Consider the following 228,495-nt stretch of genomic DNA (forward strand, 5'->3'; position numbering starts at 1 on the left):
CCGCCGGTCGGTCTCCGGGCGGCTGTCGCGGTCCCTCGCGCTCTCCGGGCGGGCCACCGGCCGCTCGGTGTCGGTGCGCAGCTCCGGCTCCTCGGCGGGCCAGTCGGCGCGCAAGCGGCTCGGCGCGGGGCTGGTCGCGGTCCCGGAGGTGCCGCGCCCCGATCCGCGCGGGGCGGTGATGGAGCGGGCCGAGGTGCCGGAGCGGAAGCGGTTCTGCTCCCGCTCCGACTGCGGGGCGCCGGTGGGCCGTTCGCGCGGCGAGCGGCCGGGCCGCACCGAGGGCTTCTGCACCGCGTGCGGGCACCCGTACTCCTTCGTGCCGAAGCTGCGCGCCGGGGACGTGGTGCACGGCCAGTACGAGGTGGCGGGCTGTCTGGCGCACGGCGGCCTCGGCTGGATCTACCTGGCGGTGGACCGGGCCGTCTCGGACCGGTGGGTGGTCCTCAAGGGCCTGCTCGACACCGGCGACCAGGACGCGATGGAGGCGGCGATCTCGGAGCGGCGCTTCCTCGCCGAGATCGAGCACGCCAACATCGTCCGCATCTACAACTTCGTCGAGCACCTCGACCCGCGCACCGGCTCCCTCGACGGCTACATCGTCATGGAGTACGTGGGCGGCAAGTCCCTCAAGGAGATCGCCAACGACCGGCGGACCCCCGAGGGCCGGCGCGACCCGCTGCCGGTCGAGCAGGCGTGCGCGTACGGCATCGAGGCGCTGGAGGCCCTGGGCCACCTGCACAGCCGCCGGCTGCTGTACTGCGACTTCAAGGTGGACAACGCGATCCAGACCGAGGACCAGCTCAAGCTCATCGACATGGGCGCGGTCCGGCGGATGGACGACGACCGGTCCGCGATCTACGGCACGGTCGGCTACCAGGCGCCCGAGGTCGCCGAGGTCGGCCCGTCGGTCGCCAGCGACCTGTACACGGTCGCCCGCACCCTCGCCGTCCTCACCTTCGACTTCCAGGGCTACACCAACGTCTTCGCGGACTCGCTGCCCGAGCCCGAGCACATCGAGGTCTTCCGGCGGTACGAGTCCTTCTACCGCCTCCTGGTGCGGGCCACCGACCCGGACCCGGGCCGCCGCTTCGGCTCCGCCGAGGAGATGGCCGAGCAGCTCACCGGGGTGCTGCGGGAGGTCGTCGCGCTCCAGTCGGGACGGCCCCGCCCGGCGCTCTCCACCCTCTTCGGGGCGGAGACCCGGGTCACCGACACGGTCCTCTTCGCCGAGCGGGACGAGGACGTGTCGGTCCTCGGGGCCCGCCGCACCGGCCGCGCCCGGCGGACCGCCGCGCCGGCCGCCGGGGGCGTACCCGCCGGGCAGGGGCTGGGCGCGCTGCTCGCCCCGCTCGACGTGGCGGCCACCGCGCTGGCGCTGCCGGTGCCCCGGGTCGACCCCGCCGACGCCAACGCCGGCTTCCTCGCCGTCCTGACCGCCGCCGCCCCCGGCGAGCTGCTCACCGCGCTGCGGGCCGCGCCCGCCGACACCCCGGAGCTGCGGCTGCGGGCCCTGCGCGCCCAGCTCGACCTGCGGGACACGGTCTCCGCCGGGCAGACGCTGACCGCCCTGGAGAACTGGGACGCGGACGACTGGCGGGTGGTGTGGCACCGGGGCCTGGCCTCGCTGGTGGGCGGCGACCACGCGCGGGCGGCGCTCGCCTTCGACGCGGTGTACGACGCCTTCCCCGGCGAGCCGGCGCCCAAGCTGGCGCTCGGCGTCTGCGCCGAGGTGCTGGGCCAGCTCGACAACGCCGCCGAGTACTACCACCTGGTGTGGACGGCCGACCCCGGCTTCGTCAGCGCCGCCTTCGGCCTGGCCCGGGTGCGGCTCGCCGCCGGGGACCGGACGGGCGCGGTCGCCGCGCTCGAATCCGTACCGGAGTCGTCCATCCACTACACGGCGGCCCGGGTGGCGGCCGTCCGCGCCCGGCTGCGGCGGCGCCCGCCGCGCGAGCCGCTCGGCGCGGACCTGACCGCCGCCGCGGCGCAGGTCTCGGCGCTGGGCGGCTTCGGACTCGACCCGGTCCGCCGGGAGCGGTTGTCGGCGGAAGTGCTCGGCACCGCCCTGGACTGGGTACTCTCCGGGAGTCCCGGCGCCGCCCCGGGCGGCGGTGGAGCGCTGCTCGGCAGCGGACTGGACGAGCGCGGGCTGCGCTTCGGCCTGGAACGCGCCTACCGGGTGCTGGCCCGGCTCGCCCAGCAGGGCGAGGAGAGGATCGAACTGGTGGAGCGGGCCAACCGCTACCGCCCCCGGACGTGGGTGTGAGGATGGACCAGAACCCCCAGCCGCCGTCGCACGGACTCGACGCCTGTCCGAACCCGGACTGCGCCGAACCCGTCGACCCCAGGGACCGCTACTGCGGGGCCTGCGGGCACGACCTGTCGGCCTCGGCGGACCCGCCGGCCGGGCAGGACCGGCCGACCGTGCCGATCGGCGCGCCGGTCTGGCCCGAGGCCCCGCCCCGGGACCCGGGCTCGCTGTCGACGGCGACCCAGCACCCCGGCGACCTGCCGGGCACCGACTCGGGCGGCCGCGACCTGACCCGGGGCGGGGCCGGCGCCCCGGCCGGGTCCGGCGAGGTGCCGGTGCGGACCGACGGGCCCGCGCCCGCGCGGCCGAGTGGGGAGACCGCGCGCGGCGACGGCGACTTCGAGCTGGCGGCGCCGGACCCGCGCGCGGCGGTACGGGCGGAGCCCGCGGGGGTCCCGGACTCCTCGGGGTCCCCGGAGCCCCCGGTGGCCGCGGTGCCCTCCGCGACCGGAGAGGCCGGAGAGACCGGGGAGGCCGCCGGGGTGGCGCCCGCCGGGACCTGTGTGGCCTGCCGGGCCGGGCGGGTGGACGACGACGGGTACTGCGAGAACTGCGGCCACGCCCAGCCCCGCGAACGCGACCACATGGAGCGCGCGTTGGGGACGGTCGCCGCCGTCAGCGACCGGGGCCTGCGGCACCACCGCAACGAGGACGCGTTCGCGGTCGCCGAGACCGCGCTGCCCGACGGCCGGCCGGCCACTGTCGCCATCGTCTGCGACGGCGTCTCCTCCGCCCACCGCCCCGACGAGGCGTCCGCCGCCGCCGCGCGCGCCGCCGGTGCCCTCGTCGCCGAGGCCCTGCCCCGGGGCACCCACCCGCAGCAGGCCATGCACGAGGCGATCGTCGCCGCCGGCGAGGCCGTCACCGCCCTCGTCCGCGTCCCCGGCCCGGACGGCACCGTCCAGGACCCGCCGCCCGGCGGGAACTCCCCCGCCTGCACCATCGTCGGCTCCGTCGTCGCCGACGACCTGCTCGTCGTCGGCTGGGTCGGCGACAGCCGCGCCTACTGGGTGCCCGACGACCGGGGCGCGCCCGCCGCCCGGCTCACCGAGGACGACTCGTGGGCCGCCCAGATGGTCAAGGCCGGCCTCATGTCCGAGGAGCAGGCGTACGCCGACGAGCGCGCCCACGCCATCACCGGCTGGCTCGGCGCCGACGCGTACGAACTGGAGCCGCACACCGCCGCGTTCAAACCCGACCGGCCCGGGGTCGTCGTGGTCTGCACCGACGGGCTGTGGAACTACGCGGAGGCGGCCGACGCGCTGGCCCGGGTGCTCCCCGCCGACGCGGCGCTCCGGCCGCTGCACGCCGCGCAGGTCCTCGTCGGCCACGCGCTCGACGGCGGCGGGCACGACAACATCACGGTCGCGCTGCTGCCGTTCGCCCCGCCGGCCGCCGGGGCAGCCTCTCCCTGACCCGCCGTCACCGGCACCGCCCACCGCCTTCCCACCGTCCCGCCGTCACCGGCACCGCCGTCCCGCCGTCACCGCCCACCGCCGTCCCGCCGTCACCGTCACCGGCACCGCCCACCGCCGTCCCGCCGTCCCGCCGTCCCGCCGTCCCACCGTCGTCGGCTCACCGCAGCCGTCGCCGTCGTCGCCACCGCCGTCGCCACCGAGGAGCCGAAACCAGATGGCGAACTTCGCCAAGCCGTCCGTGCCGCAGTTCTCGGTGGACGTCTACCAGAACGCGTACCTGCCGGACGGCGGGCGGGACGTCGACGCCATCGTCACCGTCACCGCGACCGGCGGCGGCACCAGCGGCGCCACCGGCCTCGTCGGCGGGCCGGCCGGAATCGTGTTCCTGGTCGACTGCTCCGGCTCCATGAACTACCCGCCCGCCAAGATGGAGGGCGCCCGCGCCGCCACCGCCGCCGCCCTCGACACCCTCCGCGACGGCACCTCCTTCGCCGTCGTCGCCGGCACCCACACCGCCGTCCAGGTCTACCCCGACCACGGGCGGCTCGCCGTCGCCGGACCCCGCACCCGCGCCGAGGCCAAGGCGGCCCTCGGCCGGCTCACCCCCGGCGGCGGCACCGCCATCGGCACCTGGCTCCGGCTCGCCGACGCCCTCCTGACCGGCGAGGACCTCGTCATCCGGCACGGCATCCTGCTCACCGACGGGCGCAACGAGCACGAGTCGCCGGAGGCCCTGCGCGCCGCGCTCGACGCCGCCGCCGGACGCTTCACCTGCGACGCGCGGGGCGTCGGCACCGACTGGGAGGTGAAGGAGGTCACCGGCATCGCCGCCGCGCTCCTCGGCACCGCCGACATCGTCGCCGACCCGGCCGGGCTCGCCGCCGACTTCACCGCCGTGATGGAGAACGTCATGGGCAAGGGCGTCGGCGACGTGACCCTGCGGCTGTGGACCCCGGTCGGCGCGGAGATCGCCTTCGTCAAGCAGGTCGCGCCGTCCGTCGCCGACCTCACCGGGCGGCGCGCCGACAGCGGGCCCCGCTCCGGGGACTACCCCACCGGGTCCTGGGGCGACGAGTCCCGCGACTACCACGTCCGGGTACGGGTCCCGGCCAACGCGGTCGGCCGGGAGATGCTCGCCGCGCGGGTCTCCCTCGTACTGCCCGACCCGGCCGGCGGCGACGCCCGGCCGGTCGCGCAGGGGCTGGTACGGGCGGTGTGGACCCACGACGTGGCGATGACCACGGCCATCCACCCGCAGGTCGCGCACTACACCGGGCAGGCCGAACTCGCGGACGCCATCCAGGAGGGCCTCGACGCGCGCAAATCGGGCGATCAGGACGGCGCGACCGCGAAACTGGGCCGCGCGGTGCAGCTCGCGGCGGCTTCCGGAAACGCCGATACGGCGAAACTGCTTTCGAAGGTGGTGGACGTGGTCGACGCGGCGGCGGGTACTGTGCGGTTGAAAGCCAAGGTCGCGGAGGCGGACGAGATGACGCTCGAAACCCGCTCCACCAAGACCGTGCGTGTGAAGAGGTAGCCCGGCCAGCGGGCCGGACGACGAGAGGGGGAAGCACCGACATGCCGACCTGCCCGAACGGACACCAGTCGGTCTCCGACGACTGGTGCGAGGTCTGCGGCCATCGCATGACCGGGGCGGGCGCGCCTGCGGGTGCCGTACCGCCCCCACCCCCGCCGCCCCCCGCCTACGGCTACCCCCACCCGACCCCCCCGGGCCCGCCCGGCCCTCCGGGACCTCCGGGCGCGCCCGGTGGCCCAGGTGTCCCTGATGGTCCGGGCCCGGCCGGTGGTCCCGGCGCCCCGGGCAACCCCAACTTCTTCGGCGGCCCCGGTGCTCCGGGCACCCCCGGCGGTCCGGGTGCCCCTGGTGGCCCCGGCCCCGCCGGTGGCCCCGGCGTTCCCGGCAACCCGAACTTCTTCGGCGGCCCGGGCGGCCCGAACGGCCCGGGTGCGCCCGGCGGCCCCGAGGCCCCCGGCAACCCCTCCTTCTTCGGCGGCCCGGGTGCCCCGGGCACGCCCGGCGGTCCGAGCACCCCCGGTGGCCCCGGCCCGGCCGGTGGCCCCGACGCCCCGGGCAACCCGAACTTCTTCGGCGGACCGAACGGACCCGGCACCCCGAATGGTCCCGGCGGCCCCGGCGGACCGACCGCCCCCGGCGGTCCCGGCGCACCTGGTGCGCCTGGTGGCCCGAACTTCTTCGGTGGCCCTGGTGGTCCGGGCGGGCCGAACGGCCCCGGCGCCCCGGGCTCGCCCGGCGGCCCGAACGTCCCCGGCTTCCCCGGCGCTCCGGGCAGCCCCGGCGGTGCCCCCGACGCCCCCGGCAACCCGAACTTCTTCGGCGGCCCGAACGGCCCCGGCGGTCCCGGTCCGGGCAGCCCCGGCAGCCAGGGTGCGCCCGGCGCTCCGTCCGGTGGCCCCGGCTTCGCGGGCGGCCCCGGACCCAGCGGCCCCCACGCCCCGGCCGGCCCCGGCCCGTCCGGTGGCCCCGGCGCCCCGAACGGTCCCGGCGCCCCCGCCTTCGCGGGCGGCCCGGGCGCTCCCGGTGGCCCAAACTTCTCCGGCGGCCCCGGTGCTCCGGGCGGCCCGGACGGTCCCGGCTTCCCCGGCGGTCCCGGCCCGGCTGGCGGCTCGAACGGCCCCGGTCCGTCCGGTGGCCCGGGCGTCCCCGGCTTCGCGGGCGGCCCGAACGGGCCCGGTGCCCCTGGCGGCCCCGGCGCGCCCTCGTACCCCGGCGGTCCCGGTCCGATCGGCGGACCCGGCGCGCCCGCTGGTCCCTCGTACCCCGACGGCCCCGGCCACCCCGGCGGTCCCGGCGCGCCCAACGGCCCCGGCGGACCGGGGGCGCCCGGCCACCCCGGCGGGCCCGGGCCCGGTGCCCCCGGTCCCCACGCGTTCAGCCCTCAGGGTGACCCCAACGCGACCGCGCAGGCGGAGCTGTGTCCGCAGTGCCGGACGCCCCGGGAGCCCATGGCGCCGTTCTGCGAGGAGTGCCGCTGGAACTTCCTGACCGGGACGGCGACCTCGTACACCCCGATCGCGCCCGCGCCGCAGGCCCCGCGGCCGGGCGGGTTCTCCGCGCCGCCCGCTCCTCCGGCGCAGCCCGTACCGCCTGCGCAGCCCGTACCGCCCGGTCCTCACGGGCAGCCCGGGCCGGACGGGTTTGGGTACCACGATTCGCAGCCTTCGCGGGTGAACCGGCCCGCCGAGCCGCTCGGGGCGGAGCCGACGCACCAGCAGGCCCCGCCGCAGCCGCCCCGCGCGGACGACGACTGGGTGCTGTCTCCCCCGGCCCAGCCGCAGCAGCCCCGGCCTCCGCAGCCGCAGGGGCCGCAGAGCTGGACCGCGTACATCGGGCCCGACCGCGACTACTTCATGGCGATGATGCGCCGCAGCGGTCCGGAGGCCGCCGGGCTCAACCTGCCCGCGTACGCGCCGCCGAAGCAACTGCCGCTCCAGGGCAACCAGGTGTCGATCGGGCGCCGCCGGCACTCGACCGGCGAGGCGCCGGACATCGACCTGTCGGTGCCGCCGGAGGACCCGGGCGTCTCGCACCAGCACGCGGTGCTGGTGCAGCAGCCGGACGGCTCGTGGGCGGTGGTGGACCAGAACTCCACCAACGGCACCACGGTCAACGGCGGCGAGGAGCCGGTCCAGCCGTACGTGCCGATCCAGCTCCAGGACGGCGACCGGGTGCACGTGGGCGCCTGGACGACGATCACCGTCCGGCGCGGCTGACCCGGCCCCCGGCGCACGCGCGGCGCACCCGTACCGGCGGAGGTCCGGAGGTCCTAGACCTCCGGACCTCCGCCGGTCCGTCTGAGACGATGGACGGGTGAACGAGATTCCCGGGGACGGCGCGGTGCAGGAGCAGCAGACCTTCTACGAGCAGGTCGGCGGCGAGGAGACGTTCCGCCGCCTCGTCCGGCGTTTCTACGAGGGCGTCGCCGGGGACCCGCTGCTGCGCCCGATGTACCCCGAGGAGGACCTCGGCCCGGCCGAGGAGCGGCTCGTGCTCTTCCTGATGCAGTACTGGGGCGGCCCGCGCACCTACAGCGAGCACCGGGGCCACCCGCGGCTGCGCATGCGGCACGCGCCGTTCACGGTGGACCGGGCCGCGCACGACGCCTGGCTGCTGCACATGCGGACGGCGCTCGACGAGCTCGGGCTCGCGCCGGAGCACGAGCGGGAGCTGTGGCGGTACATGACGTACGCGGCGGCCTCGATGGTGAACACCCCGGGCTGATCCGCCGTCCCGCACCCGTCCCGCACCCGTCGTCACGCTGCGACCGGTACAGACCACTCCATGCCACCGGATGAACACATTCCGGGGATCATTGACCGATTAACGGTCACGATCGCATCAAGGTCGGTGCGCAAGCGGTTTCCAGCGACCCATGGCCGATGAAAGCATCGCCAGAACGTTTCGAAAGTTCGACAACGTTCAGCCATCGCGCGGACGCGCGTGGAGCGGCCAGGGGGATGGGTGACGGGGTTCGTACTTCTGCGCGTCAGGGCGCACCGGCTGCTGCTCGGCGCCGCGCTGCTCGCCGTCGTCCTGACCACGACGGTCCTCGCGACCCTGGCCGGCTTCTCCGGCTCCATCGGGGACGCGGCGCTCCAGGCCGTCCTGCGTGACCGCTCCGCGGCCGCCTCGACCCTGCTCGTCTCCGGGCAGGTGCCGGCCGACCACCGGGCCTCCGCCGACGCCGCCGTGCGGGCGAGCGCCAAGCGCGCCTTCGACGGACTGCCCGCCACCGTGCGGCGGCTGGAGAGCTCGGGGCCGTACGCGCTGCCGCGTTCGCTCCAGCCGCCCGCGGCCCGCGCCGGGGACCCGGACCTGACCCACTTCGCGGCTCTCGACCGCTCCCGGCTCACCCTGGTGAAGGGCGCCTGGCCGTCGGCCGCGCGGACCGGCGGCATCGTCGAGTCGGCGCTGCCCGAGGAGGCCGCGAAGCGGCTGAAGACCGGCCCCGGCGCCGTCCTCGAACTCACCGACCGGCTCACCGACAAGCGGATGAGGACCCGGATCACCGGCGTCTACCGGCCGGCCGACACCACCGACCCGTACTGGCTGCTCGACCCGGCCGGCGGCCGGGGCGTGCGGACCGTCTCCTTCACCACCTACGGCCCGCTGCTCGCCGACCCGGCCGTCCTCTCCTCCGGCACGCTCGCCCTCGGCGAGACCGCCTGGCTCGGCTCCGCCGACTTCTCCCGCCTCGACACCGGCGGCATCGCGTCGCTGCGGACCGCCGCGGCCGCCGAGCCGGAGAAGCTGATCGGCGACAGCGCCGCCTTCGGCACCACGGTCAGCGCGGGCACCGGCCTGCCGACCGTCCTGGAGCAGACCGAGCGCGCGCTCGCCGTCTCCCGCTCCACCCTCCTCATCGTCGCCGTGCAGCTCGTCATGCTCGCCGCCTACGCGCTGCTCCTGGTGGCCCGGCTGCTGAGCACCGAGCGCTCCGGCGAGACCGCGCTGCTGCGGGCCCGCGGCGGTTCCCGGCGGAGGATCGCCGGCCTGGCGACCGCCGAGGCGCTGCTGCTCGCGCTGCCCGCCGCGCTGCTCGCCCCGCTCCTCGCCGGGCCGCTGACCCGGCTGTTCGCCGAGCGGTCCGCGCTGTCCTCGCTGGGGGTCCGGCTGGACACCTCGCCGTCGGCGGCGGTCTGGCTGGTCTCCACGGCGGTGGCGCTGGCCTGCGCGGCGGCGGTCGTCGCCCCGGCGCTGGCCGCCCGGGACGGGGACGCCGTCTCGCTGCGCAAGACCCGGGGCGGCACCCTGCCGTGGCCGGTGCGGGCGGGCGCCGACGTGGCGCTGCTGCTGATCGCGGGCATCGCGCTCTGGCAGCTCCAGCGGCAGCCGGAGGCGGTCGCGGACGGCGCCTCGGTCGATCCGGTGCTCGTCGCGGCCCCCGCGCTCGCGCTGCTCGCCGGCACCGTCCTGACGCTGCGCCTGCTGCCGCCCGCCGCGAAGCTGGCCGAGCGGCGCGCGGCCGGCGGACGGGGCCTGTCGGCCGCGCTGGCCGGCTGGCAGTTCAGCCGCCGTCCGCTGCGCGGCGCGGGCCCGGTGCTGCTGCTGGTCCTGGCGGTGGCGATGGGCATGCTGGCGATCGGGCAGAGCCGCTCGTGGGAGCGGTCGCAGCACGACCAGGCCGATTTCCGGGCCGGTGCCGAGGTGCGGGTGCTGGGCGTCGGTCCCGGCGACCCGACCCGCACCGGGCGGCTCGCCGCCGTGCCGGGGGTCCGCGAGGCCGCCCCGGTCTTCCGCACCACCATGGACGTGGCGGGCCGCAACACGACCGTGCTCGCCGCCGCCACCGAGCGGCTGGCCGCCGGGATGCTGGTCCGCGAGGACCTGGCCGGCGGTTCCGCCGCCGGGCTGCTGGGGCCGCTGGCGCCGAAGGGCGGCGCCCGGCCCGGTTTCGCGGTTCCCGGGGACAGCGCGTCGCTCGTGGTCGACCTGCGGTCGCAGGCGCCGCGCGGCACCTCCGACGCGCGCGTCACCTTCGCCCTGGAGGACGCGTACGGCGTGCCGTACCTGCGTCCGATGGGCAGCCTGCCGCCCGACGGCCGCACCCACCGGTTCTCACTCGACCTGGCCGGGCTGGCCTCGGAGAAGAACCGCACGGTCGACGGCTTCGTCCTCACCGGCATCGAGATCGACGCCGAGTTCACCGAGGGCAACGACCGGGCGCAGAGCCTGCGCGTCGACGCCCTCGGCACGACCGGGAAGGACGGGGCGCTGCGCACCGTCGACCCGGCGCGCACCCTGGACCGCTGGACCGCCGTGGGCGAGCAGTCGCAGGAGCCCGACCCGGCGCCGCTGACCGGCGCCGCCGGCACCCCGGCGGCGGGCGGCACGGGGACCCCGTACGCGGTCCCGTACCGCCTGAAGGGCGCCTTCACCGGCGATCCGTTCACCTCGCCGCTCTTCGAGACCTACGCGGTGCGGCTGATGGCGCCGCTGGAGAAGCAGCCCGCGCGGCTGCCGGCGATCGCCTCCGAGGCGTTCATGACGGCCTCGAAGGCCAAGCAGGGCGACGCCGTCCAGCTGTCGCTCAACGGCCGGATGCTCGACGTGGTCATCACGCGGGTCGTGCCGGAGCTGCCGACGACCGGCGCCGCGGGCCGGACCACGGACGCGGAGGCGGCCGGCGGCCTTCCGGAGGACGGCGGCGGCGTGCTCGTCGACCTGACGACCGTCAACCGCTTCCTCGCCGTGGACGACCCGATGGCCCCGGTGGCGCCCACCGAGTGGTGGCTGGCCGTGGAGCCGGGGCAGGCGGGCGCGGTCGCGAAGGCGCTGCGCGAGGCCCCCGACCGGGAGCCGGGCCAGTTCGTCGTCCGCGACGAGATCACCGCCGACCTGCTCGGCGACCCGCTGGGCGCGGGCCCCAACACGGCCCTGATGGCGGTGGCCGCCGCCGCCGCGGCGCTGGCCGCCGTCGGCTTCGCGGTCGGCTCGGCCGGTTCGGTACGGGAGCGGTCCGCCGAGTTCGCGGTGCTGCGGGCCCTCGGCGCGCCGCGCCGCCGGCTCGCCCGGCTGCTCGCCGCCGAGCAGGGCGTCCTGATCGCCGTCGGCCTGCTGGTCGGCGTCGCCCTCGGCACCCTGCTGGCCCGGGTGGTCGTCCCGCTCGTGGTGCTCACGGGCCGGGCCACCCGCCCGGTCCCCGAGGTCCTGGTCGAACTCCCCGCCGGTCAGGTGGCCCTGCTGCTCGCCGGCGTGGCCGCCCTGCCCCTCGCGGTCGTCGCGGCCATCGCCCTGCGCCGCAACGACCCGGCGGTGACCCTGCGCCACCAGGGAGACAACTGATGTCCGACGCCCCTGACGAGGAGTCCCGCCCGATGCAGTCCGCAGGCGAGTCCCCCGCCCCCCGGCCCGCCCCGGCGGCGCCGGCCACCCCGGCGCCGGCCCCGGACGGCTCCGGCACGGCGCCCGCGCGGATCGTCGCGCCCTGGGTGCGGACCCGGCTGCGGGCCGCGCCCGGCGCGGCGGCCGGCCTCGCCCTGCTGGTCTTCGTCACCTCGCTGCTGGCCGCCGCGCTGCCGCGCGCCATGGACGCGTACGAGACGGAGGGGATACGGCACGCGCTCCGCACCGCCCCCGCCCACGTCGCCGTGGTGGACATCTCCTCCCCGCTGGACGTCGCGCAGAAGCCGGCCGGGCTGTACGGCCCCGACCTGGGGAAGCGGCAGGAGGAGCTGCGCAGGCTGCTGCCCCCGCCGCTGCTCACCGTCCCGGAGCAGAGCGCGTACGGCATCCGGACCACGCAGCGGCTCCTGGCGTCCGACGCGTGGCTGCCCCAGCCGGACCACCTGCTGCCCGCCTTCACCCTCGCCTCGCCCTCCGACCTCGGCCGGCACGCGGTGCTGCGCGCGGGCCGGCTGCCCGCCGGCGAGCCGGAGGAGCCCGAGGCGGCGGTGAGCGCGGAGACCGCGAAGGCCCTGAACATCAAGGTCGGCTCGGTCGTCCACGTGCCCGGCATCTCCGGCTCCCCGGTCGGCTTCACCGTCACCGGCATCGTCGAGCCGCGCGAGCCCGGGAAGTCGTACTGGTCGGTGGACCCGGTGCTGCGGTCCCCGATGATCAAGACGATCCTGGCCCCGGACGGCAGTGCCTACCGGCAGTGGCAGGGCGCGCTCCTGGTCTCCCCGGACTCGGCGCCCGGCCTCACCGCCACCACCGGCCTGCCGGAGACCTACTGGCTCTTCCCGCCGACCGGCGACCGCCTCACCGCGCGGGACATCGAGCCGCTGGCCGGCGCCCTGGACTCGACCGCCGGCGGTCCGGTCCTGCTGAAGATCCGCGAGAGCGTCGGCGAGAACGGCCGGATGGCCACCGGGCTCGACGACGTCGTCGCCGCCACCGTCTCCACCCGTGACGCGATCTCCCCGGTCGTCGCCGTCGCCGTCTTCGGCATCGGCGCGGTCGCGGTCGTCGTCATCGCCATGACCGGCGGGCTGTTCCTCAGCCGCCGCGAGGTCGAGCTGACCCTGCTGCGGGCCCGCGGCGCCTCGCTGCCCGGCCTGGGCGGCCGGCTGCTCGGCGAGACGGTCGCGGTCGTCGCCCCGGCGGCCCTGCTCGGCCTGGCGGCCGCGGTGGCGCTGGTCCGCGGGCCGAAGACGCCCGGCGCGTCCGCGCTGCTCGGCTCCGCGCCGCTGCTGCCGTCCGTCCTCGCCGCCCTCCTGGTGGCGCTGGTCGCGGCCCTCGTGCTGCCGGTCCGGGCGATGCTGCGGCACCGCAGGCCGCGGCTGCACGGGGCCCGCGAGGACATGGTGGACGCCAAGCCGTCCCGCCGCCGCACCGTCGTCGAGCTGACCCTGCTCGTCCTGGCGGCGGGCGCGATCGGCTCGCTGCGGCTGCGCGGCACCTCCGACTCCGGGGACCACCTGGTCAGCGCCGCGCCGGTGCTGGTCGGGGTGATCGCCGCCTTCGTGCTGGTCCGCGTCCAGCCGCTGCCGCTGCGCTGGCTGGCCCGTCCGGCCCGCCGGATGCGCGGCGCCGTCGGCCCGCTGGCCATCGCCCGCGCCGCCCGCTCCTCGGCCACCGGGGTGCTGCCGCTGCTGGCGCTCGTCCTCGCGCTGACCACGGCGGCGTTCGGCGGCTCGGTCCTGGCGGGCGTCGCCGACGCCCGCGACCGGGTGGCGCTGCTCGCCATCGGCGCCGACGCCCGGATCGAGGGCAGCTCGGAGGGCGTCCCGCTGCCCGACGGCCTCGCCGAGGCGGTCGGCGGCGTGAAGGGCGTCCGGCAGGCGCTGCCCCTCCAGGTCGAGTACGGGCTGGCGCTGCCGTCCCCGAACCCGGCCGACCAGCCGATGAGCGCCCCGCTCGTCGCCGTCGAGCCGACCGCCTACGCCCGGCTCGCCCGGCGCGGCGACATCGGGGCCTTCCCGGCGGGGCTGCTCGCCTCCATCGGGAAGGGCGGTCCCGAGGCGGTCGGCGACACCGACCGGGTGCTGCCCGCGATCGCGTCGCCGAAGGTCGCCGCGCGCCTGGGCGACCAGCCGATGCTGGTGAACGCGGCGGCCGGCGCCTTCCGGGTGAAGGTGGTCGCGGTGCGGACCGCGACCCCGGCCGTGCACGGCGCCGAGTTCCTCGTCGTCAACGCCGCCGACGTCACCAACCGGCGGCAGACCGTCCTCCTGGTGGACGGCGCGGCCGACGGGAAGGCGCTGCGGGCCGCCGTCACGGCGAAGACCCGGGACTTCGCCGTGACGCTGCGGGCCGAGCAGCGGGGCACGTACGTGGACTCGCCGCTCCAGTCCGGCGCCGAGCGGCTCTACTCGGCGGCGATCGGCGCGGGCGCGGCCTACGCGATCGTGGCCGTGCTGCTGTCCCTGACGCAGAGCGGACCGGAGCGGGCGACGCTGCTGTCCCGGCTGCGGACGATGGGCCTGACCCGGCGGCAGGGCCGGCGTCTGCTCGGCCTCGAAGCGCTGCCGCCCGCGGTCTTCGCCGCGCTCGGCGGGGCGCTGGCCGGCTGGGCGACGGTGCCGCTGCTCGCGCCCGGCGTCGACCTCCAGCGGCTGGCGCTGCCCACGGCGGAGAACAGCGCGGCCCTGACCGGGGTGGCGCTGCGGCCCGACCTGGGTTCGCTGGTGGTGCCGGCGGTGGCCGTGGTCGTCCTGACCGCGGTGGCGGCGGGCGTACAGGCGTGGTGGACGGGCCGGAAGAGCTCGGTGAAGGAACTCAGGGCAGGAGACGCACGATGACGACGACCGACACCACTCTGGAGGAGCTGGAGCGGCGGGCGAACGCGCACCGCGACCGGCCCTCGTACGGCCACGACGCGCTGATCGCCTGCGACCGCCTGGTGCGGATCTTCACCACCGACGGGGTGGAGGTGCAGGCGCTCCAGGGCCTCGACCTGCTGGTGAAGGAGGGCGAGCTGATGGCCCTGGTCGGGGCCTCCGGCTCGGGCAAGTCGACCCTGATGAACATCCTGGCCGGTCTGGACGTGCCCACCGCGGGCGCGGCCCGGGTGGCGGGCTGCGACCTGCTGGCGATGACCGGCAAGGACCGGCTGCGCTACCGGCGGGAGGTCGTCGGCTTCGTCTGGCAGCAGACCGCCCGCAACCTCCTCCCCTATCTGACGGCCGCGCAGAACGTGGCGCTGCCGATGCAGTTGGCGGGGAGCCGGAAGAAGAAGGCGGAGCGGGTCGAGGAGCTGCTGACGATGATGGACCTGGCGCACTGCCGGGACCGGCGTCCGCACCAGCTCTCCGGCGGTCAGCAGCAGCGGGTCGCGATCGCCGTGGCGCTGGCCAACGATCCGTCGGTGCTGCTCGCCGACGAGCCGACCGGCGAGCTGGACTCGGCCACCGGCGAGCAGGTCTTCGCCGCCTTCCGCCGGGCCAACGAGGAGCTGGGCACGTCGATCGTGATCGTCACCCACGACCAGGCGGTGGCGAGTGAGGTCCGCCGCACGGTCGCGATCCGCGACGGCCGCACCTCCTCGGAGGTGCTGCGCCGCACGGAGGTGGACGCGGAGGGCCAGGAGTCGGTGGTGGCGCGGGAGTACGCGATGCTCGACCGCGCGGGCCGGCTCCAGCTCCCGGCGGACTACACGCAGGCCCTGGGCATGGAGCACCGGGTGGCCCTGGAGCTGGAGCAGGACCACATCGGGGTGTGGCCGGACGACCTGGAGCCCCGGACCGACGGGAGCTGATCCCCTCCCGGTGGCGCGAACGCCGTGGTCCCGGCCGGGACCACGGCGTTCTGCCGTCTCCCGGCTCCGCTCAGCGCGCCGGGGCGACGCTCAGGCCGGTGGGGGCGGTGCGCAGGGCGACGGAGCCGTACGGGGTGCGCAGCCGGAGCCACGGTCCGGCGGCCAGCAGCGCGACCGGGACCTCCCCCGGGGGCAGGAAGCCCAGCGACTGGGCGGCGTGCACGGCCCGCAGCGGCAGGCCGGTGGTGCCGAGGAGGCGGGACCAGATCTCGCGGCCGAGGCGGTCGCGCTCGGCGCGGGTGCGCCGTTCCTCGGGCAGGTCGCCGTCCCGGCGCCGGAACTCGGCGACGGCGGCGGCGACCGCCCCGCGCAGGGCGGGGGCGCCGGGCAGGCCGGGCACGGGGGTCCAGCCGCCGCGCGGCGGCAGGACGCCGGCCCAGGGCGGGCCGGTGACGGCGGCGGGGACGGCCGCCTTGCCGGCGTCCTCCTCGACGCCGTCGAGGAGTTCCCCGGCGGAGACGGTGGCGTCGAGGTCGACGGGGTCCGCCAGCCGGGCCGTCCGGATCGCGAGGACCTCGAAGGACGGCGGGCGGCCGAAGACCGCGAGGGCGCCGGCGCCCGCCTGGAGGCGGACGGCGGCGGCCCGGTCGTAGTGCACGAGCCGGGTCAGGAAGGCGGCGAGGGCCGCCGCCTCCCTGGGGTCGGCGAAGTGCAGCGGGGCGAGCACGGTCATGCGCCGGCCGTCATCCCGTCGTCGACGTACTCCTGGAGGAAGTGCCGCTCCTCCTCGGTGATCCGGCGCGGGCGCTGGGCCTCCAGGTCGAAGGGCACGACGACCGTGGAGGCCCGGACGTAGGTGACGTCCGGGTCCTTGATCTCGTACGCGATCGTCAGCGAGGCCGCGCCGATCTTCGTCACCCAGGACTCCACGGTCACCGGCTCGTGCCGGTGGACCAGCGGGCGCAGGTAGTCGATCTCGTGGCGCGCCACGACGGACCCGCCGGAGAAGGACGGGCTGCCGTCCCCCGGCGCCAGCCGGAACATGAAGTCGATCCGCGCCTCCTCCAGGTAGCGGAGGAAGACGACGTTGTTGACGTGCCCGAAGGCGTCCATGTCCGACCAGCGGAGGGGACAGCTGTAGAGGTGCCTCGCCACGACCGGTCAGCCCCGGGTGAGCTTCTTGTGGGTGGCGCGGTGCGGACGCGTGGCGTCCGGGCCGAGCCGCTCGACCTTGTTCTTCTCGTACGACTCGAAGTTGCCCTCGAACCAGAACCACTTGGAGTCGCCCTCGTACGCCAGGATGTGCGTGGCGACCCGGTCGAGGAACCAGCGGTCGTGGGAGACGACCACGGCGCAGCCGGGGAAGTCGAGGAGCGCGTTCTCCAGGGAGGACAGGGTCTCGACGTCGAGGTCGTTGGTGGGCTCGTCGAGGAGCAGCAGGTTGCCGCCCTGCTTGAGGGTGAGCGCCAGGTTGAGGCGGTTGCGCTCGCCGCCGGAGAGGACGCCGGCCGGCTTCTGCTGGTCCGGGCCCTTGAAGCCGAAGGCGGAGACGTAGGCGCGGGACGGCATCTCGACCTGGCCGACGTTGATGTAGTCCAGCTCGTCCGAGACGACGGCCCAGAGGGTCTTCTTCGGGTCGATGTTGGAGCGGCCCTGGTCGACGTAGGAGATCTTGACCGTGTCACCGATCTTGATCTCGCCGGCGTCGGGGGTCTCCAGGCCCTGGATCATCTTGAACAGCGTGGTCTTGCCGGCGCCGTTCGGGCCGATGATGCCGACGATGCCGTTGCGGGGCAGGGTGAAGGAGAGGTCGTCGATGAGGACCTTCTCGCCGAACGCCTTCGAGAGGTTGTTGACCTCGACGACGACGGAGCCCAGGCGCGGGCCCGGCGGGATCTGGATCTCCTCGAAGTCCAGCTTCCGCATCTTCTCGGCCTCGGCGGCCATCTCCTCGTAGCGGGCGAGGCGGGCCTTGGACTTGGCCTGGCGCCCCTTGGCGTTCGACCGCACCCACTCGAGCTCTTCCTTGAGGCGCTTGGCGCGCTTCTCGTCCTTCTTGCCCTCGACCTTGAGGCGCTCGGCCTTCTTCTGGAGGTAGGTCGAGTAGTTGCCCTCGTACGGGTGGGCGCGGCCGCGGTCGAGCTCCAGGATCCACTCGGCCACGTTGTCGAGGAAGTACCGGTCGTGGGTGATGGCCACGACGGTGCCCTTGTACTTGGCGAGGTGCTGCTCCAGCCAGTTCACCGACTCGGCGTCGAGGTGGTTGGTGGGCTCGTCGAGGAGCAGCAGGTCGGGGGCCTCCAGGAGGAGCTTGCAGAGCGCGACGCGGCGCTTCTCGCCACCGGAGAGGTTCTCGACCGGCCAGTCGCCGGGCGGGCAGCCCAGGGCGTCCATGGCCTGCTCCAGCTGGGCGTCCAGGTCCCACGCCTCGGCGTGGTCCAGGTCCTCCTGGAGCTTGCCCATCTCCTCCATGAGCGCGTCCGTGTAGTTCGTGGCCATCTCCTCGGCGATGGCGTTGAACCGGTCGAGCTTGCCCTTGATCTCCGCGACGCCGTCCTCGACGTTCTGCAGGACGGTCTTGGACTCGTCGAGCTTCGGCTCCTGCATGAGGATGCCGACCGAGTAGCCCGGGGAGAGGAAGGCGTCGCCGTTGGACGGCTGCTCCAGACCGGCCATGATCTTCAGAACGGTGGACTTACCGGCGCCGTTCGGGCCGACCACACCGATCTTCGCACCGGGCAGGAAGCTCAGCGTCACGTCATCGAGGATGACCTTGTCGCCGTGCGCCTTGCGCGTCTTGCGCATCGTGTAGATGTACTCAGCCAAAGGAAACCGTCCGGCAAAGAGTGAGTGGGCAGATACACCCATCTTGCCGCACCGGGCCCCTCAGGCGGAAACCAGTACCCCGCGCGCGGGGTGCCGGGGGCGGGCGTGCGACGGCCCCCGGACGCGGGTGCGTCCGGGGGCCGTCGGGGGTCACGGGGCGGATCGGCCCCGTGACGTGGCGCTTCCGGCCGTCACCGGCCGGGTGGCCCCGGTCACCGGCCGGAGCCGGGGGCCGGGGTCGGCGACCGGGGTCAGTGACCGGCGGTCTTCTTGCGGCGGAGGAAGAACACCGCGCCGCCGCCGAGGACGACGAGCGCGACGGCGATGCCGGCGATCATCGGGGTGGCGTTGGAGCTGCCGGTCTCGGCCAGGTCACCGCCGGTGGTGCCGGTGGAACCGGTGGAGGCGTCCGTGCTGGCGCTGGGGGCCGGGGTGCCGGTGGAGGGGGACTCCGAGGGGGTGCCGGGGGTGCTGGTCGACGGCTCCGGGCTCGGGGCGGTCTTGCAGTCCAGGACGCCCTTGAAGTTCTCGGAGAAGCCGTTCGGACCGGTGATGGTGAAGTCGTACGCCTCGTCCTCGCCGACCGGGAGGGAGATCGTCTTCGTCTCGCCGGCGGCGACCGTGTGCGAGGTGCCCTTCAGGTCGAAGGTCCAGGGCTCGTCGCCCTTGTTGGAGGCGATGATCTCCAGGGCGCCCTTGGCGCAGTCCTTCGCGACCGTGACGGCCGGGATGGCGCCGGTCTTCGCCCAGGCCGCACCGGCCTTGGCGGTGACGGTGGAGGCGCTGGAACCGGCCAGGATGAGGGTCTGGGACGGGCCGTCGACGGAGACGAAGGCGCGGCCCAGGGGGACCTCGGTGGTGATCGAGGCGGTCACCTCGGCGGTGCCGTCGGCGGTGCCGGCGGGCACGTCGAGGAACAGCTTGCTGCCGTCACCGGCGGTGGTGACGGGGGCGCCCTTGTCGTCGACGACCTTGACGCCCGCGGGCGCGCCGGGCGCGAGGGAGATCGCGGCGCCGTCCTTCTTGCTGCTGGAGACGGTGATCGGGCCGAGCTTCTCGCCGGACTTGCCGTTGACCGAGCTGGGCGAGAGGGAGAGCGACGCGGTGGGCTCCTCCAGCTTGACCGCCTTCTCCAGGAGGTAGTCGGTCAGCTTCTTGGCGTCCTTGTCGACCGGGGTCGCCTCGACGCCGTCGGAAAGGGTCCAGATCGCGGCCTGGGTGCCGGCGGCGGCGTCGCCCTTGGTGAGCTGGGCGCCGATCTTGGAGTTCAGGTCCGCGAGCTTCTGCTCCGGGTAGCCGTTCTCCAGGATCCAGAGGATCTTTCCGGCGTTCGGGTTGTTGTGCAGCGAGGACTGGTCCCAGCCGACTTCCTTGTACCGGTACTCGGTCTTGGCCAGCGTGTACAGGTCGATGCAGTAGGTGAACAGGTTCCCCCCGCCGTCGACCCGCATCGTGAAGAGACCGCCGGTCTCCGTGAAGGTGTCGCCGTCCTTCTCGGTGATCGTGATGCGGCCGGCCTCATTGGTCAGGCCGCCGAGCTTGGCGGTGGCACCGCCGTCGGCGAAGGCCGTACCCGCGGTGGCTATCGAGGCGGACGCGACGAGACCGGTGACCAGCGTCGCGGCGGCGAGGCGTGCAGCGGCCCGCCGACGAACTGAAAACATGGATTTCCCCTCCAGGCGAGCCGCTCCGCGAAAGTGGTCGTTTCGCGTGGGGGGAGCGCCCGCCAGCAGACTCATTGACTCGATGCTCGATGGGCTCACGTGCCTCATGAGTATTCGGGAATCCTAGGGAGGCGGAGGGGCCCGGTCCCCGGTCATGCGGTGAGATAACCATTCCGTCTCGTAATCGTTATACCCCCGGCGAGTTGGTCGACAAATCCCCACAACGCGTGGTCAGGGAGCGGTTACCAGCTGGTGTGCGGCGGCCGTCCAGGGGTCCTCGACGGCTTCGGAAACGCCCCTTCCTCCCCTGACGCCCCTTCCGTCCCTCCTCTTACCCGCCGCCCCACCGGTCCCGCTCGTGTCCCCGCCCGCTCCCCCCGTCCTCGCCTCGTGGCCCGTCAGCTCCCCGCCCCCGCCGCCCGGTTCCGTCCCCCGTCCCGCCCCCGGCCCCGGTTCCGCCCCCGGCTCCGCACCCGCGCCCGCCCTCGGTTCGGCCCGGACCGTCCGGCGGAAGGCGGAGGTGCCGCGCGTCAGGTCGTGGCCGACGGCGAACGCGTCCACGTCGACGAAGGTCTTGCGCTGCCCGTCCCGCTCGTCCTCCCGGACCTTCAACCGTCCGTGGACCACCAGCGGTTCCCCCACGGCGACCGAGGCCGCCAGGTTGGCCCCGAGGGTCCGCCAGGCCGAGACCGTGTAGAAGCTCGTGGGCCCGTCGCTCCAGGAGGCCCGCTCGCGGTCCCACCGCCGGGCGGTCACCGCGAACCGGAAGCGGGCCACCGCCCCCGCCATCGTGTCGCGGTACTCGACCGCCGTCGCCACGTTCCCCACCAGCGTCACCATCGTGTCGTTCACGCCCGTCCCCTTTGTCTCGTCGTCCCTGGTCGTCTCTCGTTCCGCGCGCCGCCCCGCCCACCGGACCGCCCACCGGACCGTCGGGTGGTCCGCCGGGTGGCCCGTCGGGTGGCCCGTCGGCCCGTCGGCCGGTCGGCCGGGGACCCGTCGGGGGCCGTCGGCCGGTCCGTCGGGGTCCGTCGGCCGGCCCGCCCGACCCATGCTGGAGGCATCGCGAAAAGCCCGCCGGCGCCTGTGGACGACCGACGGGCTGTGGACGGGGCCGTCACCCCCGCGAGGGATCCCGGACCGGGACTCCGGCTGCTAACGCACGCGCGCGCCCGCCCGGGTGGCGCCCAGGCGCGGGGCGCCGCGCCGTCCCATGCCCGCGCCGACGATCCGTGCCGAGGGACGGGGCCCGGCGACCTTCGCGTACTGCTCGCGCACCTCCCGGTAGCGCATCAGCTCGGCCGCGACGGGGTCGAGGACCCGGGCCCGGCCGCAGGCCGCGGCGGCCTCCGCCAGCTTGCGCTCGGCCTCCTGCCCGTACCGCCGGGCCGGCCCCTTCACCGCGCTCTCGCAGGCCCATTCGACGAGCGGCCCGCCGACGATCCCGCCCAGCATGACCAGGACCGGCGGCAGCAGCCCCGGTTCGACGACGCCCACGATCTGGCCGACCAGCCACAGGGCGCCGAACAGTTGCAGGAGCGTCATCAGGACCTGGGCGAGGACCGCGGCCGGCCACCAGGCGGGGCGGGGCGGCCGGGCGGCCGGGTCGCCGAGCCCGGCGGCCAGTTCGTCCAGCGCCTCCGGCAGTCCGGCCGCGCCGCGCGCCGCCGTCTCCCGTACCGCCTGGGCCCAGGGGGCGGGCAGGCCGCGCGCGGCCTCGTCGGCCACGATCCGCACCGCCTGCTCGACCCGCTGGCGGGCGGTCAGCTCGTCCTCGACGGGGGATTCGAGGCGCGGGTCGGTGGCGCCGTGCGCGCGCAGCCGCTCGTACCAGCGATAGAGCCGCAGCCAGGGCGAGCCGCAGGCGCGGATGGCGCCGCGCCGCCAGACCCGCTCGGCGGCCTCCCCGGCGGCCTGGGCGCCGACGGCGACGGCGAGCCGGCCGGTGAACTCCTCGCGGCTCCGCTCGCCGAGGCCGGGCCGCCCGTCGGCGACGTACACCGGCCGCAGCCGGGCCGCGGCGGCGTCGATGTCGGCGGCGATGCGCCGCTCGGGGGCGGTGCGGTCCTGGACGAAGCGGGCGAGGAGTTCGCGCAGTTCGGGCACGCCCTCGCCGGTGAGGGCGGAGACCGGCAGGACGGTGGCGCCGGGCTCGCCGTGCTCGCCGAGGGCCATGCCGTCCTCGTCGAGGAGGCGGCGCAGGTCGTCGAGGACGAGTTCGGCGGCCTCGGCGCCGAGCCGGTCGATCTGGTTGAGGACGACGAAGGTGACCTCGGCGTGCCCGGCGAGCGGCCGCAGGTAGCGCTCGTGGAGGGCGGCGTCGGCGTACTTCTCCGGGTCGACGACCCAGATGACGGCGTCCACCAGGCCGAGCGCCCGGTCCACCTGGTCGCGGTGGGCGGTGACGGCGGAGTCGTGGTCGGGCAGGTCGATGAGGACGAGGGACTGGAGGGCCGCGTCGGCGGTGCCGCCCGCGAGGGGCCGCCGCCGCAGCCGTCCCGGCACGCCCAGCCGGTCCAGGAGCCCGGCGGCCCCCTCCGACCAGGTGAGGGCGAGCGGCGCGGAGGTGGTGGGGCGGCGCAGGCCGGTCTCGGAGACGGCGACCCCGGCCAGGGCGTTGAAGAGGGTGGACTTGCCGCTGCCGGTGGCGCCGGCGAGGGCGACGACGGTGTGCCGGGAGGAGAGCCGCTGGCGGGCGGCGGCCTCGTCGAGCACCCGCCCGGCCTCGTCGAGGGCCTCGCCCTCGACCCGGGTGCGGGAGAGGCCGACGAGTTCGTGGAGGGCGTCGAGCCGGTGGCGGAGCCCGCCGCCGTAACTCCCGCCGATGCTCCCCCCGATGCCGCCGTCCGCCGCCCCGGCGCCGTCGCCCCCCTCCGGCCCCACGGGCACGGCGGCGGCGATCCGCTCGGCGGCCCGCCGGGCGATCAGCCCGTCGTCCCACCGCTCGTCCGCGCGCTCGCCCCTCCCCTCGCCGTTCCGGTCACCGCTCCGGTCACCGCTCCGGTCGTCCTTCCGGTCGCGTCCGCGCCCGGTCCGTTCCGTCGTCTCGGGCACGTCACTTCTCCTTCTGGAGTACGGAGAGCGCGGCGATCAGCTCCGCCTGCGGCTCGGGGGTGACGCCGAGGGCGTCGAGGGGGGCGAGGCGCCGGTCGCGCTCGGCGTGCAGGACCCGGTCCACGAGGGTGAGGACCAGGTCGCCGCCCTGGTCGCGCAGGCGCAGCGCGGCCTGGGCGCCGAGGAGTTCGGCGAGGCGCTCGCCCGCCGGGCGGGCGCGGCGGCCGCCGAGCAGGGAGGCGGCGAGGAGGGCGGCGACGGTCCCGGCGTCGGGCAGCGCGGCCCGCGCGGCGCGGGACCCGGCGGGCTTCTCCACGTTCCGTACCTCCTCCTCCGCCAGCTCCTCCAGGACCCGCCGCCAGCGCCGGGCCTCCAGGCCGATCCGTTCGGCGATCTCCCGGTCGGCGCCGGCGGGCGCGTTCCCCAGCGCTCCGGCGGCGGGCTCGCGGCGGTGCGCCTCGCGGATCCGCTCCTCGGCGGCGGCGACGGCGCAGTGCAGGAGGGCGGCGAGGGACTCGGTGAGCGCGTCGAGGAGTTCGTCGGCCGTGCTGTCGCGCGGGTAGGCCCGCCAGCGCGCGCGGGCGTCCCCCGCGAGGACCGCGCCCTTCCCCAACTCCTTGCGCACCCGCGCGCCTTCCCCGCCGTACGCCTTCTCGACGGCCGTCCCGAGCCGTACGGCGGCGGCGTACTGGGCGGCGACGGCGCCCGCCAGCTCGGGCAGCCGGGTGTCGAGGGAGTCGATGACGCCGGAGGCGGTACGGAAGACGACCTGCTGGCGCGCGGCCGGGTCCTCGGCCCGGTGCGCGAGCCACGCCCGCAGCGCGGCCACCGCGCTCTCCGGCAGCAGCCCGCTGCCGCCCCCGGTGGACTCGGGCAGTTCGGGGATGGTGAACCTCGGTACGCCCCCGAGCCCGGCCCGCTCCAGGAGCGCCCCGAACTGCCGCGACACCTCACCGACGATCTGGTGCGGGACCCGGTCCAGGACGGTGACGAGGGTGGCGTCGTACTCCTTGGCGGTACGGAGCAGGTGCCAGGGCACGGCGTCGGCGTACCGGGAGGCGGTGGTGACCATCACCCAGATGTCGGCGGCGCACATCAACTCGGCGGCGAGCAGCCGGTTCTCGACGACGAGCGAGTCGATGTCGGGGGCGTCGAGCAGCGCGAGGCCCCGGGGCAGCGTCGCGGCGGTCTCCACCCGCAGCGCGTTCGCCTCGGCCGGTTCCTCCACCGGGTGCTCCTCGTCCGCCTGCGGTAGCCACACCCGGGTCAGCTGCGGCAGCACGCGCAGCCCGGCGAACCAGTGCTGGTCCTCCGGGTGGCACACGAGCACCGGCGTCCGCGTGGTCGGCCGCAGCACCCCCGCCTCGCTGACCCGGCGTCCGATCAGCGAGTTGACGAGCGTCGACTTCCCGGCCCCCGTCGACCCGCCCACCACCGCCAGCAGCGGCGCGTCCGGGTCCTTGAGGCGCGGCACCAGGTAGTCGTCGAGCTGCGCGAGCAGCTCGGCCCGGGTCTGCCGGGCGCGCGACGCGTCGGGAAGGGGAAGGGGAAGACGCACGGCCGCGACTCGGTCGCGCAGGGCGGAGAGTGCGTCGATCAGCTGAGGCCGTTCGTCCAAGGTCACCACATGCGAAGAATGCCCAATTTATGAGCGTTTTTGAAGCGTATGACCACCCTGCGCGCCGAAGAAGGGAGCGGGAACCTGAACCCCGGGCATAACGACTGCACAACACCCGCCGCGTGCGGCGCGAAAAGCGCTGCGCGAATCGCACCTGCCTGCGATTATCGGTTCGCTTCACCGAACCTCCACATCGTGTCACGCAGGCGAAGCAACCGGGCCAAGGCGGTCGGAGCCCTATCCTTGTCCCGGCAGCCCCACCCCACCCACCCGGGCCACCAGGCCCACGGCCACCACCGGCCCCCGTAGCTCAGCGGATAGAGCAGGTGCCTTCTAAGCACTTGGCCGCAGGTTCGAGTCCTGCCGGGGGCGCACGAGCGAGGACCCTCCTTCGGGAGGGTCTTTTTGCTGGTGGGGCAAGGGATCGGGGGCGCGATCTGTTGCCTCCGGTGGTTGTTCGGTATGGCGGTGGGGGCTTCGGGAGGGGCTCTCCGTAGGTTCGAGAGGACAAATCGGCATTCGGGTTGAAGTCGCGGTGGTGCCCGGATCATCCTTACCGTCATGCCTCTCGCCGCCGCGCTCGACGTGTCACATCTGCCCGACTACGCGCACGACTGGGCTCTGGTCGACGTCGAGACGTCCGGCCTGGTCGCCCGGCGTGACCGGATCCTCTCGATCGCGGTGCTGACCTTCGCGCCGGACGGAAGTCCGACCGGCGAGTACTCGACCCTGCTGAACCCGGGCTGCGATCCCGGTCCCGTGCACGTCCACGGTCTGACCGCGGAACGGCTGAGCGGCGCCCCGACCTTCGAGCAGGTGGCCGGGCGGATCGGCGCGCTCCTGCGGGACCGCGTCATGGTGGCGCACAACGCGCAGTTCGACTACGACTTCCTGGCCCACGAGTTCGCCCGTGCCCGGCTCCATCTTCCGGTCACCCGGCGCCTGTGCACCCTGGCCCTGAACCGGCGGGTGGAACCGCCCGCCGCCGACCTCAGCCTGGCGTCGCTGGCCGCTCACTACGGTGTGCCGCAGACCAGCGCTCATGACGCGCTGGACGACACCCGCGTCCTCGCGGGCATCCTCCGCTCCTCCCTCGCCGAAGCCGCACGGCTGGACGTGCCGTTGCCGCTGGTGCCCTGCCCTCCCCGGCAGGATCCGCGGTTCGCGCCGAGTCCGCCGAAGACTCCGTGCGCCTACCGGAATCCGGGCCGTCTGGCACCCGGCGATCAGCTCGTCCAGGGCATGAAGGTCGCCCTCACGGGTGAGACGGAGACCTCCCGGGCCGAGCTGGTGGCCCGGGCCGTCGCCGCCGGTCTGAACGTCATGTCGTCGGTCAGCCGGCACACCAGCGTGCTCGTCACCAATGACGGGGCCTCGGGTTCGGCGAAGGCGCGGCGGGCGATCGCCGAAGGCGTCACGGTCATCGACGAGCGCACGTTCCTCGGGATGCTGGACGAGGTGCGTTCCGGAACACCGCACGAGAGCCAGGATGCGAAGAAGGCTCCGGAAGCGGCGGCCCCGGCCGCACCGCCCGCTGCACCGACGCCGTCCCCCGCCACGACCGCGACCGCGGCTGTCGCTGACGTGCCGGCGCCCGGGCGGCCCGGGCCCAAGCATTCCGTCAGGCCGTTCGGCCGTCGGCGGGTCCTGGTCCTGGGCGGCACCCACGAGGAGGCGTCCGCCGCCCGGGCCAGGGTCGTCGAGCTGGGCGGGGCAGCCGCGATCAACCTCTCGGCGAGCGTCACCGACGTCGTCCTCTTCCCCGGGGGCGAACGCGACCGCCGGATGACCCGCGTCACCGCGCTGGAGCTTCCGGTCCACGCGAGCGACTGGCTCGGGGCCTCCGCCTCCGAGCCGGCCGCCGCCCTCGCCCGGGGCGGTGCGGCGGCCGATGTCCTGCCGCGCGGCGGAGTCATCGACCTCCCCGCCCCGCCCACCGCCGGCCACTGGCATGTGAGTGCCTCCTGGGCGCAACAGCCGAACTGCGAGATCGACGTCGTCGCCTTCGTCCTCGACGAGGACGGGCAGGTCTCCTGCGACGGGGACTTCGTCTTCTACAGCGCGCCGGAAAGTCCCGACGGAGCCGTCCGTCTCCTCTGCGACGGCCCGACGGAGCAGACCATCGCCGTCGACCTCGCGGCACTGCCTCCCGCCGCCCACCGGATCGCGATCGCCGCCGCCATCGACGGTGCCGCCACCTTCGGGGACATCGGGGCGGTCCAGGTGACCCTCGCGCCGGGGGTGGACGCTCCGACCACGGCTCAGGCGACCCTGGACGCCGCCACCAGCGAGCGCACCCTGCTCCTCGCCGAGGTCTACCGCCGGGGCCCGAAGTGGCGCTTCCGCGCCGTCGGCCAGGGCTACGACCACGGTCTGGAGAGCCTCGTGCGTGGATACGGCGTCGACGTGGAGTAGTTCCTCGCCACCTGCCGGATGACGGGGAGGGAGCGCCCCGGTCCGCCGGACGCGAGAGGCCACGAAGCGCCTCCGGAGGGCCGGGGTTCCGGGCGGTCGTCTCCGTCGGCCGGTCGTGGGCCCGCGACCGGCCCCATGTCCTCACGGGCTCCGCTCCGTGGTCCGGATCATCGCGGAGAGGGAGCCGCGCGTTCCCCCTCCAGGAGGTCCAGCGCCTCTTCCCAGGGGAAGGGGACCTGGTCGCCCGTTGTCGGCGGGTGGGGGCCGGAGGTGCCGAACCGGACGCCCATCGCGCGCAGTTGCTCCAGGCTGCGGACGTAGGCCGGGTGGGCGGACAGGGCGGCGTTCACGTGCGGGAGGACGGCGGTCGGGGTCCCCGTGCCGTACGCCTCGCACAGGATGGCCAGGGCGAGGGTGTCGGCGATGCCCGCCGCCCACTTGTTGACGGTGTTGAAGGTGGCGGGCGCGACGGCGATGGCGTCGGCGGGCGGGAGGGGGCGCGGCGCGTCGGGGGTGCGCCAGGCCGAGCGGACCGGGTGGCCGGTCGTCGCCTCGATCGCCTCGGGGTCGAGGAAGGCGAGGCCCTGGGGGGTGGCGATGACGCCGACGTCCCAGCCGCGTTCCCGCGCGGCGGTGATCAGCCGGTCGGTCTCGCGGGCGATGCCGGCGGCGCAGACGACGACGTACAGGAACGGCCGTGCGGTCTCTGTCATGCGGACTCCCTGGACTCTGCGGAGGGGGGACCTCCCCAGGGTGTCAGGCACCGGAGAACCGGGAGCGGGACTCCGGGACTCCGGGACTCCAAAAGCATCAGGGCATCAGGACTCCCGGGCGTCAGGACGTCAGGGCGTCAGGCCGTCGAACCGTCAGCGTGCCGGAATCAGGCGCGGAACGAGCCGTACGTACGCGATCATGCCGAGGACCTCGACCAGGGTCTGGGTGACGACCGCCGCGGCCGCGACCGCGAGGCCGTCGGGGAGGGCCAGGGCCAGGGGGAGGACGACCAGGGAGTTGCGGGTGGCGCCGGTGAAGACGATCGCCCGCGCGCCGCCCGTGTCGAGGCGGAAGAGGCGGGCGACGGCCTTGCCCGCGAAGGCCATGACCACGAGGAAGGCCGCGTAGAAGGGGACGACGGCGGCGACGTCGGTGAGGCTGTCGCCGAGTTTCGGCACCTGGGAGGCGACGACCGTGAGGAGGGTCGCGGCCATCAGCGGAACCATCGTCGTGGTCGCCGCGGCCGAGACCCGCTCGCCCGCCGGGCGGCGGGCCGCCCACGCCTGGAGCGCCCAGGCCAGGGCCAGCGGGACGGCGATGAGGAAGAGGAACGCCTCCAGGAAGGGCCGGACCTCCACCACGTCGGCCAGTTCCGCGCCCATGAAGAGGTAGAGGAGGACCGGGAGCAGCAGCATCTGCGCCACCAGGAGCAGCGGGGTGGCGGCGAGCAGGCGGCGGCTGGAGCCGCCCGCCAGGCCCGAGAAGACGATCACGTAGTCGACGCAGGGGCAGAGCAGCACCAGCAGGACGCCGAGGCGGACCGCCTGGTCGGCCGGGAGGAACGTGAACATCGCGGCCACCACGAGCGGGACGACGGCGAAGTTCACCACCAGGGCCGCCGCCAGGAACCGGCCGTCGCGCAGCGAGCGGGCCAGGTCGGCGGCCGGGACCTGGAGGAAGGTCACGAAGAGGAGGGCGCCGAGGACCGGGTTGATGGCGTGTGCGAGGCCGGGGCCGAGGTCCGGGGCGAGCCGTCCCAGCAGCCCGCCGGCCGCCATCGCCGCGAGGTAGACCGCGACCTGGTGGTCCTCCATCCGCTCGACCGGCCCCTTGCCCGCCCGCTGCTGCCCCACGCCGTTCCCCGCTCCTCGTCCCTTGCCGTCCGCGCCCCGTAATCCAACACCGCACGTCCCGCACCCGGCGCCCCGCGCGTCCCGCGCCCCGCGCCTCGTAATCCAACACCGCACGTCCCGTGTTCAGCGCGTGCCCCGTCCCGGCCCTCCGTGGAGGGGGACGGTCACACCGTCCCCGACGGGGTGTCGCGGACGCCCAGCCGGAGGTGTTCGACGTGGTAGAGGGCCTGGTCGAGGAGTTCCGCGACGTGGTTGTCATAGAGGGCGTAGACGACCGAGCGGCCCCGGCGTTCGCCGGTGACGAGGCCGAGGTTGCGGAGCAGGCGGAGCTGGTGGGAGCAGGCGGAGGGCTCCATGCCGACGGCTTCGGCGAGTTCGCCGACCGCGCAGGGGCCTTCCTGGAGCCTGGCGAGGATGTACAGGCGGGAGGGGGTGGCGAGGGCCTGGAGGGTGGCGGCGACGTCGGCGGTGCCGACGGCGTCGAGCCGCTCGCGGGGGGTGGTGCCGGTGGCGGCGTCGGTTCCGTGGCCCATGCGGCCATCATACGGACGGCGCATCACTGACACCTGAATAGCTCTTCAGGTGTTCCGGTATGGTGAAGGGGTCGATGCCGCCTGCCCGCGAAGGGTCGCTCCGCCATGCCCTCCTCCCTGGACCAGCGCCCCGCCCCGGCGGGCGACGCCCCCCGCCCGCTCCCGGCCCGCCGCCGCACCCGCGTCCTCGCGCTGCCGGAGGCCCGGTGGGCCGCCGCATCGCTCGCCCTGTTCCTTCTCGCCCTCCCGCCGTACCTGCTGGACGGGCCCGGCTGGCTGTGGGGGACCCTCTTCGCCGCCGCCTACGCGACCGGCGGCTGGGAGCCGGGCCTGGAGGGGCTGCGGGCGCTGCGGGAGCGGACCCTCGACGTGGACCTGCTGATGGTGGTCGCCGCGCTCGGCGCCGCCGCGATCGGGCAGGTCCTCGACGGCGCGCTCCTCATCGTCATCTTCGCGACCTCGGGCGCCCTGGAGGCCGTCGCGACCGCCCGTACCGAGGACTCGGTGCGCGGGCTGCTCGACCTCGCGCCCGCCACCGCCACCCGGCTGCGCGCCGACGGCTCCGAGGAGACCGTCGAGGCCGGGCTGCTCGCCGTCGGCGACACCGTGCTGGTGCGGCCCGGGGAGCGGATCGGCGCGGACGGCACGGTCGTCGGCGGGGTGAGCGAGGTGGACCAGGCCGGCATCACGGGCGAACCGCTGCCGGTGGTGCGGGAGGCGGGCGACGAGGTGTTCGCCGGGACGGTCAACGGCACCGGCGTCCTGCGCGTGCGGGTCGGCCGCGACCCGGAGGACTCGGTGATCGCCCGGATCGTGCGGATGGTCGAGGAGGCGTCCCGGACGAAGGCGCCGACCCAGCTCTTCGTGGAGAAGGTCGAGCAGCGGTACGCGCTCGGCATGGTCGCCGCCACGCTCGCCGTCTTCGCCGTGCCGCTCGCCCTCGGCGACGCGCTGGAACCGGCCCTGCTGCGGGCCATGACCTTCATGATCGTCGCCTCGCCGTGCGCGGTCGTCCTCTCCACCATGCCGCCGCTCCTCTCCGCCATCGCCAACGCGGGCCGGCACGGCGTCCTCGCCAAGTCCGCCGTCGTGATGGAGCGGCTCGGGCGGGTCGACACCGTCGCCCTCGACAAGACCGGCACCCTCACGGAGGGCACCCCCCGCCTCACCGACGTCGTCCCCCTGCCCGCCCCGTCCCCGACCGGGAAGGAAGAGGGGGTGTACGGCTCCGATCCCGACGGGCGGCCGAAAAGCGGGACCGACGGGCGGCCGGGGAGCGGGGCCGACGCCCGCCGACGGACGGGAAGCGGGAACGGCCTCGGCGCCGACCGGCGGCCGGAGAGCGGGAACGGCCCCGCCGCCGACCGGCTGCTCCGGCTCGCCGCCTCCGCCGAGCACGGCAGCGAGCATCCGCTGGCCCGCGCGATCGTCGGCGCCGCCCTCGAACGGGGCCTCGTCCTGTCCCCCGCCGACGCGTTCGCCGCCACCCCCGGGCGGGGCGTCGCCGCCACCGTCGACGGGCACCGGATCGAGGTCGGCGCCCCCGCCCGCCTGCTGCCCGACGGCGCCCACGCGGGCCCGGCGCGGGAACTGGAGGAGGCCGGGAAGACCGTGGTGGCGGTGGTCCTGGACGGGCGCCCGGCGGGTCTCCTCGCCGTCGCCGACCGGCTGCGGCCCGGTGCCGCCGGGACGGTGGCCGCGCTGACCCGGCTCACCGGCCGCGCCCCGGCCCTGCTGACCGGCGACAACGAGCGCGCGGCGCAGCACGTCGCCGAGCGGGTCGGCATCACCGACGTGCGGGCGGGGCTGCTGCCCGGCGAGAAGGCGGCGGCGGTCCGGGAGTGGGAGGCGGCGGGCCGCCGGGTCCTGGTCGTCGGCGACGGCGTCAACGACGCGCCCGCGCTGGCCGCCGCCCACTGCGGGGTGGCGATGGGCCGGACCGGTTCCGACCTCGCCCTGGAGACCGCGGACGCCGTCGTCGTCCGGGACGAACTGGCCGCCGTCCCCGCCGTCGTCGCCCTCTCCCGGGCCGCGCACCGGCTCGTCGTGCAGAACCTGGTGATCGCGGGGGCGTTCATCGCCGTCCTGGTCGCCTGGGACCTGATCGGCACGCTGCCGCTGCCGCTCGGCGTCGCCGGGCACGAGGGCTCCACGGTCCTCGTCGGCCTCAACGGCCTGCGGCTGCTCCGCGAGGCCGCCTGGCCGCGCCCCCCGTTCTCCCCGGGCCCGCGCGCGGTGACGGAAGCCCCGTGAGGGGCGGAAACCGCCCCTCCTGTCGGTGCCCCGGGCCACAATCGGGGCCATGACCACGACCGGCTCCGCCGCCCCTCCCCCGCTCACCGCCCGCGCCCTCAACCGGGCCACCCTCGCCCGGCAGGTGCTGCTCGCCCGGGAGCCGCTCGGCGTCGAGGAGGCGGTCCGGCGGGTAGTGGCGCTCCAGGCGCAGCTGCCGGGTTCGCCGTACGTGGCGCTGTGGAACCGGCTGGAGGGCTTCGACCCGGCTCTGGTCGACGCCGCCGTCGACGGCTTCCGGCTGGTCCGCTCGACGCTGATGCGGATCACCCTGCACCTGGTGCACGTCGACGACCACGGCCCGTTCCGGGTGGCGATGGAGCCGACGCTGCGCGGCAGCCGGCTGCGGGACCGGCGGTTCGCGGAGGCCGGGCTCACCCCGGAGGACGCCGACCGGCTGCTGCCGGAGCTGCTCGCCTACGCGGCCCGGCCGCGCACCGGGGCCGAGCTCCAGGCCCGGTGCGGGGAGGGCTGGGGCGGGGTGGGCCTCACCCCGGTCGCCTGGCGGCTGCTGCGCCAGTACGCGCCCCTCTGGTACGTGCCGACCGGTCCGCCCTGGTCGTACGGCTCCTCCCCCGGCTTCGTCGCCGCCGCCCCCGAGCCGGTGCCGACCGCCCCGGAGGCGGCGGCCGAGGGCCTGGAGACGCTGGCCGGCCGCTACCTGGCGGGCTTCGGGCCCGCGTCGGCGGCGGACCTGGCCCAGTTCGCGCTGGTGCAGCGCGGCCGGGCCCGTACCGCGCTCGACGCCCTCGTCCGGGCCGGGACGGCGGAGGTCCTGGCCGGTCCGGACGGCACGGTGCTGTACGACCTGCCGGGCGCCGTCCGCCCGGACGGGGAGACGCCCGCCCCGCCGCGCCTGATGGCGATGTGGGACAGCACGCTCCTCGCGTACGCGGACCGCTCCCGGATCATCCCGCCCGCCTACCGCAAGGAGGTCATACGGAACAACGGGGACTCGCTGCCCACCCTCCTCGTCGACGGGTACGTGGCCGGGGTCTGGCGGCCGGTGCCGGGCGGGATCGAGGCGTCCGCCTTCCGTCCGCTGGCGGCCGGGGAGTGGGCCGGGCTCGCGGCCGAGGCGGCGTCGCTGGGCGCGATGCTCGCCGACCGCGACCCCCGGGTGTACGGGCGCTTCGACCACTGGTGGGCGAAGGGCGTCCCGGCGGTCGAGACCCGCCTCCTTCCCTACTGACGGTCCGCCAATTCCTTCAGTGCCACGTTGAGTTCGAGGACGTTGACGCGGGGTTCGCCGATGAAGCCGAGGATCCGGCCGTCGGTGTGGGCGGCGACGAGCCGGTCGACCCGGGCGACGGCGAGGCCGTTGCGCGCGGCGACCCGGTGGACCTGGAGCCTCGCGTACTCCGGGGAGATGTGCGGGTCGAGGCCGGAGCCGGAGGAGGTGACCGCGTCGGCGGGCACGTCCTCGGGGCGCACGGTGTGTCCGGCCACCGAGTTGTCCCGGACGACGGCCGCCTTCGCGTCGGTGACCCACCCGATCAGGTCCGCGTTGTCGCCGGAGCGGTTGGTGGCGCCGGAGAGGACCAGGTCGTAGCGGGTGTTGGCGCTGTTGGTGCCCAGGCCGCGGGAGGGGCGGGGCTGGAACCAGCGGAGGTCGGGGGCGTCTCCGGCGAGGTAGGTCTGGCCGATGAGCGAGGAGCCGACGGTCCGCCCGTCCGCGTCCCGCAGCTCGGAGCCGTTCGCCCGGCCGGGGAAGGCGAGTCGGGCGATCCCGGTGACGGCGAGCGGGTAGAGGACGCCGCAGACCAGGGTCAGGACGAGGAGGGCGCGCAGGCCCGCGGCCAGCAGGCGGCCCGTGTTTCCTACGGAGTGGTTCATGGCGGTCAGCCGATCCCGGGGACGAGGGAGAGGAGCAGGTCGATGAGTTTGATGCCGGCGAAGGGCGCCACCAGGCCGCCGAGTCCGTAGACCGCGAGGTTGCGGCGGAGCAGCGCGTCGGCGCTGGACGGCCGGTGGCGCACGCCCTTCAGGGCCAGCGGGACGAGGGCCACGATGATCAGCGCGTTGAAGATCACGGCGGAGAGGATCGCGGTCTCGGGCGAGTGCAGGCCCATGATGTTGAGCCGGTCGAGGCTCGGGTGGGCGACGGCGAACATCGCGGGGATGATCGCGAAGTACTTCGCGACGTCGTTGGCGAGGGAGAAGGTGGTCAGCGCGCCCCGGGTGATGAGGAGCTGCTTGCCGATCTCGACGATCTCGATGAGCTTGGTCGGGTCGGAGTCGAGGTCCACCATGTTGCCGGCCTCTTTCGCGGCCGACGTGCCCGTGTTCATCGCCACGCCGACGTCGGCCTGGGCGAGCGCGGGGGCGTCGTTGGTGCCGTCGCCGGTCATCGCGACCAGCTTGCCGCCCGCCTGCTCCCGCTTGATGAGGGCCATCTTGTCCTCGGGGGTGGCCTCGGCGAGGAAGTCGTCGACGCCCGCCTCCTCGGCGATGGCCTTCGCGGTCAGCGGGTTGTCGCCCGTGATCATGACGGTCCTGATGCCCATCCGGCGCAGCTCGGCGAACCGCTCGCGCATGCCCTCCTTGACGACGTCCTTGAGGTGGACGACACCGAGAACCCTGGCGCCCTCGGCGTCGTGCACGGCCACGAGCAGCGGCGTGCCACCGGCTTGGGAGATCCGGTCCGCGAGCGCCTGCGCGTCCTCGGCGACGGTCCCGCCCCGCTCCCTCACCCACGCGACGACCGAACCGGTCGCGCCCTTGCGGACCTCGCGTCCGTCCACGTCGACACCCGACATGCGGGTCTGGGCGGTGAACCCGATCCACTCGGCACCGGACAGTTCGCCCTGCCGGCGCTCCCGCAGGCCGTACTTCTCCTTCGCGAGGACGACGACCGAACGGCCCTCGGGGGTCTCGTCGGCGAGGGACGACAGCTGGGCGGCGCCGGCCAGCGCGGCGGCGGTGGTGCCGCGCACGGGCACGAACTCGGCGGCCTGCCGGTCGCCCAGGGTGATCGTGCCGGTCTTGTCGAGCAGCAGCGTGGAGACGTCCCCGGCCGCCTCGACGGCCCGGCCCGACATGGCGAGGACGTTGCGCTGCACCAGCCGGTCCATGCCCGCGATGCCGATGGCGGAGAGCAGGGCCCCGATGGTCGTCGGGATCAGGCAGACCAGGAGGGCGGTGAGGACGACGAGGGAGGTCTGCGCGTCGGCCCCGGCGTAGATCGCGAAGGGCTTGAGGGTGACAACGGCGAGCAGGAAGACGATGGTCAGGGAGGCGAGGAGGATGTTGAGGGCGACCTCGTTCGGCGTCTTCTGCCGGGCGGCGCCCTCGACCAGGCCGATCATGCGGTCGATGAAGGTCTCGCCGGGCTTCGCCGTGACGCGGACGACGATCCGGTCGGAGAGGACCTTGGTGCCGCCGGTGACGGCGCACCGGTCGCCGCCGGACTCGCGGATGACGGGCGCGGACTCGCCGGTGACGGCGGACTCGTCCACGGAGGCCACGCCCTCGACGACGTCGCCGTCGCCGGGGATGACGTCGCCCGCCTCGCACACCACCCGGTCGCCGACCGCCAGTTCGGTGCCGGGCACCCGCTCCTCGCCGGTGCCGGTCAGCCGGCGGGCGACGGTGTCCGTCCTGGTCCGGCGCAGGCTGTCGGCCTGCGCCTTGCCGCGCCCCTCGGCGACGGCCTCGGCGAGGTTGGCGAAGAGGGTGGTGGCCCACAGCCAGGCGGTGATCGCCCAGCCGAACCAGTCGGTGGGGTGGGCGGCGGCGAGGCCGGTGGTGACCACCGAACCGACCAGCACCACGAACATGACGGGCGACGTGATCATCACGCGCGGGTCGAGCTTCCGGAAGGCGTCCGGGAGCGCGGCGAGGAACTGCTCGGGGTCGAGGAGTCCGCCGCCGTTCCGGCCCGCTCCGGCCCGGGGCCGGTCGGCGGGACCCTCGGTGCGCGGGGGTCGGACGGGACTGGTGGTGCTCATGCTGCGAGCCCTTCGGCGAGCGGTCCCAGGGCGAGTGCCGGGAAGTAGGTGAGGCCGGTGACGATGCCGATCGTGCCGACGAGCAGGCCCGCGAAGAGGGGCTTCTCGGTGCGCAGGGTGCCGGCCGTCACGGGCACGGGCCGCTGTTCGGCGAGCGCGCCGGCCAGCGCGAGGACGAACACCATCGGCAGGAAGCGGCCGAGGAGCATGGCGAGGCCGATCGTGGCGTTGAACCACGGGGTGTCGGCGTTGAGGCCGGCGAAGGCGGAGCCGTTGTTGTTGGCGCCGGAGGTGTAGGCGTACAGGATCTCGGAGAAGCCGTGCGCGCCGGAGTTGGTCATCGAGTGCGGCGGGGTCGGCAGGGCCAGGGCGACGGCGGTGAAGCCGAGCACGAGCGCCGGGGTGACCAGGAGGTAGCAGGCGGCGAGCTTGATCTCGCGGGTGCCGATCTTCTTGCCGAGGTACTCGGGGGTGCGGCCGACCATCAGGCCGGCGAGGAAGACGGCGATGACCGCCATGACCAGCATGCCGTACAGGCCGGAGCCGACGCCGCCGGGGGCGATCTCGCCGAGCTGCATCCCGAGCAGGGTGAGGCCGCCGCCGAAGCCGGTGTAGGAGGAGTGGAAGGAGTTCACCGCGCCCGTGGAGGTGAGGGTGGTGGCGACGGCGAAGAGGGACGAGCCGGCGATGCCGAAGCGGGTCTCCTTGCCTTCCATGGCGCCGCCCGCGAGCTCGAACGCCGTCCCCTTGTGGGCGAATTCGGTCCACATCATCAGGGCGGTGAAGCCGAGCCAGATGACGGCCATCGTGCCGAGGATCGCGTAGCCCTGCCGGAGCGAGCCGACCATGCGGCCGAAGGTGCGGGTCAGCGCGAAGGGGATGACGAGGATCAGGTAGATCTCGAAGAGGTTGGACAGCCCGTTCGGGTTCTCGAAGGGGTGGGCGGAGTTGGCGTTGAAGTAGCCGCCGCCGTTGGTGCCCAGTTCCTTGATGACCTCCTGCGAGGCCACCGCGCCGCCGTTCCACTGCTGCGTGCCGCCGGTGAACTGGCCGACCTCGTGGATGCCGGAGAAGTTCTGGATCGCGCCGCAGGCGACCAGGACCAGGGCGCCGATCACCGAGATCGGCAGCAGGATGCGCACCACGCCCCGGACCAGGTCGGCCCAGAAGTTGCCCAGCTCGCCGGTGCGGGTCCGGGCGAAGCCGCGGACCAGCGCGACCGCGACCGCCATGCCGACGGCCGCCGACACGAAGTTCTGCACCGCCAGGCCGCCGGTCTGCACGACGTGGCCCATGGCCTGCTCGCCCGCGTACGACTGCCAGTTGGTGTTGGCCACGAACGAGGCGGCGGTGTTGAACGCCTGGTCCGGGTCGATCGACACGAAGCCGAGGGAGCCGGGCAGCGAGCCCTGCGCGCGCTGGAGCAGGTAGAGGAAGAGGACGCTCACGGCGGAGAAGGCGAGGACGCCGCGCAGGTACGCCGGCCAGCGCATCCCGGTGTCCGGGCGGGCGCCGATCGCCCGGTAGATCCACTTCTCGGGGCGCAGGTGGCGCTCCGAGGAGTAGACGCGCGCCATGTGGTCGCCCAGCGGCCGGTAGGACAGGCCGAGGGTGGCGACGAGCGCGAGGAGCTGGAGGACTCCAGCGAGGACGGGACTCATCTCGGTGCTCAGAACCTCTCGGGCTTGACGAGGGCGAGGACGAGATAGCCCAGCAGGGCGGCGGCGACGAGCAGGCCGACGACGTTCTCGGCACTCACAGCTTCGCCACCCCCTTGGCGATGAGCGCCACCAGCGCGAAGACCGCGATCGTGGCGGTGACGAAGACCAGGTCGGCCATCGTGAGCTCCCGTGGATGTAAGGGGGGCGGATTCTCGGACGAGTCGAGGAAAACCCCTCCCGGGGCGGACGGCTCCCGCCGTTGACGCTCCCCTGACGCGCCCCGCATCCGTCTTGACGCTTCCCCTACGGCTCTTGACGCCGCCCTGACGCGGGCGGGGCCGCGGACCGGCCATTGCCAGCCACCGTGATCGCACTTATGGTCGAGCCACACCTACGGACCGGGATGCTCGTCAGTCCCGGGGCGGTCCGCCGTTCACGGGCCGGACGGCGGGGAGCGCACCACCGCGGGACGCGGGCGCGCTGGACGCCGGGCGTACGGGATACCCCGTTATCCACGTACCCGCAGGAGTTGAGCTGCATGAGCAAGCACGTTCTGGCCCAGAACCAGTACGGCAAGGCGGAGAACCGCGTCGTCCACGTCTCCCGGAAGGGCGGCGAGGACGGCGCCTGGCACGAGATCCGCGACCTGAACGTGTCGGTGGCGCTGCGCGGCGAGTACCGCGAGGTGCACCTGACCGGCGACAACGGCAACTGCCTGCCGACCGACACCACCAAGAACACGGTCTACGCCTTCGCCAAGGAGCACGGCATCGCCTCCCCCGAGGCGTTCGCGATCCTCCTCGCCAAGCACTTCGTGACCTCCCAGCCCGTGATCCGCGAGGCGCAGATCCGCGTCGAGGAGTTCGCCTGGGAGCGCGTCCCGGTCCCGACCCGCAAGGAGCAGCACTCCTTCGTCCGCAAGGGCCAGGAGGTGCGCACCGCGCAGGTCACCTACTCGGAGACCACCGGCCTCCAGGTGCTGTCCGGGCTGAAGGACCTGACCGTGATGAACTCGACCGGCTCCGAGTTCCACGGCTTCCTCAAGGACGGGTACACGACGCTCCAGGAGGCGTACGACCGCATCCTGGCGACGAAGGTCACCGCCCGCTGGGCGCACTCGGCCACGGCGGCGGGGGACCCGGAGCACGACTGGGACCGGTCGTACGCGAAGGCCCGCCGGCACCTGCTGGAGACGTTCGCGGAGACGTACAGCCACTCGCTCCAGCAGACGCTGCACGCGATGGCCTGCCGGGTCCTGGACCACGTGCCGAGCGTCAACGAGGTGCGGCTCAACCTGCCGAACAAGCACCACTTCCTGGTGGACCTGGAGCCCTTCGGCCTGAAGAACGACAACGAGGTGTACTTCGCGGCGGACCGCATGTACGGCCTCATCGAGGGCACCGTCCACCGCGACGGCGTCCAGCCGGTGATCGCCACCAGCGACTGGATCACCGCCTGACGCACGGGCCCCGGGGGCTACAGCGGTCCGGCCACCGCGGTTCCGAGCCAGACGGCTCCGAGCCCGGCGGCCAGGCTGCCGGCCGCGTTCAGGACCGCGTAGCCCCTGGCGCCGCCCTCGTACAGCTTCAGCGTCTCGTAGGAGAAGGTGGAGTACGTGGTGAGGGCGCCGCACAGGCCGGTGCCGAGCAGCAGTTGGGCCCGGGCCGAGGTGACGCCGGTGAGCAGCCCGAGGACGAAGGAGCCCACCACGTTGACGATGAAGGTCCCCCAGGGGAAGACCGAGTCGTGGCGGGACTGGACGGCCCGGTCGGTGAGGTAGCGCAGGGGCGCGCCGACGGCGGCGCCGACCGCGACGAGCAGCCAGTTCACCGGGCGGGGGTCCCTTCCGGCGCGTCGCCGCGGCCCGGCCTGCGCACCACCTCGCAGGCGTCGAGGACGACCAGGCCGTCCGGCACCAGCGTGTCGAGTTCGGGCAGGAAGGCCCGGATCCGCTCCTCCTCGTCGACGATCAGGACGGCGACCGGCAGGTCCTCGCTGAGCGACAGGATGCGGGTGGTGTGGATGAGGGAGCCGGTGCCGAAGCCCTCGACGCCCCGGAAGACGGAGGCGCCGGCGAGCCCGGCGGCGTGGGCGCGGTGCACGACCTCGGTGTAGAGCGGGCGGTGGTGCCAGGTGTCGTTCTCGCCGACGACGACCGTCAGCCGCAGGGCCCGTCGGGTGGGGGGCGTCATGCCGTCTCCTTCCGTACCCACAGGGCCCGGCCCGCGGTCACGCCGGCCACGACGGCGGCGAGCGCGGTGACCAGGGTCCCGCCCAGGTAGAGGACGCCCTCGACGGCGCTGCCCGCGCCGAACAGGCGCCGGGTGTCGAGCGCGTACGTCGAGAAGGTGGTGAAGCCGCCGCAGAAGCCGGTCCCGAGGAACGGCCGCAGGAGCGGGTGCGGGGCGGCCGGGGCCTCCGTGGCGAGGACCATGATCAGCCCGAGCAGGGCGCAGCCGGTCGCGTTGACGGCGAAGACCGTCCAGGGGAAGGTGCCGGGCGCGGTGGGCCAGGCGAGGGTCGCCGCGTAGCGCGCGGACGCGCCGAGCACGCCTCCGGCGGCGACCACCGCGACGACCGGCAGTTGGTCCCGCATTCCCATGCTCCCCAGGTTACGGGGGAACGGCGGGACGTACGGCGCCCGGGGCGGACGGGCCCCGGGGCGAGGAGCACAGGCGCGGTTCCGGCCTGGGGCATTAACCGGGCCCGGCCCGTGCCGCCTCGCTCAGCGATGGTCCGGCGACGGAGCGCGACGGGTCAAAGACGGTCCGCCGAGTCTGTCAGTTACCCCCTCGGGGTGCCCGAGGGCTGGCTGAAACCTTTCACCAGGCGGCGGGTACCGGCCACTTCGCGGGCCCTTCGCAGGGGTGGCCCGGCCGGCGCCCGGGGCGGCGGGGCGGGGTGGCCCGGTCACCGGCGGGCGCGCCGGGGGGAGGTGGCCGGACCACCACCGGGGGTGCCGAAGGGGGGTTCCGGGCCCCTCCCGGAGGGCCGGAGGGCCGTTTTCGGACCCGGGGAAGGCCCGTACGGACGGGGATGCGGCGCAGGTCAGGGGCGGGGAGGTGGTCCGGCCACCATCCGGAGGCCGATTCGGGTGCCGGGTCCACCTCGTCGGGAGGGGGGCCGACGGGCGACGGTGGAGGGGCAGCGGGAGGCAGCTGCGCTTCCTTCGGACAGGACGGGCAGGAGTGTCGTGAGTACATCCGTCGCCATCAAGCGCGGGACGGCCGCCGTGGCCGGTTCGCCGATCGTGCCGCGGCCCCGGGTCCGCGCCGTGCCCCGGGCCGCCGCGCCCCGTCCCGGCGAGGACCTCTACACCGAGCTGACCTCCGCCCTCTTCTCCGGCTTCGCCCGCCGCGACCAGCGGCTGAAGGCCGAGCAGTACCTGCACGGGCTGCTGACCGCGCAGGGCCGGAAGTCGATCCGGAACATCGCCGCGCAGATCGGCGGCCCGGCCGCCGAGCAGAGCCTGCACCACTTCATCTCCAGCTCCACCTGGGACTGGCAGCCGATGCGGGCCTCGCTGGGGCGATTCCTGGAGCGCGGCGGGCACCCGCAGGCGTGGGTGGTGCGGCCGATGCCGATCCCGAAGGCCGGCGAGCACTCGGTGGGCGTGGACCGGCGGTTCGACCCGGAGCGCGGGCAGGTCTTCCAGGGCCAGCAGGCGTTCGGCGTGTGGTTCGCGGGCGAGGAGCTGAGCGCGCCGGTGAACTGGCGGCTGTTCCTGCCGGACCCGTGGGTGAAGGACCGCACCCGGCGCGACCGCGCGGAGGTCCCCGACGAGGCCGGCGAGGAGACGCTGGAGGAGTGCGCGGTCGCCGCGGCCCTCGACACCGCCCGCTGGACCGACGTCACCCGCAAGCCGGTCCTCCTCGACATCCGCGGCGGCGCGGGCCGGTCGGCGCTGGCCCGGCTCGCCGCCGCCGGGGTGCCGGTGGTGGCCCGGATCGGGGCCGGCTCCCGGCTGGCGATCGCGGACCGCTCGCTGCCCGGCTTCGGCGCGGGCCCGCTGCCCGCGGCGCAGATACTGGAGTCCCTGAAGGGACTGCGCAGGCCGGTGAGCTGGGTGGACACGGTCGGCGGGGCGCGGACCTCGCGGACCTCGCTGGCCACCGCCGTGCGGGTGGCGCTGCCCTCGCCGGGCGGTGAGCGGATGCGCCCGCTGATGCTGCTGGGCGAGTGGGACGACCCGCGCCGGGGCCCGGCCCGGGTGTGGATCAGCGACCTGACGCAGGCGACGGTCGGCTCGCTGCTGCGGCTGACCAAGCTGGCGCAGCGGGTGGACCGGGACTTCGCCGCGATCGGCGAGGGCGCGGGCCTGCGGGACTTCGTGGGCCGCTCGTACCGGGGCTGGCACCGGCACATCACGCTGGCCTCGGCCGCGCACACGGCGACGGTGCTCGGGGCGGCGTACGGGACGGGGCACGGCGCGCGGCGCGCGGCCGGCTGACGACGGACGGCACGGAGGCGCCCGCCGCGCACCCGCGCGGACGGGCGCTTCCGCGTACGCGGGCACGCGCGGGGACTTCGTTCTCACGCGCATGCGGTTCTCACGCGTGCGCGCGCGGCCCCTGCCTTCGCGTGCGCGCGTACGGCTCCGCGTTTCGCGGTTTCACGCGCGCGTGCGGCTCTCGTTCTTCGTGTGCACGCGCGCGTACGGCTCTCGCTTCTTCGCATGCACGCGCGTGCGGGCGGGTTCCGGTCAGTCGGCGGGGCCCGCGGCGGGGCGGGAGGGGACGGTGGCGGCGCGGCGGCGGGCCAGGACCTCGCGGGTGCGCTGGAGCCGCAGGGCGAGCTGGACCTCCAGGACCTGGCCGGGCCGCTGCCATTCGGGGCCGAGGAGTTCGCCGATGCGCTCCAGGCGGCGGGAGACCGTGTTCGGGTGGACGTGGAGGGCCTCGGCCGCGTTGGTGGGGCTGGCGCCGGAGGCGAAGTACGCCTCCAGGGTGCGGGTGAGGTCGGTGAGGCGCTCGGCGTCGTAGTCGAGGACCGGTCCGATCGCGTTCTCCACGAAGCCGTCGACGTCGTGGTCGTCGGAGAGCAGCATGCCGAGGAAGCCGAGGTCGGCGACGGCGGCGGCGGAGCCCGTACCGCCGAGGGCGCTCATCGCGTCGAGGCAGCGCAGCGCCTCCGCGTGGAGCGCGCCGACGGCGTCGGGGCCCGCGCCGGGGCCGGCGGCGGAGACCGAGACGGGGTGGCCCAGGAGCGGGGTGAGCTCCTCGGAGACGGCGGAGGCCGCGGCGGAGGCGTCCACCCCGGGGAGCAGCAGCACGATGCAGCCGCCCTGCACGGTCTTGAGCCCGGAGAGCCGGTAGGCGTACGAGGAGGCCCAGACGACGGCCCGGCCCTGCTCGCCGCCCTCGGGGCGGGCGACCACCAGGACGTGCGGCCGGCGCAGGTCCACGCCGAGGCGGCGGGCCCGGCGGGCGATCTGCTGGGGGGCGTGCGGCGGGTCGGCGATCAGGTCGTCGAGGAGTTCGTCGCGGACGGGCCCCTCGGCGACGGCGGTGGAGCGCTGCATGAGCAGGAGCAGGGCGACGGACTGGGCGACGAGTTCGAGGAGCCGCCCGTCCTCGTCGGTGAGGCCGCCCTCGGCGCGGACGACGAGGCCGCCGAGGTCCTCGGAGCCGGCGATGACGGGGGCGACCCAGACGGCGTCGGCGGCGAGGACGGGGCGGCGGCGGGCGTGGGCGTCGAGGGACGCCTTGGCGACGGCCTCCTCGTCGAGGCCGGGGAAGTCGCCGCTGGCGGCGAGGCGGCGGCCGCCGGGGTCGCGGATCATGACGGTGGCGTCGAGGGCGTCCCCGGCGGCCTGGGCGACGTGCGGGAGGTCGCCGCCCGCGAGGACCAGGTTCATGATGCGGCCGTGGGCCTCGCTGACGTGCCGCATCCGGGTGAGGCTGGTGCGGACGCGGGCGCTGTCCCGTTCGAGTTCGAGGAGTTCGGCGCGGGTGCGGTCGAGGAGGCCGGCCTTCTCGACGGCGAGGGCGGCCAGGTCGGCGAGGGCACCGAGAAGGGCGATCTCCTGCGGGGTGTGCTCGCGGACCCGGCGGTCGGCGCCGAAGAGGGCGCCGATGACGGAGTCGCCGCTGCGCAGCGGTACGGCCAGGATGGCGCGCAGGCCCTCGGCGCGGACCGCCTCGTCGCCGGGGTCGACGACCTCGGCGTCGTCGAGGGCGGCGGCCGGGTCGGGGGCCTCGCCGCTGGTGAAGCGCTCGTCGGCCGGGTAATCGGGGGTCCAGATGGGTTCGCCGGTGCGCTGGACGATGCCGCCGAGGCAGTTCCCGGCGCCGATCCGGAGGCCGGCGGCGAGGCCGGGTCCGGTGGGGGCGCCGGTGTCGCCGCCGGTGCGGGAGCCCTCGGTGACCCGGATGTAGCAGGCGCCCTGGGGGCCGCGCAGGGTCACGTAGGCCATGTCGAGGCCGAGGAGGCGGCGGGCGCGGCGGGTGACGATCCGCAGGAGGCCGTCCAGGTCGTAGCTGAGCGTCAGGTCGCGGGCGGTGTCGGTGAGGACGGCGAGGGAGGCGCCGCTGCGGGCGGCGCGGGCCCGGTCGGTGGCGCGCTCGTCGTGGAGGGAGCGGGCGAGGGCGACGGCCCGCTCCAGCCGGCCGGTGCCCTCCTCGTCGAGTCCGGCGACCCGGGCCTCGTCGAGGAGGGTGTCGAACTGTCCGGCCGGGCCCTGTCCGGCGAGCAGTTCCAGGACCGTGAGCAGCGCGTCGGCGCCCGCGCCCCCGTCCGCGCCGTGCGTGCCCATGGCCCCAACCCCCGTAGTCGATCCAAATCGGGCACCTCGGAGGAAACCCGTCCTGACGGCCGAAACTAATTCGGTCCCGGGAGCGGGTCAACGGTGACGTGCGGCACTTCATTCCCCCGGCCCGGCTTTGCCCCGGTTCGGAGGCGACGGCCCGTCAGACCGCCACGGCCACCGCCGCCTTCGCGGTCTCGGTGCGCGCGGGCGGGTGCGGGGCGGGGACGCGCGGGAGGGCGGGGGCGTACCAGGTGACGGTCGGCGCGCCTTCCCCGTGGGCGGGCACGGGTCCGGCGTCGTGGGCGAAGACGCTGCCGCCGGGGGTGCCGCGGCCGAGGGCGCGGGCGGAGTGTCCGGCGGCCACGCGCGTGTGCCGCACGGCGAGGACGGAGTGGTGGAGGCGACGGAGGCGGGCGCAGGGCTCCATGCCGGTCTCGCGGTGGAGGACGGTGCGCAGCCGCTCGTAGACGGCGAGGGCCTCCTCGTGGCGGCCGCAGCGCAGCAGGGCGACCATGAGGTGGGCCTGGAGGGGCTCGTTGGTGGCGTAGCGGGCGGCGAGGCCGGGCAGTTCGGAGAGGATCTCCTCGTGCCGGCCGAGGCCGAGCTGGGCCTCGACCCACTGGTCGAGGACGCTGAGCCGGGCCGTCTCCAGGCGCTCGATCTCGCGGCGGAGGCGGGGGCCCGCGGCCACGCCCGCGTACGGCTCGCCGCGCCAGAGGGCGAGGGCCTCGCCGAGGCGGAGCGAGGCGCGGTTCAGGTCGCCGGCGTCCATGGCGCGGTAGCCGGCTCCGGCGGCCCGCTGGAAGCGGCCGATGTCGTGGACGCCGCCGACGCCGGCGTCCAGGCGGTAGCCGCCGGGCAGCGAGACGAGGACCGCGTCGGCGGTGCGGGCCTCGGTCCAGCCGCCGGGGGCGGGGTCGCCGTCGGCCGGGGCGAGGGCGCGGGCCAGGAGGGCGCGCAGCTCCGCCACGTGGGCCGCGAGTTCGGTGCGCGCGCCGCGGGGGGCGCCGGACGGCCACAGCTCCTCGGTGAGGACGGTGACGGGCACGACCTGGCCGGCGAAGGCGGTGAGCAGGGCGAGCACCTGGCGTGGCGCGGCGGCGGTCGGAGTGATCGAGACGCCGTTCTCGCGGACCGACAGTCCCCCCAGGACGTGGATGTCCACTATGCCCCCTCGGTGTCTGCGCACGCGGATGATCCTCGTTGATTAAAAAAACCCCCGTAGTCATGTCAATAAGAAACCGGAAGGTATGAAATCCAGGACCCTGAAATCAGGGTGCTTCACCCCTTTTGACCCGATACCAAGGCGAAAGTTTTTCGCCAGAGGCCGGAAGGCGATGCGTGCGAGCGGCATGTTTCGGACTAGGTAGTTTGGTTTTGAAGGGTCGCTGCGGATGCGGCGGCGGTGATCTTCGACGAGATCGCGCCATCCTGCGGACGAAGCGAACCGCGCGGTACGTTCTCCGCCACCGGCCGGCGGGCGGGGTCAGCCGACGGCGGCCGCGGTGAGCAGGCCGAAGGAGACGAGGATCAGGGCCGTACGCGTCCGGTGGTGGGCGTTCCAGCGGCCCTCGAAGGCGGCGCGGGTCGCGGCCGGGTCCTCGTCGGCGCCCTCGGCGGCGGCGAGCGCCGTGTTGAGGGGCACGTTGCCGACGACGGTGACCAGGTGGTTGAGGACCGCGCAGACGAAGCCCGCGAGGACGAGCCAGCGCTGCGTGCCGGTCCGGCCCGCCACCGGCACGAGGTAGGCGAGGAGCGGCAGGACCGCCGAGGCGGTGAAGACGGTCATGAAGACCGCCCTGGGCACCGCCTCGTTGATCCGGCGCATCGCGGTGACGAACGCGGCGTCGGGGAGGCGGCCCAGGGCGGGCATGATCCCGGTGAGGAAGATCAGGAGGAAGCCGGCGTAGAGGCCGGTGCTTCCGACGGCGAGGGCGAGCAGCAGGGTGGCCATGGGGGCCATGATGCCGCCCCTCCGGCGGAGCCGTCCGTTCCTTTCGGGGCCGGTGCGCGCGGGCGCGCGCACCGGCCCCGAAAGGGTCAGGCGTACGGGTCGGCGGAGCCGAACTCCCCTTCCGGCGACGGGCGTCGGACGGCCAGCCGGTCCGCCTGCCGCACCGCCTCGGCCAGCTCCCCCACCACCGAGGAGCCGGACCGGGCCCGGATGCCGTCGGCGTACCCGGCGAGCGCGGCGAGGCCCGGCGACCCCGGCAGCGCGCCGCCGCGCAGCTCCTCCGCGAAGTAGGCGGAGATCGCCGAGAGCTGGAGGCTGTCGTGGCCGCCCTCCCAGAGCCGGGCGCCCAGCGCGCCGGACCCGATCGCGCCGGAGCGCTCGCGCGGGGCGCGGGTGGCGGGGTCGAGCCAGCGGACGGTGGCGGTGGCGACCGGCCCGGTGGCGCCCGGCCGGGTCTTCACCGCGTACAGCGCGGTGACGGTGTGCCCGGCCCCGATCTCGCCGCCGTCCACCCGGTCGTCGCGGAAGTCCTCGTCGGCGACCGCCCGGTTCTCGTACCCGACGAGCCGGAAGCGCTCCACGGTCTTCCGGTCGAAGGCGACCTGCGCCTTGGCGTCCCGGGCGCGCAGCTGGACGTGGGCGGGGAGCTGGTCGACGAAGACCTTGCGGGCCTGGTCGCGGGTGGAGACGTAGACGGTCTGGCCGTCGCCCCGGTCGGCGAGCCGCTCCATCAGCTCGTCGCCGTACTCGCTGCCGACGCCCACCCCGAAGAGGGTGATGCCGTGCTCCCGGCGCTGCGCGTCGATGCGGCCGAGGAGGGCGTCGGCGGCGGTCTCGCCGGTGTTGGCGAGGGCGTCGGAGAGCAGGACGACGCGGTTGGTGGCGCCCTTCCGGTGCCCCTCGGCGGCGACGTCGTAGCCGGTGGTCAGGCCGGCCTCCAGGTTGGTGGAGGCGCGGACCTCCAGGGAGTCGACGGCCTCGCGGACCCGGTCGCGGGCGCCGCCGAGCCGGGTCATCGGCAGGACGGTCTCGGCCCCGTCGCTGAAGGCGACGAGGCCGACCGAGTCGTCGTCGCGCAGCTGGTCGGCGGCGAGCCGCAGGGAGTGCCGGACGAGGTCGAGGCGGCCCGGCTCGCCCATCGAGCCGGAGACGTCGACGACGAAGGTGAGGGCGGCGGGCGGCCGCTCGGACGCGCGGTCGGCGGCCCGGGTGGCGAGGCCGACCCGGACCACGGACCAGCCGTCGGCGCCGGTGCGGGCGCCGTCGACGGTCACGCTGAAGCCGTCGTCGGCGGGGCGCGGGTAGTCGGGGCGGAAGCTGTTGACGAACTCCTCGGGCCGGACGGTGGCCGGGTCGGGCAGCCGCCCGTCGGCGAGGGACCGGCGGGCGTAGCCGTACGAGGCGGTGTCGACGTCGAGGGCGAAGGTGGAGAGGTAGTCGGGGGCGCGGGAGGGCGCCCGCCGCTCGCCCTCGGGGCCGTCGGGCGTCGCCGCGCCGGACGGGGCGGGTGCGGCGGTACGGCCCCCGTCGGGGGCGGCCGGCGCGGGGCGGCGGTGGTCGCTCGACGACGTGCTCCGGTCGCCGTTCGCGCCGCAGCCGGCGAGGGCGAGCCCGGCGGCGAGGGCGGCCGCGAGCACGGCGGCGGGCCGGACGGTACTCCTGTCGGGTCGGTTCACGCTCAACTCCCCGTTCCTCCATGAGGTGTGTGCCGGCGCGACCGGCGCGCGGCTCCTTGGGACTGTGACGAAGGAGGGGCCGGATCGGAGCGCGCGAAGGAGTTGCGGATGGATCTCGATGTGGCAACGGCGACGGCACCGACGACCGGAGGGAAACGGGTCGGGAGCAAAAAGGGAGCAGAACGGGAACGGTTGGCATGGAGTCGCCAGGTTTGTCCACAGGACTTGTCACCGTGCGCAGTCACATGCGTACATGGAGTGGACATCGAACGGCGGGGGTGGTCAGCGGTGGCAGAGAGCGCGGGCTCCGTGGTGCTCGCCCGTTCGGCGATGAACCGGGCCGTGATCGAGGGACAGCGGCCGGCGGGGCGCCCGGTCCGGGGCGCGCGGCGCATCAGCGCGGCGCTCGCCGGACTGGCGGCCTCGGCCCGGCACGAGCTGCTGACCTTCGACGATCCGGTGGCCTCGGCGGACCGCGCGATCCCCGAGCCGTTCCTGCGCCTGGCGGGAGCGTGCATGCGCGCGGCGGCCGAGCGGGCCGGGGAGGTGCGGCGGATCGTGCCCCGGCACGCGCTGCCGCGCCTGGAGGCCGGGCCGCGGTTACCGGGTCGGGCGCGGCTCGCCGACGAGATCCCGTTCAAGCTGATCGTGGTGGACCGGACGGTGGCGGCGGTCCCGCTCGATCTGGAACTGCTGTACAACGGGCTGCTGTTGATCAGGGACCCGGTGGTGGTGCAGGCCCTGGTGCGGGCGCACCACGTCTGCTGGGCGGCGGCGGAGGAGCCGGGCCGGGTGCCGCCGCCGAGGGCTCCGGGCGGGCCTCCGGAGCAGTTGCGGCCGGTCCTGGAGGCGCTGGTGTCGGGGCTGACGGACGAGGCGGCGGCGGCCCGGCTCGGCATGTCGGCGCGGACGTACAGCCGCCGGGTGGGTGAACTGCTGGCCGCGCTGGGGACGTCGAGCCGCTTCCGCGCGGGCGCGGAAGCGGCTCGGAGGGGGTGGTTGTAGGGACGGTTCCAGGGGGTCGGCCGCAGGGGCCCGGTCGGAGGGGCCTGATCGCGGGGGTCGTCGCGGGGGCGCGGACGGTGGACGCCCGGCCGGGCCGGGTGGGCTCAGGACACGATGTCCTTGCGGGCGAAGCCGCGGAAGGCGAGGGCGAAGAGGACCAGGGCGTAGGTGACGGAGACCGACGCCCCCTGGATCATGCCGCCCCATTCGAGACGGGGCTGGAGGGCGTCGATCCAGGCGAACTGCCAGTGCGCGGGCAGGAAGTCGCGCCAGTCGCCGAGGGCGGTGACCGCGTCCAGGACGTTGCCGACGATGGTCAGGCCGACGGCTCCGCCGACCGCGCCGAGCGGGGCGTCGGTGCGGGTGGAGAGCCAGAAGGCCAGGCCCGCGGTGACCAGTTGGGAGACCAGGATGAAGGCGGTGGCGATCAGCAGCCGGAGGACCGCGTCGCCCGCCGGGAGGGTGCCGCCGGTGGGGAGCCGGAGCGGGCCCCAGCCGTAGACGGCGGTGCCGGCGGCGAGGGCGAGGAGCGGGAGGAGGAAGAGGGCCGCGGTGCTGTAGCCGAGGGCGACCGTCAGCTTGGCGGTGAGCAGCCGGCCGCGCGGGACCGGGGCGGCCAGGAGGTAGCGGAGCGAGGACCATCCGGCCTCGGAGGCGACGGTGTCGCCGCAGAAGAGGGCGACGGGGATGACGAGGAGGAAGCCGGCCGAGACGAAGAGGCAGGTCGCGGCGAAGTTGGCGCCGGAGGCGGTGGCCGTGTCGATGAAGCTGACCCGGCCGCCCCGGTCCTCGCCCTCGGGGCCGCCGATGGCGAAGGCGACGATGAGGACGAAGGGCAGGGCGGCGAGGACACCGGCCATCACCAGGGTGCGGCGGCGCTTCCACTGGCGCAGGGCCTCGACGCGCAGCGGCAGGGTGCGCCCGGGGCGGTAGCCGTGGGCGAGCGCCCGGGGAGCGGTGGCCTCGGGGGCGGGGGTCTCGGGGCCGGGGGCCGTCGCGGTCATGCGGATCCTCCGATCAGGGTCAGGAACGCGTCCTCCAGGCGCCGGTGCGGTCCGACCCCGGTCAGCGGCACGTCCAGGCGGACGAGTTCGCCGATGAGGGCGGTGGTTCCGGCGGCGGTGTCGGCAGCGGTGTCGGCGGTGGCGAGGCGGACGAGGAGGGCGTCGTCGGCGCGGACGGCGGAGTCGACGCCGGGCAGGGCGGCGACCTTCTCGACGAGCGCGTCGGGGACCGGGGCGGCGAGGGTGACGAGCAGGGTGTCGCCGGAGCCGGTGATCTCCTCGACCGGTCCGGCCTGGACGAGCCGGCCCCGGTCCATGACGACGAGGTGGGTGCAGGACTGCTCGACCTCCGCGAGGAGGTGGCTGGAGACGATCACGGTGCGGCCGCCCGCCGCGTACCGGATCATCACCTCCCGCATCTCGCGGATCTGCGGCGGGTCGAGGCCGTTGGTGGGTTCGTCGAGGATGAGGAGGTCGGGCAGGCCGAGCATGGCCTGGGCGAGGGCGAGGCGCTGCCGCATGCCCTGCGAGTAGGTGCGGACGGCGCGTTGGAGGGCGCCGCCGAGGTTGGCGATGCGCAGGGCCTCGTCGAGGTGGGCGTCCCCGGCGGGGCGGCCGGTGGCCTTCCAGTACAGCTCCAGGTTCTCCCGGCCGGTGAGGTGCGGCAGGAAGCCCGCGCCCTCGACGAAGGAGCCGACGCGGGAGAGGACGGGGGCGCCGGGCCGGATCGCCTGGCCGAAGACCCTGATCTCGCCCTCGTCGGGGGTGATCAGACCCATGAGCATGCGCAGGGTGGTGGTCTTCCCGGCGCCGTTGGGGCCGAGGAGGCCGAGGACCTGGCCCTGTTCGACGCGGAAGGAGAGGTCGCGGACGGAGTACCGCTCGCCGCCCCGGTACTTCTTGGAGAGGCCGGTGATCTGGAGGGGGACGGCGGTGAGCGCGGGGTCCGGCGGCGGGGTGGCGGTGCGGCGGCGGGCGGTCAGGAGGAGGGCGGCGGCGGCCGCGAGGGCGAGCAGCGGCAGGAGCCAGACCCAGCGGGGCAGGCCGGCGGCCCGGGTGGTGACGGCGGGGGCCGTGGGCACCGCGAGGGGGCCCTCGGCGGTGACGGTGTAGCCGGCCGTGGCGGTCGGGGAGGCGTAGCCGAGGTCGGTGGCGGACAGCACGAGCCGGAGCCGGTGGCCGGCCTCCACCTCGTGGTCGATCGCGGGCAGGGTGAGGGTGACCGGGCGGCCCTTCCCGGCGTCCTCGACCCGGACCGGGGCGACGAGCTGGGCGGGCAGCACCTGTCGGCCGTCGGGGCCGACGTCGTACACCTTGGCGAAGAGGACGGCGGAGCCGTCGGGGGCGGTGGAGGCGACCCTGACCCGGACGGTCGGGGTGCCGGTGATCCGCAGCGGCGCGGGGAGCGGCTCCGTGTCGAAGCGGGCGTGCTGGCCGGGGAAGTCGAGGGCGAGGCCGACGCCGAGGGAGGAGGAGAGTCCGGCGAGGCCGCCGCCGAGGCCGGGGACGGCGGAGACGGCGGGCGGGGCGGCGCCGGGCGGGTTGGTGAAGCGCTGGGGCCGGCCGGTGAGGGCGAGGTCGCGGGCGCCGTCGGTGAGGCCGGGGTAGCGGTCGGCGGTGGCGGCGCGGAGGGTGGCGCGGCCGTCGGTGGAGTCGACGCCGCCGGTACGGCTGACGCGGAAGGCGGGGCCGGTGTCGGCGGAGGCGTCCTTCTTGAGCCAGCGGTCGAACCAGGTGCCGATCCGGGCCTCGACGCGGCCGGTCTCGCGGTCGCCGCCGTCGTGGCCGCCGACGGTCCAGTCGACGGCGACGGGGGCGCCGTTGGCGGTGAGGGCGCGGGCCATGGCGTCGGCCTGGCCGAGGGTGAAGAGGGAGTCGTTCTGGCCCTGGACGATCAGGGTGGGGACCTTGACGCGGTCGCCGACGGCGGAGGGGCTGCGGGCCTCCAGGAGGGCGCGGTCGGCGGGGGCCGGGCGGGCGGCGGTGGCGACGCGTTCCCGCAGGGCGCAGAGTTCGGGGGCGAAGCGTCCGCAGGCGTCGCCCTCGGTGCGGGCGTCGGTGCCCATGGAGAAGAGGATCCCGGCCCAGAGCTTCTTGTAGACGCCGTCGGGGAGGAGGGCGTCGGCGAGGTTCCAGTAGGTGATCTGCGGGGCGATGGCGTCGACGCGGGGGTCGTTCCCGGCAGCGAGCAGGGAGATCGCGCCGCCGTAGGAGGCGCCGGTGACGCCGACGCGGGGGTCGCCGGCCTTGTCGAGGAGGACCTCGGGGCGGGCGGCGAGCCAGTCGATCAGCTTCCGGACGTCCTTGACCTCGTGCGCGGGGTCGTTGAGGCCGATCTGTCCGCCGGAGGCGCCGAAGCCGCGGGCGGACCAGGTGAGGACGGCGTAGCCGTCGCGGGCGAGCCGTTCGGCCTGGGGGCGGACGTCGTCCTTGGAGCCGCCGAAGCCGTGGGCGAGGAGGACGGCGGGGCGGCGGCCGGTGCCCTCGGCGGTGAAGTACGAGGTGTCGATCCGTACCCCGTCGAGGTCGAGGGCCCGGTCCTCGCGCTGGACGGGCGGGGGGTCGTCCAGGGCGGCGGCGGTCCAGGTGCCGGCGCCCGCGAGGACGGCGAGAGCGGCGGTGACGGCGGCCCACCGGGGAATTCGGAGTCGCATGGCACCGAGCCTAGGCGGCCCGTCTGTGCGCGAGGGGCGGCCCGGGGCTGATCCGGCGGCCTCCTGGAGTCGTACGCGGCCTTCGGCGTGTACGGCGGACGCGGTACGCGCGCGGTGCGGCGGGCTCTCCCGGGCGCGGTCCGCGCGGGAACGGCCGGGCACCGTCTTGTATGGAACATGCCAAGTAGGCAGCCTGGGTGCGGCACGGCACCGGCCCCCGGGGTGCGGCGGCACGCACCCCGGGGGCCGGTCTCCGGTCCGCGGTCAGTGGTTGCGCGGGAAGCCCAGGTCCACGCCGGAGGGCGCGTCGGCCGGGTCGGGCCAGCGGGTGGTGACGACCTTGCCGCGGGTGTAGAAGTGCACGCCGTCGTTGCCGTAGATGTGGTGGTCGCCGAAGAGCGAGTCCTTCCAGCCACCGAAGGAGTGGTAGCCCACCGGCACCGGGATCGGCACGTTGACGCCGACCATGCCGGCCTCGACCTCCAGCTGGAAGCGGCGGGCGGCGCCGCCGTCGCGGGTGAAGATCGCGGTGCCGTTGCCGAACTTCGAGGCGTTGATGAGGGCGAGGCCCTCCTCGTAGGTCTCGGCGCGCAGCACGCAGAGCACCGGGCCGAAGATCTCGTCCTGGTACGCGGCGGCCGTGGTCGGCACGTGGTCCAGGAGGGAGAGGCCGATCCAGTGGCCGTCCTCGTACCCCTCGACCGTGTAGCCGGTGCCGTCCAGGACGACCTGGCAGCCCTCGGCCTCGGCGCCGTGCACGTAGGAGGCGACCTTGTCGCGGTGGACGGCCGTGATGAGCGGGCCCATCTCGGAGGCCGGGTCGTTGCCGGGGCCGATCTTGATCTTCTCGGCGCGCTCGCGGATCTTCTCGACGAGCTCGTCGCCGATCGAACCGACGGCCACGACCGCGGAGATGGCCATGCAGCGCTCGCCGGCGGAGCCGTACGCGGCGGAGACGGCGGCGTCGGCGGCGGCGTCCAGGTCGGCGTCCGGGAGGACCAGCATGTGGTTCTTGGCGCCGCCGAGGGCCTGCACGCGCTTGCCGTTCGCGGCGGCGGTGGTGTGGATGTGCCGGGCGATCGGGGTGGAGCCGACGAAGGAGACCGCGGAGACGTCCGGGTGCTCCAGCAGGCGGTCCACGGCGACCTTGTCGCCGTGCAGGACGTTGAACACGCCGTCCGGCAGACCGGCCTCGGCGAGCAGCTCGGCGATCTTCAGGGAGGCCGACGGGTCCTTCTCGCTCGGCTTGAGGACGAAGGTGTTGCCGGTCGCGATGGCGATCGGGAACATCCACATCGGCACCATGGCCGGGAAGTTGAAGGGCGTGATGCCCGCGACGACGCCGATCGGCTGGCGGATGGACGCCACGTCCACGCGGTTGGAGACCTGGGTGGACAGCTCGCCCTTGAGCTGGGTGGTGATGCCGCAGGCCAGGTCGACGATCTCCAGGCCGCGGGCGACCTCGCCGAGCGCGTCGGAGTGGACCTTGCCGTGCTCGGCGACGATCAGCTCGGCGATCGCGTCGCGGTTGGCGTCGAGCAGCGCGCGGAACTTGAAGAGGATCGTGGTGCGCTGGGCCAGCGAGGAGGTGCCCCAGGTGGCGAAGGCGCCCTTGGCGGCGGCGACGGCGGCGTCCACCTCCTCGACGGAGGCGAGGGCGACCTCGGTGGTGACGGCGCCGGTGGCGGGGTCGGTGACCGGGCCCCAGTTGCCCGACGTGCCCTCGGCGGTCTTGCCGCCGATCCAGTGGTGGACGCGCTTCGTCATGACGAGTTACTCCTTCAGGGCCTTCAGAGGTGGCGGCGTCGGACGGTGACGTGCCGGTCGTACTCCTCGCGTGCCTTGACCGCCGACGGGCGGGTCGAGGTCTCGGCCACGGGCACATCCCACCACGCCTGCGCCGGGGGCGCGCCCGACACACTGTCTGCCGTTTCGGTCTCGACGTAGACACATGTGGGATCCGTGGCGCCGCGCGCGTCCGCGAGGGCTTCTCGCAGGTCACGGATGGTGCGGGGGCGCAGCACCCGCATCCCGAGGGACGCCGCGTTGGCCGCGAGGTCCACGGGGAGCGGGGGGCCGGTGAAGCCTCCCGAGGCGTCCCGGAAGCGGTAGTCGGTGCCGTACCGCTCGGCGCCGACGGTCTCGGAGAGGCCGCCGATGGAGGCGTACCCGTGGTTCTGGAGGACGACCAGGCGCAGCGGCAGCCGCTCCTGGACGGCGGTGACGATCTCGGTGGGATTCATCAGGTACGTCCCGTCCCCGACGAGCGCCCAGACCGGCCGGGAGGGGTCGGCGAGGAGGACGCCGACGGCGGCCGGGATCTCGTAGCCCATGCAGGAGTAGCCGTACTCGACGTGGTACTGGCCCGGGGCGCGGGTCCGCCACAGCCGGTGGAGGTCGCCGGGGAGCGAGCCGGCCGCGTTGATCAGGACGTCGCGGTCGTCCACCAGGGCGTCGAGTGCGCCGAGGACCTGGGTCTGGGTGGGGCGTGCGGTGTCGTCGGGGGCGGCGTAGGCGGCGTCGACCCGGCGCTCCCAGGCGGCCTTCCCGGCGGCCCAGGCGGTGACCGGGCGGGGCGGGGCGCCGAGCCCGTCGAGGGCGTCGGTGAGGGCGGCGAGTCCTTCGCGGGCGTCGGCGACGAGCGGGAGGGCGGCGGCCTGCTTGTGGGCGTCGAAGCCGGTGACGTTGAGGTTGAGGAAGCGGGCGCCGGGGCGGAAGAGGGTGCCGGAGGCGGTGGTGAAGTCGGTGAAGCGGGTGCCGACGCCGATGACCAGGTCGGCGGCGCGGGCCAGGGCGTTGGCGGGGGCGGTGCCGGTGTGGCCGATGCCGCCGACGTCGCAGGGGTGGTCGTACGGCAGCGCCCCCTTGCCGGCCTGGGTGCTCGCGACCGGCAGCCCGGCCCGCTCGGCGAAGGCGCGCAGGGCGTCCTCGGCGGCGCTGTGCCGGACGCCGCCGCCCGCGACGACCAGCGGCCGCTCGGCCCGCGCCAGGGCCCGGGCGGCGGCGGCGAGTTCGCCGGCGTCGGGGCGGGACCGGCGGATCCGCCAGGTCCGTTCGGCGAAGAACTCCTCGGGCCAGTCGTACGCCTCCGCCTGCACGTCCTGCGGGAGGGCGAGGGTGACGGCGCCGGTGGCGGCGGGGTCGGTGAGGACCCGGGCGGCTTCGAGGGCGGCGGGGATCAGCGCCTCGGGGCGGGTGATCCGGTCGAAGTAGCGCGACACCGGCCGCAGGCAGTCGTTGACCGACACGTCGCCCGCGTGGGGCAGTTGGAGCTGCTGGAGGACCGGGTCGGCGGGGCGGGCGGCGAAGGTGTCGCCGGGGAGCAGGAGCACCGGCAGGTGGTTGACGGTGGCGAGGGCGGCACCGGTGACCAGGTTGGTGGCGCCGGGACCGATGGAGGTGGTGACGGCGTGCGCGGAGAGCCGGCCGGTGGCGCGGGCGTGGCCGACGGCGGCGTGCACCATGGCCTGCTCGTTGCGCCCCTGGTGGAAGGGCATGAGGCCGGGGTCCTCGACGAGGGCCTGGCCGATGCCGGCGACGTTGCCGTGGCCGAAGATGCCCCAGGTGGCGGCGATCAGCCGGTGCCGCTCGCCGTCCCGCTCGGTGTGCTGGGCGGCGAGGAAGCGCACCAGGGCCTGGGCGGTGGTCAGCCGGACGGTCACGCGTATCCCTCCGTGTGGTCGGGGTGGAAGCTGATCCGCCAGGCCCGCTCGGGTCCGGGACCGGCCATGACGTTGAGGTAGTAGAGGGCGTGGCCGGGCCGGGCGATCGAGGGGCCGTGCCAGCCGTCGGGGACGAGGACGGCGTCGCCGTGCCGGACCTCGGCGAGGAGGTCGGCGCCGCCGGGCCGGGAGGGCGAGATCCGCTGGTAGCCGTAGCCGTGCGGGGCCTCGGTCTCGTAGTAGTAGATCTCCTCCAGCACGGATTCGGTGCCGGGGCGGTCCTCGTCGTGCTTGTGCGGCGGGTAGGAGGACCAGTTGCCGCCGGGGGTGATCACCTCGACGGCGATGAGCCGGTCGCAGGGGAAGGCGTCGGCGGCGGCGAAGTTCCGCACCGTGCGGGTGCGGTTGCCGCTGCCCCGGGTCTCCACGGGGACCTCCGGCGCGGGGCCGTAGCGGGCGGGGAGTCGTCGCTCGCACTTCGCTCCTGCCAAAGCGAAGCGGCCTCCCGCACCGGAGGCGATCTGGGCGTGGGCGTCGCGGGGCACGTAGACGAAGTCGGACCCGGCGGCGAACACGCTTGCGCGACCGTGGAGTTCGAAAATCTCCCCGTCGAGGCGCACGGTACAGGCCCCGGCGAGGGGAAGCACCACCCATTCGGAATCCGCGCTGTCGAAGGCGTGTTCCGCACCCGGCGGCAGTTCGATCACACGCAGCGCGGAGTGCTCCCAACCCGCGAGCACGGGCTCGATGTCCACGCTGTACGGGCCGCGCGCGGCGGCTCCGGCGGGGAGGTGGAGGCGGCGGGGAGCGGTCACGGACTGCCGTCCTTCGGGAGGCACGCGCCCCCGCCGGGGAGGCCGGGACGCGGGGTGTGGGTGAACCGGCCGGGGTGGTCGGTGTGACCGGTGTGGTCGGGGTGACTGAGGTGGTTGGGGTGACCGGGGTCCGGGGGGAGGGTGCCGGAGCCGGTGGCGAGGGCGCGGCCGATCTCGGCGGGGTCGGGCATGGCGGGCGCGCAGGCGAGGCGGCCTGCGACGATCGCGCCGGCGGCGTTGGCCCGGCGCAGGACCTCGTCGAGGGGGCGGCCGGAGAGGAGGCCGTCGACGAGGGCGCCGCCGAACGCGTCGCCCGCGCCGAGGCCGTTGACGACGTCGACGGGCAGCGGGGCGACCCGGGCGCGGCGGCCGTCGGCGGCGAGGGCGAGGACGCCGTCCGGGCCGCGCTTGACGACGGCGAGCCGGAGACCGGGGGCGCCGGGACCGGTTCCGGTGGGGGCGGTTCCGGTGGGACCGGTTCCGGTGGGGGCGAGGAGGGTGAGGAGGGCGCGGGCGGCGGCCTCCGGATCGCTCTCGCCGGTGGCGACCTCGCACTCCTCGGCGTTGCCGACGGCGACGGTGGCGTGCCGCAGGGCCTCGGTGTAGTGGGGGCGGGCGGTGGCCGGATCGGGCCAGAACGCGGGCCGCCAGTCGAGGTCGAGGACGGTGTGCGGGCGGCCGGAGCGGGCCCGCAGGGCGGTGAGGGTGGCGGTGCGGCTGGGTTCCTCGCTGAGGCCGGTGCCGGTGGCCCACAGGACGCGGGCGGCGCGGATCGCGCCGAGGTCCAGTTCGTGCGGGTGGATCTCCAGGTCGGGGGCCTTGGGGCGGCGGTAGAAGGTGAGGGGGAAGTCGTCGGGCGGGAAGAGGGCGCAGAAGGTGACGGGGGTGGGGTGCTCGGCGACCTCGGTGACCCAGCGGGCGTCCACCCCGAACGCGCCCAGTTCGCGCCGGAGGTAGGTGCCGAAGGGGTCGGCGCCGGTGCGGCTGACGAGGGCGGTGCGGCGGCCGAGGCGGGCGGCGGCGACGGCCACGTTGGCGGGGGAGCCGCCGAGGAACCGTCCGAAGGTGTCGACCCGGTCGAGCCCGACCCCGCTGCGGAGCGGATAGAGATCGACGCCGAGCCGGCCCATGGTGATCAGGTCGTACGGCTCCGACTCCACCCGTGCCACCTCTCGACTCCGGTGTCCGGTTCCCAGGTCTAGCCGTCCGCCGGGAGGCGTGTCAACGATATGTCCGGACATTCGGCCGGCGGCCGGACCGGGCCCGCTCCGGCCGCCCCGGCCGCCGGACGCCCCGGGTCCGCGCCCGGCCCGGTCCCGGCCGGGTCCCCGGCGGGCCGGGACGGCGTCTTGACGCTGCTCCGGGGCCCGGTCAAGGTGGCTGGCATGACGAAGCCGCCGACGCCGCCGTCGTTGTCCCGCATCCGGGTCGGTTCCGCCCCGGACTCCTGGGGGGTGTGGTTCCCGGACGATCCCCGGCAGGTGCCGTGGCAGCGGTTCCTGGACGAGGTGGCGGGCTCCGGCTACGAGTGGATCGAGCTGGGTCCGTACGGCTACCTGCCGACCGATCCGGGGGTGCTCGCGGAGGAGACCGCCCGGCGCGGGCTGCGGGTCTCGGCGGGCACGGTCTTCACCGGGCTGCACCACGGGCCCGGCGTGTGGGAGCGGACCTGGGCGCACGTCGCGGAGAACGCGGCGCTGGCGCAGGCGATGGGCGCCCGGCACCTGGTGGTGATCCCGTCGTTCTGGCGGGACGACCGGACCGGCGAGGTGCTGGAGGACCGGGTGCTGTCGCCGGAGCGGTGGCGGCACCTGACGACGCTGACCGAGCGGCTGGGGCGGGAGGTGCGGGAGCGGTACGGGCTGCGGATCGTGGTGCATCCGCACGCGGACACCCACCTGGACGACGAGGAGAGCGTGACCCGCTTCCTGGACGCGACCGATCCGGAGGCGGTGGCGCTCTGTCTGGACACGGGGCACTACGCGTACGCGGGCGGGGACAGCGTCAAGCTGATCGAGACGTACGGGGAGCGGATCGGCTACCTCCATCTGAAGCAGGTGGACCCGGCGGTGCTGGCCGGGGTGCGGGCCGAGGGGCTGCCCTTCGGTCCGGCGGTGGCGCGGGGCGTGATGTGCGAGCCGCCGACGGGGGTGCCGGAGCTGGAGCCGGTGCTGGCCGCGGCGGCGGCGCTGGACGCGGAGCTGTTCGCCATCGTGGAGCAGGACATGTATCCGTGCCCGCCGGACGCCCCCTATCCGATCGCCCTGCGGACCCGCGGCTACCTGCGCTCCTGCGGGCTGTGACGCGCGGGACCCCGCCGGTGCGGCCGCGTGTCGCTTCCGTCATGGTGGCGCCTCGTTCGTCACGGATGTCTCCGTTACGCGGGTTCTGCGTCACAGGCCCGCGACAGGGCCTCCTCCCTCACCGACGGCGGCCGCTCGCCGGGACAGGCTCGTGAGCACCGACGCCATCGCCCGCAGCGCCCCCGAACGGCACCCCCGCCACCGCTGCGCGGCACGGGGCGTGAGGGAGGCACAGGCAATGTCGGACAGGAACCTCTGGTCGTACAAGGACATCGCGGCGCACATCCGGGTCCAGCCGGACACGGTCCGCTCCTACCGGAAGCACGGGCTGCTGCCGCCGCCGGACCGCGTCGAGTCGGGCAAGCCGTACTGGTACGCGGAGACGGTCCGGGCCTGGGTGGCGAGCCGCCCCGGGAACCGGGCCCGCCGCGACTGACCCGCTCCCGCTCCGCGTGCGGCGCCTCCCCTGGTCCCGGCCGGGGGCGGCGCCGCGCCGCGTTCAGCCCCGGGTGCCGGCGGGCTCCGGTATCTCCTCCGCCTCCTTCGGCGCCTCCGTCCCCTTCGGTCCGGGGGCGGCGGGGGCCGGGGCGTCCGACTCGCGGACGCCGAAGCGGTCGTGGAAGCGGCGCAGGGGCGCGGGGGCCCACCAGGTGAGGCGGCCGGTGAGGCGCATCACCGAGGGGACGAGGAGGCTGCGGACCACCATGGCGTCCATGACGACGGCGAGGGCGACGCCGAGGCCGAGCATCTTGGTGTTGGTGACCCGGGAGGTGCCGATGGCGACCATGACGACGGCGAGGATGACGGCGGCCGCGGTGATGAGGCCGCCGGTGCGGGCGAGGCCGAAGCGGACGGCGCCCTCGTGGTCGCCGGTGGCGTCGTACTCCTCCTTGATGCGGGAGAGCAGGAAGACGCCGTAGTCCATGGAGAGGCCGAAGGCGACGCAGAACATGAGGACCGGGAGGGTGGTCTCGATGTCTCCGGTGGCGGTGAAGCCGAGGAGCCCGGAGAGGTGTCCGTCCTGGAAGACCCAGACGACGGCGCCGAACATGGCGGTGAGGCTGAGGGCGTTGAGGACGACGGCCTGGAGGGGGATGAGGACGCTGCCGGTGAGCAGGAAGACCAGGAGCAGGGTGACGAGGACGATGATCCCCGCGGCCCAGGGCAGCCGGTCGGCTATGGCGTCCTTGCTGTCGGCGAGGACGGCGGCCTGGCCGGTGACGGAGGTCCGGAAGGGGGCGTCGGCGGAGCGGAGTTCCGCGACGGCCCGCTGGGCCCGCTCGCCGACGGCGGGGCCCTCGGGGGTCACGCTGTAGACGGCGTGGGCGGCGGCCCCGGTGCCGGAGACGAGGGGGCCGTCGACCCGGACGACGCCGTCGAGGGCGGCGATCCGGTCCCGGTAGGCGGCGTACTGGGCGGGGGTGGCGGAGCCCTGGGCGAGGACGGTGAGGCTGCCGCCGGGGTCGCCGGGGAAGTCCTGGCGCAGCTCCTCCTGGACGGTCCGGGAGGCGGCGGTGGTGGGCAGCTGGCGGTCGTCGGCGGTGCCGAAGTTGACGCCGAGGAAGGGCAGTCCGAGGAGGACGAGTCCCGCGGTGGTGAGGACGGCGAAGACCGGGGCGCGCCGCATGACCAGGCCGGCGGCCCGTGCCCAGCCGGCTCCGGCGGTGTCCTTCGCCGGGGTGCGGGTGCGGCGCAGGAGGCGGCGCAGGTCGAGGGCGTCCACCCGGTGGCCGAGGAGGACGAGGGCGGCGGGCAGGAGGGTGAGCGCGGCGGCCGCGGCGAGCAGGACGACGGCGATCCCCGCGTAGGCGAAGGAGCGCAGGAAGTACTGCGGGAAGACGAGCATGGCGGCGAGCGAGACGGCGACGGTGAGCGCGGAGAACAGCACGGTCCGGCCGGCGGTGCGCAGGGTGGTGCGGACGGCGGCGGAGGGTTCGGCTCCGGCCGCGAGCTCTTCGCGGTAGCGGCGGACGACGAACAGCGCGTAGTCGATGGCGAGGCCGAGGCCGAGCGCGGTGGTGAGGTTCTGCGCGAAGACGGAGACGTCGGTGAACTCGGTGAGGCCGCGGAGCACGGCGTTGGTGCCGAGGATGGCGACGATGCCGACGCCGAGCGGCAGCAGGGCGGCGACGGCGCTGCCGAAGACCATGACGAGCAGGACCAGGGTGAGGGGCAGGGCGATCAGCTCGGCCCGCAGCAGGTCCTCCTGGATGATCGTCTGCATCTCGTGGCGGACGGCGAGACCGCCGCCGAGGGTGACCTCGACGGGTCCGTGGGTGCCCCGGTAGGAGGGGGCGATCCGGTCGAGGACCTCGCCCGCCGCCTTCTCGTCGCCGGTGACGCGGGCGGCGACGAGGGCCCGGGTGCCGTCCTCGGAGCGGAGGGCGGGCGAGCCGGTGGCCCAGTAGGAGCCGACGCCCTCGACGCCGGGCTCGGCGGCGAGCCGCGCGGTGAGCCGGCGGGCCTCGGCGGCGGCGGCCGGGTCGTCGACGCCAGCCTTCCCCGCGTCGACGAGGAGCAGCAGGTTGGGCTGGGAGCCGGGGAACTCCCGCTCCAGCGCCCCGGTGGCGTAGGTGGACTCGGCGGCCGGGTCCTCCCAGCCGCCGCTGCCCATCCGCTCGGCGACCCCGTCGCCGGCGAGGACCGCGAGGGCGGTGAGGACGAGGGCGACGAGAAGGGTGAGCCGTGGCCGCGCGGTCACGAACCGCGTCCATCCCCCACCGCCGGAAGGCCCGGACGCTCTGGAGCCGCCACCGGACGGACCGGAGCCGCCGCCCCGCTCGGGGGTCTTCTTCTTGACTTCGGACATGACGCGGTGTCCCCTTCACCGTGGTCCCCGCTCTCGCTTCCCGGCAGGTCGCGGGGGCCGTCCATTGCCATAGACTGGCAAATACGAGTGATCGCTCGCACAATCCAAGAATGCGAGCGACCTCTCGTGTTTGTCAACGCGTATCGAGGAAGGCTGGGGACAGACATGTCCGAGGACCCGCGGCCGCGCCGCCGCCAGGCCCGCGGCGAACGCCGCATCTCCCAGCTGCTCCAGGCCGCCGCCGACGTGTTCTGCGCGAACGGCTACACCGCCGCCAGCACCAACGCGATCGCCCGCGAGGCCAAGGTCTCCCCGGGCACGCTCTACCAGTACTTCCCGAACAAGGAGGCCATCGCCATCGAGCTGGGCGGGCGCCTCATCCACCAGATGCGCGAGACCCACGGCCAGGTCTTCACCCCGGAGAACCTCTCCCTGCCGCTGCCCGAGCTGATCGACGCGGTCCTCGACCCGATGGTCGAGTTCAACTGCGCCAACCCCGCCTTCCTCGCCCTGATGCACGGCTCCGAGGTGCCCGGCCGGATCGCCGAGGAGCACGACGAGCTGCACGCCTCGCTGCTCTCCCAGGTCCGCGAGACGATCAGGGCGCAGGCCGTGCCCCCGCTGTCGCCCGAGGAGCTGGACCGGGTCGCGGACATGGCCTTCGCCGTCTTCAAGGGCGGGCTCGCGCTGATCGTCGCCGCCCCCGAGGGCCCCGTCCGGGACGCGGCCGTCGCCGAGCTGAAGAAGGTCATGCTCCGCTACCTGTCCCCGATCGTCGGCGGCGCCGGCCCCGGCACGGACCCCGCCGCCCCGGCCCCGGCCGCCCTCTGACCGGACGGCCCCGGCCCGGCCCCGGCCACCCTCCGGCCGGACGGACGGCCCCCTCGCGCCGAACCGGCCCCCACCACCCGGCCGGACGGCGGCCGGCCCCGGGCTCACCATGCCTCCGAAGGCCCCCCGACCGCCCCCGCGCCCGCACCCCCGTCGTCCCCCGATCCCGATCCCGATCCCGCCCCCTCCCGGTCCCGCCCCGCCCGGACCCGGAGCGCGAGCAGCGGGAAGACCAGGACCGAGGCCATTCCCGCGCCGACCAGGGCCGCCGCCTCGCCCGCTCCGAGGGCCCCGTCGTCCACGCCGATGGTGGTGATGGCGACGACGAGCGGGAGCGCGGTGGAGCCGTACAGGACGAGCGCGCCCCGGTCCCGGCGGTCGAGGTCGCGCGGGGCGAGGAACCAGACCGGCCCGCCGCGCACGACCAGGAACAGCAGCAGGAACAGCGGCAGGAGGAGGAGCGGCCGGCCGCCGGAGAGCAGCGAGTCCAGGTCGAACTCGATGCCGGTGACGACGAAGAAGACCGGCACCAGGAAGCCGAAGCCGACCCCTTCGACCTTCTCCAGGATCTCGGGCCCGGCCTCGGGCGCGGCCCCGGTGAGCACCAGCCGGGTGATGAGTCCGGCCGCGAAGGCGCCGAGGAGCACGTCGAGGCCGAGGGCGGTGGAGGCGCCGAGCATGAGGGCGAGCAGCAGGAAGACGAGGCGGACGGCGAACTGGCCGCTGGTGTGCAGGGTCTTGGCGATGACGGTGGCGAACCACGGCGGGCGGGGCCGCAGCGCCCAGAACACGGCGGCGGCGGTGAGCGCGGCGAAGACGGCGAGCAGCACGGTGGACTCGGCGGCGGAGCGCCCGCTGAGCAGCAGCGCCATGGCGATGATCGGCCCGAACTCGCCGACCGCGCCGAAGGCCATGACGACCGAGCCGAAGCGGCCGCGCAGCCCGCCGGAGTCCCGCAGCACGGGCAGGACGGTGCCGAGCGCGGTGCTGGTGAGGGCGACGCCGATGAAGACGCCGGTGGCGTAGCCGCCGCCGAGCAGGACGCCGGCGCCGAGGCCGAGGGCGAGCGCGGCCAGCCACGCCCACACCGAGCGCCGCAGGGTGTCGCCGCGGACCTTGCCGAACTCGATCTCGTACCCGGCCAGGAAGATGAGCATGGTGAGGCCGAGTTCCGAGAGGCCGTCGATCAGTTCGTCGGAGCGGGCCCAGTCGAGGACGTCGGGGCCGATGAGGATGCCGAGCAGGATCTCGAAGACGGCGAGCGGCACGGGGACCCGGCGCCCCACCCAATGGGCCAGCAGCGGCGCCAGGACGGCGATCGTCATGATCAGGACGAGGGTGATCCCCGAATGCGACATATCGGGTATCTACCATAAGCTCCGGTCAGACGCCCCGTCGGCGGAGGGACTTGGAGGCCCGCAGATGCACGAGTACCGGCCCGCGCCCCCGCCGCCCCCGCCCGCTCCCCCGCCGCCCGCGGAGGCCGGGCCGCGGCCGGGCCTGTGGAAGCGCTGCCTGGCGGGCGGCCTGGCGCTGTGGGCGCTGACCGCCGTGGTCACGTACGGCACCGCCAACACCACCCTGCTGCCCACCCTGATCCTGCTGGGCAGCTTCCTGGTCCCGGGGGTCTTCGTGCTGTGGGCGTACGAGCGGCACGGCCGCGACCTGGGCCTCCCGGTGCTCCTCGGCTGCTTCGTCACCGGCGGCATCCTGGGCGTCCTGGGCGCCTCGGTGATGGAGTACCACCTGCTCCACCCCTCGCTGTGGATGTTCGTCGGGGTGGGGCTGATCGAGGAGGCGGTGAAGCTCGTCGCCCTGATGTTCGTGGTCCGCCACCGGCCGTACCTGCGCGGCCGGCGGGCCGGTCTGGTGCTCGGCGGCACGGTCGGCTTCGGCTTCGCGGCCTTCGAGAGCGCCGGGTACGCCTTCAACGCGGCCGTCACCATGGACGGCATCGACCTGCGGGCCCTGCTGGAGACGGAGATCCTGCGCGGGCTGCTCGCCCCCTTCGGGCACGGCCTGTGGACGGCGATCGCGGGCGCGGTGCTGTTCTCCTTCCGCCGCCCCGACGGCCGCTTCCGGCTGACCGGCGCGGTGGTCGGCACCTATCTGGGGGTGGCGGCGCTGCACGCGCTCTGGGACTCGATGCACGGGATCGCGCTCTGGCTGGTGCTCCAGCTGACCACCACGAACCTGGACCGCTCGCTGTTCGCCCAGGGGTACATCCCGGAGCCGACCGACGCGCAGGAGCACCTCTTCACCCTCTTCTCGGTGGGCGGTCTGGTACTGGTGACACTGGTGGGACTGGCGTGGCTGAGATCGCTCTCCCGGCGCCCGCCGGACGCGGCCTCCCGACGCCCATCGGACACGACTGGATTTCATACCCCCTAGGGGTATAACCTCGACGGTGTACGACTCCGAACCGACGAGGAGGGCCCCATGGCCGCCGAGACGCAGACCGACACCACCACCGTCTACCAGGTCAAGGGCATGACCTGCGGCCACTGCGAGGGCGCCGTCTCCGGCGAGATCTCGGCCCTGCCCGGCGTCTCCTCGGTCACGGCCGTCGCCAAGACCGGCGAGGTCACCGTGGTCTCCGCCGCGCCGCTCGACCGCGAGGCCGTCGCCGCCGCCGTCGACGAGGCCGGCTACGAGCTGGTCTGACCCGCGACCCGTCCGAGCGGGGCCGTACCGTGGCCGGTACGGCCCCGCTCCCCTTTCTGGAACCGCACATGACCAGCACCGCCCCCGGCACCACCGTCACCGAGCTGACCATCGGCGGGATGACCTGCGCCTCCTGCGCGGCCCGCGTCGAGAAGAAGCTCAACCGGATGGACGGCGTCACCGCCACCGTCAACTACGCCACCGAGAAGGCCCGCGTCGAGCACGCCCCCGGCGTCGCCGTCGACGACCTGATCGCCACCGTGGTGAAGACCGGCTACACCGCCGAACCCCCCGCCCCGCCCGAGCCGGAGGCCCCCGGCCGGGACGCCGACCCGGAACTGACCGCCCTGCGCCGCCGGCTGCTCGTCTCCGCCGTCCTCGCCGCGCCCGTCGTCCTGCTCGCCATGGTCCCGGCCCTCCAGTTCGACAACTGGCAGTGGCTCTCCCTCACCCTCGCCTCCCCCGTCGTCGTCTGGGGCGGGCTGCCCTTCCACCGGGCCGCCTGGACCAACCTCCGGCACGGCGCCGCCACCATGGACACCCTCGTCTCGGTCGGCACCCTCGCCGCCTACGGCTGGTCGCTGTGGGCCCTCTTCCTCGGCGACGCCGGCACGCCCGGCATGCGGCACGGCTTCGACCTCACCGCGGACCGCGCCGACGGCTCCTCCGCGATCTACCTGGAGGTCGCCGCCGGGGTCGTCACCTTCCTCCTCCTCGGCCGCTACCTGGAGGCCCGCGCCAAGCGGCGGGCCGGGGCCGCGCTGCGCGCCCTGCTGGACCTCGGCGCCAAGGAGGTGAGCGTGGTGCGCGGCGGGACCGAGACCCGGGTGCCGGTGGACTCCCTGCGCGCCGGCGAGCTGTTCACGGTCCGCCCCGGGGAGAAGATCGCCACCGACGGCACCGTCACCGAGGGCTCCTCCGCCGTCGACGCCTCGATGCTCACCGGTGAGTCCCTGCCCGTCGACGTCGCCCCCGGCGACCCGGTCACCGGCGGCTGCCTCAACGTCTCGGGGCGGCTCACCGTGCGCGCCACCCGGGTCGGCGCCGAAACCCGGCTCGCCCGCATGGCCGAACTCGTCGAGCGGGCGCAGAGCGGCAAGGCCGAGGTGCAGCGGCTCGCCGACCAGGTCTCCGCCGTCTTCGTCCCGGTCGTCCTGGTCCTCGCCCTCGCCACCCTCGGCTTCTGGCTGGGCGCCGGCGCGGGCGCGACCGCCGCCTTCACCGCCGCGGTCGCCGTCCTGATCATCGCCTGCCCCTGCGCGCTTGGCCTGGCCACCCCGACGGCGCTGCTCGTCGGCACCGGGCGCGGCGCCCAGCTCGGCATCCTCATCAAGGGCCCCGAGGTCCTGGAGTCCACCCGGCGGATCGACACCGTCGTCCTCGACAAGACCGGCACCGTCACCACCGGCCGGATGGCCCTCACCGGCGTCCACCCGGCCCCCGGCACCGGCCCGGACGAGCTGCTGCGGCTCGCCGGGGGCCTGGAGCACCCCTCCGAGCACCCGGTGGCCCGGGCGGTGGCCGCGGGCGCCGCCGAGCGGCTCGGCGTCCCCGTCGACGCCCTGCCGGTCCCCAAGACCTTCGAGAACGTCCCCGGGCTCGGCGTGCGCGGCTCCGTGGACGGCCGGCTCGCGCTGGCAGGCCGGGCCGCCCTGCTGGCCGCCGAGGACGTCGAGGTGCCCGCCGGGACGGCGCCGGGGGCCGTGCTGGTCGCCTGGGACGGCGTCTTCCGCGGCTCCCTCACCGTCGCCGACGCGGTCAAGGACACCAGCGCCGAGGCGGTCGCCCGGCTGCGCGCCCTGGGGCTGCGGCCGGTGCTCCTGACCGGGGACCACCGGGCCGTCGCCGAGGCGGTCGCCGCCGAGGTCGGCATCGACGAGGTGATCGCCGGGGTGCTGCCGGAGGAGAAGGCTGCGGTGGTCCGGCGGCTGCGGGAGGAGGGCCGTACGGTCGCGATGGTCGGCGACGGGGTCAACGACGCCGCCGCGCTCGCCACCGCCGACCTGGGCCTGGCGATGGGCACCGGCACGGACGCGGCGATCGAGGCGGGCGACCTGACCCTGGTCCGGGGCGACCTGCGGACGGCCGCCGACGCGATCCGGCTCTCCCGGCGCACCCTGGGCACCATCAAGGGCAATCTGGCGTGGGCCTTCGGCTACAACGTCGCCGCCCTGCCACTCGCCGCCGCCGGACTGCTCAATCCGATGATCGCGGGCCTGACCATGGCGTTCTCGTCCGTGTTCGTGGTGACGAACAGCCTGCGACTGCGGCGGTTCCGTTGATTTCACCTACACGTGACGCACAAGTCCTTCACAAAGAGACCTAGATCACAGATATTGAGGGGTAACCATCTGGGCTGTTCGCGAGTCTAAGTGGGCGATGCCAGAACGTCTTGGGGGACGTTCGCTCGGGATGTCTTGGGGGACGTCCCGAACGGCAAGCGCGGCCGGGGCACGTGCAGCGGGGAGCTTTGAGCGGCCCTCCCGTACGTACCCCGGCAGACCGCGCACCGGACGCCCGGCCCGGATCCCGTGGGGGGAATCCGCACCGGGGATATGGGAAGCGCCCCGCTCGCCGACCCGTGGGGGGATCGGAGAGCGGGGCGCTTCTTCTTTTTTCCGCGTCCGGGCGGTGCCCAGCCGGTCTGTGCGGGACCGGCTCAGCGGGCCTCGACGGGCACGAAGTCGCGCAGGACCTCGCCCGTGTAGATCTGGCGCGGGCGGCCGATGCGGGAACCCGGCTCCTTGATCATCTCGTGCCACTGGGCGATCCAGCCCGGCAGGCGGCCGAGGGCGAAGAGGACCGTGAACATCTCGGTCGGGAAGCCCATCGCGCGGTAGATGAGACCCGTGTAGAAGTCCACGTTCGGGTAGAGGTTGCGCGAGACGAAGTACTCGTCGGAGAGCGCGTGCTCCTCCAGCTTGAGCGCGATGTCGAGCAGCGCGTCGTCCTTGCCGAGGGCCGAGAGGACGTCGTGCGCCGCCGCCTTGATGATCTTGGCGCGCGGGTCGAAGGACTTGTACACCCGGTGGCCGAAGCCCATCAGGCGGACGCCGTCCTCCTTGTTCTTCACCTTGCGGATGAAGGAGTCGACGTCGCCGCCGTTGGCCTGGATGCCCTCCAGCATCTCCAGGACGGACTGGTTGGCGCCGCCGTGCAGGGGGCCCCACAGCGCGGAGATGCCGGCCGAGATCGAGGCGAACATGTTCGCCTGCGAGGAGCCGACCAGGCGCACGGTGGAGGTCGAACAGTTCTGCTCGTGGTCCGCGTGCAGGATGAGCAGCTTGTCCAGCGCCGAGACGACGACCGGGTCGAGGTCGTACTCCTGGGCCGGGACGGAGAACGTCATCCGCAGGAAGTTCTCGACGTAGCCGAGGTCGTTGCGCGGGTAGACGAACGGGTGGCCGATCGACTTCTTGTACGCGTACGCCGCGATCGTCGGCAGCTTGGCGAGCAGCCGGATCGTCGACAGGTGGCGCTGCGTCTCGTCGAACGGGTTGTGGCTGTCCTGGTAGAAGGTGGACAGCGCGGACACCACGGAGGACAGCATCGCCATCGGGTGGGCGTCCCGCGGGAAGCCGCGGAAGAAGTTCTTGACGTCCTCGTGGACCAGCGTGTGCTGGGTGATCTCGTTCTTGAAGGTCGACAGCTCGTCGACCTTCGGAAGCTCGCCGTTGATCAGCAGGTACGCCACCTCAAGGAAGGTGGAGCGCTCGGCCAGCTGCTCGATGGGGTAGCCGCGGTACCGCAGGATCCCCTGCTCGCCATCGAGGTAGGTGATCGCGGATTTATAGGCGGCGGTGTTGCCGTAGCCGCTGTCCAGGGTGACCAGCCCGGTCTGGGCTCGCAGCTTCCCGATGTCGAAGCCCTGGTCGCCGACGGTGCTCTCGACCACCGGGTAGGTGTATTCGCCGCCCGCGTGCCGCAGTACTACAGAGTTGTCGCTCACGTCATCCCTCACCGACGTAGTGCCTCTTCTTCGAGGTGCCCTGACTGTCTCTACCATCCCTCACTTGGCTCAGGAGAGTGCACTCGGGGTCGCCATTGGGCCAATCGGCGGCACTGAGTGCCGCCAACCTGCTCATCCTGCCCCCTTCGCCCCGGTTCCGGAAGTCCCTCGTGATCTTTCACACGAGGGCACCCTCTGTCAGCCGGTGGGCCAGTGCGGTAAAGCGCCGGCCCGCCGAGACCGTGCGCACCGCCTGGGCGATGGCCCGGCGCGACCCGACCAGGACCACGAGCTTCCGGGCCCGGGTCACGGCCGTGTAGAGAAGATTGCGCTGGAGCATCATCCACGCACTCATCGTCACCGGGATCACCACCGCCGGATACTCACTGCCCTGCGAACGGTGGATGGTGACCGCGTACGCGTGCGACAGCTCGTCCAGCTCGTCGAAGCCGTACGGCACCTCCTCGTCCTCGTCCGTGCGGACCGTCAGCCGCTGCTCCACCGGGTCCAGGGCCGTCACCACCCCGACCGTGCCGTTGAAGACCCCGTTCTCGCCCTTCTCGTAGTTGTTGCGGATCTGGGTCACCTTGTCCCCCACCCGGAAGACCCGGCCGCCGAACCGCTTCTCCGGAAGGTCCGGGCGGGCCGGGGTGATCGCCTGCTGGAGCAGGCCGTTCAGCGTGCCCGCGCCCGCCGGGCCCCGGTGCATCGGGGCGAGGACCTGCACGTCGCGGCGGGGATCGAGGCCGAACTTGGCCGGGATCCGCCGGGCCGCCACCTCGACCGCGACCCGCGCCGCGTCCTCCGTCTCCTCCTCCGCGAAGAGGAAGAAGTCCGGCAGCCCCCGGGTCCGGGGCGGGGTTCCCGCGTTGATCAGGTGCGCGTTGGTGACCACGCCCGACTCCTGGGCCTGACGGAAGATCCGGGTCAGCCGGACCGCAGGGACCGGGCTGCCGGGGGCCAGGAGGTCCCCCAGCACCTCCCCCGCCCCCACCGACGGCAACTGGTCCACATCGCCCACCAGGAGCAGGTGCGCCCCCGGCGCCACCGCCTTCACCAGCTTGTTCGCGAGCAGCAGGTCCAGCATGGACGCCTCGTCCACCACCACGAGATCCGCGTCGAGCGGCCGGTCCCGGTCGTAGGCCGCGTCGCCGCCCGGCTTCAGCTCCAGCAGCCGGTGCACGGTGGACGCCTCCGCGCCGGTCAGCTCCGCCAGCCGCTTCGCCGCCCGGCCGGTCGGCGCCGCGAGCACCACCTTCGCCTTCTTCGCGCGGGCCAGCTCCACCACGGACCGGACCGTGAAGGACTTGCCGCAGCCGGGCCCGCCGGTGAGCACCGCCACCTTCTCCGTCAGGGCCAGCCGCACCGCCTGCTCCTGCTCGGGCGCGAGCGTCGCCCCGGTCCGCTCCGCCAGCCAGGCCAGCGCCCGCTCCCAGGCCACGTCCCGGAAGGCCGGCATCCGGTCCTCCGGGGTGCGCAGCAGCCGCCGCAGCTGACCGGCGAGCGACAGCTCGGCCCGGTGGAAGGGGATCAGGTAGACGGCGGTGACCGGCTCCCCCTCCGGCCCCGGGACCGTCTCCCGCACCACCCCCTCCGGATCGGCGGCCAGCTCCCCCAGGCAGTCGATGACGAGCCCGGTGTCCACCTGGAGCAGCTTCACCGCGTCGGCGATCAGCCGCTCCTCGGGCAGGAAGCAGTGCCCCTGGTCGGCGGACTGGGACAGGGCGTACTGGAGGCCGGCCTTCACCCGGTCGGGGCTGTCGTGCGGGATGCCGACGGACCGCGCGATCCGGTCGGCGGTGAGGAAGCCGATGCCCCAGACGTCGGAGGCCAGCCGGTAGGGCTGGTTGCGCACCACGGAGATCGACGCGTCGCCGTACTCCTTGTAGATCCGCACGGCGATGGAGGTGCTCACCCCCACCTCCTGGAGGAAGACCATCACCTCCTTGATCGCCTTCTGCTCCTCCCAGGCGGCGGTGATCCGCTTCGTCCGCTTCGGCCCGAGACCGGGCACCTCGACGAGGCGGCCGGGCGCCTCGTCCAGGATGTCGAGGGTCTCCAGGCCGAAGTGGGTGGTGATGCGGTCGGCGAAGACCGGCCCGATGCCCTTGATCAGGCCGGAGCCGAGATAGCGGCGGATGCCCTGGATCGTGGCGGGCAGCACCGTCGTGTAGTTGTCGACCTGGAACTGCCGCCCGTACTGCGGGTGCGAGCCCCAGCGCCCCTCCATCCGCAGCGACTCCCCCGGCTGCGCGCCCAGCAGCGCGCCCACGACGGTGAGCAGCTCCCCGGCCCCCCGCCCGGTGTCGACCCGGGCGACCGTGTAGCCGCTCTCCTCGTTGGCGTACGTGATCCGCTCCAGGACCCCCTCGACGACGGCGGGACGGTGCGGCGGCTGGCCCTCGTTGGACATGGACCGACCGTAGCGAAGACCACCGACAGGGCGGGCGGGGTCCGTGGACGAGCACTTCCGGAAGGGGCGGTCCGGGATGCCGGGGACCGGGAGGGAACGTAGCGTTCCGGGCATGAGCGAACCTCGTGATCCCCTGCGGGACGACGTGCTGGCCGAGCTCGGTGAGGAACGGCTCGGGGAGCTCGCCTCGGCCGCCGGAACCGATCCGGCGGGGGCCCGGGCCCTCGTCGGCGACTCCGTCGCGGCGCTGTCGGACGGGCTGCGGCGGGCCGCCGCCGAACCGGAGAGCGCGGGCGAGGTCCGGGCCGCCGTCGACGAGGCCGCCGAGGCCGGGCCGCCGCTCCGGGGCGTCGCGGCCTTCGGCGGCTTCGCCGCGGGGGGCCTGCTGGCGGGCGTCCTGGCCAAGGCCGCGCGCCCGGCGGCCCGCGCGGTCGCCAAGCGCACGGGCCTCCCTCCGGCCACCGCCGACCGCGCGGTGGACCTGCTGCTCCCGGTCGTGCTCGCGGTCCTCACGAAGCGCGCCGCCGCGAAGGGGAAGGGCGGCGGCCTCGGGGACCTGCTGGACGGCGACGGCGGGAAGAAGTAGCTTCCTCCGTTTCGCCGCGCGGGACGGTTCAGACCGCCCGGTAGGCGGCCACCGTCTCCTCCAGGACCGCCGCGCCGTCCCGCGCCCACAGGGCCGCGTTGAAGAGCTCGACCTCCACCGGGCCCGTGTAGCCAGCCCGGTCCAGGAGGGCCGCCCAGGCGGGGAGGTCGATGACGCCGGTGCCGAGCTGGGCCCGGCCCTCCAGGACGCCCTCCGGGAGGGGGGTGGCCCAGTCGGCGAGCTGGAAGGAGTGGATGCGGCCCCGCGCGCCCGCGCGCTCCACCGCCGCCGGGGCGTTCTCGTCCCACCACAGGTGGTACGTGTCGACGGTGACGCCGACCTGTTCCGCCGGGTGCCGCTCGGCGATGGCCAGCGCCTGGTCCAGGGTGGAGATCACGCAGCGGTCGGAGGCGTACATCGGATGGAGGGGTTCGATGGCGAGGCGGATCCCGCGCGCGCCCGCGTAGGGGGCGAGCCGGCCGATCGCGTCGGCGACGCGCGCGCGGGCGCCGGGCAGGTCGCGGCTGCCCGGCGGCAGCCCGCCGGAGACCAGGACCAGGGTGTCGGTGCCGAGCGCCGCCGCCTCGTCGATCGCCGCGCGGTTGTCGTCCTCCCAGTCGTCGGCGGTGAAGAAGCCGCCCCGGCAGAGGGTGGTGACGGCCAGGCCCGCGTCCCGCACCAGCGCGGCCGCCGCCTCGATCCCGTACGCCCTGACGGGGTCGCGCCACAGGCCGACGCCGGGGACGCCGAGGCGGACGCAGTGCTTCACCAGCTCCGGCAGGGACAGCTGCTTCACGGTCATCTGGTTGACGCTGAGCCGGTCGGGGTTCACCGGGGCACTCCGTGGACGGTGAGGAGGGCGCGCATCCGGGCCTCCGCGCGGGCGGGGTCGGGGAAGAGGCCGAGGCCGTCGGCGAGTTCGTAGGCGCGGGCCAGGTGCGGGAGGGAGCGGGCGGAGTGGAGGCCGCCGACCATGGTGAAGTGCTCCTGGTGGCCGGCGAGCCAGGCGAGGAGCACCACCCCGGTCTTGTAGTAGCGGGTCGGCGGTTCGAAGAGGTGCCGGGCGAGCGGCACGGTGGGGTCGAGGAGCGCGCGGAAGCCGGCCGTGTCGCCGGTGTCCAGGACCCGCACGGCCCGCGCCGCGAGCGGGCCGAGCGGGTCGAGGACGCCGAGCAGGGCGTGGCTGAAGCCCTGTTCGTCGCCCGCGATCAGCTCCGGGTAGTGGAAGTCGTCGCCGGTGTAGCAGCGGACGCCGTCGGGGAGGCGGCGGCGGAGCGCGACCTCGCGGCCGGCGTCCAGGAGGGAGATCTTGACGCCGTCGACCTTGTCGGGGTGGGCGGCGATGACGTCGAGGAAGGTCTCGGTGGCCGCGTCGAGGTCGGCGGAGCCCCAGTACCCCTCCAGGGCCGGGTCGAACATCGGGCCGAGCCAGTGCAGGACCACCGGTTCGGCGGCCTGGCGCAGCAGGTGGCCGTAGAGGTCGAGGTAGTCCTCGGGGCCGGTCGCGGCGGCGGCGAGGGCCCGGGAGGCCATGAGGACCGGCTGCGCGCCCGCCGCCTCGACGACGGCGAGCTGCTCCTCGTAGGCGGCGCGGATCTCCGGCAGGGTGCCGGCCGCGAGCTGGTCGGTGCCGGCCCCGCAGGCGATCCGGCCGCCGACGGCCCTCGCCTCGGCGCCGGAGCGGCGGATCAGTTCGGCCGCGCCGCCCCAGTCGAGGCCCATGCCGCGCTGGGCGGTGTCCATGGCCTCCGCGACGCCGAGCCCGTGGGACCACAGGTGGTGCCGGAAGGCGAGGGTGGCGTCCCAGTCGACGGCGGCGGGCCCGTCGGGCGTGGTCCCGGCGTACGGGTCGGCGACGACGTGCGCGGCGGCGAGGACGGTACGGGAGGCGAGCGCGGCGGCGCCGGGCGCGGCGGGCGCGAGGGGTTCGGTGCGGGGGCGGTACGCGCGCGTGCCGCCCCCGGGGAGGGGCAGGCGGAGGGTCACGGGGTCGGCTCCGGAGGGTCGAGGGGGCGGGGCGGCGAAGGCGGGGGCGGGGCGGCGGGGGCGGGCGGAATCCCGCCGCCCGCCGGAGCGGGTGTCACAGGGTCACCTCCGGGACGTCCAGGCGGCGGCCCTCGGCGGCGGAGCGGAGGCCCAGTTCGGCGAGCTGGACGCCCCGGGCGCCGGCCAGGAGGTCCCAGTGGTAGGGCTCGTCGAGGACGACGTGGCGGAGGAAGAGTTCCCACTGGGCCTTGAAGCCGTTGTCGAACTCGGTGTTGTCGGGGACCTCCTGCCACTGGTCGCGGAAGGGGTGGGTGACGGGCAGGTCGGGGTTCCAGACCGGCTTGGGGGTGGCCGAGCGGTGCTGGACGCGGCAGTCGCGCAGGCCGGCGACGGCGGAGCCCTCGGTGCCGTCGACCTGGAACTCGACGAGTTCGTCGCGGTGGACGCGGACCGCCCAGGAGGAGTTGATCTGGGCGACGGCGCCGCCCTCCAGCCGGAAGACGCCGTACGCCGCGTCGTCGGCGGTCGCCTCGTACGCCTCGCCCCGCTCGTCCCAGCGGCGCGGCACGTGGGTGGCGACCTCGGCGGAGACGGAGGTGACCCGGCCGAAGAGCTCGTGGAGCACGTACTCCCAGTGGGGGAACATGTCGACGACGATGCCGCCGCCGTCCTCGGCGCGGTAGTTCCAGCTGGGGCGCTGGGCCTCCTGCCAGTCGCCCTCGAAGACCCAGTAGCCGAACTCGCCGCGCACGGAGAGGATCTCGCCGAAGAAGCCGCCGTCGATCAGCCGCTTGAGCTTGCGCAGTCCGGGGAGGAAGAGCTTGTCCTGGACGACGCCGTGCTTGACGCCCTTCCCGGTGGCGAGGCGGGCGAGCGCGAGGGCGCCGGCGAAGTCGGCGGCGGTGGGCTTCTCGGTGTAGACGTGCTTGCCCGCGTGGACCGCCTTGGTGAGGGCGTCGGCGCGGGCGGAGGTGACCTGGGCGTCGAAGTAGATCTCGATCGAGTCGTCGGCGAGGACGGCGTCGAGGTCGGTGGACCACTCGGTCAGGCCGTGCCGCTCGGCGAGGGCGCGCAGGGCGTGCTCGCGGCGGCCGACGAGGACGGGTTCGGGCCACAGGACGTCGCCGTTCCCGAGGTCGAGGCCGCCCTGGTCGCGCAGGGCGAGGATCGAGCGGACGAGGTGCTGGCGGTGGCCCATCCGTCCGGTGACGCCGTTCATGGCGATGCGGACCGTCCTGCGTGTCATGGCGTGTTCCCCTTTCCCGGGCAGGCGCGTGCTCTCGGCCATCCGGGATAGAAAGCGCTTTCTGTCGGCGATGACGCTAGCCTGCCGACAACACGCCGGACAAGGGCCCGCCCCTTCCGGACCCCCCATGACACGCACGCTCCGCCGGAGGTACGCACGCGATGACCGTCACCCTGGCGGACGTGGCCGCCCGCGCCCGGGTCTCCCCCGCCACCGTCTCCCGCGTCCTGAACGGCAACTACCCGGTCGCCGCCGCCACCCGCGAGCGGGTCCTGCGGGCCGTCGAGGAGCTCGACTACGTCCTGAACGGGACCGCCAGCTCCCTCGCCGCCGCCACCTCCGACCTGGTCGGCGTCCTGGTCCACGACATCGCCGACCCCTTCTTCGGGATCATGGCGAGCGCCGCGCAGCACGCGATCGGGGAGGGCGGCAGCGGCCGGGCGGGCGGCGAGAAGCTCGCCGTCGTCTGCAACACCGGCGGCTCCCCCGAGCGGGAGCTGACCTACCTCACGCTGCTCCAGCGGCAGCGGGCCGCCGCCGTGATCCTCATGGGCGGCGGTCTGGAGGACCCCGTCCACCTCGACGCGACCGCCGCCAAGCTGGCCCGGATGGCCGAGGCGGGGACCCGGGTCGTGCTGTGCGGACGGCCGCCGGTGCCCGGCGACGCGCACACGGCGGCGCTCGTCTTCGACAACCGCACCGGAGGCCGGCTGCTCGCCGAGCACCTGCTCGGCCTCGGCCACCGGCGGATCGGTTACGCCGCCGGGCCCGCCGACCGCACCACCACCCGGCACCGCCTGGACGGCCACCGGCAGGCCCTCGCGGCGGCGGGCGTCCCCGAGGGGCCGACCACGCACGGCCCCTACGACCGGGTCTCCGGCCACGCGGCCGTCGCCGAACTCTTCGCCCGCGACCCGGACCTGACGGCGATCGTCGCCGCCAACGACACGGTCGCCCTCGGTGTCTGCGCGGCCCTGCGGGAGCGCGGTCTGACGATCCCGGGGGACGTCTCCGTCGCCGGCTTCGACGACCTGCCCTTCTCCGTGGACGCGGTCCCCGCCCTGACCACCGTCCACCTGCCGCTGCACGGGTCGGGCACCCGCGCGGGCCGGCTGGCGATGGGCACGGAGGAGCCGCCGGCGGACGGCACGGTGCCCGTCCCGTGCACCCTGGTGGTCCGCGACTCGACGGCGCCGCCCCGCGCCTGACCGGCGGCAAGGCAGGGCAAGGGGCCGTACGGCCGGGGGTCAGCCCGCCGCCGGCTCCAGTCCCGTCGCCGCCAGGACCGCGTCGACCGTCTCGGCCACCGTCTGGTCGGCGTTGTCGATCCAGACGGCCTCGTCCGCGAGTTCGGCGCGCATGGCCTCGTCGAGGAAGGTCCAGTCGGTGGTGAGCCGCTTGTCGCGGGCGTTGTTGCGCTCCCACGCCTTCTTCGGGCCGGGCGCCAGGACCACCACGTGGAGCGGGACGGCCGTCACCGACCGGCGGTAGAAGTCCAGGTGGGAGCGGCGGACCACGACGTCGTCCAGGACGGGCACGAACCCGGCGGCGGCGAAGCTGTCCGCCAGCAGTCCGGCGTTGCGGGCGCGCAGCAGGATCTGCCGGTCCGCCTCCGGGTCGCCGTCCGGCGTGGGCCAGTGGCCGCCGGAGACGATCAGCTCCTGGAGGTGGTCCACCTCGATGTGCGCGGCGCGCGCGAAGCGGGCGGCGAGGGCGGCAGAGACGGTCGACTTGCCGCTGCCGGGGATGCCGGCGAGGAGCAGGGCGCCGGGGGCGGGCCCGGAGGCGTCGACGGTCACGTTCTCGAAGGTCATGCGGGCCTTTCCTCACCGGTGGGACCCATGGACGATACGGGGACGGGCGCCTCCCGCACCAGGGATTTCGGGCCCTTCGCCACCGGGTCCCCGGGGGTCCGCCGTACGGGCTCCTCCGGGTCCTCCCGTACGGGCTCCGCTTCCGCCGGTTCCGGCGCCGGGCGCTTCCGGGGGGACAGGGAGGCCAGGGACACGCCGCCGACCAGGAGCGCCGCCGCCACCCACCGCAGCGGGCCGACCTCCTCGCCGAGGAAGAGCGCGGCCGAGGACATGCCGAAGACGGGGACGAGGAGGGAGAAGGGGGCGACGGAGGAGGCCGGGTGGCGGCGGAGCAGCCAGCCCCAGGCGCCGAAGCCGAAGACGGTGGTGATCCAGGCGACGTAGACGATCACGCCGACGCCGGTCCAGTCGAGGTTCCGCAGCGCGGCCAGGTCCCGCTCCGGGCCCTCCAGGAGGAGCGAGAGGGCGAGCAGCGGGAGGACGGGGACGGTGCTGACCCAGACCATCCAGTTGAGCGGGTCGGGCGGGGCGGCCTTGCGGGTGAGGACGTTGGAGACGCCCCAGCAGGCGGCGGCCGCGATGACCAGGACGAAGCCGGTGACCGGGCCGGAGGTGCCCTCGTCGACGGCGGCGACGCCGATGCCCGCGAGGGCGACCCCCATCCCGGCGAGGGCGGTCCGGCCGGGCCGCTCGCCGAGCGCGGCGAAGGCGAAGAGGGCGGTGAAGACGGCCTGGACCTGGAGGACGAGCGAGGAGAGGCCGGCCGGCGCGCCGAGGTCCATGCCGGTGAAGAGGAGGCCGAACTTGGCCACGCCCAGGGCGAGTCCGACGGCCACGATCCACTTCCAGGCGACCTTGGGGCGGCCGACGAGGAAGACCGCGGGCAGGGCGGCGACGAGGAAGCGGAGGGCGGAGAAGAGGAGCGGGGGGAAGTGGTCGAGACCGATCTCGATGACGACGAAGTTGACCCCCCAGACCGCGGCGACGAGCGCGGCGAGGGCGATGTGTGCGGGGCGCATGCGAGGAGCATGACCGCCCGGGACCGTGTAGCACCAGCACGTTTTCCTTCATGGTTGGATGTAGCGACGCTTCATCCTTAGTTTCATCCACGGCTTCATCCACGGTTTCATCCACGACGGCCTCCCGGGGGTTCCCGTGCTCGATCTCGGACGTCTGCGCGCCCTGCACGCCGTCTCCGTCCACGGCAGCGTGGGCGCCGCCGCGACGGCCCTCGGCTACACCCCCTCGGCGGTCTCCCAGCAGATCGCGAAGCTGGAGCGGGAGACCCGCACGACCCTGCTCGAACGGAGCGGGCGGGGCGTCCGGCTCACCGACGACGCCCGCCAACTGGCCTCCACCGCGCGCCAGTTGCTCTCCCTCGTGGAGGAGGCGGAGGTACGGCTCGAAGAGCGGCGCGGACTGCCCTCGGGGCTGCTCTCGATCGGCTGCTTCCCGAGCGCCGCGCGCGGGCTGATGCCCCGGGCCCTCGCCGAGCTGGCCCGCCGCCATCCGGGGCTGGACGCCCGGCTGACCGAGGTGGACCCGCACCTGTCGGTGGACCTGGTGGCGCGCGGGGTGCTCGACCTGGCGGTGGCGCACGACTGGGACATCGCGCCGCTGCCCGCGCCGCCGGGGGTGGAGCAGGCGGTGATCGGCGACGACGGCTGCGACATCCTGGTGCACCGGGACCATCCGCTCGCGGCGCGGCGCTCGGTGCGGCGCGAGGAGCTGGCGGAGGAACGGTGGATCTCGCAGCCGCCGGGGACGGTGTGCCACGACTGGCTGGCGCGGACCCTGCGGGCGACCGGCTTCGAGCCGCTGATCGTCCATCAGGCGGAGGAGAACCACACGCAGGTGGCGCTGGTGGCGGCGGGGCTCGGCATCGCGCTCGCCCCCCGGCTCGGGCGCGGCGCGCTGCCGCCGGAGGTGGCGCCGCTGCGGCTCGACCCGGCGCCGACGCGGCGGCTGCACGCCGTGTGGCGCGCGGGCGCGGCCCGCCGCCCGGCGATCCGCGAGACGGTCCGCACCCTCCAGGAGCTGTGGCCGTCGATCGCGACGGAGAGCTGACCCCCGCCGAGGGGACGGCGACGCGCGCCTGACGGCGGGCGGCGACCCAGGGGCGGGAGCGGCCGGGGGCCGGGAGCGGGACGACCGGGGCGGACAGGTGTTCCGCTCCCGGCGATTCGTGCGGAAATCCTTGACCTGGCAGTTACTTTCAGGCTATCCGTGCACCTTGGCAGTTTCCTTCACCCACTGCTTCACCCACGCACGGCCGGAAGGAGCACCAGTGCACCACCGCGCCCCCACGTCCGCTTCCCCCTCCCGCCGCACCCTGCTCGCCGTCACCGCCGCCGCCGCGGCCGCCGCCGTCACCGGGGCCGTCGCCCCCGCCTCGGCCGCCCCCGCCGACCGCGCCCGCACCGAGGAGCGGCTGCGCCGGATCATCGGCCGGATGACGCTGGAGGAGAAGGTCGGCCAGCTCTTCGTGACGCGGGTGTACGGCCACTCGGCCACCGCGCCCGACCAGGCCGACATCGACGCCAACCTCCGGGAGCTCGGCGTCCGGACCGCCGCCGAACTGGTCGAGCGGTACCGCGTCGGCGGGGTCATCTACTTCGCCTGGGCCCACAACACCCGCTCCCCGCACCAGATCGCGGAGCTCTCCCGGGGCATCCAGGAGGCCGCGCTCGCCTCCCGTACGCCCGTCCCCGTCCTGATCTCCACCGACCAGGAGCACGGCATCGTCTGCCGGGTCGGCGCCCCCGCCACCCTGCTGCCGGGCGCGATGGCGCTCGGCGCCGGCGGCTCCCCCGGCGACGCCCGCCGGGCGGCGGCCGTCGCGGGCGCCGAACTGGCCGCGCTCGGCATCCGGCAGAACTACGCCCCGGTCGCCGACGTCAACGTCGACCCGGCCAACCCGGTCATCGGCGTCCGCTCCTTCGGCGCCGTCCCGGACGCCGTGTCCCGGCTGGTCACCGCCCAGATCAAGGGCTACCAGGGCGCCGGGGTGGCGGCCACCGCCAAGCACTTCCCCGGCCACGGCGACACCGCCGTGGACAGCCACTACGGCCTGCCGGTCATCACCCACAGCCGCGCCCGGTGGGAGGAGCTGGACGCCCCGCCGTTCCGGGCCGCGATCGCCGCCGGCATCGACGCGATCATGACCGCGCACCTGGTGGTCCCGGCGCTCGACCCCTCCGAGGACCCGGCGACGCTCTCCCACCCGATCCTCACCGGCGTGCTGCGCGAGGAGCTCGGCTACGACGGGGTGGTGGTGACCGACGCCCTCGACATGCAGGGCGTGCGCACCAAGTACGGCGACGCGCGGGTGCCGGTGCTGGCGCTGAAGGCGGGCGTGGACCAGCTCCTCAACCCGCCGAAGCTGGACGTGGCCTGGAACGCCGTCCTGGCGGCGGTCCGCTCCGGGGAGCTGACCGAGGAGCGGATCGACACCTCGGTGCTGCGGATCCTGCGGCTCAAGGAGCGGCGCGGGCTGTTCGCCGCGCCCTGCGCGGACCCGGCGGAGGTGGACCGGACCGTCGGCACCCCCCGGCACCTGGCGGAGGCCGACCGGATCGCCGAGCGGACCACCACCCTGCTGGTCAACGAGGGCGGCTTCCTGCCGCTGCGGCCGGCCGCGCACGGCCGGATCCTGGTCGTCGGCGCCGACCCCGCCTCCCCGTCCGGGACGACCGGCCCGCCGACCACCGTCCTCGGCCGCGCCCTGCGCGAGCTCGGCTTCACCCCGACCGTGCTCTCCACCGGCATCACGCCGACCGCCGCCCTGATCGACGCGGCGGTGGCCGCCGCCGGGGGCCAGGACGCGATCCTGGTGGGGACGTACAACATCGGGGCGACGAGTCCGCAGCGGACGCTGGTGGCGCGGCTGGTGGCGACCGGGGTGCCGGTGGTGACGCTCGCGATCCGCAATCCGTACGACGTGGCCCGCACCACCGGCCAGCGGGCCGCGCTCGCCGCGTACTCGTGGACGGACGTCGAACTCCGGGCCGCCGTAAGGGTGCTGGCGGGCCGGGCCGCGCCGCGCGGCCGGCTCCCGGTGCCGGTCCCGAGCGCCGACGACCCGGCGGTGACGCTGTACCCGGTCGGGTACGGGCTCTCGTACGCCTGACGGGCGGGGGTGCGGCTCCGCTCCGGGCGGAGCCACACCCCCCCGCGCGTCACGGGCGCAGGCCGTGCTCCCGGGTGACGTCCTCGGCGACCGGCTTGTCGAGGCGGGCGTCGAAGCGGGCCAGCGGCTTCGCCTCGGCGACGGCGGGGGCCTCGACCCCGGCCCAGGCGAGGATGCGGGCGGTGGCCTTCTCCCGCTCGGCGTCGACGAGCCCGGCGACGCTGGCGCCGTGGTTGCCGCCCGGCGCGTAGAAGACGTAGCTGTCGCGGGAGCCCTTGCCCAGGCGGAACGGCTCGGCGCCCCACGGGTCGTTCTCGCCGTAGACGAACAGCATCTGGTGCGCGTTGCGGCGGACCCAGTTGTCGACGTCGCGCATCACCTGCGGCTTGAACTTCATCGGGATCTCGCGGGGCACGAAGCTGCTGGCCGGCTGGTAGCCGTAGCGGCTGAGGCCGCGCAGGTGCGGCTGCTTGATGGAGGGCGAGCCCAGCTCGGTCGCCGCCTGGTAGTAGTACGGCGTGTAGTACTCCAGGCCCTGGTCGGTGTAGGCGGACCAGCCCGCGTAGGCGTCGATCGTCTGATAGATCTCGTCGTCGGTGGCGGTGCGCGCCTCCGGGATGGTGTCGCAGACGTCCTCGCCGTAGTACTGCCAGAAGCCCCAGACGAAGTCGAGGACGGTGGCCTCCCACGCCTTGTCGACGGAGCCGACCGTGTTGAAGGTCGAGCCCTCGGCAGCGGCCTGCTCCTTGTACTTCTTCTGGAGCGGGGCGCGGCGGACCAGGGCCTCGCGCTGGAGGGAGTTGAGGCGGTCGCGGCACGCCTTGGTGCCGACGGTCTCGAAGAACCGGTCGTAGGCCGAGTCCTCCTTGTTGACCACGTCGTTGGGGGCGACGTAGGCGACGACGCCGTCCATGTCCTTCGGGTAGAAGCGCTCGTAGTAGGTGGCGGTCATGCCGCCCTTGGAGCCGCCGGTGGAGAGCCAGTTCTGGCCGTAGACCTTCTTCAGCGCGGTGTAGACGCGGTGCTGGTCGCTGGCGGCCTGCCAGATGTCGAGCTTGGACCAGTCGGCCGGCTGCGGGCGGGACGGCGTGAAGAAGCGGTACTCCAGGGAGATCTGGTTGCCGTCGACGATCCGGGTCGGCTCGGCGCGGCTGGGCGTGGTGCTCAGGCCGTAGCCGCTGGTCCGGAAGACGGTGGGACGGTCGGTGCCCTTGTGGAGGACCGAGATCCGCTGCTGGAAGGTGCCGGCCCAGGGGCGCCGGTGGTCGATCGGCTGCTCGTAGTTGAGGACGAGGAAGCGGTAGCCGGCGTACGGCTTCTCCTCGATCAGGCTCATCCCCGGGATCGCCAGCAGGCGGTCCTTGATGTCGGTGCTCTGCGTGTCCGCGACCGTGCCGCGGGACTCCGTGTCGGCGGCGGTGGCCACCCCGGCGGAGCCCACGGTGCCTATCAGCACCGAGATCGACAGCATCAGCGTCAGCGACTTGCGCAACTCAGCCTCCCCTTTGTTCACGACGGTGCCGCGAACCTAGCGGGGACGGCATACGGACCGCCAGACCCTTCCGCCACTTACCTATGGTTCAGCACAGGATCCAGCCGTTCGGTTCAGCGCCCCGGCTGAGCACACCGGTTGAGCACACCGGCTCGGCGTCCCGGCTCGGCGTCCCGGTTCAGCACAGGGTCCAGCCGGTGGCGGCCGAACGGCCGGCGGCGGTCGCGGAGGCGCGGACGCAGCGGTTGAGGGCGTGCACGGTCACGGGGCCGGCCTGCCGTCCCGAACGGACCGTCACCACGGCGGCCCGGCCGCCGCGCGGTTGCAGGGAGACCGTCAGCTTCCCGGGCGGCGCGGTCCGTCTGCCGACGACGAGCGCGCAGGCGTACTGCCGGGTCCGGTAGAGCCGCAGCTCCCCGGTGGCGAAGGCGACGGTCCTGGCGGGCCGGCCCTGGCAGACGGAGGCCGCCTCGGCGCTGCTCCCGCCGGGCCCGGCGAGGGCCAGCAGCCCGGCGAGGAAGGCGAGGACCAGCGCGTGCACCAGCGGGCGGGCGGGCGCGCGCGTGCCGCCCGCCGCCCCCGGACGGCGGACCCCGGTCTCCTCGGACATGCCCCGTACCCCCTCCGCGTCTCCCCCGCGTCGTACATGTTTACGACGCCTCCGGCGTCCGTACGGTTGCCGGGGTGAGGTGCGTCACGCGCGGGGCGCGGGCGGCCGGGCTCAGAGGGCGGCGGGCTCCGCCTCCCCGACGAAGGTGCGCCACAGGGCCGCGTACCGGCCGTTCCCGGCGAGGAGTTCGTCGTGGCGGCCGTCCTCGACGACCCGGCCGTGGTCCATGACGACCACCCGGTCCGCGCGGGCCGCCGTGGTCAGCCGGTGCGCCACGATCAGCGTCGTACGGCGCCCGGACAGCCGCTCGGTGGCCGCGTTGACCTGCGCCTCCGTGGCCAGGTCGAGGGCGGCGGTGGCCTCGTCGAGCAGGAGCACGTCCGGATCGACCAGCTCGGCGCGGGCCAGCGCGATCAGCTGCCGCTGGCCCGCCGAGAGGTTCCGGCCGCGCTCGGCGACCTCGTGGAGGTAGCCGCCGTCCAGGGTGGCGATCATGTCGTGGGCGCCGGAGGCGCGGGCCGCCGCCTCCACCTCCGCGTCGGTGGCGCCCGGCCGGCCGTACGCGATGGCGTCCCGGACCGTCCCCGCGAAGAGGTACGCCTCCTGGGGGACGACGCCGAGCCGGTGCCGGTACGAGGTGAGGTCGAGGTCCCGCAGGTCCTCGCCGTCCGCGGTGACCCGGCCCGCGGTCGGGTCGTAGAACCGGGCGACCAGCTTCACCAGGGTCGACTTGCCCGCGCCGGTCTCGCCGACGAAGGCGACCGTCTGCCCGGCCGGGATCCGCAGGTCGATCCCGGTGAGCGCGGCCTCTCCGGCGCCGTCGCCGTCGGAGCCGTACCCGAAGGAGACGTCCTCGAAGGCGATCTCGCCGCGCAGTGACAGCACCTCGCGCGGCTCGGCGGCCGGGGCCGTCGACGCCGGCTCCCGGAGCAGCTCCCGCATCCGGCCCAGTGACACGGAAGCCTGCTGGTAGCCGTCGAAGACCTGGGAGAGCTGCTGCACCGGCGCGAAGAACAGGTCGATGTAGAGCAGGTAGGCGACCAGCGCGCCGGTGGTGAGGGTGCCCGCCTCGATCCGGTTCGCGCCGACGATCATGACGGCCGCGGCGGCGGCCGAGGAGAGCAGCGTGACGAACGGGAAGTAGACGGAGATCAGCCACTGGCCGCGCACCCGGGCGTCCCGGTAGGACGCGCCGCGCGCCGCGAAGCGCTCGGCGCCCGCCCGCTCCCGGCCGAACGCCTGCACGATCCGCAGGCCGGCCACGGACTCCTGGAGGTCGGCGTTGACCACGCTGATCCGCTCCCGCGCCAGCTCGTACGCCTTCACGCTGGACCGGCGGAAGAAGTACGTGGCCACCGCGAGGACCGGCAGGGTCGCGAAGACCACCAGGGCCAGCTGGAGGTCGAGCACCACCAGCGCCACCATGATCCCGAAGAAGGTCACCACCGACACGAAGGCGGTCACCAGACCCGTCTGGAGGAACGTCGACAGGGCGTCCACGTCCGTCGTCATCCGGGTCATGATCCGGCCGGTCAGCTCCCGCTCGTAGTAGTCCAGGCCGAGCCGCTGGAGCTGCGCGAAGATCTTCAGGCGGAGCGCGTACAGCACCCGCTCGCCGGTCCGGCCCGTCATCCGGGTCTCGGCGCCCTGCGCCGCCCACTGCACCAGCACCGTCACCAGGGCCAGCGCGGACGCCGCCCACACCGCGCCGATCGCCAGCCGGTTCACGCCCTCGTCGATGCCGTGCCGGATCAGCACCGGCAGCAGCAGTCCGGCGCCCGCGTCCAGCGCCACCAGGCCCAGGCTGATCAGCAGCGGCAGGCCGAAGCCGCGCAGCATCCGGCGCAGCCCGTAGTCCCGCTCCGGGGCGACCGCCCGCGCCTCGTCCACCACCGGCACGTCGGCGGCGGGCGGCAGCGCGGCGACCGCCGCCAGCAGCTCCGGCGTGGCGCCGGGGGCCTTCGCCGCCCGGGCCGCGGCCTCCTCCCGCGCCCACAGGGCCGGGGTGATGCCCCGCTCGGCGTCGAACTCGGCGTCCAGCTCGGCGCGCAGCGCGTCGTCCTCGCCCTCCGCCGCGCCGGCCGCCGGGAGGTGGCCGGGCGAGACGCCGCCCAGCTCGTCCGGGTCGGTCAGCAGCCGCCGGTAGAGCGCCGAGCGCTCCTCCAGCTCCTCGTGGGTGCCGATGTCCGCGAGCCGGCCGCCGTCCAGGACCGCGATCCGGTCCGCCAGCCCCAGCGTGGAGCGGCGGTGGGCGATCAGCAGCGTCGTCCGCCCGGCCATGACGGCCTTCAGGGCCTCGTGGATCTCGTGCTCCACCTTGGCGTCCACCGCCGAGGTCGCGTCGTCGAGGACCAGCAGGCGCGGGTCGGTGAGGATCGCGCGGGCCAGCGCGATCCGCTGCCGCTGGCCGCCGGAGAGCGTCAGGCCGTGCTCGCCGACCTTGGTGGCGTACCCCTCGGGCAGCTCCGCCACGAACCGGTCCGCGCGGGCCGCGCGGGCGGCGGCCGCCACCTGCTCGTCGGTCGCGTCGGGGACCCCGTACGCGATGTTCGCGCGGACCGTGTCCGAGAAGAGGAAGGAGTCCTCGGGGACCATGCCGATCGCGGCCCGCAGCGACTCCAGGGTCAGCTCGCGGACGTCGTGCCCGCCGACCAGGACGGCGCCCCGGTCGGCGTCGTAGAAGCGGGGCAGCAGCAGCGACACGGTCGACTTGCCGGAGCCGGAGGCGCCGACCAGGGCGACGGTCTCGCCCTCCCGCAGCTCCAGCGAGAACCCGTCGAGGACCGGCCGGTCGCCGTAGCCGAAGGTCACGCCGTCGAACTCAACGGTGGCGGGCGCGTCGGCCGGCAGCTCCTTCGTGCCGTCCGCGATGACCGGCTCGGTGTCGATCAGCTCCACGACCCGCTCCACGCCCGCGCGGGCCTGCTGGCCGACGGTCAGCACCATGGCGAGCATCCGGACCGGGCCGACCAGGGAGGCCAGGTAGGAGGAGAAGGCGACGAAGGTGCCCAGGGTGATCTCGCCCTTGTACGCCAGCCAGCCGCCGAGCGCCAGGACGGCGACCTGCCCGAGGGCGGGGACCGCCTGGAGGGCCGGGGTGTAGCGGGCGTTCAGCCGGACGGTCCGCAGCCGGGCCGCGAACAGCCGCCGCCCCGCCTCCCGGATCTTCCCGGTCTCCTGCTCCTCCTGCCCGAAGCCCTTCACCACCCGGACCCCGGTCACCGCCCCGTCGACGACCCCGGCGACCGCCGCGGCCTCCTGCTGGGCGGCCCAGGTCGCCGGGTGCAGCCGGGTGCGGCTCCGCTTGGCGATCCACCACAGGGCGGGCGCGACGGCGAGCGCCACCAGGGTCAGCGGGAGCGACAGCCAGGCCATCACGCCCAGCGAGATCCCGAACAGCAGCACGTTCCCGATGGTCATCGGGAGCATGAACAGCAGGCCCTGGATCAGCTGGAGGTCGCTGGTGGCCCGGCCCACGACCTGCCCGGTCGACAGCTCGTCCTGGCGCCGCCCGTCCAGCCGCAGGATCGTCCCGTACATGTCGTCGCGCAGGTCCCGCTGCACGTCGAGCGCGAGCCGCCCGCCGTAGTAGCGCCGCACGTAGGTGAGGACGTACACCAGCACGGCCGCGCCGCCGAGGAAGCCGGTCCACACGGCCAGCGACCGCGTCCCCGCCCCGATCACGTCGTCGATGATCACCTTGGTGATGAGCGGCACCAGCGCCAGCAGCGCCATCCCGCCCAGCGACGACCCGAGCGCGAGCACGACGTCCGTCCGGTACCGCCAGGCGTACGACCACAGCCGCCGCGCCCACCCCTGTTCCCGCCGCTGCCCCACCACCGCCACGTGGCCGCCTCCCGTCCCGTCCTGGTCTACCGGAAGGCTGCAACATGCCCGACGTGCGATTTCATCCCGCCGCAACAAAGACCGGACGGAAGTCCTAGGACCCGCCCGCCTCCGGAGGCGGCCCGGCGGGCGGGGCCGTCAGAGGTGCGTCGGGTCGCACGTCCTCAGGAGGGCCGGGAGGACGACCACCGAGGGGCCGGGGGCGGCGAGGGCCTCGGTGAGGTCGGCGGTCAGGGTCTCGGGGGCGGTGCGGACGGCGGGAACGCCGAAGGAGCCGGCGAGGGCGACGAGGTCGGGGCGGACCGGTGCGGCGCCGGCGGTCCCGCCGTGGGCGTCCGTCGGGGAGGAGCTCCGGTCGCCGCCGTCGACGATCAGCCAGGTGACGTCGAGGCCGTGCTGCCGCGCGGTGGCGAGTTCCGCGAGCGTGTACAGGGCGCCGCCGTCGTCGGAGACCGCGAGGACCGGGACGGTGGGGTCGGCGACGGCCGCGCCGAGGGCGGCGGGGAGGGCGTAGCCGGGGCCTTTGGCGCCCTGCGCGGAGTGCATGGTGTTGGGGTGCCGGGCGTCGAAGGCGGACCACGCCCGGCGGGTGAGGGCCGTCATGTCCCAGAAGCCGGGGGCCCGGGAGGGGAGCGCCGCGCGGACGGCGTCCAGGAGCCGCCGCTCCAGGTCCGGGCCCTGGGCGTCCGGGCGGGCCCGGTCGAGGACGGTGCGGACCCGCTCGGGGGCGGTGGGGTCGGTGCGCTCCCTCACGGTCTCCAGGAGGGCCTGGAGCGCGAGCCGGGCGTCGGCGTGGATGCCGAGCGCCGGGTGGTGGGCCTCCAGTTTCGCCGCGTCCGCCTCGATCTGGACGATCCGGCCGCGCGGGGCGAAGGCGCGGTGGTCCGAGGAGAGCGCGCCGAGGCCGGAGCCGACGACGAGGAGGACGTCGGCGTCCTCCAGGAGGTCGAGGGTGTGCCGGTCCTCCAGCCGGGACCGGAGGGAGAGCGGGTGCTTCCACGGGAAGGCGCCCTTGCCGCCGAAGGTGGTGACGACGGGCGCGTCGAGCTTCTCGGCGAGCGCGCGGAGCTTGCCGGCCGCGTCGGAGCGGACGACCCCGCCGCCGGCGATGATCGCGGGGCGCTCGGCCGTCGACAGGAGGTGCGCGGCGACGGCGGTCAGCTCGGGGCGCGGGACGACGTCCTCGGGGGTGGCGTCCATCGCGGTGACGACCGGGAGGGCGGTCTCCGCGAGGAGCACGTCCCGCGGGATCTCGACCCGGACGGGGCCGTGCGGGACGGTGAGCGCCGACTCCCAGGCCGCGGCGAGCGCGGACGGGATCTGGGAGTGCGTGCGGGCCGTGTGGACGGACTTCACGACGTCCCGGAAGCGCGGCTCGTGAGAACAGCCGTGCGGGCCGCCGCCGGGCCCGACGGCGAGGACGGGCGCGGAGGCGGCGGCGGCCTCCTGGAGCGCGGGGAGCGCCAGCAGGGCGCCGGGGCCGGCGGGGAGGAACAGGGGCGCGGCCTCGCCGGTGATCCGGCCGTAGGCGTCGGCGGCGTAGCCCGCGCCGGTCTCGGTGCGCAGGCCGACGTGGCGCAGGGGGGAGCGGCGCAGCGCGTCGGAGAGGCCGGGGACGTGCTGTCCGGAGAGGCCGAAGACGGTGGTGGCGCCGAGGCCGCTCAGCGTCTCGATCACGAGGTCGCCGCCGGTGCGGCCGGCCGGCGGGTGGAGCGCCGCCTCGGTCTGCGCGGCCGTCGGGCGCGGGACCGGGTCGTGGTCGTGAGTCATGTCGGGTCCCCTGGCGTCGTGGTCGGTCGTGCACCGGGGTGCCCGGCCCGGCCGGGCCGGGCACCCCGGTGCATTATCGGCCGGCCGCGATCTGCCGGCTCATGATGGTGGTCAGCTCGTACGCCGTGTGGGAGGCGGCGACGGCGGTGATCTCGGCGTGGTCGTAGGCGGGGGCGACCTCGACGACGTCGGCGGAGACCAGGTTGCAGGAGGAGAGGCCGCGCAGGATCTCCAGGAGTTCGCGGGAGGTCATGCCGCCGGCCTCGGGGGTGCCGGTGCCGGGGGCGTGGGCCGGGTCGAGGCAGTCGATGTCGATGGAGATGTAGAGCGGGCGGTTCCCGATGCGCTGGCGGAGCTGGTCGGCGACCTCGTCGGCGCCGCGCCGGTAGACGTCGGCGGAGGTGACGATGCCGAAGCCCATCTTCTCGTCGTCGGTGAGGTCCTGCTTGCCGTAGAGCGGGCCGCGGATGCCGACGTGGGAGAGGGCCTCGGTGTCGAGGATGCCCTCCTCGACGGCGCGGCGGAACGGGGTGCCGTGGGTGTACTCGGCGCCGAAGTAGGTGTCCCAGGTGTCGAGGTGGGCGTCGAAGTGGAGCAGGGCGACGGGGCCGTGCTTCTTGGCGACCGAGCGGAGCAGCGGCAGGGCGATGGTGTGGTCGCCGCCGAGGGTCATCAGGCGGGCGCCGGTGGCGAGGAGGTCGTCGGCGGCGGCCTCGACGGTCTCGACGGCCTCGTTGATGTTGAAGGGGTTGGCGGCGATGTCGCCGGCGTCCGCGACCTGGGCGAGGGCGAAGGGGGAGGCGTCCTGGGCCGGGTTGTAGGGGCGCAGGAGGCGGGAGGCCTCGCGGATGGCGTTGCCGCCGAAGCGGGCGCCGGGGCGGTAGGAGACGCCGCTGTCGAAGGGGACGCCGACCACGGCGACGTCGGCGGCGCCGACCTCGTCGAGCCGCGGCAGCCGGGCGAACGTCGCGGGGCCGGCGTACCGCGGGACGCGGGACGAGTCGACGGGGCCGCGCGGGGTGTTCTGGTCGCTGCTCATGGGCGGTGCCTCCTGGGCTGTCGTCGGGGTGCGGCTCGACGGTAGGTCGCCCGAAAGCCACATTGAAGTGTACTTTTCCTCCACTGTCGGGGCGGATTGTGTACGAAGGGACCAGGCTGGTGGCGTTCTCGGAGCCGTTCTCCACTCCTCCGGCGGAGCCGGTGCCGCTCGCCGCGCTGCTCGCCCGGGGGGAGCTGGGGCTGCGGCTGCTGGCGGGCCCGGGGGACGCGGCGCTGCACTGGGTGCACGCCTCGGAGATGGCCGACCCCTATCCGTACCTGCTCGGCGGCGAGCTGGTGCTGACGGCGGGCGTGCAGCTGGAGGATCCGGCGCGCTATGTGGAGCGGGTGGTGGAGGCGGGGGCGGCGGCGCTCGGCTTCGGGGTGGCGCCGGTGCACGACACGGTGCCGGCGGAGCTGGTCGCGGCCTGTGTCCGGCACGGCCTGCCGCTGGTCGAGGTGCCGCCGGGGACGCCGTTCGCGGCGGTGGCGCGGGCGCTGTGGCGGCTGATGGCGGAGGCCCGGCTGTCCGGGCTGCGCCGGGTGGCGCGGGCGCAGCGGGCGCTGGCGACGGCGGCGGCCCGCCCGGCGCCGGTCCCGGCGGTCCTCGGCGCGCTGGCGTCGTGGCTGGAGGGCCGGGCGGTGCTGTTCGGCGCGGACGGCGCGGAGTCGGCGGCGGCGGGCCGGGAGGTCCCGGCGGCGGCCTCGGCGGCGCTCGCCGAACTGGCGGCCCTGGTGGCGCCCGGGCCGGGTCCGGTGTCGGCGAGCGGCGGGGAGGCGGGGCTGCGGCTCGCCGCGTACGCCCTCGGGGGCGGTGACGGGCTCGCGCTCGGGGTGGCGACGAAGCGGCACCGTCCCGGCGACCACACGGTGGCCGGGGTGGCCGGGGTGCTGCTGTCGCTGCTGACGGCCCCGCACCGGGCCGCCGACGTGTCGGTGCGGGACGGGGCCCTGACGCGGGTGCTGCTCGGCGCCCCGGCGGCGGAGGCGGCCGCCACGCTGTCGCCGGGGCCGTGGACGGTGGTGCACGCGCGGGGCGGCGACGGCACGCCGTTCGCGGCGGCGGCGCTGGCGGCGGCGCTCGGCACGGAGCTGGTGGACGACGGTCCGGTGGTACGGCTCCTGCTGCCGCCGGGCGCGGCGGTGGCCGCCCGGCCGGGGTGGACGCTGGGCGCGAGCGCCCCGGCCGCCCCCGACGCCCTGCCGGCGGCCGGCGCCCAGGCGGCGCGGGCGCTGCGGCGGGCGGAGGCGATCCGGACGCCCCTGGTGCGCCACCGGGCGGACGGCCTCGCCGGGCTGGTCGACCCGGCCGAGGCCGCCGCGCACGCGCGCGTGCTGCTCGCCCCCCTCAGCGAGCCGCAGGCCGAGACCCTGCGCACCTGGCTGTCCCTGCACGGTGGCTGGGACCGGACGGCCGCCGCACTGGGCGTCCACCGCAACACGGTCCGCCAGCGGATCGCCCGCTGCGCGGCCCTCCTGGACCTGGACCTGGACGACCCGGACGTGCGGATGGAGCTGTGGTTCGCGCTGCGGTGAGTCCCGGGCGCGGTCCCGGCCGGCTCAGTACAGCTTGTTCACGGCCGTGGCGGCGGTGGTGCGGAAGGCGGTCAGGGGGGCGTCCTTCAGGTCGCCCATCTGGCCCCAGCGGACGTAGGTGACGGTGCGGCCGTCGCGGCCGACGGCGAAGAGGTGGACGTCCGTGTTGCCGATCTCGGGGTCGGCGGTGTCGAGGCTGTAGACCCAGGCGCCCTCCTCGACGCCGAGCTTGCCGTGGTAGGCGCTGGAGGCGACCAGGCCCGGGTACTCCTGCTGGAGCCGGGCGGCGCAGCCCGCGAGGGCGGTGCGGAGGGAGGAGACCAGGGCGGCCGCGTCGGCCTCGCTGCGGGCGACGGTGGTCACCTGCACGCCGTTGGTGTCGAGCTCGGTGTAGAAGGACCGGTTGCGGGTGTTCTGGGCCGGGAAGTTCCCGGCGCAGAGCACGCCGGGCTCGGGCAGCCCCGCGGCGACCGGGGTGGCCGCCCACGGCGTGGCCGCGGCCGGCATCTGGCCGGGCGCGAGGAAGGCGGGCTGCGGGGCCGCCTGGGACGGCGCCGCGGTGAGGGCGGCGATGCCGAGGGCGGCGGCGGTGGCGGCGAGGGCGGTGCGGAAACGGTTCATGGCGGTGGTTCCCCCGTGGGTCGGCGATGCGTGTCCTCTCCAGCGTCGGGGCGGTCCCGGCTCCCCGCAACGGCGGCGGGCCCGCCGCCCGTCCCGGAACCGTTCCACCCCCGGTGACGTGGGGGAACGTGGAGGGGTGGAACGCCGGGGCGAGGGGGCGGGATGGCGAGGGACCCTGCGGTCGAGGAGTTCGCGGCGCTCGTGCGGGCGCTGAAGGCGCGCGACGGGCGCAGTTACGAGGCGCTGGGCCGGCGCCTGGGGGTGAGCGCGTCCACCCTCCACCGGTACTGCTCCGGCGAGGCCGTCCCGGAGGGCTTCGCGCCCGTCGCCCGGCTGGCCGTCCTGTGCGGCGCGTCGGCCGGGGAGACCGCGTCCCTGGAGGCGGCCTGGACCCGCGCGGACCGCGCCCGTCGGCCCCCGACGCCCGTCCCGGCGCCCGGACCTGAGGCACCGGCACCCGGGCCCGGGAACGAGTCCGAGGGCGGGGCGGGGAGCGGGACGGAGCCCGGGGCCGTGTCCGGCGGGGCCTCCCCGGAGGGGCTCCCGTCCGGGGGGCGGTGGGGGCGGTGGGGGTGGCGGGGCCTGGGGGGCGGGGCTCTGGCGGTCGTGGTGGCGGTGCTGATCGGAGCCGTACTCCTGCCTCGGGAGCGGGCGGAGCCACCGGCTCCGGCGGCGCCGCTGACGTGGACCGCCTCCTCCCACGTGTGGCGCAACGGGTGCGGGCACACCTATCTCGTGGACCGGGCGCCGGGCCGGGTGCCCGCGCCGCCGCCGCCCGCCGACGCCCGGCGGTGGGCGGCGGCGCGGGGCGCGGTGGACGGCGGGGAGACGCTGGTGCGGGTGTCGGTGCAGGGCACCGGCGACGCGGCGGTGGTGCTCCAGGCGCTGCACGTGCGGGTGGTGGGGCGGGCCGCGCCGCTGCCGTGGCCGGCCTACCGGATGGACCAGGGGTGCGGCGGGGCGGTGACCCCGCGCCTGCTCGACGTGGACCTGGACCGGCCGCGTCCGGTGGCGCGCCCGGTGGACGGCTTCGACGCCTCCGGCCAGGAGGGCCGGACCCTTCCGGCGGTGTCCTTCCCGTACGCGGTGACCGCCGCCGGTCCCGAGGAGCTGCTGGTGGCGGCCCGGACGGCGGGGTGCGACTGCCGCTGGTTCCTGGAGCTGGAGTGGAGTGCGGCGGGCCGCCGGGGCACGGTCCGGATCGGGGACGAGGGCGGGCGGCCGTTCCGGACGAGCGGAGTGGTGGGACGGCCGTCGTACGGGTACGACTCAGGAGGACGGGCCTGGATCACAGACGGGGAGTCTGGACAGGTCGGGTGACCGCTGGGTAACTTCGACCGGACAGGCTGAGCAAGCGCTTAGACAAGTGGGCGGGCGGCCGGCGGCAGCCGGGCACCGGCAGCGACGAAGAAGGAGGGCGGCTCGTGCGCCGTACCGTATTCAACGAGGACCACGAGGCGTTCCGGGAGACCATCCGGGCCTTCATCGAGGCCGAGGTCGTCCCCGTCTACGACGAGTGGTTCGCGGCCGGCCAGGCCCCCCGCGACTTCTACTACAAGCTCGGCGAGCTGGGCATCTTCGGCATCAACGTGCCCGAGGAGTTCGGCGGCGCCGGCCTCGACACCCACAAGTTCGAGGCCGTCCTCTACGAGGAGACCTCCCGCGCCGGCGTGCAGTTCGGCGGCTCCGGCGTGCACGTCCTGCTCGCCCTGCCCTACATCAAGATGCTCGCCACCGGCGACCAGAAGAAGCGCTACCTGCCGAAGTTCGTCTCCGGCGAGGAGATGTGGGCGCTCGCCATGACCGAGCCGGGCACCGGCTCCGACGTCGCGGGCATGAAGACCACCGCCAAGCTCTCCGAGGACGGCACCCACTACGTCCTCAACGGCGCCAAGACCTTCATCACCGGCGGCGTCCACGCCGACCGCGTCATCGTCTGCGCCCGCACCTCCGCCCCCTCCGAGGAGGACCGCCGCTTCGGCATCTCCCTCTTCGCCGTCGACACCAAGTCCGCGGGCTACTCCGTCGGCCGCAAGCTCGACAAGCTCGGCCTGAAGACCTCCGACACCGCCGAGCTCGCCTTCGTCGACGTCAAGGTCCCCGTCGAGGACCTGCTCGGCGAGGAGGGCAAGGGCTTCTCCTACCTCGGCCACAACCTCGCCTCCGAGCGCTGGGGCATCGCCTTCGGCGCCTACGCCCAGGCGAAGGCCGCCGTCCGCTTCGCCAAGCAGTACGTGCAGGAGCGCACCGTCTTCGGCAAGCCGGTCGCCCACTTCCAGAACACCAAGTTCGAGCTGGCCGCCTGCCAGGCCGAGGTGGACGCCGCCGAGGCCGTCGCCGACCGCGCCCTCGAAGCCCTCGACGCGGGCGAGCTGACCCCCGCCGAGGCCGCCTCCGCCAAGCTGTTCTGCACCGAGGTCGCCCACCGCGTCATCGACCGCTGCCTCCAGCTCCACGGCGGCTACGGCTACATGAACGAGTACCCGATCGCGCGCCTGTACGCCGACAACCGCGTCAACCGCATCTACGGCGGCACCAGCGAGATCATGAAGTCGATCATCGCGAAGAGCATGGGCCTGTAAGTGCCCGAAGCGCCTTCCGCACTGGATGACCTGCTCGCCCTGCTCGACCTGGAGCCGATCGAGCGGGACATCTTCCGGGGCCGGTCCCGGTCCGCGCTCGTCCCCCGCGTCTTCGGCGGCCAGGTGGCCGCCCAGGCGATGGTGGCGGCCGGCCGGACGGTCCCCCCGGAGCGTCCCCCAAGCTCTCGGCTTCGCTCGAGCAGGGGGGTCCCCCAGCCCCACTCGCTGCACGCCTACTTCCTGGTGCCGGGCGACCCGGGCGCGCCGATCGTCTACGAGGTGGACCGGATCCGCGACGGCCGCTCCTTCACCACCCGCCGGGTGGTCGCGATCCAGCACGGACGGCCGATCTTCCACCTCTCCGCCTCCTTCCAGACGGACGAGGAGGGGCTCGACCACCAGGCGGAGATGCCGGCCGCGCCCGACCCGGAGACGCTGCCGACCGCCGAGGAGATGCTCCCCCGCCACCTGCCGGAGGACATCGCCCGGCGGCTCGTCGAGGCCCGCGCCGCCGTCGACCTCCGCTACGCCGACACCCCGCCGTGGGGCTCGGTCGGCACCCTGCGCGAACCCCGCTCCCAGGTGTGGTTCCGCACCCACGGCAAGCTCGCCGACGACCCCCTCCTGCACGTCGTCCTCGCCACCTACGTCTCCGACATGACCCTGCTGGACTCGGTGCTGCTCGCCCACGGGCGGGGCGGCTGGGCCATCGGGGACGTCGTCGGCGCCTCCCTGGACCACGCCATGTGGTTCCACCGGCCCTTCCGGGCCGACGAATGGCTCCTCTACGACCAGGAGTCCCCGTCCGCCGCCGCCGGGCGCGGCCTCGGCCAGGCCCGGATCTGGACCCGGGACGGCCGGCTCGCGGTCTCCGTCATCCAGGAGGGTGTCGTGCGGGTGCCGCGCTGACCCGGCGGACATAGCGTCCGGTGCATGGCAGACAACGGTGAGAGCACCTTCACGGTGATCGTGGCGGCGGTCGCGAACCTCGGGATCGCCGTCGCCAAGGCCGTCGCGGGCATCGTCAGCGGCTCCAGCGCGATGCTGTCGGAGGCCGCCCACTCGGTCGCCGACACCGTCACCGAGGTCATGCTGCTCACCGCCCTCAAGCGCAGCGAGAAACCCGCCGACGAGGACCATCCGGTCGGGCACGCGGGCGAGCGGTACGTGTGGGCGATGCTCGCCGCCGTCGCCACCTTCGTCGGCGGCGCCGTCTTCTCCTTCTACGACGGCGTCCACACCCTCGTCGAGGGCGAGGAGCTCGGCGACCCGCTGGTCTCCTACATCGTCCTCGCCGTCGCCTTCGTCCTGGAGGGCTTCTCGCTGCGGACCGGCGTCAAGCAGGTCAAGGCGGAGGCCGAGCGGATGCGGGCACCGTTCGCCGACTACCTCCGGCTCACCCCCGACACCACCGTCAAGGCGGTGGTCATGGAGGACTCCGCCGCCCTCGCCGGCCTGATGCTCGCCGCCGGCGGCCTCCTCGGCGGGCAGATCACCGGCTCCGGCGTCTGGGACGGCGTCGCGTCCCTCCTCATCGGCTGCCTGCTCGTGTACGTCGCCTGGGTGCTGGGCCGCGCCAACGCCGAGCTGCTCATCGGCCGCCCGCTGCCGCCCGCCCTGCGCGCGGGCGTCCGCGAGGAGCTCCTCGCCGTCCCCCACGTGGTCGGCGTCCTCGACCTGGTCACCCTCATCCAGGGCCCCGGCGAGGTGCTGGTCGCCGCCAAGGTCGACTTCCGGGACGTGGTGACGGCGGCCGAGGTGGAGCGGGCCTGCGAGCGGGCGGAGGCCCGGCTGCGGGCCCGCCTCCCCTCGATCCGCCGCGTCTACCTGGACCCGACACCGGGGCCTACGGACACGGCCTAGCCGAGGAGTCCTGCGGCGTCGAGGAGGTAGGCCGTCATCGGCTCGTAGAAGCGGGGGTCCACGACGTGGTCGTCGAGCGGGACGGTGACCCGCATGGTGCCCTCGGCCTCGGCGAGGAACAGCGCCGGGTCGTTGCAGTCCGCGTAGCCCACCGAGTCGAGCCCCCGCTGGGCGGCCCGGCCGGCCCAGCCGTGGTCGGCGACCACCAGGTCGGGGGCGGGCTCGCCCAGCGCCCGGAGGCCGTCGAGGATCGCGTTCATCGGCTCGGGCGAGTGGGTGTGCCACAGGCTCGCGCCGCGCTCGAACATGGCGACGTCCGCGAACTGCACCACGTACCCCTCGTCGGCGGTCAGGCCGTTCGGGATCCGCACGATGTCGCAGCCCTGCGAGCGGAGCGCGGCGGCGACCCGGCCGTGGGCGTCGATCAGCGCGCCGGGGTGGCCGGTCGCGAACAGCACCCGCTCGCGCCCGGCGGCGGCCTGCTTCAGCCGGGCCGCCATCCGGTCCAGGGCGTCGACGGTCAGCTCGGGGTCGATGGTGTCCTGGCCCGCGCGGTGCGCCGGGTCGTCGACGACGCCGCAGCGCTCCGCCATCACGGCCAGCACGTCCTGCTCGTCGGTCCACCGGTCGCCGAACTCCAGGCCGAACCAGTAGTACCGGTCGCCGTTGGCGAGCTTGCGGTAGTGGTCCAGGTTGTTCTCGCGCGGGGTGGCGACGTCCCCCGCGATCCGGGCGCGGACGAGGTGCTCGACGAGGGCGGCACGGCTGAGTATCGGCATGCCCCTCATTCTGCCGGTCGACGCCCCCCGCCGTCCGGAGTGGCCGCACTCCGTTCCGGGACGCTCGTCACACGGGCCCGGAGAGGTACGGACCCGGATGTACGGCTCAAGCACGCACGGATCCGGGTGTACGGCTCAGGCGGCCAGCGCGCCCAGGGCTCCGTGGGCCAGGTTCCGCAGCAGCCGCTCCATCTCGGCGCGGCCGAGCGGGGCGCCGAGGTGGGGGGTGGAGTTCAGCAGCCCGAAGACCGCGTGGACGGCGGCCCGCGCCTCCGGCTCCCCCGCCTGCGGGTGCAGCTCGCGCACCACGGCCACCCAGAGCTCCACGTACTGCCGCTGGAGCTGCCGGACCCGCTTGCGGTCCTCGTCGCGGAGCCGGTCGAGCTCGCGGTCGTGGAGGGTGATGAGCGGCCGGTCGTCGAGGGCGAAGTCGATGTGCCCGTCGATGAGCGACCCGAGCAGCGCCCGGGGATCCCCGCCGGCCTCGGCCACCCGCAGCCGCCCGCCGTCGAGCAGCCGCTCGCTGATCCCGACCAGCAGCTCCGCGAGCATCGCGTCCTTGCCGGGGAAGTGCCGGTAGAGCCCGGGCCCGCTGATGCCGACGGCGGCCCCTATCTCGTCCACGCCCACGCCGTGGAACCCGCGCTCGGCGAAGAGGCGGGCGGCCTCCTTGAGGATCTGCTCGCGTCGGGTCGGCGCGTCCGTCCGCGTCGGGCTCGTGGTCATGGATTCGATTCTAGACAACCCCGTTAGCGGTCGTTAACCTGAGAGACGGACGTTAACGCTCATTAACCGAACAAGGGAGATCGGTCGATGCGGCAGGCACCTGTGCTGTCGAGTGCGGCGGATCCCGCCTCGCCCGCCTGGCGGGCCAACGAGGCGGCGCACCACGGGCTGGTCGCGGAGTTGCGGGACAAGCTCGCGGCGGCCGCGCTCGGCGGCGGGGAGAGGGCCCGGGCGCGGCACGTCGCGCGCGGCAAGCTGCTGCCGCGCGAGCGGGTGGACGCGCTGCTCGACCCGGGGTCGCCGTTCCTGGAGCTGGCGCCGCTGGCGGCGCACGGAATGTACGGGGACCAGGCGCCGGCGGCCGGTGTGATCGCGGGCGTGGGCCGGGTCTCCGGGCGCGAGTGCGTGATCGTGGCCAACGACGCGACCGTCAAGGGCGGCACGTACTACCCGATGACGGTGAAGAAGCACCTGCGGGCGCAGGAGGTGGCGCTGGAGAACCGTCTCCCCTGCCTCTACCTGGTCGACTCGGGCGGCGCGTTCCTGCCGATGCAGGACGACGTCTTCCCGGACCGGGAGCACTTCGGCCGGATCTTCTACAACCAGGCCCGCATGTCGGGGGCGGGCATCCCGCAGATCGCGGCGGTCATGGGCTCGTGCACGGCCGGCGGCGCGTACGTGCCGGCGATGAGCGACGAGGCCGTGATCGTGCGGGACCAGGGCACGATCTTCCTGGGCGGGCCGCCGCTGGTGAAGGCGGCGACCGGCGAGGTCGTCACGGCGGAGGAGCTGGGCGGCGGCGAGGTCCACTCGCGGATCTCGGGCGTCACCGACCACCTCGCGGAGGACGACGCGCACGCGCTGCGGATCGTGCGGAACATCGTGGCGACGCTGCCCGAGCGGGGCCCGCTGCCGTGGTCGGTGGAGCCGGTCGAGGAGCCGAAGGCCGACCCGTTCGGGCTGTACGGCGCGGTGCCGGTGGACTCCCGCACCCCGTACGACGTGCGGGAGGTGATCGCCCGGGTGGTGGACGGCTCCCGCTTCCAGGAGTTCAAGTCCGAGTACGGGCAGACGCTGGTGACCGGCTTCGCCCGGATCCACGGCCACCCGGTGGGGATCGTCGCCAACAACGGCATCCTGTTCGCGGAGTCGGCGCAGAAGGGCGCGCACTTCATCGAGCTGTGCGACCAGCGCGGCATCCCGCTGGTGTTCCTCCAGAACATCACCGGCTTCATGGTCGGCAAGGCGTACGAGCACGGCGGCATCGCCAAGCACGGCGCGAAGATGGTGACGGCGGTCGCGACCACGCGGGTGCCGAAGCTGACGGTCGTCGTCGGCGGCTCCTTCGGCGCGGGCAACTACTCGATGTGCGGCCGGGCCTACTCGCCCCGCTTCCTGTGGATGTGGCCGAACGCGAAGATCTCGGTGATGGGCGGCGAGCAGGCCGCCTCGGTCCTCGCCACGGTCAAGCGCGACCAGCTCGGGGACGGCTGGAGCGCCGAGGAGGAAGAGGCGTTCAAGGCGCCGATCCGCGAGCAGTACGAGACCCAGGGCAGCGCCTACTACGCGACGGCCCGGCTCTGGGACGACGGCGTGATCGACCCGCTGGAGACCCGGCAGGTGCTGGGCCTCGCGCTGACCGCCTGTGCCAACGCGCCGCTGGGTGACCCCCAGTTCGGCGTCTTCCGGATGTGAGGACCCTGACGATGCAGCAGATGTTCGACACCGTCCTCGTCGCCAACCGGGGCGAGATCGCGGTCCGCGTCATCCGCACCCTGCGGGCGCTGGGCGTCCGCTCGGTGGCGGTGTACAGCGACGCGGACGCGGACGCCCGGCACGTGCGGGAGGCGGACACGGCGGTACGGATCGGGCCCGCCCCGGCCTCGGAGTCGTACCTCTCCGTCCCGGCCCTGCTGGAGGCGGCCCGCCGCACCGGCGCGCGGGCCGTCCACCCGGGGTACGGCTTCCTCGCGGAGAACGCGGAGTTCGCGCGCGCCTGCGCGGCGGCGGGGCTCGTCTTCATCGGGCCGTCCGCCGAGGCGATCGCCCTGATGGGCGACAAGATCCGGGCGAAGGACACGGTGCGGGCGGCGGGCGTGCCCGTGGTGCCCGGCGACGCCGATCCCCGGGTGGCCGAGGCCGCGCGGGAGATGGGGCCGCCGGTGCTGCTCAAGCCCAGTGCGGGCGGCGGCGGCAAGGGGATGCGGCTGGTGCGGGACCTGGCGGTCCTGGACGAGGAGATCGCGGCGGCCCGCCGGGAGGCGCGGGCGTCCTTCGGTGACGACACGCTCCTGGTGGAGCGGTGGATCGACCGGCCCCGGCACATCGAGATCCAGGTCCTGGCGGACGCGCACGGGAACGTGGTGCACCTGGGCGAGCGCGAGTGCTCGCTCCAGCGCCGCCACCAGAAGGTCGTCGAGGAGGCGCCGAGCGTCCTGCTCGACGGGGCGACGCGGGCGGCGATGGGCGCGGCGGCCGTGGAGGCGGCCCGGTCCTGCGGCTATGTGGGCGCGGGCACGGTCGAGTTCATCGTGCCGGGCGGCGATCCCTCCCAGTACTACTTCATGGAGATGAACACCCGGCTCCAGGTCGAGCACCCGGTGACCGAGCTGGTCACCGGCCTGGACCTGGTGGAGTGGCAGCTGCGGGTGGCGGCGGGCGAGCCGCTGTCGTTCGGCCAGGACGACGTGCGGCTGGACGGCTGGGCGATCGAGGCGCGGATCTGCGCCGAGGACCCGTCGCGCGGCTTCCTGCCGTCGGGCGGCACGGTCCTCGCGCTGGACGAGCCGGCGGGCGACGGGGTGCGGACCGACTCGGGGCTGGTCGAGGGCTCCGAGGTGTCGTCGCTGTACGACCCGATGCTGTCGAAGGTGATCGTGCACGCGGCGGACCGGCCGGCCGCGCTGCGGAAGCTGCGCGCGGCCCTGGCCGGGCTGACCGTCCTGGGCGTCCCGACCAACGCGGGCTTCCTGCGCAGGCTGCTGGCCCATCCGGACGTGGTGTCCGGGGCGATGGACACGGGGCTGGTGGAGCGGGACGCGGAGTCGCTGGTCCCGGTGGGCGTGCCGGAGGAGGTGTACGCGGCGGCGGCGGCCGTCCGGGCGGCGGAGCTGGCGCCGGAGCCGCGCGGCGGCTGGACGGATCCGTTCGACGTGCCGAGCGGCTGGCGGCTCGGCGGCACGCCGAAGCCCCTCGCCTTCCCGCTGCGGGCTGCGGGGGCCGAGCCGGTCACCGTGGCGGCTCCGGCGGAGGCCCGGGTCTCCCCCGGCGCGGTCCGCGTGACCGTCGACGGCGTCACCCACTCCTTCCGGCGGGCCGGTGCCTGGCTGGGCCGGGACGGCGACTCCTGGCACGTGGCGGACCACGACCCGGTGGCCGCCGCGCTGTCCGGGGCGCGGCACGGCGGGGCGGACACGCTGGCCGCGCCGATGCCGGGCACCGTCACGGTCGTGAAGGTGGCGGTCGGGGACGAGGTGGAGGCGGGGCAGAGCCTGCTGGTGGTGGAGGCGATGAAGATGGAGCACGTCATCTCCGCCCCGCACGCCGGCACCGTGACCGAGCTGGACGTCGTGCCGGGGGCGACGGTGGCCATGGACCAGGTCCTGGCGGTCGTCGCGCCCCGTGAGGAGGAGGCGGGATGACGCTGCCGATGGTCTTCCGCGACCCGTCGCTGCCGGCCCGGGTGCGGATCCACGAGGTGGGTCCGCGGGACGGGTTGCAGAACGAGAAGACGGCCGTGCCGACGGCCGTGAAGGCGGAGTTCGTCCGCCGGCTGGCCGCCGCCGGGCTGTCCACGGTGGAGGCGACCAGTTTCGTGCACCCCCGCTGGGTGCCCCAACTGGCCGACGCCGAGGAGCTGTTCCCGCTGGTGCGGGAGCTTCCGGTGCGGCTGCCGGTGCTGGTGCCGAACGAGCGGGGGCTGGACCGGGCGCTCGCGCTCGGCGCCCGCGAGGTCGCCGTCTTCGCCTCCGCGACCGAGTCCTTCGCCCAGGCCAATCTGAACCGGACGGTGGACGGGGCGCTGGAGATGTTCGCGCCGGTCGTCTCCCGGGCCGTGGCGGCCGGGCTGCGGGTGCGCGGCTACCTGTCGATGTGCTTCGGCGACCCCTGGGAGGGGGCGGTGCCGGTCGAGCAGGTCGTGCGGGTGACGAAGGCGCTGGCCGGGATGGGGTGCGAGGAGCTGAGCCTCGGCGACACGATCGGCGTCGCGACCCCGGGCCACGTCGGCGCGCTGCTGACCGCGCTGGAGGCGGGCGGGGTGCCGGTCTCCCGGCTGGCCGTGCACTTCCACGACACGTACGGGCAGGCGCTCTCCAACACGCTGGCCGCGCTGCGGCACGGCGTGACCGTCGTGGACGCCTCGGCGGGCGGCCTCGGCGGCTGCCCGTACGCCAAGTCCGCCACCGGGAACCTCGCCACCGAGGACCTGGTGTGGATGCTCGACGGCCTCGGCATCGAGACCGGGGTCGACCTGGCCGCCCTCACCGCCACGAGCGGGTGGATGGCCGAACAGCTGGGACGGCCGAGTCCGTCCCGTACCGTACGCGCGCTCTCCCACAAGGAGTCCTGACCATGCCCCTCGACCACCGGCTCTCCGCAGAGCACGAGGAACTCCGCCGCACCGTGGAGCAGTTCGCCCACGACGTGGTGGCGCCGAAGATCGGCGACCTCTACGAGCGGCACGAGTTCCCGTACGAGATCGTCGCCGAGATGGGCCGGATGGGCCTGTTCGGGCTGCCGTTCCCGGAGGAGTACGGCGGCATGGGCGGTGACTACCTGGCGCTCGGCATCGCGCTGGAGGAGCTGGCCCGGGTGGACTCCTCGGTGGCGATCACCCTGGAGGCGGGCGTCTCGCTGGGCGCCATGCCGATCCACCTGTTCGGCACCGAGGAGCAGAAGCGGGAGTGGCTGCCGCGGCTGTGCGCGGGCGAGGTCCTGGGCGCCTTCGGGCTGACGGAGCCGGGCGCGGGTTCGGACGCGGGCGGCACCCGGACGACGGCGGTGCGCGACGGCGACGAGTGGGTGATCAACGGCTCGAAGTGCTTCATCACCAACTCCGGTACGGACATCACGGGTCTGGTGACGGTCACGGCGGTCACCGGCCGCAAGCCGGACGGCCGGCCGCTGATCTCCTCGATCATCGTCCCGGCGGGCACGCCGGGCTTCACGGTGGCCGCGCCGTACTCGAAGGTCGGCTGGAACAGCTCGGACACCCGTGAGCTGTCCTTCTCGGACGTGCGGGTGCCGGCGGCGAACCTGCTGGGCCAGGAGGGCCGGGGCTACGCGCAGTTCCTCCGGATCCTGGACGAGGGCCGGGTCGCCATCGCGGCGCTCGCCACCGGTCTGGCGCAGGGCTGTGTGGACGAGTCGGTGAAGTACGCGAAGGAGCGGCACGCCTTCGGCCGTCCGATCGGGGACAACCAGGCGATCCAGTTCAAGATCGCCGACATGGAGACGCGGGCGCACATGGCGCGGATCGGCTGGCGGGACGCGGCCTCGCGGCTGGTGCTCGGCGAGCCGTTCAAGAAGGAGGCGGCGATCGCGAAGCTGTACTCCTCCACGGTGGCGGTGGACAACGCGCGGGACGCGACGCAGATCCACGGCGGCTACGGCTTCATGAACGAGTACCCGGTGGCGCGGATGTGGCGCGACTCGAAGATCCTGGAGATCGGCGAGGGCACCAGCGAGGTCCAGCGCATGCTGATCGCGCGGGAGTTGGGCCTGTCCTGACCCCGTCCGGCACCCTTCGGGCCCGCCGCCCCCTTCCCCGGGGGCGGCGGGCTCCGTCGTTCCGTACGGGCTGCGCGCGCGGGAGGGGTGACGCGGGGTCGGGGCCGCGGGGCCGGGCTCTCGCGCAAAGGGCGTGACGCGTGATCAGGGCCGTACGGCCGCTCCTCGCGCACGTGATGTGACGTGGACCTCGCCGTCCGTACGCCCCCGCCCCTGTCGGCCCAGTGTGAGGTTAGGCTAACCTACCTTCGACTTGCCCAGGCCGACCCCGGCACGTACCGAAAGCGACCCCGCCATGCCCAGCACCGCCCGCGCCACCTCCCTCACCCGCCGCGGCCTGCTCGCCGCCGGCGGCGCCCTCGGGCTCGGCGCCGCGCTCGCCGCCTGCGGTGGCGGCGACGAGAAGGGCAAGGGCGGCGGCGCCTCCGCCCCGGCCTCGGCGAAGTCCGGTCCCTGGGAGTTCAAGGACGACCGCGGCACCCTCGTGACGACGAAGGCCGTCCCGAAGAACATCGTCGCCTTCACCGGCATGGCCGCCGCCCTCAAGGACTTCGGCGTCGAGGTGACCGGCGTCTTCGGCCCGACCTACGTCGAGGACCCGAAGACCAAGGAGAAGAAGCCGGACGTCCAGGCCGGCGACCTCGACATCGCCAAGGTGAAGGTCATCGGCAACGTCTGGGGCGAGTTCAACATCGAGGAGTACCTCAAGCTCCAGCCCGAGGTCCTCATCACCGACATGTGGGAGCAGAACGCCCTCTGGTACGTGCCGGAGGAGCAGAAGGACAAGATCCTCAAGATCGCCCCCAGTGTCGCCCTGTGGGCGGCCGGGAAGTCGATGCCCGCCGTCCTCCAGCGCCACGCCGACCTGGCCGCCTCGCTCGGCGCCGACGTGCAGAGCGCGAAGGTCAAGCAGGACAAGGCCCGCTTCGAGGCCGCCGCCGAGCGCCTGCGCAAGGTCGCCCAGGGCAAGAAGGACATCAAGGTCCTCATCGGCTCCGGCGCCCCGGACACCTTCTACGTCTCCACCCCGGTCCGCCCGACCGACACCCTCTTCTTCCAGGAGCTGGGCATCACGCTGGTGGTGCCGGAGAAGCTGGACCCGTCCGGCTGGTTCGAGCTCCTGAGCTGGGAGAACGTCGACAAGTACAAGGCCGACGTGATCCTGCTCGACAACCGCACCGGCACCCTCCAGCCCGAGCAGCTGAAGGCGAAGCCGACCTGGGCCGCGCTGCCCGCCGTGAAGGCCGGGCAGGTCTTCCCGCGCGTGACCGAGCCCGTCTACTCGTACGCCAAGTGCGCCCCGCTCCTGGAGGACCTGGCGACCGCCCTGGAGAACGCGAAGAAGGTGTCCTGACCCGATGACGACCACCGAGACCGCCCCGTTCCAGTTCTTCTCCCTCCAGGTCGACCGGACGCGGCGGCTCGGCCCGTCGCTGGTCCGGGTCACCTTCACCGGGGCGACCGGCGAGGAGCTCAAGGGCTTCGCCGCCGGGGGCCGCGACCAGTCGCTCTCCCTCTTCCTGCCGCACCCGGGGCAGGACGCGCCGGTGCTGCCGCCGCTGGACGACCCGGACATGTACGCGATCCTCGGCGCCTGGCGGGCCATGCCCGCCGACGTCCGGGCCGTGATGCGCTCCTACACGGTCCGCGAGCAGCGCACCGCGCCGGTGCGCGAGGTGGACATCGACTTCGCCGTCCACGAGGACGGCGGCCCGGCCTGCCGGTGGGCGCAGCAGGCGAAGCCGGGCGACCGGGTGGTCGTGCTGGGTCCGGCGGTGGCCGAGAACACCGGGGTCCGCTTCCGGCTGCCGGACGACGCCGACTCGGTGCTGATCTGGGCGGACGAGACGGCGCTGCCGGCCGCCTCGGCGATCCTGGAGTGGCTGCCGGCCGAGACCCGGGCCCGGGTCTTCCTCGACGTGCCGTACTCGGGCGACCGGACGGAGCTGTCGACGGAGGCGGACGCCACCGTGACCTGGCTGGTCCGGGAGGAGGGCGCGCCGTCGGCGGTGGAGGCCGTGGCGGCGGCGGAGCTGCCGGGCGAGGCGCCGTACGTGTGGATCGCGGGCGAGTCGGGCGCGGTGAAGGCGCTGCGGCGGCACTTCGTGCGCGAACGGGGCCTGGACCGGCGGCGGGTGACGTTCGTCGGCTACTGGCGCAAGGGCCTGTCGGAGGACGCGCTGCGCGAGGTCCCGGACGAGACGCAGGAGTGAGCACCGTTCGACGGCTGTGAATCAGCCATTCTTCGCACAGCCCCTCGACCTTCCCGGATCGGGGGGCTGCTGTCGTATTAAATTAGGTTAGGCTAACCTTTCTTACGCGACACGGCCTGTGCTTGTCCCGTCCCTCCGCGTTCCCCATCCCGAAAGGGCCCCCACATGCGTTCGCACCTGCTCAACGACACGACGGCGGAGAGCTACCGGCGCTCCGTGACCGAAGGAGTCGAGCGGGTGGCGAGGAAACTCGCCACGACGCGCGGCCCGTTCACCGGCGTCACCCCCGCCGAGCTGGCCCCCGTCGTCGACGCCGTCGACCTCGACCGGCCCCTCGGCGACGCCTCCGCCGCCCTCGACGAGCTGGAGGACGTCTACCTCCGCGACGCCGTCTACTTCCACCACCCCCGCTACCTGGCCCACCTCAACTGCCCGGTGGTCATCCCCGCCGTGCTCGGCGAGGCCGTCCTCTCCGCCGTCAACTCCTCCCTCGACACCTGGGACCAGAGCGCCGGCGCCACCCTCATCGAGCGGAAGCTGATCGCCTGGACCGCCGCCCGCGCCGGCCTCGGCCCGCTCGCCGACGGCGTCTTCACCAGCGGCGGCACCCAGTCCAACCTCCAGGCGCTGCTGCTCGCCCGCGAGGAGGCCGGCACCGCCGACCTGTCGAAACTGCGGATCTTCTCCTCCGAGTGCAGCCACTTCTCCGTACAGAAGTCGGCCACCCTCCTGGGCCTCGGCCGCGACGCCGTCGTCTCCGTCCCGGTCGACGGGAACCGGCGGATGCAGTCCGTCGTCCTCGCCGCCGAGCTGGAGACCTGCCGCGCCGAGGGCCTCGTCCCGATGGCGATCGTCGCGACCGCCGGCACCACCGACTTCGGCTCCATCGACCCGATGCCGGAGATCGCCGCGCTGGCCGAGGAGTACGGCGCCTGGATGCACGTGGACGCCGCGTACGGCTGCGGCCTGCTCGCCTCGCCGACGCGCCGCCACCTCCTCGACGGCATCGAGCGCGCCGACTCGGTCACCATCGACTACCACAAGTCCTTCTTCCAGCCGGTGAGTTCCTCGGCCCTGCTGGTCCGCGACGGCACCTCCCTGCGCCACGCGACGTACCACGCCGACTACCTCAACCCCCGGCGCACGGTGGCCGAGAAGATCCCCAACCAGGTGGACAAGTCGCTCCAGACCACCCGCCGCTTCGACGCCCTCAAACTGTGGATGACCCTGCGCGTCATGGGCGCCGACGGCATCGGCGAACTCTTCGACGAGGTCTGCGACCTGGCCCGCGCCGGACACGGCCTGCTCGCCGCCGACCCCCGCTACGACGTGGTCGTGGAGCCGCAGCTGTCCACCCTCGTCTACCGCTACGTCCCCGACGGCGCCGTCGCCCCCGCCGAGATCGACCGCGCCAACCTGCACGCCCGCAAGGCCCTCTTCGCCTCGGGCGAGGCCGTCGTCGCCGGCACGAAGGTGGACGGCCGCCAGTACCTCAAGTTCACCCTGCTCAACCCCGAGACCACGGTGGCCGACATCGCCGCCGTCCTCGACCTCATCGCCGGCCACGCCGAGCAGTACCTGGGAGAGAACCTTGTCCACGCCTGAGCACGCCGGGATCCACGACTTCATCGGCATCGGGCTCGGTCCCTTCAACCTGGGCCTCGCCTGCCTGACCGAGCCCATCGCCGAACTGGACGGCCTCTTCCTGGAGTCCAAGCCGGACTTCGAGTGGCACTCGGGGATGTTCCTCGACGGCGCCCACCTCCAGACGCCGTTCATGTCGGACCTGGTCACCCTCGCGGACCCGACCTCGCCGTACTCCTTCCTCAACTACCTGAAGGAGAAGGGCCGACTCTACTCGTTCTACATCCGCGAGAACTTCTACCCGCTGCGCGCCGAGTACAACGACTACTGCCGCTGGGCCGCCGGCCGGCTCACCTCGATCCGCTTCTCCACCACCGTCGAGGCCGTCGCGCACGACGCGGAGCACGGGGTGTACACCGTCACCACCACCGCCGGAGAAACGTTCCTGGCACGCCGGATCGTGCTCGGCACCGGCACCCCGCCGTACGTCCCCGACACCTGCCGGGAGCTCGGCGGCGACCTGATCCACAACTCGCGCTACGTGCACGAGAAGGCCGCCCTCCAGCGCAAGAAGTCGATCACCATCGTCGGCAGCGGCCAGTCCGCCGCCGAGATCTACCACGACCTCCTCTCGGAGATCGACGTCCACGGCTACCGGCTCAACTGGGTGACCCGCTCCCCGCGCTTCTTCCCGCTGGAGTACACCAAGCTCACCCTGGAGATGACCTCGCCCGAGTACGTGGACTACTTCCACGCGCTCCCCGAGGAGACCCGCTACCGCCTGGAGTCCCAGCAGAAGGGCCTCTTCAAGGGCATCAACGGCGACCTCGTCGACGCCATCTTCGACCTGCTCTACCAGAAGAACTTCGACGCCCCCGTCCCCACCCGCCTGCTCACCAACTCCGAGCTGCGCACCGCCTCCTACGACGAGGCGGCCGGCACGTACACCCTCGGCTTCCACCAGGAGGAGCAGGACAAGGCGTACGAGATCGAGACCGAGGGCCTGATCCTCGCCACCGGCTACAAGTACGCCGTCCCCGCCTTCCTGGAGCCGCTGCGCGACCGGCTGCGCTTCGACGCCCGGGGCCGCTTCGACGTCGCCCGCAACTACGCGGTGGACACCACCGGCCACGAGGTCTTCCTCCAGAACGCCGGCGTCCACACCCACTCGATCACCTCGCCCGACCTGGGCATGGGCGCGTACCGCAACGCGTACATCATCGGGGAGATGCTGGGCTCCGAGTACTACTCCGTAGAGAAGACCATCGCGTTCCAGGAGTTCGCCGTTTGACCTTCTCCCCCTCATGACCGAGGGGGAGTCCTACGGCTCGCGCCGTAGGGTTTCCTGCTTCGCCGCCGATCGCCCGCCCGGAGTTCTCCGTTGAGGTCTTACACCGGCTCCACAGGCCGACACCGCCAGCCCGGCGGCCTTGAGGTTCCTCGCCGCGTTCACGTCCCGGTCGTGGGCCGTTCCGCAGTTCTCGCACGTCCAGGTGCGGACGTTGAGCGGCAGCTTCTTCACGAGGCTGCCGCAGTGGGAGCACAGCTTGGAGGAGGGGAAGAAGCGGTCGACCACGACCACCTCCCGTCCGTACCAGGCCGCCTTGTACTCCAGCAGGCTTCGGAACTCGCCCCATGCCGCATCACTGATGGCACGGGCCAGGCTCCGGTTCCTGACCATGTTGCGGACGGTCAGGTCCTCGATCACGAGCGTTTGGTTCTCACGCACGAGACGAGTGGTCAGCTTGTGCAAGCCGTCACGCCTGCGGTCGGTGATCCGGGCATGGATGCTCGCGACCTTCTGCCGGGCCTTGCGGCGGTTGGCCCCGTCCCCCGGGGCCTTGCGGGACAGCGCCCGCTGGGCCTTCGCCAGCCGGACCCGGTCACGCCGCTCATGCCTCGGGTTGGCGATCTTCTCGCCGGTCGACAGCGTCAGGAGGTGGTCCAGGCCGACGTCGATCCCCACCGCCGTGCCTTTGGCGGGAAGCGGCTGGACGGCGGCGTCCTCGCACAGCAGGGTGACGAACCAACGCCCGGCCGCGTCCTGCGACACGGTCACCGTCGAAGGGCTCGCGCCCTCGGGCAGCGGCCTCGACCAGACGATGTCCAGCGGCTCGGCCATCTTCGCCAGCGTCAGCCGACCGTCCCGGAAGCGGAAGCCGGAGGTGGTGTACTCCGCGCTCCGGCGGGACTTCTTCTTCGACTTGAACCGCGGGTACTTCGCCCGCTTGCCGAAGAAGTTCGTGAACGCCGCCTGCAGGTGCCGAAGGCATTGCTGAAGCGGCACGGAGGAGACCTCTTTGAGGAACGCGAGCTCCTCGGTCTTCTTCCACTCGGTCAGCATCGCCGAGGTCGCGTTGTAGTTCACCCGCTCCTGCCGCGCCCACGCCTCCGTGCGAGCCGCCAACGCCAGGTTGTAGACCTTCCGCACACACCCGAACGTGCGCGACAACTCCGCCGCCTGCGCAGAGGTCGGATAGAAGCGGTACCTGAACGCCCGCTTCACATGAGTGCCCGTCACATTTCACAAACTAGCATGACGGATTGTGATCTATGTCTCGATCCACTGAAGAAGGAAGTCCGATGACCGTCCAGATCCGTCCCCTCGACCCGCTCCGGGACGCCGGGCTGATCCACCCCTGGGTCACCCATCCCAAGGCCGCCTTCTGGATGATGCAGGGCGCGGAGCTCCAGGACGTGGAGCGCGCCTACCGGGAGATCGACGCGCATCCGCACCACGACGCCTTCGTCGGGCTGGTCGACGGGGAGCCCGCCTTCCTGATGGAGCGGTACGACCCCCGCCACGTCGAGCTGGTCGGACTGTACGAGCCGGAGCCGGGGGACGTCGGGATGCACTTCCTCGTGGCGCCCACCGACACCCCGGTGCACGGCTTCACCCGCCTGGTGATCACCGCCGTGATGCGGGAGCTGTTCGCCGACCCGGCGACCGCCCGCGTGGTCGTCGAGCCGGACGTCCGCAACAAGGCCGTCCACGCGCTCAACGAGGCCGTCGGCTTCGTGCCCGAGCGGGAGATCGCGAAGCCGGAGAAGGACGCCCTGCTGAGCTTCTGCACCCGTGCCCGGTTCGAGACCGCCGTCGGAGCCGCGATATGAACCCCGTCGCCCATCTCACCCCCGAGCGGTGGGCCGAGGCCGAGCGGGCGCTGATCCGCAAGGGCCTCGCCGAGTTCGCCCACGAGCGGCTGCTGCACCCGCAGGAGCTGGGCGAGTCCCGCTACCGGGTGATCGCCGACGACGGCGTCACCGAGTACCGCTTCACCGCCGACCGCTTCGCGCTCGACCACTGGCAGATCTACCCCGAGTCGATCAGCCGGCACCGGGGCGACGAGCAGCTCCCCCTCGACGCGCTCCGGTTCATCACCGAACTGCGCGGCGCGCTCGGCCTGAGCGACGAGATCCTGCCGGTCTACCTGGAGGAGATCTCCTCCACCCTGGCCGGCACCGCCTACAAGGCGACCAAGCCGCAGGTGCCCGCCGCCGAGCTGGCCCGCGCGGACTTCCAGGCGATCGAGACCGGGATGACCGAGGGCCACCCCTGCTTCGTCGCCAACAACGGCCGCCTCGGCTTCGGCGTCGACGAGTACCGCGCCTACGCCCCCGAGGCCGCGAGCCCCGTCCACCTGGTGTGGCTGGCCGCCCACCGCGACCGGGCCGCCTTCACGGCCGGCGCGGGCATCGCGTACGAGACCTTCATCCGCGCCGAGCTGGGCGACGCGGCCGTCGACCGCTTCGCCGGGATCCTCACCGCGCGCGGCCTCGACCCGGCCGACTACCTCCTCATGCCGGCCCACCCCTGGCAGTGGTGGAACAAGCTGTCGGTGACCTTCGCCGCCGAGGTGGCGCAGCAGCGCCTGGTGTACCTCGGCGAGGGCGAGGACGCCTACCTGGCGCAGCAGTCGATCCGTACCTTCTTCAACACCGCCGACCCGGCCAAGCACTACGTGAAGACCGCCCTGTCGGTCCTCAACATGGGCTTCATGCGCGGCCTCTCGGCCGCCTACATGGAGGCCACCCCGGCGATCAACGACTGGCTGGCGCAGCTGATCGAGTCGGACTCCGTCCTCAAGGCGGCCCGCTTCTCGATCATCCGCGAGCGGGCGGCGGCCGGCTACCGGCACCTGGAGTACGAGGCCGCCACCGACCGCTACTCGCCCTACCGCAAAATGCTGGCCGCGCTGTGGCGCGAGTCGCCGGTGGAGCGGCTGGCGGACGGCGAGCGGCTCGCGACGATGGCGTCCCTGCTGCACGTCGACCACGCGGGCGCGTCCTTCGCGGGCGCCCTGATCAAGGAGTCCGGCCTGGAGCCGGCGGCCTGGCTGCGGAAGTACCTCGACGCGTACCTCCTGCCGGTCCTGCACTGCTTCTACGCCTACGACCTGGTCTACATGCCGCACGGCGAGAACGTGATCCTGGTCCTGGACGAGCGCGGCGCGGTCGACCGGGCGGTCTTCAAGGACATCGCCGAGGAGATCTGCGTCATGGACCCGCACGCGGTCCTGCCGCCCGCGGTGGAGCGGATCCGCGCCGACGTCCCCGAGGACATGAAGCTCCTCTCCGTCTTCACCGACGTCTTCGACTGCTTCTTCCGCTTCCTGGGGGCGACCCTGGCGGCGGAGGGCGTCGTCGGCGAGGACGTCTTCTGGCGGACGGTCGCGGAGTGCGTGAAGGGCTACCAGGAGTCGAAGCCGGAGCTGGCGGACCGCTTCGCGCAGTACGACATGTTCGCGGAGACCTTCGCGCTGTCCGCGCTCAACCGCCTCCAGCTGCGGAACAACAAGCAGATGGTGGACCTGGCGGACCCGTCGGCGGCGCTCCAGCTCGTCGGCGACCTGGTGAACCCGATCGCCCGGTTCGCCTGAGCCCCGAAGACCGGCGCGAGCCCCGGCGGAGTACGGTCCTCCGCCGGGGCTCCCGTCTGTCCGCGGCCCCTCCCCTCCGACCCTCCCGAGGGGCAAGGTCTGGACCAACAGGCCCGTTTTACGTGACGATCATGCGGCGCCTGCCCGATTTCGGGCAGGATTCTTGCGCGGAAGGCGCGCCACCCCTCAATATTCATGGGTGCTCGAACACCGCCCGACCCACGACGACCTCATCGACCACCTGGTCCGGAGCACCGCGCTCCAGCGTGGCGAGGCCGCCCGGGTGGTGCTCGACGTGCTGGCGTACTTCGACGAGACGACCGAGGAATTCGTCCGCCGCCGCCACCGCGAGCTCCAGTCCGGCGGCGCGGTGAACGCGGAGATCTTCGAGCGGATCGCGGGAGAGCTCCCGCACCGCGCCGTCGCACCGCCCGAGCTCTCGCTCCGGCAGCTGCGCCGGATCGTCTACGGCTGAGTCCGGACGCCGCCCGCGGCGTCCGCCGGACCGCATCGTCACCAACCGGAGGGGTTTCCTTTATGTGCGGAATTGTCGGTTACATCGGTAAGCGCGACGTGGCGCCGCTGCTCCTGGAGGGCCTCGCCCGCCTGGAGTACCGCGGCTACGACTCCGCCGGCCTGGTCATCAACAGCCCCAGGAGCGGGGCCCTGAAGATGGTCAAGGCCAAGGGCCGGGTCCGCGACCTGGAGGCCCGGGTCCCCAAGCGCTTCTCCGGCACCACCGGCATCGCGCACACCCGCTGGGCCACCCACGGCGCCCCCAGCGACCACAACTCGCACCCGCACCTGGACCCCGAGAACAAGGTCGCGGTCGTCCACAACGGCATCGTCGACAACGCCCAGGAGCTCCGCGCCAAGCTGGAGGCCGACGGCGTCGTCTTCGCCTCCGAGACCGACACCGAGGTCATCACCCACCTGATCGCCCGCTCGCAGGCCGACACCCTGGAGGAGAAGGTCCGCGAGGCGCTCAAGTCCATCGAGGGCACCTACGGCATCGCCGTGATGCACGCGGACTTCAACGACCGCATCGTCGTCGCCCGCAACGGCTCCCCGGTCATCCTCGGCATCGGCGAGAAGGAGATGCTGGTCGCCTCCGACGTGGCCGCGCTCATCGCCCACACCCGCCAGGTCGTCACCCTCGACGACGGCGAGATGGCCACCCTCAAGGCCGACGACTTCCGCACCTACACGGTCTCCGGCGCGTCCACCACCGCCACCCCCGAGACCGTCGAGTGGGAGGCCGCCTCCTACGACATGGGCGGCCACGACACGTACATGCACAAGGAGATCTCCGAGCAGCCCGACGCGGTCGACCGCGTGCTGCGCGGCCGGATCGACGACCGCTTCTCCACCGTGCACCTCGGCGGCCTCAACCTCGACCCGCGCGAGGCCCGCACCATCCGCCGCATCAAGATCCTCGGCTGCGGCACCTCGTACCACGCCGGTCTGATCGGCGCCTCCCTCATCGAGGGCATGGCCCGCATCCCGGCCGACGCCGAGCCGGCCTCCGAGTTCCGCTACCGCAACCCGGTCGTGGACCCCGACACCCTCTACATCGCGGTCTCCCAGTCCGGCGAGACCTACGACGTGCTCGCCGCCGTCCAGGAGCTGAAGCGCAAGGGCGCCCGCGTCCTCGGCGTGGTCAACGTGGTCGGCTCCGCCATCGCCCGCGAGGCCGACGGCGGCGTCTACGTCCACGCCGGGCCCGAGGTCTGCGTCGTCTCCACCAAGTGCTTCACCAACACGGTGGTCGCCTTCGCCCTGCTCGCCCTCCACCTCGGCCGCATCCGCGACCTGTCCGTCACCGACGGCAAGCGGATCATCGAGGGCCTGCGCAAGCTGCCCGCGCAGATCGAGGAGATCCTCAAGAACGAGGACGAGATCAAGACCCTCGCCGCCGAGTACGCGGGCGCCCAGTCGATGATGTTCATCGGCCGCGTCCGGGGCTACCCGGTCGCCCTGGAGGCCTCCCTCAAGCTGAAGGAGATCTCCTACATCCACGCCGAGGCGTACCCGGCCTCCGAGCTGAAGCACGGCCCGCTCGCCCTCATCGAGCCGGCCCTGCCGACGGTCGCGATCGTCCCCGACGACGACCTGCTGGAGAAGAACCGCGCGGCCCTGGAGGAGATCAAGGCCCGTTCCGGCCGGATCCTCGCCGTCGCGCACCAGCCGCAGGAGAAGGCCGACCACACCCTCGTCGTGCCGAAGAACGAGGACGAGCTCGACCCGATCCTCATGGGCATCCCGCTCCAGCTCTTCGCTTACCACACCGCCCTCGCCATGGGCCGCGACATCGACAAGCCGCGCAACCTGGCCAAGTCCGTCACGGTCGAGTAGCCGCGCGGCGGGCCTGTCCCCCGCCGCGCGCCGCACGGCTCCGGGCCTGTCCCCCGGAGCCGGCCGCCGGGCCTGTCCCCCGGCGGTCTCGGCCGGACACGCGGAACGGCCCCGGCACGCCTCCCAGGAGCGTGCCGGGGCCGTTCCGCCCTTCCCGCCGTGCCTCTTCGCTACGCGGCCGCCGCCGCGCCGCCGCGGCCCGCACGGCCCAGCGCCGTGGGCCAGCCCGCCAGGGCCGCCGTGGCGCCGTACCAGGCCGCCAGGCCCGCCAGGGCGGCGACCCAGCCGCCCGCCTTGCCGAGGCCCTCGCTGCCCGCCAGCGCGGCGATGCCCGAGAGCAGCAGCGCGACGAACAGCAGCCCGTACACGCCCTGCCCGAAGGCTCCGCCGCCCTTGGCGGCCACCGTCAGCGTGAGCGCCAGGAGCGCCCACAGGAGCAGGAAGAGTCCGGCCGCGTCGGCCGAGCCCCCGCCGCCCACTCCGGTCCCCCAGGTGAACCAGAAGGCGCCGAGCGCCGCGAAGGCCGTGCCGTCGCCGGTGGAGCCGGCCCGCAGGGCGAGCAGGCCGACCAGGAAGAGCGCCACGCCGCCGACCCAGGTGGCGAGGCCCGCGGCATCGGCTGCCGCGACGTTGTCGATGACTCCGGTGCCGCCCAGGCCGAAGGCCAGGAGGGTCAGTCCGAGAGCGAGGTTTCCGAGGGTGGAGGTGCCGTTCCCCGACGCGACGTCCTTGTGCACGACGGGCTCCCTTCGAACGAGCGGTGATGCCGCGTGAGCTGCTGTGTTCTGCCCTCCTTAACTACCCTTCACAAGCGCACAAATCACCTGCGGAGGGAAGAAATGTTCGGTGGGGCAAGGGAGTTGACGGACCGCCGGGCCGAACGGGACGGCGGGGAGGGCCGGTTACGGGATGACGATCACGGGCCGCCGTGCGCGGCGCGCGAGCCGCCCGGCGACCGAGCCGAAGATCCGGCCGACGATCCCGTGCGTGGAGCCGACCACGATCGCGTCGGCCGAGTACTCCCGGCCGACCTCCTCCAGCTCGTGGCAGATGTCGCCGCCGCGCTCGACCAGGATCCACGGCACCTCGGAGAGGTGGTCCGCGCAGGCCAGTTCCAGACCGAGGACCTCGGTGCGGTGGTCCGGCACGTCGACGAAGACGGGCGGCTCGCAGCCGGCCCAGACGGTGGTGGGGAGCCTGTTCGCGACGTGCACGATGATCAGGCCGGAGCCGGAGCGCCGGGCCATGCCGATGGCGTAGGCGAGGGCGCGCTCACTGGACGTGGAGCCGTCGAAGCCGACGACCACTCCGTGCCGGAAGGCCGGGTCGCAGGCGTGGCGTGGCTGTTCCACCGCGAGGGGGTCGACCGTGGAGTCGGCGACGCGCTTGCGGTCCGCGGGTTCGGGGAAATCGTGACCGGCCATCGGTGTCTCGGCTAGGGAGATCCTCGTGTGAAGGGACAAGAGAGGGGAACGGATCGGCGGGTGCGGCGGAGCTGTGTCCGGGAATCATCTTCCCCATCCCATACCCGTAAGGGTACGGCGACACTCCTCTCCTGCCCAGGGCCCGCCGTGCCACACCCGGGGTGCGCACGGCCCGTGCGCGGCTCGGCGCGCGCGGTGCCCCCCGGAGCATGCACGAGCGGTTCACCATCTGGCAATGCCGGATGTGCCCTACAGGCGTCCTTTGGCCACTGGTCCGGCGGCCGGTCCGGCGGCCGTCCCGGCGGCCGCGCCGTCCGGCCGTCCGGGGCCGAACGGGCGGCGCCCGAAGTGACCGGAACGTTCCGTTTCTCGTTCCCCACAGGTCCGGATCACCGACGCAGGGAGACCGCCCGTGCCCGCACCGTCCACCTCCGCCCCCGTCGCCGCCGCCCCCGTCGCCGCTCCCGCCGCCCTCCCGTCCCCCGCGCCCGGCGCCGTACCGCCGTCGACCGCCGGGGCGGAGGGGCCGGGGGGCCGTCCGGAGGGGGCGGGCGGGGGCCCGGGGGACCCGGCGGGGGACGTGGTGCGCTGGGCGGTCTTCTGCTGCGCCCTGGTGCCGCTGGTCCTGATCGCCTTCGGCACCTCGCTGGGCGGGGCCGGCGGGGCCGCGCTCGGGCTCGCCTCCGTGACGGCCGGATGCCGGCTGCTGCTGCGCCGCGCGGAACGCGGACTCCACGACTGAGACCCCCGCGCCCGGGTCCGTACGGGACGCGCGCCGGGGACCAGCGGCGTCCGGCCCCGCCCTCCGGCCCGACCCTCCGTCCGGCCTCCCGGCGGGGGCCCGGGGACCCCCTCCGAGTTGACAGGTTCGCACAGCCGATCCCATAGGTTTTCAGCCAACTTGAAGTTCTCGGCGCGCCCTTGCCGAAACGGTACGCCAACCCTCGGCCGTTCCCCCGGAAATCCGCCGCCACAAGGGCGCGCACCCCCCGCGTACGGCCACTTCGCCACCCGGGACCCCCTCCGGAAGCCCTTGCGGAAGCCTCCCTGACGGGCGATCACTTCGCGCCAAGTTGCCATGTCGACAATGTGCCGGATCGAGAACTTGTCACGCCGGCGCCACGGGACGCAGTAGATTCGATCATGGGTACCGAAGACTGGGGTCTCGTGCAAAACCGAGGGGAAACGTGGCACAGCGACACGACCAGGGAGACGCGAACACCGAGGGGGGCTTAGCACCATGAGCCAGGACTCCGCCGCACCGGAGGTCGCACGGAAGCTGTCCGGGCGCCGCCGTCGGGAAGTCGTCGCGGTGCTGCTGTTCAGCGGCGGCCCCATCTTCGAGAGCTCCATCCCGCTCTCCGTGTTCGGCATCGACCGGCAGGACGCCGGCGTGCCCCGCTACCGGCTGCTCGTCTGCGCCGGCGAGGAGGGCCCCCTGCGGACCACGGGCGGGCTCGAACTCACCGCGCCGTACGGCCTGGAGGCGATCGGCCGCGCCGGGACGGTCGTCGTCCCCGCCTGGCGTTCGATCACCTCGCCGCCGCCGCCGGAAGCGCTCGAAGCGCTCCGCCGGGCGCACGAGGAGGGGGCCAGGATCGTCGGCCTGTGCACCGGGGCGTTCGTCCTCGCCGCCGCCGGGCTGCTCGACGGCCGGCCGGCGACGACGCACTGGATGTACGCGCCGACGCTCGCCAAGCGCTACCCGTCGGTCCACGTGGACCCGCGGGAGCTGTTCGTCGACGACGGCGACGTGCTCACCTCCGCCGGCACCGCGGCCGGAATCGATCTGTGTCTGCACATCGTGCGGACCGACCACGGCACCGAGGCCGCGGGCGCGCTGGCGCGCCGGCTGGTCGTCCCGCCGCGGCGCAGCGGCGGTCAGGAGCGCTACCTCGACAGGTCTTTACCCGAGGAGATCGGCTCCGACCCGCTCGCCGAGGTCGTGGCCTGGGCCCTGGAGCACCTCCACGAGCAGTTCGACGTGGAGACCCTGGCGGCCCGCGCGTACATGTCGCGGCGGACCTTCGACCGCCGCTTCCGCTCGCTGACCGGCTCCGCGCCGCTCCAGTGGCTGATCACCCAGCGGGTGCTCCAGGCGCAGCGGCTCCTGGAGACCTCCGACTACTCGGTCGACGAGGTCGCGGGCCGCTGCGGCTTCCGCTCGCCGGTGGCGCTGCGCGGCCACTTCCGGCGGCAGCTCGGCTCCTCGCCGGCCGCCTACCGGGCCGCCTACCGGGCCCGGCGGCCGCAGGGCGACGCCCCGGCGGCCGTCCTGGAGGCGGCCGTGCCCGCCCAGGCCGGGGCGGGGCTCCGCCGCCCGGTGGTGTCCGAGCCGGGCAAGCCGCAGTCCGACGTCTACACGTCGGGCCGGCCGACCCTGCCGGGCCAGCGCAGCGCGCCGTAGGCGCGGGGCCGGCGCAGGCCCGCGCCGCCACGAGCGGCGCACGGCAAAACCGCGGGGCGCCCGGGGACACCTCCCCGGGCGCCCTCCGGCCCGTTCTCCCCCGTTCCGCCACGGCTCCCCCGCCGACGGCCCCCTAAGGTAGGACGCATGAACGATCGCATGGTGTGGATCGACTGCGAGATGACCGGGCTCTCGCTGACGGACGACGCACTCATCGAGGTGGCCGCGCTGGTCACCGACTCGGAACTGAACGTGCTCGGCGAAGGCGTGGACATCGTGATCCGCCCGCCGGACCGCGCCCTGGAGACCATGCCGGAGATCGTGCGCCGGATGCACACCTCCTCGGGCCTGCTGGACGAGCTGGCGGCCGGCACCACGCTGGCCGACGCCGAGGCCCAGGTCCTGGCCTACATCCGGGAGCACGTGAAGGAGCCCGGCAAGGCTCCGCTGTGCGGGAACTCGGTCTCCACCGACCGCGGCTTCCTCGCCCGCGACATGCCCGCCCTGGAGGGCCACCTCCACTACCGGATCGTCGACGTCTCCTCGGTCAAGGAACTGGCCCGCCGCTGGTACCCGAGGGCGTACTTCAACAGTCCGGAGAAGAACGGCAACCACCGGGCGCTCGCCGACATCCGCGAGTCCATCGCCGAGCTGCGCTACTACCGCGAGGCCGTCTTCGTGCCGCAGCCCGGCCCCGACTCGGAGACCGCGAAGGAGATCGCGGCCCGCCACGTCGTCCGCGACGCGTAGGCCCCCCGGAGGGGCCCGCTCGCGCGCACGGGAAAACGTGTGCGCGAGCACCCCCCGGAACCCTGTAGACTTCTTCTCGGCCGGTCGGGGAAACCCTCGGGAAAACCTTCGGCCCATGGTGGGTATAGCTCAGCTGGTAGAGCACCTGGTTGTGGTCCAGGAAGTCGCGGGTTCGAGTCCCGTTACTCACCCTGATGGCGGAGGCCCCGGTTCGGAAGAACCGGGGCCTCCGCCGTTTCCGCGCGCCCGGCCGCCGTCGTACGCCGAACGGGTGAGGCGGCGGCGTCCCCGGCGGCGCCCCGGCGGCCGTCCCCGTCCCGCCGCCTACGGTCGGGGCATGGGGCGGAGGACCGTACGGCGACCACGGCGAGCGAGAACCCCGGGCCCTGTCCGGCGGATCTCCTCGGGACGGGGCCTCGCGCTCGCGGTGCTGGCCGCCGCCGCGCTGCTCGCCGGCTGCGCCACCGACCCGCCGGTGCCGCCCGCCCCCGGCGCCGGGAGCCCCGTCCCGACCGCCGGCCGGCCGGTGACGCTCACCGTCGGGGTGTACGGCACCTTCGGCATGAAGGAGGCCGGGCTGTACGACGCGTACATGCGGCTCCACCCGGACGTCGCGATCCGGCAGACCTCCCTCTCCCGCACCGACGTCTACTACCCGCAGCTCCTCACCCACCTCACCGCCGGCGCCGGGCTCGCCGACGTCCAGGCGGTGGAGGTCGGCAACATCGCGGAGGTCGTCGGCACCCAGGCCGGGCGGCTCGCCGACCTCGCGCACGCGCCGGGGGTGCGCCGGGAGGACTTCCTGCCCTGGAAGTGGGCGCAGGCCCGGACCGCCGACGGGCGGGTCCTCGGGCTCGGCACCGACATCGGGCCGCTGGCCGTCTGCTACCGCAAGGACCTCTTCGCCGCCGCCGGGCTGCCCACCGACCGCGAGGAGGTGGGGCGGCTGTGGGCCGGGGACTGGCGGAAGTACCTGGCGGCGGGCCGCCGGTTCGCCGCCCGCGCCCCCGGGGGCACCGCGTTCACCGACTCGGCGTCCGGGGTGATGGCCGCGGTGGTCTCCGGCGCCCCGCTGCGGTACTACGACGCCGCGGGGCGGCTGGTGGTCGCCGCCAACCCGGCGGTGCGGGCCGCCTGGGACCTGGGCGCCGCCTTCGCCCGGGACGGGCTGACCGCGCGGCTCCAGCAGTTCACCCCCGACTGGGACCGGGGCTTCGCGCACGGCCGGTTCGCCTCGGTCACCTGCCCGGCGTGGATGCTCGGCTACATCCAGGACAAGGCCGGTCCGGCGGGGGCCGGGAAGTGGGACGTGGCGCGGGCGCCCCGGCCGGGGAACTGGGGCGGCTCCTTCCTGGTCGTCCCCTCGGCCGGGCCGCGCGTCGCCGAGGCCGCCGCGCTGGCGGCGTGGCTGACCGCGCCGGAGCAGCAGGCGGTGCTGTTCGAGCGGCGGGGCAGCTTCCCGAGCGCGCGGGCCGCCTTCGCGCTGCCGGCGGTGGCGGACGCCCGGCACCCCTACTTCGGGGACGCGCCGGTCGGCCGGATCTACTCGGCGGCGGCCCGGGAGGTGCCGGTGGCGCCGGTCGGGCCGAAGGACGGGCTCGTCAACCAGATCCTGTCCGACACCGGGATGCTCCAGGTCGACCAGACGGGGCGGGCGCCGGAGTCGGCGTGGCGGGCGGCGATGAAGGCGATCGACAACGCGCTGGACCGGTGAGGCGGGGTGGCGGGACGTGACCGATGACTGAGGAGACCGCGCGGCGGGCGCTCGTGCCGGTGGCGGCGGAGCGGGTACGGCCCCGGGGGCGGCCGCTGCGGTCGCGGGCGGCGCCGTACGCGCTGGTCGCGCCGTTCTTCCTGCTGTTCGCCGCGTTCGGGCTGTTCCCGCTGGCCGCGACGGCGTGGCTGTCGTTCTTCCGGGTGGACCTGACCGCGCCGGAGGCCCGGCAGTGGGCGGGGGCGCACAACTACGCACGGCTCCTGGGCGACGAGTTCTTCTGGAACGCGCTCTCCAACACGGTGCTGATCGGGCTGCTGGCGACCGTGCCGCAGCTGCTGCTGGCGCTCGGCGTGGCGCACCTGCTCGCGGCCCGGCTGCGCGGGCGCCTCTTCTTCCGGGTGGCGGCGCTCGCCCCGTACGCGACGTCGGTGGCGGCGGCCACCCTGGTCTTCGCCCTCTTCTACGGGCGCGACCAGGGGATGGTGAACTGGGCCCTCGGGGTGGTGGGGCTCTCCCCGGTGGACTGGCAGAACGGGCCGTGGGCGTCGAAGTTCGCGGTGGCGTCGATCGTGCTCTGGCGGTGGACCGGGTACAACGCGCTGATCTACCTGGCCGCGATGGGGACGGTGCCGCCGGAGCTGTACGAGGCGGCGGCGCTGGACGGGGCCGGGCGGTGGCGGCGGTTCTGGCACGTGACGCTGCCGGGGCTGCGGCCCGCGCTGGCCTTCACCGGGGCGGTGTCGGCGATCGGGGCGGTGCAGCTGTTCGGCGAGCCGCTGCTCTTCAGCAGCGGGGCGGGCGCTTCGGGCGGGGCCGACCACCAGTACCAGACGCTGGGGCTCTACCTGTACGAGCAGGGCTGGGTGAACCTGCACCTGGGGCGGGCGGCGGCGCTCGCGTGGGCGATGCTGCTGCTCCTGGTGGCCGGATTCGGGCTGGTCCGGCTGGTCCGGGGCGGCCGGGGCCGGGGGGCGCGGTGAGCGCGGCGGACGGGCGGGAGCGGGCGGGCTGGGGGACGTACCTGCTGCTGGGCGCCTTCACGGTGGTGTCGGTCTTCCCGCTGCTGTGGACGGCGGTGGCGGCCTCGCGGACCAGCGGGCGGCTGGCGCAGTCGCCGCCGCCGTTCCGGTTCGGGCGGAATCTGGGGCGGAACCTGTCGGTGGCGTGGACCGAGGGCGGGATGGGCGAGGCGCTGGCGAACACGGCGCTGGTGGCGGGGTCGGTGGCGCTGGGCACGGTGGTCCTGTCCACGCTGGCCGGTTTCGCCTTCGCCCGGCTGCGGTTCCGCTTCCGGGGGGCGCTGTTGCTGCTGGTGGGGGCGACCCTGCTGGTGCCGCCGCAGCTCGGGGTCGTACCGCTCTATCTGGTGATCGCGCGGCTGGGGTGGACGGACCAGCTCCAGGCGGTGGTGCTGCCCTCGCTGGTCTCCGCCTTCGGCGTCCTCTACCTGCGCCAGCACCTGGTGGAGGCGCTGCCGCCGGAGCTGCTCGAAGCGGCGCGGATGGACGGGGCGGGGACGGCGCGGGTGCTGTGGCACCTGGTGCTGCCGGCGGCGCGGCCGGCGATGGCGGTGCTGGGGACGCTGTCCTTCGTGGCGGCGTGGAACGACTTCTTCTGGCCGGTCCTGGCGCTCACGCAGACGGGGAACCCGACGGTGCAGGTGGCCCTGACGGGGCTGGGCCGGGGCTATGTGCCGGACACCTCGGTGGTGATGGCGGGGGCGCTGCTCGGGACGCTGCCGCTGCTGGTGGTGCTCGCGGTGTTCGGGCGGCAGATCGTGGGCGGGGTGATGCGGGGCGCGGTGAAGGGGTGACGGGCCCGTGCTCACCCGGACGGGTCTGGTGCCGGTCCATGGGTCCCGGCGCACTGTTAGCTTCCCTTTATGTCCGCATTGTTCGGTTTTTCTTCCGTACGGGTGGGGTGAGGCCGGATGGGAGTCCTGCGCGACCACCCCGAGCTCGCCCTCTTCCTCTGCCTCTCCGCCGGCTACCTCCTCGGCAAGCTCCGGGTCGGCCCCATCACCCTCGGCGGCATCTGCGGCACCCTGATCGTCTCGCTGCTCATGGGCGCCTGGGCGAAGGTCGTCGTCTCCGAGGACGTCAAGACGATCTTCTTCGCCCTCTTCATCTTCTCCCTCGGCTACCTCGCCGGGCCGCAGTTCTTCGCCAACCTCAACCGCAAGAGCCTGCGCTTCTTCACCCTCTGCCTCATCGAGGTGGTGTGCGTCGTCGGCATCGCCCTCGGCCTCGCCGAAGCCTTCGACCTGGACGTCGGCACCGCCGCCGGCATCCTGGCCGGCGCCGCCACCGAGTCCGCCGTCGTCGGCACCGCCACCGAGGCCATCGGCAAGCTCTCCGACCTGACCCAGGCCCAGATCACCCAGTACCAGGGGCACGTGGCCACCGCGTACACGGTCTGCTACCTCTTCGGCCTCATCACCATCGTGATCTACACCAGCCAGATCATGCCGATGCTGCTGCGGATCAACCTCCGGGACGCCTCCCGCGCCCTGTGGGAGAAGATGCGCGGCAGCGGCGGCGGCCTGGAGTCCGACGAGCGCGAGGCGCTGCCCGGCACGGTCGGCCGCACCTTCCTCGTCACCCTCGCCGACGGCGCCCGGGTGGACGAGCTGGAGCGGCGGTTCGGCGGACAGGTCACCGTCGAGGCGGTGAAGCGGGGCAGCAAGGTCCTCACCCCGCCGCCGCCCGACTTCGAGCTGACCCTCTCCGACCTGGTCCTGACCGTCGGCCGCCGCACCGCCATCATCGAGGCGGGCCGGTCCATCGGCCCGGAGACCCCGGCCGTCCCCGGCCTCGACACCCCGCTCGCCTCCACCCAGGTCTCGCTGACCGACAAGTCGGTGGACGGCAAGTCGATCGAGACGCTGAACCGGGAGCACCCGGAGTTCGCCACCGGCGGCGTGTACGTCACCGACGTGCTGCGCAACGAGTCGGACCTGCCCGCCACCCCGGAGACCGTCGTCCGCCGCGGCGACGTGCTCACCCTGGTCGGCTCCCGCGCCGCGCTCGGCCGGATCGCCTCCAAGGTCGGCGCGACCGTGAAGAACGACGCCACCGACTTCATCTACCTGGGGCTCGGCATCGCCTGCGGCTCGCTCCTCGGCCAGGTCGTGGTCCGCTTCGGCGACGTCCCCATGTCGCTGGGCACCGGCGGCGGCTGCCTCATCTCCGGGCTCCTCTTCGGCTGGTTCCGCTCCCGCACCCAGACCTTCGGCGCCTTCCCGCCGCAGGCCGCCACCACCCTGAAGGACATGGGCCTGGCCGTCTTCATCGCCTGTACCGGACTGGTCTCCGGCCCGCAGGCGTGGCCGCTGCTGAAGGAGTACGGGGCGCTGCTGCCGTTCGCGGGCATCGCCATGGTCCTCATCCCGGCGACGGTCTCGCTGATCGTCGGCCGGACCCTGCTGAAGATCGAGAAACCGCTGCTGATCGGCGCCATCGCGGGCCAGCAGTGCTCGACGCCCGCGATCACCTCCATCACCCAGGTGGCGCAGAGCTCGGTGCCGATGCTCGGCTACACGATCACGTACACCCTCTCCAACTTCCTGCTCCCGCTGACGGGCCCGCTGCTCGTCGGCGTCCTCGGAGCCTGAGAGGCCGCCCGCCATGATCGACTTCCTGAACCGGAACGTCTTCCAGCCCCATCCCGAACTGCTGGTCTTCATCACGGTCGCCCTCGGCTTCCTCTTCGGGAAGCTGCGCTACCGGGCCATCGCGCTCGGCGCCGTCACCGGCTGCCTGGTGGCGGGGCTGCTGCTCGGCGCCCAGTTCAAGATCACCATCGACGCCACGGTGAAGAACCTCTTCTTCACCCTCTTCCTCTTCGCCCTCGGCTACAAGGTCGGCCCCCAGTTCTTCCGGGGCCTGAAGAAGGACGGCCTGCCGCAGGTCGTCAACGCGCTCCTCGTCTGCGTCACCGGCCTGCTGGTCTCCTGGGGCTTCGCCGTGATGCTGGGGTACGGCCCCGGCCTCTCGGCCGGACTGCTCGGCGGCGCGCTCACCCAGTCCGCCGTCATCGGCGTCGCCCAGGACGCCATCGGCAACCTCCCCGGCCTCTCCGCCGACCAGATGAAGACCGAGGAGAACCTGGTCGCCATCGGGTACGCCGTCACCTACCCGCTCGGCACCATCCTCTGCGCGATCCTCCTCGCGAGCGTCCTGCCCCGCCTCTACAAGCGGGACCTGGCCGCCGAGTCCGCGCGGCTCGCCAAGGAGCTGGACGCGCCCGGCGACGACCCGGACCTCGCCGAGGGGTACTACGAGGTCGTCCTGCGGGCGTACACGATCCGGCGCCCCGACCTCGTCGGCCGCACCATCGACGACTTCGAGGACCAGCAGAGGGAACTCGGCCACCGCGTCTACCTCACCCGGGTGCGGCGCGACGGCGCGATCCTCCCCCACGACCAGGCGACCGTGCTCCGCGAGGGCGACGTGGTCGCCGTCTCCGCGCTGCGCGGCTCCCTGGTGGAATTCGACGCCCGCACCCACATCGGGCCCGAGACCGACGACGTCGAACTCCTCGGCTACGAGACGGAGACCCTGCACGTCGTCGCCTCGGAGAAGGCCCAGCTCGGCAGGACCATCGCCGACCTGCGCCGCGAACCCTTCATGGTCGGCGTCTACATCGACAAGCTGTACCGCTCCGGCGCCGAGTTCCCCTACCGGCTCTCGACCACGGTCGAGCGCGGCGACACCCTCATCCTCACCGGCCCGAAGCGGCTGGTGGACCCGGCGGGCCGGGCCATCGGCAAGCCGGTCCCGACCTCCTTCGCCACCGACATGCTCTGGGTCGGCCTCGGCGTCTTCCTCGGCGGCTGCGTCGGCATCCCCGCGCTCACCGTCTCCGGGGTGCCGATCTCGCTGTCCACCTCCGGCGGCGCCCTCATCATGGGCCTCGTCTTCGGCTGGATCCGCGGCAGGTACCCCACGTACGGCAACGTGCCGCCCGGCGCCCAGTGGTTCATGGACACCTTCGGGCTCTGCGCCTTCGTCGCCGTCGTCGGCATCAACGCCGGGCCCAGCTTCACCAGCGGCCTGTCCACGGCCGGCTGGGGACTGCTCCTGTGGGGCGCCGTCGCCACCCTGGTCCCGCTGGTCGTCGGCTTCCTCGTCGGCCACTACGTGCAGAAGATCCGCTTCCCGATCCTGATGGGCGTGCTGGCCGGCGGCCAGACCACCACCGCCGCGATCGGCGCGATCAACGAGCAGTCGAAGTCCCAGATCCCCACCCTCGGCTACACGATCCCCTACGCGGTCGGCAACGTGCTGCTGACCATCTGGGGCGCCGTGATCGTCCTCCTCAACCACTGACCCCCGCGAAGGACCCGCCATGCCCAAGACCACCTTCACCCGCGAGGAGATCAAGTCCTTCGCGCAGCTCTCGCCGTTCGAGCTGAAGGACAAGTTCATCACCCTCGCCCAGCACGTCCAGGGCGACCGGCCCGGCCAGAAGGACAAGTCCTCCGTCCAGATGCTCAACGCGGGCCGCGGCAACCCGAACTGGACCGCCACCAGCCCCCGCGAGGCCTTCCACGCCCTCGGCTACTTCGCGCTCTCCGAGTCCCGCCGGGTGTGGACCGCCGACGACCTCGGCGGCATGCCCGAACGCGCGGGCTCCGGCGACCGCTTCGACACCTTCGTGCGCCGCCACCCGGACCTGCCCGGCATCGAACTCCTCCAGCGGTCCGTCGCGTACGCCGTCGAGCGCTTCGGCTTCGACAAGGACGCCTTCGTCCACGAGCTGACCGACAGCTCCATCGGCGACAACTACCCGGTGCCGGACCGGATCCTCACCCACACCGAGCAGGTCGTCCGCGGCTACGTCGAGGACGAGATGTTCGACGGCCGCCCGCCCGAGGGGAACGTCTCGTACTTCGCCACCGAGGGCGGCACCGCCGCCATGTGCTACGTCTTCGACTCCCTGATGAAGAACGGGATCCTGAAGAAGGGCGACCGGATCGCCCTGATGGTGCCGGTGTTCACCCCGTACATCGAGATCCCCGAACTCGACACGTACGAGTTCGACGTCGTCCACGTCAACGCCTCCCTCTTCGCCGAGACCGGCGTCCGCGAGTGGCGCTACCCGGAGGAGGAGGTCGCCAAGCTGGAGGACCCGTCGGTCAAGCTGGTCTGCCTGGTCAACCCCTCCAACCCGCCCTCGCTCGCGCTCAGTCAGCGGGTCGCGAACCAGCTGAAGGAGATCGTCGCCGGCAAGAACCCGAACCTGGTGGTCGTCACCGACGACGTGTACGGCACCTTCGTCCCCGGCTTCCGCTCGGTCGCCGCCGACCTCCCGCACAACACCCTGCTCGTGTACTCGTACTCCAAGCACTACGGCGCCACCGGCTGGCGGCTCGGCGTCATCGGGCTCCACGACGACAACGTCGTCGACCGGATGATCGCCGAACTGCCCGCCGCCGAGAAGGAGCGCCTGAACAAGCGGTACGGGACCCTCTCCCTGGAGCCGGAGAAGATCCGCTTCATCGACCGGCTGGTCGCCGACTCCCGGCAGGTCGCCCTCAACCACACCGCCGGCCTGTCGCTGCCGCAGCAGGTCATGATGACCCTCTTCTCCCTCTTCGACATGCTCCCCGAGGGCCAGGCGTACAAGGAGCGGCTGCGCGGCATCGTCGGCCGGCGGCTCGAACTGCTCCTGGAAGGCGCCCGGATGAAGATCGCCGACGACGACAAGCGGGCCGGGTACTACATCGAGCTGGACCTCCTCGCGGAGGCCGAGCGCGTCCGCGGCAAGGGCTTCGCCGACTTCCTGGAGAAGAACTACGAGCCCGTGGACCCGCTGTTCCGGCTCGCCGAGCAGACCGGCGTGGTGCTCCTCAACGGCGGCGGCTTCGACGGACCCGAGTGGTCGGTCCGGGTCTCGCTCGCCAACCTGGACGACCTCGACTACCTGAAGATCGGCCACCACCTGCGGGCGATCTTCGACGACTACGCCGCCGAGTGGAAGGAGTCCTCGGGCGGCTGAGCCGGGAGAGAGGCGTGCCCCGGCCGAAGGTGGGGGTGGCACCAGCCGGGGCACGCGGTGTGGGGGGACGGGATGGTCTCGGGGGACGGGGTCACGAGGGGGAACGCGGGCTCGGAAGCCGTGACAGCACGCTAGCGCCCCCGGAAGGGGCGATCCACCCATAAGGTACGCATCCCCGGATCCTTAGGGTCCCCTTAAGGAAGCCATCACGGCGGGCAAAGGTTCGCCGGGACAAGGCCCTTGGGGTACGGGTCCCGGGCGCGGGTCCCGGGCGGGAGCCGCCGGACGCGGGGTTACGGGTACGGACCGCCGGATACGGGTCCTGGCGTACGGGTTCCGGGCGGGGTCAGCGGCGGGGGGCGCGGCGGCGGGAGGGGCGGTGGGAGCGGCGGGGCTGGGGCGCGGCCGGGTGTCCGCCGCCGAGGCCGAGCCAGATCCGGACCTCCGTACCGCCGAGGACCGAGTTCCCGATCCGGACGTCGCCGCCGGTCGCCTCCGCCATCCGGCGCACGATGTCGAGGCCCAGGCCGGTCGAGCCGTCCCGGGTGCCGCTGTTGCCGCGGGCGAGCGCGGCGGCCGGGTCGGCGATGCCGGGGCCCGCGTCGGAGACGAGGACGATGACCGCGTCGTCGCCGTTGTGGACGTCCACCGAGAAGGCGGTGCCCTCCGGGGTGTGCCGGAAGACGTTGCCGAGGAGCGCGTCGAGGGCGGCGACCAGTTCGGGGCGGGCCACCGGGATGCGTACCGGACCCTCGACGCCCGCGAGGCGGACCAGCCGCCCCTCGTCCTCGGCCAGCGCCGACCAGAACTCCATCCGCTCCCGGACCACCTCGGCCGCGTCGCAGCCCGCGCCGGGGCCGGTCGGCTGGGTGGTCTGCGGCTTCGCCTCGCGGGCCGTGCGGATGATCGTGTCCACCTCCCGCTCCAGCTGCTCGACGGCCGCCCGGGTCTGGTCGGCGGCCGGGCCGGAGCCGAGGGAGGCGGCGTTGAGCCGGAGCACGGTGAGCGGGGTGCGCAGCCGGTGGGACAGGTCGGCGGCCAGCTCCCGCTCGTTGGCGAGGAGCTGGATGACCTGGTCGGCCATCGAGTTGAAGGCGACCGCGGCGGACTTCAGCTCGGGCGGGCCCTCCTCGGCGACCCGGACGCCGAGCCGCCCCTCGCCCAGTTCGTGGGCGGCGCCGGCCAGCCGCTGGGCGGGCCGGACCATGCGGACGCCGAGCCGGTCGGCGACCGCGAGGGAGCCGATGATCAGGGCGACGCCGACCCCGGCGAGGACCAGCCAGGCGGTGGCGACGCCGTTGGTGACCTCCTCCTCGGGGACGAACAGCTCGACGACGGCGACCTGTCCGGAGCTGAGCGCGGTCGGCTGGAGCAGGGCGTAGCCGCCGGGGACCTCCGCGATGGAGGCCCGGCCCAGGCTGCGGGTGGCGGCCAGCTCCTCGGCCCTCGCCCGGCGGGTGCCGATCTCCAGGGCCTCCCCGCCGGTCCCGACGGGCGGCACGTGGACGGCGAGCCGGCCGGCCGCGCCGTCCTCGGTGGTGGCGACGGCCTTCTCCAGCTCCGTCCGGTCGGTGGTGATGGCGAGGACCGGGGCGAGCCCGGCGCCGCGCCGCTCGGCGTTGGAGAAGGCCCGGTCGCGGGCCATCTCCTTGACGACGAGGCCGAGCGGGACCGCGAAGGCGATGACCACCATGGCGGTGACCGCCAGGGACACCTTCACCAGGGCCCATCTCACGGGCGGGGCTCCCCCGGCGGCTCCAGCTTCACGCCGACGCCGCGCAGGGTGTGCAGGTAGCGCGGCCGGGCCGCCGTCTCGCCGAGCTTGCGCCGCAGCCACGACAGGTGCACGTCGATGGTCTGGTCGTCGCCGTACGCCTGCTGCCACACCTCGGCGAGCAGCTCCTTGCGCGGGACGACCACGCCGGGCCGCCCGGCCAGGAAGGCGAGCAGGTCGAACTCGCGGCGGGTCAGGTCGAGCGGGGTCCCGTCCAGGGCGGCCTGGCGGCGCAGCGGGTCGATGGCGAGCCCGCCGACCCGGAGCTCGGTGCTCGGCGCGGGCTCGCCGGAGACGGCCCGCGCCCGGCGCAGCACGGCGGCCATCCGGGCGGTCAGGTGGTCGACCGAGAACGGCTTGACGAGGTAGTCGTCGGCACCGGCGTGCAGCAGCCGGACGATCTCCGCCTCGTCGTCCCGGGCGGTCGCGATGATCACCGGCACGTCGGTGATGCCGCGCAGCATCTTGAGCGCCTCGGACCCGTCGAGATCGGGCAGACCGAGGTCGAGGACGACCACGTCGAAACGGAAATGGGCGACCTCGCGCAGCGCCTCCAGGGCCGTGCCGACGCTCCGCACCGTGTAGGAGGCTTCCGTCAGCTGCCGGATGAGGGCGGAGCGCACGAACTGATCGTCCTCGACCACGAGCACACTTGCCATGGGCGGCACCGTACGCCATTCGGGGGACAGCCGGAGAAACCGCACCTTCCGGTTCGCGTCGGCGGGGCGTGGTGCAGTATGGCCCTGATGCGAAGAGGACTCGTGCACGCCCTGGCCTGGTCGCTCGCCACCGGTGCCGCGGTCACGCTCTCCTGGTGGGGGGTGCACACCGTGCTGTCCGGGACCGTCTACGACGCCCCCCGGGCGCTCCCCCTGCCCACCGGCGCGGCCGCCGACCTGCTGCCGGCCGACGGGGCGGACGACGTGCCGCTGACGTCCTCGACCCACAGCGCGCGGCCCGCTCCCCCGACATCCGCGCCGCCGTCCGAGCCGCCCGAGCCGACCACCCCGCCGCCCACCACCCGGCCCCCGGCCACCGCCGCCGCCCCGGACCCCACCCCGCCGCCGCGCTCCCCGTCCTCGTCCTCGCGGGTGAAGACGTACGCGGTGGACGGCGGCCGGGTCACCTTCGACGTCGGCGGCGAGGCGGGCGAACTGGTCTCGGCGACCCCGGCGTCCGGCTGGCAGATGCGGGTGTGGAAGCAGACGACGTGGATCCGGGTGAGCTTCACCCGGGGCGACCGCGACGTCTCCGTCTTCTGCCTCTGGCACGACTCCCCGCCCCGCGTCCAGATCGAGGAGGGCCAGGCCTGACGCCGCTCAGCGGAAGGCCGACGGCGGCGGGGCCGGGGAGGGTTTCGCGGTCGCGTCGGTGACCGGGGCGGCGCCGCCGGTGAAGTCGGCGAGGCTCCGGCCGTGTTCGACGCGGCCGGGGTGCGGGTCGGAGGCGACCCGGCGGGTCAGTTCGGCGACGGGCAGCGGGAGTCCTGAGGCGACCAGGACGGCGTTGCCGAAGCGGCGGCCGCGCAGCACGGTGGGGTCGGCGACCAGGGCCAGTTCGGAAAAAACGGCGGCGGCGGTGGCGATCTGGCCGCGGAGGTGGGCGAGCGGCGGGCCGTCGGCGAGGTTGGCGGCGTACGTGCCGTCGGGGCGCAGGACGCGCCGGACCTCGGTGAGGAACTCGGTGCTGGTGAGGTGGGCGGGGGTGCGGGCGCCCCGGAAGACGTCGGCGACGACCAGGTCGGCCCAGCCGTCGGGGACCTTGCCGAGGGCGGCGCGGGCGTCGGCGGCGCGGACCCGGATCCGGGCGCCGGGGTCGAGCGGCAGTTCGCGGCGGACGAAGCGGACGAGGGGTTCGTCGATCTCGGCGATCTGCTGGGTGGAGCGGGGCCGGGTGGCGGCGGTGTAGCGGGCGAGGGTGAAGGCGCCGCCGCCGAGGTGGAGGACCTGGAGGGGGCGGCCGGGCGGGGCGGCGAGGTCGATGACGTGGCCGAGGCGGCGCTGGTACTCGAAGGCGAGCGCGGCCGGGTCGTCGAGGTCGACGTGGGACTGGGGGGCGCCGTCGAGGAGGAGGGTCCAGGCGCGGGCCCGGTCGCGGTCGGGTATCAGTTCGGCGAGCCCGCCGTCGACGGTCTCGGCGGCGCCTGCCGCCGCCCGCTCGCGCTGTTTGTTCCTGGCCATCCGCCCATTATCGGCCGGACCGGGCGCGGGGCCGCCCGGGAGGCGGGGCGGGGTCAGTGGCAGCCGTCGGCGGCCTCGATGAGGCGGGCGGCCTCGCCGAGGGCGCGGCGCAGGACGGCGGGGTCGGTGACCGGGCCGGTGTCGCCGGGGGGCAGCAGCCAGCCCGCCGGGCGGGGGGCGTCGCCGGCGGGCTCGGGGAGTTCGGGGAGCTCCGGCAGGCGCAGGCCGCGGCCGGAGGTGCGGGTACAGGCGCTGCCGGGGAGGTCCCAGGCGGCGGCGGTGCCGGGCGGGACGAGGAAGCCGAGGGTGTCGCAGGCGCCGTCGTGGAGGACCGGGCCGACCTCGGGGGCGCCGCGGCGGCGGAGGATGTCGACGGCCTCCAGGCCCTGGCGGGCGGGCACGGTCACCAGGTCGCAGGGCTCGGCGCCCGGGGCGCCGGTGACGGCGGCCGCCTGGGCGGCGGTCTCGAAAGGCATGGCGTTCTCGGACACGGACCCCTCCTCGCTTCCCGGAAGGAGACACGTTCCGTCTCTCCCATACGGTTCAACGCCCGTCCGCGTCAACGGCTACGGCGGCACACCGCCGCAAAGGATGGCGGTTCATGGCAGATGCCAGGCGAGATATCCGATTTGTAGCCAAACTCTGCGTAGGCATCCAGTCACAGCAGGTACGTTCTTGCCGCCGGAACACCCGGCGGCACCAGGAGAGGGCTCGGCCATGGCCATGTCACGGGCAGTTCCCAATCTCGCCTTCCGGCGGCTCCGCGGCCGGCACTCCCCGGCGGAGTTCGCCGCCGCGGTCCGCCGGGCGGCCCGGGAGATCGGCGAACAGGTCGCGTGCGACGCCCGGTACATCGGGCGCGTGGAGGCGGGCGAGATCCGCTGCCCCAACTACGCGTACGAGCGGGTCTTCCTGCACATGTTCCCCGGACTGACCCTCACCGACCTGGGCTTCTTCGCGCGGGAGGCGGTACGCGGCCGACGGCCGGGCGCCCCCGGCCGGGTCCCCGGGCCCCCGCCCCCCGCCCTCCCGAACCGGAACGATGAGGAGAGCGACGTGCTGCGTCGCGCATTCATGACGAGCGGCACCGCCACCCTGGCGGCCGCCACCTGGGGCCTCGGCGGCACCGCCGCCGCGATCCCGGCCCCCCGCGGCACCCACCGCATCGGCGAGGCCGAGGTCCTCGCCGTCGAGGAGGCCGTACGCCGCATCCGCCTGCTCGACGACCGGCACGGCGCCGACGGCCTCTACAAGATCGCCGCCCAGCCGCTGCGCGGCGCCTACGCCCTGCTCGACCGGGGCACCGCGGCCCGCCGCTCCACCGAGGACCGGCTCCTGTCGGGCGCCGGGGAGCTGTCCCTCTCGGTGGGCTGGCTGGCCCACGACTCGGGCCGCCACGAGGACGCCCGCTCGCACTACGCGGAGGCCCTGGCCACCGCGCGGGTCTCCGGCGACGCGGCCCTGGAGGCGCACGCCTTCTGCAACACCTCGTTCCTCGCCCGGGACACCGGCCGGCACCGCGAGGCGGTCCGCGCCGCCCAGGCCGGACTGCGCGCCGCCGCCCCGCTCGGCTCCCCCCGGCTGACCGCCCTGCTGTCGCTGCGCGAGGCCGCCGCCTGGGCCGGGCTCGGCGAGCGCGCCTCCGCCGAGGAGTGCCTGGGCCGCGCCCACGAGCACTTCGGCCGGGGCCACGCCGACCAGGACCCCGAGTGGATGTCCTTCTTCGGCGAGCCCGAGCTGGAGGCGCTGGAGGCGCACTGCTGGGCCGCGCTCGGCGACTGGAACCGGGCGGCCCGGCACGCCCAGCGCGCGACCCTGCTCCAGCACCCCCGCTTCGCCCGCAACCTCGCCCTCTACCGGGCGCAGCTGGCCGGGAACCTCGCCCGCGCCGGGCGGCGCGACGAGGCGGCGGCGGAGGCGAAGCGGGTGGCGGAGTCGCTGGACGACGGGATCGCCTCGGCCCGCGTCCGCGGCCTGCTGGCCGAAACCCGACTCATCCTGACGGGGGCGTGAACCGGCGCGCGTACACCCGCGGGTTCACGCCTCCAGGTGGCCGGTGTCGTTCCAGCGCTCGATCGCCGGTGCGCCGTACGCCCAGCCGAGCACCGACAGGCTGGTCGGGTCGAGCCGGATCCGGGCGGCGAAGGACACGTCCTCGCCGAGCCAGCGGGCGCCGATCGAGCGCAGGACGTGCCCGTGCGCGAAGACCAGCACGTCCCGGTCGGCCGACCGGGCCCAGGCCACGACCTCGTCGGCGCGGGCCGACAGTTCGGCCAGCGACTCGCCGTCCGGGACGGCGTCGCGCCAGATGAACCAGCCCGGCCGCCGCTCCTGGATCTGGGCCGGCGTCAGCCCCTCGTAGGCGCCGTAGTCCCACTCCATCAGGGCGTCCCAGGGCTCCGCGCGGTCGCCGAAACCGGCCAGGGAGCAGGTCTCGCTCGCCCGGACCAGCGGGCTGGTGCGCACCTCCACGCCGGGCAGGCCCTGCCAGGGGCCCCCGCGCAGGCGCTCGCCGAGCAGCTTCGCGCCGCGCCGCCCCTCGTCGAGCAGCGGGATGTCGGTCCTGCCGGTGTGCCGTCCGAGCAGCGACCACTCGGTCTGGCCGTGTCGGGCGAGCAGGATGCGCGGTGCCATGGGCGGGGCTCTCCAAAGAACGGGCGGAAACGGGTGCCCCATCATCGCTCAGGAGCCCGCCGCCCCGCGCCGGACGTCCACCGCCGCCGTACGCGGGCGTCCACCGCGCCGGCGCCCCCGTCCACGGGTGTCCGGCGGTCCCGCGCGGGCGGACGGACGGTGAACTGCCGGGGGCCGCAAGGGTGGAACCGGCCCCGTTGTCGGTGGTGGATGCGAGACTTCCGTGGGTGAGCACTTCCCTGGACGACGGCCGGTCCCGGCCGGCGCAGACGACGGACCCCGTTCCGACCCCGGCGAGCCGGCGCAGGACGCGGGAGAGACTCGCCGAGCTGCGCGGACCGGCGGTCCCACCCCGCCCGCTGGACGCGCGGGCACTGGCCGCGCTGGCCGCCAATCCGGGCTGCCGCCGCCGGGCGCTGCTCGACGGCGCCGGGGTCGACAAGGCGGCGCTCGCGGCGAAACTGGGCTCGCCCGCGCCCTTCGGCCAGTCGCAGTTCGCGATCGTGCGGGGCAACAGCTTCGAGGCGCGGGTGAAGGCGGACGGCGGGCGCGAACTGCTGCGCCTGCTCGGCGTCGAGGAGCCCGGCGCGGTCGCCGTGCCCGACCTGTCGGCGGCCGGCCCGGAGGGGCGGACGGCCCGGACCGCGCTGGCGCTGCGCGAGGCGACCGCGGCCGGCGGCTGGACGCTGCTCGACCACCCGTTGCTGACGCTGGAGGTGGCCGGTTCGCCGGTGCACCTGGAGCCGGACGCGGTGGTGGTCGACCCGGCCGGGCGGTGGACGGTCGTGGAGATCAAGTCCTTCCCGATGCTGGACGGGTCGGCCGACGCGGCGAAGGTCGGCGCGGCGGCCCGGCAGGCGGCGGTGTACGTGCTGGCGCTGGAGCGGGTGGCGGCGGTGACGGCGGGCGCCGAGGTCGCCCACACGGTGCTGCTGGTCTGCCCGAAGGACTTCTCGAACCTGCCGACGGCCTCGGCCGTGGACGTGCGCAGGCAGCGGGCGGTGACGCGCCGCCAGCTGGCCCGGCTGACCCGGATCGACGAGATCGCGGACGCCCTGCCGGAGGGGCTGAGCTTCGACGTGGGGGGCTGCTCCGCCGCGGAGCTGTCGGCGGCCGTCGAGGCGGTGCCGCACGCCTACGCGCCGGAGTGCCTGGCCGCCTGCGAGATGGGCTTCCACTGCCGCTCGCGGGCCCGGGAGGCGGAGGCGGTGCAGACCCTGGGCCGGTCGGTGCGGGGCGAGCTGGGCGGGCTGACCACGGTCGGCGCGGTGCTGGCCGCCGCGCGCGGCGAGGCCGGCGACCCGGAGGACCCGGCGGTGGCGGCGCTGCGCCGGGCGCGGGCGCTGCGGCAGGAGGCCCTCGGGGAGGCCGCCGCATGTCGCTGATCGCGCACCTGGCCCGGATGGAGGCGGTGGAGGCGGGGCGGGCCCAGCCGCTGGCGACCGTCCGGCACCGGCACCTGTCCGCGCGGCCCCTCGTCCTGGTGCCGCTGACCACCGCCGGCGAGGCGGGCGCCCCGCTGGGGGCGCTGGTCGGCACCGATCCGGCGGAGCCCCGGCTGCTGGTGGTGCCGCAGCCCCGGGACCGGGAGCAGCGGTTCGCCTTCCTCGCCGAGCTGGCCGAGGTGGTGCTGCCGTACGTCGAGGGGTACGCGGACGACGTCGAGCCGGTGGAGCGGAAGGACCCGGCGACCGGCGAGAAGGTCCTGGTGGACCTGTGCGCGGACGCGCCGCAGCTGATCGTGCCGAGCAGGGCGGGCATCGCGTACGTACGGCTCCTGGGCCGGTCCATGCGGTTCCGGCGGACCGCCGAGCAGGACCCTGACACGCCCTATCCGGCGCCGCCGCGGGTGCCGCTGCTCGGCCGCTGGCTCACCCACTACGGGGAGCGGGCCCGGGTGCCGGGCTCCTCGCTGCTGCTGGCCGCGACCGACCTGCTGAACCGGCACTGGGCGACCGGCCAGTCGAGCCTGGAGGACCAGCACCTGGGGGCGCTGCTCGCCTGGATCGACGCCCCGGACGGGCCGGGCGCCGCGTCCGGCGCGGAGGCGGCGCACCGGGCGGAGCTGGGCCGGGACGAGCGGGGGCAGCTGCTGTGCCCGCCGGCCGGGCCCGCGACCGATCCGGCCTTCGACAACCAGCTCCTGGCGCCCGCGATCGAGGCGTACGACCGGGCCCGGCTGGGGGTCGGCGCGGCCGAGGACGGCGCGGCGGCGGAGCTGGCGCTGGGCGCGCTGCACCGGGCCGAGGGGGAGGTGCGGCGGCTCGTCGCCTCGCAGCTGAAGCCGACGTGGGACGCGTCCTGGCGGGCGCTCGCGCTGCTGCGGGAGCTGCCGGAGGGGGCCAGGGTCGCCGACCGGTGGACCCGGGACCGCTGGTCGTTCACCGCGCACCGGGACCGGATCACCGCCGGGGAGCCGCCGCAGCCGCGCCGCGACGACGCGGTGACGGCCGCCGCGAAGCTGGCCGCGCGCGAGCAGGCGCAGGGGCAGCTGGACGCGCAGGAGGCGCTGGACGATCCGCTGGTGCTGGCCGGGCGGCGGCTGGCGGGCGAGGCGTTCACCGGCGAGGTGACCGAGGTGGTGATGGCGTGGACGGAGTCGAAGCGGCCCGCGCCGCGTCCGCTGGTCACGGTCCGCACCGGGGACCGGCCGCACCTGGGCGGGGGCGTGAAGGCGTACCGCTCGCTGGACGGGCGGCCGCAGGCGGCCGAGTTCGTGGCGCTGGAGGAGGACGGCTCGGTGGTGCTGCGGCTGCTGGACAAGATGGGCCGGGCGAAGGAGCCGGCGCCGGGCACGGTGCCGGAGAAGGGCGACCGGATCGCCTGGACGCTGTTCGAGCACGACCAGCGGTCGGGGCCGAAGCTGCCCGATCCGGAGGAGACGCCGTGGACCCACGGCGGCCCGCCGCGCCATCCCGAAGGCGAACTTCCCGACGCCGTGACCCCCGAGGACCTGCTGTGAGCGTGTTCGATCCCTCCTCCGCGGCGGCGGAGGCGACGGCGGCGATCCTCGCCGACACCCTGCACGGCACCGCGCGGGGGGTCGTCGTCGACTCCCCGCCGGGGGCCGGGAAGTCGACCCTGGTGGTGCGGGCCGCGCTCGAACTGGCGGCGGCCGGGCGGCCGCTGATGGTGGTCGCGCAGACCAACGCGCAGGTGGACGACCTGGTGCTGCGGCTCGCGGAGAAGCAGCCGGAGCTGGAGGTGGGCCGGCTGCACTCCAGCGACAGCGATCCGTACGACCGGGCGCTGGACGGGCTGGAGCGGGTGCGGAAGTCGGCGAAGGCGGCCGATCTGGCCGGGCTGCCGGTGGTGGTCTCGACGGCCGCCAAGTGGGCGCACGTGAAGAACGTGGAGCCGTGGGCGCACGCGATCGTGGACGAGGCGTACCAGATGCGTTCGGACGCGCTGCTGGCGGTGGCGGGGCTGTTCGAGCGGGCGCTGTTCGTGGGCGATCCGGGGCAGTTGGACCCGTTCTCGGTGGTGGGCGCGGAGCAGTGGGCGGGGTTGTCGTACGACCCGTCGGCGTCGGCGGTCTCGACGCTGCTGGCGCACAATCCGGAGCTGCCGCAGCACCGGCTGCCGGTCTCCTGGCGGCTGCCCGCGTCGGCGGCGCCGCTGGTGTCGGACGCCTTCTATCCGTACACGCCCTTCCGGTCCGGGACCGGGCCGGGCGACCGGCGGCTCTCCTTCGGGGCGCCGTCGGACGGTTCGGCGCAGGACCGGGTGCTGGACGAGGCGGCGGAGTCCGGCTGGGGGCTGCTGGAGCTGCCCGCCCGGCACACGCCGCGCACCGATCCGGAGGCGGTCCGGGCGGTGGCCCTGGTGGTGCGGCGGCTGCTGGACCGGGGCGGGGCGGCGGTCTCGGAGCGCGCGGAGGAGCCGGTGCCGCTGACGGCCGGCCGGATCGCGGTGGGCACCGCCCATCGCGACCAGGCGGCGGCGGTCCGGGCGGCCCTGGCGGAGCTGGGCGTGTCGGGGGTGACGGTGGACACGGCCAACCGCCTCCAGGGCCGCGAGTACGACGTGACCGTGGTGCTGCACCCGTTGTCGGGCCGTCCGGACGCGACCGCCTTCCACCTGGAGACGGGCCGCCTGTGCGTGCTGGCCTCCCGGCACCGGCACGCCTGCGTGGTGGTGTGCCGCGCGGGCGTGACCGACCTCCTCGACGAGCACCCGTCGACGGAGCCGGTCCAGCTCGGCGTCACCGTGAAGTTCCCGGACGGGTGGGAGGCGAACCACGCGGTGCTCTCGCACCTGGCGGAGCACCGCGTGCGCTGGACGCCCTGAGGGGCCGGGAGGGTCAGGGGGTGGCGGCGCGCAGGACGGAGGCGCCGACGGGGGTGAGGGTGTGCAGGACGGTGGCGCCGTGCCGTCGGGTGGTGACGAGGCCGGCGTCGCGCAGGGCGGTGGCGTGCCGGCTGGCGGAGGCCGCGGAGACGCCCGCCGCGCGGGCGATCTCCCCGGTCGTCGCCCCGCCGGCGGCGGCGCGCAGGGCCGTCGCCCGGGTCCGGCCGAGGAGCGTCGCCAGGGGCGGCGCGGCCGTCTGGGCGAGCGGGTGGTCCGGGGGCAGCGGTGCGGCGCCCCGGTGCACCGGGTGGCACAGGACGGGCGGGAGCGCCGGGTCGGCGAGGCTGTTCGGGGAGCGCCAGCAGAAGTAGGTGGGGAGCAGGGTCAGGCCGCGTCCGTCGAGCCGCAGGTCGCGGTCGGCGGCCGGGTAGTCGACGTGCAGCGCGGGCGGGCGCCAGCGGATCGCGGGGCCCGCGCCGCCGAGCAGGCCGGGGACGCCGTCGTCGAGGAAGCCCCGGCCGAGGGCGGCCCGTTCGGCGTCGAAGCGGGAGCGGATCTCCTCGGTGTACGGGGCGACGGCGGCGTCGTGGTAGGCGCGCAGCAGCCGGACGAGGTCCCGGCGGGCCTCCGGGCCGGTGAGCCGGGGCGCCCAGGCGGGGGCGCCGACGACGCGGTCGAGCCGGGCCAGTTCCCGTGCCACCCGCCGGGGGCAGGTCGCCAGGATCTCGTCGGCTCCGGCGTCGAGGCCGTCGACGCCGGCGGCGGGGGTGAGGAAGTCGGGGAAGTACGCGGCGCGGGGGACGAGCGGCAGGAGGACCGTGCGCAGGGCCCGGTCGAGGCCCTTCTCGCGCAGCCGGACCCGGACGGTGCGGAACCAGTCGGCGTAGGCCCAGCGGCCGTCCCTGGTCTGGAGGCGGTGCAGGCTGGTGGCGATCTCCCAGAACGGGTTCGGTGCGGTGGCGACCCGGACGGCGCCCAGGTCGGTGTGTCCGAAGTGGATGCGGAGCATCTCGTTCCCCCCTTGCTCGCTCGGCTTTTACGGCCAGTCGCAACAGCGTCGCCGGGCGGGACCGGAATCCGTCATGGTTGCCGCACGGCGCAGGCCGGCAGGCGTGTCCGCGCCGTTCGGAGCAGGAAACGGGAGGAAGAAACATGCGGGCTCTCACGACTCGTACGACCGTCGCCCTCGCCACGGGCGCCCTGGCGCTCGCCGGTGTCCTGGGCGCGGCGGGCACGGCGGCCGCCGCTCCGGCCGGGGCGGAGCGGGCCGTCCTGTCAGGCCCGGTGCTGCCGCCGGTCCACAGCTACCGGAACGTCTGGAGCACGGTCAACCTGCGCCTCTACGCGACCGGCGACTCCCGGCTGCTGGGCAAGCTGTACGGCGGCAACTCCTACGCGGTGAGCTGCTGGAAGTACGGCCAGTCGGTCACCGCGGAGGGCACCACCAACAACGTCTGGATCCTCGCCCGGAGCGGCTCCGGCACCTGGGGCTACTCCAGCGCGATCTACTTCTCCGGCGACAAGTACGGGAACCTGCCCGCGTCCGCCAAGTGCTGACCCCCTCGGCCGGGCGGCCCGCCGCCGCCCGGCCGGGGCGCTCTTGCGGCACGCGGGACAATGAGGGGTGGCCCGGGTGTCCGGGCCGTGCGCGTGCGAGGAGGAACAGGACGATGGCGCAACCCGCGGAGCGGGGCGGACAGCGGCGGCTGCGACCGGCACCGCTGGTCTTCGAGCCCGCCGAGGCGACCGCCGACCCGGAGCACTTCTTCGATCTGGAGTCGATCGAGGATCCGAAGGAGCTGCTCTCCCGGGCGACGGAGCTGACCCTGGCGTTCCGGGCGGCGGCGGACCGGGCGGTGGAGTTCCAGGCCGTGGCGGCGGCGCAGCTGGCGGATCCGAAGCGGTTCGACCGGCTGTCGGCGGCGGACGTGGCCGAGCGGGCGGCCTGGACCGAGGACTACGCGCGCAAGATGATCGAGTTCGGGCGGGATCTGATCCGTACCGGCGGGCGGCCGGAGGAGGACTGATCCCGGGCCGTCCGGGGCCTGCCGCGCGGGGGTGTCGAACCCCTGCCCGATACCCCACCGGAACAGGCGTTCGGCATATGCGGGGTGCACGATACTCCCCCGCTCCGGCCCCTGTCCGGGTTTCCGGGAACTCTCCGCTGCGGCTCCGTCACCGCCGGTAGACCTGGAGTCATGACGACGACGACCTGGCTGCGCGACGAGACCCCGTACGACGTCTTCCCCTCCCTCTGGACGGGCGACGAGCACCGGCACCAGACCTCCCGGGTGACCGCCGACGGGGCCGCCTGGCTGGCCTCGGCCGCGACCGGCGGTCCGGACGGCCGGGGGGACCTCGGGGCGGCGCTCGCGCGCTGGGAGGCCCGGCCGGAGTCCCCCGCCGTCCTGCCCTGCGGCACGGCCTTCGACATCGTCAACGTGGACCCGGTCTTCGGCCGGCGGATGCTGGACCGGCTGTGGGAGGAGGGGCCCGGCTCCGGGCCGGTCGCCGCCCACCGGGGCCGGATGCTCCTCTTCGCCGCGCCGGGGACGGCCCATCGGCTGCCCGCGCTGCTCGACTGGGAGGAGTGGGGCGAGAAGGTGCCGCGCCCGCTCTGTCACGGCACGGGGGACGCGGTGACCGTGCCGCCGCTGGCCCCCGCGCGGGGCGACACCTCGGGTCCGCGCTGGCTGGTCGCCCCGGACACCCGCCACCCGTGGCTGCCGGGCCCCGAGGTGATGCTCTGGGCCTGTGTGCGGGCGGCCCGATCGGTTTCGGCGGCCGACGTGCGGGTATCGATTTTTCCTCCCGCCGCTCCGGGTGCTAATGTCTACGACGTCAGCAGGCGCCGCTAGCTCAGTTGGTTAGAGCAGCTGACTCTTAATCAGCGGGTCCGGGGTTCGAGTCCCTGGCGGCGCACCGACACAGGAGGCCCCTCGCGGAAGCGAGGGGCCTCCTGCTTTCCCGCCGCCGGGGCTCAGCCGACCCCCGGCGGGGTGATCTTCACCGTCCAGACGCCGGACGCGCTGCGGTCCGCGACCTCCACCCGCACCCCGGTGCCGGGGACCGTGAGCCGCTCGCCGACCTCCAGCGGGGCGTCCGCCAGCGGCGGGTAGACCGAGCGGTCCCCGCACGCCTCGGTGTCCGGATGCCCGTCCACCACCCGTACCGGCCCGTCGCCGGAGGCCGCGCCCGCCTCCACCCGGTAGACGAGGACGCCCTCGGTGCAGGTCCCGGCGTCGTTGCCGGTCGCCGCGCGGGCCTCGATCGCCAGGACGCCGTCGGCACCGGTGCGCACCACCGCCAGCCGGGTGCCGCGCGTCCCCGGGGTCGCGGAGACCGGCTCCAGGCCGACCACCCGCGGCTCGCCGCCCCGGACGCACGCCACCTGGTCGCGGTCGAGCCAGCCCAGCTTCCACTTGTGCCAGCCGAAGGGGTCCGGGGCCAGCCCGAACTGGCTGCCCATGACGTCCCAGTCCCCGACGTGGGTGTCCCAGTCGCCCTTGCCGTCGGCCGGCCGCCGGTAGAGGTCGGGCAGGTCGAAGACGTGGCCGGTCTCGTGGGCGAGGACGTTCCGGTCCGGCGGATGCCGCTCGAAGACCGTGACGACCCGCTGGATCCGCTTCCCGTCGGCCTCCAGCGGCCGCTCCAGGTTGACGACCTTGGTCGCGTCGGAGTCCACACCGGGCGCGTCCGGGTCCGCGACCAGGTAGACGATGTCGTACCGGGAGAAGTCGACGGAGTCGTCGGCGGCGGCCAGCGCGTCCCGCAGGTAGGCGGCGCGCATCTCCGGGGCCCAGTCGCGCCGCACGGCGTAGTCGGTGGAGGGCCGGGGCATCGGCGTCCAGGCCGCGGCCGGGTGCGCGCGCAGGGTGAAGCGGCCGTACGAGGCCCGCCGGAAGAAGTCGGTGGTGGCCGGGAAGTGGTCGGCGGCCAGCTCGGCGGGGGTGGTGAGCGGGGTCGCGTCCGGGAAGGACAGGAAGATCATCACCGCGTCGAGGGAGCGCTCGGGGCGCGGATAGGCGTCGTTCCAGTCGTCGAGGCCGAGCGAGTGGTGGGCCGAGGTGCGGGGCAGCACGCAGGGGCTCGCCGAGGGCGCCGCCGCGGCCGGTCCGGCGACCAGGCCGGTGGCGGCCAGGGCGGCGAGGGCGGTGAAGGAGGCGGCTCCGGCGCGCAGCCGGGGTCGCTCCGCTCCCCCGGGTGGCTGCTGACCCTCCACGTGGACCTCCGTTGCGCGAGTACGGGACACCTTCTCCACCTTGTGGTGATACATCCGGTTTCGCATATTTCCGCTGCCCGGTCGGGTGAGGAGGTGGCGCAAGGGTGACAACCGGCGGGCATATTTCAGCTCACGGACAGTCACATCCGGTCAGCAGGGAGACGCCCTGAGTCAGGCCCGGACGGAAACGGTCGTAAAGGGTGGCGCGGGGGGAGTGCGGTGGTCGGCCTCACACCCGCCGGAGCCCCCGCCCACCGCTCCGGAGCTGGAACGGCGCCCCGCGCTGGCTCTATGATCGGCACACTTGTCCCAGGCCGACCATTCCGACCACATGTGAACGGCCCGACTGCACCACGGGAGCGAGCGGTGAGCGGAACCCCCGAAGGACCGGTCCCCCCGGAGCCGCCGGACCTCCCCGCGGCCCGCCCCTCCCTCACGGAGCGTGAACACCACGACTACCGGGCCGGTTTCCGCACCGCCCCGCTGGCGATGGCCCTGGTCGACCGGGACGGCCTCGTCGTCGCCGCCAACGACGCCCTCGGCGGCCTCCTCGGCCGGGACTCCGCCGCCCTGCGCGAGCAGGCCGCCGCCGACCTGGTCGACCTCGCCGCCGACGGCCGCACCTGGGACTCCTACCGCGAGGTCCTGCTCGGCCGCCGGGCCCGCTTCCGCTGCACCCGCCGGCTGAAGCGGCCGGACGGCCGCTCGCTCTGGGCCGAGGTCACCGTCACCCCGGTCCCCGACACCGGCCGGGCGCTCCTCGCGGTCGCCGACATCAGCGACCGGCGCGAGCTCCAGGCCCGGCTGCGCCACCTCCAGATGCACGACCCGGTCACCCGGCTGCCCAACCGGGCCCTCTTCTTCGAGCGGCTCTCCGCCGCCCTGGAGGCGGCCGCCCCGGCGGAGCCCGGCCCCGGCGAGGAGCAGGACGCGCCCCGGTCGTACCAGTCGTACGGGCATGGCAGAACAGGGCGGATCGGGCTCTGCTACCTCGATCTGGACGGCTTCAAGGCGGTCAACGACACCCTCGGGCACCGGGTCGGCGACCGGCTCCTCGCCGCCGTCGCCGGGCGGCTGACCGAGTGCGCCGACAGCGACGGCTTCACCCGCAGCGGCGGCCATCTGGTGGCCCGGCTGGGCGGCGACGAGTTCGCCGTCCTGGTGGAGGAGTCCACCGGCACCGAGCACCTCGCCGACCTGGCCCGCTCGGTGCTGCGCGCCCTGGAGCGCCCCTTCGACCTGGGCGGGCAGCGGCTCTCCGTCTCCGCCTCCATCGGCGTCGTCGAGCGCAGCGCCGTCGGCACCACCGCGACCGGCCTGATGCAGGCCGCCGACACCACGCTGTACTGGGCCAAGGCCGACGGCAAGGCCCGCTGGACCCTCTTCGACCCCGAGCGCAACGCCCACCGGATGACCCGGCAGGCGCTCTCCTCGACGCTGCGTCCCGCCGTGGCGCACGGCGAGTTCGCCCTGGAGTACCAGCCGCTGGTGGACCTGGCGGACGGGACGGTGCGCGGGGTGGAGGCGCTGGTGCGCTGGAACCACCCGCAGTTCGGGGTGCTGCCGCCGAATCGGTTCGTCGGGATCGCCGAGGAGGACGGCTCGATCGTCGAGCTGGGCCGCTGGGTGCTGCGGACCGCCTGCCGGCAGGCCCGGCAGTGGCAGAAGGACCATCCGAGCGAGCGCCCGCTCTTCGTCAGCGTCAACGTGGCGGTCCGCCAGGTCTGGGACTCCGACCTGGTGGCGGACGTGGCGGGGATCCTCGCCGAGACCGGCCTCGCCCCGCACCTGCTCCAGCTGGAGCTGACCGAGTCGGCGGTGATGGGCTCGGCGGGCCGCCCGCTCCAGGCCCTCCAGGCGCTCAGCGACATGGGGGTGCGGATCGCCATCGACGACTTCGGCACCGGCTACTCGAACCTCGCCTACCTGAGCCGGCTGCCGGTCTCCGTGCTCAAGCTGGACGGCTCCTTCGTGCGCGGCTTCCAGGACGAGGAGCGGGCCAACCCGGCGGACGAGCTGATCGTGGAGGCGCTGGTGGGGCTCGCGCACCGGCTGGGCCTGACCGTCACCGCCGAGTGCGTGGAGACCTCCGGGCAGGCGGCGCGGCTGCGCCGGATCGGCTGCGACACCGGACAGGGCTGGCTGTACGCACGGCCGGTGGCGCCGGAGCGGATCGCGGAGATGATCGCGGGCTCGGCGCCGCTGCGGGTCTGAGCCGGCCCCGCCCGGGGGCCGCGCGGGCATGGAACTGCCCCCGGCCGGAGGGACATTCCGGGCGGGGGCAGTGGTTCATGCGGTGTTACGGACGGGCGGGCACTCAGCAGGCGCCGAGGTCCTGCCAGACGCCCCACTCACCGGTCGTGCCGGGGGCCTCGTTCTGGGTCCACCACTTGGCCTTGTACTTGCGGCCGTTGTGGGCGACCTCGTTGCCCGTGTTGTAGACCGTGCCGGCGACGTAGGCCGGGACCGTGCCGCAGCCCGAGGTGGGCGGCGTGGTCGGCGGCGTGGTCGGCGGGGTCGTGGGCGGGGTGGTCGGAGGCGTGGTGGGCGGGGTGGTCGGCGGCGTGGTCGGCGGGACGGTGGTGCCGCCGAGCGCGTCGTTGATCTGGCCCAGCAGGGTCGCCTTCTCGTCCAGGCCGAGGAGGGAGTACATCATCGCGCCGCCGAGGCCGCGCTGCTTGCCGTAGTTCACCCGCTCCTGGATGGACTTCTGGTTCAGGCCGGTGAAGAACTCGCCGTCCTTGTAGAAGTAGGAGGACTTGGCCTGGTCGTCCCAGAAGGTGGTCGCCGGGTTGTCGACGATGCCGCCGAGCTCCTTGTAGTGCGCGATGCCGGCCTGCTGCGAGAGCGGACGGGCGTTGGAGCCGCCGGTGGCGGTCTGCGCGAGGCCGTTGGCGGTGCCGGCGGGCACGCCCTTCCAGCCGCGGTAGTAGAACTCGTAGCCCAGCGTCAGCTTGTTGGCGGGGAAGCCGCCGGCGATGCCGTAGGCCGGGTTGCCGTCGATCCAGGAGTCGATGGCGGCGTCGACCGAGTACTTCTCCTGCCCGGGGGCGATGACGTCGGTCGGGTCGTTCGCGCCCGAGTACAGCGGCGACTGGTGGTACGTCGGCCCGTCGCCGTCCCAGGCGCCGTGCATGTCGTACGTCATGATGTTGGCGTAGTCCAAGTACTGGCCGATCTTGTCGGTCTCGATGTACTTGATCTTGTCCTGGCCGGCCGGCATGGCGGCGGTCAGCATGTACTTCTTGCCGCCGTTGGCCGCGCCGTAGGCGTCGAGCTGCTTGCGGAACTCGGCGAGCAGCAGCGTGAAGTTCTGCTTGTCGTCGGCCGAGTAGTGGTTGCCGAGGTGGCCGCCGTTCGAACCGGGGTACTCCCAGTCGATGTCGATGCCGTCGAAGATGCCGGCCGCGGTGCCGGGGCCGCCGAAGCCGCCCTCGACCGGGAGGTCGCCCTTGATGTACTGGTCGATGCAGGAGGAGACGAGCTTCTTGCGGCTCGCGTCCGTCTTGGCCGCGTCGCTGAAGTACTTGGAGTAGGTCCAGCCGCCCAGCGAGATGTTGATCTTCAGGTGGGGGTACTTCGCCTTCAGTTCCTTGAACTGGTTGAAGACGCCCACGATCGGCTGGTCCCACTTGTCGGCGACGCCGTCGACCGAGTCGGCCGCGCTGAAGGACTTCTGGTAGTCCGCGTAGGAGTCGCCCGCGCCGTCGCCCGCGTTCGGGTTGTTGTCGTCACCCGCGGCCTTGTTGGCCTGGAAACACGTGAGGTTCGTCGGGTGGATGTTGCCGAACGAGTAGTTCAGGACGTCGAGCTTGCTCGCGATGCCCCGGGTGTCGAGGTGCTTGGGGTAGAACGCGTTGCCGTACACGCTCCACTGGTCGTAGTACGCGATGCGCACCCCGCCGGGGGAGGCGGTGGTGGCGGCGTCGGCCGCCTGGGCGGAGCCGAGGCCGGCCGTCGCGGCGAGCGCTCCGGCGGCGAGGGCCGAGCTGAGCAGCGCGGCGATCATGGACTTACGGGGGTGCACGAGCGTCCTCCGATGGGGGGATTCAGGGCGGTGGTGCCGTGGTGCCGTGTGGTGCCGTACAGAAGATGGAGCAGTGATAACCCCCGTGTGAACGGCGCGTCAATGGTCTGAACCAGATTAAGGACTAGACCAATTCGCGGAAGAAACCGCTCGTCAGAGCCGTGCAGCACAAAACGGAACCGCTCGCCACCATGTGTGACGAGCGGTTTAAGGTTTCTTTAGGGAAGCGGACGAGGTTGGTTCGACGGTGAACCAAACGCCGACCGGAATCCCATATTCAGTCGAGCTCGGGCAACCCGTAGGCGTCCGCGATCAGTTCGTAGCTCCGCAGCCGGGCCGCCCCGCCGTGCGCGTTGGCGGTGATCATCAACTCGTCGGCGCCGGTGCGCTTCCGGAGCTCGTCGAGGCCCGTCCGGACCCGGTCCGGGGTGCCGTGCACGATGTTCCCGAGCCAGTCGTCGACGAACTCCCGCTCGGCCGGGGTGAATCCGCGCGCCGCCGCCTCCGCGTCCGCGGGCGTCGGCACCAGACCGGGGCGGCCGGTGCGCAGCCGCAGCATCGAGACGGCGCCGGTGAGCACCTGGCGGCGGGCCTCCGCCTCCTCGTCGGCGGCCAGCGCGGCCACCCCGATCAGCGCGTACGGCGCGTCGAGCACCGCCGAGGGGCGGAAGGACGACCGGTAGAGGTCGAGGGCCGGGACCGTGTTGCGGGCCGAGAAGTGGTGGGCGAAGGCGAAGGGCAGCCCCAGCAGGCCGGCCAGCCGGGCGCTGAAGCCGGAGGAGCCGAGCAGCCAGACCGGCGGCCGGCCCTTCGGCCCCTGCACCGGTCCGGGCACCGCGTGGATCCGGGCGTACGGATGCCCGTCCGGGAAGGCGTCGTCCAGGAACCGCGTCAGCTCCGAGAGCTGCTCGGGGAAGTCGTCCGCGCCTTCGTTCAGCCGGTCGGTGCGGCGCAGGGCGGCGGCGGTGGCGCCGTCCGTGCCCGGGGCGCGGCCGAGGCCGAGGTCGATCCGGCCCGGGGCGAGCGCCTCCAGGGTGCCGAACTGCTCGGCGATCACCAGCGGGGCGTGGTTGGGCAGCATCACTCCGCCGGAGCCGAGCCGGACGCGGCGGGTGTGGGCCGCGAGGTGGGCGAGGATCACGGCCGGCGAGGAGGAGGCGACGCCGGGCATCGAGTGGTGCTCGGCCACCCAGTGCCGGTGGTAGCCGCGCCGCTCGGCGAGCCGGCTCAGCTCGACGCTGGTGGCGAGGGAGGCGCTCGCGGTGCTCCCGTCGCCGACGGTCACCAGGTCGAGCACCGAGAGCGGTACGGGGGCGGTGCCCCGCGCCTCTCCTCGTACGGCGCCGCCCTCCGCGCCCGTTCCCGCCCCGTCATGGCTGCCGGTCTCGCTCACCGTCCGGTCCTTCCTCCGCTCGGATACGTCCATCCGTGCGGCAACAGGGCGGCGGCGGGCCTTATTCCGAAGCGAACGGGAGGATCGGGGCGAGCAGGGAGATAAGGGGTGACCGGGATCACCTCCGGACCACCGGAGGACGGGGGCCGAGGCCGGGGCCGGGGCCGGGTCCGGGTCCGGGGCCGTACCGCCCGGAAGATTCTTCGTGCCGCTTTCGGTTCGAACTCCTGCCCGAGGCGGGTTTCGCGCGCCCCTGACCTCCACCTCTCCGCACCTTTCATGCCTTAGGCATATGCCAGAGTGGCGCGTCCCAGCACAAGGCCCCGCACCGCCCGTCCCGTCTCCCCAACAGCCTCCCCGCGAGGCCCCTTTGAGGGCTATCGTGGGAGGAAAGCTGACGGTCGCGACCTGGTAGGGGGAACCGTGGCGCTGAGCCCCGAGCCCACCGCGCCGTTCCACTCGGTGCAGTACGCCCTGCGCGTCCTCGAAACGGTCTCGCGGCACGGCGGCGGGGTCTCGGACGCCCAGATATCCCGCGAGACCGGACTCCCCGCCGCCCACCTCTCCCCGCTGCTCCTCATGCTCCGGCACGAGGGGTACGTCGAGCGGATCGCCGACGGGGCGTACGCCACCGGCGACTCCCTGGTCCTCCTCGGCTCCGGCGCCACCCGCCGCGAGGCGCTGCGCGCCAAGCTCCAGGACACCCTCACCGACCTGCGCGACTCGGTCGGCGCCGCCGTCTACATCAGCCGGTACATCGACGGCGAGGTGCGGATCACCCAGTTCGCCGACAGCCCGCGCACCCCCAAGGTCCACGAGTGGGTCGACCTGCGCTCCGCCGCCCACGCCAGCGCCGTCGGCAAGTGCCTGCTCACCCAGCTCGACCTCGACGGGCGGCGCGACCACCTCTCCCGGCACCGGACCGCCCGGCTGACCTCGCGGACCATCACCGACGAGAAGGTCCTCTTCTCCCGGCTCGACAGCCAGCCGGCCACCGTCCCGGTCCTCGACCTCCAGGAGTACGCGGTCGGCACGGTCTGCGCCGCCGTGCCGCTCACCGCCGGGTCCGCCGTGGGCTGCCTGGCCCTCTCGCTCCCCGTCGAGCACGCCCACCGGCTGCGCGCGGCGGCCGACACCCTGAACCGGCGGGCCGCCCCGGTGGCCCTGTCGCTGGCCATCTGAGGACGCGCCGGGCGGCGGCGCGGCCCGGTGGTCACGAGCACCCCCCGGGACCAGGTAGTATTTTCTCTGTCAGCAGGCGCCGCTAGCTCAGTTGGTTAGAGCAGCTGACTCTTAATCAGCGGGTCCGGGGTTCGAGTCCCTGGCGGCGCACCGACAGAGAAGGCCCTCCGTTTCGCACGGGGGGCCTTCTCGCTGTCCCCGTACGCCCCCGGGGCAGGGGCCGCCCGTCACGCGGGGCCGCCGCCGGAGCCCGGACCACGGGGGCGGGAGGGCGTCTCGGGGGTAGCTCCCGCCCCGCCCCCCTTCGCCCTTCGCCCCGGCTCCTAGGATGCCCAAATGACGATGCGCGGAGACGGACCGGACGACGTGCGCGTGCTGCTCGACGGGGCGCGCGAGGACTACCGGGAGCCCGGCCGGGACCGGCCGGTGCGGGTGTACGTGTGGGAGCCCGCCGGGGAGGCGGCCGGGACCGTGGTGGTGTCGCACGGCACCGGCGGGTCGGGCGGGGACATGGGCTGGCTGGCGGCCCCGCTGCGGGCGGCCGGACTGCGCGCCGTCGCCGTCGACCACCACGGCAACAACCACGTCGACGGGTACGAGCCCGAGGGCTTCGTCCACGTGTGGGAGCGGCCCCGGGACGTGTCCTTCGTCCTCGACCGGCTCGGCGCGGAACGGGACCTCGGTCCGGTCGGCGTCGCCGGGTTCTCGGCCGGCGGCTACACGGCGGCCGCCGCCGTCGGGGCCCGGCTCGACCCGGCGGTCCTGGAGGCCGTGCTCACCGGGGCGGCGGCGCTGCCCGCGATCCCCGAGTTCCCCGGCGTCCTGGAGGCGCTGCGGGCGAAGCGGCCCGGCGAGGGGCTGCCCGCCGCCGCCGGGGCCGACCTGTCCGACCCCCGGGTGCGGGCCGCCTTCCAGGTGGCGCCCGGCCTGGGCCGGCTCGTCACGCCGGAGAGCCTGGCCGCGATCCGGACGCCGCTGGGCGTCCGCTGGGCCGGGGCCGACGACATCTGCCCGTACGAGCAGGACGTCCGCCCCTACCTGGAGCACGTGCCGGCGGCGGACGGCGCCTCGGTGGGACCGGCGGTCCGGCACGACGACTTCTTCGCGGACGAGCCGGCCGACCCCGGGGCGCGGGAGCGGGCGGCCACGGCGGCCGTCGCCTTCTTCGCCGCGCACCTGCGCCCGGCGTAGGGCCCGTCCGACCGGTTCGCGCCGGGTCACGCCGGGGTGCGGCCGTGGCGGGTGTACTCGGCGCGGAGGGCGGTGAGGGCGTGCGGGGTGAGCGGTTCGTAGGGGGCGCCGGGGGCGGGGCGCCACCAGACCGGGTCGGCGCAGAGGAAGGAGGCGCGGCGCAGGGCGACCCGGTGGATCTTGTTGGTGGCGGTGAGCGGGAGGGCCGGGGCGATCCGGACGAAGCGCGGAGGCATCTTGGTGCCCAGGTCGGGCTGAGCGTCGAGGAAGGCGGCGAAGGCCGCCGGGTCGAAGGCCGCGCCGGGGCGCAGGGCGAGGGCCGCCATGACCTGGTCGCCCGCGACCGGGTCGGGGACCGCGTAGACGGCGACGCCCGCGGCCCGGTCCCAGCGGGCCAGGATCGCCTCGATCATCGCCGCCGCCAGGTTCTCGCTGTCCACCCGCAGCCGGTCGTCGGCGCGGCCGGCGAAGTAGAGGAAGCCGTCCGCGTCCCGGTAGAAGAGGTCCCCGGTCCAGTACCAGCCGTCGCGGCGGCGGGCGGCCTCCGCCTCCGGGTTGCGCCAGTAGCCCTCGAAGGTGCCGGAGCCGCCCCGGTTGACGAGTTCGCCGACGGCCTCGTCGGCGTTGAGGAGCCGGCCGGCGGGCGAGAGGCGGGCGGGCGGGCACTCCCGGCGGGTGGCGGGATCGACGACGGCGAGGTCGTCGCCGGGCGCCGCGCGGCCCACCGCGCCGGGCGGGGTGCCGGGGGCGCGCTGGATCGCCGCGCCGCCCTCGGAGGAGCCGTACCCCTCCACCAGGCGCACCCCGAACCGCTCGTGGAAGCGGGCCGCGTCCACCGCCCCGGCCTCGGTGCCGAAGCCGAGGCGGAGCCGGTGGTCGCGGTCGTGCGGGCCGGGCGGGGTGGCGAGGACGTACTGGACGGCGCGGCCGACGTAGGTGAAGTAGGTGGCGCCGAAGCGGCGGACGTCGGGCAGGAAGCGGGAGGCGGAGAAGCGGTCCCGGAGCGCGACGGCGGCGCCTGCGGCGGTGGGGGTGCCCCCTGTTCGAGCGAAGCCGAGAACGTGGGGGCGGGCGCCCAGTCGGCGATGACGGCGTTGCCGTGGAACATCGGCATGCAGACGTAGTGGACGTCGTCGGGTCCGGTGCCGAAGGCGCGGGCGAGGGAGGCGCCGGCCGCCGCGACCGCGCCCTGGCTGCGCAGGGCGGCCTTGGGGGCGCCGGTGGAGCCGGAGGTGAAGGTGAGGAGGTAGCGGGTGGCGGGGCCGACCGGGCCGAGGACGGCGTCGCCGGGGCGGGCGCCGGCGTAGGGCGCGAGGAGGTCGGCGTACGCGTCGGTGTCGGTGACCAGGAGGCGGACGCCGGGCAGCGGCAGGCCGTCGAGGAGCGGCAGGTGGGCGCGCTGGGTGACGAGGACCCGGCAGGCGGTGTGGGTGATGTCGCGGGCGAGTTCGGCGCCGCGCCGGGTGGGGTTGATCCCGGCGGCGGCGGCCCCCGCGAGGGCCGCCGCGCCGAGCCAGAGCGGGTACTCGGGGGTGTTGTCGAGCAGGAGGCCGAGGTGCGGCTCGCTCCCCGGCCGGGGCGGCATCAGGTCCGCGAGCAGGGCGGCGCGGGCGGCGGCGCCGGCGGCGGCCTGGTGGTGGGTGAGGATGCGGTGCTCGTCGCGCAGCCCGGTCCCATGGTCGCCCCAGCGGCGCCGTATGAGCTCCGCGACGGTGTCCGCGCCTGCCCGTGTGGTGGCCGTCATGGGGCCGGACTGTAGATGACGGCTCGTCAGAAATGAACGGCCGGGAGGCGGAAGAGGTCCCCGGCCGCCCCGGGGGTGCCGGGGCGGCCGGGGGCCGGAGCCGTCAGAACTGGACGTCCGAGCAGGCGTAGAAGGCGTTCGCGGTGTCCGCGACCGTCCACACCGCCAGGATGACGTGCCGGCCCGTCTTGCCCGCCGGGAGCGTCCCGGAGTGCGAGAGCGTGGACGGCGGCTGCTGCCGGTTGTACGGCACCGTCAGGAACGGCTGCGGGTCGAGCTGGGCCCGGGTGAGCTTGGAGTTCGGGTTCCAGCCGTTCTTGGTGATGTAGTACCGGAAGTCCGTGGTGCTGTGGCGCGCCGTGAACTGCCAGCGGAAGCTGTAGCTCTGGCCCGCCGTGACCTTGGTGGCGGGCCAGGCGCCGCCGCGCGGGTCGTCGAGCTGCGCGAAGCGGGAGTTGCCGCCCGCGCAGATCGTGCCGTCGGCGGGGCCTGCGGCCGGGAAGCCCTTGAGGCCCTCGACCGACTGCGGCTCCCACTGGATGGAGCCGCAGTTCGACACCGTGCCGTTGGCACAGAGCTTCTGACGGCTGATCGGCGAGTCGGTGTAGCCGTGGCTGCCGGCGGTGCCGGCGGCGAAGAGGGAGGCGGCCGTGACGCCGAGCGCCACGACGCCGAGCCCTGTCTTTTTGCGCATGCTGTCGCTCCAGGAAGAACGTGGGGGAGTTCTGTGGTTTCCATGGGCCGTGCCGCACGCGTGCGGGTCTTTCGGATACCTCGGGCACTTCTGGTCTGGACCAACTACCACGGTAGGGACGGGAGTTGAACATGTCCATACCAAAGACGGGGCGGCCGGGGCGGAACCGGAACCACCCCGGCACCGCCCCGGCCGCCCGGCCGGACCCCGGACTCAGGCGCCCTCGCCCGCCCCGCCCCGCCCCGTGTAGAACGCCACCGTCAGGTCCTTCACCAGCGCCTTCCGCTCGTAGTCGTCCAGCTCCACCAGACCACGGCTGGTCAGCCGGTGGACCACGTCGTCCACCGCGTCCACCACCGAGGTCAGCACGCTGTCCCGGTGCTTCGCGTCGATCGCCGCGATCCGGCGGCGGCGCATCGCCTGCGCCACCTCGGGGGCGTACTCGATCCTCGTCGGCTGCGCCGAGAACACCTCCAGGCCCACCGGCACGCACTCCGCCGACAGCAGCCGCGTCAGCGCCTCCCCCACCGCCTCCGCGTCCCGCAGCGTCGGCGCGTCCTCGTGGAACGCGTCCGCCGGAAGCTGCGACAGGACCCGCGCCATCGCCGCCTCCACCTGCTCGCGCAGGTACTCCTCGTGGCCGTCCACGCCCAGCGCGGCCCGCACGGTGTCCCGCACCCGCCACACCACCAGGACCGTCACGTCCAGCGCCGTGCCCTTCGCGTCCACGGCCGGCAGCGGCTCGCTCCGCCAGTGCCGCAGCCGCACGTCCACCCGGCGGCGCAGCAGCAGCGGGCTCGCCCACACCAGGCCCGTCCGGCGCACGGTCCCCCGGTACTCACCGAACAGCGTCAGCACCCAGGCGTACCCCACCCGGCCCCGGCCCAGCCCGCCCACCGCGAACAGCAGCGCCAGCACGCCGAGCGCGAGCAGCGCCCACTCCCCCAGGTGGATGCCGTGGTACGCGCGCGGCGGCAGGCGCAGCATCCGCTCCGCCGCGCCGGGCACCGCCCCCGCCCACCACAGCACCGCCGCGCACCCGGCGAGCGCGGCCAGCGCGCCCAGCACCCCGACCCAGCCCGGCAGCACCCGGGCGGGCCGCTCGGCCAGTTCCGGATCGGCGGTCGGCGCGGGCCGCGCCGCGGCGGGCCGCGCCGGTTTCGCCGCCGGGCGCGGGATCACGGTCCGGGACTCCGGGCGCGGGCGCGCGGGCGGCGCCATCGCGACCGTGTCCGGGCCGCCGTCGTCCGCGCCCGCCACCGCGGCGGCACCGGCGTCCCGGAACAGCAGGTGGACGGGGATCGAGCCGGTCGTCTCGACCCCGATCACGTTCTTCCGCCTCGGCAACCGCCCCACGGCCGCCACCGGCACGGCGACGGAACGCACCCGCGCCCCGGTGATCCGCGCGAAGTCGAGCACGTCCCACTCCTCCTTGAAGACACCGACGGCCGGGGGGCCGGCGGTCGGGACGGCGGCCGAACCGTCGACCGGGCCGGTGGTCGGGCCGATGATCGGGCCGACAGTCGGACCGGGGGCCGGGCCTGTGGTCGGAACGGTGGTCGGAACGGTGGTGGCGGGCGGACCTGTGGTCGGGACGGTGGTCGGGACGGTGGTGGCGGGCGGGCGTCCCGGGACCCGTCCGGCCCCGGCCGCGAGCACCCCGCCGGGAGCGACCGGCGCCGCGTCGGCCGCCGGGGGCCTGCGGCCGACGGGGGCGGCGGGCGGAGTGGCCTGGGCGGTCGGGGCGGTCTGGGCGGTCGGGGCCGTTTGGGGGGCCGGGGTGGCCGGAGCCGTGCGCGTGACGGGTGCGGACGTGGGCGCGGTGGCCCGCTCCGGACGGCTCGACCGCTCGGCGGGGGCGGCGCCCCGGTCCGGACCCGTGCCCGGTACGGCCCCGGCGTCCGGAGTCGTACGGACCGCCGGGGGCGCGGGAGCGGCGGGCCCGCCGGTGCGCGCCGGACCCGTGACCGGACCGCCGGACCGGACCGCCGACGCGGCGGACCCGACGGAAGCGGACGGGCCCGACGCGGTCGGTGCGGGTGGCGCGGGTGGCTCCGACACGGCCGGGCCCGGAGCGGTCGGGGCCGTCGCGGCCGGACGCGGCGCGACCCGAGCGGGCGCGGTCGTGGCCGGCTCGGTCGGCGCCGACGCGGCGGGGCTCGGCGCGACCGGGCCCGGCGCGACCGGCGCCTTCGGGTCCGGCGCGGGCGGCGCGGTCGGCTGTGGGGTGCCCCCGCTCCGTACCACCGGGGGTCCTGCGGGATCGCCCGCCCCGGGCCGGGCCGTCGCCGGGCCCGACCCGCCCGGGGCCGGAGGCGGACCCGGCTCGGTCCGCACGGGCTCCGGTGCCGCCTCGGCCCGTGCCGACGGCGGGATCGACTCGGCCCGCACCGGTGGCGGGGACGGCTCCGGGCGCGCCACCGGCGCCGGGTCCTGCCGCGTCACCGCCGGGGACGGCTCCGGCCGCGCCGCCGCCGGGGCCGGTGGCTGCGGGGGGTCCGGTGGGGTGGGGCGGCGGGGGAGGGTGCCGTCGGTGAGGCGGCGGGCCGTGCGCGCCGCGTCGCGCGAGGCCGCCGCTCCCGAGTCGTTCGGGTTCGCTGCCGTCATTCGGGGTCCACCTCATGCTCTCGGGGTCATCGGAACAAACGCCGCCAGGTCTCCGGGCCCGGGTAGCCGTCGGCCGCCGCGCCGCGCCAGCCCTGTGCCCGCTGGAACGCCTCGACGTTGCGGCGGTCCGCCTCCGTCCAGCGCGGACCGGGTCCCGACAGGTAGTGCTTGCCGAAGCCCCGCTTCACCAGTTGTTTGCCCAGCTTCTCCACATATGCGTTGGACTGGCCCGGACGGAAGGAGCCACGCCCGGGGAACCCGTTCGCATCTGCGCTCGGACCGCCCGAACCACTCGAACCGCCGATGTCCCGGCCCTCCCCGGTGACGAGGAGCTTCCAGGTGTGCGGACCCGGCAGACCGTCCGCCTCCTTGCCCTTCCAGCCCTGCGCGAGCTGGAACGCCTGGGTCGCCCTGCGGTCCGCCTCGCCCCACTTCGGCCCCGGGCCCTCGGTGTAGAAGCGCTTGCCGCCCCGGGCCACGAGCATCTCGCCGAGCCTGGTCACGGAGGCGTTGTTCGCGCCGGGGCCGAACTTCGCCGCGCCGGGGTACGCCGCCGGCGTCGCGACCGGGCCCGAGCCGGTGGTACCGGAGACCAGGCCCTTGTAGCGGTAGGCGACGTACCGGTCGGAGTTCTCCCAGTACGCCATCGGCGTGGCCTGCTTCCGCGTGCGCGGCTTGGTCTGCTCGTAGGCGGTGTACGAGGTGTGGGTGTAGTCCGTCCAGCCGCCGAAGAGCGTCACGTGCGAGCCCCGGGTGGGGTCGGCCGGGTTGTGGAACAGCAGGATGTCGCCGGGCTGGAGCTCGGAGCGGGCGATGCGGACGGCGAAGCGGTCGAGGCTGCCGGTCCACTCGTTGCTGCTCAGGTTCCAGGCCATCGAGATGTAGCCGGAGCAGTCCTGGCGGTATCCGTCGGACCAGTACTTGTCCATCGAGTACGGCACCCGGGCCGCGACCCACTTCTTCGCCCGGTTGATGATCTCGGTGCGGGTCGTCCTGCGGAGCGTCTCCGCCGAGACCTGACTGGTCGTCGGGACCGCGCCGGGGGTGGGCGCGGCCGGCGGGCCGTGCAGCGGGGCCCGGCCGCCCTGCGGGGTGTCGGTGACCTGCGTCACGTCGGACGCGTCGGACACGCCGGACACGTCGGCGGCCCCGGACGCGCCGGCCGGGTCCGACGGGGCGGCCGGGGCGAGGACCCCCGCGACGGCGGTGCCGCCGCCTCCGCCCAGGACCGCGCCCGCCGCCGTGACCAGGACCAGGGCCCGGCGGGCGCCGTGCGCCGCCGGGTGGCCGCCCGCGCGGACCGGCAGGCCCAGCGCGAGGTCACGCCGCTGCCGGGCACAGCCCGGGCAGCCACAGTCGGGCGCGGGTTCGAATTCTTCGAAGACCGGCACGCTCATGCGCTTCCCCTCCACACTCGTCAAGATCTTCTGGGCCTCGTTTCGGGCGCCAGTTTCTCAACTGTCTGGACAAATCGCATTTTGACGGATCAACGGTCTGATAACACCATCCGACAGGCCGGGGGCGACCTGCCGGACGATCGATATTGGTCAGAACCACGCCCGGAGGTCGGGTAGAGTTCTCTCTGTCAGCAGGCGCCGCTAGCTCAGTTGGTTAGAGCAGCTGACTCTTAATCAGCGGGTCCGGGGTTCGAGTCCCTGGCGGCGCACCGACCGGAAAGCCCCTCGCTCATGCGAGGGGCTTTCTGTTTCTCCGCTTCAACTACCGTGCGTTGCGGGCCAGTTCCAGGGCGTAGGCGTCGAACCACTCCCCCGCCCGGGGGCCGCCCCGGCACTCCCCGTCCGACTCGCCCGGCCGCTTGATCCACAGATAGGCGCGGACCAGCGGGTCGCCCGTGCGGAGGGTCGGCGGCTCGCCGAGGGCCCGGCCCGGCGGATTGCACCAGCTCTCGGCGGGGTCGCCCTCCGTGTAGGGGCCGTTCCCGTTCCGGCTGGTGTCGACGACGAAGGGCTTGCCGCCGACCAGCGCGGAGAGCTGCCGCCCGTACGCGACGCTCTCGCCGGTCGTGCGGAAGTTCGAGACGTTGACCGCGAAGCCGTCGGCCGCGGCGACGCCGGACTCCCGCAGCGGTTCGGCCAGCCGGTCCGGGGCGATCCAGCCCGCGTTGCCCGCGTCCAGGTGGACGGTGACGGCAGGCTGCCTCTTCAGCCGTTCGACGGCCGCCTTGAGCAGGGAGTACCGCTCGGCGCGGCGCTCCTCGGGGAGGCAGCCGTCCACCGCGTGCGTCACCGCGTCGGGCTCCAGGACCACCGTCGCCCGGCGGCTCCCGATGCCCCGGGCGACCGCGTCCACCCAGGCGAGGTACGCGGGCCCGTCGGGGGCGCCGCCCGCCGAGTGCAGGCCGCAGTCGCGGCCGGGGACGTCGTAGAGGACGAGGAGGGAGGCGCGGCCGGCCCGCGCCGCCGCCCCGGTCAGCTCCCTGGCCTCCGCCTCGGGACGGTCCGGGCCGATCCACTCCGCCACCGGGCGGGTCGCGATCCGGTCCAGCAGCCCGGCCTCGGCGGTCCGCCCCGCCGCGCGGTGCGCCGCCGCCGCGCGGGCGGCCTTCCCGTCCGGATTCACCCAGTAGGGCGCGCCCGCGTCGACGGCGGTCGGCCCTGCGGCGGGTTCGAGGGAGAGCGCGGCGGGCCCGGGGGACGCGGCGGCGCCGCACCCCGCGAGGGCCGCGGCGGCGAGCGCGAGGGCGAGCGGACGGGCGGCGCGGGCGGGCGCGCGGAGCCGTCCGCCGGGTCGGCGGACCCGGGCGGGAGGGGGCTCGGACGGGGGCGCCGGCGGGGGCGCGGGGAAGAACATGGGGCATCGTGACACGGCGGCCCGCCGCCCCCGCCGTGACACGGCCTCCGGCACGACGCGGCGCCGTTCCGGCACACGACCCCGGCACGGCACGGCGCCGCCCCGGCACCCGGCCCCCGCAGGGCACGCCGCGGCGCGGCACCGCACGCCCCGGCGCGCCGCGACACGGCCCCGGCCCGCCCCCGGCCACCCCGCGCCGGGGCGCGGGGTGGCCGGGGGCGGACCGGGAGGGGGTTACTCCGTCGCGGTCAGGTAGGCCGAGACGACGACGTTCGCCGTGTAGAGGCCGGCCTCGCGGTCGAAGGTGCCGCCGCAGGTGATGAGGCGGAGTTCGGCGCGGGACGGGTCGCGGGAGCCGTAGACCGCGCGGGCGTCGAAGCCCTCGCGCGGGACGACCCGCACGTCGTCGATGGTGAAGACCGCGACCGATCCGTCCGTCCGGGTGACGCGGACGTGCTGGCCGGGGCGGGCGGCGCTGAGCCCGTAGAAGACGGCGGGCCGGGTCTCGGTGTCGACGTGGCCGACGAGGAGCGCCGGTCCGGCCGCGCCGGGGGTGGTGCCGGAGCCGTACCAGCCGACCGTCTGCGGCATCTCGTACGGCGGCGGGTCGACCGCCCCGTCGGCGTCGAGGCCCCGGGGGACGACCGGGGCGTCGACGCCGAGCTCGGGCAGGGCGACGCGGCGCGGGGCGGGGGTGCCGGGGAGCGGGTCGCGGGCCGGCGGCAGCTCCACGTCCAGCGGGCGGCCGACGGCGGCGATGTCCCCGCGCGTCGGCGCCGAGCTGCCGCCGGGGCCGTCGACGCCGTCCCGGCCCCAGAGCCACAGTCCGAGGAGCAGGACCGCCCAGGCCACGCCGGTGACCGGGCGGCGGGCGGCGGCCACGGTCAGTCCGTGCCCGCGCCCGGGTCCGCTTCCCCTCGGCGGCGGGAGCTGCGGCGGGCCACCGCGACGGCGGCGACGGCCGCCATGCCGAGGCCGAGCAGGGTGTACGGGGTGCCGAGGCCGCCCTCGCCCGCGGTCTGGGCGACGCCCGGCGCGGCGGGGGCCGCGAAGGCGGCGGTGCCGCCGCCGCCCGCGCGGACCGGGGCGATCGGCACCGGCCGGTGGGTGGGCCGCTGGTGGTGGCGGCGCACGGTGACGGTGCCGATGTCGTTGTGGTCGTGGCCGTCGCAGCTGACGGAGACCTTGTAGGTGCCGTCCTCGATGTCGGAGCGCAGGGTGGCTCCGCCGTAGAGGGGGTAGTCGCCGTCCCGGCCGGTCAGCGCGGCCTCCCGGACGAACGCCTGGGACCGGGCGGCGCCGGTGGTGCCGCTGCACCCCTGGGCCCGGACGTCGACGTCGGTGTCGGGGGCCGCGGTGGACGGGGTGATGGTGACCTGGACGCCGTCGTGGGCGAAGGCGGTGCCCGCCGTGGGTGCGAGCACCAGCGCGAGGGCCGCCCCTGCGGCACTCAGCGCGATGGGACATGAACGCATGGTGACCTCCTGATACTGGCAGGGTCACCCGGTTCGGCCGTTCCCGCATCCGCAGGGGCGCGCCCGGGGGCGGCGGTCAGACGCGGTCGACGATGTCCGCGATCGACTTCACGACCTTCGAGGGGCGGAAGGGGAAGCGGTCGATCTCCGCCTGCGAGGTGAGGCCGGTGAGGACGAGGAAGGTCTGCATGCCCGCCTCCAGGCCGGCGAGGATGTCGGTGTCCATCCGGTCGCCGATCATCGCGCTGGACTCGGAGTGGGCGCCGATGGCGTTGAGCCCGGTGCGCATCATCAGCGGGTTGGGCTTGCCCGCGAAGTACGGGTCCTTGCCGGTGGCCTTGGTGATGAGGGCGGCGACGGAGCCGGTGGCGGGGAGCGGGCCCTCCAGGGAGGGGCCGGTCTCGTCGGGGTTGGTGCAGATGAAGCGGGCGCCGTTGTTGATGAGGCGGACGGCCTTGGTCATCGCCTCGAAGGAGTAGGTGCGGGTCTCGCCGAGGACCACGTAGTCGGGCTCGTGGTCGGTGAGGACGTAGCCGATGTCGTGGAGGGCGGTGGTGAGGCCGGCCTCGCCGATGACGTAGGCGGTGCCGCCGGGGCGCTGGTCGTCGAGGAACTTGGCGGTGGCGAGGGCCGAGGTCCAGATGTTCTCGACGGGCACGTCGAGGCCCATGCGGCGGAGCCGGGCGTGCAGGTCGCGGGCGGTGTAGATCGAGTTGTTGGTGAGGACCAGGAAGGGCTTCCCGGTCTCCCGCAGCTTCCTGATGAACGCGTCGGCGCCGGGGATCGGCACGCCCTCGTGGATGAGGACGCCGTCCATGTCGGTGAGCCAGGATTCGATCGGCTTGCGTTCTGCCATGGGTGCGGGACTCCTGCCGTGCGGGTCGTGCGGTGTACGGGGGCGACGCGACAGCGCTGTGGCGACGCCCCCAGCGTAGGTCAGGACGGGGTGACGGTGACCCCGTCGATCGTCCAGTACCAGTTGTTGGACCCGGTGTAGCGGAAGCGGAAGCTGACGCTCGACGCGCCGGCGGGGACGGGGACGGTCACCGCCTGGGGCTGGGAGACGACGTCGGCGGTGTAGCTCTTGACGACGGCGGGGGTGCCGCCGTTGAAGCTCGCGAGGATCTGGGCGCTCTGGGCGCCCTCCTGGCGGTAGAGCGTGGTGAAGCCGAGGGTGACGGAGGCGGCGCCGCCGACCGCGTACGCCGGGGTGACCAGCGTGGAGTCGTACGTCCCCGAGAAGGCCTTGTCGGCCCACTCGTCGGAGTCGGCGACGGCGAAGACGCCCCGGGCGCGGACGTTGAGCTCGCGCCACTGGTCGCGCTGGGAGCGGGACCAGAACTCGTCGGTGGCGAAGGACCAGCCGCGCCATTCGGCGACGCCGCCGGTGCCCATGGCGTTGTTGATGACGGACCAGCCGCTCGGCGGGGTGTGGGTGAAGCCGAGGACTCCGGCCGGGACGCCGGTCTCGTCGGCGCGGCCGGTGAGGACGGGCTGGAGGGTGTCGAAGGGGTCGGCGGTGCGCTGCTGGACGGGCTTGCCGTCGAGGCCCCAGGAGGGGTCGGGGACGATGCCGAGCTGGTGGAAGACGGTGGCGGCGACGTCCACGAGGCGGGTGTCGAGGGGGCGGGCGCCTGCGGCGATGCCGGGGCCCTGAGCGAGGACGAAGGTGCGGCGCTCCTCGACGCTGGAGCCGCCGTGGCCGCCGGCGTCGGTGTGGCCGTGGTCGGTGGCGACGAGGACGGTCCAGCGTTCGGCGGCGCGGGTGGGGCGGGCCTCGATCGCGGCGAGGAGGCGGCCGAGCTGCCGGTCCTGGACGGCGATGGCGTCGAGGTACCTGGCGTGCGCGGCGCCGTAGGTGTGGCCGATCTCGTCGGTCTCGCCGAAGTAGACGAAGAGGACGTCGGGGTTCTGGTCGCGCAGGATCTGCTCGGTGAGGCCGGTGATCACCTCGTCGTTGACGGCGTAGTCGTTGTCGTAGACGAGTTTCGCGTCGGCGCCGGGGGTGACGGTGCCGTGGGTGTCGAGTTCGGGCCAGTCGACGGCGGCGAAGAGGGAGAGTTCGGGGCGGACCTGGGCGAGGCGGGCCAGGAAGCCGGGGTAGCGGCCGTAGTTCTTGCCGGTGAAGGTGTTGTCCCGGACGCCGTGCTTGTCGGGCCAGACGCCGGTGGAGATCGTGGACCAGCCGGGGCCGGAGGAGGTGGCGGCCATGGGCTGGGCGTAGAGCAGGGAGCGGCCGTAGGTGCCGTTCGCCATGAGGGACGTGAGGACGGGGGCGTTCGCCGCGTCGATGCGGTCGTGGCGCAGGCCGTCCATGCCGACGACGAGGACCTTGTCGCGGCTGGTGCCGTTCGGGAGGACCGGGGCGGCGGTGGTGGCCGCGCGGGCGGTGGTGGCGGTGGCGAGACCGGTGGCGGCGAGGGCGGTGGTCGCGGCGGCGGTGGCGAGCACGGTGCGGCGGGGGATGCCGGTCGTCGGCATGCGATGCCTCCTGGGAGGGGGTGGGGTCACGCCAACGCCCCTGATTTCTCAGGGGCGTTGGTCCGTACCCGTTATCCTTCCGCGATCCGCGGGGGGCTTTCCAGGGGGCGTCCGGTGAACTCTCAGCTGCCGGTGGCGGTCTTCCACGCGTCGACGTAGGCGGTGAGGTTCTCGTCGATGTCGGCCCAGTCGGGCTCGAAGACCTCGACGCCGTCGATGAGCTTGGCGAGGGCGACGGCGTTGGCGTCGGCGGGCTTGACGTCCTTGCGGGCGGGGAAGCCGCCGCCGATGGCGCTGACCTCGCGCTGGGCGTTCTCGGCGAGCATGAAGTCGAGGAGCTTCTTGCCGTTCTCGGTGTGCGGGGCCTTGTCGACGAGTCCGGCCGCGTAGGGCAGGGCGAAGGTGGTGGGCCTGCCGCCCTCCTTGGCGGGGAACCAGATGCCGAGGTTCGGCATGGACTTGGCCTGGGCGAAGTTCATCTGGACGTCGCCGTTGGCGACGAGGAGTTCGCCCTTGTCGGTCTTGGGGGCGAGCTTGGAGGTGGAGGAGGACGGGCCGACGTTGTTGGCCTGGAGCTTCTTCAGGTACTCCAGGGCCGGGGCCTGGCCGCCGAAGTCGTGCATGGCCTTGATGAGGACGGCGGTGCCGTCGCCCGCGACGCCGGGGGTGGAGTACTGGAGCCGGTTCTTGAACCGGCCGTCGAGCAGGGCCTCCCAGGTGCCGGGGGGCTGCGGCAGCTCCTTCTTGTTGTGGACGAAGCCGAAGTAGTTGTTGACGACGGAGGTCCAGGTGCCGTCGGCGGCCTTGTCGGCGCCGTCGACCTGGTCGGCGCCCTTCGGGACGTACTTCTGGAGCAGGCCCTTGGAGCCGGCCTGCTGGATGAAGGGCGGGAGGGTGACGATCACGTCGGCCTGCGTGTTGGACTTCTCGCGCAGGGCCCGCTGGACCATCTCCCCGGAGCCGCCCTCCACGTACTTCACCTTGATGCCGGTCTGCTTCTCGAAGTCGGCGAAGACCTTGTCGTACCAGCCGTCGCCCTTCTCGCCCTTGAGGCCGTCGGCGCTGTAGACGGTGACGGTCTTCTCGTCGGCGGCGGCGGAGGAGCCGCCGCAGGCGGTGAGGGTGGCGGCGAGGGCGAGGGCGCCGGTGACGGCGGCGACCGGCTTGGCGTACGTGCGCATGACGTCGTTCTCTCCTGGTGTGGGGCTCATCAGCGGTAGGTGGCTTTGGTGCGGATGCGGGAGACGGCGAGCAGGACCAGCAGGGTGGTGGCCATGAGGACCACCGCGAGGGCCGATCCGGTGAAGAGGGAGCCGCGGTCGGTGGCGGTGAAGACCAGCACGGGGAGCGGCATCCAGTCCGGCGGGTAGAGCATCATCGTGGCGCTGAGCTCTCCCATGGACAGGGCGAAGCAGAGTCCGGCGGCGGCCCCGAGGGAGGGCAGCAGCAGGGGCAGCTTCACCCGCAGGAGGACGTACCAGGGGCGGGCGCCGAGACCGGCAGCCGCCTGCTCGTACATCGGGTCGAGGCGGCGGATCGCGGCCGAGACCGACTGGTGGGCGAAGGCCGTGACCAGGACGGTGTGGGCGAGGATCACGATCCAGCGGGTGCCGTTGAGGAGGATCGGGGGCCGGGAGAAGGCCACCAGGACGGCGAGGCCGACGACCACCGAGGGGACGGCCAGCGGCAGGACGAAGAGGGCGTCGAGGAGCCGGCGGCCCCGGCCGCGCAGCGCGGCGGCGGCGAGCGCGGCCCAGGTGCCGAGGGTCAGCGCGAGGGCGCTGGCGGCGGCGGCCGTGACGAGGCTGGTGGTGAGCGCCTGGAGGGACTCGCCGCGGACGGCGGCCGTGTAGTGCCCGGCGGTCGGGCCGGACGGGAAGGCGCCGGACCAGTGGGTGGAGAAGGAGGCGGCGAGGATGACGAGGAGGGGGACGGCGAACAGCGGGACGAAGAGGACCGCGAAGAGGGCCCAGGACGCCGCCCGGCCGGTCCGGCTATGCACCAGCACGCTTGCTCACCACCCGGTAGAGGCCGTAGAGGCCGACGGAGATCGCGACGTTGACGACGGCGACGACGCAGGCGGCGGCGTAGTCGGATTCGAGGATGGCCTTGGAGTAGACGAGCATCGGCAGGGTGGTGACGCCCTTGGCGCCGGTGAAGAGGACGATGCCGAACTCGTTGAGGCACATGACGAGGACGAGGCTGCCGCCGGCGGCGAGGGCGGGCAGCGCCTCGGGGAGGATCACCCGCCGCACGATCCGGGCGGGGCGGGCGCCGAGCGAGGACGCCACCTCCAGCTGGGCGGTGTCCAGTTGGGAGAAGGCGGCGAGCAGGGGCCGCATCACGAACGGGGTGAAGTACGTGATCTCGGCGAGCAGGACGCCCCACGGGGTGGTGAGGAAGTGGAAGGGCCCCTCGGCGGCGCCGGTGGCGCCGGTCCACAGTCCGTTGGCCATGCCGACCGTGCCGTACACGAACAGCAGGGCGAGGGTGATGAGGAAGGAGGGGAAGGAGAGGAAGACGTCGATGAAGCGGGAGACCGCCTTCGCCCCGGGGAAGGGCACGAAGGCCACGATCAGGGCGAGGACGAAGCCGAGGACGAGGCAGCCGACGGTGGCGCCGAGCGCGAGCCACACGGTGGTGAGGAGCGCGTCCCGGAAGGAGGCGGAGGCGAAGACGGAGGCGTACGCGCCGGGGGCGAGGGACTCCTGGACGACGAGCCCCAGCGGGTAGAGGAAGACCAGGCCGAGGACGGCGACCGGGGGCAGCGCCCACACCCAGCCGGGGACGGTACGGCTCCGCTCCCGGCGGGCGGCGGCCGGGCGGGCCGGGGCGGCGGTGGAGGTGGTGGCGCTAGCCATCGTTCACCCCCGCGGCCAGCAGGACCGCGTCCTCGGGCGCGAAGTGGAGGGTGACCTCGGAGCCCAGCGGCGGGGTCTCGCGCAGTTCGCGGACGTCCGCCTTGACCCGGTGGCCGCCGACGTCGACGTACAGCCGGTGGGTGGCGCCGCGCCACTGGACCTCGGCGATCCGGCCGGTGAGGGCGTTGGGCCCGGCGCCGAGGCCGACGAGGTGGGGGCGGACGCAGAGGGTGGCCGAGGAGCCGGGGGCGGCGCCGTCGGTGGGCAGCTCCAGGGCGGTGCCGGCGAGTTCGGCGCCGCCGGCGGTGACCCGGACCGGCAGCAGGTTGGCGTTGCCGACGAAGGAGGCGGTGAACTCGGTGCGGGGGCGCCGGTACAGCTCCTGCGGGGTGCCGCAGTCCTGGAGCCTGGCCCGGTCCATGACGGCGATCCGGTCGGCGAGGGTGAGCGCCTCGACCTGGTCGTGGGTGACGTACAGGATGGAGACGTCGGGGAGTTCGCGGTGCAGCCGGGCCAGTTCGGCGAGCATGCCGGAGCGGAGCTGGGCGTCGAGCGCGGAGAGCGGCTCGTCGAGGAGGAGGACGTCGGGGCGGATGGCGAGGGCGCGGGCGATGGCGACGCGCTGTTGCTGTCCGCCGGAGAGCTCGCGGGGGTGGCGGCGGGCGTAGGCCGCCATGCCGGTCATCTCCAGGGCCTCGGCGACCCGGCCGGGGATCTCGGCCCGGGGGTGCTTCCGCGCCTTGAGTCCGAAGGCGACGTTCTCGTCGACCCGCAGGTGCGGGAAGAGGGCGTACTGCTGGACGACCATGCCGATGCCCCGCTTGTACGGCGGGAGGTCGGTGACGTCGCGGTCGCCGATGTGGACCCGGCCGGAGCGGGGCCGGACGAAGCCGGCGACGGTCCGCAGGGCGGTGGTCTTGCCGGAGCCGGAGGGCCCGAGGAGGGCCATCACCTCGCCGGGTTCGACGGTGAGGGTGAGGGCGTCGAGGACGGTGGTGTCCCCGTAGGCGACGGAGACGGCGTCGAAGCGGATGCCGCTGGTCACGACGCGTGCTCCCGTATCGCGGCGGGGAGTCCGGCGATCGAGTCGAGGACGTGGGTGGCGCCGTGCCCGGTGAGGGCGGCGGCGTCGTGGGCGCCGGTGAGGACGCCGGCGACGATCCCGGCGCCGGCCCGGACGCCGCTGAGCATGTCGTACGAGGTGTCACCGGCGACGACCGTGCGGCGGACGTCGTCGACGGCGCCGGTGCGCAGGAGGGCGGCGAGGACCATGTCCGGGTGGGGGCGGCCGCGGCCGCCGGCGTCGGCCGGGCAGAGGGTGAGGTCGGGCAGGCCGTGCCAGCCGAGGGCGTCGAGGATGGCGTCCTGGGTGACGCGGGCGAAGCCGGTGGTGAGGACGACCGTGCGGCCCTCCTCCTTCAGCTCCGCGATGGTGGCGGCGGCGCCGGGCAGGGCGCTGATCCGGCCGCCGTCGACGAGGGCGCCGTACGCCTCCTCGAAGGCGAGGTTGGCCTGCCGGGCGCGGGTCTCGTCGCCGCCGAAGAGGTGGCGGAAGACGGAGATCTTGGACTCGCCCATGGTGGCGCGGACGTAGTCGATCATCGTGGCGGGGTCTTCGCCGAGGCGTTCGGCGGCGGCGGTGAAGGCCGCTTCGACGAGGCCGCCGTCGGCGACGGTGGTACCGGCCATGTCGAGGACGACGAGGTTCATGCGGTGCGTGCGGGTCATCTGTGTCACCAGCCCAGTTCGTTCGCGGTGGTCTCGGCGATGGCGGGCGAGCAGGTCATGCCCCGGCCGCCGGGTCCGGTGACGAGCCAGACGCCGTCCCGGACGCGCTGGCGGTGGACGACCCGGGTGGTGTCCGTGCACTGCGCGTACACGCCGGCCCAGCGGCGGCGGATCGCGGGGAGGGGGCGGCCGAGGAGGGACTCGACGACGCGGACCAGGTGCTCGTAGGGGTCCTCGACGGTGTCGAAGGCGAAGGGGTGCTCGTACTCGTGGGTGTCGCCGATGGTCAGTCCGCCGTCGAGGCGCTGCACCATGAGGAGTTGCATCCTGTGGGCGGCGGCGGTGGGGTCCTGCGCCTGGCCGGCGTTGAGCGCGTCGAGGGCGCCGGAGGCGTAGGCCGGGTAGTAGCGGAAGGAGTCGGCGTCGGCGACGGAGGTGGTCAGCGCCTCGCCGAGGGGGGCGGTCTGCATCATCTGGAGGCGGACCCGGCGGACCGGGACCGGGCCGGCGACCTCGCGGACCAGGCCGGAGAGCCAGGCGCCGGTGCACAGCACGACGGCGTCGCCGCTGTGCAGGTCGCCGTGGTCGTCGCGGACGGCGTGCTCGCCGACGACCTCGCGGACCTCGCGGTTCGGGAGGAAGGTGTAGCGGCCGGTGGCGAGGAGCGCCTCGCGCAGGGCGAGCTGGGCGGTGCGGGGCTCGACGGCGGCGTCCCGCTCGCACCACAGGGCGGCGTCGAAGGAGCCGCGCAGGGCCGGGTTGACCGCGCGGGCCTCCTCGGGGGTGAGGAGCTTGTAGCCGCGGGCGGCGGCGTCCTCGCGGGCGACGGCCGCCTCGGCGACGGCGGTCTCCAGCGCGCCCCGGACGGGGGTGAGGGAGCCGATGGCCCGGAAGCCGAGGCCGGGGACGCGGGCCCCGATGCCCTCCCAGAGTTCGCGGGCGCGCAGGGCGGTGTCGAGTTCCTCGCCGCCCGCGCGTCCGCTGACCCAGATCTGGCCGAAGTTGCGGAGGGAGGCGCCGCGCGCCTCGGCCTCCCGTTCGATGTGCACGACCTCGTGGCCGCGCTCCACTGCCTGCCAGGCGTGCATGGTGCCCACCACGCCTGCTCCTACGACGATCACCTTCATGCCGTCCACGGTGCGGGCGGCGGGTGACCCGGTCCGGTCGGGCGGACGACGGGACGGTGAACGGCCCGCCAAGCTTGGACCAGACCCGTTACCGTTCCGTGATCAGGGTTTCCGTGACGGAGGTCAGTCCTGCGGGCCCAGGTGGGCGGTGAAGCTGAACCGGTCGCCCCGGTAGAGGGTCCTGACCCGCTCCAGGGGCCGCCCCGCCCCGTCCCGCGAGACGCGGTGCAGCAGCAGCATCGGCAGCGCGGGCGGGGTGCCGACGAGGAGCGCCTCGCGCGGGGTGGCGAGCACCGTCTCGATCTTCTCGTCGGCGTCGCCGAAGACGATGCCGAGCCGGTCGCGGAGGTAGCCGTAGAAGGAGGAGTCGGGGTCGAAGTCGGCGTCCAGGCGCGGGGCGCGGGCCTCGGAGACGTACGTGCTCTCCAGGCCGACCCGCTCGTCGTCGGCGAGCAGCACCCGCTCCATGTGCCAGACCGGCTCGCCGGGCGCGGCGCCGACCTCGGGCGCGAGCGCGTCGGGGCAGGGGAAGCGGTCCAGGGAGATCAGCGAACGGCCGGGGCGGCGGCCCTGGCGGCGCAGCCCCTCGGTGTAACTGGCCAGCGACAGCGGCTGTTCGAGCTTGGGCCCGGCGACGACGGTGCCGCGCCCCCGGCGGCGCACCCGCCCCTCCAGGAGCAGTTCGCGCAGCGCCTGCCGCAGGGTCTCGCGGGACACCTCGTAGCGGACGGCGAGTTCGCGCTCGGTGGGCAGCGCGCCGCCCTCCCCCAGCTCGTCGACGAGGACGGAGAGCCGCGCCTTCACCGCGTAGTACTTCGGCACGCGGCCGTGCTCGGGGACGCCGGAACGGACGGGCGAGCCGGGCGCGCCGGGGGCGGCGGGGCCGGGCGGGGCGTGGTGGCGGTTCATCCCGGGATCGTCGCAGACGGGGGTGAACGGGAGGGTGTCCGGCGGGTGGACCGGGGGTGCGGGGGCGCGGGGCGGCACGCGGACCCGGCGGGTGGACCGGGGGCGCGGGGCGGGGCTCAGGCCCGGCGGCGGGCGGCCCGGACGAGGAGGGCGCCGGCCAGGACGAGAAGGGCCGCGCCCAGGGCCGGGAGGAGGGCGTCCCGCCCGCCCGTGGCGGCGAGTTGGGGAAGCCCGGGGCGGGTGGCGGGGTCCCCTTCGGCGTACTCGTCGCCGTCGCCGTTTCCGTCCCCGGTGGAGGGCTCCGGGGCCGCAGATCCGTCAGGTACGGGGACGGGGGCACCCGGCGGGGTGGGCGCGGGCGGCGGGGAGGACGCGGGGGGTACGGGAGGGAGCGCGGGGTCCGCGGACGGCGCGGGGGCGGTGGGGCGTGCGGGAGCGGTGGACGGTGCGGGAGCGCTGGGGGGCCTGGGGCCGGTGGGGGGCGCGGGGCCTTCGGGGCCGGGCGGGCCGATGGTGAGCCGGTGGTCGTCGGAGCGGCCGATCCAGTCCCCGTCGGCGCCGCGCCGCTGGACCAGCACGGCCCCGAGGACGACCTCCTGCGGTGCGGCGTCGGCACGGAAGGCGAGCCGGACGGGGACGGCGAGGGTCCGCCCGGCGGCGACCGAGAAGCCGTCGAAGCGGGTGGGGGCGTCGGGGTCGGCGGAACGGTCCGGCCCGCCCGGGGCGTCGGGCCCGTTCGGGTCGGTGAACGCGCCGACGTTCTCCGCCTCGTCGGTGGTCTCGAAGGCGACCGGACGCCAGCGGCGGGCCCCGTCGTCGTAGAAGTCGAGCCGGATCTGCCCGGGGCGCAGCGCCCGCAGCGCGTCGGTGAGGACGAGGACCGGGTGCACCCCGGCGCAGAGGCTCCCGGTGGTGTTGCGCAGCTCCAGCTCCCAGACGGCGGGCGCGCCGCCCGCCGCAAGGGCGTCGGGCGCGTCGCGGAAGCGGACGTCGAGCGGGAAGGCGTCGTCGGAGGCGCGCCCGCAGGCGGGCGCGGGCGGGGCGGGGGCGGCCGGGGCGAGAAGGGCGGGGGCGGCGGGCGCGGGGGTCGGGGCGGTGGGGCGGGCGGTCGCCGCGGGGGCGGCGGACAGGACCACGACGGTCGCGGCGGCGAGGGCGCCGCGCAGGGGCCGGGGAGCGGGTGCCATGGCGGACGCCTTTGCTGCTCGCGGACGTGCGGGTCGCCCGCGACGCTGCCACACCGCCCGGCCGGGGACGGGCGGCGGCACCGGGGGGCCACCCGACCGGCCCGCCGGATCCGCCCGATCAGCGTACGGTCGGACGATCCGACGGTACGACCCTCGATCCGGGCCCCCGCCCACCACTCCGGCCGCCCGGCGGCCCGGCACCGGGCCCGGCCCCCTCCGGCCCCACCGTCACTCCCCGCCCACCGGCCCGCCCACCGGCCCGAGCGTCGCCCCGCCCGCCGTCCCGTCCAGGCCGAAGAACGGTGCCAGGACCAGGTGGGCCGCGCCCGTCGCCACCGCGTGCGGGGCGGTCACGGTCTCGACCGGGACCGGCAGTCCGAGGCCGGCCAGGACCGCCCGCACCCCGGCCGCGAGGACGTCGGGGGCGCCGCGCACCACCCGGCCGCCGAGCAGGATGCGGTCGGCGTCGAGGAGCCGGACGAGGTTGGCCGCGCCGGTGCCGAGGAGCCGGGCCGCGCCGGGCAGGTCGCCGCGCGCCACCGCCGCCAGGCAGAGGACCTCCAGGCAGCCGCGCGCCCCGCAGGCGCACGGGGGCCCGTCGAGCTGGACGGTCTGGTGGCCCAGCTCGCCGGCCCCGGTCCGCGCGCCGCGCAGCGGGACGCCGCCGAGGACGAGGCCGGCGCCGAGCCCCGTACCGAGGTGGACGTAGGCGAAGGAGCGGGGGGCGCCGGGGCGCAGGGCGAGGCCGAGGGCGGCGGCGTTGGTGTCCTTGTCGAGGGTGACGGGCAGGCCGATCCTGGCGGCCAGCGCGTCCCGCACCGGCTCCCCCGCCCAGACGGGCGCGCCGGTGACCCGCCCCGGCACGCCCCGCCGGTGGTCCAGCGGTCCGGGCATGGCCACGCCGGCGCCGAGCATCCGGGCCGGTCCGGCGGACGGCAGCGCCCGTACCTCCGCCGCGACGGCCGCGAGGACCGGTCCGGGGCCCGCCGTCAGGTCCAGGGACCGGCGGCGGACGGCGAGCGGGGTCCCGGCGAGGTCGGTCAGGACGACGGTCGCCCCGTCCCGGTCGAGGTGGACGCCGACGGCGCGCGCGGCGCCGGGGACGAGCCGCAGCACCGTGCGGGGCTTGCCGCCGGTGGAGGCGCGGCGCCCGGCCCCGTCGGCGAGCCCCTCGGCGCGCAGCCGGGCGGTGATCTTGCTGACGGCCTGCGGGGTGAGGCCGGTGCGGTCGGCGAGTTCGAGGCGGCTGATGCCGTCGGGGCCCGCCGTGCGCAGCAGGTCGAGGACGAGGGCCGCGTTGTGCCCGCGCAGCACGGCCAGGTTCGCGCCCCCGCCCGCGGGGCCCGTGCCGGTGCCGCCGGGGTCCGTCGCGTCGGGGCCTGTCGCGTCCGGGTCTCTCGTCATCGGGCCATTGTCGCCGCTGCTTGCACTTGGGCAACAGCGTTGCTTAAGTGCGGTGCATGACTGCTGCTCCCCGGACGCCCGCTCCCCTCCGCGTCGGGCTCGTCGGCTACGGCCTCGCGGGCTCCGTCTTCCACGCGCCGCTGATCGCCGCCTGTGACGGCCTGACACTCGCCGCCGTCACCACCGGCGATCCCGAACGGGCCGCCGGGGCACGGGCCGCGCACCCCGGGGTGCGGGTCCTCCCCCGCCCCGAGGACCTGTGGGCCCCCGGCGCGGAACCCCTCGACCTGATCGTCGTCGCCTCCCCCAACAAGACCCACGTCCCGCTCGCCACCGCCGCCCTGGAGGCCGGCCTCCCGGTGGTCGTCGACAAGCCGCTCGCCGCGACCGCCGCCGAGGCGCGCGGCCTCGCGGACCTCGCCGAGCGGCGCGGGCTGCTGCTCTCCGCCTTCCAGAACCGCCGCTGGGACAGCGACTTCCTCACCCTGCGCCGTCTGCTCGACGCGGACGGGCTCGGCGAGGTGCGGCGCTTCGAGTCCCGCTTCGAGCGCTGGCGGCCCCGGCCGAAGGGCGGCTGGCGCGAGTCCGGGGCGCCGGAGGAGATCGGCGGCCTCCTGTACGACCTGGGCAGCCACGTCGTCGACCAGGCGCTGGTCCTCTTCGGCCCGGCGGTCTCCGTCTACGCCGAGTCGGACGTGCGCCGCCCCGGCGCGGAGGCCGACGACGACACCTTCCTCGCCGTCACCCACGCGAACGGGGTCCGCTCGCACCTGTACGTGAGCTCCACCGCCGCCCAGTTGGGGCCGAGGTTCCGGGTGCTCGGGGAGCGCGCGGGCTTCGTCACGTACGGACTCGACCCGCAGGAGGCGGCGCTGCGCGCGGGCCTGCGCCCCGGCCCCGGCACCGCCTGGGGCGTGGACCCCGGGGCGCCGTGGGGCCGGGTCGGCGCCGGGGAGTCCCCGCTGACCGGCGGCGGGACTCCCGTCGAGCCGGTGCCGGGGGACTACCCGGCCTTCTACGCGGCCGTGGCCGCCGCCGTGCGGGGCGACGGCCCGAACCCGGTCACCGCGCGCGAGGCCGCCGCCGCCCTGGAGGTCCTGGAGGCGGCGAAGCGGTCCGCGCGCGAGGGCGTCACCGTCAGGCTGCCCCGCCCGAGCGGCGGCGCCGGCGGCTGACGGCCACGAGGAGGCCGCCGCCCGCGGCGAGCAGGGCCGCGGTCACGCCCATGACGGTCTTCCCGGTGCCGGAACCGGTCTCGGGGAGCTGGGCCCCCATGCCGCCCTGCGGCCCGTGACCGCCGCCGCTGTCCCCGCCGTACCCGCCGTCGTCGCCGTAGCCCCCGTCGTCACCGTACCCACCGGTCGTCCCCCCGTCGGAGGAACCGGTCGGGGTGGGGGTGGGGGTGGTCTCGGTAGGAGTCGGCTCGGTCGGCGTCGGCGTCGTCTCGGTGGGGGTCGGCTCGGTGGGAGTCGGGGTGGTCTCCGTGGGAGTCGGCTCCGTGGGGGTCGGAGTGGTCTCCGTCGGCGTCGGCTCCGTCGGGGTCGGCGTCGTCTCGGTGGGGGTCGGCTCCGTGGGAGTCGGAGTCGTCTCCGTCGGCGTCGGCTCGGTCGGCGTGGGGGTGGTCTCGGTCGGCGTCGGCTCGGTGGGAGTCGGGGTGGTCTCCGTCGGCGTCGGCTCGGTCGGCGTCGGCGTCGTCTCGGTGGGGGTCGGCTCCGTCGGCGTGGGAGTCGTCTCCGTCGGCGTCGGCTCGGTCGGTGTGGGGGTGGTCTCGGTCGGCGTCGGCTCCGTCGGGGTCGGCGTCGTCTCCGTGGGCGTCGGCGTCGGCGTGGTCGGCTCCGTGCAGGACGGGAGGTCGCCGTTGAACGGGTAGTTGTGGATCTCCTGGCCTCCGCCGCCGCCCGGCTCCGAGGCGTGGGTCAGGTTGCCGGTGGTGAAGAACCGGCCGTTCATGCCGGGCATGGTGATCGTCGTCGTACTGGCCTGGTTGCCGACGAGGACGCTGCCCGCGAACTGCGCGCCGCCCTCGAACTTCACCCGCGTCGCGTCCGGGAAGTTCCACAGCAGCCGGTCGCGCAGGCCCGGGAGGCCGTCGATGTAGCTGTCGATGGTCCGCTCCGCGCCGAGGACGTTGACCAGCACCGTCGCGGTGTCGGGGATGTTCTCGAAGCGGATGTTCTGCGGGCCGCCGCTCGCCGTCTCCATGTCGAAGTCGACGGTGAAGACCTGGAGCGCGGAGGTCCCGTCGCCGGTGAAGAGGGTCTCGTACCCGGCGTTGACGGCCGTGCCGGTGGGGGTGCGGGAGGCGCCGGAGACGTACGCGTAGCACTGGCTGGCGTCGGTGAGCTGGCCGCGCAGGGCGGTGTACGGGGTGACGGCGGCGTCGTCCTGGACGGGGTCGGGGACGACGGTGCCGCTGAGGGCGCCCGCGTACCGGGTCGTGCCGGTGACCGTGCCCTCCTCGGTGAGGACGCGCTGCCCGGCGGCGACCGTGAGGTCCTTGCCGACGCTGAGGAAGTCGGTGCCGTTCTCGGGCGGGACGCGCGAACCGACGCCCGCGACGCCCACGTTGTAGACGGCGGACGCGCCCTCGCGCTTGTTCTGGTCGAAGCCGCCGAGGACGACGACCTTGCCCTCCGCCTCGGCCGCGGCCTCGCGGACCAGGAAGTCGCCGCCGACGAAGACGTTGATCCCGTTGTCGCGCCACTGCACCGGGCCGTTGTTGATGTCGGGGTACGTACCCGGGCAGTTGCCGGGCACGCAGGGGCCGAGGCCGCCGGGGAGCGGATCGGCGGCACCGGCGACGGAGAGGACGCCGACGAGCGTGCCCGCGCCGAGGACGGCGGTGGCGGCGGAGAGGGCCAGGCGTGACCTGCGATGGGGAACGGCTGCGCGCTTCGGAGATTCCATAAGCCGCAATATGCAGAAAAAAGGACGCAAATGGCGACGCCCCACGCGGGGCGCCGCCACATTCGGACGCGTCGTCGGACGCTTCGGGCGTACCTCCGGACACCGGGGGGCGCGCCACCGGGCGCTCCGGACGCGCCGTCAGGCGCCCTTGAGCTCCTGCCGCTGGCGGCCCAGACCCTCGACCTCCAGCTCGACGACGTCACCGGGCCGGAGGTACGGCTTGGGCTCCGGCTGCCCCATGGCGACACCGGCGGGCGTGCCGGTGTTGATGACGTCGCCGGGGTACAGCGTCATGAACCGGCTGACGTACCGGACGACCTCGGCCACCGGGAAGATCTGGTCGGAGGTGTGGCCCTCCTGCCGCGGTTCGCCGTTGACCCACAGCCGCAGGGTCAGGTCCTGCGGGTCGGGGACCTCGTCGGCCGTGACCAGCCAGGGCCCCAGCGGGTTGAAGGTCTCGCAGTTCTTGCCCTTGTCCCAGGTGCCGCCGCGCTCGATCTGGAACTCGCGCTCCGAGACGTCGTGCGCGACCGCGTACCCGGCGACGTGCGCGAGGGCCTCCTCGTCGGTCTCCAGGTAGCGGGCGGTCCGGCCGATGACGACGGCCAGCTCGACCTCCCAGTCCGTCTTCACCGAACCGCGCGGGACGAGCACGGTGTCGTCGGGGCCGACGACCGTGTCGGCGGCCTTGAGGAAGACGACCGGCTCGGTGGGGACCGCCTGCCCGGTCTCGGCGGCGTGCCCGTGGTAGTTCAGCCCGATGCACACGACCTTGCCGATCCGCCCGACCGGCGGGCCGACGCGCAGGCCCGTCGGGTCGCCGGTGCCGCCGAGCGGCGGCAGCACGCCGGCGCCCGCGGCGGCCCGGATCAGGTCGAGGGTGGCGGCGTCCGAGAGCAGCGTTCCGTCGACGTCGTCGGTGAAGGCGGACAGGTCGCGGAGGGTGCCGTCGCCGTCGAGGAGGGCGGGGCGCTCGGCGCCCGGCGGGCCGACTCGCAGCAGCTTCATGGTCTTCTCCCTGTGGTCGAGGTGGGCCCGGAGGGGAGGCCCTGAGGTGCCCCGGCCGATGGAGTGCGGCCATCGGAGGATTGGTCGATCGTCCAAGACTCCGGGTCAGCCCGCAAGACCCCGTTCATCCACCGGACCCTACGCACGGGTAACCGGGAGGGGGGCGGACCGGAGAGGGAGCGCCCTGCGGAGGCGGGAAGGGACGGCCGCGGGAGGGGGCGGGAAGCCGCGGGGGTACGGAAACGGGGGCGGAGGCGCGGGTCACCGCGGGACCAGACTCCCGCTCGCCGCGCCTCCGCCCCCGCCCTTTCAGTGTCCGTCGGGTACGACGACCGGGGCGGCCGGAGAGTTCCCGGCGGGCGGCTCGTGCTCCAGCGGGACGAGGAGGCGGCGGGGCCGCAGGAGGGCCCGGCTCACCGGATCGGCGGGGTCGGGGTCGAGCCCGGCGCCGGGCCGCATCTCGATGTCGGCGGGCGGCACGGCCCGGCCGTGGGACGGGCACCCGGCGGAGGGGCACTCGCCGCCGGGGCCGAGTTCGGTGCCGCAGGCGGCGTGGTGGAAGCGGCGCATCGGGAGGGTGCCGGGAATCCGGTCCCGGCCCCAGGCGCCGAGGGCGCGCAGGACGGGCCAGAGGGCGAGGCCGGCCTCGGTGAGGACGTACTCGTCGCGCGGCGGGGACTCCTGGTAGCGCCGCCGGTCGAGGACCCCGGCGTCGACGAGGGCCTGGAGGCGGGCGGCGAGCACGGCGCGGGGGGCGCCGAGGTGGGCGAGGAAGTCGCCGTAGCGCCGGACGCCGTAGAAGGCGTCGCGCACGACGAGGAGGGTCCAGCGCTCGCCGACGACTTCGAGGGAGCGGGCGATGGAGCACTGCTGGTGGGCGTAGTCCTTGCCGAGGGCCATGGGGCCAGCGTACCCATTCATCGGTTCATTCACCGAACCCAGCGGGTAGAGTCATGGTTCAATCACTGAACTGACAGTCGGTCGAGCGGGTGGAGGTCCCCGTGCGCGCAGACAGCCCCCTCGGAGGAACCCCGGCGGGTACGAGGACGACGACCGGCGGCGATACGGGCCCGGGCCCCGGTTCTCGTCCCGGTTCCGGTTCCGGCGCAGGCCCGGATTCCGGTTCTGGTTCCGGCCCCGGTTCCGCCGCCGGAAGGGCGACCCTGGCGGTCACCGCCGCCGCCACCGCCCTCGCCCTGATGAACTACACGGCGCCCATGCAGACCCTCCCGGCGACGGCCGCCGCCTTCGGGACCCCGGCCTCGGCGCAGGCGTGGCTGCTCAACGGCACCCCGCTGGGCCTCGCCGCCCTGCTCCTGGTGGCGGGCGCGCTGGCCGACGCGCACGGCCGGCGCCGGGTCTTCCTGCTCGGCACCCTGGCGCTGGGCGCGACGACGCTGCTCGGCGCGCTCGCGGGCTCGACGGCGCTCTTCACGGCGGCCCGGATCGCGCAGGGCGCGGCGAGCGCGGCGGTCCTCGCGGGCAGCCTGGGCCTGCTGGCGGACGCGTACCCCTCGGGCCGGGACCGGATCCGGGCCACCGGCCTGTGGGGCGCGTCGGTGAGCGGCGGGATCGCGCTGGGCCCGCTGCTGGCGGGGGCGGTCTCGCTGGTGGACTGGCGGCTGGTCTTCGTCGTCCTGGGCGCGGCGGCCCTGGTCACGGCCGCCGCCGGCACCCGCGCGCTCCCGGCGGGCCCCCCGGCCGCCCCCGCCGGGCCCGGCCGCCCGGACCTGGCGGGGGCGGTGGCGCTGGCGCTGGCGCTCGGCGCGCTGCTGACCGGCCTGACGCTGGGCCGGGACGGCTGGCGGGACCCGTGGGTCGGCGCGCTGCTGGCGGCGTCGGCGGTGCTCACGGCCCTGTTCGCCGTGGTCGAGCGGCGGGTGGCGCACCCGATGATCGACCTGGGGCTGCTGCGGCGGCCGGAGTTCCGGGCGGCGACGCTGGGCGCGCTCTTCACCGGCCTGGCCGTGATCGGCCTGTTCAGCGTGGTGCCGGCGCTGCTCCAGCGCGGGGCGGGGCTGTCGCCGCCGGCGGCGGCGTGGCCGTTCGCGCTGTGGTCGGGGACGGCGTTCGCGGTGGCGCTCCAGGCCCGCAGGCTCGCGGGCCGGGTCCCCGCCCCGTACCAGCTCGCGCTCGGTTTCGTCCTGTCGGCGGCGGGCGTCCTCGGCCTCCTCGGGACGGTCGGCTCCCCCGCCGTGCCGTGGCCCCGGCTGGTCCTCGCGATGGTGGTGGCGGGCGCGGGCAGCGGCCTGCTGAACGCGGCGCTGCCCCGGCTCGCGGTCGACTCGGTGCCGCCGGAGCGGGCGGCGATGGGCTCCGGGGCCAACAACACGGCCCGGTACATCGGCTCGGCGGCCGGCGTCGCCCTGGCGCTCGCCCTGTCGGCGGGCGGCGCGGACCGGGCCCTGCTGGCCTCGGCGGGCCTGGCGCTGGCGGGCGCCGTCGTCACCGTCGCAGCGTCGCCCAGACGATGAGCCGGTAGCGGGAGGTGAACTCGGGGGTGCAGGTGGTGAGGGTGAGGTAGGAGCCGGGGCGGGAGTACCCGTACGAGGGCTTGACGATCGACCGGGGCACGGGCTGGATGACGCCGGTGTCGCGCGGCGAGGTGACCGGGAGGATCTGGTCGACGCGGTAGGTGTACGTGCCCTCCCGGGTCCGCAGCGTGATCTCGTCGCCCTTCCGCAGCCGGTCGACGTACCGGAAGGGCTCGCCGTGGGTGTTCCGGTGCCCGGCGAGCGCGACGTTCCCGGGCCGGCCGGGGGCGGCGGTACCCGGGTAGTGGCCGACGTACCCCTTGTCGAGGACGTCCCGCTTGGAGATGCCCTGGGCGACGGGGACGGTCAGCCCGAGCCGGGGGATGCGGAGCACCGCGAAGGTGTCCCCGGAGACCGGCGGCCCCTTCGCCCCGGCGGCGGGCGGCCCCCCACGCCCCTCGGGCGGCACGGACGGCGAGGGCACCCCGCCCGTCCCCCCGCTCCCCCCGCTCTCCCCACTCCCCTCGGTCCCACCGGCGCCGCCGGCCCCACCGGGCTCACCAGACCCACCGGGAGAGATCTCCCACTCCCGCTCCAGGACCCGCACCCGCTCACCGGCCTCGGCACGCGCCTGCTCGTTGGTCCACCACAGCTGGTGGACGACGAGGAGGAGGATCAGAACACCGCAGGTGACGACGGTCTCGGCACCCACCCAGAGCACGCGGGCGAGCCCATGGCGCCCCGCGCGCGCCTGGACCACCACCGGCACCCGTTCCCGTCCCCTGCCCCGCACGCCCGGCACGATAAGGGCTGCGGCGCCAACTCTCCAGGGGCGTACCGCAGTACGGTGGACGCCATGCGCCCCGACACGCCCGCCGCCCACACCACCGAAGCCGAGCGACTGCTGCGCACCGCAGCCCGGTACCCCGGGGACCGGGAGCCGCTGCTCCTCCGGGCCGCCGCCCACCGGGAACTGGCGGGCGACCGCCCCGGCGCGACCGCGCTCTACGACGAGCTCCTCGCCGGCACCCCCGCCGCCCCGCACCTGATCCGCGCCCTCAAGGCCGCGAACCTGTGGGAGTACGGGCACGAGGCCGAGGCCAGGGCCATCATCGACGGCGTACGGCGCTCCCGCCCGGCCGACGCCGCCCCGTGGGAGATCGTCGCGGAGACGCTGGAGGCCCACGACGAACTGGAAGCGGCCGAAGCCACCCTCACCGAGGCGGCCGGCCTCCTCGCCGACCCCGCCGGGGAGCTCCCGCACGCCACCCGCTCCCTCCTCGCCACCCGCCACCGCGTCCGCCGCATGCTGGCCCTGGACCACGACGCCTGGGACACCCGCGCCGACCGCCTCCACACCGGCACGGTCCCCCTCGACGAACTCCACGACCCGAAGCGCCTCTGGTCCCTCGGCTCCTCCGACCCCGCCGAACTCCAGGCCGAGATCGCCCGCCTCCGCTCCGAACTCGGCACCTACCGCACCGCCCTCTCCCGCCCCTTCCCGGTGGCCGTCCTCCACTGGCCGGAACGCGAGCTGACCGAACTCCTCGCCGCCTACCCGCCCCTGGAGACCGAGTACCCCACCTACACCGCCCACCTGACGGACATCGAGGCGTCCCTCCGCGAACTCGCCGCCGCCGGCACCCCCAACCTCGGCATCGTCCGCGCCACCGTCCCCTCCTACGAAGCCTTCGCCGCCTCCGAAGCCACCCACCCCTCCACCCCCGCCCTCCTCCCCCAATACGCCACCACCCTCGCCGCCCGAGCCCGCGCCCTCCCCTGGCCCCCTCTCCCACCGGAGGACTGCTGGTGCGGCTCGGAGAGGGCTTATGGGGAGTGCCACGGGGCGGAGTGATCCTCTGCCCCTGAATCAGGGGCTTTCTCGCGTCGTGTCAGCCGGCTGGAGTAACGTCGCGTGTGTCACGTTGCTGTCCGACTGGCCGCTTCCCATGCCCAGGTCAGTCCTGCGCATGAGGAAAACCAATTGGCCTACGAGTCTGGTTCTGAGTGGCAGTTCGATGTGCCCACGAGCGGGAGCAAACGGCTTCCGCCCGCCGCCCGCTACGTGGAGTCCCTGACCCATCAGGGTTACAGCTTCGAAGCCGCCATCGCTGACCTCGTCGACAACTCGATCGACGCGGGCGCGAAGAACGTCGTGGTGAGCTTCCTCCGGGACGGTGGCCGGCTCGTCAGCCTGCTCGTCATCGATGACGGGCAGGGCATGGACGACGATGCCCTGGACATCGCCATGACCGTGGGCGGACAGCAGAAGTACACGGACAGCGCTCTGGGACACTTCGGGGCCGGGCTGAAGGCGGCTTCCCTGTCGCACGCGAGCGCCCTGACCGTTGTCAGCCGCACCAAGCGCAGCCCTTCGGCGGGGCGGCGGTGGCTGACCGCCCATGCGCACCAGGACTTCACCTGCGACATCGTCGACTCCCGGTACTGCCAGGATCTCGTCGACCGCTACGACGGCGTGATCGGCTGGCATGGCACGATCGTCCGCTGGGACGAGGTGCGCGCTTTCGAGACCGTGACCACGGGCCAGACCGACCGGTTCCAGAACGAGATGATTGAGCGGCTGGAAACCCACCTCGGCCTGTACCTGCACCGTTTCCTGAACCGGGACGACTTCCACATCGACATCGTCGTGGAGGACGTGCGGACCCAGGAGGAACTCGATCACCGGGGCATCGAAGCGATCGACCCCTTCGGCTACCGCCTCCCCGGCCGTGCAGGCTTCCCCCGCACCTACACGGCGCCGGTCGAAGGAGTCGGCCCCCTGAAGCTGACGGCCCACATCTGGCCGCCGAAGTCCCTGCTCGTCGCCTATCGAGGCATCGGCCCCCGCGCCGAGCGCCAGGGCTTCTACATCTACCGGAACGACCGTCTGGTGCAAGCGGGCGGCTGGAACGGAACCCGCAGCGCCGAGACACACCACAACCTCGCACGCATCGCCATCGACCTCCCCTCCCAGCCCAACAGGGTCTTCTCACTCACCGTGAAGAAGGACGGGGTCAACGTCACCCCGGCGTTCGCCCGCGGGCTGGAGAAAGCGACGGACACCAACGGCGGCACGTTCGTGCAGTACCTGAGGGAGGCGGAGGGGACCTACCGGGATGCCGCACGCCGGTCCACCGAGGTCCAGCGCAAGGAAGTCATCCCGCCCGGGAAGGGGGTCGACCCCAAGCTGAAGCGGACGCTCCGCGACGAGCTTCCCACGCTGGAGAGCGAAGACCCCATCACCTTTCGCTGGGAAGCCCTGCCGGCCGGGGTCTTCTTCGACATCGACCGCGAAGACCACGTCGTCCGGCTGAACAAGGAGTTCCGCCAGGCGTTCAGCGCAGGGCGCCGGACCGGATCGAACGATGCCCCCACACTCAAGGCGATGCTCTACCTGATGCTGGAGAAGAACTTCCGCATGGGCCGGTCAAGCGCGCAGCGAGACGATGAGATGGCCCTGTGGAACAGCGTTCTGCTGACCGCCGCCCAGTGCGAGATCTCCCGCGGAGAGGAAGACGCCCGGTGAATGACGACCTGCTGAATCTGCATATCGATGTCCTGGGCGCGATGAGCCGGGAGCCGAAGGACTTCACCAAGATCGCCTTTGCGGTATCCGACCTAGAAGAGCCCGCTGACGGAGCCCTGGAGGAGTTCCGCGGCCTCCTCATGGCGGGGCAGCCCGAGTTCACCGCCCTGTGGAAGCAGAAGCTGACATTCTGGGACACCGTGGAGACGGCGACCTGGTCGGCCAGCCAGGCAGGAACCGAGCAGCGGCGCGCCGACACCTACGCCCGGCTCGGCTTCGGCGAAGAGCTGCGCAAAGCGCTGGACACCGCTGTTCCCCTGATCACCGCGCCCAAGCCAGTGGTGCTCAGCCGGGGCTTCACGCCCTGGTACACCAGGGAGAAAGGCGCCGCCCGTTCGTTCTACTGGTCGGCCTACGAGAGGGTCCTCCGCGGCAAGGGGTGGAGCGAGGCCGCCATCGCCAGCCTCGACCAGGCTTCGCACGGCGTGGTGGAACGGCTGTCGGACCCCACCCGCGACGACGCCTACAGCGCGCGCGGCCTGGTGGTCGGCTACGTCCAGTCCGGCAAGACCGCCAACTTCACCGGGGTCATCGCCAAGGCAGTGGACGCCGGATACCGGCTGGTCATCGTCCTCGGCGGCACGCTCAACCTGCTGCGCGGCCAGACCCAGCGCCGCCTGGACATGGAACTGATCGGCAGGGAGAACATCCTGCGGGGCATCAGCCCCGATGACATCGACAGCCTGATCGGCGTCGACTACCAGGACGATGAGGACTGGCCCGCCAAGTTCGTCTCGCACGGCGGGCGGCCTTCTCACCGCGGGGCCTTCGATATCGAGCGGCTGACGACGCGCGACGACGACTACCGGGGCCTGGGCCAGGGCATCAGCGCGCTGGACATCCCGAAGACCGATCCCGCCCGGGCCCTGCACGACCCGGTAAACCTGCACCCTTCGGCAGCCCGCGTCATGGTGGTGAAGAAGAACAAGGACGTCCTCGCGAGCTTGGTCCAAGACCTCAAGCGCGTCGGCAGCATCCTCGGCGAACTCCCCGTTCTGATCATCGACGACGAGTCCGACCAGGCCTCGGTGAACACGAACAACCCTGCGAAACGGACCGAAGGAGAGGAGTCCCGTACCACCATCAACCGACTGATCTCCCATCTGCTCCAGCTGCTCCCCCGGGCCCAGTACGTCGGCTACACGGCCACGCCCTTCGCCAACGTCTTCGTCGACCCGGACGACACGACGGACATCTTCCCGAGAGACTTCCTCATCTCCCTGCCCCGTCCCATCGGCTACATGGGTGTCCAGGACTTCCACGACCTTGACTCGGCCATTCCTTCCAGGGAACGCACCTTCGCTAACTCCCAGGAGAAGGCGCACGTCCGCGGCATCTACGACGGGCCTGACGACCGGCTGCTCGAGGCCATGGACGCGTTCGTCCTCTCTGGCGCGCTCAAGCTCTACCGCATCCGCCATCAGGGCGTGTCCGAAAGCAAGTACCGCCACCACACCATGCTCGTCCACGATTCGGTGCGGATGGCGGATCACACCGCGCTGGCCCAGCGGCTGAATGCGATGTGGCACGAGTCGTACGGCAGCAGCGCGGCTCACGAGCGGCTGGCCAAGCTGTTCGAAGAGGATTTCAAACCGGTCTGCGACGCCCGTTCGGAAGGCGCACAGGTCCCGGCATCCTACGAGGCGCTCCGGCCTCACATCAGCCGGGCGCGTCAGCTCATCAGCTCGGGAAACAACCCGGTCATCATCGTCAACGGGGACAAGGAGCGCGACTACGAGCAGGTCGATCTCGACTTCGACCGCACCCGCAACGTGTGGAAGATCCTCGTGGGCGGCACCAAGCTCTCCCGTGGATTCACCGTTGAAGGCCTCACCGTGACGTACTACCGGCGCAAGACGCAGCAGGCGGACACCCTGATGCAGATGGGCCGCTGGTTCGGCTTCCGTGACCAGTACCGCGACCTGGTGCGTCTGTACATCGGCCGTGAGGAGCCCTACGGCAAGGACAAGACGCTCGATCTGTACGAGGCGTTCGAGGCCATCTGCCAGGACGAAGAGGTGTTCCGGAGCCAGCTCGCACAGTACGCCACGGTGATCGACGGCGAACCCCAGCTCACGCCTGAACGGATGCTGCCGCTGGTCTCACAGCATCTGGCGCTGATCAAGCCGTCAGCGCGGAACAAGATGTTCAATTCCGAACTCGTCGAGATCCGCTCCCCCGGGAAGCCCATCGAGCCGGCCGCGTACCCCCGGAGCCCGGAGCGGACCGCCCGGAACGCCGAACGCTGGCGCCCCCTGCTGCCCGTTTTCAACGCCGCTCCCGTCACCCTGGCCCTCCCCCCGGACAGCAGCAGTCCGCTCACACGTACCTTCCAGGCCACGACGGCCGTCGTGGCGCACGCAGACCTGATCAGCGTGCTGAGCCAGCTGGAGTGGGAAGGCGACAACCATTTCACCCCTCATCTCAACTACCTCGCGCAACTCGACGGGTCACTCGCCACCGTCGACGACTGGCTGGTCGTCGCCCCGCAGACCACATCGAGCCGCCGGGTGGAAGGCCGCATCCTGGGCCACGGGCCGGCTTCTCTCGTCCGTCGTAACCGCCAGCTGAACAAGGTCGCCTTCGGACGAATCTCAGGTCTTGAGCACCGCAGGTGGGCCCAGCAGCTCATCGATGACGCCGGCGCGGAAGGCCCGTCGGCTCCAGGACCGCTCGTGGTGGGAAGCCGTACGGGGGTCGTCCTGCTCTACGCGGCTGTGGAGGTCACTGACGACGCCGGACTCCGTGCGGCAGCTCCGGACGGAGTGGCCGACCCCTCACGGGTCATGCTCGCCTTCACGGTGATCCCGCCCGCCGCGGCGAACGATTCCTCTCTCCGGCTGCTCCGCTACCAGGCGAAACGGTCGAACTCACAAGACGGCTCGTGACCGGGCCGGGCCTCTCCACGCCATAGACCCGACCGGACAGGAGTCCTGTTGATGCTTCCCTTCTTCCACCACAGTGCGACCGCTGCGGTCAGCGTCCGCGAACAGACGCTCCTGAACGAAGACCCGGAACTGGCCGCGGTCTACCAGCGGCTGACCCGGCTCGACCCCGGAGGCCTGCGCTTCGCCAGAGTCCTCCGGGACACGATCGACCAGCTGCTCAACGGAGAAGTCACCGGACGCTACGACTGGGAAACGCTCTTCAAAACCGAGAAGACCCATGCGGGAACACTCGTCGAGATCAACCTGCAGCGCGAGTTCGCATTCGATGACGGCGTCGACATGGACTACCGGATCTCCGGCATCGAAGTGGACTGCAAGTACTCCCAGCGTTTCGGCAGCTGGATGATCCCTCCGGAGGCCCTGGGCCACCTCTGCCTGCTGGTGTGGGCTGACGATTACAGGAGCGAGTGGAGTGCGGGGCTGCTGCGCATCGATGAGCGCTGGCTCAACCAAGGGAACAACCGGGACAAGAAGCTGACCATCAAGGCAGAGCACCGGAGCAGGATCCTGTGGTTGTGGCACGGAGAGGAGCTTCCGGTGAACGCCCTGCTCCACATGGACCCCGCCGACCGGGAAGCGGTCTTCGCCGCCGGTTCGGGGCAGTCGAAGCTCAACGAACTGTTCCGCAGGTACCAAGGGCGGAGAATCGGCCGCAACGTTGTACGCACGGTCGCCCAGCAGAAGGACTACATGAAAAGAGTCCGGGGGAACGGAGGAGCCAGATCGGCTCTCCAAGGCGAGGGAATCATCATCATGGGCGACTCCCAGTCGCATCAGGAGATAGCGGTCCAGCTAGGTCTTCCCGCCCCGGGGGAGGGCGAGTTCGTCAGCGCGCGCGTGACACAAGCGAATGGCGACTTCCAGGGGCACCGGGCACGCATCGAAGGAGAATTGTGGAGGGTTTCGAACAAGAACGACAAGGTCACGAAAGCCCCCGTCCTCCCTTCGGCCAAAGCGAAATCCTCATAGGATACAAAAGAGATGAAAGAAGCTCCTGTACGAAGAAAAGGGGAGGCTCCCATCAGTGACTGGGCTCCGCCTGAGGGGTCATGGGCGTCCTCTGCCGCACGGCGCCGGAACATGCAGGCCATCCGAAGCCGCGACACACAGCCTGAGCAGCTGGTCCGGCGGCTTCTGCACGCCCAGGGCCTGAGGTACCGCGTCGCCGCCAGGCCCCTTCCCGGTCTCCGGCGGACCGCGGACATCGTCTTCCGGCCGGTGAAGGTCGCCGTCTTCATCGACGGCTGCTACTGGCACGGATGTCCCGAGCATTACGTGCCGCCGAGGACGAACCCCGGTTACTGGTCCGACAAGGTTGCCGGCAACATGGCGCGGGACCTCGACACCAACGCACGGCTCAAGGAAGAGGGATGGACCGTCCTCCGGTTCTGGGAGCACGATGAGCCCGGCGAGTGCGCCGCCCTGATCGCCGCCGAAGTGGAGAAGCTCCGTGCCCGCGCCCAGAAGCCGGAAAAGGACACGGACACGGACACGGAAACACCCTGATCAGGACCGCCGCGCGTCCCGCTCCCGGGCTGCTTTCAGGACCTCCATGATCGAGCGGCCCACGGCCTCAGCGACCGGCGGCGGGAAGGCGTTGCCTACCTGCCGGTACTGAGCCGTCTTGCCCCCGTCGAAGATCCAGTCGCTCGGGAACCCCTGGATGATCGCGGCCTGCTCGACCGTCAGCATCGGACCGCCAGAACCGAAAAGATCACGATCCGCGGAGTTCTTCTTCTCCGCGGTCTCAGCGTCGTTGGCGACTCCGAGGCCCGACACGCCCAGCTGCTTCCAGGCCGCCTTGGCCCTGCTCGGGCCGAGGTCAGCACCGCCGTGCTTCTTGGAGCCGCCCACGAGCGTGGGGGCGATGCCGGCGCTGCCCTTGGCCCTGAGCTCCGCGTGCCGATCCGACGCCTTCTGGTACCACCTCTCCAAGGCGTCCTTCGCTTCCCTCTCACGGGCACCGCCATAGTGGGCGGCGTACCGCGCCTCCATCGATTCCCTCAGAGCCTCCGCGACGCTGAGCGGCTCCTCGTGCGTCGGTACCGGCCATTCGTACTTCACGTCCTCCTGGACGTCCTGCCGGATGGCGACGAGAATCGCGCGCGGCCGGAGCTGCGGAACCCCGAAGTTGCTGGCTTCCAGGAGGCCCCAGTGGCAGACCCGGTAATTCATCCCCCGTTCGGTGACGACGGTTCCGTCTTCCTCTCGGTACGAACCGCCTTCAAGCCTGGCCTTGATGTAGTCCCGGTAGTCCTCGAACTTGGGGTCCAGAATGCCCCGCACGTTTTCAATCATGACCGCCCGGGGCTTGAGCTGTCCCACGAGATCGAGCATGCGCGGAAAGAGGTCCCTCTCGTCGTCCCTGCCGAGCTGCTTCCCGGCATGGGAGAACGGAGGGCACGGCACGCCGCCGGCCAGGAGGTCCAGCTCGCCGGGCTGGATCGGGGATCCGCCCCGGCTGACGTCCTTGAGAGGCTCGAACTCCTTCACGTCCGAGTGGCTGAGATCACAGTGGCGCAGCTCCCAGGCCCAGTCCGGCCGCGCCTCGATGTTCCGCCTCAGCGTCTCCCTGGCGTGCTTGTCGATCTCCACGAGCGCGAGGTGCCGGAAACCGGCACGGTGCAGACCGATGGCCTGTCCGCCGGCTCCAGCACAGATCTCGATCGAGGTGAACTCTGATTCAGTGCTGGCCATGCACCCTCCTTCGTACGCGAACCCCGGCTGGCGCCTTGTGCCGCCAGCCATCACAGAGGGTGACAGACCCCACTGACAGAGCGCCCCGCTCACAGCGGGCGATGGCATACGTGCCCCACTGGTAAACAGCGCCCACATAAGTGTGCGGCATCGGGCACCAGCGGCTGACCGCTCCCCGGGCGAGTCGGGGGCGTACTCCTCATGCGGCGTCCGCAGGACGGCTAACCCGCCGTCCCCCTGATCAGGGTGAGGAGCAGGATGCCGAGCGTGAGCGTGCCGGCGAAGGCAGCGGCTCCCCACCGGACCGAGGCGGATACCGTCTGCCCCTCCCCCCTGGAGAGCGCGAAGGCGGAGACGGCGACAGCGAACGCGAAGAAGACGCTGAAGCCGATTCCGACGATCAAGGCCAGCGAAATGTGCAGCATGAAGGGACTCCTGTGCGACGTGAGCAGAAGAGGCGGTCCGGATCCGGGCGCCACAGAGACCGGAGCGACGACTTCGTCCCCACCCCGTACCGGTGTTCTTCGGAAATGCCCCGAGGGCTGTCGGTTACCGCTCCAGGCTGGCCTCCGCGGGAAGGCTGGCGCGCATGACGAGTTCGGCGGAGCTTCCGAGACCGGCGCCCATCAGGGCCAGGGCCAGCCGCGTCGTGGCGGCCGGGCCGCGCTGTCCGTCAGCGAGGAGCAGCGCTTCGGCCAGGTCCGTGTCTCCGGTGGCCTGGAGTCCGGCCACGGCGGTGCAGAAATCGGCCTCGCTGAAGGTCCTGCTGGCCGACCAGGCCGTACCGACGAGCTCCCTGAGGTTCCCCGACGCGCGGGCCGCCCGCAGGATTCCCAGGGTTTCGCCCACCGTGCCGCTTTCGGCGCCCTCCGGACGCGTCGTCTCCGCGGCCTCCGGCTCCTCCCGGTCCGCCGGTTTCTCCCGCGGGCTGGTGTTTCCGGAGTTCCGCCGGTCCTGCGCCGGTCCCGCTGCCGGAACGGTGCCGGAGTCCGGGGCGTCCGTCCCGGATGCCTGCGCCCCGTCGGCCAGTCCCCCGATGGCGGACGCGGCGCAGGCATCGCGGTCCTCCTGGGCATTGCGGCCGGACTGCTTCAGCCGCGCGTACGAACGGAGCCTCTCCAGGGCGGCCAAAGTCACCGGCGCGGCACCGGCCGAGTTCCTCCGCGCCGCCTTGAAAAGGGCGCGGAGCTTGGACTGCCAGGGGATACGGCGGCCGATCCAGTAGTTGGACAAGGTGCTGGGGGCAATGCCCAGCTGCTGTGCGCGGACGTGCTGCTTGTCGGACGTCATCCCGTTGACGAGCGCGCGGAACCCTTGGGCGAACGCGATGCTCGCGGGCGTGCACTGTTCCCAGAACGTTTCCCGTACCTGGCCCAGAGCGGCCATCGAACCTCCAGAGGCAGACGTATTTGTCGAGTGTTCAGTCTCCCGTGATCAAGCGTGAGCACAAGAGGGAACGGCCCGTTCTGCCGATCCTGATGTTTGCGCTGCCCCGGAATCCGCTTTCCGGTGTTTGCGTTTCCGCCGGCCCGCGCCCCACATGTTTGCGTTGAGCCGCAAACACCCGGGACAGCTTGATCTGCTGGCCGCTCTCCCCTTCCAATGGAAGGCGCACGGATCCGGGTGCCGGCGTCCACGTGTGGACGCAGACCCCGGTCAGCCTTAAGGAGATCATCGTGGCGGACACTGACATTCCCTCGTGGCGGACCAGCACACAGGGGACCATGGTCCGCTGCGCCCTCTGGCTCGTCACCGAGGTCGGCGTGGGTTCGGTCTTCACCAAGACGGAACTGCGCGAGGCGTTCCCGGAGACCTCCCAGATCGACCGCCGTATGCGCGACCTCCGCGTGCACGGCTGGGTTATCGCCACAAACCGGGAGGACCCCACCCTCTCCCCGCACGAGCACCGGTTCGTCGAGCAGGGGGCCGAGGTCTGGAAGCCCGGCCAGGCACGGATGAAGCCGGCAGCCGCGGGCATCAGCGCCCCGCAGCGCCGTGAGATCCTCGACCGGGACGACCACCTGTGCCGGGTGTGCGGCATCGCCGCCGGCGAGGCATACGACGGCGGAGTCGAGACCGCCCAGCTGGACATCGCCCGCCGCGAGGTGCTGAAGCCGGGCGGCACAGTCGTCGAGCTGGTCATCGAGTGCCGGCGGTGCAGGATCGGCGGCCGGGGCCGGCAGACCGACGTGACGGACGTCCTCGGCCGACTGGCGAAGATGAGCGGCGTGGAGCGCGAGCTCTTCGCACAGTGGGTGGCGGCGGACCACCGGGACTTCAGCGCCATGGAGCGGCTCTGGGGTGAGTACCGCAGTCTGCCGGCTGAGTCCCGTGAGGCGGTCCGCGCGGCGGTCAGCCGGCCGTAGCACGCTGTCACGGCGAGCCGGAAGAAGAACGGGCCGAGGCCCGGAGTTGAGGAGAATCGTGGGAATGCTGGCATTCGATCTTCCGCCGAAGGGCCTGGAGAACGCCGAGTTCGTCGCGCAGCGGCTCAGTGAGTCCACCGAAGGCGAGGGAGTCAGCGAGACCGTCACCGTGGAGTGGAACGGCCGTCCCCTCCACGTCGGTGTCATCGACATGCCGCTGCGCGACGTCTACTACAACCCGGCGACACACCGCATCAGGGCCCAGCGCGACCACAACCCCGAACTCGCCCGCGGGTTGAAATCAGACCCCTGGAGCGTGGAAAGCCAGGAATATCTCGACCGGCTGCTCAAGGGGAGGCCCGCCAGCCCGGACGAGACGGATCCGGACTTCGAAGCACTGATGGAAAGCCTGCGCTCCGTCGAGCAGCAGGAACCCGGCCTCATGACGCATGAGGGCATCCTCGTGAACGGCAACACGCGTGCGGCAGCCCTGCGCCAGCTGGGCCGCACGTCGATCCGGGTCGGCGTCCTGCCCCGTTCCTTCACCTGGGACGACATCAACGCGGTCGAGCTGACCCTTCAGCTGCGCCCGGACAAGCGCCGCGACTACTCCTACATCAACCGGCTCATCGCGATGGAGGAACAGGAGCTGATGGGCCGTGCGGACACCGATATCGCCCGCGACTTCCACATCCAGCTCAGGACCTTCCGGCAGGAGCGCTGGATCCTCGGAGTGATCCGGGACATGATCCAGCGCAGCACTACGCCGGAAGGCGCCCAGCTCAGCCTCGCGGACTTCGAGGGCCACCAGGAGAACCTGAAGGAGCTGCAGCGCAACTACGAGAAGGTGCGGGCTTCGAGCCAGGAACAGGCTGAGCGGGTCAAGGAGAACCGGATCGCCGCCATCCTCCTGGACTTCGCCAAGACCAAGACGCGTTTCATCGGAGAGGACTTCCAGGGGAACTACCTGGAGGAAAGCCTGCCCTCACTGTTCGAGGCCACCGGTTCCAGTGCGACGAGCCCGGCCGCGATCGCCATCCCCGGTCTCGCCGTCACCGTCGCCCCGCCCGCCGATCCGGTCGTCCGGGCCCGCGCCGTGACCGACCAGATCCTCCGGGCCCGCGCCACCTGGTCCTCCCGCAGCATGCCGGACACCGTGCGGGAGGCCGCCCGGCACGAGATCATCGACGCCCGCAAGGGGATGCGCCGCGCGCTGGACGCGGCGGAACGTGACGACCGGCTCAGGAAGGTCAGGCAGACCACTGCGGAGCGCCTCGACGACGCGCGTGCGGCGATCGACCAGAGCGTGAGCGATCTGGTGCAGGCACTCGGAAGCAACAGCCTCGACGAGGCGAGTTTCGACAGTGCGCTGCTCAGGGTCCGGGGCAGTCTCGCGAAACTGGCCCGGCAGGCAAGCCGCGGTGTCACCACCCGGGGAGAGGGTGTCAGCTGGCTGATCAAGGCGAGTGAGGACTGAGCATGGACGTCACCGAAGAACCCTCGCTCAGGATCGGCTTCGACGAGACCCGCACGAAGGTGGTGTTCCGGAGCCTCGCTGACGGCCAGGAGCACCTTGTCCGGTTCGTCGCCCGGTACGGCAGCGGAAGACAGCGCGGCCCTCAGGCGGCCGAGGTGGACCTGGAAGAGTTCCTCGCCCAGTTGCCCCTGCTGACCCACTGGCACGACCCGCAAGGCGTCGTCTTCACGCCCGGTCTGAAGGCGCTCGCCGAAGGGTCGGTACGGGATTCGCAGGCAGTGGAAGCCCGGCTGGAGGCAGGACAGCGTGGCGAGCAGGTACAGGAAGAGATCGCTCCCTCTGACGTCCCGTCGCTCCTCGGTCCCTCCTGGACGGCCCCGCTGACCGGTTTCCAGCAGCGCGACATCGCGAAGCTGCTGTCCCTCACGCATGGAGCCAACTTCAGCGTCCCCGGCGCGGGCAAGACCCGCACCGCCCTCGCGGTGTACGCGGCCCTCCGCCAGGCCGGCAAGGTCAGGCGGCTTCTGGTGGTCAGCCCGAAGTCCGCGTACGAGGCGTGGACCGACGAAGCGGCCACGTGCTTCTCCGTGCCTCCCGTCCTCCGTGTCTTCCAGCGCTCGGAGGACGGCGGGGCGGAGATCCTGCTCGTCAACTACGAGAGGCTGAGCCGGCAGCAGTCCCAGCTCGCCGAGTGGCTCTCGGCCGCTCCGGCGCTCATGGTCCTGGACGAGGCCCACCGGATGAAGCTCGGGGTCCGGGGCACGTACGGCGCCAGCTGCATGGCGCTGGGACCACTCGCCGCGCACCGGCTCATCCTCACCGGAACCCCCGCTCCGAACGGCGCCAAGGACCTGGAGAGCCTCCTCTCGTTCGTCTGGCCCGGTCATGGGCGGCGGGCCGTGGACCGGGCAGTGGCGGGCGGGGACCTCGCGCACGCGAGCCGGGTGCTGAGACCCCTCTTCACCAGGACGACCAAGAACGAACTCCAGCTCCCCCCCGTGGACATACGGGTGAAGTACGTCCAGCTTCCCGAGGCGCACCGCCGTCTCTACTCCGCGCTCAAGAACCAGCTCACCGATCTGCAGGACCGCGAGCAGGAGGAGTTCGCCCGGCTCGGCAAAGTGCTTGTGTACCTGATGATGGCCAGTACGAACCCTGCCCTGCTGGAGTCCGGCTCGGACCGGTACCAGCCCCTGCCGGTCTTCGCGGCCCGGCGTCCGGCGGACCCCGGCCTCCCCCTGCTGGAGCTCATGCGGGAGCTTCCGCACTACGAATTGTCCCCGAAGTACGAGGCCGTCCTGCGGACCGTGACGGAGAACGCCAAGGCAGGCCGGAAGACACTCGTCTGGTCGACGTTCGTGAGGAACCTGACCACTCTTGCGGCCTCTCTCGGCCCGTTCCACCCCGCGGTGGTCCACGGCACCACCCCGGACCGGGAGGAGCAGATCCGCAGGTTCCGCGAGGACCCGGACTGCATGGTGCTGCTCTCCAATCCAGCCACACTGGGCGAAGGAATCAGCCTCCACCACGTCTGTCACGACGCTGTCTACCTCGACCGTGATTTCGCGGCCGGCCGCTACCTCCAGAGCCTGGACCGGATACACCGGCTCGGACTCGCCCCTGGTACGGAAACCCACGTGACGGTACTCGTCGCCGAAGGAACGATCGACGGCATCGTGCACGAGCGTCTCGGACGCAAGCTGGAGTTCATGGGCCAGATCCTCGATGATCCGGTCGTACGGGAGCTGGCGGACCCGGATGAGGACCTCACCCCGTGGGGGATGGACCCGGCCGATCTCCAGGCCCTCCTCGGCCATCTGCAGCACTCGTGAACGGCTGGCCTGTCCTGGGGATACGGCTCACGGTGGGCAAGCGGCCCACGCGGTTCCCCAGCGCGTGATCCGGCGTGGCCGACCGGGACCTTCGTGCACCACAACCACCGGCGGCCCGCCCGGCTCGCCACCTCCTTCCCCCGGCTGCTCGGGGTCGAGGGGCTCGATCTGCACGTGACGGACCTCGACGCCGACGAGGGGACGCAGGTAGTCGATCTGGTGGCCGTGTTCCGGGAGATGCTTCCGCGCGGGCCCGTCGCCCAGCCCGCGTGGCCAGGCGAGATGCTGGCGGACTACTGGCGGGACGCCTCCGAGCGCTGAGGCGGCCGGCGGAAGCCCGTCCGGGGGCGTGCGGCCCGCGCCCCGTACGCTCGAAGCATCACGTTTCGACCGAAAGAAGGCTCCCATGCCCCAGACCCCCGCTTCCGCCGTCGCCGCCGTCGGGCTCGTCGGTGGTTATGCCGTCGCGCGGTGGACGAAGAAGAGGCCGCTCGGTGGGGTGGTGCTGGCGGTGGCCGGTGGGGTAGCGGCGCGGGAGTGGTGGCGGGTGGGCGGGGCCGGGACGGCCGTGGGGCTGTCGGCGGCGTACGTGGCGGCGTTCGGGGGGTCGCATCCGCTGGCCAAGAAGGTCGGGGCGTGGCCGGCCGTGTTCGGAGTGGCCGGGGCGATGGCCGCCGCTTCCTGGGCGGTCACGCGCCGGGAGGGCTGAGCGGGCTGTCCGCCGGGGGCCGGGGCCGGGGAGCCCGGCATGTCCGGGACCGCCGGGGAAGCCCCGGACGGCCAGGGCCGGCCAGGACGCCCGAGGCAGCCGGGGCACCCCGGACCAGCCGGAAGAGCCCAGAGCGGCCGGAAAAGCCCGGGACCAGCCAGGAAAGCCCGGACCGGTCAGGAGAGCGCGGACCGGCCGGGAAAGCCCGAAGCCGCCGACGCCGCCGACGCGCCCCGGCCGGTCCCCGGGGCGTCAGCCGACCAGGCCGTGGCTGATCGTGTAGATCGCCAGGCCCGCGAGGGCGCCGACGACCGTGCCGTTGATGCGGATGAACTGGAGGTCGCGGCCGATGTTGGCCTCGATCTTCTTCGAGGTCTGTTCGGCGTCCCAGCCGGCCACCGTGTCCGTGATCAGCGAGGTGATCTCGGTGCGGTAGGTGGTGACCACGTACGTCACGGCGGATTCCAGCCAGCCGTCGACCTTGGTCTGGAGGCGTTCGTCGGTGGAGAGGCGGCGGCCGAGGGCGATCAGGGAGGTGCGGGCGCGCAGGCGGAGCTGGCTGCGGTCGTCCTCGGCGGCGGCGAGGATCAGGGCGCGGACGGAGCCCCAGGCGGAGGCGATGACGTCCTGGACCTCGGGGCGGGCGAGGAGTTCGGACTTGAGGCGTTCGACGCGGGCGCGGGTGTCGGTGTCGGCCTGGAGGTCGGTGGCGAAGTCGGCGAGGAAGCGGTCGATGGCGCCCCGGGCGGGGTGCTCGGGCATGTCCCGCATCTCGGTGACGAAGCGGAGGAGTTCCTTGTAGACGCGTTCGCCGATGCGCCGGTCGACGAAGCGCGGGGTCCAGCCGGGGGCGCCGCCCTGCACCGCGTCCATGACGGACTCGCCGTGGGTGACGAGCCAGTCGTGGGCGCGGGCGCAGACCAGGTCGACGGCCCGGCGGTGGGCGCCGTCGGTGACCATGCGGTCCAGGGTCTTGCCGAGGCCGGGGGCGATCTCCGCCTGGTCGGCGCGGCGGGTGATGGCCTCGCCGACGACGGCCTGGACGTCGGCGTCGCGCAGGACGGTGAGGGCGCCGCGCAGGGCGGTCGCGGCCTCGGCGGTGACCCGGTCGGCGTGGGCGGGTTCGGCGAGCCAGGTGCCGAGGCGGCGGGCGACCCCGAGGGCCCGGAGCCGTCCCCGGACGACGTCGGCGGAGAGGAAGTTCTCGCCGACGAAGGAGCCGAGGGAGGCGCCGAGCTGGTCCTTCTTGGTGGGGATGATGGCCGTGTGCGGGATGGGGAGGCCCAGGGGGTGGCGGAAGAGGGCGGTGACGGCGAACCAGTCGGCGAGCGCGCCGACCATGCCGGCCTCGGCCGCCGCGGCGACGTACCCCGCCCAGGCGCCCGCGCCGGAGTTCTTCGCCCAGGTCGCCAGGGCGTAGATCAGCGCGACGAGGGCCAGCAGTCCCGTCGCCAGGGCCTTCATGCGGCGGACGCCCCTGCTCTTCTCCTCGTCCGCCGCCGTGTACGTGAAGCTCACCATGGTCCGACCTCCTACCTCAGGGACTCCCGGCGCTCCTCGTGAGTTCCCCCGTACATCTTCGCGATGACGGACTCGATGTCCGGTTCCCGCACCGAGAGGTCGACGAGCGGGTAGGCGGCGGCGACCGCGGCAACCAGCGGGGCGGCCGAGGCGGCGGCGGGGAAGGCCAGGTGCTGGCGGGGGCCGTCGGCGCGGACGAAGCGGGCGCCGGGGACGTCGTCGATCGGGGGGAGTTCGCGGGCGAGGTCGACGACGAGGGTCCGTTCGCCGCCGCCGGCCTCGTGGAGGCCGGTGAGGTCGCCGTCGTACATGAGCCGGCCGTGGTCGATGACCATGACCCGCGAGCAGAGCTGTTCGATGTCGGTGAGGTCGTGGGTGGTGAGCAGGACGGTGGTGCCGCGGGTGGTGTTCAGTTCGCGGAGGAAGCCGCGGACCCTGGCCTTGGAGACGACGTCGAGGCCGATGGTCGGCTCGTCGAGGTAGAGCACCTCGGGGTCGTGCAGGAGGGCGGCGGCGATGTCGCCGCGCATCCGCTGGCCGAGGGAGAGCTGGCGTACGGGCACGTCGAGGAGGTCGCCGAGGTCGAGGAGGTCGACGCAGCGGGCGAGGTTCTCGCGGTAGCGGTCGTCGGGGATGCGGTACATGCGGTGGGCGAGGCGGTACGAGTCGCGCAGCGGCAGGTCCCACCAGAGGGTGGTGCGCTGGCCGAAGACGACGCCGATGCGGCGGGCGAGGCGGGTGCGCTCGCGCGCCGGGTCGATGCCGGCGACGCGGAGCCGGCCGCCGCTGGGGGTGAGGATGCCGGTGAGCATCTTGATGGTGGTGGACTTCCCGGCGCCGTTGGGGCCGATGTAGCCGACCATCTCGCCGCGCGCGACGGTGAAGGAGATCCCGTCGACGGCCCTGACCTCCTTCTTCTCGCGGCGGAAGGGGCCGGTCCTGCGGCGGACGGTGAAGACCTTCTCCAGGCCGTCGAGGGTGATGAAGGAGCCGTCGCCGGAGGCGGGGAGGGGGGTGGGCGTGGTCATGGCCGGGCCTCAGCTTCCTGTCGAGCGGTACGAGCGGACGCCCGCGCGCCAGGCCAGGGCGGCGATCCCGCAGCAGGCCAGGGCGACGAGCGGGGGTGCGAAGGCGGCCCAGGCGGGCACGCCGGGCGGGGCGGGGCGGTCGAGCAGGTAGAGGGCGGGGAGCCAGTTCACGAAGGCGAGCGGGATCACGTACACCACGCCCCGGACGAGGTCCTGCGCGAAGACGGTCGGCGGGTACTGGAGGAGGGTGTTGCCGCCGTAGGTGAAGGCGTTGGTGACCTCGGCCGCGTCCTGGAGCCAGAAGAGGGCGGACGCGCCCAGCACCATCACCGCGCTGAAGATCACCGCGCCGCAGAGGACCGCGCCCGGCACCATCAGGACCTTCAGCGGCGTCCAGGCCACCTCCCCGCGCAGCAGCACCAGGCTCCACACCAGGACCATCAGCCCCTGGAGGACCCGGCCGAGCCGGCGGAGCGCGAACTTGTCCGCCGCGACCTGCGCGATCAGCGGCGCCGGGCGCAGCAGGAAGCCGTCGAGGGAGCCGTCCCGGATGCGGCGGCCCATCCGCTGGAGCGAGCCCATCGTCAGGTCGGCGATGCCGAAGGCGGTGCCGGTGAGGCCGTAGAGGAGGGCGATCTCGGCGAACGCGAACCCGCCCAGCCCCCTGACCTGCCCGAACATCAGCAGGATGACGACGAAGTCGAAGAAGGTGACGCAGAAGGAGGTGACGAGGGTCAGCACGAAGGAGGCCCGGTAGGCCATCGTGGAGCGGATCCACATGCCGGCGACCATGCGGTACGCGCGCCACGCGTCGGCCGCCGCCCCCGGCGGCCCCGGAGGCCGTACGCCCTCCGGGAGACCGGCGGACGCCGGAGCCCGTACGGCTTCCAGCGGGCCGGCGGAGATCGGAGCCCGTACGTCCTCCGGACCAGGAGTCCGTACGTCCTCCGGGGCCGGTTCGAAGGTCCGGTCAGCCACCCTGGACCACCACCTTCCGGGTCGCCGCGTGCTGGGCCGCGCGGCCCGCCGCCAGCAGCAGGACGAGCCAGGCGGCCTGGAAGCCGTAGGCCCGCAGGAGGCCCCAGCCGGTGCCGTACCGGCCGAGGTAGACGTCGGCGGGGACCTGGAGGAGGGCCGCCCACGGCAGGGCGCGGGCGACCTCGCCGAGCGTGCCGGGGAAGACGTTCAGGGGCAGCAGCATCCCGGAGAAGAACAGGCCGGTCAGCCAGGCGGCCTGGACCACGCCCTGCCCGTCGAGGAGCCAGAAGGCGCTCATCGCGACCAGGTACCAGAGCGCGAAGCCGACGAGGGAGCCGAGGGCCACCGCGAGGAGGAAGGCGGCCCAGCCGGCCGGGCCGTCGGGGAGGGTGAAGCCGAAGGCGAGCGAGCCGATGAGCAGCGGGCCCGCGCCGCGGCCGAGGAGCTGGTAGGCGCACCGGCCGGCGTTGGCGGCGCACCACCAGCCCTGGAGGTCGGCGGGGCGGTAGAGGTCGACGGCGATGTCGCCGGTCCTGATGCGCTCGATCAGTTCGTCCTCGAAGCCGCCGCCCATGAGGCCGCAGACGGTGAGGAGGGCCTGGCCGATCCAGACGTAGGCGAGGGCGTCGTCGGTGGAGTAGCCGCCGAGCCGGGGCCGTTCGGCCCACAGGGCGATGTAGGTGTACGAGTAGACGAAGCCGAAGACCGTGTTGGTGAAGAGGCCCGCCAGCGTCGCCACCCGGTAGGTGGCGTACCGCCGGAAGCCGCCCGCGGCCACGGTGGCGTACAGCCGCAGCATGAAGCGTCCCTTCCGGAAGGGTGGGGAGGAGGAGAGGAGAGGGGGGAGGGGAAACAGGGCGAAGCGCACGACCCTAGTGGTCGCCGGAGCGCCGCCGCGAGCGGTTTTCCCGACGGATTACCCGTCAGCCACCCTCCGCCTTCGGGAGTTTCGCCCCATTTGTGTGCACTATGTGGTGCCATGTCCCCTTCCTCGCGTTCCGTCTCCGCCGCCGCCCCGCCCCCCGATCCGGACGCGGATCCGGCCTGGGAACCGAGGGACCCCACCCTCCCGTCCCCCCGCCACCGGGCCCGGCCGCCCCGCAGGTCCCTCCCCCGCCGCCTGCTGCGCGCCCTCCTCGGGCTGCTCCTGCTCGGCGCCCTGCTGGCCGCCGGCGCCCTCACCGCCGGCTACCTGCTCATCGACATCCCGGCCGCCAACGCCGCCGCCGTCGCCCAGTCCAACCTCTACCTGTACCGCGACGGCACCGTCCTCGCCCGCGACGGCGACGTCAACCGCGAGAACGTCCGCCTCGACCGGATCCCCCTCACCGTCCGGCAGGCCGTCCTCGCCGCCGAGGACCGCGACTTCCACACCTCCCGCGCCGTCGACCCCAAGGCCATGGTCCGCGCCGCCTGGAACACCCTCACCGGCAAGGGCCGCCAGTCCGGCTCCACCATCACCCAGCAGTACGTGAAGAACTACTACCTGGGCCAGGAGCAGACCCTCACCCGCAAGGCCCGGGAGTTCGTCATCGCGATCAAGCTGGAGCGCGAGCGCAGCAAGGACGAGATCCTCCAGGGCTACCTGAACACCAGCTACTTCGGCCGCGGCGCCTACGGCCTCCAGGCCGCCGCCCACGCCTACTACGGCAAGGGCGTCGAGGAACTCGGCACCGCCGAGGGCGCCTACCTCGCCGCCCTCCTCAAGGCCCCCAGCGCCTACGACGTCACCACCCGCCCGGAGAACCGGCCCGCCGTCCTCGCCCGCTGGGGCTACGTCCTCGACGGCATGGTCACCGAGGGCTGGCTGACCGCCGCCGAACGCGCCGCCCTCCGCTTCCCCGACCCGCGGCCCGCCCGCTCCTCCGCCGGCCTCTCCGGCCAGCGCGGCTACCTCGTCCAGGCCGCCCGGGAGTACCTGACCGGCCGCCGGATCGTCGACGAGAAGACCCTCGCCGCCGGCGGCCTGCGCATCGTCACCACCATCGATCCGGCCCGGCAGGACGCCCTCGTCCGGGCCGTCGAGGACCGCGTCACCCACCGCCTCGACCCGGCCGCCCACCCGGCCGACCGGTACGTGCGGGCCGGGGCCGTCGCCGTCGAGCCCGCCACCGGCCGGGTCGTCGCCCTCTACGGCGGCGTCGGCTACACCGAGCAGTACGTCAACAACGCCACCCGCCGCGACTACCAGGTCGGCTCCACCTTCAAGCCCTTCGTCTTCACCGCCGCCGTGCAGGGCGGCGCCCGCACCCAGTACGGCGAGCCGATCACCCCGTACACGCTCTACGACGGCACCGACCGGCGGCCCGTCCAGGGCTGGCCCGGCGCCCCCTACGACCCCGCCAACGAGGACGGCGAGAGCTACGGCGAGATCCCGGTCGGCGCCGCCACCGGCCTCTCCGTCAACGCCGTCTACGCCCAGATGGCCGTCGACGTCGGACCCGCCCGGGTGCGCCGCACCGCCGTCGCCCTCGGCCTGCCCGCCGCCACCCCCGACCTCACCGCCTCCCCGTCCATCGCGCTCGGCCCGGCCACCGCCAGCGTCCTCGACATGGCACGGGCCTACGCCACGCTCGCCGCGCACGGCCGGCGCGGCGAGCAGACCCTCGTCAGCTCCGTCACCCGCGACGGCGAACCCCTCGCGCTGCCCGCCGCGGGCCTCCGGCGGACCGTCGGCCGGGAGGCCGCCGACACCACCACCGCCGTGCTGCGCGGTGTCGTCGAGAGCGGTACGGGCACGGCCGCGCAGGCCGCCGGACGCCCGGCGGCCGGCAAGACCGGCACCGCCGAGGACGACAAGGCCGCCTGGTTCGCCGGCTACACCCCCGAACTGGCCACCGTGGTCGCCCTGATGGGCCAGGACCCGGAGACCGGTCGGCAGGAGCCGCTGTACGGGGCGCTCGGCCTCCCCCGGATCAACGGCGGCGGCCCGCCGGCCGAGATCTGGGCCCGCTTCACCCGCGAGGCGCTGGCCGGCCGCCCGGCCCGCGACTTCGACCTGCGGCTCATGCCCGGCGCCGAACTCCCCGCCGTGCCGCCCGTCCCCGACGGCCCCCGGGAAGGGGCGTACGAGACGGGCGAGGCGGGCCCGGGAGCGGCCCGCCGCCCGGCCACCCGGCGACCGGCACCCCGCCGTTAGGCCGGACGGGGGAACGGGGCGCCGTGCGGCCCCCGGACCTGTCCGGCGGAGCTTCGCGGGACGGGCCCTAGGCCGTGTCCGGCGGATCTTCGTGGATCAGCCCGCGGCGTCCGGTGCGTTCTCTCGGCGTGCGCCCGGGTCGCCCTCGTACTGGACGTACTCGGGCGATCCGGGCGTGCGGCGAGAGGACGTGCCAGGCGTCGCGGGCCCGCGAAGATCCGCCGGACACGGCCTAGTGGCCGGAGGTCGCCTTCAGGCCGACGACCGCCACCAGCAGCAGGCAGACGAAGAAGATCCGGGCGGCGGTCGCCGGTTCGCCGAGGACCACCATGCCGAGCACCGCCGCACCGGCCGCGCCGATGCCGACCCAGACGCCGTAGGCGGTGCCGATCGGGAGGGTCTTGGCGGCCTGCGACAGCAGGACCATGGAGGCGACGATGCCGGCCGCGGTGAAGACGCTGGGCCAGAGACGGGTGAAGCCCTCGGTGTACTTCATCCCGATCGACCAGCCGACTTCGAGCAGACCGGCGACGACGAGAAGGACCCAGGCCATGACGAGACACCTCCGGGAGACGGAACAGGGGTGCGTCGTCTTGTCCGGACCCGGTACGGCGCGTCTCGTCGGGGTGGTTCCAGGCTAGCAAAGAACGCGCCGAGGCCCCGGTGACAAGGGTCACCGGGGCCTTCGCGCGCTCGCGGGCGACTACAGGTAGAGGCCGGTCGAGTCCGAGGTCTGGAACCGGTCGGCGGCCACCGCGTGCAGGTCGCGCTCCCGCATCAGGACGTAGGCGACGCCCCGCACCTCGACCTCGGCACGGTCCTCGGGGTCGTACAGGACCCGGTCGCCGATCTCCACGGTCCGGACGTTCTGCCCGACCGCGACGACCTCGGCCCAGGAGAGGCGCCGGCCGACGGCGGCCGTCGCCGGGATCAGGATCCCGCCGCCGGAGCGCCGCTCCCCCTCCGGGCTGTCGGTGCGGACCAGGACCCGGTCGTGGAGCATCCGGATGGGCAGCTTGTCGTGGGTGTTCTCGCTCACGGGAGTGAACCTACCGGCCGGTCTCAGCCCTTCTTCTTCCGGGAGGAGCTCACCAGCAGCCCGACGAGCGCGACGGCCACCACGGCGACCGGGACCACGCGCTCCAGGCGCGGGGCGCCGTCCTCGTGGGTGAAACGCGCCTTCACGTCGGAGACGACCCGGTTGACGGCGACGAACGCCCGCCCGGCGGTCTCGTCGACGCTCGATGCGACCTTGGCCTTCGCGTCTCCGATGATCGTCTTCGGGTGCATCCGAATGCCGATCTCGTCGAGCGTGACGGCGAGCTGCTCGCGCCGGCGGACGATGTCCGCCTCGATCTGCGCAGGGGTCCTGGCGTCCGACACCGCGCTGCCTCCGTAGTCGTGTTCCGGTCGTAGACGGACAGTCTGTCAGCTCGGCGGCCCCGGGGCCTTCCCCGACCCCCATTAGGCTCTCATCGAGTACGCGCACATCCCCGAGGAGAGCGATCCATGAGCGAGCGACTGCAGCCCGGCGACACCGCCCCCGCCTTCACCCTGCCCGACGCGGACGGCAACGAGGTCTCGCTCGCGGACCACCGGGGCCGCAAGGTCATCGTCTACTTCTACCCGGCGGCCCTCACCCCCGGCTGCACCAAGCAGGCGTGCGACTTCACCGACAACCTCGACGTGCTGGCCGCCGCCGGCTACGACGTCATCGGCGTCTCCCCCGACAAGCCGGAGAAGCTCGCCAGGTTCCGCGAGAAGGAGAACCTCAGGGTCACCCTGGTCGGCGACCCGGAGAAGACCACCCTGGAGGCGTACGGCGCCTTCGGCGAGAAGAAGCTCTACGGCAAGGTCGTCACGGGCGTCATCCGCTCCACGGTCGTCGTCGACGAGGAGGGCAAGGTCGAGCACGCCTTCTACAACGTCAAGGCCACCGGCCACGTCGCCAAGATCATCCGGGACCTGGGGATCTGACCCCGCGCCCCGACGGGCCCGCACCCCTCCCCGGGAGTGCGGGCCCGTCCGCGTTCCGTACGCGGAACGGCGTAACCGTCCGATATCCGGTTCGTTGATCCGTACGAGATCCGCACGGGGGAGGGAATCGCATGGGGGCAGGTCCGTACACGAGGGAGCGCCTGGAGTCGGCGGCCCGGGGAGCGCACACACTGACGGAGGCGCTGGAGCGACTGGGCGCGGACCCGAGAAGCGGCTCGCGCCGCTACCTGCGCGCCCGCATGCGCGCACTGGGCGTGGACACCTCGCACTTCGAGCGGGAGGGGGTGCGATGGACCCGGGAGGTACTGGCGGAGGCGGTGGCGGGGTCGACGAACATGTGCGAGGTGCTGCGCCGGCTGGGGGTGGAGGTCGTGGGCGGGCAGCACACCCACATCAGCCGCCGGATCAGGGCGTACGGGATCGACACCTCGCACTTCCGCGCGCCGTCGCGGCGGGGCAGGCCCTGGCGCCCCCGGACGCCCGGAACCTTCCTCGTGCGGCAGACCGGTCCGCAGGCCCGGCGCGTGCCGAGCGACCGGCTCGCCTGGGCGATGACGGAGACCGGAATCCCGAAGGAGTGCGCGCGGTGCGGCAACGAGGGCGTCTGGCTCGGCCGCCCGCTCCGGCTGGAGATCGACCACATCGACGGTGACTGGCGCGACAACCGCATCGAGAACCTGCGGTTCCTCTGCCCGAACTGCCACTCGACGACGGACGGCTACCGGGGACGCGGAAAGGGGCGCGCCCGGTGAGGGAGGCAGTCCGCTACACCCGTGAGCGACTGGCCGAAGCCGCGTCGCGGTGCGCGGACGTCACCGAGGTCATGGTCTTCTTCGGAGTGGAGCCGCACGACGGACTGCGCCGCTACCTTCTGAAACGCTTCGCCCACTACGGCATCGACATCTCGCACTTCCCCCATCGCCGACGCGGCAGACAGCCTCCCCGCCCCACGGCGGAGGAACTGCGGGACGCGGTCGTGGGAGCGTCCTCGATCGCGGGTGCCCTGCGCCTCCTGAACAGGCCCGACGGCGGGCGGGGGCGTGCGCTGTTCCGGCGGTGGGTGACGGAGGACGGCCTGGACACCGCTCACTTCCTGGGCCGGGGCCGTCAGCGGGGCCGGACCGGACCGGTGAGGCCCGCCTCGGAGATCCTGGTCCGGCACGACGGCAGGCGCCGGACCCGGACGCGGCTGCTCCGGCGGGCGCTCCGCGACGCGGGCGTGCCCGAGGAGTGCGCGGGCTGCGGCGTCGGGCCGGAGTGGCTCGGACGGCCCATGACGCTGGAGGTCGACCACATCGACGGGGACTGGAGCGACGACCGGCTGGGGAACCTCCGGCTGCTGTGCCCCAACTGCCATGCGGTCACGGACACCTGGTGCAGAGGCGGACGGCGAGTAGAGTAGGACACCGTGTACGCGCCCGTACGCCAAGGGCTGAGCGGCGATCTTTAGGTGGTCGTGTCTGTCGGTTCGAATCCGACCGGGCGTACCCGCACGAACGGCTCGGCGCGGTCTCGCGCCGGGCCGTTCGCATGCCGGTCTCAGCCCAGCAGTTCCCGGATCACCGGGACCAGGGACCTGAAGGCCTTGCCGCGGTGGCTGATGGCGTTCTTCTGGGCCGGGGTCAGTTCGGCGCAGGTGACGGTGGAGCCGGTGGGCTGGAGGATCGGGTCGTAGCCGAAGCCGTGGGTGCCGACGGGGGTGTGGCGGAGGGTGCCCTCCAGGCGGCCCTCGACGACGCGTTCCGTGCCGTCGGGGAGGGCCAGGGCGGCGGCGCAGGCGAAGTGGGCGGCGCGGTGCTCGTCGGCGATGTCCCCGAGCTGGGCGAGGAGCAGGTCGAGGTTGGCCTTGTCGTCGCCGTGGGCGCCGGCCCAGCGGGCGGAGAAGATGCCGGGGGCGCCGCCCAGGACGTCGACGCAGAGGCCGGAGTCGTCGGCGACGGCGGGCAGGCCGGTCGCGCGGGCCAGGGCGTGGGCCTTGAGCAGGGCGTTCTCGGCGAAGGTGACGCCGGTCTCCTTGACGTCGGGGACGTCGGGGTACGCGTCCGCGCCGACGAGGTCGAGGTCGAGGCCCGCGTCGGCGAGGATCGCGTGGAGTTCGGTGATCTTGCCCGCGTTGCGGGTGGCGAGGATCAGTCGCGGTCGGGTCATGCCCCCGATTATCCCGGGGTGCAGACCTTGCCCACCTCGGCGGCGGCGTCCGTGATCGGGGTGATGTCGGGGGTGGCGTCGCCCGCCTTGACGGCGGCGCGGACCGAGTCGACGCCCTTGGAGAGGTCGTCGACCGCCTTGGAGAGGTCGGCGTTGCCAGTGGTGTCCTTGAGGTTGCCGAGCTCCGTGGAGATGGCGGTCAGGGACTCCTCGATCTGCGTGGCGTCGTTCGAGGCGTTGGAGACGGCCTGCTGGAGGTTGCTGACCGAGGTCGCTATCGCGTCGGCGGTCTTGACGCAGTCCATGGCCGTGTCGAGGGCTCCGCACCCCGTCAGGACGGTGGTGAGTGCGGCGGCCGTGGCGACGGCGAGGGCTGTGGTGCGGCGGCGCTTCACGTTTCGGGTCCTCCCCCGGGCTGTGTGTGGACGGGGCGCACGGTACGGCCGCGCGCCCCTTGCCGTAAAGGACGCGTCGGCCCGGGGGGAGAGTTCCTCCGCGGAGGGTTCCTCGGCGGAGGGATCAGAGGGTGGCTTCGAGGGCCTTGCGCTGGAGGTCGGCCAGGTCGGCGCAGCCGGCGGCGGCCAGGTCGAGGAGCGCGTTCAGTTCGGCACGGTCGAAGGGCTCGGCCTCGGCGGTGCCCTGGACCTCGACGAAGCGGCCGTCGCCGGTGCAGACGACGTTCATGTCGGTGTCGGCGCGGACGTCCTCCTCGTAGCAGAGGTCGAGGAGGGGGACGCCGCCGACGATGCCGACGGAGACGGCGGCGACGGTGCCGGTGAGGGGCTGCCGGCCGGCCTTGACGAGCTTCCTGCCCTGGGCCCAGGCGACGGCGTCGGCGAGGGCGACGTAGGCGCCGGTGATGGCGGCGGTGCGGGTGCCGCCGTCGGCCTGGAGGACGTCGCAGTCGAGGACGATGGTGTTCTCGCCGAGCGCCTTGTAGTCGATGACGGCACGCAGCGAGCGGCCGATGAGGCGGGAGATCTCGTGGGTCCGGCCGCCGATCTTGCCGCGGACGGATTCGCGGTCGCCCCGGCTGTTGGTGGCGCGCGGGAGCATGGCGTACTCACCGGTGACCCAGCCCTCGCCGCTGCCCTTGCGCCAGCGGGGGACGCCCTCGGTGACGGTGGCGGTGCAGAAGACCTTGGTGTCGCCGAAGGAGACGAGGACGGAGCCCTCGGCGTGCTTGCTCCAGCCGCGTTCGATGGTGACGGGGCGGAGCTGTTCGGGGGTACGGCCGTCGATGCGAGACATGGGAGGAGCGTAGCCGCGCGGACGGAGGGGACCGTACCGCCGCCCTGTCCGCACCGCGGTCCCGCGCGCGCCTCCGCCCCCCTCCTGTCCCAGCCGCCCCTCCCGTACCGACCGCACGGCCCGACCCACCTGTCCCGGCCGCACCGCCCGCCCCACCCGTCCTGCCGGTCCCGGACGCGAGGAAGGGCCCGTTCCCCTGCCGGAACGGGCCCTTCCTGTCGCTGACGGGTGTCAGCGGCTCACATCATGTCTTCGATCTCGGCGGCGATCGGGTCCGCGTCGGTGCCGATGACGACCTGGATCGCGGTGCCCATCTTCACGACGCCGTGGGCGCCGGCGGCCTTGAGCGCGGCCTCGTTGACGAGGGAGGCGTCACGCACCTCGGTGCGCAGGCGGGTGATGCAGCCCTCGACCTCTTCGATGTTGTCGAGGCCGCCGAGCCCGGCGACGATCTTCTCAGCCTTGCTGGCCATGTGTTTCTCCCTGTCCGTTCCGTTCGCGGGACACGCGAATCTCGGCGCACCGACGGTCCGCTTTGTCACGGTAACCCACGGTTGGCCCAACTTCGCGAGCGAGTGCCGCCGTTCTGTCGAATGATGACGATCACCGGCGGCCTGTCCTCAGCGGGCTCCCGGAGCCTACCGCAACTGGTCTACACCAGTCTGCAACGAAAAGCGGTCCCGGCTTGTTCCGGGTCAGGGAGGTCGCCGATGAGTACCGACAGCGCAGCACCCCGGTCGAGGAAGGTCTCCTGGGGAGGCTTCTTCCAGGGCCTGCAGAAGATGGGCCGGAGCCTCCAGCTGCCCATCGCCGTCCTCCCGGCCGCCGGCATCATCAACCGGCTCGGCCAGCCGGACGTCTTCGGCGCCGACGGCCTGGGCTGGGACAACGTCGCCAAGGTGATGTCCGGCGCGGGCGGCGCGCTGCTCGACGGCAGTCTCGGCCTGCCCCTGCTGTTCTGCATCGGTGTCGCCATCGGCATGGCGAAGAAGTCGGACGGCTCGACCGCGCTCGCCGCGGTGGTCGGCTTCCTCGTCTACTACACGGTGCTGCGCCAGTTCCCGAAGGACTGCCCGACCGGCACGAAGGACGTCGGCGGCGGCTGCCTCGGCGTCGACGACGCCTTCGCCGGGTACACGTACCAGAATCCGGGCGTCTTCGGCGGCATCATCATGGGCCTGCTCGCCGCCTACCTGTGGCAGCGCTACCACCGCACCAAGCTGGTCGACTGGCTGGGCTTCTTCAACGGCCGCCGGCTCGTCCCGATCATCATGGCCTTCGTCGGCATCCTCTTCGCCGCGCTCTGCCTGTGGATCTGGCCGCCGATCGGCGACGCGCTGGAGAGCTTCTCCGACTGGCTGGTCGGGCTGGGCGCCTGGGGGTCGGGCATCTTCGGCGTGGCCAACCGCGCGCTGCTGGTCATCGGCCTGCACCAGTTCCTGAACGTGCCCATCTGGTTCCAGTTCGGCTCGTACACCAAGCCGGACGGGACCACGGTCCACGGTGACATCAGCATGTTCCTGGCGGGCGACCCGAACGCCGGCCAGTTCACCACCGGCTTCTTCCCGATCATGATGTTCGCGCTGCCGGCGGCGGCGCTAGCGATCACCCACTGCGCGCGGCCGAACCGCCGCAAGGAGGTCGGCGGCCTGATGCTGTCGGTGGCGCTGACCTCGTTCGTCACCGGCATCACCGAGCCGCTGGAGTACTCGTTCCTCTTCATCGCGCCGGTGCTGTACGGCATCCACGCGGTGCTGACGGGCGTGTCGATGGCGGTCTCGTGGGCGCTGGGCGTGAAGGACGGCTTCAGCTTCTCGGCCGGTCTGATCGACTACCTGATCAACTGGAACCTGGCCACCAAGCCCTGGATGATCATTCCGATCGGCCTCTGCTTCGCGGTCGTCTACTACGTGATCTTCCGGTTCGCGATCACCAAGTTCAATCTGCCGACGCCGGGCCGCGAGCCCGAGGAGGTCCAGGAGGAGCTGGAGCGCGAGAACACGAAGTAGCGCGCGGCCCCCTGGTGACACCCCGCCAAAAGGTGTCCGTTTCAGGGCTTTCGGACCCCCGGTAAGCCCCCTTCAAGGCCCCTGGACCTCACGGTCCGGGGGCCTTTTGTCACGCCTTCATCACTATGCCGGGACGAGAAAAATTCGCAGGTTCCTTATCTAAGTCTCACGTGCTACAACTGGTCTACACCACTCATTGGTGTAGACCACGCGGTCCAGACCACCGCGTTCCACGAGACGCCGCCGTCGCCCCCTTTCACTGTCCTCTGGCGGCGCCTTGCCTACTGGAGGAAGTTGATGAGTACGGCCACCGCCCAGGCCGCCGCTCCCGCGAAGAAGCGCGGATCCGGCCTGTTCCAGGGCCTGCAGAAGGTCGGTCGCAGCCTGCAGCTGCCGATCGCCGTGCTGCCGGCCGCGGGCATCATGGTCCGGCTGGGTCAGCCGGACGTGTTCGGCGCCGACGGGCTCGGTTGGGACAAGGTCTCCGCCGTCTTCGGCAACGCGGGCGGCGCCATCACCGGCGCCCTCCCCCTGCTGTTCTGTGTCGGCGTCGCGATCGGCTTCGCCAAGAAGGCCGACGGCTCGACCGCGCTCGCCGCGGTCGTCGGCTTCCTCGTCTACAGCAAGGTCCTTCAGGCCTTCCCCGTCGTCGAGGCGAAGGTCCAGGCCGGCGAGGACATAGCCGCGAAGTACAACGACCCCGGTGTCCTCGGCGGCATCATCATGGGTCTGCTGGCCGCGGTGCTGTGGCAGAAGTACCACCGCACCAAGCTGGTCGACTGGCTCGGCTTCTTCAACGGCCGCCGCCTCGTCCCGATCATCATGGCCTTCGTCGGCCTGGTCGTGGGTGTCTTCTTCGGTCTCATCTGGGAGCCCATCGGCGACGGCATCTCCAGCTTCGGCGAGTGGATGACCGGCCTCGGCGCCGGCGGTGCCGCCCTCTTCGGCGGTGTGAACCGCGCGCTGATCCCGATCGGCATGCACCAGTTCGTCAACACCGTCGCCTGGTTCCAGCTCGGTGACTTCACCAACGCCGCCGGCGACGTCGTCAACGGCGACATCCCGCGCTTCCTGGCCGGTGACCCGTCGGCCGGCATGTTCCAGTCCGGCTTCTTCCCGATCATGATGTTCGGCCTCCCGGCCGCCGCCATCGCCATCGCGCACTGCGCCCGCCCCGAGCGCCGCAAGGTCGTCCTCGGCATGATGGTCTCGCTGGCCCTGACCTCGTTCGTCACCGGTGTGACCGAGCCGATCGAGTTCTCCTTCATGTTCATCGCGCCGATCCTGTACGTGCTCCACGCCGTGCTGACCGCGCTCTCCATGGCCGTCACCTGGGCGCTCGGCGTCCACGCGGGCTTCAACTTCTCGGCCGGTTTCATCGACTACGCCCTGAACTGGACCCACGCGACCAAGCCGTGGATGATCATCCCGATCGGTCTCGTCTTCGGAGCCATCTACTACGTGGTCTTCCGCTTCGCGATCACCAAGTTCAACCTTCCGACGCCGGGCCGCGAGTCCGACGAGGAGATCGAGGACCTCACCAAGGCGTGAGCCCCTCCCCCCGCAGCACGGCGAAGGCCCCGGAACCCCTCGGTTCCGGGGCCTTCGCCCTTTTCCGTACGTCGCGCGCTTCCCGCCGGGGCGGGCTCAGACCTCGTAGACCGCGCCCGCCCGGGCCAGTTCCGCCGGGCCGGTGTAGACCGCGCGGGCGTCCGCGAGGTTGCGCTCGCCGTCGGTCCACGGCGGGATGTGGGTGAGGACCAGCCGGCCCGCTCCGGCGCGGGCGGCGTGGGCGCCGGCCTCCCGGCCGTTGAGGTGCAGCTCCGGGATGTCCTCCTTGCCGTGGGTGAAGGACGCCTCGCACAGGAAGAGGTCCACCCCGTCGGCCAGATCGTGCAGCGCGTCGCAGACGCCGGTGTCGCCGGAGTAGGCGAGGGAACGGCCTTCGTGCTCGACCCGGATGCCGTACGCCTCCACCGGGTGGCAGACCTTCGCGGTGCGGAGGGTGAACGGGCCCAGCTCGAAGGAGTCCGTGGTCAGCGTGCGGAAGTCGAAGACCTCGCTCATCGAGGACGGCGACGGGGTGTCGGCGTACGCCGTGGTCAGCCGCTGCTCGGCGCCCTCGGGGGCGTAGACCGGGATAGCGTCGCACCGGCCGCCGTCGTGGCGGTAGTAGCGGGCGACGAAGTACCCGCACATGTCGATGCAGTGGTCGGCGTGGAGATGGCTGAGGAAGATCGCGTCGAGGTCGTAGAGACCGATGTGGCGCTGCAGCTCGCCGAGGGCGCCGTTGCCCATGTCGAGGAGCAGCCGGAAGCCGTCGGCCTCTACGAGGTAGCTCGAACAGGCCGATTCCGCGGACGGGAACGACCCCGAGCAGCCGACGACGGTGAGCTTCATGGGAGCGTGAACCTCCGTGGACGGGTGCGGGCGGGCACGCAGGGGGAGGGGGGAGGCCGTGCGGTCAGTCGAGCGTACGGGGCACCGGGGCGCCCCGCTCCTCCGTGGCGGCCGGTTGTGGGCGAACTCACGGGCTCTGTCACCGGTTCGGATGGACGGCGGCCCGGCGCGGCGCGGTGGCACCGGCGCCGGTAACGTCATGGGGTATGGACACGTCATGGTGGCCCGCGCTGGTCGCGGTCGTGGTGATCGCGCTGGTGATCGCGGTCGCCGGAGGGCGGCGGCGCCCGACCCGGCGTCCGGCGCCCGGACGGGCCCGCCCGCCGGTCCGCACCCGGCCGCCGGGCCGCCCGGAGGGGAAGCGTCCGGCCGGGGCGCGGACGCCGAGGGCGCGGGAGATCTGGTGGGCCGAGGTGCCCTTCGAGGACGGGCCCGGCTCCAAGGACCGGCCCTGCCTGGTGCTGTCGGTACGCGGGAACCGGGCGCTGGTCGCGAAGATCACCAGCAAGTACCACGACGAGCGGCCCGGCGTGATCGCGCTGCCGCCGGGGACGGTGGGCGACGCGCGGGGGCGGGCGAGCTTCCTGGAGACCGACGAGCTGCGCGAGGTGGCCGTCGCGGACTTCCGCCGCCGCGCGGGCGAGGCCGACCCGGCCCTGTGGGACCAGGTCCGCCACCTGGCCCGCTGACCCTTCCCCCGGCAGGGGCGGCCTTCCCCGGTGCGGGGGCTCCCCCGTGGACCGACCGCCCGGCCCGGAGGCGTACTCCCGCCGCCCGGGACGGAGACGTACCCCCTTCCCCCGGTGCGGGGGGCTTTCCCGTGGGACCGGGGTCCGCCCGGCCCGGGGGCGTGCTCCCGCCGCCCGGCCCGGGGGCGTGCCCCCGGCGCGAGTCACCCCGTGGGCCCGCCGTCCGGAGCCGGACGGTGGGTCAGGCGGGGGCCGGGCGGGGGACCGCCCGGCGCCGCTTCGGGGTCAGGCCCAGAGCTGGCCCTGGACCGCCGCGATGGCCTCTTCGGTGGTGGCGGCCGTGTAGAGGCCGGTCGAGAGGTACTTCCAGCCGCCGTCGGCGACGACGAAGGCGATGTCCGCGCTCTCCCCCGCCTTGACGGCCTTCCGGCCCATGCCGATGGCGGCGTGCAGGGCGGCTCCGGTGGAGACCCCGGCGAAGATGCCCTCCTGCTGGAGGAGGTCCCGGGTGCGGGTGACGGCGTCGGCCGAGCCCACCGAGAAGCGGGTGGTGAGGACGGAGGCGTCGTACAGCTCGGGGACGAAGCCCTCGTCGAGGTTGCGCAGCCCGTAGACGAGGTCGTCGTAGCGCGGCTCGGCGGCGACGATCTTCACGTCGGGCTTGTGCTCGCGCAGGTAGCGGCCGACGCCCATGAGGGTGCCGGTGGTGCCGAGGCCCGCCACGAAGTGGGTGATGGACGGGAGGTCCGCGAGGATCTCCGGGCCGGTGGTGGCGTAGTGGGCACCGGCGTTGTCCGGGTTGCCGTACTGGTAGAGCATCACCCAGTCCGGGTGCTGCTCGGCCAGTTCCTTGGCGACCCGGACGGCCGTGTTGGAGCCGCCCGCCGCCGGGGAGGAGATGATCTCCGCGCCCCACATGGCGAGCAGCTGCCGCCGCTCCTCGCTGGTGTTCTCGGGCATGACGCAGACGATGCGGTAGCCCTTGAGCTTGGCGGCCATGGCCAGCGAGATGCCGGTGTTGCCGCTGGTGGGCTCCAGGATGGTGCAGCCGGGGGTGAGCCGGCCGTCCTTCTCGGCCTGCTCGACCATGTGGAGCGCGGGGCGGTCCTTGACCGAGCCGGTCGGGTTGCGGTCCTCCAGCTTGGCCCAGATGCGGACCTCTTCGGAGGGCGAGAGCCTCGGGAGGCGGACGAGCGGCGTGTTGCCGACCGCCGCCAGCGGGGAGTCGTAACGCATGGGGGCGGGTCCGCTCAGACCATGCCGCCGGCCACGGCCGGCAGGATCGTGACGCTGTCGCCGTCGGAGAGCTTGGTCTCGATGCCCTCCAGGAAGCGGACGTCCTCGTCGTTCAGGTAGACGTTGACGAAGCGGCGGAGCTTGCCGCCGTCCACGATGCGGGCCTCGATCCCGGCGTGGCGGGTCTCCAGGTCGGCGAAGAGGTCGGCGAGGGTCGCGCCGCTGCCCTCGACGGCCTTCTCGCCGTCGGTGTAGGTGCGGAGGATGGTCGGGATGCGGACCTCGATGGCCATGGCGTGGGCTCCTGTCGGAAGTGGCGTGGTGGGCGCGCGGCGGAACCCCCGCGCGAGGGGGTGGTGCGTGGTGGCTGCGCTCGGCCGGTTCGCTCAGAGCCCAGCGCGGAAGGGACACATCGCGCTGGCGAGACGGCACAGATCGACGTGCAGGCGGCCTACGAGCAGGGCTGTGCTCGGAGTCTCTTCGCTCACGTCGTGGGAAACCATGGGCTCATCGTATCGATTCCCGGTCCGGGTTCCGGAATGTGATCTCACATGGTGGATGTTTTCTGACCGGGTACCGGACTCGGCAGGTAGAGGACGGTCGGGACGCCCGTCCGGGGATGCGGTGCGACCTCGGCGTCCACCCCGTAGACGGCCGAGATCAGGGCCGGGGTGAGGACCTCGGCGGGGGTGCCGCCGGTGACGACCCGGCCAGCCTCCAGGACGTAGATCCGGTCGCAGAAGGCGGCGGCGAGGTTGAGGTCGTGGAGGGCCAGGAGGCTGGTGGTGCCCAGGGTGCGGACCAGGGCGAGGACGTCGAGCTGGTGGCGGATGTCCAGGTGGTTGGTGGGCTCGTCGAGGACGAGGAGCTCGGGGCCCTGGACGAGGGCGCGGGCGACCAGGGCGCGGCGGCGCTCGCCGCCGGAGAGGGTGGGGCAGAGCCGGTCGGCGAGACCGCCGAGGCCGACCCGGTCGAGGGCCGCGTCGGCGCGGGCCAGGTCCTCGGCGGTGTCGCCCTCCCAGAAGCGCTTGTGCGGGGAGCGGCCGAGGGCGACCAGTTCGCGGACGGTGAGGTCCGGGTCGGGGTCGGGGTCCTGCGGGACGGTGGCGACCCGGCGGGCCCGGTCCCGGGGGGCCAGCCGGGCCAGGTCGGTGCCGTCGAGGAGGATCCGGCCGGAGGTGGCGGGCAGGGTGCCGTAGACGCAGCGCAGGAGGGTGGTCTTGCCGCTGCCGTTGGGGCCGATGAGGCCGACGGTCTCGCCGGGGCGGGCGGTGAGGTGGGCGCCGCGGAGCCGGTCGGCGTGGCCGAGGCCCTCGATGCTCAGGCCGGTGGCGCTCGGGCCGGTCACAGGGCGGCTCCTTCGGGGCGGCGGCGCATCAGCCAGAGGAAGAGGGGGCCGCCGGTGAGGGCGGTGAGGACGCCGACGGGGATGTCCTGCGGGGCGGCGAGGGTACGGGCCCCGAGGTCGGCGGCGACCAGGGCGACGGCCCCGCCGAGGGCGGCGACGGGCAGCAGCCGCCGGTGCGGGGCGCCGACGGCGAGCCGGGCGGCGTGCGGGGCCATCAGGCCGACGAAGCCGACGGCGCCGCTGGCGGCGACCATCACGGCGGTGACGAGGGAGGCGAGGACGAAGACGGCGGCGCGGAAGCGGCCGGTGTCCAGGCCGAGGGCGGTGGCGCCCTCGTCGCCGGTGAGCAGGAGGTCGAGGGGGCGGGCGAGGGCGAGCAGGACGCCGGTGCCGAGGAGGAGGACGGCGGCGGGCAGCGCGAGGGTGTCCCAGCGGGCCGAGCCGAGCCCGCCGAGGGACCAGTACAGGGCCTCCTGGAAGTGCTCGGGGCGGCCGGCGGTGACGAGGAGGAGGGTGGTGAGGGCGGACAGGATGTACGAGACGGCGACCCCGGCGAGGACGAGCCGGGGGCCGGTCATGGCGCCGCCGCGCCGGGCAAGCCCGTAGACGAGGGCGAGGGCGAGGAGGGAGCCGGCCAAGGCCCCGGCGGGCAGCGCGAGGGTGGTGGTGAGGCCGCCGCCGACGCCCAGGACGAGGACCAGGACGGCGCCGGTGGAGGCGCCGGAGGAGATGCCGAGGAGGAACGGGTCGGCGAGCCGGTTGCGCACCAGGGCCTGGAGGACGGCGCCGACGACGGCGAGCCCGGCGCCGACGACCGCGCCGAGCAGGACCCGGGGCAGCCGGACGTCGAGGACGATCGTGCGGTACGGGGAGGGCGCGGCCCGCCCGGTGAGGGCGGCGAGCACGTCGCCGGGCGGCACCCGGACGGAGCCGAGGGCGAGCGACCCGACGACGGCGGCGCCCAGCGCGACCAGCAGCCCGCCGACGACGAGCACGTACCGCAGGCGCCCGGCGACGGCCCGGCGGCGGGCCGGCCCGGCGGCGGCCGGCTCCCGGACCGGGGCGGATTCCTGGGCCGGGGCCGGTTCCCGGGCGGGGGCGGGTTCGTGTGCGGGGGGCGGCGCCGAGGCCGGTCCCCGGGCCGGGGCGGATTCCCGGGCGGAGGCCGGTTCGTGCGTCGGGGGCGGTCCCGAGGCCGGGCCCTGGGTCGGGGCCGTCATCGGGCGGGGGCCGGGTGGAGCTGGGCGGCCAGCTTGTCGACGGCGGCGGGGACGCGGACGCCGAGGACGGTGTCGGAGAGCGGGAGGACGGCGAAGCGGCGGTTCTTGATCGCGGGGACGTCGCGGAGCGCGGGGTCGTCGAGGAGGCGGCGCTTCTTCTGCTCGACGGTGGTGGAGCCGTAGTCGTAGATGAGGACGACCTCGGGCCGGCGGGCGACGACCTGCTCCCAGGAGGCGTCGCCGAAGGGCTTGTCGAGGTCGGCGAAGACGTTGCGGCCGCCCGCGCGGGCGATGAGGTCGTTGCCGATGCCCTTGCCGCCGGCGGTGAAGGCGGTCTTGTCGCCGCTGTCGTAGACGAAGACGGAGACGGGGGCGGTGCCCTTGAGCCGCCGCTCGGTGGCGGCGAGGCGGGCGCGGGCGTCGGCGGTCCAGGCCGCGGCCCGGTCGGGGACGCCGAAGGTGCGGCCGACCTCGGTGACCTCGCGGTAGAGGTCGTCGGCGGTGACGGGGCCGTCGGCGCAGTACTCGGTGTCGAGGCGGGTGCGGACGCCGGAGCGTTCGAGTCCGGCCCGGTCGCGGCCCGCGGTGGCGTCGAAGGCGGAGGTGTAGCCGCCGTAGACGAAGTCGGGGTCCGCGGCGAGCAGCGCCTCCTTGGAGGGGTACTCCTTCGCGAGGACGGGGACGGAGTCGTACGCCTCGCGGTAGGCGGGCAGCACGGCGTCGTCGAGGTAGGCGGTGCCGGCCAGGGACTTCTCCAGGCCGAGGGCGAGCGCGATCTCGGTGACGTGCTGGTTCATCGTCACGGCGCGCTTCGGCGGGGCCGTGAAGGTGGTGGTGACGCCGCAGTTGGTGACGGTGTACGGGAAGCCGGGGGCCGGCTTCGCGGTGTCCGGGGCGCTCGCGGGGGCGGCGCAGGCGGCGAGCAGCGGGAGCAGGGCGGCGGCGAGCGGCAGCCGGTGGCGCCAGGTCATGGCGGGGCCTCCTCCGGGGATTTCCACGTCCCCGATCGGTGGTGAGAAGGCGGCAGGTCAGTTCCTGGCTGACGGCCCCCTGGGGGGCCGGTCACAGTGGCGGGACCGCGCCGGGTTCGCACCGGCTTCCTGGGTCCTGCCGCCCTGGGCGGTCGCGGTCAGCCTACGCGTACGCCTCGACGACCTTCACGTCCTCCTCGGTGACGACGCCCTCGACGATCGTGTAGGAGCGGAACTGGAAGGGTCCCGCGGCGTCGGTGTCGGCGGTGGAGACGAGGACGTAGTGCGCGCCGGGCTCGTTGGCGTAGGTGATGTCGGTGCGGGAGGGGTACGCCTCGGTCGCCGTGTGCGAGTGGTAGATGATCACGGGTTCCTCGTCCCGGTCGTCCATCTCGCGGTAGAGCTTGAGGAGGTCGGCGGAGTCGAACTCGTAGAAGGTGGGCGAGCGGGCGGCGTTGAGCATGGGGACGAACCGCTCGGGGCGGCCCGAGCCGACCGGGCCCGCGACGACGCCGCAGGCCTCGTCGGGGTGGTCCGCACGGGCGTGTTCCACGATCCGGTCGTACAGGTCCCGGGTGATGGTCAGCATGCCGACAGGATATGCGGACGGGCGCCCCCGTACCGGATCGTGGTACGGAGGCGCCCGGATACTGGGACGCTCCTGGTCAGCGGTGCTTGGCGAAGGCGGCGCCCTCGGGGTCGCGGGCCTTGAGGACCAGGTAGGAGACGCCGAGGAGCAGGGCCCAGACGGGGGCGCAGTAGAGCGAGACCCTGGCCCCCTCGTCGAGGCCCATCATGACGATGACCATGCCGATGAAGCAGAGCGCGAACCAGCTGGTCCAGGGGGCGCCGGGGGTGCGGAAGGAGGACGGGGGCAGGATGCCGCGGTCGCACTTGGCGCGGTAGCGGATCTGGCAGACCAGGATCATGATCCAGGCCCACATGCCGGAGATGGTGGCGAAGGAGACGACGTACTCGAACGCCTTGCCGGGGGCGACGTAGTTGACCCAGACGCCGACCAGCATGAGGGCGGCGGAGAAGGTCAGGCCGACGAGCGGGGTGCCGCCGCGGGTGAGCCGGGTGAAGACCCTGGGCCCCTGGCCGTTGAGGGCGAGGTCGCGCAGCATCCGGCCGGTGGAGTACATGCCGGAGTTGCAGGAGGAGAGGGCGGCGGTGAGGACGACGAAGTTGACGATGGCGGCGCCCGCCTGGAGGCCCATCTTCTCGAAGGCGGCGACGAAGGGGGAGACGCCGGGCTGGAACTCGGTCCACGGGACGACCGACAGGATCATGACGAGGGCGCCGACGTAGAAGACGGCGATGCGCCACGGCACGGTGTTGATGGCCTTGGGCAGGACGGTCTTCGGGTCCTTGGACTCGCCCGCGGTGACGCCGACGAGTTCGACGGCGAGGAAGGCGAACATGACGATCTGGAGTGTCATGAGGGTGGAGCCGACGCCGTTGGGGAAGAAGCCGCCCTGGTTCCACAGGTGGGCGACGGTCGCGGTGTCGCCGGCGTCGGAGAAGCCGACGGTGAGGACTCCGGCGCAGATCAGGATCATGCCGACGATGGCGGTGACCTTGACCATGGAGAACCAGAACTCCAGCTCGCCGAAGAGCTTCACGGAGATGAGGTTGGCGCCGTAGAGGACGAAGGTGAAGACGAGGGCGGAGACCCACTGCGGGATGTTCCACCAGTACGTCATGTAGGTGGCGGCGGCGGTGACTTCGGTGATGCCGGTGACGACCCAGAACAGCCAGTAGGTCCAGCCGGTGACGAAGCCTGCGAAGGGGCCGACGAACTCGCGGGCGTACTCGGCGAAGGAGCCGGACACCGGGCGGTACATGAGCAGCTCGCCGAGGGCGCGCATGATGAAGAAGATGACGAGGCCGGCGATCGCGTAGGCGAGGACGAGACTGGGTCCGGCCTGGTGGATGGCCTTGCCGGCGCCGAGGAAGAGGCCGGTGCCGATGGCTCCGCCGATGGCGATCATCTGGATCTGCCGGGAGCCGAGGCCGCGCTGGTAGCCCTCGCCGCCGTCTCCGGTCCCGTCGGCCGGCTGGTGGTCCTTGTCGACCTGTGTCGAGGTCATGGTGGTGCGCCTTTCTCCATGATCCCCCCGGATGCGGATGGAGTGCCGCCGGCGGTCGGCCGGGCGTGGCGCCCTCGGGAACAGGGGTGGCGCCCCCGAGCGGTCGTGAAGATTTATCACGGGGTGGCCCATGATCAGGGGGAATCGGCGTGAGCTGAGTCACAGGAAAATAGGCATGAAAAGGATCCAAGACGACAGAACACGACGCTTGGATAACGTATTCGTTATGCGGATTTGAGCGTCCGCTGAGCGAACGGCGGGGTGGGGCGGCACCCCGCCCCGCCGGCCCGTACGCCTCAGGGCAGCAGGGTCTCCACGAGCGACTCCTGGAGCGCGCCCAGCCACAGGTAGGCCATCACCATGGGCTTGCGGGGGTCGGAGTCCGGCAGCCGGTAGAGCCGCTCGCTCTCCTCGTCCTCGGTGATCTCCAGCCGGGTGGCGATGGTCAGCCGCAGGTCGTTGAGGGTGCCCAGCCAGGCCCGGGACTCGTCCGGGGTCAGCTTCAGGAGCGCCGTCTCCTCGGGGTCGCCGGCCGCGAGCCCGTCCAGGGCGCGGACCACGGTGAGGGCGTCCTCGCGCTTGCGGGCGCGCAGGTCGTTCTCGGTGAAGCGGCGGAAGTCGGCCGCGGCGGAGCGCAGTTCCTCGGTGTCGTCCCCGTACGCGTCGGGGAAGAGGCGGCGCAGGGCCGGGTCGGAGGGCGGCTCGCTGGGGCCCTCGGCGAAGAGGGCGGCGAGCGGGTCGGCGTCCGGGTCCGGCTCGTCGCCGGGGCCGATCAGCTCCAGGAGCTGGACGGAGAGGGAGCGCAGGATGGAGACCTCGACGCCGTCGAGGTCCACGGCGGCGCCGCCGCCGGGGACCGGTTCGAAGTGGCCGGACATCAGCCGCGGTCCTGGGTGAGGGTGGCCCACAGTCCGTAGCCGTGCATCGCCTGCACGTCCCGTTCCATCTCCTCGCGGGTGCCGCTGGAGACGACCGCGCGGCCCTTGTTGTGCACGTCGAGCATCAGTTTGTGCGCCTTGTCCTTGGAGTAGCCGAAATACGCCTGGAAGACGTAGCTGACATAGCTCATCAGGTTCACCGGGTCGTTGTGCACGAGGGTGACCCAGGGGACGTCGGGCTCGACGACCGCGGAGACCTCCTCGGCCGACTCGGTCCGTTCGATCTCGATAGGCGCGATGCTCACTTGTCCCATGCTGCCACCCGGGCCCCCCTGTCGCACAAACGGACCACCTTCCGGCACCACTATTCGTCAGAGTGACGAATAGTGCGCTAGCATCGTCCCCATGAACGCTGCGGACCTTGGACTCCCGGTGGACGTGCCGTCGACCGCCCTCTTCACCGACCAGTACGAGCTGACCATGCTCCAGGCGGCCCTCCGGGCCGGCACCGCCGACCGGCGCTCCGTCTTCGAGGTCTTCACCCGGAGGCTGCCGGAGGGCCGGCGGTACGGCGCCCTCGCGGGCGTCGGCCGGGTCCTGGACGCCGTCGAGAACTTCCGCTTCGACCCCGCCGTCCTCGGCTTCCTGCGCGAGCGGGACATCGTCGACGGCCCCACCCTGGACTGGCTGGCGGGCTACCGCTTCTCCGGCGACATCTGGGGCTACCCCGAGGGGGAGGTGTACTTCCCCGGCTCCCCCGTCCTGCGCGTCGAGGGCTCCTTCGCGGAGTGCGTCCTGCTGGAGACGGTGATCCTCTCCATCCTCAACCACGACTCGGCCATCGCCGCCGCCGCCTCCCGCATGTCCGCCGCCGCCGGCGGACGCGGCCTGATCGAGATGGGTGCCCGCCGCACCCACGAGCTGGCCGCCGTCGCCGCCTCCCGCGCCGCCTACGTCGGCGGCTTCGACTCCACCTCCGACCTCGCCGCCGGCTTCCGCTACGGCATCCCGACCGTCGGCACCTCCGCCCACGCCTTCACCCTGCTGCACGACACCGAGCGGGACGCCTTCCGCGCCCAGATCGACAGCCTCGGCCGCGGCACCACCCTCCTCGTCGACACCTACGACGTCGCCGAGGCGGTCCGCGCCGCCGTCGAGATCGCCGGGCCCGAGCTCGGCGCCGTCCGCATCGACTCCGGCGACCTGCTCCTCGTCGCCCACCGCGTCCGCGCCCAGCTCGACGAGCTCGGCGCCCGCGACACGAAGATCGTGGTCACCTCCGACCTCGACGAGTACGCCATCGCCTCGCTGGCCGCCGCGCCGGTCGACGCGTACGGCGTCGGCACCCAGCTCGTCACCGGCAGCGGCCACCCCACCTGCTCCATGGTCTACAAGCTGGTCGCCCGCGCCGCCTCCGCCGACCCGAAGGCCCCGCTCGTCCCGGTGGCGAAGAAGTCGCTCGGCGGCAAGGCGTCCGTCGGCGGCCGCAAGTGGGCGGCCCGCCGCCGCGACGCCCAGGGCGTCGCCGAGGCCGAGGTCGTCGGCACCGGACCGGTGCCCGACGCGCTCGCCGCCGACCAGCTCCTCGTCGAGCTGGTCAAGGGCGGCGAGGTGGTCGCCCGGGAGCCCCTGGAGGCCGCCCGCGCCCGGCACATCGCGGCCCGCGCCGCACTGCCCGTCTCGGCGACCCAGCTCTCGCGCGGCGAGCCCGTGCTGCCCACCGAGTACGCCTGACCCCGGCGGACCGGGCCCACGGGGGCGCCCCCTCCCGCGCGGGAGGGGAAGTCCCTAGGCTCGGTCCCACCCCTTCCGCCCCCCGACCCCCGAGGACACCCGCCATGCACCGCGCACTGATCGTCGTGGACGTACAGAACGACTTCTGCGAGGGCGGCAGCCTCGCGGTGACCGGGGGCGCCGACGTCGCCGCCGCCATCACCGAGCTGGTCGGCGAGGCCGCCGGCGCCGCCTACCGGCACGTCGTCGCCACCCGCGACCACCATGTGGACCCCGGCGCCCACTTCGCCCCCGAGGGCGAGGCGCCCGACTACACCTCCTCCTGGCCCCGGCACTGCGTGGCCGGCACCGAGGGCGTCGGCTTCCACCCGAACTTCGCCCCCGCCGTCGCCGGCGGCGCGGTGCAGGCCGTCTTCGACAAGGGCGCGTACGCCGCCGCGTACAGCGGCTTCGAGGGCCGCGACGAGAACGGCGCGACGCTGGCCGGCTGGCTGCGCGAGCGGGACGTGACGGAGGTGGACGTGGTCGGCATCGCCACCGACCACTGCGTGCGGGCCACCGCCCTGGACGCGGCCCGCGAGGGCTTCCGCACCCGGGTCCTGCTGGACCTGACGGCGGGCGTGGCCGCCGCGACCACCGAGCGGGCCCTCTCGGAGCTCCGCGAGGCCGGCGTGGAGCTCACGGGCACCCCCGTGGTCGCCTGAGGCCCCTCCCCCGGGGCGGTCAGGCCGCCGGTGCCTTCGGCAGGGCGCGCGCGGAGCGCCACAGCTCCTGCGCGGCCCCCGGGGTGGACCGCCACAGCAGCCCGTCGGGATGGTGCAGGACGGCCGTGATCTCGTCCGGGGTGGGCGGCTCCGCGTTCCCCCGCAGGTAGACCGCGCGCAGACCGAGGTTCCGCAGCCTGGTCAGGGCGCGGGCCCGGTTGGCCGCGTGGACGAGGAAGCGCACGGTGGCGCCGTCCCCGGCCGGGCTGGGCAGCCCTATCGCGACCACCACACTGCCTCCCGGCAACTTGCAGAATCCTCCACCAGACATGCGAAAACGCTCCCCCGTGAGTGGACTGTCAATAAGGAACTGGTCAGAGGCACCTAAACACGATCGGCCGCCGCCCGCTAGGGGGCGACGGCCGATCATGCTTTGACCTGCTACTTCACTGCTTTACCGCTTCGAAGGACCCACGCGGACCGTGATCGTGTCGCCGCTCTTCGGCTCCTTGACGATCTGGATCTTCGTGTTGGTGTCAGTAATCTTGACACCGGCCCGCGGGTTCTCCTCGGTCCAGTAGGTGTTCTTCCGGTCGTCGAAGACCGGGTTGCCCCGCAGCGACGGGACGAACGTGGCGACGTCACCCTTGTGGAGCTGGAGGGCGTCGGTCCGGTAGGTGCTGAAGGTGGAGTCGTACGCCTGGACGCGGTTGCGCATCAGGGTGCCGTCCTTCCACCGCAGCTGCGCCGGGTGGGCGTCGACCGGCAGGACCAGGCCCTGGCCCGGGTGGACGGAGGTGTTGTTGTCCTTCTGGGACAGGTCCCACTTCCAGATGAGCAGACCGTTCTGGTACGGGTAGTGCTCGACCCAGTTGGCCCGGTCGCCGGTGAAGCCGAAGTTGTACGGGCCGACCTTGAGGGTCTCGTCGTACGACACGTACTGGCGGTTCTCGGCGATGTAGTACTGCTCGTACTCGTTGCTGAAGCCCTTGCCGACCCGCGAGAAGCCCTTGGCGGTCCAGCCGTTGTCACCGTTCTCCGCGCCGTCCGCGAAGACGGTGGCGCCGTCGGCGGTCAGCGTGATCGCGTCGGCGGTGAAGCCCTTGCCGCCCGCGCCGCCGTCCGTCTGGTAGCGGAAGCGGAGGTCGACCTTCTTGCCCGCGTAGGCCGAGAGGTCGTAGACGAGCTTCTTGTGGGCGCCGGAGACGTCGGTCAGCGCCGGGGAGCCGGCCGCGTCGCGCGGGAGGGCCACGCCGTCGGCGGTGCCGTCCACGGCGGTCCAGTTGGCGCCGCCGTCCGTCGACACCTCGGTGTAGAGGTAGTCGTACTCGGCCTCGATGTCGTACCAGCCCTTGAGCTCCAGGGAGGCGGCCGACTTGCCCGTCAGGTCGACGGAGCGGGTGAGGGTGTTCTTGAGGTCGTCGCCCATGCCGCTCCACCACTGGGTGGTGCCCTCGGCGGGCGCGACGATGTCGGTGGTGACGGCCTTCTTCGGCAGCTCGACGACGAGCGCCTGCGGGTTCTTGGTGTTGTACTCGGCGACGCCCAGCTTGTGGGTGGAGTTCCACTTGCGGGACTCGTTGCTCACCTTGGTGTAGTTGAGCCAGCCGAGCTGGAGCTTGTCCCAGGCGTTCATGTCGCCGGGCAGGTCGCCGATGGCGTCCTTGCCCTTGCCGAGCCAGGAACCGGACGACATCAGCGTCCAGAAGCCCGTGGAGTTCTCGCCGCCCGCGGTGTCGTACAGGTCCGGCAGGCCGAGGTCGTGGCCGTACTCGTGGGCGAAGACGCCGAGGCCGCCGTTCTCGGGCTGCATCGTGTAGTCGCCGACCCAGATGCCGGTGTCGCCGATCGGGGTGCCGCCGGCCTTGTTGCCGGCCGGGCCGGACTTGCCCGCGTCGGTGCCGTAGGCGTACCAGCGGTGCGCCCACAGGGCGTCGGGGCCCTGCACGCCGCCGCCGGCCGACTCGTCCTCGCCCGCGTGGACGATCTGGAAGTGGTCGATGTACCCGTCGGGCTCGTTGAAGTTGCCGTCGCCGTCGAAGTCGTAGCGGTCCCACTGGTCGTAGGTCGCCAGGTCGGCCTTGATCTGGGCGTCGGTGCGGCCCTTGGCCTTCTGGTCGGCGACCCAGGCGTTGACGCCGTCGCGGACCGTGTCCCAGACGTTGGAGCAGTTGCTCTGGCCGCAGTAGTTCGAGCCGTAGCGGGCCTCGTTGTACGGGACCTTCACCCAGTCCGAGACGGCGCCGTCGACCGAGTAGCGGCCGGACGAGGTGCGCTCGTAGTAGGTCTTCAGCGACTGCTTCTGCCGGCCCTTGGCATCCTTGCCGGTACCGAAGTACAGGTCCTGGAAGTGCTTCTGGTTGTAGTCGGCCTGCCACGCGGTCGAGTTGTCGACCTTGCGGTTCGGCTTCGCTATCGCGTTGTGCAGCGGGCCGGGCGTGCCACCGTACTTCGGCTTGAGGTCGGTGGTGTCGTCGTCCTTGCGGTCGACCAGGGTGGTGTTGTCCACCTGGTCGCCGAACTCGACGAGGATCGTGAAGATCTTGTCGGTCTTCTCGCGGCCGAGCTCGACGTACTTCTTCGCGCCGAGCTTGACGACCTGCGAGCCGCCGCGCTTCTCGACCTTGGCGTCGCCCTTGAGGACCTGCTCCAGGGCGGCCTTGCGCTGCTGCGCCTGCTGCTTGCTGAAGGGGCCGTCGAGGTCGTGGTCGACCTTGGTCTTCTGGGCGTCGTTGCCCGGCGCGGGGTCGTGGCGGACGTCCGCCGCGGCGATCCGGCCGTTCTCGTTGGCCCAAGCGGTGCTGAAGGTCGAGGCGGTGGCGGCGGTGGCCGCGAGCGCCACGACGACTGCGGACGCCCGAATCGCCCGTCGTCTGTTGGTCACTTGATGTCGTTCCTCCCCCGCGTCCGCGTGCTCGGACGAGGAGGTGGGGTGTCCGTCCGGCGCGGTCGCGCGTCACAAGTGACGACATTCGACCGGAGAGAGAGGAGAAAAGACAGATCTTGACTTGGACATACCAAGTGCACTATGCGGGTGTCGATATCCGGTAATCGGACGGTCAAGTCGGGTAAAGCTTGGGAAAGTTACGGTGCGGGGCGGTTCCTCACCCCCGGACGGACCGGCTCCGCGGCCGGCCGTGCTCCCCCGCGCCACCCGTGCGCCCCCCGTGCTCCGGCACCATGGGTCAGGTCACGCTTACCCGTCGTTCCGCCGGGGCATCGAGCGTCGTAGAGTCGGCCCGGAGTCCCGGAGGGGCGGTATCCGTCATGCAGCGTCCGAACGCAGCGCAGTACGCCTACGGTTCGGCCGTCGTGGTCCTCGCGACCGCCGCGCTCCTGCTGCTGACCGGAGCCACCGGGCCCCCCGGCATCGTCCTGGCCTGCCTCACGGGCCTCGTGCTCGGCACCGTCGTGGCGGTGACGATGCCGCCGGGCACCCGCCGCGTCAAGACCCCGGACACCACCTCCGTCACCTCCCTCCCGGACGCCCCGTCCGGCGCCCCCGCAGGCACCTCCGCGCCGGCGGAGGTGCCGGGCCCGGTCAGTGCGGGGCGGTGACGACGACCGTCTTCGCGGCCTTGTCGTGCAGGCCCTGCCGGTAGGGCTTGTCGACCAGGATGAGGATGAGCAGCAGCAGCGGCCACAGGCAGGCGCAGCAGATCAGCGCGGGCAGCCAGAGCACGACCGCACGCAGCAGGGACTGGCTCATGGGCGGCGTGGAGCCGTCGTTGAGCATCGCCACCCGCAGCTTCATCAGCCGCTTCCCGAGGGTCTGCCCGTGCTGCGCGGTGAGCACGGTGTCGTACGCGACGTAGGCGACGATCGAGATGAGCTGGAAGGCCAGCTGCCCGCCGCCGGTGATCGCGTCCTGGAAGTCCGTGCCGTCCTTCGACACCCGGTCGTAGATGTCGAAGGGGATGCCGATGAGGGCGAGCGGCACCGCGATGATCACCCAGTCGATGAGCCGGGCCAGGATGCGGCGCCCGGGCTCGGCCAGCGGCGGCATCCCGGAGAGCGGGTCGGCGCCGCCGTAGCCCCCGCCGGGTCCTCCGTACGGGTCCCCGCCGTGGGGGCCGCCGGGCGCGCCGCCCCCGTAGGGGTTGCCCGGCGGGGGCGGGGGCGGCGGGTAGGAGCCGTACGGGTTCCCCCCTCCCGGCGGCGGGCCGGACGGCGGCGGACCGGCCGGCGGGGGGTCCTGCGGCCTCTTGGCGAACGGATCGTCGTCGGGGGGCGGGCCGGGCGGCGGCTGGTCGGTGCTCATGGGGGCATCGCATCCCGGGCACCGGGGCCCCGCAACGGCTGGGCGCCCGTTCGGGGGAGCCGGTCCCCCGACGGGCGGCGGGCGTCAGGCGCGGGCCACGAAGGTGCCGGCCGCCTTGTCGTGCCAGCACTGGCGCCACGGGCGGTCGAAGACGCACCAGAGCGCGTTCAGGACGCCGATCAGGAGCAGGCCCAGGAGGGTGTGGAGGAACCAGCGGCGCAGCGAGCGGCCGAAGGAGGGCGGCTCGTGCGCCTCGATGTCCCGCACCTGGATCCCGCACAGCTTCTTGCCGGCCGTCCGGCCCCACCGGGCGGTGGGCAGCGCCTCGTACAGCACGCCGAGGACCAGCATCAGGCCGAGCGCGATGCCGAACTGCACCGAGGTGGTGCCGTCCACCAGCCACACCTGGACGGTGACGCCGGACCGCTTGGCGGCCTCGATCTTGGCGTCGATGTGGTCCAGGGCGGCGGTCGCGAAGGGGAAGGCGGCGGCGGCCGTCAGCGCGCCGAGGAGGACGGTGTCGACCACCCGGGCGAGGAGCCGGCGGCCGAGCCCGGCCGGGGCGGCGGACGCCTGCTCGCGGGCGGCCTTGAGGAAGGGGTCCTCGACCGGCGGCTTCCACGGCACGACCGGCTGCCCCTGCTCCGGCCCGGCGGGCTGCGCCCACGACGGCGCCCCGGGCGCGGGCTGCGGCTGTGCCTGTACGGGGGCGGGCTGCGGCTGTGCTTGTACGGGCGCGGGCCGGGGGTGCGGTGGTACGGGCGCGGGCCGGGGCTGTGCGGGAGCGGGCGCGGGGGCCGGGGCGTGCTGCTGCGGCACGGGGGCCGGGGTCACCGGCATGCCGCCGAGCCGGGCCGGACTGCCGAGGCCCCGGGGCTCGGCGGCGGGGGCCTGGGCGGGGGCCTGGGCCTGGGCGGGCGCGGGAGCCTGGGCCTGGGCGGGCGCCGGGACCGGGGTCTGGGCGGGGGCCTGGGCCTGGGACTGGGCGGGGGCGGTGGGCCAGGCGACCGGGCCGCGCGGGTCGGGCACGACGGGCGCGGGGGCGGGGGCGGGCCGCTGCTGCGCGGGGGCCGGGTCGCGGGGGTCGCTCCAGGCGGCCCGGGGGGCGTCGGCGGGGGCCGCCTGCCGGGCGGAGGCGGGTTCGGGGGCCGGGGACCCGGCGTCGTACCCGTCGTACGCGTCATGTCCGCCGTGTCCGTCGTACGCGTCGAGGAAGACCGGGCCGGTCTCCTCGACGGCCGGAGCGGGGGCCGGAGCGACGGCCGGGGCGGCGGGTTCGGGGGCGGGGTGCGGGGCCGGGCTCGGGTTCGGGGCGGGGCTCGGGGCGAGGACCGGGCCGGCCGGGTGGGCGGAGGCGGGCGGGGCCGGCGCGGCCTCGTCCTCCTTGGGGGCGGGCCGGCTGGTGCCGGGCACCCACGCGCCGCCGTTCCAGAACCGGATGTATCCGGGGATCGACGGGTCCGGGTAGTACCCCGCCTGAGGTACCTCGCCGCCGCCTCCGGGAGGAGTAGCCACTGCCCCGACTCCGTTCAGTCACAACGCTCTGGTTCCGCGCGGCTCCGCGCCCGGTGTGCCGCGCCCAAGGAGGCACAGTAACGAAGAACGCCCCCGAGGGCGGAAAGAGACCGCGAGAAAGGCCGCCTTCGGGCGACAGGGGCCACAATCCGTCACTCCGGGTGAGGTTCGGGCCCCCGGATCCGGGGCGGTCGGGGCCTCCTGAGCCTCCCCCGGAAATTTCCGCGAAAAACTTTCCCGAAGTCGCGTAATGAACCGGCGGGACCGCGCTCTCTCCAGGTGAAGGCCCGCACGGGGCCCGCGGACGAGAGGCATCAGGACCATGCGGAACACCGAGCACACCACCGTCGAGCGCGAGCTGGAACTGAAGCTGGTGCTCTCCCCCGAGCGCGCGGTCCCGGTCCCGGCCCGGCTCGCCTACCGGACCGACGACCCGTACGCCGTGCACATCACCTTCCACATCGGCTCGGAGCACCCGGTCAACTGGACCTTCGCCCGCGAGCTCCTCGTCGAGGGCGTCTTCCGGCCGTGCGGCCACGGGGACGTGCGGATCTGGCCGACGAAGGTGGACAGCCGCAGCGTGATCCTGATGGCGCTCTCCTCCCCCGACGGCGACGCGCTCCTGGAGGCCCCGTCGGCGCAGGTGTCCGCCTGGCTGGAGCGGACCCTGCGGACCGTCCCGCCGGGCACCGAGTCCGAGCGGCTCGGCATCGACGACGGGCTGGCCGAACTCCTCGCCACCACCTCGGTCCGCGACGACCTGTGGCTGCGCGACCCGTGGCCGTCGGACGAGTCGCAGGACGGCGAACTGTGAGTCCGCGCGGCACGGGTCCGTACGGACGGACGGCGGGTCAGAACAGCTTGCCGGGGTTGAGCAGGCCCAGCGGGTCGAAGACCGCCTTGACGCCGCGCTGCACCTCCAGGCCGACCGGGCCGAGCTCCCGGGCCAGCCACTCCTTCTTCAGGACGCCGACGCCGTGCTCGCCGGTGATGGTGCCGCCGA

At 73.9% G+C, this 228,495-nt stretch carries 190 protein-coding genes, 6 tRNA genes, 2 pseudogenes and 2 riboswitches (2 of these 200 running past the window's edge); of the genes and pseudogenes, 90 read left to right on the forward strand and 108 right to left on the reverse strand.

The window, feature by feature from the left end; translation table 11 throughout:
- The 8 genes from IE219_RS04875 to IE219_RS04910 all read left to right on the forward strand — a co-directional run.
- Nucleotides 1-2,266 carry the 3' portion of a serine/threonine-protein kinase gene (locus IE219_RS04875; protein ID WP_189975259.1) on the forward strand. The gene continues 302 nt to the left of window position 1, outside the view, so the window shows 2,266 of its 2,568 coding nt (coding positions 303-2,568); the start codon falls outside the window, past its left edge; the stop codon is at nt 2,264-2,266.
- Nucleotides 2,267-2,268: 2 nt separating this feature from the next.
- Nucleotides 2,269-3,726: a PP2C family protein-serine/threonine phosphatase gene (locus tag IE219_RS04880; protein WP_189975260.1), complete on the forward strand. Its 1,458-nt coding sequence runs from the start codon at nt 2,269-2,271 to the stop codon at nt 3,724-3,726.
- 217 nt (nt 3,727-3,943) lie between these two features.
- Nucleotides 3,944-5,266 (forward strand): vWA domain-containing protein, encoded by a 1,323-nt coding sequence (locus tag IE219_RS04885; RefSeq protein WP_189975261.1) that lies wholly within the window; start codon nt 3,944-3,946, stop codon nt 5,264-5,266.
- Nucleotides 5,267-6,936: 1,670 nt separating this feature from the next.
- Nucleotides 6,937-7,482, forward strand: coding sequence for an FHA domain-containing protein (locus tag IE219_RS32400; RefSeq protein ID WP_308434010.1), 546 nt, complete (start codon nt 6,937-6,939; stop codon nt 7,480-7,482).
- A 97-nt stretch (nt 7,483-7,579) separates the two neighbouring features.
- Complete coding sequence (locus IE219_RS04895) at nt 7,580-7,990, forward strand: globin (protein WP_189975263.1); 411 nt, start codon at nt 7,580-7,582, stop codon at nt 7,988-7,990.
- Nucleotides 7,991-8,230: 240 nt separating this feature from the next.
- On the forward strand, nt 8,231-11,554 hold the full coding sequence (locus IE219_RS04900; RefSeq protein WP_189975264.1) for an FtsX-like permease family protein: 3,324 nt from the start codon (nt 8,231-8,233) through the stop codon (nt 11,552-11,554).
- Nucleotides 11,554-14,454, forward strand: a complete 2,901-nt coding sequence (locus tag IE219_RS04905; protein ID WP_229849587.1) for an FtsX-like permease family protein — start codon at nt 11,554-11,556, stop codon at nt 14,452-14,454. The genes IE219_RS04900 and IE219_RS04905 overlap by 1 nt, the downstream gene beginning before the upstream one ends.
- A complete protein-coding gene (locus IE219_RS04910) occupies nt 14,451-15,410 on the forward strand; it encodes an ABC transporter ATP-binding protein (protein ID WP_189975265.1) in 960 nt (319 codons plus the stop codon). The genes IE219_RS04905 and IE219_RS04910 overlap by 4 nt, the downstream gene beginning before the upstream one ends.
- 70 nt (nt 15,411-15,480) lie before the next feature.
- Here the strand turns inward: IE219_RS04910 and IE219_RS04915 are convergent, their stop codons facing one another.
- The 7 genes from IE219_RS04915 to IE219_RS04945 form a co-directional block, all read right to left on the reverse strand.
- Complete coding sequence (locus IE219_RS04915; RefSeq protein ID WP_189975266.1) at nt 15,481-16,143, reverse strand: DUF8010 domain-containing protein; 663 nt, start codon at nt 16,141-16,143, stop codon at nt 15,481-15,483.
- Entirely contained in the window at nt 16,140-16,565 is a 426-nt protein-coding gene (locus IE219_RS04920; RefSeq protein ID WP_189975267.1) for an acyl-CoA thioesterase, read from the reverse strand. The genes IE219_RS04915 and IE219_RS04920 overlap by 4 nt, the downstream gene beginning before the upstream one ends.
- Nucleotides 16,566-16,571: 6 nt before the next feature.
- Complete coding sequence (gene ettA, locus IE219_RS04925; protein ID WP_189975268.1) at nt 16,572-18,236, reverse strand: energy-dependent translational throttle protein EttA; 1,665 nt, start codon at nt 18,234-18,236, stop codon at nt 16,572-16,574.
- A gap of 251 nt (nt 18,237-18,487) precedes the next feature.
- Complete coding sequence (locus IE219_RS04930) at nt 18,488-19,900, reverse strand: Cys-Gln thioester bond-forming surface protein (protein WP_189975269.1); 1,413 nt, start codon at nt 19,898-19,900, stop codon at nt 18,488-18,490.
- 231 nt (nt 19,901-20,131) lie between these two features.
- Nucleotides 20,132-20,752: a single-stranded DNA-binding protein gene (locus IE219_RS31560; protein ID WP_229849588.1), complete on the reverse strand. Its 621-nt coding sequence runs from the start codon at nt 20,750-20,752 to the stop codon at nt 20,132-20,134.
- Nucleotides 20,753-21,055: 303 nt separating this feature from the next.
- Nucleotides 21,056-22,954 (reverse strand): YfjP family GTPase, encoded by a 1,899-nt coding sequence (locus IE219_RS04940; RefSeq protein ID WP_189975270.1) that lies wholly within the window; start codon nt 22,952-22,954, stop codon nt 21,056-21,058.
- A gap of 1 nt (nt 22,955) precedes the next feature.
- Complete coding sequence (locus IE219_RS04945; RefSeq protein ID WP_189975271.1) at nt 22,956-24,572, reverse strand: dynamin family protein; 1,617 nt, start codon at nt 24,570-24,572, stop codon at nt 22,956-22,958.
- Between the two features lie 299 nt (nt 24,573-24,871).
- On the opposite strand from IE219_RS04945, the gene IE219_RS04950 reads away from it, so the two are divergent.
- Together IE219_RS04950 and IE219_RS04955 are read left to right on the forward strand one after the other, a co-directional pair.
- Nucleotides 24,872-24,944 (forward strand) — tRNA-Arg (locus IE219_RS04950).
- Nucleotides 24,945-25,133: 189 nt separating this feature from the next.
- Nucleotides 25,134-26,987, forward strand: coding sequence for a TerD family protein (locus tag IE219_RS04955; protein WP_189975272.1), 1,854 nt, complete (start codon nt 25,134-25,136; stop codon nt 26,985-26,987).
- A gap of 167 nt (nt 26,988-27,154) precedes the next feature.
- On the opposite strand, the gene IE219_RS04960 is transcribed toward IE219_RS04955, so the two are convergent.
- From IE219_RS04960 to IE219_RS04970, 3 genes are all read right to left on the reverse strand, one after another.
- The gene (locus IE219_RS04960) at nt 27,155-27,700 is read right to left on the reverse strand and encodes a flavoprotein (protein WP_189975273.1); all 546 of its coding nucleotides are present in this window, start codon (nt 27,698-27,700) and stop codon (nt 27,155-27,157) included.
- 153 nt (nt 27,701-27,853) lie between these two features.
- A complete protein-coding gene (locus tag IE219_RS04965) occupies nt 27,854-28,795 on the reverse strand; it encodes a bile acid:sodium symporter (protein WP_189975506.1) in 942 nt (313 codons plus the stop codon).
- Between the two features lie 203 nt (nt 28,796-28,998).
- On the reverse strand, nt 28,999-29,367 hold the full coding sequence (locus IE219_RS04970; protein ID WP_189975274.1) for an ArsR/SmtB family transcription factor: 369 nt from the start codon (nt 29,365-29,367) through the stop codon (nt 28,999-29,001).
- Between the two features lie 105 nt (nt 29,368-29,472).
- Here IE219_RS04970 and IE219_RS04975 point away from each other — a divergent pair, with 105 nt between their 5' ends.
- Both IE219_RS04975 and IE219_RS04980 read left to right on the forward strand, forming a co-directional pair.
- Nucleotides 29,473-31,620: an HAD-IC family P-type ATPase gene (locus IE219_RS04975; protein WP_189975275.1), complete on the forward strand. Its 2,148-nt coding sequence runs from the start codon at nt 29,473-29,475 to the stop codon at nt 31,618-31,620.
- 49 nt (nt 31,621-31,669) lie between these two features.
- Nucleotides 31,670-32,851: a winged helix DNA-binding domain-containing protein gene (locus IE219_RS04980; RefSeq protein ID WP_189975276.1), complete on the forward strand. Its 1,182-nt coding sequence runs from the start codon at nt 31,670-31,672 to the stop codon at nt 32,849-32,851.
- Here IE219_RS04980 and IE219_RS04985 read toward each other — a convergent pair.
- The 4 genes from IE219_RS04985 to kdpF are packed head-to-tail and all read right to left on the reverse strand — an operon-like array spanning nt 32,845 to nt 37,368.
- Nucleotides 32,845-33,495: a potassium-transporting ATPase subunit C gene (locus tag IE219_RS04985; protein ID WP_189975277.1), complete on the reverse strand. Its 651-nt coding sequence runs from the start codon at nt 33,493-33,495 to the stop codon at nt 32,845-32,847. The two genes, IE219_RS04980 and IE219_RS04985, sit on opposite strands and share 7 nt — an antisense overlap.
- Before the next feature lie 5 nt (nt 33,496-33,500).
- Nucleotides 33,501-35,609, reverse strand: coding sequence for a potassium-transporting ATPase subunit KdpB (gene kdpB / locus IE219_RS04990; RefSeq protein WP_189975278.1), 2,109 nt, complete (start codon nt 35,607-35,609; stop codon nt 33,501-33,503).
- Nucleotides 35,606-37,270 carry a potassium-transporting ATPase subunit KdpA gene (gene kdpA, locus IE219_RS04995; RefSeq protein ID WP_189975279.1) on the reverse strand — a complete coding sequence of 555 codons (1,665 nt, stop codon included), beginning with the start codon at nt 37,268-37,270 and terminating at the stop codon, nt 35,606-35,608. Before kdpA ends, kdpB begins: the two co-directional genes overlap by 4 nt.
- Nucleotides 37,271-37,278: 8 nt before the next feature.
- Nucleotides 37,279-37,368 carry a K(+)-transporting ATPase subunit F gene (kdpF, locus tag IE219_RS05000; protein WP_123452475.1) on the reverse strand — a complete coding sequence of 30 codons (90 nt, stop codon included), beginning with the start codon at nt 37,366-37,368 and terminating at the stop codon, nt 37,279-37,281.
- A 440-nt stretch (nt 37,369-37,808) separates the two neighbouring features.
- Between kdpF and pucL the strand changes: the two genes are divergently transcribed.
- Nucleotides 37,809-38,729: a factor-independent urate hydroxylase gene (pucL, locus tag IE219_RS05005; protein WP_189975280.1), complete on the forward strand. Its 921-nt coding sequence runs from the start codon at nt 37,809-37,811 to the stop codon at nt 38,727-38,729.
- Nucleotides 38,730-38,746: 17 nt separating this feature from the next.
- Here the strand turns inward: pucL and crcB (IE219_RS05010) are convergent, their stop codons facing one another.
- From crcB (IE219_RS05010) to crcB (IE219_RS05020), 3 genes are read right to left on the reverse strand one after another with little or no spacing between them, the layout of a single operon-like run.
- Nucleotides 38,747-39,100 carry a fluoride efflux transporter CrcB gene (crcB, locus tag IE219_RS05010; protein ID WP_189975281.1) on the reverse strand — a complete coding sequence of 118 codons (354 nt, stop codon included), beginning with the start codon at nt 39,098-39,100 and terminating at the stop codon, nt 38,747-38,749.
- The gene (locus IE219_RS05015) at nt 39,097-39,462 is read right to left on the reverse strand and encodes a DUF190 domain-containing protein (RefSeq protein WP_189975282.1); all 366 of its coding nucleotides are present in this window, start codon (nt 39,460-39,462) and stop codon (nt 39,097-39,099) included. The genes crcB (IE219_RS05010) and IE219_RS05015 overlap by 4 nt, the downstream gene beginning before the upstream one ends.
- Nucleotides 39,459-39,872: a fluoride efflux transporter CrcB gene (gene crcB / locus IE219_RS05020; protein WP_189975283.1), complete on the reverse strand. Its 414-nt coding sequence runs from the start codon at nt 39,870-39,872 to the stop codon at nt 39,459-39,461. Before crcB (IE219_RS05020) ends, IE219_RS05015 begins: the two co-directional genes overlap by 4 nt.
- A gap of 591 nt (nt 39,873-40,463) precedes the next feature.
- Between crcB (IE219_RS05020) and IE219_RS05025 the strand changes: the two genes are divergently transcribed.
- Nucleotides 40,464-41,720 carry an IS701 family transposase gene (locus tag IE219_RS05025; RefSeq protein WP_189975284.1) on the forward strand — a complete coding sequence of 419 codons (1,257 nt, stop codon included), beginning with the start codon at nt 40,464-40,466 and terminating at the stop codon, nt 41,718-41,720.
- Nucleotides 41,721-41,972: 252 nt separating this feature from the next.
- On the opposite strand, the gene IE219_RS05030 is transcribed toward IE219_RS05025, so the two are convergent.
- The 4 genes from IE219_RS05030 to IE219_RS05045 all read right to left on the reverse strand — a co-directional run bounded on the left by IE219_RS05030 (nt 41,973) and on the right by IE219_RS05045 (nt 47,648).
- The gene (locus IE219_RS05030) at nt 41,973-44,024 is read right to left on the reverse strand and encodes a helix-turn-helix domain-containing protein (protein WP_189975285.1); all 2,052 of its coding nucleotides are present in this window, start codon (nt 44,022-44,024) and stop codon (nt 41,973-41,975) included.
- Nucleotides 44,025-44,178: 154 nt separating this feature from the next.
- Nucleotides 44,179-45,207 carry an AfsR/SARP family transcriptional regulator gene (locus tag IE219_RS05035; RefSeq protein WP_229849590.1) on the reverse strand — a complete coding sequence of 343 codons (1,029 nt, stop codon included), beginning with the start codon at nt 45,205-45,207 and terminating at the stop codon, nt 44,179-44,181.
- Nucleotides 45,208-45,504: 297 nt separating this feature from the next.
- Nucleotides 45,505-45,972, reverse strand: a complete 468-nt coding sequence (locus tag IE219_RS05040; RefSeq protein ID WP_189975286.1) for an anthrone oxygenase family protein — start codon at nt 45,970-45,972, stop codon at nt 45,505-45,507.
- An 86-nt stretch (nt 45,973-46,058) separates the two neighbouring features.
- Entirely contained in the window at nt 46,059-47,648 is a 1,590-nt protein-coding gene (locus tag IE219_RS05045; RefSeq protein WP_229849591.1) for a vWA domain-containing protein, read from the reverse strand.
- Nucleotides 47,649-47,936: 288 nt separating this feature from the next.
- On the opposite strand from IE219_RS05045, the gene IE219_RS05050 reads away from it, so the two are divergent.
- Nucleotides 47,937-48,653 carry a helix-turn-helix domain-containing protein gene (locus IE219_RS05050; RefSeq protein ID WP_189975287.1) on the forward strand — a complete coding sequence of 239 codons (717 nt, stop codon included), beginning with the start codon at nt 47,937-47,939 and terminating at the stop codon, nt 48,651-48,653.
- Between the two features lie 104 nt (nt 48,654-48,757).
- Here IE219_RS05050 and IE219_RS05055 read toward each other — a convergent pair whose 3' ends face one another.
- The 6 genes from IE219_RS05055 to IE219_RS05080 all read right to left on the reverse strand — a co-directional run bounded on the left by IE219_RS05055 (nt 48,758) and on the right by IE219_RS05080 (nt 57,918).
- Nucleotides 48,758-49,657, reverse strand: a complete 900-nt coding sequence (locus IE219_RS05055; RefSeq protein WP_189975288.1) for an ABC transporter permease — start codon at nt 49,655-49,657, stop codon at nt 48,758-48,760.
- Nucleotides 49,654-52,311: an alpha/beta fold hydrolase gene (locus IE219_RS05060; protein ID WP_189975289.1), complete on the reverse strand. Its 2,658-nt coding sequence runs from the start codon at nt 52,309-52,311 to the stop codon at nt 49,654-49,656. The genes IE219_RS05055 and IE219_RS05060 overlap by 4 nt, the downstream gene beginning before the upstream one ends.
- Before the next feature lie 264 nt (nt 52,312-52,575).
- Complete coding sequence (gene mmsA / locus IE219_RS05065) at nt 52,576-54,078, reverse strand: CoA-acylating methylmalonate-semialdehyde dehydrogenase (protein ID WP_189975290.1); 1,503 nt, start codon at nt 54,076-54,078, stop codon at nt 52,576-52,578.
- 23 nt (nt 54,079-54,101) lie between these two features.
- Entirely contained in the window at nt 54,102-55,973 is a 1,872-nt protein-coding gene (gene iolD / locus IE219_RS05070; protein ID WP_189975291.1) for a 3D-(3,5/4)-trihydroxycyclohexane-1,2-dione acylhydrolase (decyclizing), read from the reverse strand.
- Entirely contained in the window at nt 55,970-56,788 is an 819-nt protein-coding gene (iolB, locus tag IE219_RS05075; protein WP_189975292.1) for a 5-deoxy-glucuronate isomerase, read from the reverse strand. The genes iolD and iolB overlap by 4 nt, the downstream gene beginning before the upstream one ends.
- Nucleotides 56,785-57,918, reverse strand: coding sequence for a 5-dehydro-2-deoxygluconokinase (locus IE219_RS05080; protein WP_229849620.1), 1,134 nt, complete (start codon nt 57,916-57,918; stop codon nt 56,785-56,787). Before IE219_RS05080 ends, iolB begins: the two co-directional genes overlap by 4 nt.
- 255 nt (nt 57,919-58,173) lie before the next feature.
- On the opposite strand from IE219_RS05080, the gene IE219_RS05085 reads away from it, so the two are divergent.
- Together IE219_RS05085 and IE219_RS05090 are read left to right on the forward strand one after the other, a co-directional pair.
- A complete protein-coding gene (locus IE219_RS05085; RefSeq protein ID WP_189975294.1) occupies nt 58,174-59,091 on the forward strand; it encodes a sugar phosphate isomerase/epimerase family protein in 918 nt (305 codons plus the stop codon).
- A gap of 238 nt (nt 59,092-59,329) precedes the next feature.
- Nucleotides 59,330-59,527: a helix-turn-helix transcriptional regulator gene (locus IE219_RS05090; RefSeq protein ID WP_189975295.1), complete on the forward strand. Its 198-nt coding sequence runs from the start codon at nt 59,330-59,332 to the stop codon at nt 59,525-59,527.
- Nucleotides 59,528-59,590: 63 nt separating this feature from the next.
- Here the strand turns inward: IE219_RS05090 and IE219_RS05095 are convergent, their stop codons facing one another.
- A complete protein-coding gene (locus IE219_RS05095) occupies nt 59,591-61,900 on the reverse strand; it encodes an MMPL family transporter (RefSeq protein WP_189975296.1) in 2,310 nt (769 codons plus the stop codon).
- A 165-nt stretch (nt 61,901-62,065) separates the two neighbouring features.
- Between IE219_RS05095 and IE219_RS05100 the strand changes: the two genes are divergently transcribed.
- The gene (locus IE219_RS05100) at nt 62,066-62,731 is read left to right on the forward strand and encodes a TetR/AcrR family transcriptional regulator (RefSeq protein WP_189975297.1); all 666 of its coding nucleotides are present in this window, start codon (nt 62,066-62,068) and stop codon (nt 62,729-62,731) included.
- A 104-nt stretch (nt 62,732-62,835) separates the two neighbouring features.
- Here the strand turns inward: IE219_RS05100 and IE219_RS05105 are convergent, their stop codons facing one another.
- The gene (locus IE219_RS05105; protein ID WP_189975298.1) at nt 62,836-64,089 is read right to left on the reverse strand and encodes a cation:proton antiporter; all 1,254 of its coding nucleotides are present in this window, start codon (nt 64,087-64,089) and stop codon (nt 62,836-62,838) included.
- Nucleotides 64,090-64,153: 64 nt separating this feature from the next.
- Here IE219_RS05105 and IE219_RS05110 point away from each other — a divergent pair, with 64 nt between their 5' ends.
- From IE219_RS05110 to IE219_RS05120, 3 genes are all read left to right on the forward strand, one after another.
- Nucleotides 64,154-65,122 (forward strand): PrsW family intramembrane metalloprotease, encoded by a 969-nt coding sequence (locus IE219_RS05110; RefSeq protein WP_189975299.1) that lies wholly within the window; start codon nt 64,154-64,156, stop codon nt 65,120-65,122.
- 48 nt (nt 65,123-65,170) lie between these two features.
- Nucleotides 65,171-65,395, forward strand: a complete 225-nt coding sequence (locus IE219_RS05115) for a heavy-metal-associated domain-containing protein (RefSeq protein ID WP_189975300.1) — start codon at nt 65,171-65,173, stop codon at nt 65,393-65,395.
- 68 nt (nt 65,396-65,463) lie between these two features.
- Nucleotides 65,464-67,677, forward strand: coding sequence for a heavy metal translocating P-type ATPase (locus tag IE219_RS05120; protein WP_189975301.1), 2,214 nt, complete (start codon nt 65,464-65,466; stop codon nt 67,675-67,677).
- 377 nt (nt 67,678-68,054) lie between these two features.
- Here the strand turns inward: IE219_RS05120 and IE219_RS05125 are convergent, their stop codons facing one another.
- Both IE219_RS05125 and recD2 read right to left on the reverse strand, forming a co-directional pair.
- Nucleotides 68,055-69,344 (reverse strand): citrate synthase, encoded by a 1,290-nt coding sequence (locus IE219_RS05125; RefSeq protein ID WP_189975302.1) that lies wholly within the window; start codon nt 69,342-69,344, stop codon nt 68,055-68,057.
- 178 nt (nt 69,345-69,522) lie between these two features.
- The gene (gene recD2 / locus IE219_RS05130) at nt 69,523-71,757 is read right to left on the reverse strand and encodes an SF1B family DNA helicase RecD2 (RefSeq protein WP_189975303.1); all 2,235 of its coding nucleotides are present in this window, start codon (nt 71,755-71,757) and stop codon (nt 69,523-69,525) included.
- A 112-nt stretch (nt 71,758-71,869) separates the two neighbouring features.
- On the opposite strand from recD2, the gene IE219_RS05135 reads away from it, so the two are divergent.
- Nucleotides 71,870-72,343, forward strand: coding sequence for a DUF937 domain-containing protein (locus IE219_RS05135; protein WP_189975304.1), 474 nt, complete (start codon nt 71,870-71,872; stop codon nt 72,341-72,343).
- Nucleotides 72,344-72,371: 28 nt separating this feature from the next.
- On the opposite strand, the gene IE219_RS05140 is transcribed toward IE219_RS05135, so the two are convergent.
- From IE219_RS05140 to IE219_RS05150, 3 genes are all read right to left on the reverse strand, one after another.
- A complete protein-coding gene (locus IE219_RS05140) occupies nt 72,372-73,145 on the reverse strand; it encodes a sugar phosphate isomerase/epimerase family protein (protein ID WP_189975509.1) in 774 nt (257 codons plus the stop codon).
- 26 nt (nt 73,146-73,171) lie between these two features.
- Nucleotides 73,172-74,329, reverse strand: coding sequence for a dihydrodipicolinate synthase family protein (locus IE219_RS05145; protein WP_189975305.1), 1,158 nt, complete (start codon nt 74,327-74,329; stop codon nt 73,172-73,174).
- A gap of 94 nt (nt 74,330-74,423) precedes the next feature.
- The gene (locus tag IE219_RS05150) at nt 74,424-75,575 is read right to left on the reverse strand and encodes a Gfo/Idh/MocA family protein (RefSeq protein WP_189975306.1); all 1,152 of its coding nucleotides are present in this window, start codon (nt 75,573-75,575) and stop codon (nt 74,424-74,426) included.
- A gap of 161 nt (nt 75,576-75,736) precedes the next feature.
- Between IE219_RS05150 and IE219_RS05155 the strand changes: the two genes are divergently transcribed.
- Complete coding sequence (locus IE219_RS05155) at nt 75,737-76,783, forward strand: LacI family DNA-binding transcriptional regulator (RefSeq protein WP_189975307.1); 1,047 nt, start codon at nt 75,737-75,739, stop codon at nt 76,781-76,783.
- 39 nt (nt 76,784-76,822) lie between these two features.
- Here IE219_RS05155 and IE219_RS05160 read toward each other — a convergent pair whose 3' ends face one another.
- The gene (locus IE219_RS05160) at nt 76,823-77,389 is read right to left on the reverse strand and encodes an AAA family ATPase (RefSeq protein WP_189975308.1); all 567 of its coding nucleotides are present in this window, start codon (nt 77,387-77,389) and stop codon (nt 76,823-76,825) included.
- Entirely contained in the window at nt 77,386-78,408 is a 1,023-nt protein-coding gene (locus tag IE219_RS05165) for an EamA family transporter (RefSeq protein WP_189975309.1), read from the reverse strand. The genes IE219_RS05160 and IE219_RS05165 overlap by 4 nt, the downstream gene beginning before the upstream one ends.
- A 136-nt stretch (nt 78,409-78,544) precedes the next feature.
- On the opposite strand from IE219_RS05165, the gene IE219_RS05170 reads away from it, so the two are divergent.
- A complete protein-coding gene (locus IE219_RS05170; RefSeq protein ID WP_189975310.1) occupies nt 78,545-79,456 on the forward strand; it encodes a LysR family transcriptional regulator in 912 nt (303 codons plus the stop codon).
- Nucleotides 79,457-79,676: 220 nt separating this feature from the next.
- On the forward strand, nt 79,677-81,518 hold the full coding sequence (locus tag IE219_RS05175) for a glycoside hydrolase family 3 protein (protein ID WP_189975311.1): 1,842 nt from the start codon (nt 79,677-79,679) through the stop codon (nt 81,516-81,518).
- Between the two features lie 49 nt (nt 81,519-81,567).
- On the opposite strand, the gene IE219_RS05180 is transcribed toward IE219_RS05175, so the two are convergent.
- The 5 genes from IE219_RS05180 to speB form a co-directional block, all read right to left on the reverse strand.
- On the reverse strand, nt 81,568-83,010 hold the full coding sequence (locus IE219_RS05180) for a S28 family serine protease (RefSeq protein ID WP_189975312.1): 1,443 nt from the start codon (nt 83,008-83,010) through the stop codon (nt 81,568-81,570).
- 178 nt (nt 83,011-83,188) lie between these two features.
- The gene (locus IE219_RS05185; RefSeq protein WP_229849592.1) at nt 83,189-83,620 is read right to left on the reverse strand and encodes a hypothetical protein; all 432 of its coding nucleotides are present in this window, start codon (nt 83,618-83,620) and stop codon (nt 83,189-83,191) included.
- Nucleotides 83,621-83,731: 111 nt separating this feature from the next.
- Entirely contained in the window at nt 83,732-87,466 is a 3,735-nt protein-coding gene (locus tag IE219_RS05190; protein ID WP_189975313.1) for an ABC transporter ATP-binding protein, read from the reverse strand.
- Between the two features lie 138 nt (nt 87,467-87,604).
- A complete protein-coding gene (locus IE219_RS05195; RefSeq protein ID WP_189975314.1) occupies nt 87,605-89,236 on the reverse strand; it encodes a thiamine pyrophosphate-binding protein in 1,632 nt (543 codons plus the stop codon).
- A gap of 73 nt (nt 89,237-89,309) precedes the next feature.
- Entirely contained in the window at nt 89,310-90,275 is a 966-nt protein-coding gene (gene speB / locus IE219_RS05200; protein WP_189975315.1) for an agmatinase, read from the reverse strand.
- Between the two features lie 119 nt (nt 90,276-90,394).
- On the opposite strand from speB, the gene IE219_RS05205 reads away from it, so the two are divergent.
- On the forward strand, nt 90,395-91,810 hold the full coding sequence (locus IE219_RS05205) for a PucR family transcriptional regulator (RefSeq protein ID WP_229849593.1): 1,416 nt from the start codon (nt 90,395-90,397) through the stop codon (nt 91,808-91,810).
- Between the two features lie 24 nt (nt 91,811-91,834).
- Here IE219_RS05205 and IE219_RS05210 read toward each other — a convergent pair whose 3' ends face one another.
- Nucleotides 91,835-92,431 carry a hypothetical protein gene (locus IE219_RS05210; protein ID WP_189975316.1) on the reverse strand — a complete coding sequence of 199 codons (597 nt, stop codon included), beginning with the start codon at nt 92,429-92,431 and terminating at the stop codon, nt 91,835-91,837.
- Nucleotides 92,432-92,593: 162 nt separating this feature from the next.
- On the opposite strand from IE219_RS05210, the gene IE219_RS05215 reads away from it, so the two are divergent.
- From IE219_RS05215 to IE219_RS05230, 4 genes are all read left to right on the forward strand, one after another.
- Nucleotides 92,594-93,751, forward strand: a complete 1,158-nt coding sequence (locus IE219_RS05215; RefSeq protein WP_189975317.1) for a helix-turn-helix domain-containing protein — start codon at nt 92,594-92,596, stop codon at nt 93,749-93,751.
- 104 nt (nt 93,752-93,855) lie between these two features.
- Complete coding sequence (locus tag IE219_RS05220) at nt 93,856-95,013, forward strand: acyl-CoA dehydrogenase family protein (RefSeq protein ID WP_189975318.1); 1,158 nt, start codon at nt 93,856-93,858, stop codon at nt 95,011-95,013.
- Nucleotides 95,014-95,922: an acyl-CoA thioesterase gene (locus IE219_RS05225; protein ID WP_189975319.1), complete on the forward strand. Its 909-nt coding sequence runs from the start codon at nt 95,014-95,016 to the stop codon at nt 95,920-95,922. It begins immediately after the preceding gene.
- Between the two features lie 24 nt (nt 95,923-95,946).
- Nucleotides 95,947-96,876, forward strand: a complete 930-nt coding sequence (locus IE219_RS05230; RefSeq protein ID WP_189975320.1) for a cation diffusion facilitator family transporter — start codon at nt 95,947-95,949, stop codon at nt 96,874-96,876.
- On the opposite strand, the gene IE219_RS05235 is transcribed toward IE219_RS05230, so the two are convergent.
- Both IE219_RS05235 and IE219_RS05240 read right to left on the reverse strand, forming a co-directional pair.
- Nucleotides 96,873-97,655, reverse strand: coding sequence for a phosphatase (locus tag IE219_RS05235; RefSeq protein ID WP_189975321.1), 783 nt, complete (start codon nt 97,653-97,655; stop codon nt 96,873-96,875). The genes IE219_RS05230 and IE219_RS05235 overlap by 4 nt on opposite strands.
- 135 nt (nt 97,656-97,790) lie before the next feature.
- The gene (locus IE219_RS05240; protein ID WP_189975322.1) at nt 97,791-98,381 is read right to left on the reverse strand and encodes an SACE_7040 family transcriptional regulator; all 591 of its coding nucleotides are present in this window, start codon (nt 98,379-98,381) and stop codon (nt 97,791-97,793) included.
- 87 nt (nt 98,382-98,468) lie between these two features.
- On the opposite strand from IE219_RS05240, the gene IE219_RS05245 reads away from it, so the two are divergent.
- The 8 genes from IE219_RS05245 (at nt 98,469) to IE219_RS05280 (ending at nt 109,199) form a co-directional block, all read left to right on the forward strand.
- Nucleotides 98,469-100,076, forward strand: coding sequence for a carboxyl transferase domain-containing protein (locus IE219_RS05245; RefSeq protein ID WP_189975323.1), 1,608 nt, complete (start codon nt 98,469-98,471; stop codon nt 100,074-100,076).
- Nucleotides 100,077-100,087: 11 nt separating this feature from the next.
- Nucleotides 100,088-102,022, forward strand: a complete 1,935-nt coding sequence (locus tag IE219_RS05250; RefSeq protein ID WP_373298764.1) for an ATP-binding protein — start codon at nt 100,088-100,090, stop codon at nt 102,020-102,022.
- On the forward strand, nt 102,019-102,951 hold the full coding sequence (locus tag IE219_RS05255) for a hydroxymethylglutaryl-CoA lyase (RefSeq protein WP_189975324.1): 933 nt from the start codon (nt 102,019-102,021) through the stop codon (nt 102,949-102,951). The genes IE219_RS05250 and IE219_RS05255 overlap by 4 nt, the downstream gene beginning before the upstream one ends.
- Before the next feature lie 2 nt (nt 102,952-102,953).
- Nucleotides 102,954-104,111, forward strand: coding sequence for an acyl-CoA dehydrogenase family protein (locus IE219_RS05260; protein WP_189975325.1), 1,158 nt, complete (start codon nt 102,954-102,956; stop codon nt 104,109-104,111).
- Nucleotides 104,112-104,406: 295 nt separating this feature from the next.
- Nucleotides 104,407-105,465, forward strand: a complete 1,059-nt coding sequence (locus tag IE219_RS05265; protein WP_189975326.1) for an ABC transporter substrate-binding protein — start codon at nt 104,407-104,409, stop codon at nt 105,463-105,465.
- A gap of 4 nt (nt 105,466-105,469) precedes the next feature.
- Complete coding sequence (locus IE219_RS05270) at nt 105,470-106,324, forward strand: siderophore-interacting protein (protein ID WP_189975327.1); 855 nt, start codon at nt 105,470-105,472, stop codon at nt 106,322-106,324.
- 165 nt (nt 106,325-106,489) lie between these two features.
- Entirely contained in the window at nt 106,490-107,929 is a 1,440-nt protein-coding gene (locus IE219_RS05275; protein ID WP_189975328.1) for a pyridoxal phosphate-dependent decarboxylase family protein, read from the forward strand.
- Nucleotides 107,916-109,199, forward strand: coding sequence for a lysine N(6)-hydroxylase/L-ornithine N(5)-oxygenase family protein (locus tag IE219_RS05280; protein ID WP_189975329.1), 1,284 nt, complete (start codon nt 107,916-107,918; stop codon nt 109,197-109,199). Before IE219_RS05275 ends, IE219_RS05280 begins: the two co-directional genes overlap by 14 nt.
- A 30-nt stretch (nt 109,200-109,229) precedes the next feature.
- On the opposite strand, the gene IE219_RS05285 is transcribed toward IE219_RS05280, so the two are convergent.
- Nucleotides 109,230-110,429, reverse strand: coding sequence for an RNA-guided endonuclease InsQ/TnpB family protein (locus tag IE219_RS05285; protein WP_189975330.1), 1,200 nt, complete (start codon nt 110,427-110,429; stop codon nt 109,230-109,232).
- Nucleotides 110,430-110,491: 62 nt separating this feature from the next.
- Between IE219_RS05285 and IE219_RS05290 the strand changes: the two genes are divergently transcribed.
- From IE219_RS05290 to glmS, 4 genes are all read left to right on the forward strand, one after another.
- The gene (locus IE219_RS05290; protein WP_189975331.1) at nt 110,492-111,022 is read left to right on the forward strand and encodes a GNAT family N-acetyltransferase; all 531 of its coding nucleotides are present in this window, start codon (nt 110,492-110,494) and stop codon (nt 111,020-111,022) included.
- Entirely contained in the window at nt 111,019-112,788 is a 1,770-nt protein-coding gene (locus IE219_RS05295; RefSeq protein WP_189975332.1) for an IucA/IucC family protein, read from the forward strand. Before IE219_RS05290 ends, IE219_RS05295 begins: the two co-directional genes overlap by 4 nt.
- A 199-nt stretch (nt 112,789-112,987) precedes the next feature.
- On the forward strand, nt 112,988-113,263 hold the full coding sequence (locus IE219_RS05300; protein ID WP_189975333.1) for a hypothetical protein: 276 nt from the start codon (nt 112,988-112,990) through the stop codon (nt 113,261-113,263).
- A gap of 62 nt (nt 113,264-113,325) precedes the next feature.
- Nucleotides 113,326-115,143 (forward strand): glutamine--fructose-6-phosphate transaminase (isomerizing), encoded by a 1,818-nt coding sequence (glmS, locus tag IE219_RS05305; protein ID WP_189975334.1) that lies wholly within the window; start codon nt 113,326-113,328, stop codon nt 115,141-115,143.
- Between the two features lie 170 nt (nt 115,144-115,313).
- Here glmS and IE219_RS05310 read toward each other — a convergent pair whose 3' ends face one another.
- Both IE219_RS05310 and IE219_RS05315 read right to left on the reverse strand, forming a co-directional pair.
- A complete protein-coding gene (locus tag IE219_RS05310) occupies nt 115,314-115,880 on the reverse strand; it encodes a GPR1/FUN34/YaaH family transporter (protein WP_189975335.1) in 567 nt (188 codons plus the stop codon).
- Nucleotides 115,881-116,045: 165 nt separating this feature from the next.
- On the reverse strand, nt 116,046-116,567 hold the full coding sequence (locus tag IE219_RS05315; RefSeq protein WP_189975336.1) for a universal stress protein: 522 nt from the start codon (nt 116,565-116,567) through the stop codon (nt 116,046-116,048).
- Between the two features lie 412 nt (nt 116,568-116,979).
- On the opposite strand from IE219_RS05315, the gene IE219_RS05320 reads away from it, so the two are divergent.
- The 10 genes from IE219_RS05320 to IE219_RS05365 all read left to right on the forward strand — a co-directional run bounded on the left by IE219_RS05320 (nt 116,980) and on the right by IE219_RS05365 (nt 128,443).
- The gene (locus IE219_RS05320) at nt 116,980-117,309 is read left to right on the forward strand and encodes a hypothetical protein (RefSeq protein WP_189975532.1); all 330 of its coding nucleotides are present in this window, start codon (nt 116,980-116,982) and stop codon (nt 117,307-117,309) included.
- Nucleotides 117,310-117,807: 498 nt separating this feature from the next.
- The gene (locus IE219_RS05325) at nt 117,808-118,974 is read left to right on the forward strand and encodes a helix-turn-helix domain-containing protein (protein WP_189975337.1); all 1,167 of its coding nucleotides are present in this window, start codon (nt 117,808-117,810) and stop codon (nt 118,972-118,974) included.
- Nucleotides 118,975-119,121: 147 nt separating this feature from the next.
- A complete protein-coding gene (gene orn, locus IE219_RS05330; protein ID WP_189975338.1) occupies nt 119,122-119,724 on the forward strand; it encodes an oligoribonuclease in 603 nt (200 codons plus the stop codon).
- Between the two features lie 118 nt (nt 119,725-119,842).
- Nucleotides 119,843-119,915 (forward strand) — tRNA-His (locus IE219_RS05335).
- A 236-nt stretch (nt 119,916-120,151) separates the two neighbouring features.
- Complete coding sequence (locus tag IE219_RS05340; RefSeq protein WP_189975339.1) at nt 120,152-121,438, forward strand: ABC transporter substrate-binding protein; 1,287 nt, start codon at nt 120,152-120,154, stop codon at nt 121,436-121,438.
- Nucleotides 121,439-121,461: 23 nt separating this feature from the next.
- Nucleotides 121,462-122,421 carry a carbohydrate ABC transporter permease gene (locus tag IE219_RS05345; RefSeq protein WP_189975340.1) on the forward strand — a complete coding sequence of 320 codons (960 nt, stop codon included), beginning with the start codon at nt 121,462-121,464 and terminating at the stop codon, nt 122,419-122,421.
- The gene (locus tag IE219_RS05350) at nt 122,340-123,254 is read left to right on the forward strand and encodes a carbohydrate ABC transporter permease (protein WP_373298765.1); all 915 of its coding nucleotides are present in this window, start codon (nt 122,340-122,342) and stop codon (nt 123,252-123,254) included. Before IE219_RS05345 ends, IE219_RS05350 begins: the two co-directional genes overlap by 82 nt.
- A 117-nt stretch (nt 123,255-123,371) precedes the next feature.
- The gene (gene aspT, locus IE219_RS05355; protein WP_189975341.1) at nt 123,372-125,054 is read left to right on the forward strand and encodes an aspartate-alanine antiporter; all 1,683 of its coding nucleotides are present in this window, start codon (nt 123,372-123,374) and stop codon (nt 125,052-125,054) included.
- A gap of 13 nt (nt 125,055-125,067) precedes the next feature.
- Nucleotides 125,068-126,771 carry an aspartate-alanine antiporter gene (gene aspT / locus IE219_RS05360; protein ID WP_189975342.1) on the forward strand — a complete coding sequence of 568 codons (1,704 nt, stop codon included), beginning with the start codon at nt 125,068-125,070 and terminating at the stop codon, nt 126,769-126,771.
- 19 nt (nt 126,772-126,790) lie between these two features.
- Nucleotides 126,791-128,443 (forward strand): bifunctional aspartate transaminase/aspartate 4-decarboxylase, encoded by a 1,653-nt coding sequence (locus IE219_RS05365; protein ID WP_189975343.1) that lies wholly within the window; start codon nt 126,791-126,793, stop codon nt 128,441-128,443.
- A 346-nt stretch (nt 128,444-128,789) separates the two neighbouring features.
- On the opposite strand, the gene IE219_RS05370 is transcribed toward IE219_RS05365, so the two are convergent.
- Both IE219_RS05370 and IE219_RS05375 read right to left on the reverse strand, forming a co-directional pair.
- Nucleotides 128,790-130,178: a HAMP domain-containing sensor histidine kinase gene (locus IE219_RS05370; protein WP_189975344.1), complete on the reverse strand. Its 1,389-nt coding sequence runs from the start codon at nt 130,176-130,178 to the stop codon at nt 128,790-128,792.
- Entirely contained in the window at nt 130,175-130,876 is a 702-nt protein-coding gene (locus IE219_RS05375) for a response regulator transcription factor (protein WP_189975345.1), read from the reverse strand. The genes IE219_RS05370 and IE219_RS05375 overlap by 4 nt, the downstream gene beginning before the upstream one ends.
- A gap of 78 nt (nt 130,877-130,954) precedes the next feature.
- Here IE219_RS05375 and IE219_RS05380 point away from each other — a divergent pair, with 78 nt between their 5' ends.
- On the forward strand, nt 130,955-131,530 hold the full coding sequence (locus tag IE219_RS05380; RefSeq protein ID WP_189975346.1) for a hypothetical protein: 576 nt from the start codon (nt 130,955-130,957) through the stop codon (nt 131,528-131,530).
- A gap of 6 nt (nt 131,531-131,536) precedes the next feature.
- Here the strand turns inward: IE219_RS05380 and IE219_RS05385 are convergent, their stop codons facing one another.
- Nucleotides 131,537-132,397: a spermidine synthase gene (locus tag IE219_RS05385; RefSeq protein WP_189975347.1), complete on the reverse strand. Its 861-nt coding sequence runs from the start codon at nt 132,395-132,397 to the stop codon at nt 131,537-131,539.
- A 53-nt stretch (nt 132,398-132,450) separates the two neighbouring features.
- Nucleotides 132,451-132,873, reverse strand: coding sequence for a hypothetical protein (locus IE219_RS05390; RefSeq protein WP_229849621.1), 423 nt, complete (start codon nt 132,871-132,873; stop codon nt 132,451-132,453).
- A 241-nt stretch (nt 132,874-133,114) separates the two neighbouring features.
- On the opposite strand from IE219_RS05390, the gene IE219_RS05395 reads away from it, so the two are divergent.
- Complete coding sequence (locus tag IE219_RS05395) at nt 133,115-134,410, forward strand: NsdA family TPR-like regulatory protein (protein WP_189975348.1); 1,296 nt, start codon at nt 133,115-133,117, stop codon at nt 134,408-134,410.
- 24 nt (nt 134,411-134,434) lie between these two features.
- Here the strand turns inward: IE219_RS05395 and IE219_RS05400 are convergent, their stop codons facing one another.
- Nucleotides 134,435-135,031: a histidine phosphatase family protein gene (locus IE219_RS05400; RefSeq protein ID WP_189975349.1), complete on the reverse strand. Its 597-nt coding sequence runs from the start codon at nt 135,029-135,031 to the stop codon at nt 134,435-134,437.
- A gap of 227 nt (nt 135,032-135,258) precedes the next feature.
- On the opposite strand from IE219_RS05400, the gene IE219_RS05405 reads away from it, so the two are divergent.
- The 3 genes from IE219_RS05405 to IE219_RS05415 are packed head-to-tail and all read left to right on the forward strand — an operon-like array spanning nt 135,259 to nt 139,321.
- A complete protein-coding gene (locus IE219_RS05405; RefSeq protein ID WP_189975350.1) occupies nt 135,259-136,416 on the forward strand; it encodes a hypothetical protein in 1,158 nt (385 codons plus the stop codon).
- Nucleotides 136,407-137,993: a hypothetical protein gene (locus tag IE219_RS05410; protein ID WP_189975351.1), complete on the forward strand. Its 1,587-nt coding sequence runs from the start codon at nt 136,407-136,409 to the stop codon at nt 137,991-137,993. The genes IE219_RS05405 and IE219_RS05410 overlap by 10 nt, the downstream gene beginning before the upstream one ends.
- The gene (locus IE219_RS05415) at nt 137,990-139,321 is read left to right on the forward strand and encodes an AAA domain-containing protein (RefSeq protein ID WP_189975352.1); all 1,332 of its coding nucleotides are present in this window, start codon (nt 137,990-137,992) and stop codon (nt 139,319-139,321) included. The genes IE219_RS05410 and IE219_RS05415 overlap by 4 nt, the downstream gene beginning before the upstream one ends.
- A 13-nt stretch (nt 139,322-139,334) precedes the next feature.
- Here IE219_RS05415 and IE219_RS05420 read toward each other — a convergent pair whose 3' ends face one another.
- Nucleotides 139,335-140,330 (reverse strand): MarR family transcriptional regulator, encoded by a 996-nt coding sequence (locus tag IE219_RS05420; protein ID WP_189975353.1) that lies wholly within the window; start codon nt 140,328-140,330, stop codon nt 139,335-139,337.
- A 143-nt stretch (nt 140,331-140,473) separates the two neighbouring features.
- On the opposite strand from IE219_RS05420, the gene IE219_RS05425 reads away from it, so the two are divergent.
- The 4 genes from IE219_RS05425 to IE219_RS05440 all read left to right on the forward strand — a co-directional run bounded on the left by IE219_RS05425 (nt 140,474) and on the right by IE219_RS05440 (nt 142,243).
- Nucleotides 140,474-140,878: an SH3 domain-containing protein gene (locus IE219_RS05425; protein ID WP_189975354.1), complete on the forward strand. Its 405-nt coding sequence runs from the start codon at nt 140,474-140,476 to the stop codon at nt 140,876-140,878.
- Between the two features lie 113 nt (nt 140,879-140,991).
- Nucleotides 140,992-141,348 carry a DUF8844 domain-containing protein gene (locus tag IE219_RS05430; protein WP_189975355.1) on the forward strand — a complete coding sequence of 119 codons (357 nt, stop codon included), beginning with the start codon at nt 140,992-140,994 and terminating at the stop codon, nt 141,346-141,348.
- Nucleotides 141,349-141,519: 171 nt separating this feature from the next.
- On the forward strand, nt 141,520-142,179 hold the full coding sequence (locus IE219_RS05435) for a hypothetical protein (RefSeq protein ID WP_189975356.1): 660 nt from the start codon (nt 141,520-141,522) through the stop codon (nt 142,177-142,179).
- Nucleotides 142,170-142,243: transfer RNA gene (locus IE219_RS05440), tRNA-Lys, on the forward strand. Before IE219_RS05435 ends, IE219_RS05440 begins: the two co-directional genes overlap by 10 nt.
- A gap of 58 nt (nt 142,244-142,301) precedes the next feature.
- Here IE219_RS05440 and IE219_RS05445 read toward each other — a convergent pair.
- Entirely contained in the window at nt 142,302-143,543 is a 1,242-nt protein-coding gene (locus tag IE219_RS05445; RefSeq protein ID WP_189975357.1) for a M6 family metalloprotease domain-containing protein, read from the reverse strand.
- Between the two features lie 366 nt (nt 143,544-143,909).
- Here IE219_RS05445 and IE219_RS05450 point away from each other — a divergent pair, with 366 nt between their 5' ends.
- Complete coding sequence (locus IE219_RS05450; protein WP_229849595.1) at nt 143,910-145,757, forward strand: putative bifunctional diguanylate cyclase/phosphodiesterase; 1,848 nt, start codon at nt 143,910-143,912, stop codon at nt 145,755-145,757.
- A 103-nt stretch (nt 145,758-145,860) separates the two neighbouring features.
- Here IE219_RS05450 and IE219_RS05455 read toward each other — a convergent pair whose 3' ends face one another.
- Together IE219_RS05455 and IE219_RS05460 are read right to left on the reverse strand one after the other, a co-directional pair.
- Nucleotides 145,861-147,570 (reverse strand): glycosyl hydrolase family 18 protein, encoded by a 1,710-nt coding sequence (locus tag IE219_RS05455; protein WP_506004918.1) that lies wholly within the window; start codon nt 147,568-147,570, stop codon nt 145,861-145,863.
- 277 nt (nt 147,571-147,847) lie between these two features.
- Nucleotides 147,848-148,996, reverse strand: coding sequence for an LLM class flavin-dependent oxidoreductase (locus IE219_RS05460; protein WP_229849596.1), 1,149 nt, complete (start codon nt 148,994-148,996; stop codon nt 147,848-147,850).
- Between the two features lie 390 nt (nt 148,997-149,386).
- Here IE219_RS05460 and IE219_RS05465 point away from each other — a divergent pair, with 390 nt between their 5' ends.
- The 3 genes from IE219_RS05465 (at nt 149,387) to IE219_RS05475 (ending at nt 151,336) form a co-directional block, all read left to right on the forward strand.
- Complete coding sequence (locus tag IE219_RS05465) at nt 149,387-150,145, forward strand: IclR family transcriptional regulator (RefSeq protein WP_189975360.1); 759 nt, start codon at nt 149,387-149,389, stop codon at nt 150,143-150,145.
- A gap of 76 nt (nt 150,146-150,221) precedes the next feature.
- A tRNA-Lys gene (locus IE219_RS05470) sits at nt 150,222-150,295 on the forward strand.
- 186 nt (nt 150,296-150,481) lie between these two features.
- Complete coding sequence (locus IE219_RS05475; RefSeq protein WP_189975361.1) at nt 150,482-151,336, forward strand: alpha/beta hydrolase family protein; 855 nt, start codon at nt 150,482-150,484, stop codon at nt 151,334-151,336.
- A gap of 26 nt (nt 151,337-151,362) precedes the next feature.
- Here IE219_RS05475 and IE219_RS05480 read toward each other — a convergent pair.
- The 4 genes and pseudogenes from IE219_RS05480 to IE219_RS05495 all read right to left on the reverse strand — a co-directional run bounded on the left by IE219_RS05480 (nt 151,363) and on the right by IE219_RS05495 (nt 157,778).
- A pseudogene (locus IE219_RS05480) lies at nt 151,363-153,080 on the reverse strand (AMP-binding protein).
- 103 nt (nt 153,081-153,183) lie between these two features.
- The gene (locus IE219_RS05485; protein ID WP_189975362.1) at nt 153,184-153,774 is read right to left on the reverse strand and encodes a lytic polysaccharide monooxygenase auxiliary activity family 9 protein; all 591 of its coding nucleotides are present in this window, start codon (nt 153,772-153,774) and stop codon (nt 153,184-153,186) included.
- Between the two features lie 213 nt (nt 153,775-153,987).
- Entirely contained in the window at nt 153,988-155,193 is a 1,206-nt protein-coding gene (locus IE219_RS31565; RefSeq protein ID WP_229849597.1) for an SPFH domain-containing protein, read from the reverse strand.
- Nucleotides 155,194-156,407: 1,214 nt separating this feature from the next.
- Nucleotides 156,408-157,778: a peptidoglycan-binding protein gene (locus IE219_RS05495; RefSeq protein WP_189975364.1), complete on the reverse strand. Its 1,371-nt coding sequence runs from the start codon at nt 157,776-157,778 to the stop codon at nt 156,408-156,410.
- A gap of 195 nt (nt 157,779-157,973) precedes the next feature.
- On the opposite strand from IE219_RS05495, the gene IE219_RS05500 reads away from it, so the two are divergent.
- A tRNA-Lys gene (locus IE219_RS05500) sits at nt 157,974-158,047 on the forward strand.
- Nucleotides 158,048-158,100: 53 nt separating this feature from the next.
- On the opposite strand, the gene IE219_RS05505 is transcribed toward IE219_RS05500, so the two are convergent.
- From IE219_RS05505 to IE219_RS05570, 14 genes are all read right to left on the reverse strand, one after another.
- Complete coding sequence (locus IE219_RS05505; protein ID WP_189975365.1) at nt 158,101-159,192, reverse strand: glycoside hydrolase family 6 protein; 1,092 nt, start codon at nt 159,190-159,192, stop codon at nt 158,101-158,103.
- A gap of 234 nt (nt 159,193-159,426) precedes the next feature.
- Entirely contained in the window at nt 159,427-160,080 is a 654-nt protein-coding gene (locus tag IE219_RS05510) for a class F sortase (protein ID WP_189975515.1), read from the reverse strand.
- The gene (locus tag IE219_RS05515) at nt 160,077-160,667 is read right to left on the reverse strand and encodes a hypothetical protein (RefSeq protein ID WP_189975366.1); all 591 of its coding nucleotides are present in this window, start codon (nt 160,665-160,667) and stop codon (nt 160,077-160,079) included. The genes IE219_RS05510 and IE219_RS05515 overlap by 4 nt, the downstream gene beginning before the upstream one ends.
- Nucleotides 160,668-160,743: 76 nt before the next feature.
- Nucleotides 160,744-161,523 (reverse strand): HAD-IIA family hydrolase, encoded by a 780-nt coding sequence (locus IE219_RS05520; protein WP_189975367.1) that lies wholly within the window; start codon nt 161,521-161,523, stop codon nt 160,744-160,746.
- Nucleotides 161,524-161,603: 80 nt separating this feature from the next.
- Nucleotides 161,604-163,148: an alkaline phosphatase family protein gene (locus tag IE219_RS05525; RefSeq protein WP_189975368.1), complete on the reverse strand. Its 1,545-nt coding sequence runs from the start codon at nt 163,146-163,148 to the stop codon at nt 161,604-161,606.
- A 122-nt stretch (nt 163,149-163,270) separates the two neighbouring features.
- Nucleotides 163,271-164,329, reverse strand: a complete 1,059-nt coding sequence (locus IE219_RS05530; RefSeq protein WP_189975516.1) for a 2-aminoethylphosphonate ABC transporter substrate-binding protein — start codon at nt 164,327-164,329, stop codon at nt 163,271-163,273.
- Between the two features lie 29 nt (nt 164,330-164,358).
- Nucleotides 164,359-165,156, reverse strand: coding sequence for an ABC transporter permease subunit (locus IE219_RS05535; RefSeq protein WP_189975369.1), 798 nt, complete (start codon nt 165,154-165,156; stop codon nt 164,359-164,361).
- Complete coding sequence (locus tag IE219_RS05540) at nt 165,143-166,009, reverse strand: 2-aminoethylphosphonate ABC transporter permease subunit (protein ID WP_189975370.1); 867 nt, start codon at nt 166,007-166,009, stop codon at nt 165,143-165,145. Before IE219_RS05540 ends, IE219_RS05535 begins: the two co-directional genes overlap by 14 nt.
- Nucleotides 166,002-167,054 carry an ABC transporter ATP-binding protein gene (locus IE219_RS05545; RefSeq protein ID WP_189975371.1) on the reverse strand — a complete coding sequence of 351 codons (1,053 nt, stop codon included), beginning with the start codon at nt 167,052-167,054 and terminating at the stop codon, nt 166,002-166,004. The genes IE219_RS05540 and IE219_RS05545 overlap by 8 nt, the downstream gene beginning before the upstream one ends.
- Nucleotides 167,051-167,737, reverse strand: coding sequence for a phosphonatase-like hydrolase (locus IE219_RS05550; protein ID WP_189975372.1), 687 nt, complete (start codon nt 167,735-167,737; stop codon nt 167,051-167,053). The genes IE219_RS05545 and IE219_RS05550 overlap by 4 nt, the downstream gene beginning before the upstream one ends.
- A gap of 5 nt (nt 167,738-167,742) precedes the next feature.
- Entirely contained in the window at nt 167,743-168,864 is a 1,122-nt protein-coding gene (locus tag IE219_RS05555; protein WP_189975373.1) for a TIGR03364 family FAD-dependent oxidoreductase, read from the reverse strand.
- A 123-nt stretch (nt 168,865-168,987) separates the two neighbouring features.
- Nucleotides 168,988-169,773 carry a GntR family transcriptional regulator gene (locus tag IE219_RS05560; RefSeq protein WP_189975374.1) on the reverse strand — a complete coding sequence of 262 codons (786 nt, stop codon included), beginning with the start codon at nt 169,771-169,773 and terminating at the stop codon, nt 168,988-168,990.
- Nucleotides 169,774-169,889: 116 nt separating this feature from the next.
- On the reverse strand, nt 169,890-170,960 hold the full coding sequence (locus IE219_RS05565; RefSeq protein WP_189975375.1) for a hypothetical protein: 1,071 nt from the start codon (nt 170,958-170,960) through the stop codon (nt 169,890-169,892).
- 228 nt (nt 170,961-171,188) lie between these two features.
- A complete protein-coding gene (locus tag IE219_RS05570) occupies nt 171,189-172,364 on the reverse strand; it encodes an ROK family transcriptional regulator (protein ID WP_189975376.1) in 1,176 nt (391 codons plus the stop codon).
- 56 nt (nt 172,365-172,420) lie between these two features.
- On the opposite strand from IE219_RS05570, the gene IE219_RS05575 reads away from it, so the two are divergent.
- A complete protein-coding gene (locus IE219_RS05575) occupies nt 172,421-173,539 on the forward strand; it encodes a Gfo/Idh/MocA family oxidoreductase (RefSeq protein WP_189975377.1) in 1,119 nt (372 codons plus the stop codon).
- Here IE219_RS05575 and IE219_RS05580 read toward each other — a convergent pair.
- From IE219_RS05580 to IE219_RS05590, 3 genes are all read right to left on the reverse strand, one after another.
- Nucleotides 173,502-175,271, reverse strand: coding sequence for a choice-of-anchor A family protein (locus IE219_RS05580; protein ID WP_189975378.1), 1,770 nt, complete (start codon nt 175,269-175,271; stop codon nt 173,502-173,504). The genes IE219_RS05575 and IE219_RS05580 overlap by 38 nt on opposite strands.
- A 138-nt stretch (nt 175,272-175,409) precedes the next feature.
- Complete coding sequence (locus IE219_RS05585) at nt 175,410-176,279, reverse strand: fumarylacetoacetate hydrolase family protein (RefSeq protein WP_189975379.1); 870 nt, start codon at nt 176,277-176,279, stop codon at nt 175,410-175,412.
- A gap of 309 nt (nt 176,280-176,588) precedes the next feature.
- Nucleotides 176,589-177,179 (reverse strand): winged helix-turn-helix transcriptional regulator, encoded by a 591-nt coding sequence (locus tag IE219_RS05590; protein WP_189975380.1) that lies wholly within the window; start codon nt 177,177-177,179, stop codon nt 176,589-176,591.
- Nucleotides 177,180-177,442: 263 nt separating this feature from the next.
- Here IE219_RS05590 and IE219_RS05595 point away from each other — a divergent pair, with 263 nt between their 5' ends.
- Nucleotides 177,443-178,753 carry an MFS transporter gene (locus tag IE219_RS05595; RefSeq protein ID WP_229849623.1) on the forward strand — a complete coding sequence of 437 codons (1,311 nt, stop codon included), beginning with the start codon at nt 177,443-177,445 and terminating at the stop codon, nt 178,751-178,753.
- Here IE219_RS05595 and IE219_RS05600 read toward each other — a convergent pair.
- Nucleotides 178,725-179,546 carry a class E sortase gene (locus tag IE219_RS05600; protein WP_189975382.1) on the reverse strand — a complete coding sequence of 274 codons (822 nt, stop codon included), beginning with the start codon at nt 179,544-179,546 and terminating at the stop codon, nt 178,725-178,727. The genes IE219_RS05595 and IE219_RS05600 overlap by 29 nt on opposite strands.
- Before the next feature lie 63 nt (nt 179,547-179,609).
- Between IE219_RS05600 and IE219_RS05605 the strand changes: the two genes are divergently transcribed.
- From IE219_RS05605 to IE219_RS05625, 5 genes are all read left to right on the forward strand, one after another.
- Nucleotides 179,610-180,608 carry an SEC-C domain-containing protein gene (locus IE219_RS05605; RefSeq protein ID WP_189975383.1) on the forward strand — a complete coding sequence of 333 codons (999 nt, stop codon included), beginning with the start codon at nt 179,610-179,612 and terminating at the stop codon, nt 180,606-180,608.
- A gap of 129 nt (nt 180,609-180,737) precedes the next feature.
- The gene (locus IE219_RS05610) at nt 180,738-182,282 is read left to right on the forward strand and encodes an ATP-binding protein (RefSeq protein ID WP_189975384.1); all 1,545 of its coding nucleotides are present in this window, start codon (nt 180,738-180,740) and stop codon (nt 182,280-182,282) included.
- The gene (locus IE219_RS05615; RefSeq protein WP_189975385.1) at nt 182,279-185,230 is read left to right on the forward strand and encodes a Z1 domain-containing protein; all 2,952 of its coding nucleotides are present in this window, start codon (nt 182,279-182,281) and stop codon (nt 185,228-185,230) included. The genes IE219_RS05610 and IE219_RS05615 overlap by 4 nt, the downstream gene beginning before the upstream one ends.
- 51 nt (nt 185,231-185,281) lie before the next feature.
- Complete coding sequence (locus tag IE219_RS05620; RefSeq protein WP_189975386.1) at nt 185,282-186,259, forward strand: NaeI family type II restriction endonuclease; 978 nt, start codon at nt 185,282-185,284, stop codon at nt 186,257-186,259.
- Nucleotides 186,260-186,271: 12 nt separating this feature from the next.
- Nucleotides 186,272-186,796: a very short patch repair endonuclease gene (locus IE219_RS05625; RefSeq protein ID WP_189975387.1), complete on the forward strand. Its 525-nt coding sequence runs from the start codon at nt 186,272-186,274 to the stop codon at nt 186,794-186,796.
- On the opposite strand, the gene IE219_RS05630 is transcribed toward IE219_RS05625, so the two are convergent.
- The 3 genes from IE219_RS05630 to IE219_RS05640 all read right to left on the reverse strand — a co-directional run bounded on the left by IE219_RS05630 (nt 186,797) and on the right by IE219_RS05640 (nt 189,373).
- Complete coding sequence (locus IE219_RS05630; RefSeq protein WP_189975388.1) at nt 186,797-187,987, reverse strand: DNA cytosine methyltransferase; 1,191 nt, start codon at nt 187,985-187,987, stop codon at nt 186,797-186,799.
- A 221-nt stretch (nt 187,988-188,208) separates the two neighbouring features.
- Nucleotides 188,209-188,412, reverse strand: a complete 204-nt coding sequence (locus IE219_RS05635; protein WP_189975389.1) for a hypothetical protein — start codon at nt 188,410-188,412, stop codon at nt 188,209-188,211.
- Between the two features lie 124 nt (nt 188,413-188,536).
- Nucleotides 188,537-189,373: a hypothetical protein gene (locus tag IE219_RS05640; protein WP_189975390.1), complete on the reverse strand. Its 837-nt coding sequence runs from the start codon at nt 189,371-189,373 to the stop codon at nt 188,537-188,539.
- A 290-nt stretch (nt 189,374-189,663) separates the two neighbouring features.
- Between IE219_RS05640 and IE219_RS05645 the strand changes: the two genes are divergently transcribed.
- The 5 genes and pseudogenes from IE219_RS05645 to IE219_RS05665 all read left to right on the forward strand — a co-directional run bounded on the left by IE219_RS05645 (nt 189,664) and on the right by IE219_RS05665 (nt 194,371).
- Nucleotides 189,664-190,353, forward strand: a complete 690-nt coding sequence (locus IE219_RS05645) for a KpnI family restriction enzyme N-terminal domain-containing protein (RefSeq protein ID WP_373298768.1) — start codon at nt 189,664-189,666, stop codon at nt 190,351-190,353.
- A gap of 64 nt (nt 190,354-190,417) precedes the next feature.
- Entirely contained in the window at nt 190,418-191,830 is a 1,413-nt protein-coding gene (locus IE219_RS05650) for a ParB N-terminal domain-containing protein (RefSeq protein ID WP_189975391.1), read from the forward strand.
- 2 nt (nt 191,831-191,832) lie between these two features.
- Nucleotides 191,833-193,662 carry a DEAD/DEAH box helicase gene (locus IE219_RS05655; protein ID WP_189975392.1) on the forward strand — a complete coding sequence of 610 codons (1,830 nt, stop codon included), beginning with the start codon at nt 191,833-191,835 and terminating at the stop codon, nt 193,660-193,662.
- Nucleotides 193,663-193,716: 54 nt separating this feature from the next.
- Nucleotides 193,717-193,983, forward strand: a pseudogene (locus IE219_RS05660) (S-adenosylmethionine-dependent methyltransferase); the annotation flags it as partial.
- A gap of 85 nt (nt 193,984-194,068) precedes the next feature.
- Entirely contained in the window at nt 194,069-194,371 is a 303-nt protein-coding gene (locus tag IE219_RS05665) for a hypothetical protein (RefSeq protein ID WP_189975393.1), read from the forward strand.
- A gap of 252 nt (nt 194,372-194,623) precedes the next feature.
- Here IE219_RS05665 and IE219_RS05670 read toward each other — a convergent pair whose 3' ends face one another.
- From IE219_RS05670 to IE219_RS05685, 4 genes are read right to left on the reverse strand one after another with little or no spacing between them, the layout of a single operon-like run.
- Nucleotides 194,624-195,892, reverse strand: a complete 1,269-nt coding sequence (locus tag IE219_RS05670; protein ID WP_189975394.1) for a DUF445 domain-containing protein — start codon at nt 195,890-195,892, stop codon at nt 194,624-194,626.
- 11 nt (nt 195,893-195,903) lie between these two features.
- Nucleotides 195,904-196,920: an ABC transporter ATP-binding protein gene (locus tag IE219_RS05675; RefSeq protein WP_189975395.1), complete on the reverse strand. Its 1,017-nt coding sequence runs from the start codon at nt 196,918-196,920 to the stop codon at nt 195,904-195,906.
- Between the two features lie 9 nt (nt 196,921-196,929).
- Complete coding sequence (locus IE219_RS05680) at nt 196,930-197,898, reverse strand: ABC transporter permease (RefSeq protein ID WP_373298769.1); 969 nt, start codon at nt 197,896-197,898, stop codon at nt 196,930-196,932.
- Nucleotides 197,891-198,694 (reverse strand): ABC transporter permease, encoded by an 804-nt coding sequence (locus tag IE219_RS05685; RefSeq protein WP_189975519.1) that lies wholly within the window; start codon nt 198,692-198,694, stop codon nt 197,891-197,893. Before IE219_RS05685 ends, IE219_RS05680 begins: the two co-directional genes overlap by 8 nt.
- Nucleotides 198,695-198,877: 183 nt before the next feature.
- Here IE219_RS05685 and IE219_RS05690 point away from each other — a divergent pair, with 183 nt between their 5' ends.
- Entirely contained in the window at nt 198,878-201,037 is a 2,160-nt protein-coding gene (locus IE219_RS05690; protein WP_189975396.1) for a transglycosylase domain-containing protein, read from the forward strand.
- Between the two features lie 232 nt (nt 201,038-201,269).
- Here the strand turns inward: IE219_RS05690 and IE219_RS05695 are convergent, their stop codons facing one another.
- From IE219_RS05695 to IE219_RS05705, 3 genes are all read right to left on the reverse strand, one after another.
- Nucleotides 201,270-201,590, reverse strand: coding sequence for a DMT family transporter (locus IE219_RS05695; protein WP_150228377.1), 321 nt, complete (start codon nt 201,588-201,590; stop codon nt 201,270-201,272).
- Nucleotides 201,591-201,619: 29 nt separating this feature from the next.
- Nucleotides 201,620-201,691, reverse strand: a riboswitch (guanidine-III (ykkC-III) riboswitch).
- Nucleotides 201,692-201,740: 49 nt separating this feature from the next.
- A complete protein-coding gene (locus tag IE219_RS05700; RefSeq protein WP_189975397.1) occupies nt 201,741-202,076 on the reverse strand; it encodes a GroES family chaperonin in 336 nt (111 codons plus the stop codon).
- Between the two features lie 23 nt (nt 202,077-202,099).
- On the reverse strand, nt 202,100-202,420 hold the full coding sequence (locus tag IE219_RS05705; RefSeq protein WP_189975398.1) for a DUF3618 domain-containing protein: 321 nt from the start codon (nt 202,418-202,420) through the stop codon (nt 202,100-202,102).
- A gap of 126 nt (nt 202,421-202,546) precedes the next feature.
- Between IE219_RS05705 and bcp the strand changes: the two genes are divergently transcribed.
- The 4 genes from bcp (at nt 202,547) to IE219_RS05725 (ending at nt 204,522) form a co-directional block, all read left to right on the forward strand.
- Nucleotides 202,547-203,014 (forward strand): thioredoxin-dependent thiol peroxidase, encoded by a 468-nt coding sequence (gene bcp / locus IE219_RS05710; RefSeq protein WP_189975399.1) that lies wholly within the window; start codon nt 202,547-202,549, stop codon nt 203,012-203,014.
- A gap of 131 nt (nt 203,015-203,145) precedes the next feature.
- Nucleotides 203,146-203,787 (forward strand): HNH endonuclease signature motif containing protein, encoded by a 642-nt coding sequence (locus tag IE219_RS05715; protein ID WP_189975400.1) that lies wholly within the window; start codon nt 203,146-203,148, stop codon nt 203,785-203,787.
- Complete coding sequence (locus IE219_RS05720; protein ID WP_229849599.1) at nt 203,784-204,437, forward strand: HNH endonuclease signature motif containing protein; 654 nt, start codon at nt 203,784-203,786, stop codon at nt 204,435-204,437. The genes IE219_RS05715 and IE219_RS05720 overlap by 4 nt, the downstream gene beginning before the upstream one ends.
- A 12-nt stretch (nt 204,438-204,449) precedes the next feature.
- Nucleotides 204,450-204,522, forward strand: a tRNA-Leu gene (locus IE219_RS05725).
- A gap of 52 nt (nt 204,523-204,574) precedes the next feature.
- Here IE219_RS05725 and rdgB read toward each other — a convergent pair.
- The 4 genes from rdgB to IE219_RS05745 all read right to left on the reverse strand — a co-directional run bounded on the left by rdgB (nt 204,575) and on the right by IE219_RS05745 (nt 206,907).
- A complete protein-coding gene (rdgB, locus tag IE219_RS05730; protein WP_189975401.1) occupies nt 204,575-205,183 on the reverse strand; it encodes an RdgB/HAM1 family non-canonical purine NTP pyrophosphatase in 609 nt (202 codons plus the stop codon).
- 8 nt (nt 205,184-205,191) lie between these two features.
- Nucleotides 205,192-205,578, reverse strand: coding sequence for a hypothetical protein (locus IE219_RS05735; RefSeq protein WP_189975402.1), 387 nt, complete (start codon nt 205,576-205,578; stop codon nt 205,192-205,194).
- A 124-nt stretch (nt 205,579-205,702) separates the two neighbouring features.
- A complete protein-coding gene (gene rph, locus IE219_RS05740; protein WP_189975403.1) occupies nt 205,703-206,434 on the reverse strand; it encodes a ribonuclease PH in 732 nt (243 codons plus the stop codon).
- A 239-nt stretch (nt 206,435-206,673) separates the two neighbouring features.
- A complete protein-coding gene (locus IE219_RS05745; protein WP_189975404.1) occupies nt 206,674-206,907 on the reverse strand; it encodes a PTS sugar transporter subunit IIB in 234 nt (77 codons plus the stop codon).
- 237 nt (nt 206,908-207,144) lie between these two features.
- Here IE219_RS05745 and IE219_RS05750 point away from each other — a divergent pair, with 237 nt between their 5' ends.
- Complete coding sequence (locus IE219_RS05750; protein ID WP_189975405.1) at nt 207,145-208,443, forward strand: PTS transporter subunit EIIC; 1,299 nt, start codon at nt 207,145-207,147, stop codon at nt 208,441-208,443.
- A gap of 297 nt (nt 208,444-208,740) precedes the next feature.
- Nucleotides 208,741-209,994, forward strand: a complete 1,254-nt coding sequence (locus IE219_RS05755) for a PTS transporter subunit EIIC (protein ID WP_189975406.1) — start codon at nt 208,741-208,743, stop codon at nt 209,992-209,994.
- A 96-nt stretch (nt 209,995-210,090) separates the two neighbouring features.
- Here the strand turns inward: IE219_RS05755 and IE219_RS05760 are convergent, their stop codons facing one another.
- Nucleotides 210,091-210,843 carry an MBL fold metallo-hydrolase gene (locus IE219_RS05760; RefSeq protein ID WP_189975407.1) on the reverse strand — a complete coding sequence of 251 codons (753 nt, stop codon included), beginning with the start codon at nt 210,841-210,843 and terminating at the stop codon, nt 210,091-210,093.
- A 206-nt stretch (nt 210,844-211,049) separates the two neighbouring features.
- Between IE219_RS05760 and IE219_RS05765 the strand changes: the two genes are divergently transcribed.
- Entirely contained in the window at nt 211,050-211,532 is a 483-nt protein-coding gene (locus IE219_RS05765) for a type II toxin-antitoxin system PemK/MazF family toxin (RefSeq protein WP_189975408.1), read from the forward strand.
- A gap of 285 nt (nt 211,533-211,817) precedes the next feature.
- On the opposite strand, the gene IE219_RS05770 is transcribed toward IE219_RS05765, so the two are convergent.
- The 10 genes from IE219_RS05770 to clpS form a co-directional block, all read right to left on the reverse strand.
- Nucleotides 211,818-212,768, reverse strand: coding sequence for a PLP-dependent cysteine synthase family protein (locus IE219_RS05770; protein WP_189975409.1), 951 nt, complete (start codon nt 212,766-212,768; stop codon nt 211,818-211,820).
- 14 nt (nt 212,769-212,782) lie between these two features.
- Nucleotides 212,783-213,061, reverse strand: coding sequence for a MoaD/ThiS family protein (locus tag IE219_RS05775; RefSeq protein ID WP_189975410.1), 279 nt, complete (start codon nt 213,059-213,061; stop codon nt 212,783-212,785).
- 93 nt (nt 213,062-213,154) lie between these two features.
- A complete protein-coding gene (locus IE219_RS32520; protein WP_356727804.1) occupies nt 213,155-213,271 on the reverse strand; it encodes a putative leader peptide in 117 nt (38 codons plus the stop codon).
- Nucleotides 213,272-213,315: 44 nt separating this feature from the next.
- Complete coding sequence (locus tag IE219_RS05780; protein ID WP_373298777.1) at nt 213,316-214,152, reverse strand: ABC transporter ATP-binding protein; 837 nt, start codon at nt 214,150-214,152, stop codon at nt 213,316-213,318.
- Nucleotides 214,113-215,336, reverse strand: coding sequence for a FecCD family ABC transporter permease (locus tag IE219_RS05785; RefSeq protein WP_229849600.1), 1,224 nt, complete (start codon nt 215,334-215,336; stop codon nt 214,113-214,115). Before IE219_RS05785 ends, IE219_RS05780 begins: the two co-directional genes overlap by 40 nt.
- Nucleotides 215,333-216,307: an ABC transporter substrate-binding protein gene (locus IE219_RS05790; RefSeq protein ID WP_189975412.1), complete on the reverse strand. Its 975-nt coding sequence runs from the start codon at nt 216,305-216,307 to the stop codon at nt 215,333-215,335. The genes IE219_RS05785 and IE219_RS05790 overlap by 4 nt, the downstream gene beginning before the upstream one ends.
- A 58-nt stretch (nt 216,308-216,365) precedes the next feature.
- A riboswitch (cobalamin riboswitch) is annotated at nt 216,366-216,439 on the reverse strand.
- 31 nt (nt 216,440-216,470) lie between these two features.
- A complete protein-coding gene (locus tag IE219_RS05795; protein ID WP_189975413.1) occupies nt 216,471-216,896 on the reverse strand; it encodes a M67 family metallopeptidase in 426 nt (141 codons plus the stop codon).
- Between the two features lie 76 nt (nt 216,897-216,972).
- Complete coding sequence (locus tag IE219_RS05800; RefSeq protein WP_189975414.1) at nt 216,973-218,400, reverse strand: amino acid permease; 1,428 nt, start codon at nt 218,398-218,400, stop codon at nt 216,973-216,975.
- Nucleotides 218,401-218,696: 296 nt separating this feature from the next.
- Nucleotides 218,697-219,278: a DUF2017 domain-containing protein gene (locus IE219_RS05805; RefSeq protein ID WP_189975415.1), complete on the reverse strand. Its 582-nt coding sequence runs from the start codon at nt 219,276-219,278 to the stop codon at nt 218,697-218,699.
- The gene (gene clpS, locus IE219_RS05810; protein WP_189975416.1) at nt 219,278-219,592 is read right to left on the reverse strand and encodes an ATP-dependent Clp protease adapter ClpS; all 315 of its coding nucleotides are present in this window, start codon (nt 219,590-219,592) and stop codon (nt 219,278-219,280) included. Before clpS ends, IE219_RS05805 begins: the two co-directional genes overlap by 1 nt.
- A gap of 91 nt (nt 219,593-219,683) precedes the next feature.
- Here clpS and IE219_RS05815 point away from each other — a divergent pair, with 91 nt between their 5' ends.
- Nucleotides 219,684-221,012: a nicotinate phosphoribosyltransferase gene (locus tag IE219_RS05815; protein ID WP_189975417.1), complete on the forward strand. Its 1,329-nt coding sequence runs from the start codon at nt 219,684-219,686 to the stop codon at nt 221,010-221,012.
- 104 nt (nt 221,013-221,116) lie between these two features.
- Entirely contained in the window at nt 221,117-221,716 is a 600-nt protein-coding gene (locus tag IE219_RS05820; protein ID WP_189975418.1) for an isochorismatase family protein, read from the forward strand.
- 19 nt (nt 221,717-221,735) lie between these two features.
- Here IE219_RS05820 and IE219_RS05825 read toward each other — a convergent pair whose 3' ends face one another.
- Together IE219_RS05825 and IE219_RS05830 are read right to left on the reverse strand one after the other, a co-directional pair.
- Nucleotides 221,736-222,047, reverse strand: a complete 312-nt coding sequence (locus IE219_RS05825) for a hypothetical protein (RefSeq protein ID WP_189975419.1) — start codon at nt 222,045-222,047, stop codon at nt 221,736-221,738.
- Between the two features lie 123 nt (nt 222,048-222,170).
- Nucleotides 222,171-224,600, reverse strand: coding sequence for an immune inhibitor A domain-containing protein (locus tag IE219_RS05830; RefSeq protein WP_189975420.1), 2,430 nt, complete (start codon nt 224,598-224,600; stop codon nt 222,171-222,173).
- Nucleotides 224,601-224,983: 383 nt separating this feature from the next.
- On the opposite strand from IE219_RS05830, the gene IE219_RS05835 reads away from it, so the two are divergent.
- On the forward strand, nt 224,984-225,274 hold the full coding sequence (locus tag IE219_RS05835; protein ID WP_189975421.1) for a hypothetical protein: 291 nt from the start codon (nt 224,984-224,986) through the stop codon (nt 225,272-225,274).
- Here the strand turns inward: IE219_RS05835 and IE219_RS05840 are convergent.
- On the reverse strand, nt 225,258-225,977 hold the full coding sequence (locus tag IE219_RS05840; RefSeq protein WP_189975422.1) for an RDD family protein: 720 nt from the start codon (nt 225,975-225,977) through the stop codon (nt 225,258-225,260). The two genes, IE219_RS05835 and IE219_RS05840, sit on opposite strands and share 17 nt — an antisense overlap.
- Nucleotides 225,978-226,061: 84 nt before the next feature.
- Complete coding sequence (locus IE219_RS05845) at nt 226,062-227,492, reverse strand: RDD family protein (RefSeq protein ID WP_189975423.1); 1,431 nt, start codon at nt 227,490-227,492, stop codon at nt 226,062-226,064.
- Between the two features lie 322 nt (nt 227,493-227,814).
- Here IE219_RS05845 and IE219_RS05850 point away from each other — a divergent pair, with 322 nt between their 5' ends.
- On the forward strand, nt 227,815-228,306 hold the full coding sequence (locus IE219_RS05850) for an SsgA family sporulation/cell division regulator (protein WP_189975424.1): 492 nt from the start codon (nt 227,815-227,817) through the stop codon (nt 228,304-228,306).
- Between the two features lie 37 nt (nt 228,307-228,343).
- Here the strand turns inward: IE219_RS05850 and IE219_RS05855 are convergent, their stop codons facing one another.
- On the reverse strand, nt 228,344-228,495 hold the 3' portion of the coding sequence (locus IE219_RS05855) for an FAD-binding oxidoreductase (RefSeq protein ID WP_189975425.1). The gene runs 1,225 nt beyond the window's last position; only the last 152 of its 1,377 coding nucleotides appear in the window; its start codon lies beyond the right edge, outside the window — the gene reads right to left on this strand; its stop codon occupies nt 228,344-228,346.

This window comes from Streptomyces termitum (assembly GCF_014650175.1).
Classification (GTDB): domain Bacteria; phylum Actinomycetota; class Actinomycetes; order Streptomycetales; family Streptomycetaceae; genus Streptomyces; species Streptomyces termitum.

Bases quoted from the DNA above. Each gene is read 5' to 3' on its own strand.
- IE219_RS04880 (WP_189975260.1), top strand. From the start codon at position 2,269: ATGGACCAGAACCCCCAGCCGCCGTCGCACGGACTCGACGCCTGTCCG.
- IE219_RS04885 (WP_189975261.1), top strand. From the start codon at position 3,944: ATGGCGAACTTCGCCAAGCCGTCCGTGCCGCAGTTCTCGGTGGACGTC.
- IE219_RS04905 (WP_229849587.1), top strand. From the start codon at position 11,554: ATGTCCGACGCCCCTGACGAGGAGTCCCGCCCGATGCAGTCCGCAGGC.
- IE219_RS04910 (WP_189975265.1), top strand. From the start codon at position 14,451: ATGACGACGACCGACACCACTCTGGAGGAGCTGGAGCGGCGGGCGAAC.
- IE219_RS04915 (WP_189975266.1), bottom strand. From the start codon at position 16,143: ATGACCGTGCTCGCCCCGCTGCACTTCGCCGACCCCAGGGAGGCGGCG.
- IE219_RS04930 (WP_189975269.1), bottom strand. From the start codon at position 19,900: ATGTTTTCAGTTCGTCGGCGGGCCGCTGCACGCCTCGCCGCCGCGACG.
- IE219_RS04955 (WP_189975272.1), top strand. From the start codon at position 25,134: ATGCCTCTCGCCGCCGCGCTCGACGTGTCACATCTGCCCGACTACGCG.
- IE219_RS04960 (WP_189975273.1), bottom strand. From the start codon at position 27,700: ATGACAGAGACCGCACGGCCGTTCCTGTACGTCGTCGTCTGCGCCGCC.
- IE219_RS04965 (WP_189975506.1), bottom strand. From the start codon at position 28,795: ATGGAGGACCACCAGGTCGCGGTCTACCTCGCGGCGATGGCGGCCGGC.
- IE219_RS04970 (WP_189975274.1), bottom strand. From the start codon at position 29,367: ATGGGCCACGGAACCGACGCCGCCACCGGCACCACCCCCCGCGAGCGG.
- IE219_RS04975 (WP_189975275.1), top strand. From the start codon at position 29,473: ATGCCCTCCTCCCTGGACCAGCGCCCCGCCCCGGCGGGCGACGCCCCC.
- IE219_RS04980 (WP_189975276.1), top strand. From the start codon at position 31,670: ATGACCACGACCGGCTCCGCCGCCCCTCCCCCGCTCACCGCCCGCGCC.
- IE219_RS04985 (WP_189975277.1), bottom strand. From the start codon at position 33,495: ATGAACCACTCCGTAGGAAACACGGGCCGCCTGCTGGCCGCGGGCCTG.
- kdpB (WP_189975278.1), bottom strand. From the start codon at position 35,609: ATGAGCACCACCAGTCCCGTCCGACCCCCGCGCACCGAGGGTCCCGCC.
- kdpA (WP_189975279.1), bottom strand. From the start codon at position 37,270: ATGAGTCCCGTCCTCGCTGGAGTCCTCCAGCTCCTCGCGCTCGTCGCC.
- pucL (WP_189975280.1), top strand. From the start codon at position 37,809: ATGAGCAAGCACGTTCTGGCCCAGAACCAGTACGGCAAGGCGGAGAAC.
- IE219_RS05015 (WP_189975282.1), bottom strand. From the start codon at position 39,462: ATGACGCCCCCCACCCGACGGGCCCTGCGGCTGACGGTCGTCGTCGGC.
- crcB (WP_189975283.1), bottom strand. From the start codon at position 39,872: ATGGGAATGCGGGACCAACTGCCGGTCGTCGCGGTGGTCGCCGCCGGA.
- IE219_RS05030 (WP_189975285.1), bottom strand. From the start codon at position 44,024: ATGGGCACGCACGGCGCGGACGGGGGCGCGGGCGCCGACGCGCTGCTC.
- IE219_RS05040 (WP_189975286.1), bottom strand. From the start codon at position 45,972: ATGGCCACCCTGCTGCTCGCCCTCGCCGTCGGAAGCACCGGCCTCTAC.
- IE219_RS05055 (WP_189975288.1), bottom strand. From the start codon at position 49,657: ATGACCGCGACGGCCCCCGGCCCCGAGACCCCCGCCCCCGAGGCCACC.
- IE219_RS05060 (WP_189975289.1), bottom strand. From the start codon at position 52,311: ATGCGACTCCGAATTCCCCGGTGGGCCGCCGTCACCGCCGCTCTCGCC.
- mmsA (WP_189975290.1), bottom strand. From the start codon at position 54,078: ATGACGAAGCGCGTCCACCACTGGATCGGCGGCAAGACCGCCGAGGGC.
- IE219_RS05080 (WP_229849620.1), bottom strand. From the start codon at position 57,918: ATGGGCCGGCTCGGCGTCGATCTCTATCCGCTCCGCAGCGGGGTCGGG.
- IE219_RS05085 (WP_189975294.1), top strand. From the start codon at position 58,174: ATGACGAAGCCGCCGACGCCGCCGTCGTTGTCCCGCATCCGGGTCGGT.
- IE219_RS05090 (WP_189975295.1), top strand. From the start codon at position 59,330: ATGTCGGACAGGAACCTCTGGTCGTACAAGGACATCGCGGCGCACATC.
- IE219_RS05095 (WP_189975296.1), bottom strand. From the start codon at position 61,900: ATGTCCGAAGTCAAGAAGAAGACCCCCGAGCGGGGCGGCGGCTCCGGT.
- IE219_RS05100 (WP_189975297.1), top strand. From the start codon at position 62,066: ATGTCCGAGGACCCGCGGCCGCGCCGCCGCCAGGCCCGCGGCGAACGC.
- IE219_RS05105 (WP_189975298.1), bottom strand. From the start codon at position 64,089: ATGTCGCATTCGGGGATCACCCTCGTCCTGATCATGACGATCGCCGTC.
- IE219_RS05110 (WP_189975299.1), top strand. From the start codon at position 64,154: ATGCACGAGTACCGGCCCGCGCCCCCGCCGCCCCCGCCCGCTCCCCCG.
- IE219_RS05115 (WP_189975300.1), top strand. From the start codon at position 65,171: ATGGCCGCCGAGACGCAGACCGACACCACCACCGTCTACCAGGTCAAG.
- IE219_RS05120 (WP_189975301.1), top strand. From the start codon at position 65,464: ATGACCAGCACCGCCCCCGGCACCACCGTCACCGAGCTGACCATCGGC.
- recD2 (WP_189975303.1), bottom strand. From the start codon at position 71,757: ATGTCCAACGAGGGCCAGCCGCCGCACCGTCCCGCCGTCGTCGAGGGG.
- IE219_RS05135 (WP_189975304.1), top strand. From the start codon at position 71,870: ATGAGCGAACCTCGTGATCCCCTGCGGGACGACGTGCTGGCCGAGCTC.
- IE219_RS05140 (WP_189975509.1), bottom strand. From the start codon at position 73,145: ATGACCGTGAAGCAGCTGTCCCTGCCGGAGCTGGTGAAGCACTGCGTC.
- IE219_RS05150 (WP_189975306.1), bottom strand. From the start codon at position 75,575: ATGACACGCAGGACGGTCCGCATCGCCATGAACGGCGTCACCGGACGG.
- IE219_RS05155 (WP_189975307.1), top strand. From the start codon at position 75,737: ATGACCGTCACCCTGGCGGACGTGGCCGCCCGCGCCCGGGTCTCCCCC.
- IE219_RS05160 (WP_189975308.1), bottom strand. From the start codon at position 77,389: ATGACCTTCGAGAACGTGACCGTCGACGCCTCCGGGCCCGCCCCCGGC.
- IE219_RS05165 (WP_189975309.1), bottom strand. From the start codon at position 78,408: ATGCGCCCCGCACACATCGCCCTCGCCGCGCTCGTCGCCGCGGTCTGG.
- IE219_RS05185 (WP_229849592.1), bottom strand. From the start codon at position 83,620: ATGTCCGAGGAGACCGGGGTCCGCCGTCCGGGGGCGGCGGGCGGCACG.
- IE219_RS05195 (WP_189975314.1), bottom strand. From the start codon at position 89,236: ATGACTCACGACCACGACCCGGTCCCGCGCCCGACGGCCGCGCAGACC.
- speB (WP_189975315.1), bottom strand. From the start codon at position 90,275: ATGAGCAGCGACCAGAACACCCCGCGCGGCCCCGTCGACTCGTCCCGC.
- IE219_RS05210 (WP_189975316.1), bottom strand. From the start codon at position 92,431: ATGAACCGTTTCCGCACCGCCCTCGCCGCCACCGCCGCCGCCCTCGGC.
- IE219_RS05215 (WP_189975317.1), top strand. From the start codon at position 92,594: ATGGCGAGGGACCCTGCGGTCGAGGAGTTCGCGGCGCTCGTGCGGGCG.
- IE219_RS05230 (WP_189975320.1), top strand. From the start codon at position 95,947: ATGGCAGACAACGGTGAGAGCACCTTCACGGTGATCGTGGCGGCGGTC.
- IE219_RS05235 (WP_189975321.1), bottom strand. From the start codon at position 97,655: ATGCCGATACTCAGCCGTGCCGCCCTCGTCGAGCACCTCGTCCGCGCC.
- IE219_RS05240 (WP_189975322.1), bottom strand. From the start codon at position 98,381: ATGACCACGAGCCCGACGCGGACGGACGCGCCGACCCGACGCGAGCAG.
- IE219_RS05245 (WP_189975323.1), top strand. From the start codon at position 98,469: ATGCGGCAGGCACCTGTGCTGTCGAGTGCGGCGGATCCCGCCTCGCCC.
- IE219_RS05250 (WP_373298764.1), top strand. From the start codon at position 100,088: ATGCAGCAGATGTTCGACACCGTCCTCGTCGCCAACCGGGGCGAGATC.
- IE219_RS05255 (WP_189975324.1), top strand. From the start codon at position 102,019: ATGACGCTGCCGATGGTCTTCCGCGACCCGTCGCTGCCGGCCCGGGTG.
- IE219_RS05260 (WP_189975325.1), top strand. From the start codon at position 102,954: ATGCCCCTCGACCACCGGCTCTCCGCAGAGCACGAGGAACTCCGCCGC.
- IE219_RS05265 (WP_189975326.1), top strand. From the start codon at position 104,407: ATGCCCAGCACCGCCCGCGCCACCTCCCTCACCCGCCGCGGCCTGCTC.
- IE219_RS05270 (WP_189975327.1), top strand. From the start codon at position 105,470: ATGACGACCACCGAGACCGCCCCGTTCCAGTTCTTCTCCCTCCAGGTC.
- IE219_RS05275 (WP_189975328.1), top strand. From the start codon at position 106,490: ATGCGTTCGCACCTGCTCAACGACACGACGGCGGAGAGCTACCGGCGC.
- IE219_RS05290 (WP_189975331.1), top strand. From the start codon at position 110,492: ATGACCGTCCAGATCCGTCCCCTCGACCCGCTCCGGGACGCCGGGCTG.
- IE219_RS05295 (WP_189975332.1), top strand. From the start codon at position 111,019: ATGAACCCCGTCGCCCATCTCACCCCCGAGCGGTGGGCCGAGGCCGAG.
- glmS (WP_189975334.1), top strand. From the start codon at position 113,326: ATGTGCGGAATTGTCGGTTACATCGGTAAGCGCGACGTGGCGCCGCTG.
- IE219_RS05315 (WP_189975336.1), bottom strand. From the start codon at position 116,567: ATGGCCGGTCACGATTTCCCCGAACCCGCGGACCGCAAGCGCGTCGCC.
- IE219_RS05325 (WP_189975337.1), top strand. From the start codon at position 117,808: ATGAGCCAGGACTCCGCCGCACCGGAGGTCGCACGGAAGCTGTCCGGG.
- orn (WP_189975338.1), top strand. From the start codon at position 119,122: ATGAACGATCGCATGGTGTGGATCGACTGCGAGATGACCGGGCTCTCG.
- IE219_RS05345 (WP_189975340.1), top strand. From the start codon at position 121,462: ATGACTGAGGAGACCGCGCGGCGGGCGCTCGTGCCGGTGGCGGCGGAG.
- aspT (WP_189975341.1), top strand. From the start codon at position 123,372: ATGGGAGTCCTGCGCGACCACCCCGAGCTCGCCCTCTTCCTCTGCCTC.
- aspT (WP_189975342.1), top strand. From the start codon at position 125,068: ATGATCGACTTCCTGAACCGGAACGTCTTCCAGCCCCATCCCGAACTG.
- IE219_RS05365 (WP_189975343.1), top strand. From the start codon at position 126,791: ATGCCCAAGACCACCTTCACCCGCGAGGAGATCAAGTCCTTCGCGCAG.
- IE219_RS05375 (WP_189975345.1), bottom strand. From the start codon at position 130,876: ATGGCAAGTGTGCTCGTGGTCGAGGACGATCAGTTCGTGCGCTCCGCC.
- IE219_RS05380 (WP_189975346.1), top strand. From the start codon at position 130,955: ATGGCCCTGATGCGAAGAGGACTCGTGCACGCCCTGGCCTGGTCGCTC.
- IE219_RS05385 (WP_189975347.1), bottom strand. From the start codon at position 132,397: ATGGCCAGGAACAAACAGCGCGAGCGGGCGGCGGCAGGCGCCGCCGAG.
- IE219_RS05390 (WP_229849621.1), bottom strand. From the start codon at position 132,873: ATGCCTTTCGAGACCGCCGCCCAGGCGGCCGCCGTCACCGGCGCCCCG.
- IE219_RS05395 (WP_189975348.1), top strand. From the start codon at position 133,115: ATGGCCATGTCACGGGCAGTTCCCAATCTCGCCTTCCGGCGGCTCCGC.
- IE219_RS05400 (WP_189975349.1), bottom strand. From the start codon at position 135,031: ATGGCACCGCGCATCCTGCTCGCCCGACACGGCCAGACCGAGTGGTCG.
- IE219_RS05410 (WP_189975351.1), top strand. From the start codon at position 136,407: ATGTCGCTGATCGCGCACCTGGCCCGGATGGAGGCGGTGGAGGCGGGG.
- IE219_RS05420 (WP_189975353.1), bottom strand. From the start codon at position 140,330: ATGCTCCGCATCCACTTCGGACACACCGACCTGGGCGCCGTCCGGGTC.
- IE219_RS05425 (WP_189975354.1), top strand. From the start codon at position 140,474: ATGCGGGCTCTCACGACTCGTACGACCGTCGCCCTCGCCACGGGCGCC.
- IE219_RS05430 (WP_189975355.1), top strand. From the start codon at position 140,992: ATGGCGCAACCCGCGGAGCGGGGCGGACAGCGGCGGCTGCGACCGGCA.
- IE219_RS05435 (WP_189975356.1), top strand. From the start codon at position 141,520: ATGACGACGACGACCTGGCTGCGCGACGAGACCCCGTACGACGTCTTC.
- IE219_RS05460 (WP_229849596.1), bottom strand. From the start codon at position 148,996: ATGGACGTATCCGAGCGGAGGAAGGACCGGACGGTGAGCGAGACCGGC.
- IE219_RS05475 (WP_189975361.1), top strand. From the start codon at position 150,482: ATGACGATGCGCGGAGACGGACCGGACGACGTGCGCGTGCTGCTCGAC.
- IE219_RS05485 (WP_189975362.1), bottom strand. From the start codon at position 153,774: ATGCGCAAAAAGACAGGGCTCGGCGTCGTGGCGCTCGGCGTCACGGCC.
- IE219_RS05495 (WP_189975364.1), bottom strand. From the start codon at position 157,778: ATGAGCGTGCCGGTCTTCGAAGAATTCGAACCCGCGCCCGACTGTGGC.
- IE219_RS05505 (WP_189975365.1), bottom strand. From the start codon at position 159,192: ATGTTCTTCCCCGCGCCCCCGCCGGCGCCCCCGTCCGAGCCCCCTCCC.
- IE219_RS05515 (WP_189975366.1), bottom strand. From the start codon at position 160,667: ATGCGTTCATGTCCCATCGCGCTGAGTGCCGCAGGGGCGGCCCTCGCG.
- IE219_RS05520 (WP_189975367.1), bottom strand. From the start codon at position 161,523: ATGGCAGAACGCAAGCCGATCGAATCCTGGCTCACCGACATGGACGGC.
- IE219_RS05525 (WP_189975368.1), bottom strand. From the start codon at position 163,148: ATGCCGACGACCGGCATCCCCCGCCGCACCGTGCTCGCCACCGCCGCC.
- IE219_RS05530 (WP_189975516.1), bottom strand. From the start codon at position 164,329: ATGCGCACGTACGCCAAGCCGGTCGCCGCCGTCACCGGCGCCCTCGCC.
- IE219_RS05540 (WP_189975370.1), bottom strand. From the start codon at position 166,009: ATGGCTAGCGCCACCACCTCCACCGCCGCCCCGGCCCGCCCGGCCGCC.
- IE219_RS05550 (WP_189975372.1), bottom strand. From the start codon at position 167,737: ATGACCCGCACGCACCGCATGAACCTCGTCGTCCTCGACATGGCCGGT.
- IE219_RS05555 (WP_189975373.1), bottom strand. From the start codon at position 168,864: ATGAAGGTGATCGTCGTAGGAGCAGGCGTGGTGGGCACCATGCACGCC.
- IE219_RS05560 (WP_189975374.1), bottom strand. From the start codon at position 169,773: ATGAACCGCCACCACGCCCCGCCCGGCCCCGCCGCCCCCGGCGCGCCC.
- IE219_RS05565 (WP_189975375.1), bottom strand. From the start codon at position 170,960: ATGGCACCCGCTCCCCGGCCCCTGCGCGGCGCCCTCGCCGCCGCGACC.
- IE219_RS05570 (WP_189975376.1), bottom strand. From the start codon at position 172,364: ATGACGAGAGACCCGGACGCGACAGGCCCCGACGCGACGGACCCCGGC.
- IE219_RS05575 (WP_189975377.1), top strand. From the start codon at position 172,421: ATGACTGCTGCTCCCCGGACGCCCGCTCCCCTCCGCGTCGGGCTCGTC.
- IE219_RS05580 (WP_189975378.1), bottom strand. From the start codon at position 175,271: ATGGAATCTCCGAAGCGCGCAGCCGTTCCCCATCGCAGGTCACGCCTG.
- IE219_RS05585 (WP_189975379.1), bottom strand. From the start codon at position 176,279: ATGAAGCTGCTGCGAGTCGGCCCGCCGGGCGCCGAGCGCCCCGCCCTC.
- IE219_RS05590 (WP_189975380.1), bottom strand. From the start codon at position 177,179: ATGGCCCTCGGCAAGGACTACGCCCACCAGCAGTGCTCCATCGCCCGC.
- IE219_RS05605 (WP_189975383.1), top strand. From the start codon at position 179,610: ATGCGCCCCGACACGCCCGCCGCCCACACCACCGAAGCCGAGCGACTG.
- IE219_RS05620 (WP_189975386.1), top strand. From the start codon at position 185,282: ATGCTTCCCTTCTTCCACCACAGTGCGACCGCTGCGGTCAGCGTCCGC.
- IE219_RS05625 (WP_189975387.1), top strand. From the start codon at position 186,272: ATGAAAGAAGCTCCTGTACGAAGAAAAGGGGAGGCTCCCATCAGTGAC.
- IE219_RS05630 (WP_189975388.1), bottom strand. From the start codon at position 187,987: ATGGCCAGCACTGAATCAGAGTTCACCTCGATCGAGATCTGTGCTGGA.
- IE219_RS05635 (WP_189975389.1), bottom strand. From the start codon at position 188,412: ATGCTGCACATTTCGCTGGCCTTGATCGTCGGAATCGGCTTCAGCGTC.
- IE219_RS05640 (WP_189975390.1), bottom strand. From the start codon at position 189,373: ATGGCCGCTCTGGGCCAGGTACGGGAAACGTTCTGGGAACAGTGCACG.
- IE219_RS05650 (WP_189975391.1), top strand. From the start codon at position 190,418: ATGCTGGCATTCGATCTTCCGCCGAAGGGCCTGGAGAACGCCGAGTTC.
- IE219_RS05655 (WP_189975392.1), top strand. From the start codon at position 191,833: ATGGACGTCACCGAAGAACCCTCGCTCAGGATCGGCTTCGACGAGACC.
- IE219_RS05665 (WP_189975393.1), top strand. From the start codon at position 194,069: ATGCCCCAGACCCCCGCTTCCGCCGTCGCCGCCGTCGGGCTCGTCGGT.
- IE219_RS05670 (WP_189975394.1), bottom strand. From the start codon at position 195,892: ATGGTGAGCTTCACGTACACGGCGGCGGACGAGGAGAAGAGCAGGGGC.
- IE219_RS05675 (WP_189975395.1), bottom strand. From the start codon at position 196,920: ATGACCACGCCCACCCCCCTCCCCGCCTCCGGCGACGGCTCCTTCATC.
- IE219_RS05690 (WP_189975396.1), top strand. From the start codon at position 198,878: ATGTCCCCTTCCTCGCGTTCCGTCTCCGCCGCCGCCCCGCCCCCCGAT.
- IE219_RS05695 (WP_150228377.1), bottom strand. From the start codon at position 201,590: ATGGCCTGGGTCCTTCTCGTCGTCGCCGGTCTGCTCGAAGTCGGCTGG.
- bcp (WP_189975399.1), top strand. From the start codon at position 202,547: ATGAGCGAGCGACTGCAGCCCGGCGACACCGCCCCCGCCTTCACCCTG.
- IE219_RS05715 (WP_189975400.1), top strand. From the start codon at position 203,146: ATGGGGGCAGGTCCGTACACGAGGGAGCGCCTGGAGTCGGCGGCCCGG.
- rdgB (WP_189975401.1), bottom strand. From the start codon at position 205,183: ATGACCCGACCGCGACTGATCCTCGCCACCCGCAACGCGGGCAAGATC.
- rph (WP_189975403.1), bottom strand. From the start codon at position 206,434: ATGTCTCGCATCGACGGCCGTACCCCCGAACAGCTCCGCCCCGTCACC.
- IE219_RS05745 (WP_189975404.1), bottom strand. From the start codon at position 206,907: ATGGCCAGCAAGGCTGAGAAGATCGTCGCCGGGCTCGGCGGCCTCGAC.
- IE219_RS05750 (WP_189975405.1), top strand. From the start codon at position 207,145: ATGAGTACCGACAGCGCAGCACCCCGGTCGAGGAAGGTCTCCTGGGGA.
- IE219_RS05755 (WP_189975406.1), top strand. From the start codon at position 208,741: ATGAGTACGGCCACCGCCCAGGCCGCCGCTCCCGCGAAGAAGCGCGGA.
- IE219_RS05760 (WP_189975407.1), bottom strand. From the start codon at position 210,843: ATGAAGCTCACCGTCGTCGGCTGCTCGGGGTCGTTCCCGTCCGCGGAA.
- IE219_RS05765 (WP_189975408.1), top strand. From the start codon at position 211,050: ATGGACACGTCATGGTGGCCCGCGCTGGTCGCGGTCGTGGTGATCGCG.
- IE219_RS05770 (WP_189975409.1), bottom strand. From the start codon at position 212,768: ATGCGTTACGACTCCCCGCTGGCGGCGGTCGGCAACACGCCGCTCGTC.
- IE219_RS05775 (WP_189975410.1), bottom strand. From the start codon at position 213,061: ATGGCCATCGAGGTCCGCATCCCGACCATCCTCCGCACCTACACCGAC.
- IE219_RS32520 (WP_356727804.1), bottom strand. From the start codon at position 213,271: ATGGTTTCCCACGACGTGAGCGAAGAGACTCCGAGCACAGCCCTGCTC.
- IE219_RS05785 (WP_229849600.1), bottom strand. From the start codon at position 215,336: ATGACGGCCCCGACCCAGGGCCCGGCCTCGGGACCGCCCCCGACGCAC.
- IE219_RS05790 (WP_189975412.1), bottom strand. From the start codon at position 216,307: ATGACCTGGCGCCACCGGCTGCCGCTCGCCGCCGCCCTGCTCCCGCTG.
- IE219_RS05795 (WP_189975413.1), bottom strand. From the start codon at position 216,896: ATGCTGACCATCACCCGGGACCTGTACGACCGGATCGTGGAACACGCC.
- IE219_RS05800 (WP_189975414.1), bottom strand. From the start codon at position 218,400: ATGACCTCGACACAGGTCGACAAGGACCACCAGCCGGCCGACGGGACC.
- IE219_RS05805 (WP_189975415.1), bottom strand. From the start codon at position 219,278: ATGTCCGGCCACTTCGAACCGGTCCCCGGCGGCGGCGCCGCCGTGGAC.
- clpS (WP_189975416.1), bottom strand. From the start codon at position 219,592: ATGGGACAAGTGAGCATCGCGCCTATCGAGATCGAACGGACCGAGTCG.
- IE219_RS05815 (WP_189975417.1), top strand. From the start codon at position 219,684: ATGAACGCTGCGGACCTTGGACTCCCGGTGGACGTGCCGTCGACCGCC.
- IE219_RS05820 (WP_189975418.1), top strand. From the start codon at position 221,117: ATGCACCGCGCACTGATCGTCGTGGACGTACAGAACGACTTCTGCGAG.
- IE219_RS05825 (WP_189975419.1), bottom strand. From the start codon at position 222,047: ATGTCTGGTGGAGGATTCTGCAAGTTGCCGGGAGGCAGTGTGGTGGTC.
- IE219_RS05835 (WP_189975421.1), top strand. From the start codon at position 224,984: ATGCAGCGTCCGAACGCAGCGCAGTACGCCTACGGTTCGGCCGTCGTG.
- IE219_RS05840 (WP_189975422.1), bottom strand. From the start codon at position 225,977: ATGAGCACCGACCAGCCGCCGCCCGGCCCGCCCCCCGACGACGATCCG.
- IE219_RS05850 (WP_189975424.1), top strand. From the start codon at position 227,815: ATGCGGAACACCGAGCACACCACCGTCGAGCGCGAGCTGGAACTGAAG.